196 protein-coding genes and 1 tRNA gene are annotated in these 217,858 nt (G+C 64.8%); 74 read left to right on the plus strand and 123 right to left on the minus strand.

Annotated features, from left to right (window positions below; all coding sequences use genetic code 11):
- Positions 1 to 432 precede the first annotated feature (432 nt).
- Both CDI09_RS01405 and hpxZ read left to right on the plus strand, forming a co-directional pair.
- A complete protein-coding gene (locus CDI09_RS01405) occupies positions 433 to 885 on the plus strand; it encodes a hypothetical protein (RefSeq protein ID WP_078526878.1) in 453 nt (150 codons plus the stop codon).
- 29 nt (positions 886 to 914) lie between these two features.
- Positions 915 to 1,304 (plus strand): oxalurate catabolism protein HpxZ, encoded by a 390-nt coding sequence (gene hpxZ, locus CDI09_RS01410; protein ID WP_078526877.1) that lies wholly within the window; start codon positions 915 to 917, stop codon positions 1,302 to 1,304.
- Between the two features lies 1 nt (position 1,305).
- On the opposite strand, the gene CDI09_RS01415 is transcribed toward hpxZ, so the two are convergent.
- On the minus strand, positions 1,306 to 2,130 hold the full coding sequence (locus CDI09_RS01415) for a hydroxyethylthiazole kinase (protein ID WP_078526876.1): 825 nt from the start codon (positions 2,128 to 2,130) through the stop codon (positions 1,306 to 1,308).
- A 168-nt stretch (positions 2,131 to 2,298) separates the two neighbouring features.
- Between CDI09_RS01415 and CDI09_RS01420 the strand changes: the two genes are divergently transcribed.
- A complete protein-coding gene (locus CDI09_RS01420) occupies positions 2,299 to 2,796 on the plus strand; it encodes a hypothetical protein (RefSeq protein WP_205836606.1) in 498 nt (165 codons plus the stop codon).
- A 43-nt stretch (positions 2,797 to 2,839) separates the two neighbouring features.
- Here CDI09_RS01420 and CDI09_RS01425 read toward each other — a convergent pair whose 3' ends face one another.
- Positions 2,840 to 4,540 carry a thiamine pyrophosphate-binding protein gene (locus CDI09_RS01425; protein WP_078526875.1) on the minus strand — a complete coding sequence of 567 codons (1,701 nt, stop codon included), beginning with the start codon at positions 4,538 to 4,540 and terminating at the stop codon, positions 2,840 to 2,842.
- A 346-nt stretch (positions 4,541 to 4,886) separates the two neighbouring features.
- Between CDI09_RS01425 and CDI09_RS01430 the strand changes: the two genes are divergently transcribed.
- Complete coding sequence (locus tag CDI09_RS01430; RefSeq protein WP_078526874.1) at positions 4,887 to 5,342, plus strand: hypothetical protein; 456 nt, start codon at positions 4,887 to 4,889, stop codon at positions 5,340 to 5,342.
- 117 nt (positions 5,343 to 5,459) lie between these two features.
- On the opposite strand, the gene glk is transcribed toward CDI09_RS01430, so the two are convergent.
- Positions 5,460 to 6,434, minus strand: coding sequence for a glucokinase (gene glk / locus CDI09_RS01435; RefSeq protein ID WP_078526873.1), 975 nt, complete (start codon positions 6,432 to 6,434; stop codon positions 5,460 to 5,462).
- Positions 6,435 to 6,687: 253 nt separating this feature from the next.
- Positions 6,688 to 7,485, minus strand: a complete 798-nt coding sequence (locus CDI09_RS01440) for an SDR family NAD(P)-dependent oxidoreductase (protein ID WP_078526872.1) — start codon at positions 7,483 to 7,485, stop codon at positions 6,688 to 6,690.
- A gap of 156 nt (positions 7,486 to 7,641) precedes the next feature.
- Between CDI09_RS01440 and CDI09_RS01445 the strand changes: the two genes are divergently transcribed.
- Complete coding sequence (locus CDI09_RS01445) at positions 7,642 to 8,802, plus strand: hypothetical protein (protein ID WP_078526871.1); 1,161 nt, start codon at positions 7,642 to 7,644, stop codon at positions 8,800 to 8,802.
- A gap of 61 nt (positions 8,803 to 8,863) precedes the next feature.
- On the opposite strand, the gene thiL is transcribed toward CDI09_RS01445, so the two are convergent.
- From thiL to CDI09_RS01505, 12 genes are all read right to left on the minus strand, one after another.
- Positions 8,864 to 9,862, minus strand: a complete 999-nt coding sequence (thiL, locus tag CDI09_RS01450; RefSeq protein WP_078526870.1) for a thiamine-phosphate kinase — start codon at positions 9,860 to 9,862, stop codon at positions 8,864 to 8,866.
- Between the two features lie 23 nt (positions 9,863 to 9,885).
- The gene (gene nusB / locus CDI09_RS01455; protein WP_078526868.1) at positions 9,886 to 10,431 is read right to left on the minus strand and encodes a transcription antitermination factor NusB; all 546 of its coding nucleotides are present in this window, start codon (positions 10,429 to 10,431) and stop codon (positions 9,886 to 9,888) included.
- Positions 10,432 to 10,503: 72 nt separating this feature from the next.
- A complete protein-coding gene (gene nrdR, locus CDI09_RS01460; protein WP_078526866.1) occupies positions 10,504 to 11,010 on the minus strand; it encodes a transcriptional regulator NrdR in 507 nt (168 codons plus the stop codon).
- A 47-nt stretch (positions 11,011 to 11,057) separates the two neighbouring features.
- A complete protein-coding gene (gene recQ, locus CDI09_RS01465) occupies positions 11,058 to 12,896 on the minus strand; it encodes a DNA helicase RecQ (RefSeq protein WP_078526865.1) in 1,839 nt (612 codons plus the stop codon).
- 23 nt (positions 12,897 to 12,919) lie between these two features.
- Positions 12,920 to 13,294 (minus strand): OmpA family protein, encoded by a 375-nt coding sequence (locus CDI09_RS01470; RefSeq protein ID WP_078526863.1) that lies wholly within the window; start codon positions 13,292 to 13,294, stop codon positions 12,920 to 12,922.
- Between the two features lie 134 nt (positions 13,295 to 13,428).
- Positions 13,429 to 15,093 (minus strand): thiol reductant ABC exporter subunit CydC, encoded by a 1,665-nt coding sequence (cydC, locus tag CDI09_RS01475; protein ID WP_205836721.1) that lies wholly within the window; start codon positions 15,091 to 15,093, stop codon positions 13,429 to 13,431.
- Positions 15,094 to 15,122: 29 nt separating this feature from the next.
- Positions 15,123 to 16,835: a thiol reductant ABC exporter subunit CydD gene (gene cydD, locus CDI09_RS01480; RefSeq protein ID WP_078526859.1), complete on the minus strand. Its 1,713-nt coding sequence runs from the start codon at positions 16,833 to 16,835 to the stop codon at positions 15,123 to 15,125.
- Between the two features lie 98 nt (positions 16,836 to 16,933).
- Positions 16,934 to 18,739, minus strand: a complete 1,806-nt coding sequence (locus CDI09_RS01485) for a sensor histidine kinase (RefSeq protein ID WP_078526857.1) — start codon at positions 18,737 to 18,739, stop codon at positions 16,934 to 16,936.
- Positions 18,740 to 18,922, minus strand: coding sequence for a hypothetical protein (locus tag CDI09_RS18505; protein ID WP_078528100.1), 183 nt, complete (start codon positions 18,920 to 18,922; stop codon positions 18,740 to 18,742).
- A 146-nt stretch (positions 18,923 to 19,068) separates the two neighbouring features.
- Positions 19,069 to 19,449: a hypothetical protein gene (locus tag CDI09_RS01495; protein ID WP_078526855.1), complete on the minus strand. Its 381-nt coding sequence runs from the start codon at positions 19,447 to 19,449 to the stop codon at positions 19,069 to 19,071.
- A gap of 128 nt (positions 19,450 to 19,577) precedes the next feature.
- Positions 19,578 to 20,150 (minus strand): sigma-70 family RNA polymerase sigma factor, encoded by a 573-nt coding sequence (locus CDI09_RS01500; protein ID WP_078528098.1) that lies wholly within the window; start codon positions 20,148 to 20,150, stop codon positions 19,578 to 19,580.
- 104 nt (positions 20,151 to 20,254) lie between these two features.
- Positions 20,255 to 20,746 (minus strand): sigma-70 family RNA polymerase sigma factor, encoded by a 492-nt coding sequence (locus tag CDI09_RS01505; RefSeq protein WP_078526853.1) that lies wholly within the window; start codon positions 20,744 to 20,746, stop codon positions 20,255 to 20,257.
- A gap of 127 nt (positions 20,747 to 20,873) precedes the next feature.
- Between CDI09_RS01505 and CDI09_RS01510 the strand changes: the two genes are divergently transcribed.
- The 3 genes from CDI09_RS01510 (at position 20,874) to CDI09_RS01520 (ending at position 24,999) form a co-directional block, all read left to right on the plus strand.
- Complete coding sequence (locus tag CDI09_RS01510; RefSeq protein ID WP_078526851.1) at positions 20,874 to 21,614, plus strand: response regulator; 741 nt, start codon at positions 20,874 to 20,876, stop codon at positions 21,612 to 21,614.
- A gap of 125 nt (positions 21,615 to 21,739) precedes the next feature.
- Positions 21,740 to 23,119 carry an alpha,alpha-trehalose-phosphate synthase (UDP-forming) gene (locus tag CDI09_RS01515; RefSeq protein WP_078526850.1) on the plus strand — a complete coding sequence of 460 codons (1,380 nt, stop codon included), beginning with the start codon at positions 21,740 to 21,742 and terminating at the stop codon, positions 23,117 to 23,119.
- 53 nt (positions 23,120 to 23,172) lie between these two features.
- Entirely contained in the window at positions 23,173 to 24,999 is a 1,827-nt protein-coding gene (locus tag CDI09_RS01520; RefSeq protein WP_078526848.1) for an ABC-F family ATP-binding cassette domain-containing protein, read from the plus strand.
- On the opposite strand, the gene CDI09_RS01525 is transcribed toward CDI09_RS01520, so the two are convergent.
- Complete coding sequence (locus CDI09_RS01525) at positions 24,987 to 25,988, minus strand: Gfo/Idh/MocA family protein (RefSeq protein ID WP_110571158.1); 1,002 nt, start codon at positions 25,986 to 25,988, stop codon at positions 24,987 to 24,989. The two genes, CDI09_RS01520 and CDI09_RS01525, sit on opposite strands and share 13 nt — an antisense overlap.
- A gap of 306 nt (positions 25,989 to 26,294) precedes the next feature.
- Between CDI09_RS01525 and secD the strand changes: the two genes are divergently transcribed.
- Positions 26,295 to 27,845, plus strand: a complete 1,551-nt coding sequence (gene secD, locus CDI09_RS01535) for a protein translocase subunit SecD (protein WP_078526845.1) — start codon at positions 26,295 to 26,297, stop codon at positions 27,843 to 27,845.
- A gap of 13 nt (positions 27,846 to 27,858) precedes the next feature.
- On the plus strand, positions 27,859 to 28,809 hold the full coding sequence (gene secF / locus CDI09_RS01540; RefSeq protein WP_110571169.1) for a protein translocase subunit SecF: 951 nt from the start codon (positions 27,859 to 27,861) through the stop codon (positions 28,807 to 28,809).
- Positions 28,810 to 28,876: 67 nt separating this feature from the next.
- On the opposite strand, the gene CDI09_RS01545 is transcribed toward secF, so the two are convergent.
- Entirely contained in the window at positions 28,877 to 29,329 is a 453-nt protein-coding gene (locus CDI09_RS01545; RefSeq protein WP_078526843.1) for a hypothetical protein, read from the minus strand.
- 235 nt (positions 29,330 to 29,564) lie between these two features.
- Positions 29,565 to 30,074 carry a large conductance mechanosensitive channel protein MscL gene (gene mscL, locus CDI09_RS01550; RefSeq protein ID WP_078526841.1) on the minus strand — a complete coding sequence of 170 codons (510 nt, stop codon included), beginning with the start codon at positions 30,072 to 30,074 and terminating at the stop codon, positions 29,565 to 29,567.
- Between the two features lie 249 nt (positions 30,075 to 30,323).
- Between mscL and rpmE the strand changes: the two genes are divergently transcribed.
- The 3 genes from rpmE (at position 30,324) to CDI09_RS01565 (ending at position 32,139) form a co-directional block, all read left to right on the plus strand.
- Complete coding sequence (gene rpmE / locus CDI09_RS01555; RefSeq protein WP_061272648.1) at positions 30,324 to 30,554, plus strand: 50S ribosomal protein L31; 231 nt, start codon at positions 30,324 to 30,326, stop codon at positions 30,552 to 30,554.
- A gap of 186 nt (positions 30,555 to 30,740) precedes the next feature.
- Positions 30,741 to 31,253, plus strand: a complete 513-nt coding sequence (locus CDI09_RS01560) for an Hsp20 family protein (protein ID WP_078526839.1) — start codon at positions 30,741 to 30,743, stop codon at positions 31,251 to 31,253.
- 298 nt (positions 31,254 to 31,551) lie between these two features.
- Positions 31,552 to 32,139, plus strand: a complete 588-nt coding sequence (locus CDI09_RS01565; RefSeq protein WP_078526837.1) for a DUF1013 domain-containing protein — start codon at positions 31,552 to 31,554, stop codon at positions 32,137 to 32,139.
- 49 nt (positions 32,140 to 32,188) lie between these two features.
- Here CDI09_RS01565 and CDI09_RS01570 read toward each other — a convergent pair whose 3' ends face one another.
- Positions 32,189 to 32,359, minus strand: coding sequence for a YdcH family protein (locus CDI09_RS01570; protein WP_078526835.1), 171 nt, complete (start codon positions 32,357 to 32,359; stop codon positions 32,189 to 32,191).
- Positions 32,360 to 32,518: 159 nt separating this feature from the next.
- Here CDI09_RS01570 and CDI09_RS01575 point away from each other — a divergent pair, with 159 nt between their 5' ends.
- From CDI09_RS01575 to CDI09_RS01585, 3 genes are read left to right on the plus strand one after another with little or no spacing between them, the layout of a single operon-like run.
- Positions 32,519 to 32,719 (plus strand): YdcH family protein, encoded by a 201-nt coding sequence (locus CDI09_RS01575; protein WP_061272640.1) that lies wholly within the window; start codon positions 32,519 to 32,521, stop codon positions 32,717 to 32,719.
- Positions 32,720 to 32,744: 25 nt separating this feature from the next.
- Positions 32,745 to 33,254 carry a 5-(carboxyamino)imidazole ribonucleotide mutase gene (gene purE / locus CDI09_RS01580; RefSeq protein ID WP_257788365.1) on the plus strand — a complete coding sequence of 170 codons (510 nt, stop codon included), beginning with the start codon at positions 32,745 to 32,747 and terminating at the stop codon, positions 33,252 to 33,254.
- Positions 33,251 to 34,450 carry a 5-(carboxyamino)imidazole ribonucleotide synthase gene (locus CDI09_RS01585; RefSeq protein ID WP_078526833.1) on the plus strand — a complete coding sequence of 400 codons (1,200 nt, stop codon included), beginning with the start codon at positions 33,251 to 33,253 and terminating at the stop codon, positions 34,448 to 34,450. Before purE ends, CDI09_RS01585 begins: the two co-directional genes overlap by 4 nt.
- A gap of 72 nt (positions 34,451 to 34,522) precedes the next feature.
- Here the strand turns inward: CDI09_RS01585 and CDI09_RS01590 are convergent, their stop codons facing one another.
- Positions 34,523 to 35,194 (minus strand): JAB domain-containing protein, encoded by a 672-nt coding sequence (locus CDI09_RS01590; RefSeq protein ID WP_110571159.1) that lies wholly within the window; start codon positions 35,192 to 35,194, stop codon positions 34,523 to 34,525.
- Between the two features lie 83 nt (positions 35,195 to 35,277).
- Here CDI09_RS01590 and CDI09_RS01595 point away from each other — a divergent pair, with 83 nt between their 5' ends.
- Entirely contained in the window at positions 35,278 to 35,970 is a 693-nt protein-coding gene (locus CDI09_RS01595) for an HAD hydrolase-like protein (protein WP_078526829.1), read from the plus strand.
- Positions 35,971 to 36,009: 39 nt separating this feature from the next.
- Here the strand turns inward: CDI09_RS01595 and CDI09_RS01600 are convergent, their stop codons facing one another.
- A complete protein-coding gene (locus CDI09_RS01600) occupies positions 36,010 to 36,705 on the minus strand; it encodes a JAB domain-containing protein (RefSeq protein WP_236944495.1) in 696 nt (231 codons plus the stop codon).
- Positions 36,706 to 36,768: 63 nt separating this feature from the next.
- Here CDI09_RS01600 and CDI09_RS01605 point away from each other — a divergent pair, with 63 nt between their 5' ends.
- The 5 genes from CDI09_RS01605 (at position 36,769) to CDI09_RS01625 (ending at position 43,398) form a co-directional block, all read left to right on the plus strand.
- Positions 36,769 to 38,982: an ATP-dependent helicase gene (locus CDI09_RS01605; protein ID WP_078526827.1), complete on the plus strand. Its 2,214-nt coding sequence runs from the start codon at positions 36,769 to 36,771 to the stop codon at positions 38,980 to 38,982.
- Positions 38,983 to 39,885, plus strand: coding sequence for a 50S ribosomal protein L11 methyltransferase (locus CDI09_RS01610; RefSeq protein WP_078526825.1), 903 nt, complete (start codon positions 38,983 to 38,985; stop codon positions 39,883 to 39,885).
- Positions 39,878 to 40,396, plus strand: a complete 519-nt coding sequence (locus CDI09_RS01615; RefSeq protein ID WP_078526824.1) for a GNAT family N-acetyltransferase — start codon at positions 39,878 to 39,880, stop codon at positions 40,394 to 40,396. The genes CDI09_RS01610 and CDI09_RS01615 overlap by 8 nt, the downstream gene beginning before the upstream one ends.
- Before the next feature lie 27 nt (positions 40,397 to 40,423).
- Positions 40,424 to 42,196, plus strand: a complete 1,773-nt coding sequence (locus CDI09_RS01620; protein ID WP_078526822.1) for an aminopeptidase P family protein — start codon at positions 40,424 to 40,426, stop codon at positions 42,194 to 42,196.
- A gap of 173 nt (positions 42,197 to 42,369) precedes the next feature.
- A complete protein-coding gene (locus CDI09_RS01625) occupies positions 42,370 to 43,398 on the plus strand; it encodes an isocitrate/isopropylmalate dehydrogenase family protein (RefSeq protein ID WP_078526820.1) in 1,029 nt (342 codons plus the stop codon).
- Positions 43,399 to 43,637: 239 nt separating this feature from the next.
- Here the strand turns inward: CDI09_RS01625 and uraH are convergent, their stop codons facing one another.
- The 17 genes from uraH to CDI09_RS01710 all read right to left on the minus strand — a co-directional run bounded on the left by uraH (position 43,638) and on the right by CDI09_RS01710 (position 65,097).
- Positions 43,638 to 43,994, minus strand: coding sequence for a hydroxyisourate hydrolase (gene uraH / locus CDI09_RS01630; RefSeq protein WP_078526818.1), 357 nt, complete (start codon positions 43,992 to 43,994; stop codon positions 43,638 to 43,640).
- On the minus strand, positions 43,991 to 44,518 hold the full coding sequence (gene uraD / locus CDI09_RS01635; protein WP_236944494.1) for a 2-oxo-4-hydroxy-4-carboxy-5-ureidoimidazoline decarboxylase: 528 nt from the start codon (positions 44,516 to 44,518) through the stop codon (positions 43,991 to 43,993). The genes uraH and uraD overlap by 4 nt, the downstream gene beginning before the upstream one ends.
- Positions 44,515 to 45,426 carry an allantoinase PuuE gene (gene puuE, locus CDI09_RS01640; RefSeq protein ID WP_078526814.1) on the minus strand — a complete coding sequence of 304 codons (912 nt, stop codon included), beginning with the start codon at positions 45,424 to 45,426 and terminating at the stop codon, positions 44,515 to 44,517. The genes uraD and puuE overlap by 4 nt, the downstream gene beginning before the upstream one ends.
- Before the next feature lie 20 nt (positions 45,427 to 45,446).
- Complete coding sequence (locus tag CDI09_RS01645; RefSeq protein WP_078526812.1) at positions 45,447 to 46,676, minus strand: pyridoxal-phosphate-dependent aminotransferase family protein; 1,230 nt, start codon at positions 46,674 to 46,676, stop codon at positions 45,447 to 45,449.
- Positions 46,673 to 47,923: an allantoate amidohydrolase gene (locus CDI09_RS01650; protein WP_205836605.1), complete on the minus strand. Its 1,251-nt coding sequence runs from the start codon at positions 47,921 to 47,923 to the stop codon at positions 46,673 to 46,675. Before CDI09_RS01650 ends, CDI09_RS01645 begins: the two co-directional genes overlap by 4 nt.
- Positions 47,924 to 47,937: 14 nt before the next feature.
- Positions 47,938 to 49,530 (minus strand): gamma-glutamyltransferase family protein, encoded by a 1,593-nt coding sequence (locus CDI09_RS01655; protein ID WP_078526808.1) that lies wholly within the window; start codon positions 49,528 to 49,530, stop codon positions 47,938 to 47,940.
- Positions 49,524 to 50,897 carry an AtzE family amidohydrolase gene (locus tag CDI09_RS01660; RefSeq protein ID WP_078526806.1) on the minus strand — a complete coding sequence of 458 codons (1,374 nt, stop codon included), beginning with the start codon at positions 50,895 to 50,897 and terminating at the stop codon, positions 49,524 to 49,526. The genes CDI09_RS01655 and CDI09_RS01660 overlap by 7 nt, the downstream gene beginning before the upstream one ends.
- Positions 50,894 to 51,130: a DUF4089 domain-containing protein gene (locus CDI09_RS01665; RefSeq protein ID WP_078526804.1), complete on the minus strand. Its 237-nt coding sequence runs from the start codon at positions 51,128 to 51,130 to the stop codon at positions 50,894 to 50,896. Before CDI09_RS01665 ends, CDI09_RS01660 begins: the two co-directional genes overlap by 4 nt.
- Positions 51,131 to 51,172: 42 nt before the next feature.
- The gene (locus tag CDI09_RS01670) at positions 51,173 to 52,621 is read right to left on the minus strand and encodes an NAD(P)-binding domain-containing protein (RefSeq protein WP_078526802.1); all 1,449 of its coding nucleotides are present in this window, start codon (positions 52,619 to 52,621) and stop codon (positions 51,173 to 51,175) included.
- A gap of 175 nt (positions 52,622 to 52,796) precedes the next feature.
- Positions 52,797 to 53,753, minus strand: a complete 957-nt coding sequence (locus tag CDI09_RS01675; protein ID WP_078526800.1) for a LysR family transcriptional regulator — start codon at positions 53,751 to 53,753, stop codon at positions 52,797 to 52,799.
- The gene (gene xdhC, locus CDI09_RS01680; protein ID WP_078526798.1) at positions 53,750 to 54,604 is read right to left on the minus strand and encodes a xanthine dehydrogenase accessory protein XdhC; all 855 of its coding nucleotides are present in this window, start codon (positions 54,602 to 54,604) and stop codon (positions 53,750 to 53,752) included. Before xdhC ends, CDI09_RS01675 begins: the two co-directional genes overlap by 4 nt.
- 6 nt (positions 54,605 to 54,610) lie before the next feature.
- Positions 54,611 to 56,971, minus strand: coding sequence for a xanthine dehydrogenase molybdopterin binding subunit (xdhB, locus tag CDI09_RS01685; protein ID WP_078526796.1), 2,361 nt, complete (start codon positions 56,969 to 56,971; stop codon positions 54,611 to 54,613).
- Positions 56,964 to 58,454 carry a xanthine dehydrogenase small subunit gene (xdhA, locus tag CDI09_RS01690; protein WP_167370259.1) on the minus strand — a complete coding sequence of 497 codons (1,491 nt, stop codon included), beginning with the start codon at positions 58,452 to 58,454 and terminating at the stop codon, positions 56,964 to 56,966. Before xdhA ends, xdhB begins: the two co-directional genes overlap by 8 nt.
- Positions 58,455 to 58,700: 246 nt before the next feature.
- Positions 58,701 to 60,050 (minus strand): amidohydrolase family protein, encoded by a 1,350-nt coding sequence (locus tag CDI09_RS01695; protein ID WP_078528089.1) that lies wholly within the window; start codon positions 60,048 to 60,050, stop codon positions 58,701 to 58,703.
- Positions 60,051 to 60,267: 217 nt separating this feature from the next.
- Positions 60,268 to 61,764 (minus strand): Ppx/GppA family phosphatase, encoded by a 1,497-nt coding sequence (locus CDI09_RS01700; RefSeq protein ID WP_078526792.1) that lies wholly within the window; start codon positions 61,762 to 61,764, stop codon positions 60,268 to 60,270.
- A 45-nt stretch (positions 61,765 to 61,809) separates the two neighbouring features.
- Positions 61,810 to 64,107, minus strand: coding sequence for an RNA degradosome polyphosphate kinase (locus CDI09_RS01705; RefSeq protein ID WP_110571160.1), 2,298 nt, complete (start codon positions 64,105 to 64,107; stop codon positions 61,810 to 61,812).
- A 228-nt stretch (positions 64,108 to 64,335) separates the two neighbouring features.
- Positions 64,336 to 65,097, minus strand: coding sequence for a P-loop NTPase family protein (locus tag CDI09_RS01710; RefSeq protein WP_078526788.1), 762 nt, complete (start codon positions 65,095 to 65,097; stop codon positions 64,336 to 64,338).
- Positions 65,098 to 65,231: 134 nt separating this feature from the next.
- On the opposite strand from CDI09_RS01710, the gene purM reads away from it, so the two are divergent.
- The gene (gene purM / locus CDI09_RS01715; protein WP_078526786.1) at positions 65,232 to 66,332 is read left to right on the plus strand and encodes a phosphoribosylformylglycinamidine cyclo-ligase; all 1,101 of its coding nucleotides are present in this window, start codon (positions 65,232 to 65,234) and stop codon (positions 66,330 to 66,332) included.
- Between the two features lie 10 nt (positions 66,333 to 66,342).
- Positions 66,343 to 66,963 (plus strand): phosphoribosylglycinamide formyltransferase, encoded by a 621-nt coding sequence (purN, locus tag CDI09_RS01720; RefSeq protein WP_078526784.1) that lies wholly within the window; start codon positions 66,343 to 66,345, stop codon positions 66,961 to 66,963.
- Between the two features lie 239 nt (positions 66,964 to 67,202).
- On the opposite strand, the gene ndk is transcribed toward purN, so the two are convergent.
- Positions 67,203 to 67,625, minus strand: a complete 423-nt coding sequence (gene ndk, locus CDI09_RS01725; RefSeq protein WP_010514331.1) for a nucleoside-diphosphate kinase — start codon at positions 67,623 to 67,625, stop codon at positions 67,203 to 67,205.
- 160 nt (positions 67,626 to 67,785) lie between these two features.
- On the opposite strand from ndk, the gene CDI09_RS01730 reads away from it, so the two are divergent.
- On the plus strand, positions 67,786 to 69,672 hold the full coding sequence (locus CDI09_RS01730) for an ABC-F family ATP-binding cassette domain-containing protein (RefSeq protein ID WP_078526782.1): 1,887 nt from the start codon (positions 67,786 to 67,788) through the stop codon (positions 69,670 to 69,672).
- A gap of 135 nt (positions 69,673 to 69,807) precedes the next feature.
- On the opposite strand, the gene CDI09_RS01735 is transcribed toward CDI09_RS01730, so the two are convergent.
- Complete coding sequence (locus tag CDI09_RS01735; protein ID WP_205836720.1) at positions 69,808 to 70,992, minus strand: MFS transporter; 1,185 nt, start codon at positions 70,990 to 70,992, stop codon at positions 69,808 to 69,810.
- Between the two features lie 237 nt (positions 70,993 to 71,229).
- On the opposite strand from CDI09_RS01735, the gene CDI09_RS01740 reads away from it, so the two are divergent.
- On the plus strand, positions 71,230 to 72,354 hold the full coding sequence (locus CDI09_RS01740) for an AI-2E family transporter (protein WP_078526780.1): 1,125 nt from the start codon (positions 71,230 to 71,232) through the stop codon (positions 72,352 to 72,354).
- Positions 72,355 to 72,552: 198 nt separating this feature from the next.
- On the opposite strand, the gene CDI09_RS01745 is transcribed toward CDI09_RS01740, so the two are convergent.
- The 4 genes from CDI09_RS01745 to CDI09_RS01760 are packed head-to-tail and all read right to left on the minus strand — an operon-like array spanning position 72,553 to position 76,720.
- Positions 72,553 to 73,137, minus strand: coding sequence for an HAD family hydrolase (locus CDI09_RS01745; RefSeq protein ID WP_078526778.1), 585 nt, complete (start codon positions 73,135 to 73,137; stop codon positions 72,553 to 72,555).
- Positions 73,134 to 73,619 carry a hypothetical protein gene (locus CDI09_RS01750; protein ID WP_078526776.1) on the minus strand — a complete coding sequence of 162 codons (486 nt, stop codon included), beginning with the start codon at positions 73,617 to 73,619 and terminating at the stop codon, positions 73,134 to 73,136. Before CDI09_RS01750 ends, CDI09_RS01745 begins: the two co-directional genes overlap by 4 nt.
- A 15-nt stretch (positions 73,620 to 73,634) precedes the next feature.
- Positions 73,635 to 74,771: a DegT/DnrJ/EryC1/StrS family aminotransferase gene (locus CDI09_RS01755; RefSeq protein ID WP_078526774.1), complete on the minus strand. Its 1,137-nt coding sequence runs from the start codon at positions 74,769 to 74,771 to the stop codon at positions 73,635 to 73,637.
- Positions 74,768 to 76,720 carry a polysaccharide biosynthesis protein gene (locus CDI09_RS01760; protein ID WP_205836604.1) on the minus strand — a complete coding sequence of 651 codons (1,953 nt, stop codon included), beginning with the start codon at positions 76,718 to 76,720 and terminating at the stop codon, positions 74,768 to 74,770. Before CDI09_RS01760 ends, CDI09_RS01755 begins: the two co-directional genes overlap by 4 nt.
- A 67-nt stretch (positions 76,721 to 76,787) precedes the next feature.
- Between CDI09_RS01760 and CDI09_RS01765 the strand changes: the two genes are divergently transcribed.
- Positions 76,788 to 77,828 (plus strand): glycosyltransferase family 4 protein, encoded by a 1,041-nt coding sequence (locus CDI09_RS01765; protein ID WP_078526772.1) that lies wholly within the window; start codon positions 76,788 to 76,790, stop codon positions 77,826 to 77,828.
- A gap of 64 nt (positions 77,829 to 77,892) precedes the next feature.
- On the opposite strand, the gene CDI09_RS01770 is transcribed toward CDI09_RS01765, so the two are convergent.
- The 3 genes from CDI09_RS01770 to CDI09_RS01780 all read right to left on the minus strand — a co-directional run bounded on the left by CDI09_RS01770 (position 77,893) and on the right by CDI09_RS01780 (position 80,430).
- Entirely contained in the window at positions 77,893 to 78,351 is a 459-nt protein-coding gene (locus tag CDI09_RS01770; RefSeq protein ID WP_078526770.1) for a hypothetical protein, read from the minus strand.
- 49 nt (positions 78,352 to 78,400) lie between these two features.
- A complete protein-coding gene (locus CDI09_RS01775) occupies positions 78,401 to 78,832 on the minus strand; it encodes a MarR family transcriptional regulator (RefSeq protein ID WP_078526768.1) in 432 nt (143 codons plus the stop codon).
- Positions 78,833 to 78,981: 149 nt separating this feature from the next.
- Complete coding sequence (locus CDI09_RS01780; protein ID WP_408884480.1) at positions 78,982 to 80,430, minus strand: leucyl aminopeptidase family protein; 1,449 nt, start codon at positions 80,428 to 80,430, stop codon at positions 78,982 to 78,984.
- A gap of 135 nt (positions 80,431 to 80,565) precedes the next feature.
- On the opposite strand from CDI09_RS01780, the gene CDI09_RS01785 reads away from it, so the two are divergent.
- The 3 genes from CDI09_RS01785 to fdxA all read left to right on the plus strand — a co-directional run bounded on the left by CDI09_RS01785 (position 80,566) and on the right by fdxA (position 83,995).
- Positions 80,566 to 83,172 (plus strand): helicase-related protein, encoded by a 2,607-nt coding sequence (locus tag CDI09_RS01785; protein WP_078526764.1) that lies wholly within the window; start codon positions 80,566 to 80,568, stop codon positions 83,170 to 83,172.
- A 4-nt stretch (positions 83,173 to 83,176) separates the two neighbouring features.
- Positions 83,177 to 83,473: an RNA-binding S4 domain-containing protein gene (locus tag CDI09_RS01790; protein ID WP_078526762.1), complete on the plus strand. Its 297-nt coding sequence runs from the start codon at positions 83,177 to 83,179 to the stop codon at positions 83,471 to 83,473.
- Between the two features lie 189 nt (positions 83,474 to 83,662).
- Entirely contained in the window at positions 83,663 to 83,995 is a 333-nt protein-coding gene (fdxA, locus tag CDI09_RS01795) for a ferredoxin FdxA (protein WP_078526760.1), read from the plus strand.
- Between the two features lie 123 nt (positions 83,996 to 84,118).
- Here the strand turns inward: fdxA and cyoD are convergent, their stop codons facing one another.
- The 5 genes from cyoD to CDI09_RS01820 form a co-directional block, all read right to left on the minus strand.
- A complete protein-coding gene (gene cyoD / locus CDI09_RS01800) occupies positions 84,119 to 84,448 on the minus strand; it encodes a cytochrome o ubiquinol oxidase subunit IV (RefSeq protein ID WP_078526758.1) in 330 nt (109 codons plus the stop codon).
- A complete protein-coding gene (cyoC, locus tag CDI09_RS01805; protein WP_061272539.1) occupies positions 84,448 to 85,053 on the minus strand; it encodes a cytochrome o ubiquinol oxidase subunit III in 606 nt (201 codons plus the stop codon). The genes cyoD and cyoC overlap by 1 nt, the downstream gene beginning before the upstream one ends.
- Entirely contained in the window at positions 85,053 to 87,047 is a 1,995-nt protein-coding gene (cyoB, locus tag CDI09_RS01810; RefSeq protein WP_078526756.1) for a cytochrome o ubiquinol oxidase subunit I, read from the minus strand. The genes cyoC and cyoB overlap by 1 nt, the downstream gene beginning before the upstream one ends.
- 5 nt (positions 87,048 to 87,052) lie before the next feature.
- Positions 87,053 to 87,979 (minus strand): ubiquinol oxidase subunit II, encoded by a 927-nt coding sequence (gene cyoA, locus CDI09_RS01815; RefSeq protein ID WP_165165683.1) that lies wholly within the window; start codon positions 87,977 to 87,979, stop codon positions 87,053 to 87,055.
- 651 nt (positions 87,980 to 88,630) lie between these two features.
- Positions 88,631 to 89,401, minus strand: a complete 771-nt coding sequence (locus CDI09_RS01820) for a Bax inhibitor-1/YccA family protein (RefSeq protein WP_167370219.1) — start codon at positions 89,399 to 89,401, stop codon at positions 88,631 to 88,633.
- 196 nt (positions 89,402 to 89,597) lie between these two features.
- On the opposite strand from CDI09_RS01820, the gene thpR reads away from it, so the two are divergent.
- From thpR to CDI09_RS01845, 5 genes are all read left to right on the plus strand, one after another.
- A complete protein-coding gene (gene thpR / locus CDI09_RS01825; RefSeq protein ID WP_078526754.1) occupies positions 89,598 to 90,146 on the plus strand; it encodes an RNA 2',3'-cyclic phosphodiesterase in 549 nt (182 codons plus the stop codon).
- 462 nt (positions 90,147 to 90,608) lie between these two features.
- Positions 90,609 to 92,831: a PQQ-dependent dehydrogenase, methanol/ethanol family gene (locus CDI09_RS01830; RefSeq protein WP_078526752.1), complete on the plus strand. Its 2,223-nt coding sequence runs from the start codon at positions 90,609 to 90,611 to the stop codon at positions 92,829 to 92,831.
- Positions 92,832 to 92,884: 53 nt separating this feature from the next.
- Positions 92,885 to 94,291: a c-type cytochrome gene (locus tag CDI09_RS01835; RefSeq protein ID WP_275881190.1), complete on the plus strand. Its 1,407-nt coding sequence runs from the start codon at positions 92,885 to 92,887 to the stop codon at positions 94,289 to 94,291.
- 145 nt (positions 94,292 to 94,436) lie between these two features.
- Positions 94,437 to 95,141, plus strand: coding sequence for an NAD-dependent deacylase (locus tag CDI09_RS01840; protein WP_078526748.1), 705 nt, complete (start codon positions 94,437 to 94,439; stop codon positions 95,139 to 95,141).
- A 10-nt stretch (positions 95,142 to 95,151) separates the two neighbouring features.
- Positions 95,152 to 95,763 carry a uracil-DNA glycosylase family protein gene (locus CDI09_RS01845; RefSeq protein ID WP_078526746.1) on the plus strand — a complete coding sequence of 204 codons (612 nt, stop codon included), beginning with the start codon at positions 95,152 to 95,154 and terminating at the stop codon, positions 95,761 to 95,763.
- 85 nt (positions 95,764 to 95,848) lie between these two features.
- Here CDI09_RS01845 and CDI09_RS01850 read toward each other — a convergent pair whose 3' ends face one another.
- From CDI09_RS01850 to CDI09_RS01860, 3 genes are read right to left on the minus strand one after another with little or no spacing between them, the layout of a single operon-like run.
- Positions 95,849 to 96,577: a MarC family protein gene (locus tag CDI09_RS01850; protein ID WP_078526744.1), complete on the minus strand. Its 729-nt coding sequence runs from the start codon at positions 96,575 to 96,577 to the stop codon at positions 95,849 to 95,851.
- Between the two features lie 34 nt (positions 96,578 to 96,611).
- A complete protein-coding gene (locus CDI09_RS01855; protein ID WP_078526742.1) occupies positions 96,612 to 98,714 on the minus strand; it encodes a lysylphosphatidylglycerol synthase domain-containing protein in 2,103 nt (700 codons plus the stop codon).
- Between the two features lie 10 nt (positions 98,715 to 98,724).
- Positions 98,725 to 100,332: a lysine--tRNA ligase gene (locus CDI09_RS01860; protein WP_078526740.1), complete on the minus strand. Its 1,608-nt coding sequence runs from the start codon at positions 100,330 to 100,332 to the stop codon at positions 98,725 to 98,727.
- Between the two features lie 132 nt (positions 100,333 to 100,464).
- On the opposite strand from CDI09_RS01860, the gene CDI09_RS01865 reads away from it, so the two are divergent.
- On the plus strand, positions 100,465 to 103,398 hold the full coding sequence (locus CDI09_RS01865) for an ATP-dependent DNA helicase (protein ID WP_078528081.1): 2,934 nt from the start codon (positions 100,465 to 100,467) through the stop codon (positions 103,396 to 103,398).
- Positions 103,399 to 103,441: 43 nt separating this feature from the next.
- Here CDI09_RS01865 and CDI09_RS01870 read toward each other — a convergent pair whose 3' ends face one another.
- From CDI09_RS01870 to CDI09_RS01880, 3 genes are all read right to left on the minus strand, one after another.
- On the minus strand, positions 103,442 to 103,645 hold the full coding sequence (locus CDI09_RS01870; RefSeq protein ID WP_010507660.1) for a cold-shock protein: 204 nt from the start codon (positions 103,643 to 103,645) through the stop codon (positions 103,442 to 103,444).
- Positions 103,646 to 103,938: 293 nt separating this feature from the next.
- Positions 103,939 to 105,585 (minus strand): chaperonin GroEL, encoded by a 1,647-nt coding sequence (groL, locus tag CDI09_RS01875; protein WP_078526738.1) that lies wholly within the window; start codon positions 105,583 to 105,585, stop codon positions 103,939 to 103,941.
- A gap of 63 nt (positions 105,586 to 105,648) precedes the next feature.
- Positions 105,649 to 105,939, minus strand: coding sequence for a co-chaperone GroES (locus CDI09_RS01880; protein WP_078526736.1), 291 nt, complete (start codon positions 105,937 to 105,939; stop codon positions 105,649 to 105,651).
- Between the two features lie 443 nt (positions 105,940 to 106,382).
- Between CDI09_RS01880 and CDI09_RS01885 the strand changes: the two genes are divergently transcribed.
- A complete protein-coding gene (locus CDI09_RS01885; protein WP_078528079.1) occupies positions 106,383 to 107,045 on the plus strand; it encodes a dienelactone hydrolase family protein in 663 nt (220 codons plus the stop codon).
- Between the two features lie 84 nt (positions 107,046 to 107,129).
- Here CDI09_RS01885 and CDI09_RS01890 read toward each other — a convergent pair whose 3' ends face one another.
- Positions 107,130 to 108,035: an S-methyl-5'-thioadenosine phosphorylase gene (locus CDI09_RS01890; RefSeq protein ID WP_078526734.1), complete on the minus strand. Its 906-nt coding sequence runs from the start codon at positions 108,033 to 108,035 to the stop codon at positions 107,130 to 107,132.
- Positions 108,025 to 108,837, minus strand: a complete 813-nt coding sequence (locus CDI09_RS01895) for a cytochrome c1 (RefSeq protein WP_078526732.1) — start codon at positions 108,835 to 108,837, stop codon at positions 108,025 to 108,027. The genes CDI09_RS01890 and CDI09_RS01895 overlap by 11 nt, the downstream gene beginning before the upstream one ends.
- Before the next feature lie 172 nt (positions 108,838 to 109,009).
- On the opposite strand from CDI09_RS01895, the gene hemF reads away from it, so the two are divergent.
- Both hemF and CDI09_RS01905 read left to right on the plus strand, forming a co-directional pair.
- Positions 109,010 to 109,918, plus strand: coding sequence for an oxygen-dependent coproporphyrinogen oxidase (gene hemF / locus CDI09_RS01900; RefSeq protein ID WP_078526730.1), 909 nt, complete (start codon positions 109,010 to 109,012; stop codon positions 109,916 to 109,918).
- 117 nt (positions 109,919 to 110,035) lie between these two features.
- A complete protein-coding gene (locus CDI09_RS01905; protein ID WP_078526728.1) occupies positions 110,036 to 111,115 on the plus strand; it encodes a hypothetical protein in 1,080 nt (359 codons plus the stop codon).
- A 6-nt stretch (positions 111,116 to 111,121) separates the two neighbouring features.
- On the opposite strand, the gene CDI09_RS01910 is transcribed toward CDI09_RS01905, so the two are convergent.
- The 5 genes from CDI09_RS01910 to CDI09_RS01930 all read right to left on the minus strand — a co-directional run bounded on the left by CDI09_RS01910 (position 111,122) and on the right by CDI09_RS01930 (position 116,289).
- Complete coding sequence (locus tag CDI09_RS01910) at positions 111,122 to 111,733, minus strand: Smr/MutS family protein (RefSeq protein ID WP_078528077.1); 612 nt, start codon at positions 111,731 to 111,733, stop codon at positions 111,122 to 111,124.
- 178 nt (positions 111,734 to 111,911) lie between these two features.
- The gene (locus CDI09_RS01915; protein WP_275881575.1) at positions 111,912 to 113,318 is read right to left on the minus strand and encodes a cytochrome-c peroxidase; all 1,407 of its coding nucleotides are present in this window, start codon (positions 113,316 to 113,318) and stop codon (positions 111,912 to 111,914) included.
- A gap of 87 nt (positions 113,319 to 113,405) precedes the next feature.
- Positions 113,406 to 114,296, minus strand: a complete 891-nt coding sequence (locus CDI09_RS01920) for a DNA-methyltransferase (RefSeq protein WP_078526726.1) — start codon at positions 114,294 to 114,296, stop codon at positions 113,406 to 113,408.
- A 36-nt stretch (positions 114,297 to 114,332) separates the two neighbouring features.
- Positions 114,333 to 115,556, minus strand: coding sequence for a murein transglycosylase A (gene mltA / locus CDI09_RS01925; RefSeq protein WP_078526724.1), 1,224 nt, complete (start codon positions 115,554 to 115,556; stop codon positions 114,333 to 114,335).
- A 52-nt stretch (positions 115,557 to 115,608) separates the two neighbouring features.
- A complete protein-coding gene (locus CDI09_RS01930) occupies positions 115,609 to 116,289 on the minus strand; it encodes a Tim44/TimA family putative adaptor protein (RefSeq protein WP_078526722.1) in 681 nt (226 codons plus the stop codon).
- Positions 116,290 to 116,490: 201 nt separating this feature from the next.
- Between CDI09_RS01930 and secB the strand changes: the two genes are divergently transcribed.
- Positions 116,491 to 117,012, plus strand: a complete 522-nt coding sequence (gene secB, locus CDI09_RS01935) for a protein-export chaperone SecB (protein WP_078526720.1) — start codon at positions 116,491 to 116,493, stop codon at positions 117,010 to 117,012.
- 100 nt (positions 117,013 to 117,112) lie between these two features.
- On the opposite strand, the gene CDI09_RS01940 is transcribed toward secB, so the two are convergent.
- Together CDI09_RS01940 and hemC are read right to left on the minus strand one after the other, a co-directional pair.
- Positions 117,113 to 117,826: a uroporphyrinogen-III synthase gene (locus CDI09_RS01940; RefSeq protein ID WP_078526719.1), complete on the minus strand. Its 714-nt coding sequence runs from the start codon at positions 117,824 to 117,826 to the stop codon at positions 117,113 to 117,115.
- Between the two features lie 19 nt (positions 117,827 to 117,845).
- The gene (hemC, locus tag CDI09_RS01945; RefSeq protein ID WP_078526717.1) at positions 117,846 to 118,928 is read right to left on the minus strand and encodes a hydroxymethylbilane synthase; all 1,083 of its coding nucleotides are present in this window, start codon (positions 118,926 to 118,928) and stop codon (positions 117,846 to 117,848) included.
- Between the two features lie 71 nt (positions 118,929 to 118,999).
- On the opposite strand from hemC, the gene tsaD reads away from it, so the two are divergent.
- From tsaD to CDI09_RS01975, 6 genes are all read left to right on the plus strand, one after another.
- On the plus strand, positions 119,000 to 120,115 hold the full coding sequence (tsaD, locus tag CDI09_RS01950; protein ID WP_078526715.1) for a tRNA (adenosine(37)-N6)-threonylcarbamoyltransferase complex transferase subunit TsaD: 1,116 nt from the start codon (positions 119,000 to 119,002) through the stop codon (positions 120,113 to 120,115).
- Positions 120,116 to 120,310: 195 nt separating this feature from the next.
- Positions 120,311 to 121,282 (plus strand): NAD(P)H-dependent glycerol-3-phosphate dehydrogenase, encoded by a 972-nt coding sequence (locus CDI09_RS01955; protein ID WP_078526713.1) that lies wholly within the window; start codon positions 120,311 to 120,313, stop codon positions 121,280 to 121,282.
- Between the two features lie 104 nt (positions 121,283 to 121,386).
- On the plus strand, positions 121,387 to 121,872 hold the full coding sequence (locus CDI09_RS01960; protein WP_078526711.1) for a glutathione peroxidase: 486 nt from the start codon (positions 121,387 to 121,389) through the stop codon (positions 121,870 to 121,872).
- Between the two features lie 25 nt (positions 121,873 to 121,897).
- A complete protein-coding gene (gene murJ / locus CDI09_RS01965) occupies positions 121,898 to 123,460 on the plus strand; it encodes a murein biosynthesis integral membrane protein MurJ (protein WP_078526709.1) in 1,563 nt (520 codons plus the stop codon).
- 153 nt (positions 123,461 to 123,613) lie between these two features.
- Positions 123,614 to 126,223, plus strand: a complete 2,610-nt coding sequence (gene mutS, locus CDI09_RS01970; RefSeq protein WP_078526708.1) for a DNA mismatch repair protein MutS — start codon at positions 123,614 to 123,616, stop codon at positions 126,221 to 126,223.
- 85 nt (positions 126,224 to 126,308) lie between these two features.
- On the plus strand, positions 126,309 to 129,203 hold the full coding sequence (locus CDI09_RS01975) for a [protein-PII] uridylyltransferase (protein ID WP_078526706.1): 2,895 nt from the start codon (positions 126,309 to 126,311) through the stop codon (positions 129,201 to 129,203).
- Here the strand turns inward: CDI09_RS01975 and CDI09_RS01980 are convergent.
- Positions 129,174 to 131,171 (minus strand): tetratricopeptide repeat protein, encoded by a 1,998-nt coding sequence (locus tag CDI09_RS01980; RefSeq protein ID WP_078526704.1) that lies wholly within the window; start codon positions 131,169 to 131,171, stop codon positions 129,174 to 129,176. The genes CDI09_RS01975 and CDI09_RS01980 overlap by 30 nt on opposite strands.
- A 203-nt stretch (positions 131,172 to 131,374) precedes the next feature.
- Here CDI09_RS01980 and CDI09_RS01985 point away from each other — a divergent pair, with 203 nt between their 5' ends.
- The 6 genes from CDI09_RS01985 to CDI09_RS02010 all read left to right on the plus strand — a co-directional run bounded on the left by CDI09_RS01985 (position 131,375) and on the right by CDI09_RS02010 (position 139,528).
- On the plus strand, positions 131,375 to 132,895 hold the full coding sequence (locus CDI09_RS01985; protein ID WP_078526702.1) for a carboxypeptidase M32: 1,521 nt from the start codon (positions 131,375 to 131,377) through the stop codon (positions 132,893 to 132,895).
- A 199-nt stretch (positions 132,896 to 133,094) separates the two neighbouring features.
- Entirely contained in the window at positions 133,095 to 134,246 is a 1,152-nt protein-coding gene (locus tag CDI09_RS01990; RefSeq protein WP_078526700.1) for an L-dopachrome tautomerase-related protein, read from the plus strand.
- Between the two features lie 76 nt (positions 134,247 to 134,322).
- On the plus strand, positions 134,323 to 135,723 hold the full coding sequence (thrC, locus tag CDI09_RS01995) for a threonine synthase (RefSeq protein ID WP_078526699.1): 1,401 nt from the start codon (positions 134,323 to 134,325) through the stop codon (positions 135,721 to 135,723).
- A gap of 73 nt (positions 135,724 to 135,796) precedes the next feature.
- On the plus strand, positions 135,797 to 137,062 hold the full coding sequence (locus CDI09_RS02000; RefSeq protein ID WP_078526697.1) for a M16 family metallopeptidase: 1,266 nt from the start codon (positions 135,797 to 135,799) through the stop codon (positions 137,060 to 137,062).
- A complete protein-coding gene (locus CDI09_RS02005; protein WP_078526695.1) occupies positions 137,059 to 138,399 on the plus strand; it encodes a TldD/PmbA family protein in 1,341 nt (446 codons plus the stop codon). The genes CDI09_RS02000 and CDI09_RS02005 overlap by 4 nt, the downstream gene beginning before the upstream one ends.
- A 154-nt stretch (positions 138,400 to 138,553) precedes the next feature.
- Positions 138,554 to 139,528, plus strand: a complete 975-nt coding sequence (locus CDI09_RS02010) for a Tim44 domain-containing protein (protein WP_078526693.1) — start codon at positions 138,554 to 138,556, stop codon at positions 139,526 to 139,528.
- A 164-nt stretch (positions 139,529 to 139,692) separates the two neighbouring features.
- Here the strand turns inward: CDI09_RS02010 and CDI09_RS18030 are convergent, their stop codons facing one another.
- From CDI09_RS18030 to CDI09_RS02070, 13 genes are all read right to left on the minus strand, one after another.
- Complete coding sequence (locus CDI09_RS18030; RefSeq protein ID WP_167370218.1) at positions 139,693 to 139,839, minus strand: hypothetical protein; 147 nt, start codon at positions 139,837 to 139,839, stop codon at positions 139,693 to 139,695.
- 36 nt (positions 139,840 to 139,875) lie between these two features.
- The gene (gene cyoE, locus CDI09_RS02015; RefSeq protein WP_078526691.1) at positions 139,876 to 140,829 is read right to left on the minus strand and encodes a heme o synthase; all 954 of its coding nucleotides are present in this window, start codon (positions 140,827 to 140,829) and stop codon (positions 139,876 to 139,878) included.
- A gap of 2 nt (positions 140,830 to 140,831) precedes the next feature.
- Positions 140,832 to 142,193 (minus strand): cbb3-type cytochrome c oxidase subunit I, encoded by a 1,362-nt coding sequence (locus CDI09_RS02020; RefSeq protein ID WP_205836603.1) that lies wholly within the window; start codon positions 142,191 to 142,193, stop codon positions 140,832 to 140,834.
- A gap of 166 nt (positions 142,194 to 142,359) precedes the next feature.
- The gene (locus tag CDI09_RS02025; protein WP_078526689.1) at positions 142,360 to 143,073 is read right to left on the minus strand and encodes a class I SAM-dependent methyltransferase; all 714 of its coding nucleotides are present in this window, start codon (positions 143,071 to 143,073) and stop codon (positions 142,360 to 142,362) included.
- Positions 143,074 to 143,296: 223 nt separating this feature from the next.
- Entirely contained in the window at positions 143,297 to 144,304 is a 1,008-nt protein-coding gene (gene gshB, locus CDI09_RS02030; protein ID WP_078526687.1) for a glutathione synthase, read from the minus strand.
- A 112-nt stretch (positions 144,305 to 144,416) separates the two neighbouring features.
- Positions 144,417 to 144,947 carry a transcription elongation factor GreB gene (gene greB / locus CDI09_RS02035; RefSeq protein ID WP_078526685.1) on the minus strand — a complete coding sequence of 177 codons (531 nt, stop codon included), beginning with the start codon at positions 144,945 to 144,947 and terminating at the stop codon, positions 144,417 to 144,419.
- Positions 144,941 to 145,834 carry an aldose 1-epimerase gene (locus CDI09_RS02040; protein ID WP_078528072.1) on the minus strand — a complete coding sequence of 298 codons (894 nt, stop codon included), beginning with the start codon at positions 145,832 to 145,834 and terminating at the stop codon, positions 144,941 to 144,943. Before CDI09_RS02040 ends, greB begins: the two co-directional genes overlap by 7 nt.
- Before the next feature lie 37 nt (positions 145,835 to 145,871).
- A complete protein-coding gene (gene uvrB, locus CDI09_RS02045; protein ID WP_078528070.1) occupies positions 145,872 to 148,115 on the minus strand; it encodes an excinuclease ABC subunit UvrB in 2,244 nt (747 codons plus the stop codon).
- Positions 148,116 to 148,184: 69 nt separating this feature from the next.
- Complete coding sequence (locus CDI09_RS02050; RefSeq protein ID WP_078526683.1) at positions 148,185 to 149,576, minus strand: ABC1 kinase family protein; 1,392 nt, start codon at positions 149,574 to 149,576, stop codon at positions 148,185 to 148,187.
- Complete coding sequence (locus tag CDI09_RS02055; RefSeq protein WP_078526681.1) at positions 149,557 to 151,392, minus strand: M3 family oligoendopeptidase; 1,836 nt, start codon at positions 151,390 to 151,392, stop codon at positions 149,557 to 149,559. Before CDI09_RS02055 ends, CDI09_RS02050 begins: the two co-directional genes overlap by 20 nt.
- 191 nt (positions 151,393 to 151,583) lie before the next feature.
- Positions 151,584 to 156,116, minus strand: coding sequence for a glutamate synthase large subunit (gltB, locus tag CDI09_RS02060; RefSeq protein WP_078526679.1), 4,533 nt, complete (start codon positions 156,114 to 156,116; stop codon positions 151,584 to 151,586).
- A gap of 2 nt (positions 156,117 to 156,118) precedes the next feature.
- Positions 156,119 to 157,573 (minus strand): NAD(P)-dependent oxidoreductase, encoded by a 1,455-nt coding sequence (locus tag CDI09_RS02065; protein WP_078526677.1) that lies wholly within the window; start codon positions 157,571 to 157,573, stop codon positions 156,119 to 156,121.
- A gap of 169 nt (positions 157,574 to 157,742) precedes the next feature.
- Positions 157,743 to 158,636 (minus strand): complex I NDUFA9 subunit family protein, encoded by an 894-nt coding sequence (locus tag CDI09_RS02070; RefSeq protein WP_078528068.1) that lies wholly within the window; start codon positions 158,634 to 158,636, stop codon positions 157,743 to 157,745.
- Positions 158,637 to 158,870: 234 nt separating this feature from the next.
- On the opposite strand from CDI09_RS02070, the gene CDI09_RS02075 reads away from it, so the two are divergent.
- From CDI09_RS02075 to hpf, 7 genes are all read left to right on the plus strand, one after another.
- A tRNA-Leu gene (locus CDI09_RS02075) sits at positions 158,871 to 158,957 on the plus strand.
- Positions 158,958 to 159,198: 241 nt separating this feature from the next.
- Complete coding sequence (locus CDI09_RS02080; protein ID WP_078526675.1) at positions 159,199 to 159,846, plus strand: ribonuclease D; 648 nt, start codon at positions 159,199 to 159,201, stop codon at positions 159,844 to 159,846.
- A gap of 52 nt (positions 159,847 to 159,898) precedes the next feature.
- Positions 159,899 to 160,945 (plus strand): KpsF/GutQ family sugar-phosphate isomerase, encoded by a 1,047-nt coding sequence (locus tag CDI09_RS02085; protein ID WP_078526673.1) that lies wholly within the window; start codon positions 159,899 to 159,901, stop codon positions 160,943 to 160,945.
- Positions 160,942 to 161,676, plus strand: coding sequence for an LPS export ABC transporter periplasmic protein LptC (lptC, locus tag CDI09_RS02090; protein WP_078526671.1), 735 nt, complete (start codon positions 160,942 to 160,944; stop codon positions 161,674 to 161,676). The genes CDI09_RS02085 and lptC overlap by 4 nt, the downstream gene beginning before the upstream one ends.
- Positions 161,676 to 163,022: a hypothetical protein gene (locus tag CDI09_RS02095; protein ID WP_078526669.1), complete on the plus strand. Its 1,347-nt coding sequence runs from the start codon at positions 161,676 to 161,678 to the stop codon at positions 163,020 to 163,022. Before lptC ends, CDI09_RS02095 begins: the two co-directional genes overlap by 1 nt.
- On the plus strand, positions 163,019 to 163,801 hold the full coding sequence (gene lptB, locus CDI09_RS02100) for an LPS export ABC transporter ATP-binding protein (RefSeq protein WP_078526667.1): 783 nt from the start codon (positions 163,019 to 163,021) through the stop codon (positions 163,799 to 163,801). The genes CDI09_RS02095 and lptB overlap by 4 nt, the downstream gene beginning before the upstream one ends.
- 378 nt (positions 163,802 to 164,179) lie before the next feature.
- Entirely contained in the window at positions 164,180 to 164,800 is a 621-nt protein-coding gene (hpf, locus tag CDI09_RS02105; protein WP_078526665.1) for a ribosome hibernation-promoting factor, HPF/YfiA family, read from the plus strand.
- Between the two features lie 99 nt (positions 164,801 to 164,899).
- Here the strand turns inward: hpf and CDI09_RS02110 are convergent, their stop codons facing one another.
- On the minus strand, positions 164,900 to 165,163 hold the full coding sequence (locus CDI09_RS02110) for a DUF1150 family protein (RefSeq protein ID WP_078526663.1): 264 nt from the start codon (positions 165,161 to 165,163) through the stop codon (positions 164,900 to 164,902).
- A gap of 78 nt (positions 165,164 to 165,241) precedes the next feature.
- Positions 165,242 to 165,724, minus strand: coding sequence for an Hsp20 family protein (locus CDI09_RS02115; protein ID WP_078526661.1), 483 nt, complete (start codon positions 165,722 to 165,724; stop codon positions 165,242 to 165,244).
- A gap of 215 nt (positions 165,725 to 165,939) precedes the next feature.
- Here CDI09_RS02115 and def point away from each other — a divergent pair, with 215 nt between their 5' ends.
- The 3 genes from def (at position 165,940) to truA (ending at position 168,337) form a co-directional block, all read left to right on the plus strand.
- Positions 165,940 to 166,482, plus strand: a complete 543-nt coding sequence (gene def, locus CDI09_RS02120) for a peptide deformylase (RefSeq protein WP_078526659.1) — start codon at positions 165,940 to 165,942, stop codon at positions 166,480 to 166,482.
- A gap of 81 nt (positions 166,483 to 166,563) precedes the next feature.
- The gene (gene fmt, locus CDI09_RS02125) at positions 166,564 to 167,487 is read left to right on the plus strand and encodes a methionyl-tRNA formyltransferase (RefSeq protein ID WP_078526657.1); all 924 of its coding nucleotides are present in this window, start codon (positions 166,564 to 166,566) and stop codon (positions 167,485 to 167,487) included.
- Between the two features lie 7 nt (positions 167,488 to 167,494).
- Entirely contained in the window at positions 167,495 to 168,337 is an 843-nt protein-coding gene (gene truA / locus CDI09_RS02130) for a tRNA pseudouridine(38-40) synthase TruA (RefSeq protein ID WP_078526655.1), read from the plus strand.
- 68 nt (positions 168,338 to 168,405) lie between these two features.
- On the opposite strand, the gene CDI09_RS02135 is transcribed toward truA, so the two are convergent.
- From CDI09_RS02135 to rpmH, 10 genes are all read right to left on the minus strand, one after another.
- Positions 168,406 to 169,746 carry a glycosyltransferase family 39 protein gene (locus CDI09_RS02135; RefSeq protein WP_167370216.1) on the minus strand — a complete coding sequence of 447 codons (1,341 nt, stop codon included), beginning with the start codon at positions 169,744 to 169,746 and terminating at the stop codon, positions 168,406 to 168,408.
- 313 nt (positions 169,747 to 170,059) lie between these two features.
- The gene (locus CDI09_RS02140) at positions 170,060 to 170,707 is read right to left on the minus strand and encodes a hypothetical protein (RefSeq protein ID WP_205836602.1); all 648 of its coding nucleotides are present in this window, start codon (positions 170,705 to 170,707) and stop codon (positions 170,060 to 170,062) included.
- Positions 170,707 to 171,861: a succinyl-diaminopimelate desuccinylase gene (gene dapE, locus CDI09_RS02145; protein ID WP_078528066.1), complete on the minus strand. Its 1,155-nt coding sequence runs from the start codon at positions 171,859 to 171,861 to the stop codon at positions 170,707 to 170,709. Before dapE ends, CDI09_RS02140 begins: the two co-directional genes overlap by 1 nt.
- Before the next feature lie 37 nt (positions 171,862 to 171,898).
- Positions 171,899 to 172,747, minus strand: a complete 849-nt coding sequence (gene dapD, locus CDI09_RS02150) for a 2,3,4,5-tetrahydropyridine-2,6-dicarboxylate N-succinyltransferase (protein ID WP_078526649.1) — start codon at positions 172,745 to 172,747, stop codon at positions 171,899 to 171,901.
- Positions 172,748 to 172,887: 140 nt separating this feature from the next.
- Positions 172,888 to 173,793, minus strand: a complete 906-nt coding sequence (argB, locus tag CDI09_RS02155; protein WP_078526647.1) for an acetylglutamate kinase — start codon at positions 173,791 to 173,793, stop codon at positions 172,888 to 172,890.
- A gap of 79 nt (positions 173,794 to 173,872) precedes the next feature.
- Positions 173,873 to 174,538, minus strand: coding sequence for a ribosome biogenesis GTP-binding protein YihA/YsxC (gene yihA, locus CDI09_RS02160; RefSeq protein ID WP_078526645.1), 666 nt, complete (start codon positions 174,536 to 174,538; stop codon positions 173,873 to 173,875).
- Positions 174,539 to 174,552: 14 nt separating this feature from the next.
- Positions 174,553 to 176,307 (minus strand): membrane protein insertase YidC, encoded by a 1,755-nt coding sequence (yidC, locus tag CDI09_RS02165; RefSeq protein WP_078526643.1) that lies wholly within the window; start codon positions 176,305 to 176,307, stop codon positions 174,553 to 174,555.
- On the minus strand, positions 176,307 to 176,591 hold the full coding sequence (gene yidD / locus CDI09_RS02170; protein ID WP_110566655.1) for a membrane protein insertion efficiency factor YidD: 285 nt from the start codon (positions 176,589 to 176,591) through the stop codon (positions 176,307 to 176,309). Before yidD ends, yidC begins: the two co-directional genes overlap by 1 nt.
- Positions 176,588 to 176,938, minus strand: coding sequence for a ribonuclease P protein component (gene rnpA / locus CDI09_RS02175; protein ID WP_061271552.1), 351 nt, complete (start codon positions 176,936 to 176,938; stop codon positions 176,588 to 176,590). The genes yidD and rnpA overlap by 4 nt, the downstream gene beginning before the upstream one ends.
- A 76-nt stretch (positions 176,939 to 177,014) precedes the next feature.
- A complete protein-coding gene (rpmH, locus tag CDI09_RS02180; RefSeq protein WP_078526639.1) occupies positions 177,015 to 177,149 on the minus strand; it encodes a 50S ribosomal protein L34 in 135 nt (44 codons plus the stop codon).
- A 152-nt stretch (positions 177,150 to 177,301) separates the two neighbouring features.
- On the opposite strand from rpmH, the gene CDI09_RS02185 reads away from it, so the two are divergent.
- Positions 177,302 to 177,529, plus strand: a complete 228-nt coding sequence (locus CDI09_RS02185; protein ID WP_078526637.1) for a hypothetical protein — start codon at positions 177,302 to 177,304, stop codon at positions 177,527 to 177,529.
- 6 nt (positions 177,530 to 177,535) lie between these two features.
- Here CDI09_RS02185 and gloA read toward each other — a convergent pair whose 3' ends face one another.
- The 20 genes from gloA to folK all read right to left on the minus strand — a co-directional run bounded on the left by gloA (position 177,536) and on the right by folK (position 196,810).
- A complete protein-coding gene (gene gloA, locus CDI09_RS02190; RefSeq protein WP_078526635.1) occupies positions 177,536 to 177,931 on the minus strand; it encodes a lactoylglutathione lyase in 396 nt (131 codons plus the stop codon).
- Positions 177,932 to 177,945: 14 nt separating this feature from the next.
- A complete protein-coding gene (locus CDI09_RS02195; protein WP_078526633.1) occupies positions 177,946 to 178,815 on the minus strand; it encodes an LpxI family protein in 870 nt (289 codons plus the stop codon).
- A complete protein-coding gene (gene lpxA / locus CDI09_RS02200; RefSeq protein ID WP_110571170.1) occupies positions 178,805 to 179,656 on the minus strand; it encodes an acyl-ACP--UDP-N-acetylglucosamine O-acyltransferase in 852 nt (283 codons plus the stop codon). The genes CDI09_RS02195 and lpxA overlap by 11 nt, the downstream gene beginning before the upstream one ends.
- 110 nt (positions 179,657 to 179,766) lie before the next feature.
- Positions 179,767 to 180,252, minus strand: a complete 486-nt coding sequence (gene fabZ / locus CDI09_RS02205; protein ID WP_078528062.1) for a 3-hydroxyacyl-ACP dehydratase FabZ — start codon at positions 180,250 to 180,252, stop codon at positions 179,767 to 179,769.
- Positions 180,253 to 180,345: 93 nt separating this feature from the next.
- Positions 180,346 to 181,428 (minus strand): UDP-3-O-(3-hydroxymyristoyl)glucosamine N-acyltransferase, encoded by a 1,083-nt coding sequence (lpxD, locus tag CDI09_RS02210; RefSeq protein WP_236944491.1) that lies wholly within the window; start codon positions 181,426 to 181,428, stop codon positions 180,346 to 180,348.
- Positions 181,429 to 181,438: 10 nt separating this feature from the next.
- Entirely contained in the window at positions 181,439 to 182,287 is an 849-nt protein-coding gene (locus CDI09_RS02215) for an OmpH family outer membrane protein (protein WP_078526629.1), read from the minus strand.
- Positions 182,288 to 182,294: 7 nt separating this feature from the next.
- Entirely contained in the window at positions 182,295 to 184,712 is a 2,418-nt protein-coding gene (gene bamA / locus CDI09_RS02220) for an outer membrane protein assembly factor BamA (protein WP_078526627.1), read from the minus strand.
- Positions 184,713 to 184,904: 192 nt separating this feature from the next.
- Positions 184,905 to 186,014 carry an RIP metalloprotease RseP gene (rseP, locus tag CDI09_RS02225; RefSeq protein ID WP_078526625.1) on the minus strand — a complete coding sequence of 370 codons (1,110 nt, stop codon included), beginning with the start codon at positions 186,012 to 186,014 and terminating at the stop codon, positions 184,905 to 184,907.
- A gap of 48 nt (positions 186,015 to 186,062) precedes the next feature.
- Positions 186,063 to 187,220: a 1-deoxy-D-xylulose-5-phosphate reductoisomerase gene (gene dxr / locus CDI09_RS02230; protein WP_078526623.1), complete on the minus strand. Its 1,158-nt coding sequence runs from the start codon at positions 187,218 to 187,220 to the stop codon at positions 186,063 to 186,065.
- 44 nt (positions 187,221 to 187,264) lie between these two features.
- Complete coding sequence (locus tag CDI09_RS02235; protein WP_078526621.1) at positions 187,265 to 188,110, minus strand: phosphatidate cytidylyltransferase; 846 nt, start codon at positions 188,108 to 188,110, stop codon at positions 187,265 to 187,267.
- Positions 188,094 to 188,768, minus strand: coding sequence for a polyprenyl diphosphate synthase (gene uppS / locus CDI09_RS02240; protein WP_236944687.1), 675 nt, complete (start codon positions 188,766 to 188,768; stop codon positions 188,094 to 188,096). Before uppS ends, CDI09_RS02235 begins: the two co-directional genes overlap by 17 nt.
- Positions 188,769 to 188,900: 132 nt before the next feature.
- Positions 188,901 to 189,467, minus strand: a complete 567-nt coding sequence (gene frr / locus CDI09_RS02245) for a ribosome recycling factor (protein ID WP_078526617.1) — start codon at positions 189,465 to 189,467, stop codon at positions 188,901 to 188,903.
- Positions 189,468 to 189,531: 64 nt separating this feature from the next.
- Positions 189,532 to 190,272: a UMP kinase gene (gene pyrH, locus CDI09_RS02250; protein ID WP_078526615.1), complete on the minus strand. Its 741-nt coding sequence runs from the start codon at positions 190,270 to 190,272 to the stop codon at positions 189,532 to 189,534.
- 117 nt (positions 190,273 to 190,389) lie between these two features.
- Entirely contained in the window at positions 190,390 to 191,304 is a 915-nt protein-coding gene (gene era, locus CDI09_RS02255; protein WP_078526613.1) for a GTPase Era, read from the minus strand.
- Positions 191,301 to 192,077, minus strand: coding sequence for a ribonuclease III (rnc, locus tag CDI09_RS02260; RefSeq protein WP_078526611.1), 777 nt, complete (start codon positions 192,075 to 192,077; stop codon positions 191,301 to 191,303). The genes era and rnc overlap by 4 nt, the downstream gene beginning before the upstream one ends.
- A 2-nt stretch (positions 192,078 to 192,079) precedes the next feature.
- Complete coding sequence (lepB, locus tag CDI09_RS02265) at positions 192,080 to 192,880, minus strand: signal peptidase I (RefSeq protein WP_078526609.1); 801 nt, start codon at positions 192,878 to 192,880, stop codon at positions 192,080 to 192,082.
- Between the two features lie 126 nt (positions 192,881 to 193,006).
- Complete coding sequence (acpS, locus tag CDI09_RS02270) at positions 193,007 to 193,420, minus strand: holo-ACP synthase (RefSeq protein ID WP_078526607.1); 414 nt, start codon at positions 193,418 to 193,420, stop codon at positions 193,007 to 193,009.
- A gap of 7 nt (positions 193,421 to 193,427) precedes the next feature.
- On the minus strand, positions 193,428 to 195,698 hold the full coding sequence (locus CDI09_RS02275; protein ID WP_078528061.1) for a RelA/SpoT family protein: 2,271 nt from the start codon (positions 195,696 to 195,698) through the stop codon (positions 193,428 to 193,430).
- 84 nt (positions 195,699 to 195,782) lie between these two features.
- On the minus strand, positions 195,783 to 196,178 hold the full coding sequence (rpoZ, locus tag CDI09_RS02280; protein ID WP_078526605.1) for a DNA-directed RNA polymerase subunit omega: 396 nt from the start codon (positions 196,176 to 196,178) through the stop codon (positions 195,783 to 195,785).
- A gap of 80 nt (positions 196,179 to 196,258) precedes the next feature.
- Positions 196,259 to 196,810 carry a 2-amino-4-hydroxy-6-hydroxymethyldihydropteridine diphosphokinase gene (gene folK / locus CDI09_RS02285; protein WP_408884481.1) on the minus strand — a complete coding sequence of 184 codons (552 nt, stop codon included), beginning with the start codon at positions 196,808 to 196,810 and terminating at the stop codon, positions 196,259 to 196,261.
- Between the two features lie 193 nt (positions 196,811 to 197,003).
- On the opposite strand from folK, the gene CDI09_RS02290 reads away from it, so the two are divergent.
- Positions 197,004 to 197,615 carry a LabA-like NYN domain-containing protein gene (locus tag CDI09_RS02290; protein ID WP_061271569.1) on the plus strand — a complete coding sequence of 204 codons (612 nt, stop codon included), beginning with the start codon at positions 197,004 to 197,006 and terminating at the stop codon, positions 197,613 to 197,615.
- A gap of 73 nt (positions 197,616 to 197,688) precedes the next feature.
- Here the strand turns inward: CDI09_RS02290 and CDI09_RS02295 are convergent, their stop codons facing one another.
- Together CDI09_RS02295 and CDI09_RS02305 are read right to left on the minus strand one after the other, a co-directional pair.
- Positions 197,689 to 199,182: a malate:quinone oxidoreductase gene (locus CDI09_RS02295; RefSeq protein ID WP_078526603.1), complete on the minus strand. Its 1,494-nt coding sequence runs from the start codon at positions 199,180 to 199,182 to the stop codon at positions 197,689 to 197,691.
- Between the two features lie 322 nt (positions 199,183 to 199,504).
- On the minus strand, positions 199,505 to 200,458 hold the full coding sequence (locus CDI09_RS02305; RefSeq protein ID WP_078526599.1) for a bifunctional enoyl-CoA hydratase/phosphate acetyltransferase: 954 nt from the start codon (positions 200,456 to 200,458) through the stop codon (positions 199,505 to 199,507).
- A gap of 326 nt (positions 200,459 to 200,784) precedes the next feature.
- Between CDI09_RS02305 and CDI09_RS02310 the strand changes: the two genes are divergently transcribed.
- On the plus strand, positions 200,785 to 201,660 hold the full coding sequence (locus CDI09_RS02310) for an NAD(P)-dependent oxidoreductase (RefSeq protein WP_078526597.1): 876 nt from the start codon (positions 200,785 to 200,787) through the stop codon (positions 201,658 to 201,660).
- A 7-nt stretch (positions 201,661 to 201,667) separates the two neighbouring features.
- Here the strand turns inward: CDI09_RS02310 and CDI09_RS02315 are convergent, their stop codons facing one another.
- Positions 201,668 to 202,522: a squalene/phytoene synthase family protein gene (locus tag CDI09_RS02315; RefSeq protein ID WP_078528058.1), complete on the minus strand. Its 855-nt coding sequence runs from the start codon at positions 202,520 to 202,522 to the stop codon at positions 201,668 to 201,670.
- Positions 202,523 to 202,651: 129 nt separating this feature from the next.
- Here CDI09_RS02315 and CDI09_RS02320 point away from each other — a divergent pair, with 129 nt between their 5' ends.
- Positions 202,652 to 203,260, plus strand: coding sequence for a superoxide dismutase (locus tag CDI09_RS02320; RefSeq protein WP_078528056.1), 609 nt, complete (start codon positions 202,652 to 202,654; stop codon positions 203,258 to 203,260).
- 54 nt (positions 203,261 to 203,314) lie between these two features.
- On the opposite strand, the gene CDI09_RS02325 is transcribed toward CDI09_RS02320, so the two are convergent.
- Positions 203,315 to 204,763, minus strand: a complete 1,449-nt coding sequence (locus tag CDI09_RS02325) for a sugar porter family MFS transporter (protein ID WP_078526595.1) — start codon at positions 204,761 to 204,763, stop codon at positions 203,315 to 203,317.
- 90 nt (positions 204,764 to 204,853) lie between these two features.
- A complete protein-coding gene (gene yajC / locus CDI09_RS02330; protein ID WP_078526593.1) occupies positions 204,854 to 205,243 on the minus strand; it encodes a preprotein translocase subunit YajC in 390 nt (129 codons plus the stop codon).
- A 171-nt stretch (positions 205,244 to 205,414) separates the two neighbouring features.
- Between yajC and CDI09_RS02335 the strand changes: the two genes are divergently transcribed.
- The 4 genes from CDI09_RS02335 to CDI09_RS02350 all read left to right on the plus strand — a co-directional run bounded on the left by CDI09_RS02335 (position 205,415) and on the right by CDI09_RS02350 (position 209,186).
- Positions 205,415 to 206,287, plus strand: coding sequence for an ATP-binding protein (locus tag CDI09_RS02335; protein WP_078526591.1), 873 nt, complete (start codon positions 205,415 to 205,417; stop codon positions 206,285 to 206,287).
- 281 nt (positions 206,288 to 206,568) lie between these two features.
- Positions 206,569 to 207,690 (plus strand): Rieske 2Fe-2S domain-containing protein, encoded by a 1,122-nt coding sequence (locus CDI09_RS02340; protein ID WP_408884482.1) that lies wholly within the window; start codon positions 206,569 to 206,571, stop codon positions 207,688 to 207,690.
- Complete coding sequence (gene mutT / locus CDI09_RS02345) at positions 207,687 to 208,691, plus strand: 8-oxo-dGTP diphosphatase MutT (RefSeq protein ID WP_078526587.1); 1,005 nt, start codon at positions 207,687 to 207,689, stop codon at positions 208,689 to 208,691. Before CDI09_RS02340 ends, mutT begins: the two co-directional genes overlap by 4 nt.
- A 30-nt stretch (positions 208,692 to 208,721) precedes the next feature.
- Positions 208,722 to 209,186 carry an SMI1/KNR4 family protein gene (locus tag CDI09_RS02350; protein WP_078526585.1) on the plus strand — a complete coding sequence of 155 codons (465 nt, stop codon included), beginning with the start codon at positions 208,722 to 208,724 and terminating at the stop codon, positions 209,184 to 209,186.
- Positions 209,187 to 209,199: 13 nt separating this feature from the next.
- On the opposite strand, the gene CDI09_RS02355 is transcribed toward CDI09_RS02350, so the two are convergent.
- Positions 209,200 to 210,090, minus strand: coding sequence for an SMP-30/gluconolactonase/LRE family protein (locus CDI09_RS02355; protein WP_236944490.1), 891 nt, complete (start codon positions 210,088 to 210,090; stop codon positions 209,200 to 209,202).
- An 82-nt stretch (positions 210,091 to 210,172) separates the two neighbouring features.
- On the opposite strand from CDI09_RS02355, the gene CDI09_RS02360 reads away from it, so the two are divergent.
- Positions 210,173 to 210,931: a competence/damage-inducible protein A gene (locus CDI09_RS02360; RefSeq protein ID WP_078528053.1), complete on the plus strand. Its 759-nt coding sequence runs from the start codon at positions 210,173 to 210,175 to the stop codon at positions 210,929 to 210,931.
- A gap of 117 nt (positions 210,932 to 211,048) precedes the next feature.
- Here the strand turns inward: CDI09_RS02360 and CDI09_RS02365 are convergent, their stop codons facing one another.
- The 3 genes from CDI09_RS02365 to CDI09_RS02375 all read right to left on the minus strand — a co-directional run bounded on the left by CDI09_RS02365 (position 211,049) and on the right by CDI09_RS02375 (position 213,323).
- Positions 211,049 to 212,005, minus strand: a complete 957-nt coding sequence (locus tag CDI09_RS02365) for an acetyl-CoA carboxylase carboxyltransferase subunit alpha (protein WP_078528051.1) — start codon at positions 212,003 to 212,005, stop codon at positions 211,049 to 211,051.
- Between the two features lie 177 nt (positions 212,006 to 212,182).
- A complete protein-coding gene (locus CDI09_RS02370) occupies positions 212,183 to 213,103 on the minus strand; it encodes a tyrosine recombinase (RefSeq protein ID WP_078526583.1) in 921 nt (306 codons plus the stop codon).
- Between the two features lie 16 nt (positions 213,104 to 213,119).
- Positions 213,120 to 213,323 carry a hypothetical protein gene (locus tag CDI09_RS02375; protein ID WP_078526581.1) on the minus strand — a complete coding sequence of 68 codons (204 nt, stop codon included), beginning with the start codon at positions 213,321 to 213,323 and terminating at the stop codon, positions 213,120 to 213,122.
- Positions 213,324 to 213,459: 136 nt separating this feature from the next.
- On the opposite strand from CDI09_RS02375, the gene aroB reads away from it, so the two are divergent.
- The 3 genes from aroB to CDI09_RS02390 form a co-directional block, all read left to right on the plus strand.
- Positions 213,460 to 215,193, plus strand: a complete 1,734-nt coding sequence (gene aroB / locus CDI09_RS02380; protein ID WP_078526579.1) for a 3-dehydroquinate synthase — start codon at positions 213,460 to 213,462, stop codon at positions 215,191 to 215,193.
- Between the two features lie 288 nt (positions 215,194 to 215,481).
- Positions 215,482 to 216,720, plus strand: a complete 1,239-nt coding sequence (locus CDI09_RS02385; protein ID WP_078526577.1) for an OmpA family protein — start codon at positions 215,482 to 215,484, stop codon at positions 216,718 to 216,720.
- Positions 216,721 to 217,125: 405 nt separating this feature from the next.
- The coding region (locus CDI09_RS02390; protein ID WP_110571168.1) for an outer membrane protein at positions 217,126 to 217,858 on the plus strand (733 nt) is incomplete at its 3' end.

Consider the following 217,858-nt stretch of genomic DNA (forward strand, 5'->3'; position numbering starts at 1 on the left):
CTCACCCAGTCCAGACCGCCAATCATCGCCCCATAAAGAGCAACAACCGCGCCGCCAGCATATCCCTTCCAGATACTCTCTCTATTCTCTTGTCAAAGAACACCGACCCAACAGGGCCGAGTAACCTAGCAAATCCACCAAAGAAGCTCAAGAAGTTTCCTCAGCGCCGCCGGTGATTGGGGATATAGGACCCACACCATCTACCGTCAATCAGAAAAATGCACAGAAAGTGAAAAAAGTTATCCCAACAGAGGGACATATATCCAAAAAATGGCTTCAGACTGCGGATCATGGGCCATAAAAAAACAACCTGCAAAAAGGCGCTTCCCCCATCCATGGCATAAATCCTATCCATTTAAGGCAGGCGCAAAGCGACATATTTTGAGACATACCGCCTGAATCAGTGTCATTCATTGCAAAAAGTAGAGTCTCATGACGAATCAATCTCCCAAATCTTCCCTCATCAGCGAGGTCAATGAGCGCGTTGCCGTGCGCATGACCATCATATTCGGTAGCATCTGGTGCGTTTACGGCTTTCTGGTTTTCTCGCTCATTCCGCTGGCGGCCCCTGCATGGCAGAACACGCTGCTCTATATAAGCAACTGCATTCAACTCGTTGCCCTGCCCGCGCTGATGGTGGGCAACGCGGTTCTGAGCCGGGGGGCGGACCAGCGTGCGGCGGAAGACCATGCGGCGCTGATGGAAATTCTCAATGACGTGCGCAATGAGGTGACCGAGTTGAAAACGGTCATCAATGACCTGACCCGCAAAACGGATGAGGTAGCCCATCGCCCGCCATCGGAAGTGGTATCGATTTCCGATGAGGCTGTTATCAATGTAACGGATGAAGCGCCGCATGTCACTCCGCCTGCCCCGACATCCTGACCAGTCACATACATATAAGGGAAAACCGCATGCCACCGGAACTGAACCGCAGTGAAATCGTGGCGGAACTGACCGCCATGTCCGACCGCTACGAGCGTGCATTGGGTGAGAACGATATCCCTGAACTCGATGCCCTGTTCTATCACGGGCCTGAAACGGTGCGTTATGGCGTGGGCGAAACGTTATATGGATATGACGAGATTGCCGCCTTCCGCCGCAACCGCACGGGCGGCTCGCCGCCGCGCGACGTGCTGCGCCGGCACATCACCGCCATTGGCACGGATCTGGGCACGGTTGACCTGGAATTCCGCCGCCATGGCAGCGACCGCATCGGGCGGCAGAGCCAGACATGGGTACGCATGCCCGATGGCTGGAAAATCATCGCAGCGCACGTCTCCCTCATGGCTGATATTTCCTGATCTAATCGTGCGCCAGGCCCTGCAACTGCGCCAGGGCATCGACAAACCCTGTGGCAAAAGAGCCTGGGCCCCGTGCAGGCCCGGCCGCTTTCTCGGCCGCGCGGGCATACAGGGCATGCACTGCGGCAACGGCTGTCAGCCGCTCGCCCGGCGTGGGCGTTACGGCAAGGCCTGCGGCAATCAGGCCGCCGAGGGCGCAGCCTGCTCCGGTTACAGTTGTCAGCCAGGCATGCCCCCCCGATATGATGACCTGCGCGCCATCAGGAGACAGGACATGATCCTCCGGCCCGCTGATGGCCACGATCGCGCCCAGCCTGTGTGCCAGCACCTGCCCCAGCGGCACGGCCTGCGCGATCGAGGCCGTTGTCTCCACCCCGCGCGCGGTGGCGGCTCCGCCTGCCAGCGCCATGATCTCGCTAGCATTGCCACGAATGACAGCAGGCCTGCGCGCCGCCATGCGCCGAATGATATCATCATATTCCGCAACACCCGCCCCCATGGCGACGGGGTCGAGCACCCAGGGCACTTCTGATGCATTGGCGGCGTCGATTGCGGCCAGCATATCGTGCGCCGTCGCGTTGATCAGCCCCGCCGCATTCACCCATAGCCCACCGGCATGCGCCCCGAAGGCGGCTGGCCAGCCGGGCGCAGCCCCGATGGCAGGCGCCGCCCCTGCTGCAAGCAGCACATTGGCGCTCAAGGTGGCTGCGACATAATTCGTCAGGCCATAAACAAAAGGCGCCTGTGAGCGGATGCGCCGTAGAATGGGGCCGCAATCTGGACTGTCATGCTGCATGCGACGCGTGACACATGTTACAGAATGCATGGATGCGTTACCTTCCCTTCCCGTCACACTGCCAGAGGGCATGACACAGACAGGGGTTGCCTTTTGATGATAATCAACTGAAAAACAAAGAACGAAGCCGGTCAACCATACCGGACCCCAGTGACGGCCTTCATGCTCCCAGCCAGCCTATCGTAACAGGAACATATCGTGCGCCCAGCTCTTCTTTCCGCCCCCGTCCTTTTTGCAGCGGGCCTCCTGGCAGCCCCCTCCGCCTGGGCTGCTGATGCGCTGGGCCAGCCAACGGCTTCGCTGTGTTTTCGCCTGCATGACGCCGCCCTTGCCGGTGGATACTCCTGGGGCAAGGGACGGCTTTATTTTGGCGGCCACTCCTACCTGGTCAAGATCACGGGCGGTGGCGCCGTGGGAATCGGCTACAGCACGCTGCGGGGCGAAGGAAAGGTCTATAACCTCGCCCGCCTGTCCGACATCAATGGCACGTACTGGTCGGTTCGGGCCGAAGGCACGATTGGCCGGGGCCGCAACGTGACGGTGCTCGATAACAACCATGGGGTCGATATCAAGGCGACCATGCACACGAGCGGGGCACATCTGGCTGCCGCCGTCATGCGCCTGACCCTCAAGGTCAATCCCGGTAGCGAACGGGTCGAGGCCTTGCCCGCAGCCTGCACCTTTCCCATCCGCTGACGGTCATGGGGATCGCTTTTTTTTCAAAAGCGTCCCCAATCAGCTAGATCGTACTGATCACAATTTCGACGAGGTTGGGCCGCCCCGACGCCATCGCGGCCTCAATGGCCGGGGCAATGTCGGCTGCCCGCGTGATCTGGCGGGCCTCCAGCCCGTATGAAGTCGCCATCGCCTGATAATCAATGGGCGGATCGCACAGATCCATCGCCAGGAAATTCCCCTGCCGGGCCGAGACATAATGCGTCTGCCCGCGCATGAAGCCCTTGAGCACGTTATATTCGCGGTTGTTCATCACCACAAATGTCACGGGCAACTGTTCATGCGCCGCAGTCCAGATCGCCTGCGGGGAATAAAGTGCCGCACCATCGCCCACAAGGCAGACCACCGGCTCGCGCCCCAGCCCGAGCGAAGCCCCCACCGCCGCCGGCATGCCCCAGCCCAGCGCACCGCCACGCAGGAAGGAATACTGCGCCGCCCAGTCGCTGTTGAGGAACATGCGCGTGTAGGATGACGTGGCGATGGCCTCATCCACAATGGCAACCTGAGGGCCAATGGCGCGCACGGCCTCGTGGGCGGCGACACAGGGGGCGATGACCGCATCATCCTGATGGGCGGCCACCAGTGCTTCGGCCTCGAGGTGCCTGCGGGCACGGGCCGCCACGACTTTTTCGCGTGCAGCGACATAGGCAGCGCGGCGGGGTTCGGTCTCGCGCTGCAGCAGCGGTAGCAGCACGTCGAGCGAGGCGCGGATATTGCCCACGAGAGAGAGCGGCGTCTGGAACGTGCGGCCAAGGTCACGCGCATCGGCCGAGACCTGATAGACCGCACAGCCCGGCGGCACGGGCGAGCCCTCGGAATAGAGGATGGTGATGAGCGACTTGCCGCCCAGCGCGAAAATCGCATCATAATCCGCAAGGCGGCCAGCGATATCAGTGGCGCGCGTGGGCATGTTGCCTGCCCAGAGCGGGCACGACGTGGCAAACGGAATGCGCGAGGGCCACGACGCGCCATAAACCGGAGCCCCCAGCATGTCAGCTACGGCGGCAACCTGCGCTGCGGCATCGGCCCCATGCACCTCGTCGCCCGCAATGATGGCCAGCCGCCCTGGCACAATGCCAGCCAGAGCGCGGGCCAGTTCCGGCAGGCCGCCGGCTATGGCCTCGCGGTTGATGACCGAAGGCCTGCCAATGTCGATATCGCTGGCCTCCTCCATCACATCCATGGGCAGCGACAGGAAAACCGGCCCCGAGGGTGCTGCCATCGAATCGTTGAAGGCCCGGCGCACCAGCACGGGCAACTGATCGGCATGCAGCACTTCCTGCGCCCATTTCACGGCCGGGGTGGCGATGCTGACCAGATCGCCAAACAGCAGCGGGTCGGAAATGGTATGCCGCGAATCCTGCTGGCCCGCCGTCACCACCAGCGGCGTCTGCGATACGCTGGCATTGAGCAGGTTGCCCATGCCATGCCCCAGCCCCCCCGCCGTGTGCAGGTTGAGAAAGCCGGGACGGCCCGCCGCCTGGGCATAGCCATCGGCCATGGCCACCACGCTCGCCTCCTGCAGGGCCAGGATGTATTTCAGGTCGGGGCGGCGCTGCAGGGCATCGATCAGGGGGAGTTCCGTTGTGCCGGGATTGCCGAAGATATAGCGAACCCCTTCATTTTCCAGAATTTCCAGAAGGATGTCGGCGCCGCGCCGTCCGCCTGTTCCCCGTGCTGCGACCTCAAGCGGTGTAATGGCCATGCTGTTCCCTGCCTGCTTTGAAGGTGTGGGTTATGGCAACACGTTTTGGGGTGCGGGTCCAGCAGCGGCAGGGAAAAGCAGGCGTCAATTTTTATCTTGATAATAATAATGATTATCATTATCAAGAATGCAACCCGTGGGTTCACCGACAGATTTCCAACCGTCGATTTCCCAACCCTTCCCACGGAAACTTACGGCATCACCTGCATCCGGGTGATGCCGTTTTTTTATCGCGCGCCAGAACAGGTCCGTGCCTGCAGGGCGGCACAACCGTGCATCTTGTGATTGACCACCCGCCACAACCCGAAGATGATACACGCTTACGCGACCATGAAAGTACGCTCCCTTGCCTGCCGACAGTACCGCGCCACCACCCCAGACAACTGCTCCTGGCGCGCAGGCGGATCATGACCCGGCACTTCCCGTCATTATCGAGACCCTGCGCCATGATGGCATCATTACCGCACGCCAGCTCGAGGCGGCACGGTTCTGGGCCACGGATTACCGGATTGGCGTGATGGGGCTTGAAGACCCGCTGTTTGACCGGACATCGCTCGGCCTGTCACGCCGCCCGCTTAACGGGCGGAGCGGGTCGATCAACCGGTATCGCCATATTCACGATATCATCGGGGCGCGTTACGAGCGTGTGCTCATCGCCGCCATGATCGATCACCGCCCCCTGCATGAACTCGCCCGCCATGCCCGCCACGACCCGCAGCATATGGGGCAGGTGCTCGCGCTGCTGCTTGATTTCCTGACGCGACATTACGATGCGATGCCGGGCCACCTGTGGCGCGGCTGAAGCCGATGACCCTTGTAACAAACTGAAATCATAAAAGTTTTTTTGAAGCTTATTTAAAAAAATACCGCCTTTCCTTACGGAAAAGGCGGTATCAGGCAGCCATTTTTAAATGGACTGTCAGTCCTGGCGGTAAGCCTCGGCGAAGGCGGCGGCCGCACCGAGCAGGCCGGGCTGCGGATAGGTGATGAGCTTCACCGGCATTTCCGACATCATGCCCTCGAACCGGCCCTTGGCCACGAAGCGTTCGGCAAAGCCGGAATTGGGCAGGTGCTTGGCCAGGCGCAGCCCCAGCCCGCCTGCAATCACCACGGCACTGCCGCCCTGCGCCAGCGCAAGGTCGCCCGCCACGGTGCCAAGGCTGAGGCAGAACCGCTCGAGGGCTGCGGCCGCCACGGGGTCGGAGCCTTCCAGCGCCATGGTCCACAGGGCCTTGTCATCACGCGCCTTGACCGAGAGTTCCCCCATCTCGGCAATCGCCTCATACAGGTTCAGAAGGCCCGGCCCCGACACCACACGCTCAACCGACACGCGGCGGTAACGGCGGCGCAACACGGTCAGTATCCGGTCTTCAAGCGGGTCGAGCGGCGAGAAATCGATATGTCCGCCCTCGGTCTCGCACACGAAGTAACCGTTCTTGCGCCGCACGATGTAAGCCGACCCCAGCCCCGTGCCCGGCCCCACCACGGTGGTCACGCCCTGCTCGGGCAGCGGAACGTCAGGCCCGCAGATGTGCTGGAGGCTATCCACGCCCACCTGCGCCACGGCATGGGCCACCGCGCCGAAGTCATTGACCAGGATCAGCTCGTCCACCCCCAGCTTGACCGGCAGCCACGCGGGCTGGATCACCCACGGGTTGTTGGTCAGCTTGAGGATATCACCCTTGATCGGGCACGCCACGGCAATACCGGCCGCCTTGGGCAGCGGGCGGTCGACCACGCGGGCGAAGGCTTCCCATGCCAGCTGCAGGCTGGCGTGATCGGCACATTTCAGGGTCGTGGCCTCCCCCAGCGTGACGACACGGCCCTGGTCCACCTGGGCAATGGCGAACCGCGCATGGGTTCCACCAATATCAACTGCTACGATCTCTTTCATGTCCGGTCACGCTCCGTGGCCATACGGCAGCTTGCTGCCCGCATTATTGTAATAAAAATGGCCTGCGAGTGTGCCTGCCCCCGGCATTGCATGCAACAGGCAGATTAATCCGGGCTTCGCAGGCCTGTGGGTTATCATCTCATGGCTGAAAAAAGACCAGCCGGGTCGGCCTTTCATTGATCGAGGTCACAAAATGGCCATAATCGTTGCGGTCAGGACTAAAATACATTTTATAACCCCGCGCCCGGCCCGATCAATCCGTCTGGTCCGCCTTGATGGCGGCAAGAATGCGCCGCTTGAGCGGCCACGGCACCAATGTGTCGACCAGCCGCAGCACCGAGAACACGAACGGAAAGACCAGATGCGGCTGGTTGCGCGCCACCGCGCGCGCAATGCGGCGGGCGGCAGAGGGCGCGCTCTGCAAGAAGGGCTTGGCTCCCACCACGCGGCGGCTCATGGGCGTATCGACAAACCCCGGCGAGACCAGCGTCACCCCGATGCCCAGCGGGGCCAGGGCCATCTGCTGGGCCTCGGCAAAGCGCTTGAGCCCGGCCTTGGAGCCGGAATAGGCAGCGGCAAACGGCAGCGCATGAAAGGCCGCGACCGAGCTGAGCATGACGATATGCCCCCGCCCGCGCGGCACCATGCATTCGGCCGCCGCCGCCGCCATGGCGGAAGGAGTGGCGTAATTGACCAGCCCCAGCCGCAGCACGTCTTCCGCCTTTTCCACCACGTCATCGCTGCGCCGCATGTCGCCCAGCCCGGCAGCAAGAATGGCAATGCCGATGGGATGGGCTGCATCATCGGCGCGCAGGGCCGCGATGGCGGCGGCCCCATCCGTCAGGTCGAGAACGCGGGTCTGCACCGCAACGCCATGGCCACGCGCGCGCGCCGCCACCGCATCGAGCCGCCCCGCGTCGCGCCCCCACAGCACAAGCGGCCGCCCCTGGGCCGCATAAAGCCATGCCAGTTCCGCTCCTATCCCGCTCGAGGCCCCCGTAATCAGCACATATCGGCCTTCATCCGTGCGTGATGCGGCGCTTACTGTCATTGTCCATCTTCCTTTTCAGGGTCCATCTGTGCCATGAGCACAGCAACAGGACGGACCACCGAATCATTTCTTTCAACCCATGCCTGCATAGCCTGCCCCGTTTTGCCACGGAATGAAGGTCGATGCCGGTAATGTTCAGGATGCAACGAACCGGTCATGAACGAAACCGATCGTCTTACTATCATACCCGTTTCCGGTTTTCGTCAGATGACCACCTTCATCCAGTTGCCCCGCCACCTCTATGCGGGGCTGCCGGGCTATGTGCCGCCGCTTGACCTGACCCAGCGCGACCTGCTCACCCCGCGCAAGAACTCCTTTTTCCGCAACGGGCGGGCGCAGTATTTCCTCGCCATGCGCGGCAGGCGGGCGGTGGGCCGCATCTCGGCGCAGATCGATCCGGTCTCGATGGAACATTACGGCGAGCCGATCGGCTTTTTTGGCGCGCTCGATGCGATTGACGACCTTGAGGTGGTCTCCGCCCTGCTCGATGCCGCGGGCACCTGGCTGCGCCAGCGCGGCATGAAAACCATGCGCGGCCCCCAGACGCTCGACAGCAATGGCGAGTTCGGGATGATGCTCGAAGGTCACCACGCGCTGCCCATGGTTGCCATGCCATGGCACCCAAAGTGGCTGCCCGCCATGATGGATGCCTGTGGCTGCACCAAGGTGCGCGACCTTGTGGCCTACCAGATGCACACCGGGCCCGATGCGGAGGAAGCCCATCTCGTGCCCGCCAGCCTGCGGCTGGGCGAAGGCAGGCTGGGCAATGTCACCACACGCGGCCTGCGCATGGACCGCATCAAGGAAGATGGCGAGATCCTGCGCCAGCTTTACAACGATGCCTGGCGCAATAACTGGGGTTCGATTCCGCTGGCGCGTGAAGACATCGAATCCATGATCGTGGAGATGAAGCCACTACTCAAGCCCGAGCATTTCGTGCTGATCGAGCAGGCGGGCAAGCCGGTATGCGTAGCACTGGTGGTGCCCAACGTGTTCGACATCTCGGCTGACCTGAACGGCGACCCCTCGCCGCTGGGCTGGCTCAAGCTGGGCAAGCGGCTGCTGCGCCACGAGTTTCATTCCGCCCGCGTGATCCTGCTTGGCGTAAGCTCCGTGCTTGATGGCACGGCACTGGGCGCGATCATGCCCGCCCTTGCCATTACCGAACTCATGAAGCGTGGCCGCAGCCTGCCCTACCGCACCATCGAGCTGGGCTGGGTGCTGGAAACCAACACATCTATGCGCCGCCTGATCGAGCGCATCACGCCCGAGCCGTGCAAGCGCTACCGGGTGTATGATCGTCCGCTGGAAGATTAAGGAAAAACAAAAGTTTCCGGGTGCCGCCTTTTTCCAAAAAGGCGGCATTCCCTGAAATCTTTTATGCTTTGGGGCCTGCCTGCGGGTCAGCCACGTGGCTCCAGCCCCGACGGGCCAGCGGAATGTCTTTTCCCGCTTCATCGCGCACCTGAACGCCGTTCCCTGGCACGATCTGGCCAATGCGGGTCATGGCCACGCCCTCGCGGGCGGCATGGGCCAGCAGGCGTGCTTCATGGCCGGGCGGCACGGCCAGCAGCAGTTCATAATCATCGCCACCTGTCAGGCAACGGGACAGCCATGTGGGGCCAAGCGCGCGCACCGCAGGTGAAAGCGGCACCATTGCGGCCTCGATCACCGCGCCCACCCCGCTCTCGCGCGCCATGTGCCCCAGATCCTGCACCAGCCCGTCCGACACATCCATGCCCGCCGAGGCAATGCCCCCGAGTGCCAGCCCCAGCCGCGGGCGTGGCATCTGGTAGCGGCTGGCCAAAAAGCCATCAGGGTCAGGCACCTGCCCCTGCCGGGCCAGAAGGCCCATGGCGCCATCGCCAATCGTGCCGGTAACCCATATCCCGTCACCCACCCGCGCGGTATTGCGCCGCAGCGCCATGCCGGGCGCCACATGCCCCAGTATCGTGAGCGAGAGCACCAGCGGGCCGGTTGTAGCCGTGGTGTCGCCGCCCAGCAGGGTAATGGCGAACTGCTGCTGATCCTGCGCAAGACCTGCCGCAAAACCGGCAAACCAGGCCTCATCACGCGCAGGCGGCATGGAAACGGTCAGCAGATAGCCCAGCGGCGTCGCATCCATGGCCGCAAGGTCGGACAGGTTGCAACGCAGCAGTTTACGGCCAATGGTGTGCGACGGATCATCGGGCAGGAAATGCACACCCTCGACCATGGCATCCGCCGCAACAACAAGCTGTCGCCCCGCAGGGGGCGTGAACACGGCAGCATCATCGCGCAGGTCCAGCGCCCCGTCACCCGCCAGCGGGCGGAACACACGGGCAATAAAGCCGAATTCAGGCGGCAGGCCATTCTCCTCGGCGCGATCCGGTGCCATGACCGCCCTCCTTCATCCCCGCTTCAGGAAACCGGGCTGTCGGGTGCTTCATCAACAACGTCCTGCGGCGCCCCGGCGGGGGCTGCGGGAGCCGGTTCGTTCACGCGGCGTGACAGGGCATCGAGCACGCCGTTGAGCATGCGCGGCTCATCACCGGCCAGAAAGCCGTGGCCGATATCCATGTATTCATTGATGATGACGCGCGCGGGTGCCGGGTCGGCGGCCAGCATCTCGCCGCCTGCCGCATGCATGATGGCGCGCAGCACCGGGTCAAGCCGACCCAGCGGCCACGAGGCGGGCAGGATCTCGTGCAGCAGCGCGTCAATGCGCTCCTGCCGGGCCATGGCCCCGCGCACCACAATGCCGAACAGCCGGGCATCGGCCTCGGGCACCTGGCCTTCGGCATACTCGGAACTGGCTCCGCCCAGCCGGTGGCGGTTGAACTGGTTGATGACCTGCTCCGCCCCTTCATGGCCCTGCTCGATCTGGAACAGGGCCTGCACCGCTGCCACGCGTGAAGCGGTGCGGGAACGGACCTTGGGCTGCCGGTCGCCGTCTGTCTGTGTCATGGCGCGTTACTCCTGCTGTGGCGTTGCTGCAAAATCACGGCTTCATCGCCTCTTTGGGCGGCGGGGTCCAGTTCAATCTTTGTCTTTCGGGCCGGAAGGCGGAAAGTCCTCGCCGCGCTCGGCCGGCCCGGCGGTTGAAATCGTGGCCAGAATATCAGCAAAATCCTTGGTTTCGCGGAAATCCCAGTGCACGCTGGCAAAGCGGATATAGGCGACCGAATCAATTTCGCGCAGCGTTTCCATGACCAGCCGCCCGATATCGCGCGAGGGGATGTCCGTCTCCCCCATCGCCTCGAGCCGGCGCACCAGCCCGTTGACGATCCGCTCGATCCGCTCGGCATCCACCGGGCGCTTGCGCAGCGCGACCTTGACCGAGCGGGCAAGCTTGTCGCGCTCGAAGGGCACGCGCCGCGCATCGGCCTTGATGACCACAAGATCACGCAGCTGCACGCGCTCGATGGTGGTGAAACGCTGCCCGCATGAGCCACAGATGCGCCTGCGGCGGATGGCCGCCCCATCTTCATGCGGGCGGCTATCCTTTACCTGTGTGTCGTCATGTCCGCAAAAAGGGCAACGCATGGGCAGACTGTTCCTGATCTGGGGGACAAGGCACGCATGGCGTGGCCTCAGGCCCCGGTTTGCGCCAGCACATCGAGCACCGCCTCGCCATAGCGGGCCAGCTTCGAGCCGCCTACGCCACGGATCATGCCAAGCTCATCAAGCGAGGTCGGGCGCTCGAGGGCAATATCATGCAGCACGGCATCATGAAAAATGACATAGGGCGGAATTTCCTGCTCACGGGCCTCGCCCAGCCGCCATGTGCGCAGCGCCTCGTAACGGGCGGCGGCCTCAGGCGTCAGGTCGGCCATGGCCGGGCGCGTGCCGCCACCACCGCCACGCGTCGTCGCGGCCCTGAGATCCTCGGTCGCGTCCTCGCGCAGCATGATTGGCGCCTCGCCCCGCAATATGGGGCGCGCGCGGCCTTCCTCAAGGGCAAGGGCGTTATATTCGCCCGTTACCCTGATGGCGCCACGCGCAATGAGCTGGCGGATCACGCCGCGCCAGAACGGCTCGGGCCGGTCGCGGCCTATGCCAAACACGCTCAGCTTTTCATGCCCGTGCCGCGCCGTCATGTCCGATGTCTTGCCCCGCAGCACGCCCGCCACATGCACCGCGCCAAAGCGCTGCCCGGTGCGGTAGATGGCCGAGAGCACCTTCTGCGCGGCCACCGTGCCATCAAACGTGGCCACCGGGTTGCGGCAGTTATCGCAATGGCCGCAGGCTTCATCGAGTTCCTCGCCAAAGCACGAAAGCAGCGCCTGGGTGCGGCAACCCGTGGTTTCGGTCAGGGCGATCATGGCCTCGAGCCGTGCGCTCATGATGCGTTTCTGCGCATCCGGCGCGTTGGACTGCTCCAGCCAGTACCGCGCACGGGCCATGTCGTCGCCACCATAAAGCAGCACGGTTTCCGCCTGCTCGCCATCGCGCCCGGCGCGGCCAATCTGCTGGTAATACCCTTCGGGCGAGGAGGGCATGTCCAGATGCACCACGGCGCGCACATCGGGCCGGTCGATACCCATGCCAAAGGCGATGGTGGCCACGATCACCACCGGCTCGCCCGAGCGGAAGCGCATCAGCGCGGCGCGCTTTTCCACCGGCGAGAGACCGGCATGAAACGGCAGCGCCGCATACCCCTTGCCCGCAAGCGAACGCGCCACGCGCTCGGTCTTGCTGCGGCTGCCGCAATACACGATGGAGGCAGCCCCCCGGTGCCGGTCGAGAATGGCGGTAAGCTGGCGGATTTCCGATGTCTTGGGCTTGACCGCGATATCAAGATTGGGGCGGTGGAAGCTGGCCTTGAACACCGTGGCATCGGGCATGGCCAGGGCTTCAAGGATATCACTGCGCGTGCGCCCGTCCGCCGTGGCGGTGAGCGCGATGCGCGGCACATTGGGGAAATGCTGCGGCAATGCCGCAAGCTCGCGGTATTCGGGGCGGAATTCATGCCCCCAGGCCGAGATGCAGTGCGCCTCGTCAATGGCGATGACCGAGAGCGTGAGCCTCCCGAGCCGGTCGAGCATGCCCGGCGAGAGCAGGCGCTCGGGCGAGACGTAAAGAATGTCGAGCCGCCCCGCCATAAGGTCCGAGCGCACGCGGGCGGCGTCCTCGGGTTCCTGCTCGGAATGCAGCGCGCCCGCGTTGACGCCAAGCTGCCGCAGGGCGGCAACCTGATCGTCCATCAGCGCGATCAGGGGGGAGATGACCAGCCCCGTACCGGGCCGGGCAAGGGCGGGCACCTGATAGCACACGCTCTTGCCGCCGCCGGTGGGCATGAGCACGAGGCAGTCGCGCCCGGCCATGACTTCATCCACCGCCTGCTGCTGCAGACCACGGAAATCGGGAAAGCCGAAAACCTCGGCCAGCACCGCACGCGGGTCGCGCGTGCCGCCTTCGGGCGCTGTCATATCATGAAAAGCGGGGCCTTCGCTCAGCGTCCACCAACCTCGATCTCGACCCGGCGCGAGGCCAGGGCACCGTCCTCGTTATTCATCGGGCCACGCGGCTGCTGGCTGATATGGCCTGCATCCACGCCGTCAACCGCAAGCTGGCGGGCCACGATCTTGGCGCGGTCAATGGCCAGCAGTTCATCAGCCGACAGGTCATGGCTGGCGGCGGCATAGCCTTCAACGCGCACCTTGGCGTTATGCGCCACCGCGCGCTGGGCCGCCTGCGAGATCACGGTCTGGGCCGGGGCGTCAAGCTGGGCCGAATTGGGAGTGAAGAACACGACATACTTGCCCGGATGGCCACCAGCGCATCCTGTCAGCAGACCAAGACCAAGAAGAAGGGACAGGCGACGCATGATGGAGTTACTCCCGTTTCAGATATGCATGACGGACCGCGCCCAGCCTTGAGGTGTGTCCGATCCGGTTTTCCGCTACTTCGTGCCCGCTGGGGCGGGGCACGTCAATCCTTTCGGCAGGCGGAACGGTCCCTTCATGCCGTAGCCGCCACGGTTTTACCACCCACGATACGCCATGCCTGATCCAGCTTTTCCACACCCGTCAGCCGGTGCACGATCAGAATGACCGTGCGCCCCTGCGTCACTTCATTGAGGGTAAGGAGGAATTCACGCTCGGTCCGGGCATCCAGCCCGGTCGCCGGTTCATCAAGGATCAGGATCGGCGCGCGCGACAGCAGCACGCGGGCCAGCGCCAGCCGCCGCCCCTGCCCGCCCGACACACTCGCCCCGCCTTCACCCAGCCAGCTATCCAGCCCATCTGGCAGGGCGCGGACCACATCGGCCACGCGGGCCTGCTCCAGTGCCGCCCACAGGTCAGCCTCGGTGGCGTCGGGGCGGCCAAGCAGGAGGTTGGCGCGAATCGTGTCCGTAAACAGATGCGTCGCCTGTGACAGCCATGCAATCCGCTCACGCATCGCTTCATCGCGAATGGTGGCGATATCCTCGCCCCCCAGCGTAATGCGCCCCGCCTGCGGCCCCACCACCTTGAGCAGAAGGGCTGCCAGCGTGGACTTGCCCGCCCCCGAAGGCCCCATGACCGCAATGCGCTGGCCTGCGGGAATATTCAGGTCAAGGTGATCAAGCACGGGCGCGCGGGACTCATCCCAACGGAAGGAGACCTGCTCGAAACGGATATCGGTGCCCTGAGGCGCAGGCTGCGTGCCTTCGGGCGGCGCATGCTCGGGCAGATCGCCCACCGCCACCACGCGGGCGGCGGCGCGGGTGATGTTGCCAGCCAGCGCACCCGCGCGCGTCAGCCCGCCAATGCTCTCGAAGGCCGCAACCGTCAGGAATAGCACGGCGGCGGCAGGCAGCGGAGCAATGTGCGGCAGGCCCAGCCCCATGGCCGCTGCCAGCACCGCCACAACTGCTGCCTGCCCGCACAGATAGGAGGCGGCCCCAGCCAGGGCCAGCATGCGGGCCTGCTTCATCTGCGCGCGGCAGAGTGCTGCATCACGGTCGCGCACATGGTCGAGCATGCGCCCCTCCGCCCCGAAGGTCGTGATTTCGCGCAGGCCACCCACCATGTCGAGCACGCCCACGCGCAGTTGCGCCGCCTCATGGTTGACCAGCCCGCCTTCGCGCCGCCCCAGCATGGCGGCACAGAGCGGCAGCCCGAACGCCCCGCAGGCGAACAGCGCGCACACCACCACGGCCAGCACCGTACTGACCATGTTGATGGCGATGAACAGGAACGGCAGCACCAGGCACGCGCCCGCCAGCGGCAGGATGATGCGCAGGTAAAGCCCGTCCAGCGTCTCGACATCCGACACAAGGCGCGAGAGCAGGTCGCCCGCGCGGCGGAAGCCAAGCCCCGCCGCAGCCCCGCGCGCAAGGTGGCGGAAGAACCATACCCGCACATCCGCCAGCGCGCGGAACATGGCATCATGCGCGACCAGCCGCTCCGCGTAGCGCAGGATCACCCGCGCACTGCCAAAAATGCGCAGCGCCCCGGTGGTGACCACGATCATGCCCATGGTCATGGCCGCGACGCGGATGCCTGCCTCGCGCATCAGCACAAGGCCGATGATGAGCGCCAGCAGCGACAGCAGCGCACCCGCCGTCAGCAGCGGCGCGCGACGCTGCCAGATCTGCAGGATGCGGCCTACGGGGGCGAGCACGCCCTCGCGCCGGGCCATGCGGTTGAGTTCCCCTGTCTGTGAGGATTTCACGATACTTTCTCCCCACTGGTCACGACATGACCCTGCGCCAGATCAATCCGCTGCCCCTCAAACCCCGTCACCGCACCGGAATGGGTGGCCAGGATGACGGTGCGCCGGGCGGCAAGGCGGCGCAGGCTTTCAAACACATCGGCCTCGGTATCGGGATCGAGATGCGCGGTTGGCTCATCAAGCACCACCAGCGGCGCATCTTTCAGGAAGGCGCGGGCAATCGCCACGCGCTGCGCCTGACCGCCAGAGAGGCCAAACCCCCCCTCGCCAATAAAGGTATCAAGCCCTTGGGGCAGACTGGCCACGAAATCTCCGGCCGCCGCAGCAGCCACGGCGGCGCCAAGCTGCTCCTGCGTTGCATCGGGGCGGGCGAACAGGATGTTCTCGCGCAGCGTGCCCGCGAACAGCACCGGCTTCTGCCCGATCCACGATGTCATGGCCACCAGCGCCTCGGGGGCGAGGGTGGTCATGTCCACGCCGTTGAACATAATGCGCCCGCTGGCGGGCTGGATGAAGCCGAGCAGCAGTTCGATGATGGTGGACTTGCCCGAACCCGATGCGCCACACAGCAGCAGCGTCTGGCCCGCGGGCACGCTGAAGGAAACATCATCAACCGCCATGCCGCGTGCGATATCCCATGCGAAGCTGACATGCTCGAAGGCAACCGCAACGCCCCCCGTCATGTCGCATACCGCCTGCCCGCCGACCCGCACGGGCGTGGCATCGGGCAGGATGCGCATGGCACTCGCGGCGCCAGAGGCGTGCGCCCGGTCCTGATAGGCCAGGGCGAGACTGCGGAAGGGCGCAAAGAATTCCGGCACCACCAGCACCACGAACAGCCCGCGTGCGACCTGCCCCGCCATGATGGCGGCGGGCACGCCCTGCTCATGGAGGTCCATCAGGTGGGCGCCGTTGCGCAGTGCGACGAGCACAAGGGCCACGACCATGGCGCAGTCGATGGAGGCGGAAGACAGGAAAGCGACGCGCAGCACCTTCATGGTGCGCAGGCGAAGCTCCTCGGCGCTTGCCGCAAGCCTGCGGGTTTCATCCTCCGTGCGGCCGGACAGGACAATGGTGGCGATGCCGCGCACCCGGTCAAGGAAGCGGGCCTGCAGGCGGGTCATGGCCAGGAACTGGTTGCGCGAGGCCACCGCCGCCCCGATGCCGAACAGCGCCTGGCCAAACGGCACGGCAATGCCGCACACGGCCATAATCAGCGCCGAGCCTGGCTGCACGAACGCCGCCAGCACGCCAATGACAAGTGGCGCCGCCACCCACAGCACGGAAGCGGGCAGCCACCGGGCGAAAAACCCGTCCAGCGCCTCGATCCGGTCAACGGCCAGCGCGGTCAGCTCGCCCGTGTGGTGCTGGCGCAGGAGGCCCGGTCCGCCGCGCATGATGGCCTCGATCACGCCACCACGCAGCCGGGCGCGCCCCTTCATGCCCGCGCGCGCGGCCAGCGTGTCAGACGCCGCCTGCAGGCCCGCGCGTGCCACCGCCAGCCCGACCAGCCCGGCCAGCGGCCACGCAACCACCGGCATGCCACCGGGCACCAGCACGCAGGCCAGCGCGGTGGCGATGCACCACACCTGCCCCACGGCGATGGCGGATATGGCCAGACCCAGCAACACGACAGGCATGGCCTGCCTGCGCCCCAGGCGCGACTGTGCCCGGGTCCACGCCTTCATCACTGTCTTGTCATCGTTCATGACCGCTCCCTATACCGAATGACACGGCACAGGGACAGCCATCATACGCCGCCATAAACTGCCCGTGAGATAACTCTGCCATGCATTTTTGCATGCATTCAGTCGGCCAGTTCGTCCTGATCGGGCTGCTTTAACGGAAAAACAAGCACATAGCGGGTGCCATTTTCCTCGAACATCTGCAACGTGCCGCCCAGCTGGCGCGCAAAGCCGCGGATCAGCTGCATGCCGATCCCGCTGCGCTCGTCTTCCGCTCCCCTGAGATTGCGGCCCGCCGCCATGCCCACGCCATTATCGGCAATCCACAGGCACGCCCGCCCGCCATCAAGCGCGCGCAGGCCCACTTCCAGCGTGCCGTGCAACTGGTCGGGAAAGGCGTATTTGATGGTGTTGCTGACTGCCTCGGTCACGATCAGGGCCAGCGGCACGGCCTGGTCGGGCACCATCAGCAGGTCATCGACGCGGATATCAAGCGTGATGCGGTCTTCATCGGATTCACCAATGGCATGCATGATCTGGCCACACAGTTCGCGCACGAAGCTCTGCATGTTCAGGCTGTACAGCTCGCCATCGGCATACAGGTAGCGATGCAGGGTGGCCAGCGCGCGCACGCGGTCACGCGCCTGGGCGAATTCCTCGCGCGCGCCGGGCTGGCGGATGCGACCCGCCTGCAGGTTGAGCAGGGAGGCCACGATCTGCAGGTTGTTCTTGACGCGGTGATGCATTTCCTTGAGGAGCAGCTCCTGGCGCACCTGCGCGCGTTCAAGGCGCTTTTCATGCCGCGCCAGCCTGCGCGTGGCCTTGCTGAAGGCATGGGCCAGCTGCCTGACCTCAAGCGGCATGGCCCAGTTCGATCGCACGTCATACACCCCGCCAAGCTGCCACTGGTTGACCGAGGCCGTAAGCTGTCGCAGCGGCGTTATGACCAGCACATCCGCACTTTTCGAAGCCCCCAGAAGCCCCACGAGCAGCAGCACCCCGCTGGTGACGAGCGAGATGGCGAACATGACCACCGCATGCCGCTCGCTGGCGTTGCGCCGCGTCATGGTCAGCACATGCACCCCGCCCTGCACCCGCCCGATGGAATACGAGCCTTCGGGCAGGGTGATGTGGTCGTGTTCCACGCCATGCATGACCTCGAAACGCGCCCACTGCATGATCCGCGCCGGTGGGTGATCCTGCCAGTTACAATCCGCGCAAAGGGGGACCGTGGCGCGGGCGTGGGTGTCCATGACCCAGATCTGGATCGGGCCGTTCTGCTGCATCAGGTCAAGCCGGGGGTCGCTGCTCTGCAGCATCGCGCTGCGCCATGACAGCGGCATGATGGCCGTAAGATAGCCCGAGCGGGCCGGGCGACCGGCGTCATCGCCAATCATGGCCCCAACCGTGATGCGGAAATGATCGGGCACGCCCGTCAGCGCATCGGGTATGGCCACGAGCTTCACATCGCCCTGAAAGCGGGGCATCTCGTCAATGCTCAAGGGTGTCGCGTCATGGTCGGGGCCAACGGCGGCGGCGATGTTGCCCCGGTCATCGGCTAGCGCGATCTGGCTGTAATGCCGCCCGGTCAGGGACTCGACAAGCTGCAGCATGCGTGCAAGCCCGCCACTATCGAGCCGCATGCGCGCGACCGCCTGCAGCAGCGAGGCGAGATGCTCGGATTCATGGTGCAGTTCAAGATCGATGCGCGCCACAGCCATATCCGTGCGGTAGCCGGGCGCCTCGAGAGTATTGTGATAACTGTGCCATGCCTGCACGGCCCCGATCAGGGCAATGGGCATGGCCGCAAGCAGGATAATTGCCATCATCCGGCCACGCACGGCGTCGAACACGCGCCCGACACGCGTAAACAGGCTGCGATGACGCCCCCGCCTGCCGCGCCGACCGGAGGAAGGTGGAACGGGCATCTATTTTGTCCGCTTCCGGTCTTCCTCAATAAGACGCAACAGTTCCTCGGGAACAGGCTCTTTGGTCACATCATCGAACAACTGATGCAGCCCTCGCTTCAGCCATAGCTCGAACGCATCATCCGATTTGCTTGTGGACTTCTTTCCTGGTTGCCTGGGAGGACACCTGTCCTTCAGAGCCATCGCATTATCCCGAAGTAAATTCCCGTTCGTAGCTGTATTCTCGGGCAGTTTCATTGGAAATGTATCTTGCTTTTCCTTCAGGCATAACCGCAGGGCATGCCAACGGCTCCAGGCATGGAGCCGTTTATCCCGATCAGTTCATGCCCTCAATCCGCCCCGAGGCTGGCCGCCCTGTCTTCCTGCCGCCAGTAACGGGAAACCGCCAGCAAGACACACGGTATGACAAGCACGAACGGACCAATGGCACCCATGAGGAGAAACATCATGAAATAGGCAAGGCCATGCTCGTACACAAAAGATATGCCAGAAAGAATAAGCTCGCCGAGCGTCTTCTCACTGTTGCCTTTTTTCTTCTTTTCCTCGCCCTCGCCGGAGGCCGTGATATTGGCGATGGCCCGGTTCAGCAGGTGCGAGGAAAAAAGCCATACCAGCAGCATGCTGACAAGCAGGGCCGCCGTGTAGGAAGGACGCTCATACCACCAGCGCGTGTTGAAGAGTCCGAATATATACTGCTCATGATCGTGCATATGTCACCTACCCCCATACAACCGCTGATTGCGCCAGCACGCTCTTCCCTTCTGAAGCCAGGGATATCAACGGTGGTGCCACTGTCAGTGCCATATTCACGCCATAATTCAAAGCAGGAATTCCCGGCTCAGGCCGATGCCGCTGCCGTAGCGACACGGGCCTGCGTGCGCGAACGCAGGCGCTGGACTGCTCCGCGCAGTTCAACGGTGGAGATATCGCGTTCTTCCCCATACAACCACGTGGCGAGCTGGCGGCGGGCGCGGAACACGCGGCTCTTGGCGGTGCCCACGGCGCAGTTCGTGGCGGCGGCGAGTTCATCGTAGCTCATGCCCTGCATCACCACGAGCACCAGGGCCTCGCGCTGGTCAGCGGGCAGGCGGTTCATGGCCTCGGCCAGTTCCTTGACCATCAGGCGCTCTTCATGCGCGCCGCTGCCGGCCATGGCGGAGGCGGGCACATCCTCGATATTGCCGGTCTCGCGCTTCTTGCGCAGGTCGGAAATGAATCGGTTGCGCAGGATGCGGTGCATCCATGCCGAGAAATTGGTGCCCGGCGTAAAGCTGTGCTGGGCGGCCAGCGCATTGCACACGGCATCCTGCACCAGGTCATCGGCTGCCGCACGGTTGCGCGTGAGCGACAGGGCCTGCACACGCAGTCGGGGCAGGATTGCGATCATCTGGTCATGAAAGCTGCTGGTCATTTTCATCTCCCCTGTTTCGTCGTTCATGCCGGTGCAATGAACGGGAAGGAGGAAAGGTTACATTTCCCATGTAACGAAAACGCGAGCACTGCGCAGGGGTTCCCTCAGCCTCCGCCCCTGCTGTCCGTCTGCATGTAGTCCATGATCTGGGCGCGCGCGCGTGAAACACGGGCCTTGAGCGTGCCCACCGTCACGCCGCACACATGGGCGGCCTCGACATAGGTCATTTCCTGCACGCCCACCAGCACCAGCGCCTCGCGCAGGCGGGGGGTGAGCTGCCAGATCGCGCCATTGAGGTCGCGCAGCGCATCGACCTCCCCCGCACCATTGTCACTTTCGGCCTGATCGGGGCGCTGCGCGTAATCCGACATGACATCACGCTCGCGCCGGCCTTTGCGCGCCTGCTCGTAAAACAGGTTGCGCGCGATGGTATAAAGCCACGCCTTCATGCTGGTGCCCGGCGTGAACTGCCCGAGCGCGCCGAGCGCGCGCAGCACGGTTTCCTGCACCAGATCATCCGCCGCCGCGGACTGACCGGTCAGGAAACGGGCAAAACCACGCAATTGTGGCAGGAGAGACAGGATCTCCCCACGCAAGTGCGTGACCCGTGACGGATCGGATGGTATTCTGGATTCCAGTTTGTTTACTCTTCAACTCTTGCAGCACAGTCTAACGCTGTCATGATCCGGAGTGTAACAGTTTATCTGGGGAGATGAATGCCTCATGCCGCTATCACGGCGTCAAGACCTGCTTCGCGCCCTGCCCTATGCCCGGCGTTACGCCCGTGCATTATGTGGCAGCCAGTCGAGCGGCGACCTTCTGGTGGCCGAAAGCCTGCGCGAACTCATGGCGGTGGATGACCCCACCCTGCCCCCGAGGCTACGCCTTTACCAGTGGATCTCGCGCCACCATGCCCAGCACGGCACACAGGAGGCGAAGGCGGGCGGCATGCCGCCGCTGGCGCGCAAGCTGCTCCTGCTCACCTCGCTCGAGGAACTCAGCGTGGCTGACGCCGCCCGCGTTCTGGCCATTGCCCAGCCGCAGGCCGCCGCCATGCTGGAGGATGCCCACGCCCGCCTGCGCTCATGTGCCCAGACCAGCGTGCTGATCATCGAGGATGAACCGATCATCGCGATGGATATCGAGGAGCTGGTGCGCCAGTGCGGCCACACCATTGCAGGCGTTGCCAGCAGCGAGGCCGAGGCCGTGCGCCTTGCGCGCGAGACCCGGCCCGGCCTGATCCTGGCCGACATCAACCTCGGTGATGGCGGCGACGGGATGAATGCCGTCTCGGCCATATTGCAGCACCAGGATATTCCGATCATCTTCGTCACCGCCTACCCCGAGCGGCTGCTCACGGGCGATACGATCGAGCCGGCCTTTGTCATCACCAAGCCGTTCGAACCGCTCACGCTGGCGGTCTCCACCTATCAGGCCGTATCGGGCGGCGTACCACTGAACTGACACAGCCGCATGCCAGTCCCGGCGCAACCGGCATCCCCCTGCCCGGCCAGATGTGTATGCTGCCCCAGTCGTGCTGCCGGACGAAGCTGGGCCGCCATGCGACAGCTGAGTGAAGAGAGGGCAGAATGAAACGGCTGGTCATTGTCTCCAATCGCGTTCCCGTTCCCAAGGAGGGGCTGCGGCCCGGTGGCCTCGCGGTGGTGCTCAAGGACCTGCTGGCCCGCCAGGGCGGCATGTGGTTCGGCTGGAACGGCACCTGCCACCCCGACGCCGCCCACCTCCCGCCCGAACACCAGCAGGCCGAAGGGGTGGAATACGCCACCATCGGCCTCACCCCTGCCGAGCACCGCAATTACTACACCGGTTTTTCCAACTCCACGCTGTGGCCGCTCATGCACTCGCTGCCCGAGCACATCCACTTCGAGCGCCGCGAGCTTGAAACCTACTGGTCGGTCAACCAGCGTTTCTGCGAGAACCTGCTGCCCCTGCTCCGGCCTGATGACATCATCTGGATTCACGACTACCACCTGCTGCCGCTGCCCGCCCTGCTGCGCCGCAACGGGGTGCGCCAGCCCATCGGCTTTTTCCTGCACACCCCCTTCCCCGCGCCTGACATGCTGGCCACCGCGCCTGATGGCGGCACGTTCCTGCGCGACCTGCTCAAGGCGGACCTGCTGGGATTCCAGACCGCTGATGACACCGCCAATTTCATCTTCGCCGCCACCCGCACCGCAGGCGCGGTTCCTGATGGCGAGGACACGCTGGTGTTCGAGGGGCGTACGGTGCGCGTGGGCACCTTTCCCGTCGAGATCGACCCGCAGGCCTTTGCCCGCACCGCAGCCGCCGCAGCCGATTCGCAGGACCTGAAGCGCCTTTCGGGCTCGCTTGCCGGCCGCAAGCTGATCTTTGGCGTGGACCGCATGGACCCCACCAAGGGGCTGGACCACCGGCTGGCGGGCTACGAGCGCATGCTCGAGACCTATCCCGAGCGCGAGCGGCAGGTCACCTTCCTGCAGATCGCGGCCGAAAGCCGCACCGAGGTCGCATCCTACAAGGCGCTGCGCAGGAAACTCGAGCACCAGATCGGCAAGCTCAACGCCCATCGCGGCCAGGCGGACTGGACGCCGCTGCGCTTTCTCACCCGCGGCAGCCCGCGCCCCACGGTGGCGGGTTACATGCGCCTGGCCGATATCGGCTACATCACCCCGCTGCGCGATGGCATGAACCTCGTGGCCAAGGAGTTCATCGCAGCCCAGGACCCCGAGAACCCCGGCGTGCTCATCCTGTCGCGGCTGGCCGGGGCGGCGAAGCAGCTTGACGCGGCCCTGCTGGTCAACCCGCTCGACCATGACGGCATGGCCGATGCGCTCGAGCAGGCGCTGGCCATGTCGGCACCCGAAAAGCGTGAACGCTGGCAGGCCTGCTGGAACGCCATCGCCAACCGCACGGCCCTGGGCTGGGGGCTGTCCTTCCTCAAGCTGCTGGAAAGCACGGCACGCAAATAGGGGTTGCCCACACGGACCTTGCGCCCGCCCCGCCTGACACGACATAAGCGGGTATGGCTCCTCCTCCCCTTCTCCTCCTCCAGGACATTACCCTTACCCTTGGCGGCGCGCCGCTGCTTGATGGCGCGGGGTTTGGCATCGGCCCCGGCGAGCGTGTCTGCCTTGTCGGGCGCAATGGCTGCGGCAAGTCCACCCTGCTGCGCATTGCGGCGGGCGAGATCCAGGCCGATGACGGCACGGTATTCCTCCAGCCCGGCACCACGGTGCGCTACCTGCCGCAGGAACCTGACCTGTCGGGCTTTGCCACCACGCTGGATTACGTGCGCGCGGGCATGGGGCCGAACGACCCGGAATACCGCGCCGAACTGCTGCTGGGCGAACTCGGCCTGAATGGCACGGAAGACCCGGCCACGCTCTCGGGCGGGGAAGCCCGGCGCTGCGCGCTGGCCCGCGCGCTGGCCCCCGAGCCGGACCTGCTTTTGCTCGATGAGCCGACCAACCACCTCGACATGCCCACCATTGAATGGCTGGAGCGCGAACTGCTCTCGCTGTCATCGGCCATGGTCATCATCAGCCATGACCGCCGCCTGCTCGAGACGCTGTCGCGCTCGGTGGTGTGGCTCGACCGTGGCGTGACCCGCAGGCTCGACCAGGGCTTTGCCCGCTTCGAGACCTGGCGCGAGGAGGTGCTTGAGCAGGAGGAGCGCGACAGCCACAAGCTCGACCGCCAGATTGCGCGCGAGGAAGACTGGATGCGCTACGGCGTGACCGCGCGCCGCAAGCGCAACGTGCGCCGCGTGGCTGAACTGGCCGAACTGCGCAACCAGCGCCGCACCGCCATCCGCCCGCAGGGCGGGCTGAAGATGGAAGCCCGCGAGAGCGACCTGTCGGGCAAGCTCGTCGCGGTGGCCGAGGATGTCTGCCGGGCCTATGACCCCGCCCACCCCGTGGTCAGCCACCTTGACCTGCGCGTGCTGCGCCGCGACCGGCTGGGCATCGTGGGGGCGAACGGCGCGGGCAAGAGTACGCTGCTGCGCCTGCTCACCGGGCAGGACAAGCCGGATTCGGGCACGATCAATATCGGCAGCGCGCTGTCGGTCGTTACCCTCGACCAGCAGCGCCGCACGCTCGACCCCAGGGCCACCCTGGCCGATACGCTGACCGGCGGCGGTGGCGACATGGTGCAGGTGGGCGACGAGAAGCGCCATGTCATTGGCTACATGAAGGACTTCCTGTTCCGCCCCGAGCAGGCGCGCACCCCGGTGGGCGTGCTGTCAGGCGGCGAGCGCGGGCGGCTGATGCTGGCCTGCGCGCTGGCGCGGCCCTCGAACCTGCTGGTGCTTGATGAGCCGACCAATGACCTTGATCTTGAAACGCTCGACCTGTTGCAGGAAATGCTGGCCGCCTATTCCGGCACGGTGCTGCTCGTCAGCCACGACCGTGATTTCCTCGACCGGGTCGCCTCCTCCATCCTGATGGCTGAAGGAGGGGGCAGATGGGTGGAATATGCCGGTGGCTACAGCGACATGCTGGCCCAGCGGCAGGATGCAACACTCGCCGCCCGCCCCCGCACCGAGCGCAATGAGGCCGCACCCGCCACAACCGATGTGACCCCCACCACCTCGCCCCGCCAGCCCGCGCGCAAGATGACCTACAAGGACAAGCATGCGCTCGAGCAGTTGCCCAAACAGATGGCCGCACTCGAGGCGGAAATCGAGCGCCTGCGCGCCATCCTGAGCGATGCGGGGCTTTATGCCCGCGACCCTGCCGCCTTCACCGCCGCCACCGCTGCACTGGAAAAGGCGCAGGCCGACCTGACGGCGGCCGAGGAACGCTGGCTGGAGCTTGAAATGCTCCGCGAGACGCTTCAGTCCTCCTGAACGGGGGGGATAATCAGCCCCGAGGCCTCCATCCGCGCCCGCGTGGCGGCAATGCCCTGCGTTACCGCAAGGGCTGCCGCCAGCGCCCGGCGGCCTGCCGCGCCATCAACCAGCACTTTCGCGCCATCAAGGCAGGCGGCGGCAAAGGCCGCATGTTCGGCGGCCAGCGTGTCATGGTCGCGCCATGTGACCGATTCGCGGCGGAAACCGCCGGTGCCCGGCAGCGGCAGGCCCCGCTCGCGCCCGATCATGGTCAGCTCGCGCTTCATGAAATCGGCGGAGAGATAACCCTCCTGCGAGAACACGCGCATGCGCCGCTCGGTCTTGAGCGAGATACGGCTGGCAGCAATCGTGGCAACGCAGCCATTTTCAAAACGCACGCGGGCATTGGCGATATCCTCAAACGGGGAACTCACCGCCGCCCCCAGCGCATCCACGCTCTCGATCGGGCTATCAACAATGGCAAGCACCAGGTCGAGGTCATGGATCATGAGGTCAAGAATGACCGATACATCCGTGCCGCGCGGCTTGTAGGGCGCGATGCGGGTCGCCTCGATATAGAGCGGACGGGTGATGCGCTCGGTAATGGCCCGGTGCTCGGCGGAATAACGCAGCAGATGGCCGACCTGAAGCACCACGCCGTGCTTTTGCGCCAGGGCCATCAGCTCATCGGCCTGCTCCAGCGTCGCGGCCATGGGTTTTTCCACCAGCACATGCCTGTTCGCCGCGAGTGCCTCACGGGCAAGGTCGAAATGATATTCCGCCGGCGCCGCCACGATGATCGCATCGGAACGGGCCAGCAGGTCGGGGTAGGACAGCACCGGCACGCCACCGGCCTCATCGGCCACCTTGCGCGCCCGCGCGGCATCGGGGTCATGGATGCCCACAAGCGCCTCCCGCGCGCCAGACAGCACCTTGAGCGCGTGAAAGCGGCCGAAATGCCCCGCCCCCACAATGCCGATGCGTAACCGCCGTGCTGCGTGCACCATATCCTGCCTTCCCTTCGTGCCGTTCTTCGCGGCCATTTCAAAAGCGGGCCCGTGCCACAACACCTTTGAACCAGCCCCGTGCCGGAGTAGCAGCCAGCACGCCGGTCGCACAGCCCCCGGCATGCCTGCCTGCCACGCGCCAATGCGGCAAAACGGCAACGCCGGGCAGGCGCTCCGCGTATCAGCGGTTGCATCATCGGGCGTGGAGCGGCATGTTCCCGCACTGATTTTACGTGCACACGACACATTGACCATGCCGGGCAAGGGAACCGGCTCAGCCGGGCGCAGGGAGCTTTCCATCAAGTCATGATGTATTACAGTCGGCTCAGAATGGCTTCGGTCATTGGCGTATGTCTGATCGGGCTGGCGCTGTGCCTGCCCAATTTCATCCGCCAGCCCAGCCCCTCCCTGCCATGGCGCCAGATCCATCTGGGCCTTGACCTGCGTGGCGGCTCGTACCTGCTGCTGCAGGTGGACATGGCCAGCGTTACCGCCGACAGGCTGCGCGGCCTGCAGGATGAAACACGCCAGACCCTGCTCAAGGCCGGGCTGGGTTACCGCAACCTTGCCACCGGCGCCCATGAGGTGACATTTACGCCCCGCACGCCGGATGAAACGCAGCCCGACCTCAAGGCGCTGCGCGCCATGCCGATGAACGCGCCGGGCGAGTTTGAGGTAAAACAGGGCGAAAATGGCCAGATCGCCATCACGCTCTCGGCCGATGCCGCCCGCCAGCGCGCCTATGATGCAGTGACCCAGTCCATCGAGATCGTGCGCCGCCGCATTGACGCCACCGGCGCCATCGACCCCGAGATCACCCGCCAGGGCGAGGACCGTATCATTGTGGAGCTGCCGGGCATCAGCGACCCCGAGCGGGTGAAGAACCTGCTCGGCACCACGGCGAAGATGACCTTCCACCTTGTGGCCGATTCCGCCATTGGCTCCGCCGTGCCGCCAGCAGGGGTGGAAATGCTGCCCATGAGCAGCGGACAGGGCACGCTGCCGGTGTTCTCGCACGTGGACGTGGATGGCGCCGACCTGACCAATGCCAGCGCCTCGATCGACCAGCAGAGCGGCGAGTGGGCGGTGAACTTCACCTTCGATTCGACCGGCGCGCAGGAATTTGGCGACGTGACCCGCACAAATGTGGGCAAGCGCTTCGCCATCGTGCTCGATAACAAGGTGATCGAGGCCCCGGTCATCCGCACCGCCATTACCGGCGGCAACGGGCAGATCACCGGGGGCTTTTCCGCCCAGCAGGCCACGGACATCGCCCTGCTGCTGCGCGCGGGCGCACTGCCCGCACCGCTCAACGTCATCGAGCAGCGCTCCATCGGCCCGTCGCTCGGTGCGGATTCGATCCGCGCCGGCGGCTACAGCCTGGCTGCGGGTTTCGTGCTCGTGATCGCGTTCATGGCGCTGTTCTATGGCCGCTTCGGCTGGTACGCCAACATTGCGCTGCTGGCCAACCTGGTGCTGATGACCGCCATCCTCTCGCTGTTCGAGGCCACGCTGACCCTGCCGGGCATGGCGGGCATGCTGCTGACTTTGGGCATGGCGGTGGATGCCAACATCCTGATCAACGAGCGCATCCGTGAGGAAGTAGCCCGTGGCCGCAGCGCGCTGCAGGCCATGCAGGCAGGCTTCGAGCGCGCGACCGCCACCATCGTGGACAGTAACGCAACCGCCCTGCTGGCGCATGTGATGCTGTTTGTTTTTGGAACCGGGCCGGTGCGCGGCTTCGCGCTCACCATCACGATCGGTATCGTGACGACCCTGTTTACCACCCTTCTCCTCTCAAGGATGCTGATGGTGCGCTGGTATGCCCGCACGCGCCCCAGCACCCTGCCGGTCTGAGGCGCGCCGAATGATGTTTGATCGTCCCCTCCTTCGGTTCGTGCCGCGTGGCACGAAAATCAACTTCATGCGCGGGCGCTTCATCGGGCTGGCCACGTCCGCCGTGCTGTCCATCGCCTCGCTGATCCTGTTCTTTCACCCCGGCCTGACGCTGGGGCTGGATTTCCGCGGTGGCATCGTGGTCGAGGCCCGCACGCAGGGGCCGGCTGATTTCAACGTCATCCGCGCGGCCCTTGCGAGCGAGCATGTCTCGGCTGCGGGCGTGCAGTCCTTTGGCGGGCCGGATGACGTGCTGATCCGCCTCGACACCCCGCCCGACAGCGAGCCCGACCACGAGGCCCGCACGCAGGCCATGGTCGACTCCGTGCGCCATGCCATCGCCACCCTGCCCGGCGCGCAGGTGCTGCGGGCGGATGCGGTGGGGGCTTCGGTTTCGAAGGAACTGTTCCGCAACGGCATGCTGGCGCTGGGCATCAGCCTGCTGATGATCCTGGCCTATATCTGGTTCCGTTTTGAGTGGGAGTTTGCGGTCAGCGCGGTGGTGACGCTGGTGCTGGACCTGACCAAGGCCATCGGCTTTCTGGTCATTACGCATTTCGAATTCGATCTGGTGATGGTGGCCGCCATCCTGACCATTCTGGGCTATTCCACCAACGACAAGGTGGTGGTGTATGACCGCGTGCGCGAGAACCTGCGCAAATACCGCACCATGCCGCTGGCCGAACTGATCGACCTGTCGATCAACGAGACGCTGAGCCGCACGCTGGGCACATCGTGCACCGTGTTCCTCGCCGCCTTGCCGCTGGCGCTGTTTGGCGGGGCCAGCCTGTCCGGCTTTGCGTGGGTGATGCTGTTCGGAATCGTGGTGGGCACGTCGTCATCCATCTTCATCGCGGCACCGCTGCTGCTGCTGATGGGCGAGAAGCGCCTGCGGCGTGATGCACGGCCGCCCACGCGCCCCTGAGCGCATGCTGAAAAGTTTTGGGTGACGCCTTTTTGTAAAAAGACTTCACCACAAACTTTTCTCAAAATTATCTGGGGGCAGGTCCGGCCGGGGGTGGCGCGACCTGCCCTTTTGCATTGACGGGCATGGGGGGCGCGCCGGGAATGCACCGCGGGGGCGCCATGCCATGCAGCGTGGACGGGTCGGTCTGGTTGGTGCAGGCCACCATCAGCGCCACGGCCTGCCGACCATCGCGGCGCGCGCGACCCGAAGGCTTCTGCAGCATGGTCATGATCGTGTGCTTGCCGTATTTGAGCGAGGTCGCCATGTCATACACCTGCTGGCCCGACAGCCCGCCATCCTGCAGGCGGCTGACAAGCCCGCCCTCGGCCATGAAATAGGTCGAGACCAGCAGGTAATCCTGTGCCGGGCCAGGCAGGCGCGCCATGTCCAGGCGCTGCGGGCCATGGCAGCCCGCAAGCAGGCTGGCTGCGGCCACAAGCAGCATGCCGGAACGGACATGTCGTCGGATATCAATCATGTAGCGCCAACCCTGTAACGGCTGTGAAAACTCTCATGCGGAACGCATGTCCCGCGCCGTGGCCAGGCCAGGCGGGCGGGTTGCGGCCATCGGGTTACACAAACACCGCATCCGATCAACCCGCGCCTGCGATAGTGGGCACGCGGGCCATCGGGCACAAGGGCGCAGGCGGACACAAAAAAAACGGGCACCCACGCCGGGGTGCCCGTTCTTACGCCGCGTCCGGAGTGTGCGTTCAGGCCTTGGGGGCCTCGCCCTTCTGGGCGGCTTCGGTCTTGAGCACGTCGAGAATGTCCTGCAGCAGCAGTTCGCTGCGCGGGGGCGCGGGCGGGGTTGCCGGCTTCTCGGCTTCTTTCTTCGCGGTCAGGCGGTTGATGACCTTGACCACCCAGAAAATCACGAAGCCGATGATAACGAACTGGATCACGGCGTTGAGGAACAGACCCACGTTCAGCGTAACGGCGCCTGCCTTCTGGGCATCGGCCAGCGTGGCCAGATGCGGGCCGCGCAGGGTGATGAACAGGTTGGTGAAGTCGATGCCGCCAATGAGCAGGCCAAGGATGGGGGTGAAGATATCCTTCACCAGGCTGTTCACGATGGCCGTGAAAGCCGCGCCGACGATAACACCGACAGCGAGGTCAACCACGTTGCCACGCATGAGGAAGTTACGGAATTCGCCCAGCCAGCCGGGTACATGAATATCCTTGACGTGCAGTTCAGGCACGTGATCCGGCAGTTTTGCCATTAACGCCTATCCTTTATTTCTTTGAAGATATTCACTCCTAGCAACATCGGGCGCGCGTGACGACTGCATCAATGCCGCTTTTTTGCCATTCCGCTCCCCTGATGCAACGCGGTAACACTCCATCTGCCTGCGGCGGGCGCGGGTTTTCTTGCCATCGGGTGTTGATCTCGGGCATCCATCTCGTCTATAGGCCTGCCGAACATACGCCCCCGGTCGGCATCGGTGGGCCCAGCGCGAAAGTTGTTTGAAATGAAATCCGGCATCCACCCCGACTACCACGAAATCAATGTCATCATGACCGATGGCACCGAGTACAAGACCCGCTCCTGCTACGGCAAGCCGGGCGACACGCTCCGCCTCGACATCGACACCAAGTCCCACCCGGCGTGGACCGGCGTGCAGCGCATGATGGACACCGGGGGCCAGGTCGCCAAGTTCAACAAGAAGTTCGGCGCGCTCGGCCAGCGCAAGAAGGGCTGATTACCCTCACCTCCACCGAACACACACTGCGGTTACCGGCAATGCCCGGTCCCTTGAACGGGGGGCCGGGCATTCCCATGTCTGGACTATGCGAACGCCCGAGCGGGTTCGCATAATCCCTACAGCGCGGCTCGCTCGAGCGAGGAGCCGCCCACCCGCAGACCTTGCTTCATGGAGGTTTTGAAAATGGCTTATGATTTCGCACCGCTGTTTCGCAGCGCGATCGGGTTTGACCGGCTGGCCCAGCTTGTCGATACGGCGGCCCAGAATCCGGTCAGCCCGTCCTACCCACCCTATAACATCGAAAAACTGTCCGATGCCCGCTACGTCCTGACCATGGCGGTGGCAGGGTTCGGCCCCGATGACATCGAGCTGACCGTGCAGGACAACACGCTGATCGTGGCTGGCCGCGTGGCGGAAAACACGCAGGACCGCGAGATGCTCCATCGTGGCATCGCCACCCGCGCGTTCGAACGCCGCTTTGTGCTCGCTGACCATGTAGTCGTGGAAAAAGCGGACATGACCAACGGCCTGCTGCGCATTGCCGTGCGCCAGATCGTGCCCGAGGCGCTCAAGCCGCGCCGTATTCCCATCTCGTCAGGCCAGGTGATGGGCATGGAGGACGCACAGCCCGCGCCGGACTCCGTTGCAGCGCCCGCCATGGCGGCGCAGCCCGCCGCCTGTGGCTGCGCCGCCTGAACAGGGTCATGGATTATGGGGGCGGGCCATCTGGCTCGCCCTTTTTTGCATGGTTGCGGATGCCCGCCCGATTGGCGGCCGTATTTTCAAACTCCGGGCTGATGGATGCGAAACATCCAGCGCGGGCGGATTGAAGCCTTGACCTTTGGCGCCCTCAACCTTCATATCACTTCCACGAGTGTTTTCCGTTTCTGGCGCGCCAGCAGGTACGCACGGTTCCCGCTTCGGGATGGAACCGTTTCAAACACCCTTTCAGGTGCCTGCGTGTGGCGCCACACGCTGTAGGACCTGAGTGACAATGACTGCCCTGCCCCTGATGCCCAAGGCAACCGCCGTGTGGCTTATTGAAAAGACGGCACTGACCTTTACCCAGATTGCCGAATTCTGTGGAATGCACCCCCTTGAGGTGCAGGCCATCGCCGATGGCGAAGTGGCGCAGGGAATCGTGGGCTATGACCCGATTGCCAACCACCAGCTGACCCAGGCGGAAATCGACCGCTGCGAAAAGGACCCTGAGTCGCGCCTCAAGATCCTGCCACCCGCCAACCCGATCAACCGCCGCTCGAAGGGCGCGCGTTACACCCCGGTGGCCAAGCGTAACGACCGCCCGGATGCGATTGCGTTCATTCTGCGCAACTTCCCGCAGCTGTCCGAGCAGCAGACCAGCAAGCTGCTGGGCACCACCAAGGACACGATCGAGAAAGTGCGCAGCAAGCAGCACTGGAACAGCCCCAACATCAAGCCGCGTGATCCCGTCACGCTGGGCCTGTGCAGCCAGACCGACCTCAATGCCATGGTTGCCGCCGCCAATGAGCGCCTTGCCCGTGAAGGCCAGGCCGTTCCCCCGCCGCTGGAACTGGACGACGACAGCGAGCACTCACTGTAAGCCTGACCGCCCGGCAGCATGACCCGCCGGGCGGAAAGCAGGGCTTTTTTCAGCCCAGCCTGGCCAGTCGCTCGATTTCTTCCTTTACGCGCAGTTTTTCCAGCTTGAGCCGCCTGATCGCGCCCTCGTCGGGCAGCGGCCTGCGGTCTTCATCAAAAATGCGGGCATCAAGCCGCGCATGGCGAGTTTTGAGGCTGTTGATACGTGCTTCATACGACATGGAATCCTCCAGCGTCCTTGCTACGACCCGATCAGGCTAGACCAGACGCGCAGGCGAATTCCATGCTAAAATTGCAGACCGTGGGCGAAGGCGCGCATTTCGCCTTTTGGCGCGGATATGCTTAGACTAGCGCCCTGCCCACCGAACAGATGAGCCGCCATGCTGACAGATCGCGAGACCCTCCTTCGCAAGCTGCATGAACTGCGCAGCGAACATCGTGACCTTGATACGGTCATAAGCCGCATGGCCCTGCAGATATCGGACCAGTTGCAACTGCAACGGCTGAAAAAGCGCAAACTGCTGCTCAAGGACGAGATCACCTGGCTGGAAAGCCGCCTGATCCCCGACAGTATTGCCTGACGACCTGACGAGAGTATTTCAAACCGTGAGCCACCCTTCTCCCGCCTCTTCCGCCGCCCCCCGCGTGGGGATCATCATGGGCAGCCAGTCCGACTGGGAAACCATGCGCCACGCCACCGCCGTGCTGGAAAAGCTTGAGGTTGCGCATGAGGTGCGCATCGTCTCCGCCCACCGCACGCCTGACCGGCTGGCGGAATATGCAAAATCCGCCCAGGGGCGTGGTCTTTCGGTCATTATAGCGGGCGCTGGCGGGGCGGCGCACCTGCCGGGCATGTGCGCGGCGTGGACGGCGCTGCCGGTGCTGGGGGTTCCGGTCGAATCGCATGCGCTCAAGGGCATGGACAGCCTGCTTTCCATCGTGCAGATGCCCGGCGGCATTCCCGTGGGCACGCTGGCCATTGGCAAGGCTGGGGCCACCAATGCCGCCCTGATGGCATCTGCCATCCTTGCCCTGTCCGACCCCGCGCTGGGCGCGCGGCTGGCAGCATGGCGCGCGGCCCAGACGGCGGCCGTGGCGGATGAGCCGACCCGATGAGCATGCTGCTCCCCGGTTCCGTTCTGGGCATTGTTGGCGGTGGCCAGCTTGGCCGCATGTCCGCCATCGCCGCCGCCCGCCTTGGCTACCGCGCCCATATCCTGACCACCGAGGCCGATGGCCCGGCGGCCCAGGTGGCGCATGCCGTAACCCTTGGCAAATATGATGACCACGACGCCCTGCGCCGCTTTGCCGGTGCGGTGGATGTCATTACCTTCGAGTTCGAGAACATCAGCGCCGACGGGCTTGACCTGCTCTCGAGCCTGCGCCCGGTTCACCCGGCGGGCGCGATCCTGCGCATCAGTCAGGACCGCATTGCCGAGAAAAGCTTCATGGGCGAGCACGGCATTCCCGTAGCCCCCTGGCATGCGGTGGAAAGCCGGGCCGACCTTGACCGCGCGGCCGAAGTGCTGGGCTACCCCTTTATCCTCAAGACCACGCGGCTGGGCTATGACGGCAAGGGGCAGGCCCGCATCCATAGTGCTGCCGATCTGAACGCCGCATTTGATACGTTGCGCCCCCACCCGCTGGTGGCCGAGGGCATGATCCGCTTCGCCTGCGAGGTCAGCGTGATGGTGGCCCGCAACGAACGCGGCGAGATCAGCACCTTTGACGTGACCGAGAACCGCCACCGCAATGGCATTCTCGACATCAGCCTGGCTCCGGCCCGCATCAGCCCTGATCTGGCGGCGCAGGCCCATGACCTGGCCCGGCGCATTGCCACGGCCCTCGGCCTTGTGGGCCTGCTGGGCGTGGAGATGTTCGTGGACCATGACGGTAGCCTGCGCGTGAACGAGATTGCCCCCCGCCCCCATAATTCCGGCCACTGGACCATGAATGCCTGCCCGGTTGACCAGTTCGAGATGCATGTGCGTGCCGTAACCGGCCTGCCGCTCCCGCCCGCTACCCGTCATAGCGATGCGGTGATGAAAAACCTGATTGGCCCCGATGACATGGCGCTGTGGCCCGAAATCATGGCCACTCCGCACCTGCTGGCCCACCATTACGGCAAGGCCGAGGCCCGACCGGGGCGCAAGATGGGGCATGTGAACGTGATCTTTCCGCCCGGCAGCCTGCCCGGTGAGTTTGGCGTTGAAGCCGCACTCGGCCCGCTGGCCACACCTGCCGCCCCCCAGGGACGACACCTTCAGCGCCTAAACGTTTTGATGAAGCTTTTTTCAAAAAGCTTCAGATAGTGCTGCCTTTTTGAAGTAAAGGCAGCGCCCGGAAACGTTGTCCTGACGGCAAACCGTTGCCCATGCGTCTGCTCAGGCAATCAGCCCCATGGCGCGGAAACTGTGGGTCCGCCCGTTGCCCACAATAATGTGGTCATGCACCACAACGCCCATCAGCTTGCCGATCTGGGCAATGCGCATGGTCATCTCGATATCGGCGCCCGAGGGTTCGGAGCGACCGGCAGGGTGGTTATGGGCCAGCACCAGCCTTTCGGCACCAAGCTGCAGGGCGCGCCGCATGATCTCGCGCGGATAGACGGGGGAATGATTGACCGTGCCGGTGCCCATCAGGTCATCGGCCAGCAGGTGGCATTGCCCATCGAGAAACAGCACCCGGAACTGCTCGATCACCTCATGACCCATGCAGGCCTGCAGGTAGGCCTCCAGCCCCTTGCGCCCCGAGAGCACATCCGTGCGCCGCACCCGACCCCGATACAGCCGTAACGCCGCCTCGCGCGCCACCGCCAGCAGCGGCGGCACCAGGGCGCTACGCCCGGCTACTTCATCAAGGCCGCCCACATGCGCCGACAGCGCCATACCCGCCGAGCCGAAACGCGCCAGCAGGTTCGCGGCCAGGCGATCGGGGGCGGGATGCGCCGTATCGAGCGTGCGGATGAGGCGATGGAGGAGCGCATGGTCCTGCGCGCGGCTGATGCTGCCGCCCAGAGGCACCGATGCGGAAGCAGGTGGCCTAGAATCGGACAAAACGGCCCTTCCTCAACAATTGCAGGACAGAACACGCTGCCATGGTGCATGATGGCGACAAAATAAGGAGGTTATGAACCTGCATGCGTCTCCATCAGTCCCATACCGTACTTTTTGACCTCGATGGCACCATCATCCGCTCGCGCGATGGCATTGTCGAATCCATCCATGCCGTGCTGCGCGACCTCGGGCATGAACCCGACATGTCGATGGACCTGACCTGGGTGGTCGGCCCGCCGCTCGAGGAACTGATCGGCCATATCCTCGCCCATTATGGCGATGACCGGGTGCACGAGGCAATGGCGCTGTACCGCAGGCATTACGAGTCGGGCGGCATGCACAAAAGCCCGGTTTTCGAGCATATGCGCGAGGTGATCGAGACCCTCTCGGCCGAAGGCGTGCGGCTGTTCGTGGCCACGTCCAAGCCGCGCTATCTGGCGCGCAAGATCCTGCACATGCGCGGCCTCGTACAGTATTTTGATGGCCTGTCCGGCGCGCGCGAAGATGAAAGCGGGGCCGAAAAGCCCGAACTGATCGCCGCCGTGCTGCGTGAATATGCGGTCAATCGTGAAGATGCACTGATGATCGGCGACCGCCGCTTCGACATCAGCGGGGCGCATGCCAACCACGTGCGCGCGCTCGGCGTGCTGTGGGGCTACGGCACGCGCGAGGAACTGGTGCAGGCGGGCGCGGACGCGCTGGTCAGCCAGCCTGCCGAACTGCTGGCTGCCATCCGCCAGCAATTCGCGGCGGCCGAGGCGCATCCCCACGGCTGAACACGCCGCCTGCACTCAAAAATGACTGTCCTGCCGCTTTCAGCGTTCCATCATCGCCCGCATGCTCACCGTCTGTCCTGCGCCGCGCACCAGGCAGTCCTGAAACATCAGGCCGAGCAGGCGGGCATGCGTGTGCAGCATGCGCAAAAAGCGGAGTTCGGGCAGGTTTTCCGGCGGTGGCGGCGCGTGCTGGCCCATATCGCGCACTGCAATAAGCGAGACCGCATGCAGCTCAAGCGCGCGGGCCAGCACCGTGCGGCACTGTTCGGACGCCGGACCTGCGGGCACGACCTCATCGGCCAGCATGTGGCATGCTGAATCAAGGTAGAACAGCCGCATGCCATCAGGCGCGGTGGCAGGCAGGCGGTCGCAGTAATCGAGCAGCACCGCCATATCGGTAAAAACAACCTGCCCGCGCAGATCGGCATGGGCCAGGCGCTGCGCCACCTCCGCGGGCACGCCCATGACCGCGACCCCGCGCGGCCCCAGCCCCGCCGCGCGCAGGGCGGCAGGCGTGGCCTCGAGCACCGCCTCGAGGCTGCCAAACGTTGCCAGCAGCGCCTTGGCCTGCGGCTTGGTGTCACGCCGGGGCGTTGCCGCAAACAGCAGCACCTCCAGCAGTTCATAATCAGCCAGCGAGTGCGCGCCCGCCACGCGAATGCGCTGGCGCATGCGCCCCCTGTGGCCGCCGGGGCCCACCCGTGCCGGTGTTTTTGTGGGTTCCGTTTCTTTCATTCCCCCTCCCTGCGCCTGATAGCATTGGTGCGCACTGCCCGGATTGGTATAGAAGAAAGCGTGATGGACAGCCTTATCCCTACCGGCAACGCGCCGGAATATCTCAGCCGCCTCAACCCCGAGCAGCGCGACGCGATCGAGACCACCGATGGCCCGCTGCTGGTCCTTGCCGGCGCGGGCACGGGCAAGACGCGGGTGCTGACCACGCGGTTCGCGCATATCCTGCTCTCTGGCCGGGCACGCCCCAGCCAGATTCTGGCCGTGACCTTTACCAACAAGGCCGCGCGCGAGATGCGCGAGCGCGTAAGCGCGCTGCTGGGCGAACCGGCGGAGGGGCTGTGGCTGGGCACCTTCCACGCGCTGTGCGCGCGCATGCTGCGCCGCCATGCGGAATATGTGGGGCTTACCAGCAGCTTCACCATCCTTGATACCGATGACCAGTTGCGCCTGCTCAAGCAGGTGCTCGAGCCCTACCGTATCGACACCAAGCGCTGGCCGCCACAGGGGATCATGGGTGTGATCCAGCGCTGGAAGGATCGCGGTCTCGTGCCCGACGCCATCACGGCGGCCGAGGATACGGATTTCGCCAATGGCCGCTGCGCCGAGATCTATGCCGACTACCAGACGCGGCTGAAACAGATCAACGCCTGCGACTTTGGCGACCTGATGCTGCACATGACCGAAATCATGCGCAAACACCCCGCTGTGCTGGAGCAGTATCACCGCTACTTCCGCTACATTCTGGTTGATGAATATCAGGATACCAACACCATCCAGTACCTGTGGCTGCGGCTTCTGGCCCACAGGGCAGGCCAGCCATCAAACATCTGCTGCGTGGGCGATGATGACCAGTCCATCTACTCATGGCGCGGGGCGGAGGTGGAGAACATCCTGCGTTTCGAGCGCGACTTCCCCGGTGCGCGCGTGGTGCGGCTCGAGCGCAATTACCGCTCCACCCGCCAGATCCTTGGCGCGGCATCGGGTCTGATCGCCCATAACGAGGAGCGGCTTGGCAAGACGCTGCACCCCGGCCGCGAGGATGCGGAGGGCGAGAAGGTGCGCGTTATTTCCGTGCAGGACTCCGATGACGAGGCCCGCATGGTCGGCGCCGAGATCGAGCGCCTGCGCGGCGATGGCCACGCCATGAGCGAGATCGCCATCCTCGTGCGCGCGGGCTTCCAGACCCGCGCGTTCGAGGAGCGGCTGATTACCCTGGGCCTGCCCTACCGCGTGGTGGGGGGCCTGCGCTTTTACGAGCGCGCCGAGATCCGCGATGCCATTGCCTATATGCGCGTGGTCAGCCAGCCCTCCGATGATCTGGCGTTCGAGCGCATCATCAACGTGCCGCGCCGGGGCGTGGGGGCAACGGGGCTGCAGAAGCTGCACATGCACGCCCGCGAACGCCAGATGCCGCTCACCGCCGCCGTGCTGGAAATGCTCGCCACCGGCGAGATCAAGGGCCGTGCCAAGGAACAGCTCACCGCGCTGATGCAGGCGTTGGCCACCGCGCGCGAGCAGGCCGGGCGCGAGGGGCATGTCGTGGCCATAGACAACCTGCTGGAGGCAAGCGGGTATGTCGAGATGTGGAAGGCCGACAAGTCACCCGACGCGCCGGGCCGGATCGAGAACCTGAAGGAACTCGTCCGCTCGCTGGCCGATTACGAGAACCTCGGCGGGTTCCTCGAACATGTCGCCCTTGTCATGGATACCGAGGCGAAGGCTGGCGATGACAGCATGAGCATCATGACGCTGCATGGCGCCAAGGGGCTGGAATTCGATACCGTGTTCCTGCCCGGATGGGAGGAAGGGGTCTTTCCCTCGCAGCGCACCCTTGATGAAGGCGGCCTGAAAGGGCTGGAGGAAGAACGCCGCCTGGCCTATGTGGGCATTACGCGCGCGCGCAGGCTGGCCATCATCAGCCACGCCGCCAACCGGCTCATCTATGGCAGCTGGCAGTCCGCCATTCCCAGCCGGTTTGTGGAAGAGCTGCCCGCCGAACATATTGAAAGCCGGGGCGACAGCACCAGCAGCCGCCGCAACTTCCTGGGCCGCCCGGCGGTGTTCGGTTCCTCGCCCTTCCCGCTCGTGGCGGCGCGGCGGGTGCATGATGTCACCCCCGCAGCCGCCACGACGCCCGGCATGAAGGTGGGGGTGCGTGTCTTCCACCAGAAATTCGGCTACGGCACGATTACCTCGGTCGAGGGAAACCGGCTGGAAGTCGCGTTTGAAAAAGCAGGCCCCAAGCGGGTGATCGATAAATTTGTTAAGCAGGTATAGATGAGCCTTTCCCCCCGGCGTCACGCCACCGAACTTGAAACCATATCGGTCACCGTTCCGCCCGATGCGGTCGAGGCCTACGAATCGGCACTCGCCACCGTATGCGCCACCATTGGCATCTTTGAACTCGATGACAGCCAGACCCTGTGGCGCGTGGAAGGGGTAAAGGACACCGGCTGCGGCGAGGACGAACTGCGCGCGGCCCTGATCCTCGCCGCCCTGACCAGCGGCGTGGATGCCGAACTCGAGCGCAGCCACACCGAGGCCGAAGGCTGGCTGGCCCGCACCTACGAATCATTCCCCGAGCAGCTTGCAGGCAGGCGCTTCGCCATTCGCGGCACGCACCTTGAAGATGCGCCCAACCCGCAGCGCATCACCATAACACTTGATGCGGGTGTTGCCTTCGGCTCGGGCGAGCACGGCTCCACGCGCGGCTGCCTGCGCGCGCTCGAGATGGTGGCATATCGCAAACCCCGCCGCATTCTCGACCTTGGCTGCGGCTCGGGCATTCTGGCCATGGCGGCGGCGGCACTGCTGCACAGGCCGGTGCTGGCAACCGATATCGACCCGTGGTCGGTGCGGGTGACAAAACGCAACGCCGCCATGAACGGGCTGGCCAATCTGGTTGACTGCCACCTGGGCAATGGCTGGGCCACACCCGCCATCCGCCGCCATGCGCCCTATGATCTTGTGTTCGCCAATATCCTCGCCCGCCCGCTGTGCAGCATGGCGGCTGACCTGGCGCTCAACCTGCTGCCCGGCGGCACCGCCATCCTGGCAGGCCTGCTCAACACGCAGGTGTGCATGGTGCTCGCCGCCCATCGCCGCCACGGGCTTGTTCTCGAGCGCCACCTGCGCGAAGGAGACTGGGGCACGCTGATCCTGCGCAAACCCCATGGCTGACACGCCCGCCCTCCTGATCCGCGATGCAACGGATGACGACATCCCCGCCATTGTCGAGATCGTCAACCACGCCATCCGCAACAGCACCTCGATGTGGGAAACGCAGGAAACCACGCTCGAGGCCCGGCTGGAGTGGCTGCACACCAGCCAGGCCAGCGGCTTTCCCGTGCTGGTGGCGCAGATGCCCGATGGCAATGTGGCGGGCTACAGTAGCTGGAAGATGTTCCGCCCGTTTTCAGGCTACCGCCATACGGTGGAGCATTCGCTCTATATCGCACCCGCCTACAAGCGCCAGGGCATTGGCAGCGCCCTGTTGCAGGCCCTGTGCGAGCGGGCGAAGGCGGCGGACGTGCACGTGATGATTGCAGGCATTACATCGACCAACATCGCCTCACGCAAGCTGCATGAGCGCTTTGGCTTCCAGCACGGGGGCCTGCTGCCTGAATGCGGCACCAAATACGGTCGCTGGATGGACCTGCTGTTCCTGTACCGCATCATGTCGCCGGTGTGAGTTCCAACCCCATCTGAGGATACGCCCATGTCGCCTGCCCCGAACCGCCCCGATGCCCTGCGCGCTGCCCTGAGCCAGATGGGCGTGGACGGCTTCATCCTGCCGCGTGGCGATGAACATCTGGGTGAATACGTCGCCCCCTGCGCGGAGCGGCTGGCCTGGCTCACCGGGTTTACCGGCAGCGCGGGGCTGGCTGCCATCCTGCCCGACCGTGCCGCCGTGTTCTCCGATGGGCGCTACATTACCCAGATGGACCAGCAGGTTGATGGCGCGGCATGGGAGCGGCTGCACATCACCCGGACCCCGCCAGCCGGCTGGCTGGCGCAGCACGGCGCGCAACAGCGCATCGGCTACGACCCGCGCCTGATTGCCGAGAGCGCGCTGCGCCCCTTCAATGATGCCGGGCTGACACTCGTGCCGCTGGCCGAAAACCCGGTGGACCAGATCTGGACTGACCGCCCTGCCCCCCCCTGCACGCCCTGCGTGCCACAGCCCGAGGCCTGGGCCGGACAGGCCAGCGCTACCAAGCGCGAAGCCATTGCCACCAGCCTGCGCGCGGCGGGCGAGCATGCGCTGGTGCTCAGCGACCCCGCCTCGATCGCGTGGCTGCTCAACATCCGCGGCACCGATGTGCCCTACACCCCGCTCAGCCTGAGCTTTGCCATCGTGCATGATGACGGGCGGGTGACGCTGTTCATCGACCCGGCCAAGGTAACGCCGCAGACGCGCGACTGGCTGGGGGCGGACGTGACCCTGCTGCCGCCCGCAGCACTGGAGGCGGGACTGCGCGCCCTGGCCCCGGCCCGCGTGCAGGTGGACCCCGCCCGCAATGCCATCTGGTTCATGCAGGTGCTCGAACAGGCCGGGGCCACGGTCATCCGCAAGGATGACCCATGCCAGTTGCCCAAGGCCATCAAGAACCCGACCGAGCAGGAAGGCAGCAGGCGTGCCCACCTGCTTGATGGTGTTGCGATCTGCCGCTTCCTGCACTGGCTGGATGAAAACGCGACCCGCACCACGGAACTGGCGGCTGCGGAACAGCTCAATGGCTTTCGCAACGACTGCCCCGATTACCGTGAGGAGAGCTTTCCCGCCATTTCCGGCGCGGGGCCGAATGGCGCGATCATCCACTACCGCGTCACCCCCGAAAGCAACCGCGCGCTGCACGCCAACGAGGTCTACCTGATCGATAGCGGCGGGCAGTATCCCTTTGGCACCACCGACATCACCCGCACCATCTGGACCGGGCCGGGTGCGCCCGATGCGGATGTGCGCGATGCCTTTACCCGCGTCCTGCGCGGGCATATCGCACTGGCCCGCGCGCGCTTCCCCAAAGGGGTGACCGGGCATGCGCTTGATGCGCTGGCCCGCCATGCCCTGTGGGAGGGCGGCCTGAATTACGATCATGGCACCGGCCACGGCATTGGCAGCTACCTGTCGGTGCATGAAGGACCGGCCACGATCTCGCCCGTGTTCCGACCCGTGGCGCTGCATGCGGGCATGATCCTGTCCAACGAGCCAGGCTATTACCGGCCGGGCGCGTTTGGCATCCGGCTTGAAAACCTGCACCTGATCCAGCCCAGCAGGGTGGGCGAGGCCAACCGTTCGTTCCTGGAGTTCGAGGTGCTGACGCTTGCCCCCTTCGACAGGCGGCTGATCGATGCCCCCAGCCTGTCAGCAGCCGAAACTGTATGGCTCGATGGCTATCATGCACGGGTTTTTGAAAGCATTGCCCCGCATCTGCAGACTCCGGCGCGCACGTGGCTTGCGGCAGCCTGCGCGCCGCTGCACGCCGGATAATGTGACTGTAAAACCGCAGGCCCCACCCCGTGGCCCGATTGTCACGCCGGACTGGGGGGCCTAGGACTTTTAACCAGTTCCGACGGGGCACCCGGCAACGAACCGGGTCCGCCAAGCCGGTGCGTATGCTGAAACGCTTTTCAGTAGCAAGCACTAAAGGGAGACGTTCGAGAATGTCCGCAGAAAAAACAATTCCCGCTACCCTGATTCCCGGTGATGGAATCGGGCCTGAAATTGTCGACTCCGTTGTCGAAATCCTTGATACCGTTGGCGCGCCCTTCAAATGGGAAAAGGCGCTTGGTGGTGTTTCCGCCCTTGAAGCCACCGGCAGCCCGCTGCCCAAGGAGACGATCGAGAGCATCCGCCGCACCGGCCTTGCGCTGAAAGGCCCGCTGACCACTCCCGTCGGTGGTGGCTTCAAGTCCATCAACGTGACACTGCGCCAGGAGTTCGGCCTGTTCGCGAATGTGCGCCCCACAAAAACGATCGTGCCGGGCGGCCGCTTCGAGAACATCAACCTCGTCATCTTCCGCGAGAACCTCGAGGGCTATTACGCCGCACTCGAAAATTACATTCCCGTTGGTGATGACCCGCATGCCATCGCAACGAGCGCAGGCTACACCTCGCGCGCGGAATGCAACCGCATCGTGCGTTATGCCTTTGAATACGCGGTCAAGAACAACCGCAAGCGCGTCACGCTGGTGCACAAGGCCAACATCCTGAAGCTGCTGACCGGCCTGTTCCTTGAGGAAGGCCGCAAGGTAGCCAAGGAATATGAAGGCCGCGTGGAAGTGAACGAGCGCATCGTTGACGCCTGCGCCATGCAGCTCGTGACCGACCCGTGGCAGTATGACTGCATTGTCACCACCAACCTGTTTGGTGACATCCTGTCCGACCTGACCGCTGGTCTGGTTGGCGGGCTTGGCCTCGCACCGGGTGCGAACATTGGTGAAAAAGCCGCCGTGTTCGAGGCCGTGCATGGTTCGGCTCCCGACATTGCGGGCCAGAACAAGGCCAACCCGACCTCGCTGCTGCTGGCGGCGAACATGATGCTGGCACATGTGGGCCGCCAGGACCTGGCCACCCGCATCGACAAGGCCATCGAGAAGGTCATCTCCTCGGGTGCCGTGCGCACCGGCGATCTCGGCGGCAAGGCCAGCACGACCGATCTGACGGCGGCGCTGAAGCAGGCCGTTTCCTGATCCTGCCATAGCCTGCGGCGGGGCAACCTGCCGCAGGTACATGCAAAAAGGGCCGTGGCATGACTGCCACGGCCCTTTTTGCTTCCTGATGACGTGCTTGAGCGCACTGACCCTGAGCTATCCGGTAAGGCCGGTCGGCGATGTGCCCGCCGCGCGCCTCCTGCGCCGAGGGCCGCGTCCTTTGCAGCTTTTTGAAAAAAGCGTTACCAGAAACTTCCGGTTTTTAAGGAAATCAGGTCTCAACTGCCACGATAGGTCGAAAACCCGAACGGTGAGACCAGAAGTGGCACATGGTAATGCCCACCCTTGCCATCCGCCCCTGCTGCCGCCATGCCAAACGCAATCGGCACCATATCAAGGAAGGGCGGCTCGGACAGGGCCGCCCCCTGTGCGCGGAAATACTCCGCCACGGCGAATTCCAGCCGGTAGGCGCCGGGGCGCATCTCGCCCATCTGCTGGCCCAGTTCGGGGCAACGGCCATCCGCGTTGGTCACGCCCCTGAACAGGCAGTCCTGCCCCGCCCACAGGCTGATCGCCATGCCAGCGGCGGGCTTGCCCGATACGAGATCAAGCACATGGGTGGAAAGCGTGCTCATACTTCATGCTCCAGGCGTTCGAGCACATCAACCAGGCGGAGTGCTGCAATCTTGTTGATCTCGGCCAACGCGGTCTGCTGCTCGGCCTCGGGCGTGTTTTCCAGCCGCGTCCGCAGCCCGTTCAGGATCGCCTGCTTGTCCGAGCGCCGCACGCAGATGATGAACGGCATGCCGAATTTGGCGGCATAAGCCTCATTGAGCGCACGGAAGTTGGAAAACTCATCGGGCGTCAGCCGGTCCAGCCCGGCGGAGGCCTGCTCGGCAGCCGAGGCCGAGGTAAGCGTGGGGTCCACCCCCATGCGCTGCGCAAGTTCGGGATGGGCGCGGATCAGGGCCATTTTCTCGGCCTCCTCCGCCTGCTCCAGCACCAGCGCCATGGCGGCCAGCATCGCCTCATGCCCGCTGAAGGGCGCACGGCCATGGGCACGCTGGGCAATCCAGGGGGAATGCTCGTATATCGGGCCAAACAGTTCCACAAACCGCACGGCGGAGAGCGCATTGACCCGGTCCATCACCCGGCTCATGCCGGGTGCGTCTCGAGCCAGTGCCGCGCGATGTCCAGCCGGGTGGCAACCCACACCTTCTCGCGCTGGGCAATATAGTCAAGGAAGCGCGCAACAGCCCGCGCGCGGCCTGGCCGACCGGCCACGCGGCAGTGCAGGCCCACCGACATCATGCGCGGCTTATCCGCCCCTTCCTCATACAGTTCATCAAACGTGTCGCGCAGGTAGTTGAAGAACTGCTCGCCCTCGGTAAAGCCGTTCAGCGCCACAAAGCGCATGTCGTTCACATCCAGCGTATAGGGCACGATCAGTTGCGCCCGGCCCGTGCTGCGGTCGTAATAGGGCAGGTCATCGGCATAGGAATCGGCGTCATATACAAAGCCGCCTTCCTCCGCCACGATGCGGGCGGTGTTGGGGCTGGTGCGGCCCTGGTACCAGCCCAGCGGGCGCGAGCCGGTCAGCTTTTCATGCAGCGCGATGCATTCAAGAATGTGAGCACGCTCCACCGCCTCGGGCACATGCTGGTAGTCGATCCAGCGCAGGCCGTGGGAGGCGATTTCCCACCCGGCATCCTTCATCGCGGCAACCGCTGCGGGGTTGCGCGCCATGGCGGCGGCCACCGCAAAGACCGTAAGCGGCTGCCTGCGCTGGGTAAAGATGCGGTGCAGCCGCCAGAACCCGGCGCGTGAGCCGTATTCATACAGGCTTTCCATCGCAATGGCGCGGGCACCGGGAATGGACTGCGCGCCCACCATCTCGGACAGGAATGCCTCCGAGCCGCGATCACCATGGAGGACCGAGTTCTCCGCCCCCTCCTCGTAATTGATGACGAACTGGACCGCGATCCGCGCCCCGCCAGGCCATTTTGCATCGGGCAAGTTACCCGCGTAACCAACCATGTCGCGCGGATAGGCACCTGTCTCAGACATTACGCCGTGGTCTCCCATTATCAGTCGTTATAGGCGGCAAGGGCTGCATCGACGCCCGCGCCCGCGGCCAAGCCGTGGCCTTCGTGGCGCAGCACGGTTTCGAGCGCGCCCATGGTCAGCAGCACCTTGTGCTTCTCGGCGTTGTAGCCCATGGCCCCGATGCGCCAGATCTTGCCCTGTAGCGGGCCGAAGGCGGAACCGATCTCGATCTCGAAATCCTCGCGCATGCGGCCACGCACCTTTTCCCCATCAATACCCTTGGGAATGTACACGCCGGTCACGTTGGTCATGCGGTATTCGTCGCCACCAAACAGCTCCAGCCCCATGGCGCGCAGACCTGCGCACACCGCACGCGAGGCGGCGGCATGGCGGGCGAAGCGGGCCTGAAGTCCTTCCTCAAGCACCACGCGGGCGGCTTCACGCGCGCCGTACAGCATGGTGGTGGCCTCGGTGTGGTGGTTCAGGCGCTTTTCCGACCAGTAATCCATGATCATGGCCAGATCGAAATAGTTGGACGGAATACGCACGCGCGTGCCGTCCGTCGTGTCGCTGCCACGAATACCGGCCTCGACATGGCGGCGGGCGAAGATGTGCTCGGCCGCACGGTCGGAGATGGTGATGGGAGCCGAGCCCGGCGGGCCGCCCATGCACTTCTGCAGGCCACCGCTGACCACATCCACGCCCCAGCGGTCGGTCGCCACCTCCATGCCGCCCAGCGTCGCCGTGGTGTCGACATAGGACAGCACATCATACTTGCGGCACAGCGCGCCCAGGCCATCGAGCGGCTGGGCCATGGTGGTGGACGTATCGCCATGAATGCACGCCAGCACATGCGGGCGGTGCGTTACGATGGCATCCTCGATCTGTTCAAGGCTCGCCACCTCGCCCCAGGGCAGGTCCAGTGTCACGATATCAGCGCCGATGCGCTGCGCAATCTCGGAAAGCAGCAGGCCGAAACGCCCCGCGCGCACGATCAGCAGCTTCATGCCCGGCTCGACCAGCGAGACGAGCGCCGCCTCGATGCCCGCCCGCGCCGTGCCATCGACCAGCAGGGTCCAGCGGTTGTTGGTCATGAACACCTGACGGTAGAGTTCCATCGTCTGGTTCATGTAGTCGGTCATTTCGGGGTCGAACTGGCCCAGCATGTCGGCCGCCATGGCGCGCAGCACGCGCGGGTGCGCGTTGACCGGTCCCGGCCCCATGAGCAGTCGGGCGGGAGGGTTGATCTGGCCAAAAAATGTCTGGGTCATCCGAAATGTCTCTCAAAAAGTCCAATAAAGTCGATCATCGCCCGCAGTGCCGCATCCGTATCCGCATCGGTTACGGACTCAGCGGGGTTATGGCTGATGCCGCCCGCGCAGCGGATAAACAGCATGGAAACCGGGGCCAGATGCGCCATGATCATGGCATCATGCCCCGCACCGCTGACCAGCAGGCGCGGGTCAGCTCCGGTCACGTCGCGCACGGCCTGTTCCATGAAGGATGTCAGGCGCGCATCACACGGGGTGGCGTCGAGATCCTGCTGCATGCTGATGGCGAGTTCCAGGTTACGTGCCTGCGCCACCGCATGGGCCACAGCCAGGATTTCCTTTGCCGCCCGGTCGCGCACCGCATTGGTGCCGGCACGCACATCAAGGGTGAACACCACCTCGCCCGGCACCACGTTGGCGGCACCCGGCACCACATCAAGCGACCCCACGGTCGCCACCAGCCCCTCCGTGCCCGCGCGGCCGATGCGCTCGGCCGCGAGGACGATCTCGGCAGCTCCCGCCAGCGCATCACGCCGCAGATCCATCGATACGGTGCCCGCATGCCCTGCCATGCCGCGCAGGGTCATGCGGTAGCGGTGCTGGGCGGCAATGGCGCTGACCACGCCAAGGGCGCGGCCCTCGGCCTCCAGCACTGGCCCCTGCTCGATATGCGCCTCGACATAGGCAAGGATGTTTGCGCCCCTGCGCGATGCCTTGTGCATCTGGCCCACATCCAGCCCGAAGCCTTCCAGCGCGCTGGCCAGCGTTGCGGTCTCAGCCCAGTCGCTCATGGCGGGATCGGGGGGGGCGAGCACGCCCGCCACGGCGTGCGAGGTCAGCATGCCTGAGGGAAAGCGCGAGCCCTCCTCATCGCCAAAGCCGATCACCTCCAGCGCAAAGGGAAAGCGTTTGCCTGTTGCCGCGAAATGGGCCACGGCCTCGATGCCAAGGATGACGCCCAGCATGCCATCAAAAAAACCGCCATCGCGCACGCTGTCGATATGCGAGCCGAGCAGCAGCACCGGGGCATCAGGCGTCAGCCCCTCGTAGCGCCCGAGCAGGTTGCCTGCCGCATCCATGCGCGTGGTCATGCCCGCCGCGTGCATCCAGGTGGCCAGACGGTCACAGGTAGCGCGGTAGGATGGCCCGAGATAGGGGCGGAACAGCCCGCCCTCCATCTCGGAATACGGCGCGCGCCCGAGTTCCGTGCACCGCGCCACCGCACGCTGGCCCGAAGGCTGATCCATGCTGTCCTGTGCGTTTACCATGCTGCGACACACCCATCGCTGCGCGGGTCGGTCGCCCCTTCGAGCAGCCCGGATTCATGGCGCACCAGTGCGCCAGCGTGCCCCATGATGGAGGAAAACGGCGCAACGCGTTCCATCTGGTGGCCCGCGGCACTCATGCGCGCAATCACCTCGGGGTCGAAGCGGTCCTCATATTTCAGGCTGACGCTGGATTCCCCCCATGTGCGGCCCAGCAGCCAGCGCGGCGCCGTGATCGCGCGCTGGAGCGGCATGCCGTAACGCGCATAACGGGTGAACAGGGCCGCCTGTGTCTGGGGCTGCCCCTCGCCGCCCATGGTGCCGTACACCATGGTCCGGCCATCCTCAAAACGCGCGCCCGCCGGATTGAGCGTATGGAACGGCTTGCGGCCCGGCTGCAGTCCGTTCCACCCCTGCGGGTCAAGGCCGAAGCTGGTGCCCCGGTTCTGCCACACAACACCCGTGCGCGGCAGCACCACGCCCGAGCCATATTCAAAATACAGGCTCTGGATCATGCTTACGGCCAGCCCGTCGGAATCGATTACGCCCAGCCAGACCGTATCGCCCTGCTGCGACTGCCACGGCCAGGGGGCCGCCCTGTTGGGATTGATCGCGGCCGCCATGCGGTCGAGCGCCTTGCGGTCATCAAGGATATCCTGCGCCTGCACGGTCATGTAGGCGGGATCGCCCACATGCGTGTCGCGGTAGCGGAAGGCCTGCTTGGTGGCTTCAACCAGACCGTGCAGGTAATCGAAATCATTCGCTTCCGCCGCCTTGAGCCGGTCGAACAGCGCCAGGATCAGCAGCGAGGCCACGCCCTGCGTGGGCGGCGCCATATTGTACAGGTCCGCGCCGTGAATGCGGGCATGGAGGGCTGGCTGGTGCGTTGCCCTGTGCGCCTGCAGGTCGGCCAGGGCCAGCGGGCTGCCAAGGGCCTCAAGGTCGGCTGCAAGCTCGCGCGCCACCGTGCCGCGATAGAAGCTGGAAAGCCCTTCATCGACCAGCTGGCGCAGGGTCGTTGCCAGGCGCGGATTGTGCAGGATGTCGCCTGCCTGCGGCAGCTTGCCGCCGGGCATGAACTGCGCGGCAAAGCCGGGCACGTTTTTGAGTTCATCCACTTTCTGACGGGTGATCTCGGCTGCGCCCGCGGTTACGGGCACGCCCTGCTCGGCATAGTACAGCGCATCGCGCAGCACGCGGCCAAGCGGCAGGCCCGGCGCCATGGCGTGACTCCATGACAGGGCCATCTCCCACCCCGACACCGTGCCCGCAACCGTATTGGCCGCAAGCGGGCCACGCCACGGAATCGTGTCATGGCCTGCCGCGTGATAGAACGCGGCATCCGCCTTCTGGGCCGCGGCTCCGCAGGCATCAATGGTTTCGACCCGTCCATCGGGCCACATGGTCAGCCAGAAGGCATCACCGCCAATGCCGGTCATGTGCGGATAGACCACGGCCAATGCCGCAGCGGTGGCCACGGCGGCCTCGATGGCGGTGCCGCCTGCCTTGAGCACGTCAAGCCCGGCCTGGCTGGCAAGGTGGTGGGGGGATGTGACCATCCCCCGGCATGAACGCGGCGTGTTCAGCATGCCTGCTCCTTCCGCGCGTAACCCGCATCAAGCGGGCGGCAGGCGGCAAGGCCCGCGCGCTGCAGTTCGGCGGCCACGGCAAACAGTTTTGCCTCAGCCCCCGGCGCGCCGATCAGCTGGATGCCCAGCGGCAGGCCCGGCGCGGCCAGCGGGGTGGCCAGCACCGGCAGCCCGGCCAGGCTGATGGGCTGGGTATAGATGCCCAGATTGGCCCGCGCGGAAACGCTTTTGCCATCCACCATGATGGAAGGCTGGTCAATGCGCGGCGCAACGCCCACCGTGGTGGGCGCCACCAGCACATCGGCCTGCGTGAAGGCCGCATGCACCTGCGCGCGGAACCACCGGCGGAAGCGCTGCGCCTGCACGAAGGTTGCGGCAGGCAGCATGGCGCCTGCCATGAGGCGGCTGCGGGTAGCGGGGTCATACTGCATGGAGCGCCTGCGCAGGCGGGGCAGGTGCAGGTTGCCCCCTTCCGCCGCGCTGATGAGGAAGGCCGAAGCCCGCGCCCGCGCCACCTCAGGCAGTTCGATGACGCGGTCATGGCCCAGATGCGCCATCACGCCATCAATCGCGGCGGCAAGCTCGGTGCTGACATTGCGGGCAAACCAGCCCCCCAGCCGCGCCACTTTCACGGATGCCACATCGGGCAGGACTGACACGTCCCGGCCGGACATGATGCCATAGACCGCCATCAGGTCTTCGAGCGTGTCGGCCATTGGGCCTGCGGTATCAAGGCTGGCCACGAACGGATAGACACCGTGCAGCGGCACCTGCCCGTAGGTGGGCTTGAGCCCCCACACCCCGCACAGCGCCGACGGGATGCGGATCGAGCCATTGGTGTCCGACCCCAGCGTAAAGGGCAGCAGCCCCGCCGCCACGGCGGCCGCCGACCCGCCGGAGGAACCACCGGCAAGGCGGGCGCGATCATGCGGGTTGCGGGTGGTGCCGTTATGCGCGTTCTCGGTCGAGAAGCCGTAGGCGAACTCATCCATGTTCAGGGTTGCCACCGGCACGGCGCCGGCGGCGCGCAGGCGGGCAATGACGGTGGCGTCCTCGCTGGCGGGCAGGTTGTCGCGCAACACGATGGAGCCTGCGGTGGTGACCTCGCCACGCACGTCAAACAGGTCTTTCACGCCAAAGGGCACGCCCGCGAGCGGACCGGGGTCGCGGCCTGCGGCAATGGCTTTGTCCACGTCCTCGGCCTGCGCCACGGCGGCGGGGCCAAGGATGCGGGTCACGCTGTTGAAGCGGGTGTCACGCGCTTCAATATCGGAAATGACCGCCGTGACCACGCCCACCGCATTGCGGCGGCCTGCGCGTATGTCAGCGGCGATGCCAAGCGCTGCGCCCATGGCATGTGCGGTCATGGCGCGTACTCGTAGGCTGGCTCGCAGTCATCAGGCAGCACGAAGCCTGTCACGAGGTCGGCATAGCCCTGCAGCAACGCCGTATTGGCCACGACATCGGGCAGGCACGCCACCGGAATGTTCAGGCCGATCATCCGGGCCATGTCCGCCACGGGGGGAACCTTGTGGTCATTGCTTGCCCCCGCACCGGCAACACCCGGCGCGGAAGGTGAAAGGCTTACAGCGCTGCTCATCTACTCACTCTCTCCCGAATGGATAAATCTACCCGGGGCGCATCATGCAACAGGAGGATCGAGACTGACTAGTTCCGCCACGTCATAGGACAGCAGACTTTCAAGGTGCTGCTGGCCATCGGCCACGTAAAGGTCACGCCCCAGCCCGTGGGCCAGGCGCTCGACGCCAAAGCGCATGCCGCTGATCGAGGCCCCCGACAGCCCCATGCTCGGCGTGGCCGAGAACGTGAAGTTGTGGATGTTGGCCAGCATGGGCGCCAGCGGATCATCCTTGTGGCGCGGCAGAAACTGATAGCAGTCGCCCAGGTAAGGATAGCTCTCGAGCACCGTGCTCTCGGCGCCTGCGGGCGCCCTGTAGCGCTCGCCCCACAGGGCGACGGAGGGAGCGAAGGAGGCGGTCTCGGGCCTGCGGGAGAGGTCGGTGGCGAAGCCGGTGCCAATAATCACGAAGTCAAAGCGCATTTCGCCGGTGGGCGAATCGACAACGATTTCATCGCCTTCCATGCGCGCGCCCGTCCAGGGGCAGCCGGTGCGGTAGGCAAAGTTTTCATGCCTGCGGCACCGCCAGAACGTATCCTGCGGGGGCGGCTGGTTGAGGTCGAAGATACGGCGCATGAAGCCCCAGCGCAGCTCATCGGACAGGGCGGGGTAGTAGGCGAGGAAGCCGGTATTCTCCATCCACCGGTACGGGTTGATGGAAGGAATTTCCTTGCGGCGCAGGCAAAGCGTCACGCTGCCCACACCTTCCTCGAGTGCGGTGGCGGCGTTATCGAACGCCGAGGCCCCGGCACCCAGCACGCCGACGCGCTTGCCCCTGAGTGCCGCGAAATCGATCGCCTCGGATGTATGAGCATAGCGTTCGCGCGGCAGGCCCCTGCTGATAAAGTCGGGCACATGCCACGTGCCACAGCCCTCGATGCCGGTGGCCAGCACCAGCTTGCGGGCATAATGCACGTGGCTCGTGCCATCGGGGCGGCGGAAGGTCAGGCGCAGCAGGCCATCTTCCCACGTAACGCCCGTGAATTCATGGTCATTGGCCACCGGCAGGTCGAGGATGTCGCGGTACCAGTCGAGATAGGCCTGCCAGTCGCCACGGGGGATCTTGTCCAGCTTCTCCCACGCGGCCACGCCGTACTGCGCCTCATACCATGAGCGCGGGGTAAGCGAGGGCACGCCAAGATCGGGGCCGGTCACGTATTTGGGGGTACGCAGTGTAATCATGCGCGCGAATGTCACCCACGGGCCTTCGCCGCCCTTCGATGCCCGATCGAATATGCGCACATTGGTGATGTTGTTGCGCTTGAGCGCAAACGCCGTGGCAAGACCACCCTGCCCCGCGCCGATGATCGCCACATCAAGCACGCGCTGGCCATTACGTTCGATGGGGGGAACCCATTCCTTGCGCGGGTAGCGGATGATTTCCAGATCACGGCGCACGGCTGCATCGAGTGCCGCCAGCCCCCCGTCTTTCGGCTGCATGTTGGTATCCATCTGCGGGTCCCCATCTGTTTTTTTCGTCTTGTGCTGATGCAGCCCCGTATGACGTCCCCCGACGCCATACGGATTATCCCCCAACCGCACCATGATGGATTGATCTAATCAGCCCGCAGGGTGTTTCGTCCAGTAGAATGATTTCATCGTTACGTTGCTTAAATAGCAACGGATATCAGACCACGCGCTCGTCGCTCACGCCCTGCACGCGGCGCAGTTCCAGGCGTAACTCCTCGATCACGGTTTCCAGCAGGGGCGGCAGCCAGCGGGATTCGCGCACATAGGCCCCGAGGTCGGTCACGGCGCGGGTGTCACGCAATGGCACATGGCGCAGGCTGTCCTGGCCGGGCTGCACGCCCACGGCCAGCGGCGACTGGAAGGCCAGCCCCGCGCCTGCAAGCACCATGCGGTTGGTCAGTTCGATCGAGCCGGTCTGGAGCACAACGTTCAGCCGGTCCTGCCACGGGCGCAGCATGGGTTCCATCACGCGGTAGAGCGAGAGCGTGCGCGTGGGCAGGATCAGGCGGTAGGCCACGCATTCCTCTACCGTCACGGTCCGCAGATGCGCCAGCGGATGGTCGGCCCGCACCACGGCGCCGACGGGAAAGTGCCCCACCGCCACACGCCGCAGTTCGGGGTAAAGCGCCAGCGAGAACGCGATGCCAAGGTCAACCCGCCCATCCTGCAACGCCGAGACGATGGTCTTGGGCGCGCCCACCTCCACATGCAGTTCAACGGTGGGAAAGGCGGAGATGATGCGCTCGAGCAGCGCGGGCAGGAGCTGGCCTGCAATGCCTTCCACCGCCATGATGCGCAGCCTGCCGTCATGCCGGCCGGACAGGGCGTTGATCTGCTCCTCCGTGCGGGCGGCATCCTGCATCACGGTCACGATATGGCGGGCCATGATGGTGCCCACCTCGGTCAGGACCATGCCTTCGGGCAGGCGGTCGAACAGGGGCGCGCCGATCTCGGCCTCCATCTGCGCAAGCTGGCGCGTCAGCGCCGAGGGCGTGACATTGAGCCTGCGCGCCGCCTCGCGGATGGAGCGGCATTCCCGCACCGCATTGAAGTAGGAAATGCCCCGCGCGTGCAGGCGCATCATGCGGGGCGTGCGCGAAAGCGGATCATTCATAAGCGTCTCTCATCCCCATCTGCATCACCATCTTCCTGCGGCGCGTGCAGGAAGCGCGTGACGATTTCCGCCGCCACCAGCGCCGCGATGACCGGGGGCCGCTTGTCGCGCACGCCCTGCCCCCCGATGGGGCAGACCATGGCATTGATGCGGTCTTCGGGCAGGCCGAGCGCGCGGAAGGCCAGCTCGAAACGGCGGCGCTTGGTGTGCGAGCCGATCAGGCCCACATAGCGAAAGTCGCCCCGTTCGAGGATGGATGCAACAATCACGCTGTCAAGCGCATGGCTTTGGGTGAGCACCAGCGCGCCGGAACCGGCGGGCGCATCTGTTACCAGGCGCTGCCAGTCACCATCATCATGCACGTCCACCCCTGCGGGAATGACGGGACCGAATTCATGCGGGCGCGAATCGCACCATGCCAGCCGCAGCGGCAGTGGGGCCAGCACATGGGCCAGCGCGCGCCCCACATGCCCTGCGCCAAACAGCAGGAGCAGCGGGGCCTCGCGGCGCTGGCGCTCGAGTTCCGCCATGATGCCATCGAGCCCCCTGCCATCGGGCACATCAATGAACAGCATCACCTCGCCCCCGCAGCACTGCCCGGAGCGCCCCCCGAGGTCGATGCGCATCTCGCGCGCCTGCCCCCCGCTGGCCAGCAGGGCGCGGGCGTGATGGATGGCGCTCCATTCCAGGTCACCGCCGCCCACCGTGCCGGACTGCCCGCTGGCCGTAACCAGCATGAACGTACCTGCCTCACGCGGGGTGGAGCCCCGCGCGGCTGACACGCTGATCCGGGCCACCGGCTGACCCATGAGCCGCCACCGGGCCAGATCGGCGCGCATTTCCATGCTCACGGGGGGTCAGCCAGCGGGAGGCGGGCCGCAGCGCAGGCGCTCTGCCGTGCGCAGGATCATCTCCGGCGTGGCGGGCGCATCGAGCCGGGGGCAGGTGCGGTAGCCATCAAGGCTGGCCAGCGCGTCCGATATCGCCTGCAGCACCGACACCCCATGCACGAAGGGCGGCTCGCCCACGGCCTTGGAGCGGAAGATGGTGTGCTCGCGGTTGGGCGCGTTTTCCAGCAGGTCCACGTTGAACACGCGCGGGCGGTCGGAACAGGCAGGGATCTTATAGGTGCTTGGCGCGTGGGTGCGCAGGCGGCCTGCCTCATCCCATACCAGTTCCTCGCAGGTCAGCCAGCCTGCGCCCTGCACGAAACCGCCCTCGATCTGGCCGATATCGAGTGCGGGGTTCAGCGACTGGCCTGCATCATGCAAAATATCGACGCGGTCGATTTTCGTCTCGCCGGTCAGCAGGTCGATCACCACCTCCGAACATGCAGCCCCGTAGGCGAAGTAATAGAAGGGCCGCCCCTGCCCCGTATCGCCATTCCACGAGATCTTGGGCGTTTTATAAAACCCGTTGGCCGACATGGACACGCGCGCGAAATAGGCCTGCCGCGTCAGGTGCGAAAACGCAATCACCTTGTGGCCCACATGCACGCCATCGGGAGCGAAGCGCACTTCATCCTCGCCCACGTTCCAGTGGCTGGCGGCAAATTCCACCAGCCGGCGCTTGATGCGACGCACGGCATCAAGCACCGCCATGCCATTGAGGTCAGCCCCGCTCGAGGCCGCTGTGGCCGAGGTATTGGGCACCTTGCCGGTGGTGGTGGCGGTAATGCGCACCTGGTCGGTCCCGAGGCCAAATTCACGCATGGCCACCTGAACCATCTTGGTGTGCAGCCCCTGCCCCATCTCGGTGCCGCCATGGTTCACCTGCACCGAGCCATCGGTATAGACATGCACCAGCGCCCCGGCCTGGTTGTAATGGGTGGCGGTGAACGAGATGCCGAATTTGACCGGGGTGATGGCGATGCCACGCCGCAGGTACGGGCTGGCGGCATTGAATTCGCGGCACGCCGCCCGGCGCTGTTCGTAATCGCAGCGCCGGGCCAGCGCGGGCAGCAGGTCGTGGGTAATCGAGTCTTCCACCACCATGTTATAGGGCGTGACGTTGCGGTCATGCGTGCCATAGGCGTTGCGCAGGCGGACCTCGAGCGGGTCGAGGCCAGTGGCGAACGCAATCTCCTCGATCACGCGCTCGGCGGCGACGATACCCTGCGGGCCACCAAAGCCACGATAGGCGGTGTTGGACTGCGTGTTGGTGCGCAACGGCTCCGAGCGCAGGCGCACATCGGGGTAGAAATAGGCGTTATCGGCATGGAACAGCGCACGGTCGATGACCGGGCCGGACAGGTCGGCCGACCAGCCGCAGCGCGCGGCGAGCACCATGTCCACCGCCACGATCCGCCCTTCAGCGGTAAAGCCAACATCATAATCGATCACGAAGTCATGACGCTTGCCGGTCATGGTCATGTCGTCATCGCGGTCGAGGCGCATCTTGGCGGCCCGGCCCGTTTTATCAGCCACGAGGGCGGCGAGGCAGGCACAGGCATTGGCCTGCGTTTCCTTGCCGCCAAAGCCGCCGCCCATGCGCCGCACCTCGACGGTAATGAGGTTTGAGGGGCGGTCGAGCACATGGGCGACCATGTGCTGCGTCTCGGTCGGGTGCTGGGTGGATGAGGTGACATGCATCTCCCCTTCCTCGCCCGGCCGGGCAAGGGCCACCTGCCCTTCGAGATAGAAATGCTCCTGCCCGCCCACGGTAATGCGGCCCGCAAGCCTGCGGGGCGCGTGTTCCAGCCCGGCCAGCGCATCGCCGCGCTTCATTTCCATCTGTCGCCAGACCATCGGGCTGCCGTTTTCACGCGCCTGCGCAATGTTCAGGATGGCGGGCAGGTCTTCATACTCCACCTGCGCCAGACGCGCCGCACGCCGGGCGGCGCCCCGCGTGGTGGCGGCGACCACGAACAAGGGCTGGCCGTAAAACGAGACAAGATCCTTTGCCAGCAGCGGCTCATCGCCCTTGCCCACCGGGCTGATCTGGTTCTCGCCCGGTATGTCGGCGGCCGTATAGACCGCCACCACGCCCGCGGCCTGCCGCACGGCGTCAAGGTTCATGGACACGATGCGGGCATGGGCGCGCGTGCTCAGCCCGGGCACGAGGTGCAGCGTGCCACGGGGTTCGGGCAGGTCGTCAATGTAGCTGGCCGTGCCCTGCACATGCATGGCCGCGCTCTCGTGCCGCAGGCTTTCCGATGCGCCGCCGGGCACGACACCAGCAGCGGGATCTGCGGTGGCCGTAATGTTGGCATCAGCCATGAGCGTGATCTCCCGTGGCGGCGCAGGCCGCGTGCACGCTGGTGGGCACACGGTCGGCCTGCGGCCCGCACTCAGCGTAAAGCCGGGTGAGCAGGTTGGCGGCCACGGTGCTGCGGTACCACGCACTCGCCCGCATGTCGGTCAGGGGTGTGAAATCCTTCATGATCGCCTCACGCGCGGCCTGTAACGTGGCCTCATTCCACCTGCGGCCCGCAAGCGCTGCCTCCGTAAGCCGCGCGCGGCGCGGGGTGGCCGCCATGCCGCCAAAGGCGATGCGCGGGTTGCTGATGGTGCCATCAGGCGCAAGCGTGAGCGAAAACGCAGCCAGAATGGCCGAAATATCCTGATCGAACCGCTTGGACACTTTCCATGCGCGGATGACCGTATCGGGCGCGGGGGTGGGAATGGTGATCCCCTCCACGAACTCGCCCGGCGCGCGGTCCTGTTTGCCATATTCGATGAAGAAATCTTCCAGCGCGATGGTCCGGCGCACGTCACCCCGGCGCAGGTGCAAAATGGCCCCGGCCGCGATCAGCACCGGCGGGCCATCGCCAATGGGCGAGCCGTTGGCGATATTGCCGCACACCGTGCCCGCATTGCGCACCTGCACCGAACCGATGCGGCGAAACACGTCCTCATCCGGCTGGGGCAGGATTTCCGCCAGCGCGGCGCGGGCTTCCTGCCATGTCACGGCAGCGCCGATGTACAGCCCTTCCGCCGTGGGCCCGATACGTCGCAGGTCGGCAATCTGGCCAATGGAGACCACATGCGGCAGGTCGCGCAGGCCCTTGGTCACCCACAGTCCCACATCGGTCGCGCCCGCCACGATACGGGCCGCGGGGTTTTCAAGCAGCGTCTGGGCCAGCGCATCCGCCGTTACGGGAATGCTCAGGCGGCCCGCGGGAGCGGTGATGTCAACCGTGGCCCCATCGCGCAGGGCGCGCAGGCGGTCGGCCATATCATCCGCCATGGCATCAAAATGGTCCGGTCCGGCCTGCATGGCATGACGCATCGCGCGCACGATGGGCGCATAGCCGGTGCAGCGGCACAGATTGCCTGCCAGCATGTCGTCAATGCCGCGCTCATCCTGCGCAAGCCCCGCCGCCTTGCGGCCCGCCACCATGGACATGACAAAGCCCGGCGTGCAGAACCCGCATTGCGAGCCATGATGCTCCACCATGGCCTGCTGCACCGGATGCAGCGTGCCATCAGGCGCGCGCATGTCCTCGATGGTGAGCACCTGCGCGCCATCGAGCATGCTCACGAACTGGATGCACGCATTGACCGCGCGCCAGACAAGGCGTTCGCCTTCAAGCCGCACCACAAGCACCGTGCAGGCGCCGCAATCGCCTTCGTTACAGCCTTCCTTGGTGCCGGTGAGGCCACGTTCCTCGCGCAGCCAGTCCAGCAGCGTGCGTGTTGGCGCGATGTTGGCCAACACATGATATTCGTTTCCGACATAGAAACGGATATCGTGTCTGATCCCCGTCAAACCTGTTCCCTTGTCCTGTGGCCACGGACCGCCTCACCCCCCTCAAGGCAGACAGCCGGAACAGCCATTGATGTCTTATGATCCCCTTATATGGGAACGTGATCCTACCCTGTCACCCTGCCCGAAAGCAAAGGGGCAATGCCCTGAGGCCTCTTTTCAGGGTGCGGCCCGGAATGCTGTCCTTTGGGAAAAAGGCAGCACCCGAAAACTTTTATCATTTTTGTCAGGGCGTTACTTTTAAACGGATAACCGCGCCGCCTGCCGCATACGTGCCGACAAGCCGGACCGGAAGGCCGGGCAGGGCACGTAGCCTCCCCGGCCCGCTCCCTCATGTAGCGCTCCGTTGCGCAATGCCACCACCCCGCCCCGGATCACGCACACCGCCTGCCCGCCCAGCGCGATGCCACCGTACAGCCCGCCCGCGCTGGCAGGGCGGGTCTCCTGCGCATCGGGGTTCCACAGCACGAGGTCGGCATCCGCGCCCGGCATGATGGCCCCCTTGCGGGGGTAGATGTTGAACGCCCTTGCCGCCGCCTCCGACGTGGCGCGGACGAATTCCTCCGCCTCCATCACGCCCGCCTGCACGCCATGCCGCCACACCACGCGCATCCGCTCGGCCAGCCCCCCTGCCACGCCATGGCCCGCCTGCCCCACCGGGCTGAAGCCGCTGGCCACCATGCTCACCGCACCACAGGCCAGCGCGCCCCACAGCGCGCGGCGGTGCGTGCCATCCCGAAAAGGGGGACGGATCAGATAGGGGGAAGCATCATCGGCATCATATACCGCCTCATCAAGCACAAGATGCGGTGCAAGCACATGCGCCTGCACGCGCTGGGCCTGGGCGCGGGCGGCAATGATGGCGGCACACGCACCCGCGGTTGAAACCGGCCCCACATGCACCGGTGCGCCCACCAGCCCTGCCAGCATGATGGCCCGGCCCACGGCTTCCGCCTCGATGGCGGGCGGGCAGGCCAGCAGGCAGGCCTCGCCTCCGCTCACGCCCGCATGGTCAAGAGCCGCGCGGAGGTAACCCATGGCGTGCGCGTTCTGCGCTTCGATGATGCATAAGGCGCCAAGGCCCGCCGCATGAGCCGCCAGATCAAGGATTTCACGGTCCGCCATGCCGGATGCCATGGACAGGTGAAAGCTGTTGACCCCATGGGCCACCAGCGTGTCCATGCCGCCCGTGACAGCGCCACCGGCATCCGGCAGCCCCATGCACAGCCCGACATCGACCGGCGCACGGACCGCCGCATGCCGCCAGTCGCGCCAGGCCTGCGCCATGTCCCGCCCGTGGGGCTGCATCACATCAATTACGGTGGTGGTGCCGCCTGCCAGCGCCGCAGCCGTTGCAGCAAAACCGGCCTCATCCGCGCCAATGCCGGTGTGGGGGTCAACCCCGCCCGGCAGCACCAGCAGGCCGTCGGCATCAATGACCATGCAGCCGGTGGGGGCTTCAAGCTCCGGCCCCACGGCCAGAATTTCCCCCACGCCGCCGCACAGCACATCCACCCGCAGGCTGGCCTGCCCCGTTACGACCGTGCCGCCGCGTATCAGCAGCAGGTCGCGTTGCTCTCCGTGCTTCATGCCGCCTCCGTCACAGATATACCTGAGCGTTTCTGGATGCCGCCTGTTTTCGGCAAAGGCGACGTATTCCGAAACTTTTGAAAAAAGCTTCACCAAAAACTTTTATCATTTCAGGATATTATTAGACCTGCCTTTTCAAACAGCCTGCAAGGAAACGCCGCCTTTTATGAAAAAAGGCGGCATCCATAAACTGCTGACCTTTCAATCAGCGCGCCAGTCAGTGATCGCGGATGCGCACCGGCATGTCCATTGCACTGCCCAGGCGCTCGAGCCTGCGGCGCACGCTCTCGCCCTGCACCACATCGCGCCCCGGCGCAAAATGCAGCGACAGCGTGCCATCGGCCATTTCCAGCCGCGTGCCATCAAGCAGGGCTTCCGTGCCGCCACTCACCGTATAGGCCAGCCGCAAGGCCTGCCCCAGCACTACGGCATGGGCAAACTGCGCGGGGTCGAGCAACTGGCGCGAGGGTTGCAGATACGCCACCGACAGGTCAGCCCCGTAACGCACCGCAAGCGTAAGCGACAGGAAGGCCCGCGCCTGATGCGTAAAGCCCACCCCCTGCAGGCGCAGGATGCGCAGATAGGTCTGCTCGGCCCGGTATTCCGGGTGGTCATGCGCGCCAACATCCGACAGCCAGCACGCCACCGCGCGCAGGCGGCGGGCCACGGGGTCTTCATCGGGGAAGAGTGGCGCCGTCCAGTCCGCCAGGCGCTCGGGCAACTGCATGCTGCGGCCGAGCATGCAGCACATCTCGCGCGCCACGGCATCCTGCGGGTCATTATCGGCCACGCTGGCGGCGACATTGCGCATGTACCACCCCTCGCGCAGGCCATCGACGCAGAAGACCAGCCCGTTGGGCTGCGCATGCCGCATGAGCCGGCGCAGCACGGTGGCGGCATAGGGCGCATCATCGAGCCGCTTGCGCGGCACGCCGGGCAGGCGCTCGATCGAGCGTTTGTTGGCCCCCAGGATCCAGTCTGTCATCTCGCGCGCGGTATCAGGCGCAAGCTGGTACAGATGCACGATATTGAGCGGATAGGCCGTGCGCGCGATCTGCATGCGCGCCAGCGCCCGAAAGGCGCCCCCCACCAGGTACAGATCCTGCCCGCGCACATCTTCCAGCCAGCCCACGCGGGCCAGGTCCTCATCGACCAGCGCGCGCGCGCGGGCCAGATCGCCATCGGCGCGGTCATTAAGCCGGATCACGCCCAGCGGCAGGGTGCAGGCATCGCGCTTGCGCCCGTTCTCGATACGGATCAGCTCAAGCGAGCCACCGCCAATATCGGCCACCAGCCCGTTGGCGTCGGGGATGCCGCACAGCACGCCGGTGGCGGAATAATCGGCCTCCTCCTCCCCGCTCAGGATGCGGATCGGCACGCCGGGCAGGCGTGATTTCAGGCCCGCCACGAATTCCGGCCCGTTGGTGGCGTCACGCACCGCCGCCGTGGCCAGTACCTCGAAGGGGCTGGCCTCCATGCCGCGTGCAATGGCGTTGAAGCGGGCCATGACCTCCATGGCCAGCGGCACCGCCTCCTCGTTCAGCCGGCCCGTGGCGTTGAGCCCCCGGCCCAGCCTGAGCACGACCTTCTCGTTGAAAATGGGCGCGGGATTGCGCGAAATGCCGTCAAACACCACAAGGCGCACGGAATTCGAACCCAGATCAATGACCGCCGAACGGCGAAACCCGCCAGCACCCGTCACATCGCGCCCCATATGCTGCCAGCGCATCCTGCCTTGAGCGTGCCCATGCCGTAATCCTCAGTCCTCAATAATCTGCTCCGCATGCCACGGCTGCGACGCGCTGACCCGGATCGGGGCTTCTGGCGCGCCACGTACCGGATAGCCCGGATGCTCCATGAAATACTCATGCGATGAAAAGGGCCTGCGCCCCGGCTCCAGCCGCCGCCAGACCCCGTTACGCTGTAGAATCCACGACTGCAGGTTGTCTTTGAGATCGATCATCATGATCTGGTCAAGCACGCGGGCATGAATTTGTGGGTCGAGCATGGGCACCATGCTTTCCACCCGCCAGTCCATGTTGCGCTGCATCCAGTCCGCCGAGGAAATATACAGCTTCGCCTGCTTCGATGGCAGGCGGTGCCCGTCGCCAAAGGCATAGATGCGCGCATGCTCGAGGAAGCGCCCCACGATGGACTTGACCTTGATGTTCTCCGAAAGGCCCGGCACGCCGGGGCGCAGGCAGCAGATGCCGCGCACTACGGCCACAATACGCACCCCCGCGCAGGATGCGGCATACAGCCGGTCGATCAGGTCGGGATCGACCAGCGAGTTCATCTTGAGCCAGATCTGCCCCGGCCTGCCCGCCTGCACATGCGCGATCTCCCCTGCGATCAGCTCTTCAAGCGTGCGGCGGATGGTGACGGGCGAGAACGCGATCGCCTCCATCTTCGCGGGCATGGCGTAGCCGGTCATGTAGTTGAACAGCCGCGCCGAATCGCGCGCAAGCTCCGGGTTGCACGTAAAGAACGACAGGTCGGTATAGATCCGCGCCGTGATGGGGTGATAGTTGCCCGTGCCGAAATGCGCATACGAGCGCAGGCCGCTGCCCTCGCGCCGCACCACGAGGCTGAGCTTGGCGTGGGTCTTGAGGTCGGAGAAGCCGAACACCACCTGCACGCCAGCGGCCTCGAGCGCGCGGGCGAGGCGGATGTTCGCCTCCTCGTCAAACCGGGCGCGCAGTTCCACCATGGCGGTGACGGCCTTGCCTGCCTCGGCCGCCTCGATCAGCGCTTTCACGATCGGGCTGTCGCGCGAGGTGCGGTACAGCGTCTGCTTGATGGCCACCACGGCGGGGTCGAGCGCGGCCTGCCGCAGGAACTGCACCACCACGTCAAAGCTTTCAAACGGATGATGCACGATCATGTCGCGCGCGCGGATGGCGGCGAAGCAGTCGCCCCCGCAATCGACAATCCGCTCGGGGAAGCGCGGCGTGTAGGGCGGGAACAGAAGGTCGGGCCGGTCATCGACGATCAGCTGCTTGAGGTCCACCACCCCGATCAGCCCGGACTGCACGAACACTTCATCCGGCGGCGGGGCAAGCCCGTCGGCCATGGAGCGGGCCAGATCCTCAGGCATGCGCGATTCGATATCGAGATGGATCACCACGCCACGCCTGCGGCGCTTGAGCGCACTCTCATACGAGCGGACCAGATCCTCAGCCTCGTCCTCGAACTCCACGTCCGTGTCGCGCACCACGCGCATCACCCCCCAGTCGCCCGCCACGAGGCCGGGGAAGAGGCGGTCGATGCACATCACGATCAGGCGCTCGAGCAGAATGAAGCGCGTGACACCAGGCGGCGAAAGGCTTGCTGGCAGCCGGATGAAACGCTCGATGCGCGCAGGCAGCAGGATCAGCGCCTCCATCACGAATTGCCCGGTCTCGGCATTCATCAGGCGCAGCGCCTGCGCAATGCCCATGTTGGGAATAAAGGGCAGCGGATGGGCGGGGTCGATGGCCAGCGGCGTCAGCACGGGGAAGACGCGCTCCATGAAGCAGCTATCGAGCCATTCCTGTTCCTCGGCGGTGAACGAGACCTCATCGCACACCACGATGCCCGCGCCCTCAAGCTCACGCTGCAGGTCGCGCCAGATGCGCTGCTGCTCCTGCAACAGCCGCCCCGTACGCTCGCGCACGGCCGAAAGCTGCTGCTGGGGCGTCAGCCCGTCGGGCGAGGTCTTGACCAGCCCCTCGCGCACCTGCCCCACAAGCCCCGCCACGCGCACGGAATAGAATTCATCAAGGTTGGAGGCGCTGATCGACAGGAAGCGCACGCGCTCGAGCAGCGGGTTGCGGGGGTTGTCGGCCTCATCGACCACGCGCTGGTTGAAGTCGAGCCACGACAGCTCGCGGTTGATGAAGCGCGCGGGTGATGTGGCGTCGATTGTGGTTTCAGGGGCTGCGCGCAGCGCAACCTGTCGCCCTGCCGCTTTGGCGGAGGCAGCGCGGCTGCGCGCGCGGGGCGCCGGTTTTGCGCCCGTGGCAGGCTTGCGTGGCGTTCTGGCCAATGGATTCGCGCTCCCGTTCGGCGGTGGCATTGCTTGTTGCAAGTGATTCTAGACGACAGAGCGCCCTTTTGGCCAGCACCAAGCCCGTGCGGGCGCGCCATTCCCCTCAGGGGAGGCTTTTTTCAAAACGCTTCAGGGAATGCTGCCTTTTTGGGAAAAAGATGGCCCCCAAAAACCTTTATTCCAAAAGGGATATCTGCCAGCGCGCCTCAGCCTGCCGCCTATGAATTTTTTATGACAGGCTCCGCCCCGGCGCTTCTAGTCCAGCGACACGAGCGGCAGTTCGGCTGGCAGAAGGTCGGCCAGCACGTGTGCGGCCAGGGCGCGGGTGACCGGGCGGCCCGAGGCAAGGGCTGCATGATCCAGCCGGTTTGCGGCCTCCTGCACGGCCAGCGCCGTGCGCGGCAGGCGGCGCAGCAGCCACTCCACCACCGGCTGCGCCACAACCATCTGGCGCTCGGCCAGCAGGCGCAGCAAAAGCACGCGCAAAAGCCCGTCGCCCGGCTGGCCGATGGCCACCGCCATGGTTGCGCGCAACCGGCTGGCCAGATCCGGCAGGGCCACGGCCCAGCGCGCGGGCGGCGTGCGCGCCCCCAGCAGCAACACCATGCCATGCTCGCGCGCGGCGTTGATCAGGTGCAAAAGCGCGCGCTCATCGGCGCATTCATCAGCACTATCGAGCGCAATGGCCATGAGCGGCACGCGCGCGCCACAGGCCGGGAACAGGGCCGCCACATGCGCATGCGACAGACTGGCCCCATGCAGCAGCCGCGCGCCATGGCGGCGGGCCCAGATTTCAAGCAGATGGGTCTTGCCGGTGCCCGCCGCCCCCCAAAGCGCCAGCCTGCGCTCGGGCCATGGCGTGGGGCCAAGCAGCCAGCTGCGGGCAGCGGCGTTGGAGGCGGCAAAAACGAAATCGGCAGCACGGAAACGCGGCGTGTGGGCAAACGGCAACACCATCTGGCCGATCATTGCGGCAGGCGTGTTTTCATCCGTTTTCAGCTTCGTATGCTCAACCACCGCTTTGTGCGCAGCCCCACCATGACGTAAAGAAAGCCGGAAGTCCGTTTGAACCCGGCTCCCAGGGCGGTTTTCATAGCCTGCGCGAGGGAGTCCGGGAAAGTGATAGTTTGCTTGTGAAAAAGGCCTGCTGCATGACGTCCGCCCCCCGCCCGCCCAACGCCAACCCCGCCAACGCGCCGAGCGCCACCTACCGCGATGCCGGGGTGGATATCGCCGCAGGCGACGCCCTGGTCGAGGTCATCAAACCTGCGGCAAAGGCCACGGACCGCCCCGGCACCATGGGGGGGCTTGGCGGATTCGGCGCGCTGTTCGACCTCAAGGCCGCCGGTTTTTCCGATCCCATTCTCGTGTCGTGCACCGATGGCGTGGGCACCAAGCTCATGATCGCCATCGAGAGCGGCCTGCATGAAACCGTGGGCATCGACCTCGTGGCCATGTGCGTGAACGATCTTGTGGTGCAGGGCGCAACGCCACTGTTCTTCCTCGACTATTTCGCCACCGGCAGGCTTGCGGTCGAGGATGCAGCCAAGGTGGTGCGCGGCATAGCAAAGGGCTGCGCCGAGTCGGGCTGTGCGCTGGTGGGCGGCGAAACCGCCGAGATGCCGGGCATGTACGGCCCCGGCCATTACGATCTGGCTGGCTTTTCGGTCGGTGCCGCAGAGCGCACGGCGCTGCTGCCCGGCGATATCCGCCCCGGTGACACGCTGATCGCGCTGCCTTCGGCGGGCGTGCACTCCAATGGCTTTTCGCTGGTGCGCAACATCGTCAAACGCAGCGGGCTGGGCTGGGATGCCCCCTGCCCCTTCGCCGAGGGCCAGACGCTGGGCGAGGCGCTGATGACGCCCACCACACTCTATGTCCGCCCTGTGCTCGACCTGCATCATGCGGGCCTGCTTGTGGGGGCCGCCCACATTACCGGCGGCGGCCTGCCGGGCAACCTGCCGCGCGTGCTGCCCAAAGGCGTGCGCGCCGTGCTCGATGGCACGGCCTGGCCGGTGCCGCCGGTCTTCCCGTGGCTGGCCAGCATTGGCAATGTCACCACCGAGGAAATGCTGCGCGTTTTCAACTGTGGCGTGGGCATGGTGCTGGTGGTGCGTGATGCCGATGCCGCCATGGCGAAACTGGCCGAGCGCGGGCAGCAGGCCTTCATCATCGGCGCCATCACGCAGGGCGAGAGCCCGGACAGCCCGGCCACGCTGACCTTTGATGAACTACCCGAACTGCGTGACTGACCCGGCCCCGATGCACAAGACACCCATCGCCATCCTCATCAGCGGGCGCGGCAGCAACATGCGCGCGCTGATTGCAGCCTGCGCACGGCCTGACTACCCCGCCCGCATTGCCCTGGTGCTGAGCAACAACCCCGATGCACCGGGGCTGGACGTGGCGCGCAAAGCCGGGCTTGCGGCGCAGGCCATCGACCACCGCGCCTACCCCCGCGACCGCGAAGGCCATGAGCGCGCGCTCGACGCCGCGCTGCGGGCCGCGGGCGTGGAATATATCTGCCTTGCGGGCTACATGCGCCTGCTCACGCCGTTCCTGACCACGGCGTGGAAGGAGCGGATGCTCAACATCCACCCCAGCCTGCTCCCCGCCTTTCCCGGCCTGCACACGCATGAGCGCGCGCTGGAAAACGGTACCCGCATCCACGGCTGCACCGTGCATTGGGTGACCGAGGGCATGGACGAAGGCCCGGTCATCGGCCAGGCCGCCGTGCCGGTGCTGGATGGCGATACGCCAGACACACTGGCCGCCCGCGTGCTGGAGCAGGAACACAGGCTCTACCCCGCCGCCCTGCGCCGCGTGCTGGCCCCGGCCACGACACCCGCGCCTGATGCGGCTGCCAGCCTGCTGGCGGTGTAAACACGCTTCCGGACGCTGTCTTTTTTTAAAGGCAGCGTCCTGTCGAAGCTTTTTCTCTTCTGCTTTTACCGTAGCCGGGCCTCTGCACGGCCAGATCTGTCATTTCCGCTTTTAACAACATTACGTGCGATAAAATATTTATACGCAAACCAGCCCGCAGGCATAAAAAAAGCCGACCCGAAGGTCGGCTTTTCCGTAACCGGGGCATGATACCCCGGCCCTTTTCTGATCCGGAAGGATCAGGGCAGGATCTCGGTGCCAGCGAAGAAGAAGGAGATCTCGTTCTTCGCGTTCTCGAGGCTGTCGGAGCCGTGCACGGAGTTGGCTTCGATGCTCTCGGCAAACTGGGCGCGGATGGTGTGGGCTTCGGCCTTCTTGGGGTCGGTCGCACCCATCACTTCGCGGTTCTTCAGCACGGCGTTCTCGCCTTCAAGCACCTGCACCACGACCGGGCCGGAGATCATGAAGGACACGAGGTCGTTGTAGAACGGGCGCTCCTTGTGCACTTCATAGAACGCGCCAGCGGTCGCCTTGGTCAGCTGGATGCGCTTCTGGGCAACGATGCGCAGGCCATTGCCTTCGAACACGGCATTGATCTTGCCGGTCAGATTGCGGCGGGTCGCATCGGGTTTGATGATGGAGAGGGTACGTTCGACTGCCATGGGACAGCTCCTTTCAACAGGTTGCAAAATATACGAGGCGGCATTGGACATAAGCCGACATCACCTTACAACCGCCATCTAGAGCATATCGCCGCAGACTGGTAGGTACAAACCCGCACGAAACCAGCCATGCCCCCTTTATTGCCGGAGTTTTCCGCCCGTGAGCCTGCTCGTCATATCTGACCTGACCCTGCGCATTGCAGGGCGCACCCTGCTTGATGGCGCGAGCCTGAGCATCGACCCCGGCCGCAAGATCGGCCTCGTGGGCCGCAACGGGGCGGGCAAGTCCACGCTGCTGGCAGCCATTGCGGGTGATATCGCGCCCGATGGCGGCACCATTCACCTCTCGGCGCGCGCCCGCATGGCCCGCATCAAGCAGGAGGCGCCCACCGGCTATGGCTCCCTGCTCGACACCGTGCTGGCGGGCGATACCGAGCGCACGAGCCTGCTGGCCGAATCCGAAACCTGCACCGACCCCGCCCGCATTGCCGATATTCACGAACGCCTGCTCGCCATCGATGCCCATAGCGCGCCCGCCCGCGCCGCCGCCATCCTGTCCGGCCTTGGCTTTGACGCCAGCGCCCAGGCGCGCCCGGTATCCGACTTTTCAGGCGGGTGGCGCATGCGCGTGGCGCTGGCGACCGCGCTGTTCCTCAACCCCGACCTGCTGCTGCTCGATGAGCCGACCAATCACCTGGACCTTGAAGCCACGATCTGGCTCGAGAACTGGCTGGCCCGCTTTGGGGGGGCTGCGCTCATTGTCAGCCACGACCGCGGGCTGCTTGACCGCGCGGTGGATGCCATCGCCCATCTAGACCGGGGCAAGCTCACGCTCACGCCCGGCGGATATGAGGAGTTCGTGCGCATCCGCACCGAGCAGGCGCTGCAACAGGCCCGCATGGCCGAGCGCATCAACGCCAAGCGCGCGCATATGCAGTCCTTTGTCGACCGTTTCCGCGCCAAGGCCACCAAGGCCAAGCAGGCGCAGGCCCGCATCAAGGCGCTGGAAAAACTGCCGCAGATCGACAGCGTGGTGGAGGATGTGCCCAGCCACTTCTCCTTCCCCGAACCCTCCGCCCTGCCACCGCCGATGCTGACCATGGAGCGCGTGAGTGCGGGGTATGGCGAGCACACCATCCTCTCCAACCTGTCGCTGCGCATCGACATGGAGGACCGCATCGCCCTGCTGGGTGCCAACGGCAACGGCAAATCCACCTTTGCCAAGCTGGTGGCAGGCAGGCTGGAACCTCAGTCCGGCACGATCCAGCACAGCCCCAAGCTGAAGGTGGGCTATTTTGCCCAGCATCAGGCCGAGGAACTGCGCCCGGACGAGACGCCGGTGGACCACATGGCCCGCGCCCTGCCCGATGCCACGCCACCCGCCGTGCGCGCGCAGCTCGCCCGCTTCGGGCTTGATGCGGAGCGGGCCGAAACACCCACGCGCGACCTGTCAGGTGGCGAAAAGGCTCGCCTTCTGCTGGCGCTGGCCACACGCGATGCCCCCCACCTGCTGATCTTGGATGAACCCACCAACCACCTTGACCTTGATGCACGTGATGCGCTGATCCGCGCCCTGGCCGAATTCGAGGGCGCCGTGCTGCTGATAAGCCATGACCCGCATCTGGTTGAGCTCGTGGCCGACCGGCTGTGGCTGGTGGGTGATGGCACGGTGCGCCCGTTTGAGGGTGACATGGCGGAATACCGCGTGTGGTTGACCGAACGCGCCCGCGCGGTCGCAGCCAGCAACCCCGACCGCCCCGCCGCTGCCCCGAAGCGCGATGACCGCCGCGAACGCGCCGAGGCCCGCAAGGCCACAGCCCCCCTGCGCAGGCGCATCCGCGATGCCGAGCAGCTTATGGCGAAACTGGTGGCGGAACGCACAAAGCTCGAAGCCCGCCTGGCCGACCCCAAACTGTATGAAACCGGCAAGCCCGATGAGGTTACTGCGCTCAACACCCGCCTTGCCGCCATTGCACGCGAACATGACCGCGCGGAGGAAGACTGGCTGGAAGCCGAAACCGAGCTTGAAGCCGCGAATGCAGAATAAAAACTCCCAGATTGACAGGAGATTATTTGAAAACAGATCATTGATAAAAAAATAAGAAAAGTTTTCAGGTGCCGCCTTTTTTCAAAAAGGCGGCGTCTTCTGAAGCTTTTTGAAAAAAAGCTTCACCAAAAACTTCTATCGTTTACACGCAGCCTTGCGGGAAGCGGGCAGCCCGATCAGGAAAATCCCCAGCCCCACCGCCGAAAGGCAGGCCCCGGCCCACCCCACGGACTGCGCCCCATAACCCGCCGCAATCACCGCCCCGCCCAGCCATGCCCCGAAGGCGTTGGCGATGTTGACGGCGGAATGGTTGAGTGCTGCCGCCAGCCCCTGCGCTTCGGCCGCCACGTCCATGAGCCGGGTCTGCAGGGCAGGCAGCAGGGCGATGATGCAGCCGGTCAGCCCGATGACCGGCAGGATCAGCCATACATTGCCCGCACAGAGTGCAAACAGGCAGGACATGAGCGTGCTCGCCACCAGGGTTACGATGATGGCCAGCACCGGGCTCACATCCACCAGCCGCGCGCCCGCCATGTTGCCCGCCACCATGCCCACCCCCCACAGCATCTGCGCCACTGGCAGCACGCCAGCCGAGACCCCCGTCACCCCGAGCAGCACGGTGGAAAGATAGGTGCCGACACAGAACATGCCACCAAACCCGACCGCCCCCGTGGCCAGCGTCAGCCAGACCTGCGGGCGGCGGAGCGCGCCAAGCTCGCGCCGCAGGGAGGGCGCATGGGCGGGATCGACCGGCACCCGCGGCAGGTTGCGCGCCATCAGTCCGAACGCCACGCCCCCCATAAGCGTGACCAGCCCGTAAACCGCGCGCCAACCGAGTGCTTCGCCCACCCATGTCACCAGCGGCACGCCCACCACATGCGCAATCGTAAGGCCGGAAAATACGCCCGCCACCGCCCGCCCCCGGCGCGCGGGCGGCACCATTTCTGCCGCCACCAGCGCCGCCACGGCATAAAAGGCGCCATGCGGCAGCCCGGTCAGAAAACGCAGGGCCACCAGCGTGGCATAACCGGGCGCCAGGGCGCACCCGGCATTGCCCGCCACGAACACGGCCTGCATCACCAGCAGCAGCCTGCGCCGGGGCATGCGGGCGGCAAACAGGGTAACGAGCGGCGCGCCCACCACAACGCCCAGCGCATAGGCGCTGATGACATGGCCTGCCACCGGCACGCCAACCCCCAGTGACCCCGCCACGCCGGGCAGCAGCGCCATGAGCGCGAACTCACCCGTGCCGATGGCGAAGGTAGCCACCGCCAGCGCCCCCCAGGCGGCCCATACGCGCCCCGCCGCAAGGGGGGCCATGTTCGCATCACTCACACATCACCCTTTCCCGATGGGGAAGATTGGCTTGCCGCCTGCACATCAATGCAGCATTAACCCAATCGGGGCCATATCACGTTACCAGACCATCCGTGGCGGAATTTTACGCTCCGGCAATCTGTCCGCCCCGCCATACGTTATCCGGGTTCACGCCTCGCGCACGCCAACCCCGTTCCACACGTTTCATGTCCATTCCATGCCCAGTATACGGACCCATAGATGACAGCCTCCCCGCCTACGGCTCCCTCTTCCAACGAACCCGATACAAGACCTGCCCATCATAAGGATGACATAACCGACCCCCGCGCCACCCAGCTGGCGCGCATCTATGCCCTGCTGCGGCTGACGCTGATCGTGACCATCGTGGTCATGCTGATCTGGGTGGTGGGCGATGTGCTGATGGTCATCTTCGCCGCGACCCTGGTGGCGGTGATCCTGCACAACCTCGCCAGCCAGGTCGAGCGGCACACGCGCATGCCTTACTGGCTGGCGCTTTCCACCGTGGTGGTGGTGCTGATCGGCGCGCTGACCGGCCTGATCTGGAGCAGCGGACCCGAAATATCGGAGCAGGCGGTCAAGCTGCGCACCGCCCTGAGCGAGCAGGCCCACAACCTGCGTGACAGCATGGGCCATTCCTCCACCGGGCGGATGATCCTTGATAACCTGCCCACCACGCTTGGCGGCAACGAACAGACTTCAGGCAATGGCGGATTCGGTTCCATCGCGGGGTCGATGACGGGCTTTGTCTCCTCGGCCTTCGGCGCTGCGGGCACGCTGGCCGTGATCCTGATTGCGGGGCTGTATTTCGCCATCTCGCCCGAAATCTATGTCAATGGCATGCTGCGGCTGATCCCCCACCCCTACCGCAAGACCTCGCGCACGCTGCTGCTGACCGCAGGCCGCACCCTGTGGGCGTGGACGGCAGGGCAGGCGCTGGACATGACAGTAGTGGGGCTGCTGTCCTTCATCGGTCTGTGGTGCATTGGCGTGCCGCTGGCCCTCGCCCTTGGCGTGGTGGCGGGAATGGCCAATTTCATCCCCTATATCGGGGCCTTCGTGGGGGCTGTGCCTGCCGTGCTCATCGGGCTGTCACAGGGCACGCGCGAGGGGGTGATGGTGCTGGGGCTTTACGCCGCCATCCAGTTCTTTGAGGGCAATGTCATGGCGCCGCTCATCCAGCGCCATGCAGTCAAGATGCCGCCGGGGCTGACCATCCTGTCACAGACGATCTTTGGCACCATCCTGGGCATTCCGGGCTTGATCCTCGCTTCCCCGCTCACCGCCGCCCTGCTCGCCACCATGGACAAGGCCACGCCGAAACTCGACGAGGACGAGCGGGTTTAGGCACCCGCAGGCATTCAAAAACCTGATCTTCTTAATGGCTGCCTGAAAAAGGCAGCCCCATAATACCTTGAAATAATAAAAGTTTTTGGTGAAGCTTTTTCAAACAGCTTCGAAAGACGTCCCCCTTTCTGAAAAAAGGCGACAGCCAGAAACTTCCCTTAATTTTTTATCAAAGACCTGTTTTCAAACACTCTCCTGTCAGGCCTGCAGGGTGTTCACATCCACATGCGCCATGCCCGCACGGGTCGCGGCCTGCATGCCCTCGCGGCTATCCTCGAACACGAGGCAGGTGGCGGGCACACACGCCAGATGGCGGGCCGCGAGCAGGAACATGTCCGGCGCGGGCTTGGGGTGGTTTACGTCATCAATGGTGATGATGACATCGAACAGCTTCTCAAGCCCGAGATGGCTCAGGCAGGCAGAGACAACCTGCCGCGACCCGTTCGAGGCCACCGCCATGGGCAGGCGGCCATGATACGCGCGGGCGATATCGGTCACGACCGTGATCTCGCGCAGCACATGCAACTGCTGGAGCATGCTGGTCCGCGCGTTCGAGATGATGCCATCACGGTCGACCACGCGGCCAAGACGCTGCTCGACAATATCGAGCACCATATGCTCGGACATGCCGCCATGGCCATGAAACCACTCCGGCGGCACGCCCTGGCCGATTGCCGCCTCAAGGGCTGTGAGCCAGCCTTCACGATACAACGGCAGGCTGTCGACCAGCGTGCCGTCGCAATCAAAGATCAGGCCCTGCGTGCCTGCGCGAACAAGGCTCATGGAAAAGCCGACCGGGCGTAGTCATACTGGTTGACCAGATCACGCAGCGCGTCGAAATCCTTGTCCTTGTAGTGATGGAAGCGGATCACGGCGCCGGGGCGTTCCTCCACGAACACGGTGTTGTTCCAGTCAGCCGCGCTGATGCCGGTCCACAGCGTGATGCGGTACGGCACGGCGGGGCCGCTGGCCTGTTTGCCATCGGGCGCGACCTGCATTTCCATCACGGCATCACCGCTTGAGGGCGGGGTCTGGCCCAGCGGTCCCCAGCCCTTGGTGTGGGCCTGCAGCCAGTCATTGAGCGTCTTGACCTGGGCTGCCGTAAGCGTGCGCTCGCGCCGCATGGGGCCAACCGCAATGGTGCCCGACTGCATGGTGGGGAAGCTCAGCGGCCGGAAATTGGGCATGGCCATGTACCACAACCCTGCTGCCGTGCCGATGGTGATGAACAGGAACCCGATCAGCAGGGCGGTTTCGCGTCTCATTGGCGTATGGTCTCCTTATGCACACACAGCCGCGATAACCCGGGCCACGTCATTATCCGACAGTTCCGGATGTAGCGGAAGCGCCATGATCCGGCGCGAAATATCTTCAGCCACCGGCAGCGATGCGCCGTCATGGCAGCCCTCATAGGCCGGCTGGCGGTGCAGCGGCCGGGGGTAATAGATGGCCGAGGCCACGCCACGGGCCTTGAGCTTCTCCTGCATGGCGGCGCGATCGGCCTCGCCCCGGGTCAGCACGGAATAGATCGCCCATGAGGACTCGCTATCCGCCACGCGGGCGGGTGGCGTCAGATGGCCCGTGATGCCTCTGTCATACGCGCTGGCAATGGCGCGCCTGCGGGCAAGCTCGGCATCGAAACGGTCCAGCTTGGCCAGGATGATGGCGGCCTGCAGCGTATCGAGGCGGGCATTCATGCCCGTGCGCAGCACCTCGTAGCGGGTCTTGCCCTCGCCATGGGTGCGCAGCGAGCGGTAGAGTTCGGCGCGTTCGGGGTCATCGGTCAGGATCGCGCCCGCATCGCCATACGCCCCGAGCGGCTTGGAAGGGAAGAAGGACAGCGTGGTCGCCACCCCCTCGCGCCCCAGCCTGCGGCCAGACAGGCTCGCGCCATAGGCCTGCGCGCAGTCAGCCATGAGGAACAGGTCCTCTTCCGCCGCAATGGCGCGCAGCTCGGGCCACGGCGCGGGCTGGCCGAACAGGTCCACCCCGATCAACGCGCGCGGACGCAGGCGGCCGGCCCTGCGCACGTCAGCAATGCGCTGGCGCAGATTTTCCGGATCGATCTGGAAGGTGTGCGGGTCCACATCCACAAAAACCGGGGTAGCGCCGAGCACCAGCGGCACCTCCGCCGTGGCGGTGTAGGTAAAGGCGGGCAGGAACACGGCATCACCTTCCCCGATTCCCTCCGCCATCAGCACGACCTGGATGGCGTCGGTGCCCGATGACACCCCCACGCACTCACTGGCCCCGACATAGCTGGCCAGCCGGGATTCGAGTTCGGCCACTTCGGGGCCCATGACAAAGCGGCAGTGCCGCATCACCGCATCGACACGCTGGCGCAGTGCATCGGCAATGGCGGCCTGCTGTCTGGGCAGATCAAGAAAACCTATGGGTGCCTGCGCCGGAGCGTTCATGATGCATTCCTTTCCACATCGCCCTGCCCCGCCGGAACCTGGGTGACCACGCCATGCGGGTTATGAACAAATTCAGGTACGAGCCTGCGCGCAAGATCCAGCGCCCGCGCGCTGTCACCATTACGACATGCCACTGTCAGTGCATCCATGATATTGACGACCTGCGCAAGGTCCACCGTACGCGGCGTTGCCATCCGCAAACTGGGACAGCCGGTGGGTTGCAGGATTTCCTGGCTGTAAAACAGGTCTTCGGCCAGCTTTTCACCCGGTCGCAGCCCGGTGAAGCGGATCTGCACATCACGCCCCGGCCGCAGCCCCGCCAGCACGATCATCTGCCGCGCCAGTTCAAGGATGCGCACCGGCGTGCCCATATCAAGCACGAACACCCCGCCCCGGCGCAGCAGGGCGGCGGCGAGCTGGTCCTCCTGCGCGCCGGTGCCACAGGCGCTGGCCTGTAGCACCAGCCCCACGGCTTCCGACACGGTCATGAAATAGCGCTGCATGCGCGGGTCGGTCACCGTAAGGGGGCCACCGCGCTCAAGCTGGTGCTGGAACAGCGGAATGACCGAGCCGGTCGAGCCCATCACGTTGCCAAAGCGCACGGTCACGCAGCGCATGGCCTCCGGGCCGCCCGCGCATCGGGACCGGGCATCAAGGGCCTGACAGTACATTTCCGCCACGCGCTTTGATACACCCATGACACTGGCGGGATTGACTGCCTTGTCGGTCGAGATGAGCACCATGGCCCGCACCCCGTGGCGACTGGCCGCATCGGCCACGATGCGGGTGCCGGTCACGTTGGTCAGCAGCCCCTCGCACGGGTTGGCCTCCACCATGGGCACCTGCTTCAGCGCCGCCGCATGAAACACCAGCTCGGGGCGATAGCGGGCAAAAACCCGCTCCATCCGCGCGTGGTCACGTATATCGGCCAGCACCAGATGGCGCTTCAGCGCGGGCACCGTCGCTTCCAGGTCGATATCCACCTGCCATAGCGGGAACTCGCCCATATCGAGCAGGATCAGTTCCGCAGGCGCATGCCGGGCGATCTGGCGCGCCAGCTCCGCCCCGATCGAACCGCCCGCCCCCGTTACCAGCACCCGCCGCCCGCGCAGCATGCTGGCCAGTCCCTGCTCATCCGGCGCCACGGGCTGGCGTGGCAGCAGGTCGGCCAGCCTTACAGGATGCAGCGGAGCCCGCACGCGGCCTGTCAGGCCGGACAGGTCGGGCATGCAGCGCACCGGGGTGCCGCTTTCATGCGCCATGCGCAGAACAGTGGAAAGCCGCTCGCCCCGGCAGTTCGGGTCAGCCACCACCACCATCCAGTCCTCATCCGCCCCCAGTGCCGCCAGAATGGCCCGCAGGTCGCCTACCTGCCCCAGCACCGGCAGGCCGCGCAGCCTGCGCCCGGGGCGGCGCGGGCGGCCTTCAAGCACCAGACCTGCCACCCGGCGGCCCATATGCGGCACCAGCGCCAGAAAACGGCTGGCATCTTCCCCATCACCCAGCACGATCACGCGCTGACGGCCCCCAAGCCCCCGCAGGCCCTGCCGCCAGTACTGGTATCCCCCCCGCACGACCGCCAGCAGCACGAACGCCGCCATGCCGTAAACCATGCCAAATGCCGGGACAGCCGCGCCGAGCAGGGCCAGAACCCCCAGCACCAGCCCGCCTGCCAGCGCGCATGCCCCGCCCAGCCGCCAGAAATCGGACCGCCCGGCAAAGCGCCAGTGCTGCTGAAAAATGCGGAACGGCCACCCTGCCACCCCAAGCCCCGCCATGCCCAGCATGGGCGCGCCACCCGGCAGGGGAGCATGATAACCGCACGCCCAGGCCGCAAGGCTTGCCGCCAGCCCCCCCAGAACCGTATCAAGCACGCAGTTCAGCGCGATGGTCCGTGTCATGCGCAGGCACTCGGCCAGGGAGTGAGCGCTGGAGGATTGCGTTGCCATTACCCCCTCCCTATAGCCGAGCCAGCGGGGGGCAAGAAGGAGAGATCATGCCCCGGACCCCGCTTTCATGACCCTTGTGCATGCCGATCATGGCGCGGGCGTGCTTTTCGTGCTGCTGCTTGGCGCAGGTGCGGCCCTGGCTGCCGTGCTGTCGCGCCGGGTCATCGGGCTGCGCGTGCTCGATTACCCCACCGGGCGCAGCGCCCATGCCCGGCCCGTGCCCAAAGGCGGCGGGCTGGCCATTCTGGCCGTGTTCGTAACGGGTGTGCCGCTGGCGCAGATGATCTGGCATCATGCCCCCACCCTGTCCGACAAGACCCTGCTGGCCGCCACCGCATGGCTGGGCCTGTTTTCGTGGCGCGATGACATGCACCCCATGCCCGCCATGTGGAAGCTTGGCGCGCAGGTGCTGGCGGCACTGCTGGTGGCCTGGGGCAGTCTGGGTGTGCTGCCGCATGATGGCGCGACATGGGGCCTGCTGCTGGGGCGCGGCCTGTGGCTGGTCGTGTTGTGCAACGCCATCAACTTCATGGATGGGCTGGACGGGCTGGCCGCGGGCTGCACCCTGCTCGCCTGCGTGGTCACCGCCATTCTATGCCTGCATGTTCATGCCGGGGTGGAGACATGGGGCACGGCGCTGGTCATGGCTGTTGCCATTGCCGGTTTCCTGCCCTTCAATTTCCCCAAAGCGCGGCTGTTCATGGGGGATGTGGGCAGCCAGTGCTGTGGCCTCGTGCTGGGTGCGCTGGGGCTGCACATGGCCGACCTGCCGCCACTGGCGCATGGCTGGGCGCTCATGCCGCTCATGCTATCGGGCCTGCTGGCCGATGTGGGGGTGACGCTGCTGCGCCGCATGCTGCTGCGCCGCCCGCTCCTGCAGGCGCACCGGGAGCATGTCTACCAGATGGCCCATCGCAGCGGCATGAAACCCTTATCCATCACCGTGCTGGCCTGGGCGGCCACGCTATGCGGCACGGGGGCTGCGTGCGCGCTGGCAGGCGGCGTGATCGGCCTGCCTGCCGCAGCAAGCGGGCCGCTGGCGCTGCAACTCGCCTGGGGCGTGATGGTAATCTGGCGCGTGCGCCATACGCCGGGATTGCGGTGGTAGAAACGGAACAGGGGGAACGGCCCTGCGACCATTCCCCCTGACCGATCGTGACAGATAACGGACCTTACTTGTGCGTAAAGGTAATCTTCATGCCCTGGGCCGCAGCGGCAAGGCGGCCGCCGGAGCTTGAGGTATCGAGCCGGATACGCACGCCCGCGGGGTTGTTGAGCAGAACCGCGCCGATGCCGGTGCCTGCTGTCACATCCCCGTTGACGGCGGCGTAGCTTCCCTCAAAATCCTTGACCGAATGCAGGTTATAGACCGTGCCGCTGCCCTTGATGTTGGCATAGCCCACGGCCGCGAGCGACCCGCCCTCGACCTTGAAGCGGTAGGTATGGTGCCCATAGACCAGCTTGCCCGTGCCCCATGTATGCCCCACGCCGATATCAAGCGACTTGAACTTCATGGTGACGGTGCCCGATGGCGTGCCAAGCGAGGACTCCTCGGCCATTGCCACGCACGGCAGGCTGGCGAGAGGGGCTGACGCAATGGCGAGAGCAAGCAGACGTCGAGAGATATGCATTAAGGTAAACCTTCCGTCGCGGAATGCACGAAGAGAACCTGCTGCTAACTCAGCTCGCGCGGCGAAGTTCCTCGGTGCGGCGCGCGCGGGGTGCCTTGCGCACGGGAGCGGCAGCCTTTTCCTGCACTGCGGCGGATGTTTCGTTCACGATCGTGCGCAGGTCGCGCAGGAAGCCGTTGCCCTGCGGGGTGTGCGTGATCAGCACCGAGCGGCGGTCCATCGGGTCGGCCGTGCGGCGGGCGAGGCGCAGGTCCTCGAGGCGGTCGAGCGCGCGGGTGATCGCGGGCTTGGACACGTTCAGCTCAGCGGCGAGGCCACGCACGGTGTGGGCGCTGTCGCTGAGGTAGCAGGTCAGGAACACTGCAAGCTGGCGGGCGGAAAGATCAGGCCCGTCACGACGAACCATGGCGACAACGGTGTCGCGCAGGGAGAGCGTCATCTGGTCCGCATTAGCCTGATTAGCCTGTGATGACTTGGCCATCGGTTGGAATCCTCTGTCATGATGTCGTGCCAGCCGACGGGCCTGTGGGCCGTGGAATCGGGCTGGCACGAAAATGGTGTTTTCTGGTGGTGCCTATATAATTGGCATTTACGGCATATATAAGTCGCATCTGGCAAATTAGTTCGATTTCATAATTGTTTCTTTAACGGCGCGTTCGTTTCGTCAAGATTAAATATTTTTAACATTCCTACATAAGCCGCTCTTAAACCTAGACTTTCTCCGCCTTCCGGGCGGCCGGGGCGGTCAGAATCGTTCCATCCATAGGTATCGATATGAACCCAACGCACATCAGTTTTGACAAAATTCTCTAAGAAAAGAGCCGCCGTAATCGCTCCTGCCATCGGTTTGGATGAAATATTGTTCAGGTCTGCCACCGGACTGCGCAGCCATTTGCGGTAGCCCGGCCATAGCGGCAGGCGCCATAGCGGGTCGCCGCAGGCATGCCCCGCCGCCTCCAGCGCAAGGGCTGTTTCATCGCTGTTGCTGAACAGCGCGGGCATGTCGGGGCCCAGCGCCACGCGGGCGGCCCCGGTCAGGGTTGCGGCATCGACCAGCAGGGCAGGGTCATGCTCGCATGCGGCGTGCAGCAGGTCGCACAGCACCAGCCTGCCCTCGGCATCGGTATTGCCGACCTCGACCGTCAGCCCCGCGCGCGTGCGCACCACGTCAGACGGGCGCATGGCGCGGCCCGACACGCTGTTCTCCACGCAGCCCAGCCGCAGCTCCAGCCGCACCGGCAGGTCGCGCAGTACCACCAGTCGCGCCAGCGCAAGCATGATGGCAGCGCCCCCCATGTCCTTTTTCATCCGCAGCATGGATGAGGGCGGCTTGAGGTCATAACCGCCGGTATCAAAACACACGCCCTTGCCCACCAGCGACAGCAGCGGAGCATCCTCGCGCGCGGTGCTGCCGCTCCAGCGCGCCACCACCACGCAGGGTGCGCGCTCCGAGCCCATGCCCACATGGAACACGGTAGGGAAATCCTGCTCCAGCCGCGCGCCGCGAATGACCGACACCTCGGCGCCCAGCGGTTCCAGCGCCATCTGCGCCGCCCGCGCCAGCTCATCGGGGCCCATCAGATTGGGCGGCGTGTTGATGAGCGAGCGCGCAAGGTTGATGCACTGCGCCACCGGGCCTGCCGCCGCACCCGCCGCATCAACCACCAGCCGCGCCCGCGGGGGTTTGGGGGCTACGTCGCGCCCGAAGGCAGGCATGCGATACGCGCCAAGGCAGAAGCCAAGGGCCATGTCGGCAGCCGCGACATCCTCTGGCGCGCTGATGCGCCACAGGCCGCTTGGCAGCGAGTCGGGCAGGACGCCGAACACGAAGGGCTCGGCCCCGTCCGCCGCTTCCGGCACGCCAAGCACGGCGGTGGTGATGTTGCCATCCGCATCTGGCAGGCCCAGCACCTGCCCGTAACGGGCGACAAAACCGGCCTGCAGCGCAAAACGCGCCGCCTTCTCGCCCACCAGCGCCTCAAGCCCCCCCAGCGCCGAGGGACGGATGGCGTGCACCACGCCTACGGGTTCATGCCCCACGTCATGCAGGGCGACCAGGCAGTCAGGTTGTTGCGGCATGTTCATGGCGTTCCTCGGTTGCGTCATCTGTTATTGGCGCCAAGGGTGCGTCCGCCATCGCGCCAACGCAACACCCTCAGGTGCACCCATGTGGTTTTGCTTGCATTTCCGTCCACTTGGCCGGAGCATACCGACATGACGGGTGTACCCTCGGGCCTTCGTGGCCCCCATCGCGCAGCGGCCGGGCATCGCTCCGGCCCCCATTCCGACCAGGTGGTCCGGGCTGTGCTCGGCCCGACCAATACCGGAAAGACGCATCTCGCCATCGAGCGGCTGCTCTCGCATTCCAGCGGGGTGATCGGCTTCCCGCTCCGCCTGCTGGCCCGTGAGAACTACGACCGCATGGTGGCCCGCAAGGGCGCGCACGCCGTGGCGCTGATAACGGGTGAGGAAAAGATCATTCCCCCCAAGGCGCGCTGGTTTTCCTGCACGGTCGAGGCCATGCCGCTCGACCGGCGGGTGGAATTCGTGGCGGTGGATGAAATCCAGCTCTGCGCCGATCCTGACCGGGGCCACATCTTTACTGACCGCCTGCTGCATGCGCGTGGCACGGCGGAGACGATGTTCCTCGGCGCCGACACCATCCGCAACCTGATCCGCCGCCTTGTGCCCGGCATCGAGATCGAACACCGGCCCCGCCTGTCGCAACTGACCCATGCGGGGGCGTGCAAGCTGACGCGCCTGCCGCCACGCTCGGCCATTGTCGCGTTCTCGGCGGGTGAGGTTTACGCCATTGCCGAACTGCTGCGCCGTAGGCGGGGTGGCTGCGCCATCGTGATGGGCCAGCTTTCTCCGCGCACGCGCAACGCACAGGTGGCGCTGTATCAGGAAAAGGAGGTTGATTACCTCGTCGCGACCGATGCCATCGGCATGGGGCTGAACATGGATGTGAACCATGTGGCCTTTGCCAGCCTGTCGAAATTCGATGGCTCGCGCATCCGCCCGCTCACGGCAGGCGAGATCGCGCAGGTGGCGGGGCGTGCCGGGCGCGGCCTGCGCGATGGCACGTTTGGCACCACCGGCACCTGCCCCCCATTGCATGAGGAACTGGCCGAAGCCGTGGAGCAGCACCGCTTCGACCCGCTCACCCGCCTGTCATGGCGCAACAGCGCGCTTGATTTTTCCTCACCCGCCAGCCTGCTGGGCAGCCTCAACCAGGCCTCGCCACGCCCCGAACTCATCGCGGGGCATGAAGCAAGCGACGTGCTGGCCCTGTCCGCGCTCTCGGCCAGCCCCGACATCCGCCCGCTGGTCCATGCCCGCGCCGCAACCCGGCTGTTATGGGAGAGCTGCCAGATCCCCGATTTCCGCAAGCTGGGCGATGACAGCCACATCCGCCTGTGCGGGCGCATCTTCACCCATCTGATCGGCGATGGCCGCATCCCCGCTACATGGATGGAAAACCAGATTACCCATTTCTTCCAGACCGATGGCACCATCGACACGCTGATGCAGCGCCTGGCGGGGATTCGCGTGTGTAGTTACATCGCCGCCCGCCCCGGCTGGATCGCCAATGCCGAACACTGGCAGGCCCGCACGCGTGAGGCGGAGGACCGGCTGTCCGACGTGCTGCACGAGCAGTTGACCGCCCGCTTTGTCGACCGCCGTGCCACCACGCTGATCCGCAGGCTTGATGAAGGCGGCCATGACAACCTGCTCTCTGCCGTGACCGCACAGGGCAATGTGGTGGTGGAAGGCCATGAGGTCGGCCGGATTGCGGGCCTTGACCTGATTGCGGGCGAACATACCGATGCCGAGGATGGCCGCCTGCTCATGCGTGCCGCCCGCCGCGCCGTACGCAGCGAGATTCCCCGCCGCGTGGCCCTGCTGGTGCAGGATGACGACCAGCAATTTACCTTCTCGACCGATGGCACGCATATCATGTGGCAGGGCATGAACCTCGCGCGCCTGCTGCCGGGTGCCGATGTGCTCTCGCCCCGCCCGCTGGTGCTGGACAACCCGCTGCTCGACAACGCGCAGCGCGAGCGAATCCGCAACCGGCTCCAGACCTGGCTCGGGCAGGTCGTGCGCGAGCACCTTGCCCCGCTTTTTGCCGTGCAGGCCGCCGTCGCCGCCACGCCGGAGCTGCGCGGCATCGTTCACCGCCTGCTCGAAGGTGCGGGCATCGCCCCGCTGCACCGGGGCGAGCGCCTGCCCCCCGAGATGCTGGGCCGCCTGCGCAGGCTGGGGGTGCGCGTGGGCCATTACACCCTGTTCATGCCCGCCATCCTCAAGGAGCGCCCGCTGCAACTGCGGGGCTGGCTTGTGGCAATCAGCCTGAACATGCCCTGCCCCACCCTGCCCGCCATGAGCCGCATCACCCTGCCGCCCGATGCCCTGCCCCCGGCCTTCATGGACCGCATGGGCTGGCTCGCGGCGGGGCCCGTGCGCATACGGCTTGATATTGCGGAAAAATTCATTCGGGAACTGGCCCGCCTGACCCGCCGCGCGCCCGTGCCGCTGCCACCGCAACTGGCCTCACGGCTGGGCGTGCGCCGTGAAATGCTGCCCGCCGTGCTGAAGGGGCTGAACATGCGCGTGCACCACCCCCGCCCCATGCCCGCCGACCGCTACGGGCCGCCTGCTCCGATCATGATCCGCTTCCATGCGGAGGGCGACAGTGCCCGGCACGAAAAACCCCGCCCGGCGCAGGACCGCCAGCCCAGCAGGCGTGCCACTACCCGGCACATACGGTCCGACAGCCCCTTCGCCGCCCTTGCCCCCCTTCTGGACCGCTCCTGAGCGCATGAAACAGCCTCCCACCCCCCAGCCCCTGGCCCAGCGCGTGGATGTGTGGCTGTTCCATGCCCGCTTCGGGCGCAGCCGCAGCGCCTGCGCGCAGATCGCCACCAGCGGGCATGTACGAATCAACCGCCAGCGCGTGACCAAGGCGCATGCACTGGTGCGCGCGGGCGACGTGCTGACCCTGCCCGCCCCGGACCGCAGGGCCGTGATCGTCATTCGCGTATTAGCCCAGGCCGAGCGGCGCCAGGCAGCGCCACTTGCACAACTTCTGTATGAAATTGTTCCAGAAACTGCCTGAATATTGTGGCGATAGGGACAATACAGGCACGGATTATGCATTAGCCGCCGTCTTGGGCTTGCCACGACCGGAAAACACTCTCATATCTTCCGCCATTCCCGATGAGGTCATGCCCCCTGTGGCGCCTCGTCCCTTTTCATGGCTGGGCCTACTGCCACAGGCCACACAAATAACGATCGGAGATAGGCGATGACCTATGTGGTCACCGAAAACTGCATTCGCTGCAAATTCACAGATTGTGTCGAAGTCTGTCCGGTTGACTGCTTCTACGCGGGTGAGAACTTTCTCGTAATCAATCCGGATGAATGCATCGACTGCGGCGTATGCGAACCGGAATGCCCGGCTGAGGCCATCTTCCCCGATAGCGATGACCGCGCGACCCCCTGGGCCGAGCTTAACGCCAAATACGCCGCCATCTGGCCCAACATCACCCGCAAGATCGACGCCCCGGCCGATGCCGAGGAATGGAAAGACAAGCCCGGCAAGAAAGATATGCTTTCCCCTGAGCCGCAGAAGGGCTGATCCAGCCTTTCCCGCCAGGGCCCAATAAAAAAGACCGGCACGGTTTCCCGTGCCGGTCTTTTTTTATGCCGTCTGGCCCCGGAGGTGGTTGCCCACCCCCAAGGCCCAGCATGAGGCCGCGTATCAGCGCGACATCATGTTGATGGACGTGTCATGCATGATGAACATGGTGCCGGCCACAAGGACCAGAACCGACAGCACCGTGAATGTAAACGCCATGACGTTCCAGCGCTGCTCGGACGAACCGTTCATGTGCAGGAAGTAGATCAGGTGAACCACGATCTGGACCACCGCCAGCAGGGCAATCGCCCCACCGGTGGCGGACGGTGACATCGCATGCGACATCACCAGACCGAAGGCTGCTACCGTCAGGATAACGGCAAGTACGAACCCGGTAAGGTAAGATCCTACGCTACCATGGCCCTCTCCCGAGGATGAAATATGATCAGCCATCAGAGCACACCCATCAGATAGACAAAGGTGAAGACACAGATCCAGACAATGTCCAGGAAGTGCCAGAACAGGCTGAGGCAGGTCAGCTTGCCGATCATGCGCTCGTTCAGCTCAGTCTTGCCAGCCGTCTGGAACAGCAGAACCGCCATCCACAGCAGGCCGCAGGTGACATGCAGACCATGCGTGCCAACCAGCGTGAAGAAGGCGGACAGGAACGCACTGCGATCCGGGCCGTTGCCTTCGGCAATCATGTGCGAGAACTCGCGGATTTCCATGAACAGGAAGCCCAGCCCCAGCAGGAAGGTCACCCCGAGCCAGGTCCGCATGGTGCTGACCTTGTTCTCGTGGGCGGCGATCATGCCAAAACCGTAGGTGATGGAGCTGAACAGCAGGATAGCCGTTTCAATGCCAACACCCGAAAGTTCGAACACTTCGTGGCCGGTCGGACCGCCGGCAAACTGGTCACGCAACACCGCGAACACTGCGAACAGCGTACCGAAGATGATGCAGTCCGTCATCAGATACAGCCAGAACCCGAACACCACGGGAGATTCGTGGTGTTCATCATGGGCATGGGCTGCATCAGCAGTCATGTTTTGCGCCATTATTCCGCTGCCTGTGCTGCCATAAGGTTATGGGTGTGCTCCTGCTCGATACGAGCCACCTCGGACACCGGCACGTAGTAGTCGACGTCATTGTCAGCCGAACGTGCGATCACCGTAGCGATGACACCGATCAGACCAACAGCCGCCAGCCACCAGATGTACCAGATGGCACCGAAGCCAAGCACGAAGCTGAAGGCACCGATCAGGAAACCGCATGCCGTGTTCTTGGGCATGTGGATGGGCTGATAGTCACCACCCGCGCGACGCGTGTCGATACCCGCTTCCTTGTCGTGGGCAAAAGCGTCGAGCTCGTGCACTTCCGGCAGGATGGCGAAGTTATAGAACGGCGGCGGCGAAGAGGTGGACCATTCCAGCGTACGAGCGTTCCACGGATCGCCCGTCAGGTCACGGTTCTCGGCCAGGTTACGGTCGCGGATCGAGACATAAAGCTGGGTCAGCTGGCACACGATACCGCATGCAATCAGCACGGCACCGACTTCAGCAATCAGCAGCCAGGGGTGCCATTCCGGATTGTCGTAGTGGTTCATACGACGGGTCATGCCCTCGAAACCAACGACATACAGCGGCATGAACGCCACATAGAAGCCAATGAACCAGCACCAGAACGCCCGCTTGCCCCATGCTTCGTTCAGCTTGAAGCCGAAAGACTTGGGGAACCAGAAGTTCATGGCCGCCACGTAGCCGAAATACACACCACCGATAATCACGTTATGGAAGTGGGCGATAACGAACAGCGAGTTATGCAGCACGAAGTCGGAAGCCGGGATGGCGAGCATCACGCCGGTCATGCCACCGATGGAGAAGGTGATCATGAAGCCGATCACCCAGTACATGGTCGCATGGAACTCGATGCGGCCCTTATACATGGTGAACAGCCAGTTGAAGATTTTCACGCCAGTCGGAACGGCGATGATCATCGTCATGATGCCGAAGAACGCATTCACGTTCGGGCCAGCACCCATGGTGAAGAAGTGGTGAACCCACACCACCAGCGACAGGACCATGATGGAAGCGGTCGCGTAGACCATGGTCTTGTAGCCGAAGAGCGGCTTGCGGGAGAAGGTCTGCGTGATTTCGGAGAAGGCGCCGAAGGCAGGCAGGACCAGGATGTACACTTCCGGATGGCCCCAGCCCCAGATCACGCTCAGATAGAGCATCTGGTTGCCGCCGCCGTCGTTGGTGAAGAAGTGCATGCCCAGGTAACGGTCCAGACCAAGCAGGCCCATGGCCACGGTCAGGATCGGGAAGGCAACCATGATCAGCACGGTGGTGCAGAAGATGGTCCAGGTGAACACCGGCATACGCATGTAGGTCATGCCAGGCGCACGCATCTTCACGATGGTCGCGAAGAAGTTCACACCCGTCAGCAGCGTGCCCACACCGGACAGCTGAACCGCCCAGATATAGTAGTCAACACCGACGCCGGGGCTGAACTGCTGCTCGGACAGGGGCGGGTAAGCCAGCCAGCCGCACTGCGAGAACTCACCGATGAACAGCGAGACGTTGACCAGCAGGAAGCTGATGGTCGTCATCCAGAAGCTCAGCGTGTTCACGAACGGGAAGGCCACGTCGCGCGCACCGATCTGCAGCGGCACCACGATGTTCATCAGACCCTGCATGAACGCCATGGCCATGAAGAAGATCATGATCGTGCCGTGAGCGGAGAAGATCTGGTCATAGTGGTGCGGCGGCAGGTAGCCGGGGTTACCGGCATAAGCCAGCGCAAGCTGGGAGCGCATCATGATCGCGTCCGCAAAACCACGGAACAGCGCCACGAGGGCCACAACGATATACATGACACCAATGCGCTTGTGGTCGACCGAGGTCAGCCATTCACGCCACAGGTAGCCCCATTTACCGTAATAGGTGATGAGACCGACAACGGCGAGACCCGCGATAGCGGCACCGATGAACGTCCCAACAAGGATCGGCACATCATAAGGGATGGCCGACAAAGTTAGTTTGCCAAACATCTGTCCTATTCCTTCATGTTCATGTCGGACATCGCGGACTGCTGCACGTGCAGCATCTTGCCGGTGCTCTTGTCCATGACCATGCCGTCATTGTACTTGGCAACAATGGCATCGAAGAGACCCGCATCGACATGCGAGAAGTACTCAACCGGGTTGGCCTCGCTCGGCGCGGCCAGCTTCGGATAGCTTGCGCTGTCCAGCTGCTCGGAAGAAGCCTTCACCTTCTCGACCCACGCGCTGTACTGGTCCGCCGGCATTGCCAGCGCACGGAAGCGCATGTCGGAGAAGCCCTTGCCGCTGAAGTTGGACGACTCACCCTGGAAGTCACCCGCTTCGTTGGCGATCAGGTGCAGCTGTGTCTGCATCCCGGCCATGGCATAGATCATCGTGCCCAGCTGCGGGATGAAGAACGAGTTCATCACGGAGTCAGAGGTGATCCGGAAATCGACCGGCGTATTCACCGGCATGGCCATCTGGTTGACGGTTGCGATCCCTTCATCCGGATAGATAAAGAGCCACTTCCAGTCCAGTGCCACAACATCGACATGAATTGGCTTGACGTTGGCTTCAGCCTCGAGGGGCTTGTACGGGTCAAGCGAATGACATGTCTGATAGGTCAGCACCGCCAGGAACAGAATGATCAGGCTGGGGATCGCCCAGATGATCACTTCAATCTTGTTGGAATGCGACCATTTCGGCAGGTATTCCGCCGAAGTGTTGGACTGACGGTACTGCCATGCGAACAGCAGCGTCAGGATACATACCGGTATGACAACCAGCAGCATCGCGTAGGTCGAGGTCAGGATCAGGCTTTTTTCCTGAGCACCGACAACGCCCTTGGGATCAAGTGTATCCCAGGTACAGCCTGCTAACAGCGCTGCTGAAGATAGGCTCATCAGCTTTGTTAATCTCGGCAAGATTTTTTTCTTCATCTCACGCCTCGTTGGTTTCGACATCACCCTGTTTTGCTCACATCCTCGCTTCATCCACGGGCTTAGACAACAGCGGCCACGTTATACGCATGGCGGGAAAAAAGCATTCTGCTTTCCCGGCATCCAGCGACATCGCGCCTGAGTCGACTTCCGAAAATGACAATCGCCTCTTTCGGTTTGCATCCGTCATGAGTTAGTTGCCGACCGGCTGGCCATGACCTTGATCAATACGGCCTGCCAGACCTTACGTAAATATTACTCTCAGGGCAGATCGGACCATGAATCGCGATGCCGTCCTGTGTGCTGAAGCGCATGTCCTGTGCCGCATACCCTTTCATATAGTTTTTCTATTCAAGGGTTATCCGACCTGAACGGCCTCATAGGCAAGCCTTCACATAATATTTCAATAAATTTCATTGCTTAAAATTTATCTTGCAAAACTGTTGTTTTACAACACCTTAGCGGGGTGTCATTAACCTCACACTCTCGTCATCATATAATTTCCATATATGAATAAGTCTTATCTTTTTTAACAGAAAGACCTTTCCAGGTCCTCATTCACGCAAAAAAGGGCCGCCATAATCATGGCAGCCCTTCTCATGCAGGCAAACAGGACTGAAACAGTCCTTTTGGAAACAGGAATCCTGTCGATCAGTCGTTGCTGTTGTTACGCACGCCCATGAACTGCAGCAGAAACTGAAACAGGTTGATGAAGTTCAGATAAAGGTTCAGCGCATCATAGACCGAGCGCTTCGCGGCCTGGTCCGGCCCTTCATAGGCCGCGAGCTGCTGGTAGTTGGCCTTGATGTTCTGGGTATCGAACATGGTCAGACCCACGAACAGGAGCACACCGGCAGCGCTGTAGACAAAATACAGGGCAGGGCTGTGCAGGAACATGTTCACCACGCCCGCGATAATCAGGCCGAACAGCCCCATCATGAAGAACGAGCCAAAGCGGCTGAGGTCGGTACGAGTCGTGTAGCCCCAGATGGACATGGTGCAGAAGGTCGCGGCGGTAACGAAGAAGACGCGCGTGACCGAAACACCCGTGAACACCATGAAGATGTTGGACAGGCTCGCCCCCATCACCCCGCAGAACAGCCAGAACAGGGTCTGCACCGCCTGGGTGGACAGCCTGTTGACTCCAAACGACATGACCAGAACGAAACCGAGCGGCGCAATCATGGCCAGCATGCCAAGCCCGGTCGGCTTGATCGTGCCAATGGCGGGCACGTACTGAAAGAACAGCGACTGCAGTTGGGTGTTGGCGATCAGGTAGGCCACCAGTCCGGTCAGGACCAGCCCGGATGCCATCCAGTTATAGACTCGCAGCATATAGGCGCGCAGGCCCATATCGACGGAGCCCATGGCACTATCAGCGGTGGGGCGGATGAAACTCCGCGAATCAGGGCCAAAAGCCATTTGTTGTTTCCTTCCTCCACGTCCGTAGACTGACGTGCGTCTGCCTGCATGTGGGTTCATGCTAGACGAGGTTCAAGAACATCAGCGTGACGAACACATTACAATGCGGCAACACGCTCCGCATTTTACGACACTATATATACTGTACATGCCCAGCGGCATGTGCCGTTTTTCCTTTCCGTCAAAAAGGTGCCGGATGCGTCTGTTCATTGGCCTGGAACTCCCCCTTCCGCTCATGCACGCTCTCGCTGGCCTGCGGGGCAACCTGCCGGATGTGACGTGGTCTCCACCGGAGTCCTACCACCTCACGCTGCATTACCTCGGCGAGGTAACGCACGGCCATCTGCTCGAAGACATCCACCATGCCCTGAGCGCCATAACGGCCGCGCCACCCACGCTTGGCCTGAGCGCGCCGGGCCTGTTCGAGCCCGAAACCCATCACGGGCCGGATACGCTATGGGTCGGCTGCGCGCCCGATGCCGCCCTGACGCACCTGCAAAAGCGTGTCCGCGCCACCATGAACCGGCTCCTGCCCGGCGCGGCCCGGTCCGCGCGCCGCTTCGTGCCGCATGTAACGGTGGGCCACATGCGGCACCCCGACCCACTGAGGCGACAGGTCTGGCTGGCTTCCATGCCACCCATGCCTGAGGGCGAGCCGATGGGTCATTTCACGCTGTTCCAGTCCCTGCGCCATGCGGACGGGCCGGTTTATGAAGCGCTGGAACATTATCCGCTACAGGGCTGATTCTCTGCCCTGATCCGTTACGCGTACGGCGTGAAGCAGGTGACCGTTTCACCAAAAATTTATGCCATTCATGAATAATAAAAATATATTTCTCATCATTTATTGTGAAACACCTGTCGCGCGGCATCAGGCGGGTCTTCTCATTCTTGCTGCAATATCAACATATTTTAAAAAACACGCTGCTGGCGGCAGCTATCTGATTCATTGCTTATCAGACAACATATTCACGTTTTAGTGAGCCTGAACACTAAAATGTCAGGAGACGGGCGTGCTAGCCTCGGTATGTTCGGATGAAACGGACTACCTGCTTTATCTCCCTGCCCGAAGCCGGTTTCCTGTCTGGTCGGAAAACAAGCGCCGCCCGCGCTTTTTGCCGGTTACATTCAGAAAGCCTGCCCGGACGGAAAGTTGCAGCGGCGGCGTCCTGAATTCGAAACCGTTAGTTTTCTGAGGACATCACATATGATTTCTGCCGTTTTCGGAAAAAGACGTTCTCTGAGCAGAACGCTTACAGCCGGAACGATATGTGCGGCTCTCATCTCGGGCTATGCCACCATGGCATCCGCGGATGACGGGCAGGGCGCCACGGGGGAAGCGATCATCCATGCGGATGACCATCCCGGCGACTGGATGACCTATGGCCGCACCTATTCTGAACAGCGCTACAGCCCGCTGGATCAGATCAACCGTTCCAATGTTGGTAACCTCAAGCTGGCCTGGTATCTCGACCTCGATACCAACCGTGGCCAGGAAGGCACGCCGCTGGTTGTCAATGGCATCATGTATGCCACCACCAACTGGAGCATGATGAAGGCCGTTGATGGCGCCACCGGCAAGCTGCTGTGGTCGTATGACCCGCGCGTGCCCGGCAACATCGCCGACAAGGGCTGCTGCGACACGGTCAACCGTGGCGCCGCCTACTGGAATGGCAAGGTCTATTTCGGCACGTTCGATGGCCGCCTGATCGCGCTTGACGCCAAGACCGGCAAGCTGGTCTGGAGCGTGAACACCATCCCGCCCGAGGCGGAGCTGGGCAAGCAGCGTTCCTACACGGTTGATGGCGCACCGCGCATCGCCAAGGGCCGCGTAATCATCGGTAACGGTGGTTCCGAGTTCGGCGCGCGTGGCTTCGTCTCCGCGTTCGATGCCGAGACCGGCAAGCTGGACTGGCGCTTCTTCACGGTTCCGAACCCCAAGAACGAGCCGGACCACGCCGCCTCCGACAGCGTGCTGATGAACAAGGCCTACCAGACCTGGAGCCCGACCGGCGCCTGGACCCGCCAGGGTGGCGGCGGCACGGTGTGGGATTCCATCGTGTATGACCCCGTGTCCGATCTGGTCTACCTGGGCGTGGGCAACGGTTCGCCGTGGAACTACAAGTACCGCTCGGAAGGCAAGGGCGATAACCTGTTCCTGGGCAGCATCGTCGCACTGAAGCCGGAAACCGGCGAATACGTCTGGCATTTCCAGGAAACGCCGATGGACCAGTGGGACTTCACCTCGGTCCAGCAGATCATGACGGTTGACCTGCCGATCAACGGTGAGACCCGCCACGTGATCGTTCATGCGCCGAAGAACGGCTTCTTCTACATCATTGATGCGAAGACCGGCGAGTTCATCTCGGGCAAGAACTATGTCTATGTAAACTGGGCCAGTGGCCTCGACCCCAAGACCGGTCGCCCCATCTACAACCCCGATGCGCTCTATACGCTTACGGGCAAGGACTGGTACGGCATTCCGGGTGACCTTGGCGGCCATAACTTCGCGGCCATGGCGTACAGCCCCAAGACCGGGCTGGTCTACATCCCCGCGCAGCAGGTTCCGTTCCTTTACACCAACCAGGTCGGTGGCTTCACGCCGCATCCCGACAGCTGGAACCTTGGTCTGGACATGAACAAGGTCGGCATCCCCGACTCCCCCGAAGCCAAGCAGGCCTTCGTGAAGGACCTGAAGGGCTGGATCGTGGCCTGGGATCCGAAGACGCAGGCTGAAGCCTGGCGCGTGGACCACAAGGGCCCGTGGAACGGCGGCATTCTGGCAACGGGCGGCGATCTGCTGTTCCAGGGCCTGGCGAATGGCGAATTCCATGCCTATGACGCGACGAACGGTTCCGACCTGTTCCACTTCGCGGCGGATAGCGGCATCATCGCTCCCCCCGTGTCCTACCTTGGCAGCGACAAGAAGCAGTATGTCGCGGTTGAAGTGGGCTGGGGCGGCATCTATCCGTTCTTCCTCGGTGGCCTTGCCCGCACCAGCGGCTGGACCGTCAACCACTCGCGCATCATTGCCTTCTCGCTTGATGGCAAGTCGGGCCCGCTGCCCAAGCAGAATGACCAGGGCTTCCTGCCCGTCAAGCCGCCGGCACAGTTCGACAGCAAGCGCACCGATAACGGCTACTTCCAGTTCCAGACCTATTGCGCCGCCTGCCATGGCGACAATGCTGAAGGTGCTGGTGTGCTGCCTGACCTGCGCTGGTCCGGGTCCATCCGCCACGAGGATGCGTTCTACAATGTTGTCGGCCGCGGCGCCCTTACCGCCTACGGTATGGATCGCTTCGACAGCAGCATGAACCCCACCGAGATCGAGGATATCCGCCAGTTCCTGATCAAGCGTGCGAACGAGACCTATCAGAGGGAAGTTGATGCCCGGAAGAACGCTGCCGGTATTCCCGAGCAGCAGCCATAATCTCCCGGTTTTGACAATTTTTCGCATCAACGCGACGCATGATGGTGAACATAATGATCAACAGGCTTAAGGTGACATTCAGCGCGGCAGCGTTTAGTCTGCTGGCAGGGACGGCATTGGCACAGACGCCAGATGCCGACCCCGCGCTGGTCCAGAAAGGGGCGTATGTCGCACGACTGGGTGACTGCGTAGCATGTCACACCGCCCTCCATGGGCAGTCGTATGCAGGCGGGCTTGAAATCAAGAGCCCGATCGGCACGATCTATTCCACAAACATTACACCGGACCCCACCTACGGTATCGGTCGCTACACCTTCGCCGAATTCGACGAAGCGGTGCGCCACGGTATCCGCAAGGATGGTTCCACGCTGTATCCGGCCATGCCGTATCCTTCCTTCTCGCGTATGACGAAGGAAGACATGCAGGCGCTGTATGCATACTTCATGCATGGGGTTAAGCCGGTCGCACAGCCTGACAAGCAGCCGGACATTTCCTGGCCGATGTCGATGCGCTGGCCGCTGGGCATCTGGCGCATGATGTTCTCGCCCTCGCCCAAGGACTTCACCCCCGCCCCCGGCACCGATGCCGATGTGGCCCGTGGTGACTACCTGGTAACGGGTCCGGGGCATTGCGGCGCGTGCCATACGCCGCGCGGCTTCGCCATGCAGGAAAAGGCGCTCGATGCTTCGGGTGGGCCTGACTTCCTGTCCGGTGGCGCACCGATCGACAACTGGGTTGCGCCGAGCCTGCGTAACGACCCGGTCGTGGGTCTGGGCCGCTGGTCGGAAGATGACATCTACACCTTCCTCAAGTCCGGCCGTATCGACCACTCCGCCGTGTTCGGTGGCATGGGCGATGTGGTGGCATGGAGCACCCAGTACTTCACCGATGACGATCTGCACGCCATCGCGAAGTACCTGAAGAGCCTGCCGCCGGTGCCGCCTTCACAGGGCAACTACACATACGATCCGTCCACCGCGACGGCCCTGAACTCTGGCAACACCGCCAGCATGCCGGGTGCTGATACGTATGTGAAGGAATGCGCCATCTGTCACCGCAACGACGGTGGTGGCGTGGCCCGCATGTTCCCGCCGCTGGCTGGCAACCCGGTTGTCGTGACCGAGAACCCGACCTCGCTGGTGAACGTGATCGCTCATGGTGGCGTGCTGCCGCCGAGCAACTGGGCACCTTCCGCGGTGGCCATGCCGGGCTACAGCAACTCGCTGTCCGCCCAGCAGATCGCCGATGTGGTCAACTTCATCCGCACCAGCTGGGGCAACAAGGCGCCGGGCACCGTTACGGCAGCCGACGTGACCAAGCTGCGTGACACCGGCGCTCCGGTTTCCAGCTCCGGCTGGAACAGCATGAGCAGCGGCTGGTCGGTGTTCCTGCCGCAGCCTTACGGCTCGGGCTGGACGTTTGCACCGCAGACGCACACCGGTCAGGACGCCGCGCAGTAACATTGCGGCAGGGGTGGCCTTTTCTGTCAGGCCGCCTCACCCTGATACGCACTACGGAAAACCGCCATGGGCTTATGTCCATGGCGGTTTTCTTATGTACGGCAATCCCGCACACTGCTTTCTTTCAGCTGGAGGGAGATTTCGCATGCAGCGCATCGTTGTCCTGACCGGGGCGGGCATCAGCCAGGAATCGGGTCTCCAGACCTTTCGCGGGCCAGATGGGTTATGGAACCATGAACGGATCGAGGATATCTGCACGCCGCAGGGCTTCGCGCGCGACCCGCTGCGGGTGGACCGGTTCTATAACGGCCTGCGCGCCCAGCTCCCCACCGTGCACCCCAATGCCGCGCACAAGGCGCTTGCCACACTCGAACAGGCCGGACGTAACGGCAAATGGCCAGGTCACCTCACCATCATCACGCAGAATATCGATGACCTGCATGAACGCGCGGGAAGCCGGAACGTGATTCACATGCATGGCGAACTGCTGCGCCTGCGCTGCACCCACTGCCACGCCACCCCTGTATGGAAAACCGACTGCTACCCCCATACACCCTGCCCTGATTGCGGCGCGGCGGGGCTTCGGCCCGATATCGTCTGGTTTGGGGAAATGCCTTACCATATGGAGGCCATAGCCCGGCAGCTTGAGGCCTGTGACCTGTTCGTGGCCATTGGCACCTCCGGCGTGGTCTATCCGGCAGCAGGATTTGTGGACAGCGTAGCGGACCATGCCGATACGATGCTGTTCAACCTCGAGGCCCCAGCGGGCCGCAGCGCCTTTGACCAGACCATTCTCGGGCCTGCCACAAGCACGGTTCCGGCATGGACACGCGACCTGCTGGAAGCGTAAAGGCAGCCCCATGGCCGAAACCCTTGAAGACCTGCTGTGCGCCATCCGCGCCTGCCAGACCTGCGCGGCACACCTGCCGCTTGGCCCCCGCCCGGTGCTTCATGTTTCGCGCACGGCGCGGCTGCTTATTGCCAGCCAGGCGCCGGGCACGCGCGTGCATGAAACCGGGCAGTCCTTCAATGATGCCTCGGGCGACCGGCTGCGGGGCTGGATGGGGGTGGACCGCGCCACGTTCTATGATTCCAGCCGCATTGCGCTGGTGCCCATGGGCCTGTGCTATCCCGGCCGCCTGCCCAAGGGCGGTGACTGCCCGCCCCGGCCGGAATGCGCGCCGCAGTGGCGGGAACGCATCATGGCGCAGATGCCCGCCCTTGAACTGACGCTGGTGGTGGGCAGCTACGCCCAGCTTCATATTCTGGGCAAGGGAAAGGTGAGCGAGCGCTGCCTCGACTTCCGCCACTATCTGCCGCGCTACTTCCCCCTGCCCCACCCTTCATGGCGCACGGGGGCGTGGGAGCGGCGGACACCGCAATTCGGCACGGATGTACTGCCTGCGTTACGCGCCTGCGTGCGGGCCGTGCTTGATGGACGACCCGTGCCTGAAATCGCCCCGCTGGCGTGATGGGAAAATGAACGGTCCCGGATGCTGCCTTTTTTCAAGCTGGCAGCATTCTTCGATGCTGTTTGAAAAACGCTTCAAAGAACGTTTAACCCGCCATCGTCATGACGGCATGCGCGGTCTGCAGCACCACGCCCTGCACGCCCGTAACCAGGATCTGCACGCCAATCGAGAGCAGGATCAGCGCGGCGAGCCGCGAGACAATGCGCGTGCCGGTCGTGCCGAGCAGGTACAGCAACTGCTCGGCATAGGCATAGGCCGCCCAGACAATCCCCGCCACCAACACCGCCGCAATCGACAGCACGCCGTAGAATACGATGTGGTTGCCCGCAGGCGGCCCCTCCGAGCCGAGTGCAATGGCCACCGCAATCGTGCCGGGGCCAACGGTAAAGGGCATGGTCAGCGGAAAGAACGCCTGCCCCATCAGGTTGGCCGCCTGCGTGCTGCCACTGGCCTGGGCCTGCTTGCGGGCTTCCTCCGTCTCGGGGGCCTGTAGCAGCGACCACGCCCGCACCGCCACCACCAGTCCGCCTGCAATGCGCAGGGCATCGATGGTGATGCCAAAGAACGACAGCACCAGCCCCCCGATCCAGATCGAGGCCAGCATCAGCATGGCGGAATAGAACGCCACCTGCCCTGCCAGCGCCACGCAGGTGCGGCGGTCATGCCCCGCCGTAACCTGGGCAAAGATCAGCGCCGCCCCCAGCGGATTGACAATGGAGAACAGCGCCGGAAACGCCATGAGGAACGCACCCGACAGGCTGGGCAGGCCCACCACGGTGGAAAAATGCGTGAGCAGCCCCGCATGGGCGGTCATGAGCGGCTTCCTTTACGCCACACGGCAGACGCCCTTAGCACCCGGCCTGCCCCAGCGGCGCGAAGGCCTTGTCCATCAGCGTGCGGATCATGTTCAGGTCATCCGCGCCAGCACACAGAAAACACGGGTGCAGCGGCGCGCCTTCTTCTGTCAGGGGCCACGGTGTCAGGCCCAGTTCGTTATAGACCGCAAGCATGCTGGTGCCGACATGCCAGAAAGCGGGCTGGCAGCCCTCCTGCACCGCAAGGTCGCGCAGCCACCATATGGCCGATGTGCAGTCATCCGCATGGCCCGCCGGGTCACCCAGCCCGACCAGATACGGCCCCAGCCGCACGAAGGGCAGCAGCGCCTGCCGCCGTGCCCCCGGTATCAGCCCCGAAGGCGCAGGCGTGACCTGGCCCACCCCATCAAGCGCATGGTCAAGCGCGCGGTAACGGGCCTGGCCCTGCTTGTTCCATGGCAGCACATGAATGCGCCCCGGCCGCACCAGGCGCACGATCATGACCAGCCCCAGCATGACCGCGAGCCCCAGTGTCCACTGTGCAATGCCCGGACGGGTGGCGAAAAGCATGATCTCCCACCAGCTTCCTCCCGCCGAATCATGCGGGCCCGCCAGCACCAGCACCACGACCGAACTGATAAGCAGCACCAGGGAGAGAATGGTCTGCGAGGAAAGCGGCTCGCTCATGATCCGCGCATGGCGGTAATAGGAACCACGGAAGGGTGCGATCAGCAGGCACACCAGCATGAGCAGGCCCGGCACCGCCATGGGGGAGTCGCGCAGCAGCGTCAGGGCGCAGGCCCCTGCCAGCAGCACGATCGTCGCCTTCCACGCCAGCGTCACGCGCTGCGAAAGCCCGATGCCCAGCCCGATCAGCGCCACGCCAATCAGCGAGAGCAGATAGTCCCCCACCATGGCGAAGAATGGTTGCAGGCGACCCGCGTTCAGCCAGTTTTCGGGGTCGAGCAGGGTCAGCGCCAGCAGCAGCCCGCCGCATAGCGAGACCGCGCCGGTGGCCACCGCCACGGAAAAATCAGCCTCGCTTTCACGGATAACCTGACTGGGCCTGCCGGGCCGCGGGCCACGCAGCGGGCTGCCCGTGCTCGCCTTGCGCGCAAGAGCCGCATCACCACGCAGGAACAGTTCATGCGCCGCGAACATGATGCCAGCCACGAAGAGCGGCACGATGTAATAGAACAGGCGGAAGATCAGGATGGCCGTGACAATGCGCGTGGCGGGCACGTAGGCGCCGAGTGCAAGCATCATCGTGCCGTCAAACACGCCCAGCCCCCCGGGCACGCTGGCCACCAGCCCCGCAGTGTAGGAGGCGATGTAGATGGCCAGGAACGTGCCGTAATCCAGTCCGGGTGCAACAGGCAGGAAGGTGTAGGCGATGGCCGCCGTCGCCGCGACCTCGAGCGCCGCAACGAGGGTCTGCATCACCGCCATGCCGGCGGAAGGAAAAGTGACCTGCCAGCGCCAGATCCTGATCTCGTTCACGTAGCGACCGGCCACGACATAGCCAGCCACGCCCGCCCACAACACACAGCCCACCAGCCGCATCATGGGCGAGGGCAGCGCATGGCCGATAAAGGGCACCGTGCCCGGCTCAAGCACCAGCACGCTGCCGATCAGCACCGCCGCCCCGAGCAGGTAGGTGGCCGAACAGAACGCAATGATCTGCGCGACCTCAAAGGGCTTCAGCCCCCAGTTGCCATACAGCCTGAAGCGTACCGCAGCACCCGAAATGGCGGAAAACCCGAGGTTATGCGACAGCACATAGGAACAGAACGCCGCAAACGCCGTGCGCCGGAAGGCCAGCTTGCAGCCCACCTGCCGCACGGCCAGCCAGTCATAGAAAGACAGCACCAGATAGGACAGCAGCGTAAACCCCGCCCCCGCCCACAGCGTGGTGGACGGGATGGTGAGCAGCGCGTGACTGATGTCCTGCCAGTGCAGGGTGCGCACCTCGCGCTGCACCACGATCACGGCACCCACCAGCAACAGCAGCCCCAGCACATGCGGCAGGTGGCGCAGCAGCGCGTTGCGGCGGCGCGCGGGCGTCAGGCCTACCCCGGTGGGCCCATCATCATCAGGATGGGCAGGCGTTGCGTCTTGGGTCGGACGTTCAGCCATGGGCAGGCCCTTAGGCCGCTGTTCCCTCGGCGCGGGTCAGGGCGGCCTCGATCAGGGCCACGGTTTCCGCCACGCCGTACAATGCGACAAAGATGCCAAAGCGCGGGCCTTCCTTCTGGCCCAGCAGCACCTCATACAGACAGCCAAACCACGCGCGCAGCGGCTCGAAGCCATGGGTCTTGCCAATCTCGAACACAAGGTTCTGGCAGGCATCGGGGCTGACATCGCCGCCTTCCATGCCGCGCAGGGCCTGGGCCAGGTCGGCCAGCGCCTTGCGCTCATGTGCCTCGGGCGCGCGGTACTGCTTGGTGGGGCGCACGAAATCGGCGTAGTAGACGATCGCGTATTCCACCAGCCGCGCCAGCATCGGGCAATTTTCCGGCGTGGCATCGGCGTCGTAGCGCTGGATGAACTTCCACAACACATCCGGCGTCTCGGCATTGGCGACCGAGGCAAGATTGAGCAGCATGCCGAACGTGACCGGGCTGCCCGCATCGTTCGGGATCGCACCCTTGTGGATGAACCAGGCCGGGTTGGTCAGCAGGGCCGGATCGGCCGGTTCCATGGCGCGGGCCTTGCCCACATGGGCCAGGTATTCATCCGTCGCCTTGGGAATGACATCAAAGAACAGTCGCTTGGCGCGCTGCGGCGCGTTGAACATGTACTGACCGAGGCTTTCGGGCGGGGCATAGCGCAGCCATTCCTCGACCGAGATGCCATTACCCTTGGATTTGGAAATCTTCTGCCCGTTCTGGTCCAAAAACAGCTCATAGGTCAGGCCCGCAGGCGGCTGGCCGCCCAGAATACGACAGATCCTGCCCGAAAGGCGCACACTGTCGATCAGATCCTTGCCCGACATTTCATAATCCACGCCCAGCGCATACCAGCGCATGGCCCAGTCGGCCTTCCACTGCATCTTGGCGTGGCCGCCGGTGACCGGCGTCTCGAAGGTTTCGCCCTCTTCATCGGTCCAGCGCACGGTGCCCGCAACAGGGTCGATGGCGTCCATCTTCACCTGCATCACCTGGCCCGTGCGCGGGTGGATGGGCAGCACGGGGGAATAGGTGGCGCGGCGTTCCTCGCCCAGCGTAGGGGCGATGACCGCCACGATCTTGTCATGCACCTCGAGCACGCGCTTCAGGGCGGCGTCAAAACGCCCGCCTTCATAATACTGCGTGGAAGAGGCGAATTCGTAATCAAACCCGAAGCCATCGAGGAAGGAACGCAGGCGGGCATTATTGTGGGCGGCAAAGGATTCATGCGTGCCGAACGGATCAGGCACGCGCGAGAGCGGCTTGCCGATATACTGGCGCAGCATCTCCTGGTTGGGCACGTTCTCGGGCACCTTGCGCAGGGCGTCCATGTCATCGGAGAAGGCCAGCAGCCGCGTGGGCAGGCCGGTCAGCTTCGTAAACGCCTGCCTGACCCATGACGTGCGCGCCACCTCGCCAAACGTGCCGATATGCGGCAGGCCGGACGGGCCATAGCCGGTTTCCAGCAGCACGGGTCTGTCGGCCGTAACGGCACGCGCGCCAACATGCGCGGACAGTTTGGCGGCCTCCTCGAACGGCCAGGACTTGGGAAGGGGCGAGATAAGGGCAGGATGCTGTTCTGACATGGACCGGCAAGCTATGGACAGGAAGGGCACGGGTCAATCCATCCTATTCCACACCCCTGGGTACAGCAATAAGAATGGCATGACACAGGGCGGGCGACATCTGCCCGCTTGTACCCTATATCATTGACGACCATGCCAGACACCCCGCCCCTGCCGGACAGCGCCCCGGCGATCCTTCCCCGGCACGGCGCCTGGTCGGTGCTGACGCCGGATGGGGAAATCCTGTCCATGCAGGCCCCCGACATCCGCCGTGAACTGCCGCAGTGGCCCGCGCCCATGGTCATCCATGCGCCCGCCATCGCGCGCAGGCTCGACCTGCCGCCCCCGCCGCGCCCCTGCCCGTGGCTGGACCTGCTGGAACTGTTCGCCTTCACCCTGCCCGCCCACGCAGCGCCCCCCACCGCGCGCGGACTGGGCATGGCGCTCGGGCTTGAGGCGGACAGGCTCGAAGCCCCCGAGGCCGACCTGCTGCCCGACCTGGCCTTCGAGATGCTCGGCCGCCTCGCCCGCCTGCGCAACACGCCCGAGGGCGGCATCCGCGCAGCCCTTGCGTGGCGCATGCGCAAGGCGGGGTGGGCATGGGGGCCATCGGTCTGCGCCGCACTCGGCCTGAAGGATGGCGGCCCGCTGCCCGCGGGCATGATCCAGCCCGACGAGGCGCTCAAGGTCTGGACCCGCCTGTCCAAATGGGAGGAAACCGCCCCGCGACCCGCTCCCGCCGCGCACCCGGTGAGCGGGGAAGAAGCGCAGGCGCATCTGCGCGAGATTATTGGCGAAGGGGCCGAGCACCGCCCGGCACAGGAGGCGTTCAGCCACGTCGCCGCCCGCGCCTTCGCCCCCCGCGCCACACAGGGCGACCCGCACATGGTGCTGGCGGAAGCAGGCACCGGCACCGGCAAGACGCTGGGCTATGTCGCACCCGCCAATATCTGGGCGCGCCGCAACGGGGGGGCGGTGTGGATCAGCACCTATACCCGCCACCTGCAACGCCAGATCGAATCCGAACTGGCCCGCCTCTACCCCGACCCGGCGGTGCGCCGCAGCCATGTGGTGGTACGCAAGGGGCGCGAGAACTACCTGTGCCTGCTCAACATGGAGGAGAGCGTGAACATCGCGCTCTCACGCGGGCAGGCGGGCGATGGCACCCTTATCGGGCTGGCGCTGGTGGCCCTGTGGGCGGCGCATACGCTCGATGGCGACCTGTTTGGCGGCGACCTGCCCGGCTGGTTTGCCGATCTGTTCGGGCGCGGACTGCTGAGCGGCATTGCCGACCGGCGGGGCGAGTGCATCCATGGCGCCTGCCCGCATTACCAGCAATGCATGGTGGAGCACTCGATCCGCCGCGCCCGCACGGCGGACCTCGTGATCGCCAACCACGCGCTCGTCATGTCGCAGGCGGCGTGGCACGCGCTTGATGGCACTGGCGCCAGCAACGAGGACAACACCCCCACCCGCTACATCATGGATGAGGGGCACCATATTGCCGATGCGGCGGACAGCGCCTTCGCCCTTGAACTCTCAGGGCTGGAAGCCGCCGAACTGCGGCGCTGGCTGCTCGGCGCCGAAGGGGCCCGCTCACGCGCGCGCGGCCTGCGGCGCAGGCTTGAAGACCTGCTGGCCAACATCCCCCGCATCGAAACCCCGCTTGATACCGCGCTGATGGCTGCACGCGCCCTGCCCGCACCGGGCTGGTCGGCCCGCCTCGCCGCCCTTGACCCGGTGCACCGGGCCGCGCGCGTGCCCACCGAGGGCGGGGAGCCGGTGCTGTCCAACCCCTCCGAGGCGCTACTGCATGAACTGCGCCAGCAGGTGCTCGCCCGCACGCAGGGCAGCCCCGAAGGTGGCGCGCGCCGGAGTGACAGCGAATGCGACCTGTACCCCATGCCCGAATCGCTGCATGCGGCGGCGCAGGCGCTGGAACGGGCATTGCGGCGGCTGGCCGAGCCGCTGCGCACGCTGGTCGCCCGCCTTGATGAGGCGCTGGAAACCGAGGCCGACTGGCTCGACACCCCCATGCGCGAGCGCATTGCCGCCGCCATCCGCTCCATCCGCCGCCGCGCGCTCTCACGTGTGGATGGCTGGTGCGCCATGCTGGGCAGCATGCAGGCAAACGAACCGCCCACAGGCGGCGAAAAAACCCCGCAATATATTGATTACATCCGCATGGACCGGCGCGAGGGCCAGAACCCCGGCGAGCGCGACGTGGGGCTGTACCGCCACTGGCTGGACCCCACCATTCCGTTCGCGGGCGTGCTGGCCGCCCCCGCGCATGGCGTGCTGGTCACATCCGCGACACTGCGCGACGAAAGCGGCGAGGACAACACCAATGACAGCGCCGAACGCGCATGGGATGCTGCCGAGGCCCGCTCAGGCGCGATCCACCTGCCTTCGCCCGCCATACGCGCCTCCTTCCCCAGCCCGTTCGATTACGCACGGCAGAGCCGGGCCTTCATCATTACCGATGTGGCGCATGATGACCCGGCAGCCCTGGCCGGGGCCTACCGCACGCTGTTCATGGCATCGGGCGGGGGGGCGCTGGGGCTGTTTACCGCCATATCGCGCCTGCGCGAGGTGTACCGCCGCATCGTAACCCCGCTGGAGGAAGCGGGCCTGCCGCTGTTTGCCCAGCACGTGGACCCGATGGATAACGCAACGCTGGTCGATATCATGCGCAGCGAGCGCAATGCCTGCCTGCTGGGCACGGATGCGATGCGTGATGGGGTGGATGTGCCGGGCGAGGCCCTGCGTCTTGTCGCCTTCGAGCGCGTGCCATGGCCGCGACCCGATATTTTGCACCGCGAGCGGCGCATTCACCTGTCTGGCGGCGCACCGGGGCGCTTTGATGACAGGATCGCCCGCCTGCGCCTGCGCCAGGCCTTTGGCCGCCTGATCCGCAGCAGGCAGGACAGGGGTGTGTTCGTCCTTCTGGACCGGCGCACCCCGTCACGCCTGCTTTCCGCCTTCCCCGAAGGGGTGGCGGTGCGCCGCCTCGGCCTGAGTGCGGCGGCGCGGGAGATCACGGCCTTCCTGCAGGCGCAGGATATATCCGCGGACCAGCTTTCCTGATCGTGTCTCCCTGCCCTTCCCCGCGTGGTGCGGGGCAGACGCCTCAGAGCGCCTTGAGGTTGGTCGCGGCAGCCTTGCCACGCTCCATGGCGATATCGTAGCTGACCGCCTGGTCCTCGTTCAGGCCACGCAGGCCAGCAGCCTGCACCGCCGTGATGTGCACAAACACGTCCTTGCCGCCATCATCAGGCATGATGAAGCCAAAACCCTTGGTTGCGTTGAACCATTTTACTTTTCCGGTAGCCATAGCCAGTCTCTTCTCCAGCGCCATCCTTGCCGGTCCTAATACCGGCAATCCGGGCGCGTGTGCCTTTACCGCCATGAAAAAACGGGGCATCCGGAAAACACCCTGCCACTTCCACGTCGTTCGTGCACCCATAGGGGCAGCATGAAATGGGCACCCATGTCAAATGATCCCGACATGATGGCACGCACCGACCATGAAAAAAGGGGAAAGGCCAATGGCCCTTCCCCCCTTTTTTATTCTGGCATCCGGCCCCGTGCTGCAGCTTGGGGCCGGGGTGCGCAGGGTTGGCCGGATCAGAAATCCATGCCGCCCATGCCACCCATGCCGCCCATGCCACCTTCCGGTGCAGCGGGCTTCTTCTCGGGGCGCTCGGCCACCATCGCCTCGGTGGTGATCAGCAGGCCCGCGACCGATGCCGCATCCTGCAGCGCCGTGCGCACGACCTTCATCGGGTCGATGATGCCGGCTTCCACCAGGTCCTTGTAGTCGCCGATCTGGGCATCGAAACCAAAGGTGTAGGTGTCGTTTTCCAGAACCTTGCCAGCAATGACCGCACCGTCTTCACCCGCGTTGTGGGCGATCTGGCGCAGCGGAGCCTGCAGGGCCTTGCGGATGATGTCCGCACCGACGCGCTGGTCGTCGTTATGGAAGTGCAGGCCACCCAGCTTGGTGGATGCACGTGCCAGCGCCGTGCCACCACCAGGAACGATGCCTTCTTCAACAGCCGCACGGGTTGCGTGCAGGGCGTCGTCCACGCGGTCCTTGCGCTCCTTCACCTCGATCTCGGTGGAACCACCCACGCGGATCACGGCAACGCCGCCTGCCAGCTTGGCCAGGCGTTCCTGCAGCTTCTCGCGGTCGTAGTCAGAGGTGGTTTCCTCGATCTGCGCGCGGATCTGGCTGCAACGGCCCTTGATGGCCTCGCCCGCACCGGCACCTTCGACAATGGTGGTGTTTTCCTTGTCGATGTGCACCTTCTTCGCGGTGCCCAGCATGTCCAGCGTCACGCTCTCGAGCTTGATGCCGAGGTCTTCGCTGATGACCTGACCACCGGTCAGGATCGCGATGTCTTCCAGCATGGCCTTGCGACGGTCGCCAAAGCCCGGCGCCTTGACGGCGGCGATCTTCAGGCCACCACGCAGCTTGTTGACCACCAGGGTCGCCAGCGCTTCGCCATCGACATCTTCAGCGATGATCAGCAGCGGACGGCCGGACTGCACAACAGCTTCAAGCAGCGGCAGGATGGGCTGGAGCGAGGAGAGCTTCTTCTCGTGGATCAGGATGTAGGGGCTGTCCAGATCGACGGTCATCTTCTCCGCATTCGTCACGAAATACGGGGAGATGTAACCACGGTCGAACTGCATGCCCTCGACCACGTCGAGCTCGGTGTGCAGGCCCTTGGCCTCTTCCACCGTGATCACGCCCTCGGAGCCGACCTTCTGCATCGCCTTGGAGATCATCTCGCCGATTTCATGCTCGCCATTGGCGGAAATCGTGCCGACCTGTGCGGTCTCGGCCGGGGTGGTGATCTTCTTGGCGTTCTTCTTCAGCTCTTCAACGACAACGCCAACCGCCTTGTCGATGCCGCGCTTGAGGTCCATCGGGTTCATGCCGGCGGCAACGGCCTTGGCGCCTTCGCGCACGATGGCCTGCGCCAGCACGGTTGCCGTGGTGGTGCCGTCACCCGCGATGTCGTTGGTCTTGGAGGCGACCTCACGGACCATCTGCGCGCCCATGTTCTCGAACTTGTCGGCCAGTTCGATTTCCTTGGCGACGGAGACACCGTCCTTCGTGATGCGCGGTGCGCCGAAGCTCTTGTCGAGCACGACGTTACGGCCCTTGGGGCCCAGCGTCACTTTTACTGCATCGGCCAGAATGTCCACGCCACGCAGCATGCGCTGGCGGGCTTCACCGCCGAACTTTACGTCCTTGGCTGCCATTGTTCTCTTCTCCGTATGGAAAGGTTTTTTAAAAGGTTACCCGGTGCGAAAAGCGGGGGTGGATCAGGCGACCACGCCCATGATGTCGCTTTCCTTCATGATCAGCAGTTCTTCACCGTTGATCGTCACTTCCGTGCCCGACCACTTGCCGAACAGGACGCGGTCGCCCGCCTTCACGTCGAGGGCAACAATCTGGCCCTGCTCGTTACGGGCACCTGCGCCCACCGAGATCACCTCGCCTTCCATCGGCTTTTCCTTGGCGGTCTCAGGGATGATGATACCACCTGCTGTCTTTTCCTCGCTCTTAAGGCGACGGACGACCACACGGTCATGCAGGGGACGAAATTTCGTCATGGATCGCTCCAAATCTTCTAAAGGTAACGCCCTTGAATCAAGCAACGCCACCGGTTGGCGCGCGCGCCAGGCCGCATCGCGTTAGCACTCCCCTCGTGAGAGTGCTAAACACCAGATAGGTAGCCCCCCGACAGGTGTCAAGAATGCTGCGGAGCGAGACGGCGCAGAATTCGCGCGCAAAAGGGATCTTGGGGAAAGAGCTATATTTTTACATTTAATATCAATGGATTGACGAAGCATTCCGTCTCCCATCAAAAGCGGCGGAACAGCCCTCCCTACAATGCATGACACCCCGCCCCGCCGATTCCGCCGCATGCCGGTGCCGTGGGCCTTCATGAGAAAGAATTCTCATAAAGTCGTCCTTCACGCGGGTTTCATATTGACGTCGGGGCGGGCCGCATCATTCTTTGCCAGACAATGAAGGAAATAATGGAGTGAAAACCATGGGCGCAGTCGTAACCGTTACAGCGGCGGACGGGCATGAATTTTCCGCCTATCGGGCCGGTCGGCCCGATGCGGCGCGCGCCGTGGTGGTGGTGCAGGAAATATTTGGCATCACCCCCTATATCCGCGCGGTATGCGACGCCTTTGCCGCCCAGGGCTATCAGGCCATCGCCCCTGCCCTGTTCGACCGCGCGCGGCGCGATGCCATCCTGCCCTATGACAGCGCGGGCCTGCAGGAAGGGCTGAAGCTGCGCGCCGAAGTGGGGCAGGAGCACGCGCTGCGCGACCTCGTGGCCGCAGCCGACATGCTGACAACCGAGAAAAAGGGCATCGTGGGGTTCTGCTGGGGCGGCAAGCTGGCGTGGGAGGCTGCATGCCATACCAAGGCTTTTGCCGCAGCAGTGGCATGGTATGGCGGCGGCATTGCCGAAACCCGCAGCCAGGTGCCCAACTGCCCCGTACAACTGCATTTTGGCGGGGAAGACGCCCATATCCCGGCCGAAGACGTGGACGCCATCCGGGCAGCGCATGAGGAGATCGAGATCTTTACCTATGAGGGCGCCGATCACGGCTTTGGCTGCACGGATCGCCCGTCATATAACGAGCCTGCCGCCACCCTGGCCATGCAGCGCACGCTGAGCTTTTTCGAGCACTGGCTGTAACGCGCTGCCGGGCAGGATTCAAAAAAAATGCCGCCTTTTGCGAAAAAGGCGGCACCCAAAAACATCTGTTTTTAAAGCGGTTTTCTAGCCCCGGTTCAGCACGCGGCCAGCAACGGCCTCAAGCCTGGCCAGCAACGCCGGGTCGCGCTTTTCAGGTGCCGTGATGATGGCATGCTCGAGCGCACGGTCGCAGCCTGCGTAGCACGGCCCACGCTTCGCACCGAGTTTGGGGATGACCGAGCGCACGAGCGCACGCGCACGGCTGGCGTTCTGCTGCATGACCTTGACCACCGCATCAACCGTGACGCTGTCATGGTCATCGTGCCAGCAGTCATAATCGGTGACCATGGCGACGGTGGCGTAGCAGATCTCGGCCTCACGGGCGAGCTTGGCCTCGGGCATGTTGGTCATGCCCACCACCGAGCAGCCCCACGAGCGGTAGAGGTTGCTCTCCGCGCGGGTGGAGAACTGCGGGCCTTCCATAACCAGATAGGTGCCCCCACGGGTCACATCCAGCCCGAGTTCGCGGCACTGGCCCTCAAGCACATCGCCAATGCGCGGGCACAGCGGATCGGCCATGCCGACATGGGCCACGCAGCCGGTATCGAAAAAGCTCTTCTCACGCGCGAAGGAGCGGTCGATAAACTGGTCGATCACCACGAAGTGGCCCGGCGGCAGTTCTTCCTTGAGCGAGCCGACTGCCGAGAGCGAGACGATATCGGTCACACCCGAGCGCTTGAGCGCATCGATATTGGCGCGGTAGTTCAGGCGCGAGGGCGGCAGCGGGTGGCCCCGGCCATGACGCGGCAGGAACACGCAGCGCACGCCATCGAGCCGGCCGAACAGAAGCTGGTCGGACGGCTTGCCCCACGGGGTCTCGACCGTACGCCATTCCTTGTCCTCAAGGCCTTCGATATCATACAGGCCGGACCCGCCGATCAGGCCAATAACCGGCTCAATCTGCTCGCCAGTGGCAGCGTTAGTGGACATTGGACCACGTTCTCCGTTTCAGACAGATGGAAAATACAAGCAGGATCAGCAGGAACACGATCGCCCCCACCCCTGCGCGATGGCGCGCCGTCAGGTGCGGGCTTGCCACCCAGGCCAGGTAGGTCGTGACATCACGCGCCTGCTGCTCAACCGTGGCGGGCGTGCCATCGGGGTATGTAATGCCCCCCTCATACAGGGGTGGCGGCATGGCGATCTGCCCGTTGGCGGCATACGGGTTGTAGAACGTGCCCGGCGGCACCACCGTGCCCGCGGGCGGGGTCTGCCCGTAGCCGGTCAGGAAGGCATAGATGCGGTCCACCCCACCAGGATGCACCACGGCCAGCCGCGACTGGTCGGGCGGCACCACGCCATGGTTGGCCGCCGCCGCCACATGCGCATCGGGATAGGGCGAGAGCAGATGGTCATCCATATTGGCAGGCCGGGTAACCGGGTGGCCACCCGCATCAACGCCTGCGGGAATGCGGTGGCTGGCCGCCAGCGCGTTGACATCCGCCTCCTTCAGCCCCAGCCCGGCCAGGTCGCCATAGGTCACGGCCTTCATGCCGTGGCAGGCGGAACAGACCTGGGCATACACCGTGTAGCCACGCTGCACGGCCGCCATGTCAAAATGCCCCAGCGGGCCCTGAAAGCTCCAGTGCTGGCGGGGAGGCTCGCGGTAGTCATGCGCCCTGGCCCCGTTGCCCACGGGCAGCACTGCGAGCAACCCGCCGAGCAGCAGGCCATGCCGTAACACGATGCGCCGGGATTGCGCCCCGCGCTGCCGATGACCCGGTTCATGCATGTCTGCTACGTTCCCGCCACAATTTCCGTATCCCCCGCGTTACGCGCAGGGCTGGCCTCCTTCCTAGCGGCAGCGCGACCGGTCTTGCAATCACCCGTCTTGCAATAAGTGGAACAAACGGGCACCCGTAATATCCATCGCGAACGACCAGAACGGGCAGAATGAGAAGAGCATGACAATTTCCCGCACCCCCGTCGCCCACGACGCACTGAAGGACACGGCCCGAACCTGGTTTGAAACCCTGCGCGACCGGATCTGCACCGCCTTTGAGCAGATCGAGGATGAGGCCGTGGCCGCTGGCACGCCCACCCTGCCCGGCAAGGAAGAGGCTGGCCGCTTCGAGCGCAAGCCGTGGTCGCGCACCAATGAGGATGGCACACCCGGCGGTGGCGGCGTAATCAGCCTCATGCGCGGGCGCGTGTTTGAAAAAGTGGGCGTCAATGTTTCCACCGTGAGCGGGGTATTCAGCCCTGGCTTTCGCGACTCGATTCCCGGCGCGTCGGAAGACCCGCGCTTCTTCGCCACCGGCATCAGCCTCGTCGCCCATATGTGCAGCCCGCTGGTCCCCGCCGCCCACTTCAACACCCGCATGATCATCACCACGCAGGGCTGGTTTGGCGGCGGCGGCGACATTACTCCCATGTTTCCCGAAAGTGCCGAGGCCATCAGCGATGGCGAGCGCTTTCATGACGGGTTCCGCAAGGCATGCGAGAAGCATGACCCGCAATATTATCCCCGCTTCAGGGAATGGTGCGACAGGTACTTCTACCTCCCCCACCGCGATGAAGCGCGTGGGCTGGGCGGCATTTTCTATGACCGGCTCAATACCGGCAACCTCGATGCCGATTTCGCGTTTACCCGCGATGTGGGGCTTAGCTTTCTGGAAACCTATCCCGACATCGTGCGCAGCCGCATGATGGAACCGTGGACGCAAGAGCAGCGCAAGGCGCAGCTTGTCCGGCGCGGGCGGTATGTCGAGTTCAACCTGCTGCATGACCGCGGCACGATTTTTGGCCTCAAAACCGGCGGAAATACAGAAGCCATCCTCATGAGCCTTCCCCCGGAAGTCCACTGGCCATAAGAATAGCGCCATGCCCGTTCCACGCTCCCTGCTCCGCCCTGACCAGCCCCTCCGCCCCCATGCGGCGTGGCCCGACAGCACGCAGGCGGCGCACTGGCCCCACCGGCGGCGCCAGCCATGATCAACCGCCGGGCTTTCATGGGCCTTGTGGCCGCAGGTTCCGCCCTGCCGTGGCGTGCGCGGGCCTCGGAACTCCCGCGTGAGCGCCTGCCCCAGCTTCCCACCGGCACGCCGGGGCTGCTCATGGCGGGCAGCCACAGCGCCATGGCGGAACGGTGGAGCCCCATCCTGCCCACGGCCCTCGGCCAGGGGCTGGGCCTGCCCAACCCGCTAAGCGTGCGCGACACCGTGGGGCAGGACGGGGTGACGGGGGCCAACCTGTTCGATTCCCAGTTCGCATCTGATGGCATGATGGCGCTGGCCGCACCCGGCCAGGCGCTGGTCTCCTCGCTATGCGGCGACCCGCGCATCCATTTCGACTACAGCCGCTGGCTGCCGCTGCTGCTCAGCCTGACGGTGCCCATCGTGATCGGGCGCACGCAACTGCACCGCAGCCTTGGCAGCTTCATGCGCGACCGGCCCGTGCGCATTGCCGTCTCGACCCTGACCGGCATCGAACTGCCTACCGTGCTGGCCATGACGCTGTTCGGGCTGCGGCCCATACCGGTTACGGGCCTTGCCACGCCGCAGGCCGCCGCCGCCGCCCTGCGCGACAACCAGGTCGATGTCATCCAGATTACCGATCCGCTGGGCACGCCCGAGACGGCGGCGCTGACCAGCACGCTGGCGCAGGCGGGCTGCCCCGCCCTGTTTGCCCTGACCGACCGGCCCGGCACCGTCAGCCTGCCCGGCCAGACGATCATGAACATGGAGGACCGGCTGCGCCAGGATGCGCGCTCGGCGCTGAACAGCCTGCTGCATGCGGCGCTCAGGCCACTGGCAGGGGCGGCAGGGGTGGATCTGGCGCTGGTGCTGCCCATGCTCACCTCATCAGCCACGCTGGCGCGGTGGCGGGCGGCCACCACGCAGGCGCTCCATGACGGCACGCTACAGGCTACGATGCATGATGCGGGCCGCACGCTGCTCACCGGAACGGATGCAACCGAGGCGCTGCGGCAGATCTCGGGCGATACCTCAAGCATCATGACCCTGCGCCGCTGGCTGGCCGCCAACCTGCCCACCTGGCGGCTGGGCTGAGCGGCGCTAGCGGTAGACGCCGCGCCCCGGCCTGCGCAGCAGCACGCGCACCGCGCCCTGATTGGCCGCATGCGGGTGCACCACGGCCAGGATCAGGCGGCCAAGATCGCCACGCCCCAGCCAGAACGGCAGTTCACGCCGCAGGATGCCGCCATTATGGCCGCTCCCCAGTCCGGTAATGATTTCAACACAGCGCACGTTGTCGGCATGGGCCTGAACAAGAAAACCATGCAGGCGGTGAAAGGCCGTCTGCGCCACCTGCCCATGCAGGTCGAGCCTGCGCTCTGGGCGCAGCTTGCCGCTCACCAGCCCGCGCCAGCTCGTGTCATCAAGCCCCGGCCGGCGCACACCGATCTCGAACGCACCGCCCTTGCCCTTCTGCACTGTCAGGCTGTGGCTGGCGGTCTGGTGCACCGCGTGCACGCCACCTGCCGCAAGGCGCTGCATGATGGCGGCACGGCTCATGCCCGGCCGGTCAGCCTCGGGCGGCACGGAGGGCGGCGGAACAGGTGACGGCGTCTGGCCCGTGTGGCGTGGCGCGGTCCGTAGCGGCGCGATACCCTGCGCGAAGGCCGCCCACAGGGCCTGTTCCTCCTCGTTCAGTCTGCGCTGCCTCACGGTATGATTCCTTTCTGCGGGCCGGTGGCCTGCGCGCATAGAATCATACCGTGCCCGCAAGGTCCATGTTTTCAGGCACGACCTTCGCGCAAAGCGCCTGAAAAGCCCGTGGGCAGGGCCCCTGAAAGAAAGAACGCCGCCTTTTTTAAAAAGGCGGCGTCCACATCCTCCTGTTCTCTCAGGGCGCCGTGTTGCGCAGGGTCTCGCCCTGGTAGCGCCCGGTCAGCGTGTTGAGGAAGGCCACGATATCCGCCACATCCTGGCTGGACATGTCATGGTCCGGCGTCTGGTAACGCGCCATCTTGCGCACGGCGTCATCAAGCGTCTTGACGCTGCCATCATGGAAGTAGGGCGCGGTCAGCGCAATGTTGCGCAGGTTGGGCACCTTGAAGCGCTCCATGTCGGCCGGGTCGTGGGTGACTTCAAAGCGCCCCTTGTCGGCATCGGTCAGCGTGCCGCCACGGGCCGCGAAGTAATCGCCTTCCAGCCCCATCGGCTCAAGCGCCTGCCCCCCCATGGACGGGCCGGTATGACACCCCGCGCAACCCACCTGCTTGAACAGCGCGTAGCCATGCTTTTCCTGCGTGTTCAGGGCTGCGTCATCGCCCTTCAGATACTGGTCAAAGCGGCTGTCGGGGGTAATCAGCGTCTTTTCATATTCGGCAATGGCGTTGGTGATGGTGGTCTCATCAATCGTATCGCTGCCAAAGGCGGCCTCGAACGCAGGCGCATAGGTGGGATCAGCGCGCAGGCGGTCCGTCACGGCGCTCCAGTCATGCGATCCCATCTCGACGGGGTTCATGACCGGGCCTGCCGCCTGCTGCGCCAGCGTATCGGCGCGCGCATTCCAGAACTGCCATCTGCTGAAGCCTGCATTGAACACCGTCGGCACATTGATCGGCCCCTTCTGGCCGCCAATGCCGGTGGCCGTAACCAGACCATCCACGCCGCCATGCTGCAGGCTGTGGCAGCTCGCGCAGTTCGACTGGCCATCACCCGACAGCCTGCGGTCAAAGAACAGGCGCTGGCCCAGCATGACCTTGTTGGCATCCACCGTTACGGATTCGGGAATGGGCTGCACGGGGTCGGCGGCAAAGCGGTCGGCAACGCCCGGGGTGGCGTAATGCTGGCGGCGCACCTGCGCGATCCAGTTCAGCATGCTCTCGCGCTGGCTGGCGGAAAGATGGGCATGCCAGTGCATGAGCAGGTACAGCGTGGGGGGCATGCGGTTCTGGTTGATGACTTCCTCGATGCGGGCCAGCTTTTCCTCATCGGGCACGCCGCCATTTTGCAGCGCGTCGATCACCGGCTCCACGCGGAAGTGGCGCAGCCCCTCGGCACGGTCACGGCTCATGAGCGGCTGCGCCACGGGAAGGTGGAAGTAGAACGGCAGCTCAACCTTGGCCGCGTGGCAGTAATCACACCGCGCCTCACGCACCACATCCAGCGCGGCGCCTGATACCGCATCCACCCCCGCACCCGCAGGGGCGGGCGCGGTTGCGTGGTCAAAATGGGTGAGATAGGCGACCGTGCCGCCATACACCACACCACCTGCCACCACTGCCGCCGCAACCATCTTCCTCATCGACATGCAAAACCCTTTCGCTTGGCCTGCGGACGTTCTGGTCGATTTGAGGATTATTTGTCAAAACAATCGTTTCGATAAAAACGATCAATAATTTCGATCGTCTACCCCATCCGCGCCAGCATCAGCCGCCGCCATAGCCTGCCTTACGCGCTGCCGGGCAACATTGACATAGATGGTATCCAGATCAATTCCGATGCCCCGCCCCCCTTCGCGCACGGCGGCAACGAGCGTGGTGCCCGTGCCCATGAAGGGGTCGAGCACCACCGGCGCATTCTTGCCATGCAGGCGGATGCACATCTGCGGCAGCAGCACGGGGAACGTGCCGGGATGATGGAATTTCTGCGCCTTGCCCTGCACCGTCTCATACGGGACGAACCACGTATCGCCCCGGCAGCGCCGGTCCTGCCGGTGGCCGCGGCGCACGATGTTGGACTTGTCCTTGTAGGGCACGCCAATATCGAGCCGGTTCAGCCCGACATCCCCCCCGCGCGTGAGGTGGAACAGGTGCTCATGGTTGCGGTTGAGGTAACGGTGGCTGTTGACCGGCTTGAAGTGGCCATGCGTGTCGGTGCCGACCGAGATCGACTTGACCCACGCGATGTGGTTTTGCAGCACGAACACCTCGCGCAGCCGCACCATCAGCTCGAACGGCAGCCAGGGCTGGGCCGATGACCCCGCCACGTTGAGGAAGAACGAGCCATCAGGCCGCATCACGCGCCGCACCTCGCGCGCGATCTCGAGCATCCAGTCCAGATAGCCGTCCTCTTCCAGCCGGTCGCGGTAGGTGCGGTATTTCAGGCCGATATTGTAGGGCGGGGAGGTGACGACCACATCCACGCTATCGGCCTCCATGCGGCGCAGCGCGCGCAGGCAGTCGCCCCGCACCAGCAGGTGCGGCCCCTCGGTGTAACGGACAGTCCGCGGCAGGCGCGGTGTGGATGCGGAAACCTGCCCCGCGCGGGGTCGCCCTGTCATGATGCTGCTACGCTCTTAACTCCGCCCGGAGCGGATCTAGTGTTTGTGTTTATGCTTGCGCCCGTGCTTCTCTTCGCGCCCCGGTTCGCTGCGGGGCACCAGCAGGATCATCTGGCCGGGTGAATGCAGGTTTCCCGCTGCCTGCGCCGCCTCCGGCCCCCAGCCCATATACAGATCGGCCCGGTCCGGTCCCTTTATGTCGGTGCCCAGATCCTGCGCAAAATCGAGCCGGTTCCATGCGGCAAGATGGCCTGCAACCGGAACCTGCGCCTGCACCCATACCGGGCTTCCCAGCGGAATGTAAGTGCGGTCCACCGCCATGGAGCGCCCCGGCGTAAGCGGCACGCCCAGCGCGCCCGGCGCACCGGCCAGCGGGCTGTCGGATGGCAGTTCGCGGAAGAAGACGTAATTGGGGTTCTGCTCCATCACCGCCCGCGCTTTGTCCGGATTCGCTTCCAGCCAGCCCCGGATGGAAGCCATGTTGACATCATCGCTGCCAATCAGGCCCTGCGCCACCATGGCCCGGCCCAGCGGCACGTAAGGCTGGCCATTGAGGCCATCGAAGCCCAGGCGGACCACCTCGTCATTGGGCAGGCGGACACGACCTGAACCCTGAATCTGCAAAAAGAACAGATCCACCGGGTCGGCCAGCCACAGCAGTTCAAGCTTTTCATGCGCCAGCGCACCCGCGTCGATCTGCGCGCGGGTCCAGTAGGGCACGATCTGCCCGTCATGCAGGCGCCCGGTCACGACATTGCCCTGCGCATCACGCTGGCGCACCAGATCGGGGGGATGGCGATAGACGGGGGTCTGGTAAATGCCACCACGACGCAGGGCGCCACGAATCTCGGGCTCGTAATAGCCGGTGAACAGCATGCCGCCCGTGCGCGTGCCTGCGGGCATGCGGGTCGGCACGAACCATTGCTCGAAAAACGCACGCGCCGCCGCCCGGTCACCGGTCGGCACCGCGCGGGCTGCCGTGCAGGCAGGCTGCCAGTCGCCAACCTGATGACCCGCATGCGCCGAAGAATCACCCCCCAGCCCGCTTTCGGGCGGCAGGCTTTCGATCTTATGGCATTCAGCGAGGAAGACGGGCAGCGCCTCTTCGTGTGCATCATCCTGCCAGCCGGGCAGCTTGCTGAACGAGACTGCGCGGGCATGGTGGGATGGCGCCTGCGCCCCCAGCGTGGGGGACTCCATATGGCACCCGCACAGGGCGGCAACGGCGCACAGCGGCGCAATACGCTTGAACACTTTCATAAAGATGTATTTATCATGACTTTATTGATGAAAGTAAGGCAGTTCATTTTGCCTAAGCGCTGCGGCTTGCCCCCAGCCGCCAGCCATCACCACTTACACCAAGAATACGCTCGAACACCCACAGGTCGGAGAACTCGGTCACGGCATCCACGCCCGCCACGGGCTGGCCGTTGCCATCCATCGTAACGCTGATCTGGTCGGACACGATGCGCACTTCGATATGGGCGACAGGACTGGGTCCCGCCGTCTCATCAATATCCGCGCCGATGATGGCGATATCGGTAATATCGCGGATTTCGCTGCGCAGGGTTTCGCCCGCCTGCTGGCGCGACTGGATCGCGGCCTCGAACGCAGTGAAGGTGGCTGCGGTCAGCAGCGTGCGCAGCGTGTTCAGGTCGCCTGCCGCATAGGCGGTCACGATCTGGCGAAAGGCCGCTTCCGTGCCCTTGGCAAAGCCATCGGGCGTAAAATCAGGCTCCAGCGTGGCAATGCGGGCCAGCACGCCGCCCACGCGCGTATCAGGCGTGGGGATGTCATAGGTCACGGTGGGGGGTGGCGGCTCGGGCGCCGTTTCCACCACCGTGGGGGCCATGGGCGGCGGAGCCATGGGGCGGGCCGCCGGTTCGGCGCCGACACGGCGGCCAAGGATGCTACGCAGCCGCAGCACGAGAAAGACAGCCACCAGCCCCAGAACAATCAGATCCAGCGGAAAATGACCAAAAGAAAAATTCATGCCGCGCGTCCATCACCGCAGGCGGGCCAGCCTGCCAAAGATTACCCTGCGCCACAACATAGGCAACGCCCGGAGCCAGCACAATGCGCGACGGGCGTTAAAATTCCGGCAGCTGGTATGGCATCACCTGCATACCCATGCTACGGCCAGAGAATACGGTACCTTTCTTTTCGCGTATATCTGTGGGGAATACAGACAAGCATGTCCGATACGACTCAGCCGCCCACCCCTGAAAACGACCAGAACGCCCCCCCGGCACAGCCGCTGGCGATCAACCTGCAATACATCAAGGACCTTTCGTTCGAAGTGCCCGCCGGGGCGGAAATCTTCGCGACACTGCGCACCAACCCGCAGATTTCGGTCAACATTGACGTGCAGGCCAACCGTCTGGAACCCGACCAGATGGTGTTTGAGGTGATCCTGGCCGTGAAGACCGAGGCCAGCGAACCGCCGCAGCAGGAAGGTGGCCCGCAGGGGCGTCCGGTGTTCATTGCCGAGCTGGCCTATGCCTGCATCGTGACCCTGACCAACCCGCCCGCCGAGCTGGTCGAGCCGATCCTGCTCGTTGAAGTGCCGCGCCTGATCTTCCCCTATGTGCGCAACATCCTCAGCGAAGTCACGCGTGATGGCGGCTTCCCGCCCGTGGTGCTGCAGCCGATCGACTTCGTGGCGCTGTGGCAGGCCAAGCGTAACTCGTTTGACCAGACGCCGGGCCACGCCTGATCCCTTATTTGCGGTTACGGGCAATAAAGGCCGGGAGCTTGTGCTTCCGGCCTTTATTTTGTCCTGTGCAATCCCCTTGCGGAGCTGCTCCCTGAAGCTTTTAGGGTTTTCTGGCGTCGCCAAGGCAAGCCAGCATGGCAGGCTGATCCGGCCGGGGCGCCACGCGCATGGCCCGCCATGCAGGCCCGGTGGCCAGGGCGGCCGCCACGCCATCTGACATGGCCACCGCCACCACCTGCCCCAGCATCGCGGCCTGCGGAGCGCTCAGGCTAGCCAGAAAGGCCCGCGCCGTGCGGGTGGAATAGAACAGAATCGCCGCCACCTGCCCTGCCACAAGCGCCTGCGCCGCCTGCGGGGGCAGATGTCGCGCGGAGCTGACCGCATAGACACAGCGCCTGATTACACGAAACCCCTCCGCCCGCAGCGCCTGCGCCATGTCGCGCCCGTAGCCCCGCCCCACGGCCAGCAGCAGCAGCCCCCGCGCGGGCAGGGCCGCACGCAGCAACGCGCCCAGATCATCCGCCGTGCCAGCCGCCGTAAAGACATGCGTAAAACCGGCCGCCCGCGTGCGCGCACCCGTGGCGTGCCCCACCACGTAACAGGGTACATCGTGCCATTCGGGGCGATTGATGCTGGCAATGGCCTGCCCGCTGGTCATTACGATAGCGTCTGGCCGGGGTGCATCGGGGGCGAGGGAAAGCGGCTCGACATGCAGCATGGGGGCTGCGATGGGCTGCCACCCCAGCCCGGCCACCGCCGCCATGGTGGGGGCGAGGCCTGGCGGGGGGCGGGTAATGATGACCCCGTTACACATAACGGGGCGGTGTGGCTTGTTATGCGTTTTCGGCAAAAATATCGGCCGGGCTGTCGGCACGCAGGCTGCGGCCAAGGTCACGGCCCAGACGGGCTGCATCGGACGGCGCACCACTGATCGAGCGCTTGAGCAGGAAGGAGCCATCCTCCCGCGCAACAAGCCCGGTCAGGTGCAGTTCCGGCGCGCCACCGGCCACGACCGGGATCAGGCGGGCATAACCGCCGATGGGGGTGCGGCACGAGCCATCAAGCTCGGCGAGCAGCGCGCGCTCGGCGGTGGCCACGGCTCGGGCCTCGTAATCCTCAATGGCGGAAAGCAGTTCGCGCAGTTCCACATCGCTTTCGCGCACGGTAACACCCACAATGCCCTGCCCCGCCGCCGGCACCATGATGGTGGGGTCAAGGATCACGTCGGCGCGGTCTTCCATGCCAAGGCGACGCAGGCCCGCATAGGCCAGCAGCGTGGCATCGCACTGGCGCGCGGCCAGCTTGTCGAGCCGGGTCTGCACATTGCCGCGCAGCAGCCCGAATTTCAGGTCGGGGCGCACATGCAGCATCTGCGCCTGCCGCCGCACCGAGGCACAGCCCACCAGCGCACCCTGCGGCAGCACGGCATAGGGGTCCGCCGGGTCGGGCTCGCCACAGCCGGGGCCGAGGATCAGCACATCACGCGCATCCTCGCGCTTGAGCGTGCAGGCCAGCACCAGCCCGGGCGGCAGCGTGGTTTCAAGATCCTTGAGGCTGTGAACGGCAAAATCGATCCGCCCGTCGAGCAGCGCTTCATGGATTTCCTTGGCGAACAGGCCCTTGCCACCAATTTCCGCCAGCTTGCGGTTGAGCACCTGGTCGCCCGTGGTGCTGATCTGGTGCTCCTGAAACGCGCCCATGTCGCGCAGCACGGGGCAGAAGCGAGTCAGCACCGTGAGGAAGGCGCGCGTCTGCACCAGTGCCAGCGGGGAGGCCCGCGTTCCGACCTTCAGCGGTAGCTGCCGCCGGTGGGGTTCGGTATGGGTAGCTTCCTTTCGCTGGCGTGCAGCAGCCTCGGCCGCGACTTTCTGTAGCGCGGACGATGGAAACGGGGCGGATGGCTTTGCGGACTCCATATCGCGTGTCTATTACCGCATCGCGATAAAGGAAAGATGACAATCGACACATCCGGATTGTAAATTACGCCATGCACGCAAGCGACCAGACACCACCCGATCTGCCAACTCCCGTTATGGCCATTGAATCTTCGTGCGATGACACCGCCTGCGCCATCGTGGCGACAGACGGCCGGATCGTGGCAGAAACGACATTAACGCAATCCGGCCATGTGCCATTTGGCGGGGTCGTGCCCGAAATTGCCGCCCGCGCCCACCTTGCCGCCCTGCCCGCGCTGGTGCGCGACACGCTGACCAAAGCGAACATGCAGCCCCACGAACTCGGCGCCATAGCCGCAAGCTGCGGGCCGGGGCTGATTGGCGGCCTGATCGTGGGCGCCGACATGGGCAAGGGCATGGCCATTGCGCTTGATAAGCCCTTCATCGCCGTCAACCACATCGAGGCCCACGCGCTGACCGCCCGCCTGCCCGGTGTTGCCGAAAATGGCGCGCCGTTCCCCTATCTGCTCCTTCTGGTGTCGGGCGGGCACTGCCAGTGCATCGCGGTGGAAGGCGTGGGTCACTACCGCAGGCTCGGCGGCACGATTGATGACGCGGCGGGCGAGGCGTTTGACAAGGTGGCCAAGATGCTTGGCCTTGGCTGGCCGGGCGGCCCTGCGGTAGAGGCACTGGCGCGTGAGGGCGACCCGCGCGCGGTGTCCCTGCCCCGCCCGCTGATGGGTCGGCCGGGCTGCGATTTTTCCTTCTCGGGCCTGAAAACCGCCGTGGCGCAGAAGCTGCCTGCGGAAGTGCGCACCGCCCTGCCCCGGCAGGAAGCCGCCGATATTGCCGCAAGCTTCCAGCAGGCGGTGAGTGATATCGTGATCGACCGCCTTGGTCATGCGCTGGACATGATGGAGCGCCCCACAACCCTGGTGGTGGCGGGCGGAGTTGCGGCCAATGGCGTGCTGCGGGCCAGCCTGCGCGACTTTGCGGCCCGCCATGACCTGCCCTTCGCCGCCCCGCCGCTGCGGCTGTGCACCGATAACGCGGTAATGGTGGCGTGGGCCGCGATCGAGACCATGCGTGCGCGCCGTGAGGCGGGGCTGCCCATCCCCAACGACATCGCCCTGCGCCCCCGCCCGCGCTGGCCGCTTGCGGAGATGGCGCAGCGCATGACGGCACCACCACTTGAAACAACGCCCTGAAAGATAAAAGTTTTTGGTGAAGCTTTTTCTCAAAAAGCTTCGAAAGACGCCGCCTTTTTGAAAAAAGGCGGCACCCAAAAACTTTTATCACATGCGCTCCTCTTCCCCTTGCCCAGCAACCCCACACAGCACATTGCGGTTAGGTCAATGACAGAATGCCGGCTCACGGCACACACCTGCGGAGAACGCACATAAATGACCCACACCAAACGCATCGCCGTAATCGGCGCGGGCGCCTGGGGCACGGCGCTGGCCCTGCAGGCGGCCCGCGCGGGCGCGCATGTCACGCTATGGGCGCGTAATCCTGCCGCCCTCTCGGCAGGCCGGGTCATGCCGCGCCTGCCCGGTTTTGCCCTGCCCGAAACCATTACCGTAACCGATACCCTCCCCCGTCAGGCCGAGCTGATGCTGCTGGCCTGCCCCATGCAGCACCTGCGCGCGGTCGCCAGCACGCTGCCCCCCTGCGCGCCCATGATCGCGTGCTGCAAGGGCATCGAGCAGGCCAGTGGCCTCATGCCGTTGCAGGTGCTGGGCGAAGTATTTCCCCATAGCGTGCTGGGCGTGCTGTCCGGCCCCAATTTCGCGCATGAGGTGGCGGCTGGCCTGCCCGCCGCCGCCGTGCTGGCCAGCAGTGAACGCGCGCAGGCCCGCAGGCTGGCCGACCTGCTGACCACGCCCGCCTTCCGCCTCTATGCCAGCGATGACCCGACCGGCGTGCAGCTTGGCGGTGCCGCCAAGAACGTGGTGGCCATTGCGGCAGGGGCCACCATGGGCGCGAAACTGGGCGAGAACGCGCGCGCGGGCCTGATTACCCGCGCCATTGCCGAACTCGCCCGCCTGTCGCACGCGCTGGGCGGAAAGGTGGAAACGCTGTCCGGCCTTGCGGGGATTGGCGACCTGCTGCTCACCTGCACGGGGGCAGCCTCACGCAATTACCGGCTGGGGCTGGCCCTGGGCCAGGGCACGCCCGCGCAGGCGGCGGCGGCGGCACTTGAGGGCGTGGCCGAAGGCATGGCCACCGCACCCGCCCTGCACCGTCTGGCGCAGGCGCACGGGGTCAGCACGCCCGTCATCGCCACGGTAGCCAGCCTGCTGGCGGGCGAGATTGACATGGCGCAGGCCGCAGGCGCGCTTCTGGCCCGGCCCGTGGGGCATGAATTCGCCTGACCGGCGTGCTGGCTACATTGCACATTTGCAAACAGGTAACTTGACCCCCGCCGTGCTAGCCTGCAATCGGATCATTCCGGCGCGCATACGAGACCGAGCATTCCATGACCACGATCTACGATTTTAAACTCCCTACCCTGGACGGTTCCGAGATCGACCTTGGCACCCTGCGGGGCAAGCCGATCCTGATTGCCAATACCGCCTCGAAATGCGGGTTCACCCCGCAATATGAAGGGCTGCAGAGCCTGTGGACCACATGGCGCAGCCATGACCTGATGGTCATTGGCGTGCCCTCGGGGGATTTTGGCAACCAGGAACTCGCCACCCCCACCGAGATCGGCACTTTCTGCCAGCGCAACTACAATGTGACCTTTCCGCTCACGGTCAAAAGCCACGTGAAGGGGCAGCAGGCGATTCCGCTGTTCCGCTGGCTGGCGCGCGAGGGAGGATTCCTGTCGCTGCCGCGCTGGAATTTCTACAAATACCTGATCGGGCGCGACGGCAGCCTGGCCAACTGGTTCACCTGCGTCACCTCACCCGAATCGCGCCGCGTGCGCATGGCGGTCGAACGCGCCGTGATGGATCACTGATGGATACCATGCCGCGCCCCAAAGCATGCTGAAGGGCTTCCTGACCGTAAGCGGCTGGACCATGATCAGCCGCGTGCTCGGGCTGGTGCGCGACCAGTTGCTGGCCGCCCTCCTGGGCACGGGGGCGGCGCAGGATGCGTATCAGATCGCGTTCCGCCTGCCCAACATGTTCCGCCGCCTGTTTGGCGAGGGCGCGCTGAACGCCGCCTTCGTGCCGCTGTTTGCCTCGCTGCTCGAGCGCGAGGGCAAGGAGACCGCCCGCCAGTTCGCCAGCGAGACCATGAGCGTGCTGCTGTCATGGCTTTTGCTGCTGACCGTGCTGGGCGAGATCTTCATGCCCGGCGTGCTGCGCGTCATCGCGCCCGGCTTCGCGCATGGGGATGTGCGCGATTCGCTGGCCATCTCGCTCAGCCGCATCACATTCCCTTACCTGCTCATGATCTGCGGGGCGGCACTCGTTTCGGGCGTGCTCAACGGCATGCACAGATTTGGCGTGGCGGCGGCCGCCTATGTCAGCTTCAACGTGGTGGGCATTGCCGCCATAGTGCTGCTGCCCCCCTTTACTGGCGACGTAGCCCATGCCGCAGCCTGGGGAGTGAGCGCCTCGGGCGTGGTTCAGTTCGGCATCCTGCTCTATGCGGCCGCCCGGGCGGGCATGCGCCTGCGGCTGGTCATGCCGTGCCTTACGCCGCGCATCCGCACGCTGCTCGCCCGCATGGGCGTGGGGCTGGTGGGCAGCGGCATTACCCAGATCAACTTTCTGGTTGATACCATCATCGCCACCCTGCTGCCCGCGGGCAGCGTGTCGCTCATGTATTTTGCCGACCGGGTGAACCAGCTGCCCCTGGGCGTGCTGGGGGCTGCGGCAGGCACCACGCTGCTGCCCGTGCTCACCCGCCACCTCGCCGCCGATGACGTGGCGGGGGCCCATGGCGTGCAGAACCGCGCCATCTCCTATGCCCTGATCCTGACCCTGCCCGCCGCCGCCGGCCTGCTGGTGCTGGCGGCCCCGGTTATGATGGCGCTGTTCGGCCACGGGCATTTCACCGCGCATGACGCGGTACTGGCCGCGCAGTCGCTGCGCGCCTATGCGCTGGGGCTGCCCGCCTTCGTGCTGGTCAAGGTGCTCTCGCCCGGCTTCTTCGCGCGCGGGGATACACGCACCCCGGTGCTGGTGGGCATGGGCACGCTGGCGCTCAACTTCATTCTCAACATCAGCTTCATGCACTGGCTGGCCCATGTCGGCCCGCCACTGGCCAGCAGCCTGGCCGCCATGGTCAATGCGGGGGTGCTGGCCGTGCTCCTGCTGCGGCGCGGCGCACTGGTGCCTGACCCCGGCCTGCTGCGCCAGCTTGCGGGCATGGTGGGCTGCGCCGCGCTGATGGCGGGCAGTGTCGCCCTGCTGGGCTACACGCCGCTGGGCAACGCCATGACGGCAGGCCCGGTCATGCGGATTGTGGATGTGGGCGTGCTGATCGGGCTTGGCGTAAGCCTTTACCTCGCAGCCCTGCACGTGCTGGGGGTGACCGACCTGCGGTTGGCGCTTGGCGCGGTAAAAAGACGGCTTGGACGCAGGCGGCAGGGCTAGAAGCATTTTCAAAACAGTGACTAAAAGTTTTTGGGCGCCGCCTTTTTGAAAAACGCTTCATCAAAAAACTTCCTTCTGATTGCCTGACGTTCCGGCGGCTCTCTTTTCAAATCCATGCTGGCGAATCCCCTACCCCGCCGCTAGACAGCAGACATGACATTTCCATCTCCCGAAGGCGCCACACCCGCCATGGCGCAGTGGTTTGCGCTCAAAGCCGAACACCCTGACGCCCTGCTGTTCTTCCGGATGGGAGATTTCTACGAACTCTTCTTCAACGATGCCGAAGCAGCAGCCTCCGCCCTTGATATTTCGCTCACCGCGCGCGGCACGCATGGGGGCCAGCCCATTGCCATGTGCGGGGTGCCGGTGCATGCGGCGCAGGCCTATCTGGCGCGGCTGATCCGCCGGGGCTTCCGCGTTTCGGTCGCCGAGCAGACCGAGCAGCCCCGCAAGGGGCGACCGGCCTCAAAGGGGCCACTGCGGCGCGAGGTCGTACGCCTGATCACGCCGGGCACGCTGACGGAAGATGAACTGCTTGAAGCCGGGCGGCAGAACCTGCTGGCCTGCATCATCTGCCCCACCGGGCGCGAAGCGGGCAACCCCGGCCTTGCATGGATCGATATTTCCACCGGCCTGTTCGAGACCGCAAGCGTGCCCGCGCGCGACCTGCACGACCTGCTCGGCCGCCTCGACCCCGCCGAGATCCTGTGCGCGGACAACGTGGAGTTAGGCGACTTCGCCCCCCGTCGCACCCCCATCGTGCCCCCGCCGGGAGCCGAGGCGGCCCGCACCCGCATGGCCGAGGCCTTTGGCGTGGCCAGCCCCGATGCGTTCGGCACCTTCAGCGATACGGAGGCGCAGGCCGCCGCCGCAGCGCTGGACTATATCCGCCGCAGCCAGGCAGGCCAGCTGCCGCGCCTGTCGCACCCCCGCCCCAGCGACAGCCAGGACGTGCTTGGTCTTGACCCCGCCACCCGCGCCAGCCTCGACCTGCTGCGCACGCGTGATGGCACGACCGAGCACACCCTGTTTGCCGCCGTATCAAACACCGTTACCGCAGCTGGCAGCCGCATGCTGGCCGACTGGATCGCAGCCCCCCTGACCGACCCCGCGCGCATTGCCCGCAGGCAGGCCGGGTGGGTCTGGCTGCTCGACAGGCCGGGCGTGCGCGATGACCTGCGCACCCACCTGCGCACCGCCCCCGACATGGCCCGCGCGCTCGGCCGCCTGTCGCTCGGGCGCGGGCAGCCGCGTGATGCCGGGGCCATCCGGCTGGCGCTGCGCGTTGCGCGCGAGATCAGGCAGATCCTGAACCAGCAGGCGGAACTGCCGCCATTGCTGGCGCTGGCTGGCGGCCACCTTGATCGTGCGCACGAGCTTCAGGCCCTGCTTGAGCGCGCGCTGAGCGAAAACCCGCCCGCACGCATGGATGAAGGCGGCACCATTGCCACAGGTTATGATGAGGAACTCGACGCCCAGCGCGAACTGCGCGATGGCAGCAGGCGCATCATCGCAGCACTCCAGAAGGAATATGCCGAGGAATTTGGCATCTCCAACCTCAAGATCCGCCACCACGCCCAGCTTGGCTACGTGATCGAGGTACCAGCCGCACAAGCCCCCCGCCTGCGCGGGCGTGAAGACCTGATCATGCGGCAGGGCACGGCAAGTTCCAGCCGGTTCGCCACCGAGCGGCTCGCCAGCCTCGACCAGCAGATCGCGCAGGCCGCCGAGAACGCCGCCCTGCGCGAGCGCCACCTGTTTACGCAGGTCGTGGGCCATATCCTTGATGAAACCGCCCTGCCGGACATGGCCGCAGCCCTCGCGGTGATCGATATCGTGCAGTCCTGCGCGGTGCTGGCGGGCGGGGGCGCATGGTGCTGCCCGGTGGTGGGCGATGATACATCCTTCATCATCCGCGCGGGCCGCCACCCGGTGGTCGAGGCCGCCCTGCCGCGCAACACCCGCTTCACCCCCAATGACTGCGACCTCGAGCCCGACCACCGCATCATGCTGCTGACAGGCCCGAACATGGCGGGCAAGTCCACCTTCCTGCGGCAGGCGGCCCTTGCGGTCATCCTGGCGCAGGCAGGACTGCCGGTGGCGGCGGCCAGCATGCGCCTTGGCGTGGTTGACCGGCTGTTCTCACGCGTGGGTGCGGCCGATGACCTCGCGCGCGGGCGCTCGACCTTCATGGTGGAGATGACCGAGACGGCGGCCATCCTCAACCAGGCCGGCCCGCGCTCCCTGGTGGTGGTAGACGAGATCGGGCGCGGCACCTCCACGCTCGACGGGCTGGCCATTGCCTGGGCGGTACTGGAAACGCTGCATTCCACGCTGCGCTGCCGCGCGATATTCGCAACCCATTTCCATGAACTGGCGGAACTCGCCAACACCATGCCCCGCCTCACCCCCCACACCATGAGCGTGCGGGAATGGAAGGGGCAGGTCATCTTCCAGCATGAAGTCGTGCCCGGCTCGGCGCGGCGCAGCTGGGGCGTGCATGTGGCGCGCCTTGCGGGCGTGCCCGAGCCCGTGGTGCGCCGCGCGGGCCGCCTTCTGGGCATGCTGGAAAAGGAACGCGGCCGACAGGCTCCGCCGCTGCCCCTGTTCGAGCAGCAGGCCGGAGTGGTGGAAATCGAGCCCGTGCCGCCCGCCGTGCCACCCGCAGCCCTTGATATGCTCGAAGCACTTGACCCCGATGCGCTTAGCCCGCGCACGGCGCTGGAAATGTTATATAAACTCAAAAAACTGCTGAAACCCTGATACGGCTCTGGACCTGACCCCACCAAGGGCGGCACACTCCCGGACTGGATCACTTTCGCCACTTACAGGACGCCATCCGCCCACGATGTCGAACGCTGCCCCCCTTCCCGCCTCCTCCGTCGAGGCGATGACCGATGCCCTCCATGCCGCCCTGTTCCCCACAGGGGAGCAGGACGGCACGCGCGCCCTGCCACCGCGTGAGGAGGCGATCAGGCTGTTCCGCCGCCACCTGTCGCGCTACCAGGCGCATGTGCGCGAGGAATTCGAGCATCACCGCCTTGGCGGCGCCGAAGCGGGCAAGCTGCTCGCGGCCTATACCGATGGCATGATCCGCGTGCTCGGCGCCTATGCCATGGCGCAGACCGGCATCGATTCGCAGCATGAGGCCCCGTTCGCCATCGCGGCCACCGGCGGCTACGGGCGCGGGCTGCTCGCCCCGTTCAGCGATATCGACCTGCTGTTCCTCACCCCCGATGCGCAGGGCGAGGACATGCGCGCCTGCGTGGAATACATCCTGTACTTCCTGTGGGATCTCGGGCTGAAGGTGGGCCACGCCACGCGCACCATCAACGAGTGCATTGCCGAGGCGGAAGCCGACACCACGGTGCGCACCACCCTGCTTGATGCGCGGATCCTGACCGGCAGCGAATCGCTGTTCTCCATGTTCCAGGCCCGTTACATCGTGGCCTGCGTCAAATCCGGCGCCGACCGCTTCATTACCGACAAGCGCCGCGAGCGCGCCGCCCGCCACCAGCGCTTTGGCGACAGCCCCTACCTTGTCGAACCCAACGTGAAGGAAGGCCGCGGCGGCCTGCGCGACCTGCAGACGCTGTACTGGATGTGCCGCTACACCTTCGGCACACGCCATGTGTCAGACCTGCTGGCGCCCGGCTTCAGCGAGCTTGGCCTGCTGACCGAGCCCGAAGCCAAGCGCGCCCGCCGCGCGTGGGACTTTCTGTGGCGGGTACGCTTTCACCTGCATTACGTGTCCGGCCGGGCGGAAGAGCGCCTGACATTTGACGTGCAGCCCGTGGTGGGCGGGCGCATGGGCTACACCCGCCACGGGCGGCAGGTGGGGGTGGAGCGCTTCATGCGCCACTACTTCCTGACCGTGCGCGAGGTCATGCGCCTCACACTGGTGCTCGAGCCCGCCGTGCTGCGCCAGGCGCTCGGCCCCGTGGCCAACGCGCCCGAGGCCGACAGCCAGATGCGTGATGCGGGCTTTACCGTAATCGATGGCCGCATCCTGCCCCAGCGCGGCACGTCGTTCGAGAATGAACCCATCCAGATGATGCGCCTGCTGGACTGGGCCAACAAGCGCAAGCTGCCGATTCACCCCATGGCCATGCACCAGCTCATCCGCTGGGAGCGCAAGGCCGCCAGCCTGCGTGGCGACCCCGAGACCGCGCGCATCTTCCTCGACCTGATGTGTGGCGCGCCACCCGAGCGCCCGCAGCGCGCCCCGCGTGCGGAAGAAGAAAAGCCCGATGCCATACCAAGCTTCCACCTGATGGATGAGGGGCGGCGCAAGGGCAACGCCTACTGGCTGCACATCCTCAACGAGACCGGGCTGATGGGCCGCCTGCTGCCCGACTGGTCGCGCGTGGTGGGGCAGATGCAGTTCGACACCTACCATGTGTTCACGGTGGACGAGCACATCATCGACGCGCTGCGCATCCTTGGCCGGGTCGAGCATGGCCACATGGCCGACGAGATTCCCATAGCCTACGACCTTGCGCGCAACCTGCATTCACGCCGGGCGCTGTACGTGGCGGTGATGCTGCATGACATCGCCAAGGGGCGCGGAGGTGACCATTCGGAAATCGGCTCGCAGATCGCGCTGTATGTCTGCCCCGAACTGGGCATGGACAGCGAGGAGACGGAAACCGTGTCGTGGCTGGTGCTGCACCACCTGCTGCTCAGCCACACCGCCTTCCAGCGCGATATCGACGACCCCAAGACCATCCTTGACCTGGCCGACATCATCCAGTCCCCCGAGCGGCTGCGGCTGCTGCTGCTGCTGACCATCGTGGACATGCGCGCGGTCGGCCCGCGTGTGTGGAACGCCTGGAAGGCGACGCTGCTCAACGAACTGTATATGCGCGTGGCCGAAGTGCTCGAGGGCAGCCTCGCCACCACCGAGCGCGACGTGCGCGTAGAACGCGCCAAGGCCGCCACCGCCGCGTGGCTGGTGGAAGACGGCATGAACGAGGCCGACGTGCAGCACTTCATGGGGCTGGGCTATGGCAGTTACTGGCTGTCCTTCGACCACGACACCCACGCCCGCCATGCCCTGCTGATTGGCGAATCCGAGCGACTCCACTCCCCTCTTACGGTCGAGACCCAGCCCCTGCCCGCGCGCGGCGTGACCGAGGTGACCATCTACGCTGCCGACCATCCCGGCCTGTTCTCGCGCATTGCGGGGGCGGTGGCCATTGCCGGGGCCTCGATCGTGGATGCGCGCATTCACACCATGACCAACGGCATGGCGCTCGACACGCTGTGGATTCAGGATGCAGGCGGTGCGGCCTTTGAGGAACCGCAGCAGCTCGCCCGCCTGTCGCTGCTGATCGAGCAGGCGCTGACCGGGCAGATCAACATCAACCGCGAGATTGCGCAGTGTGGCCGCAGGGTGGCGGGGCGGCGCATGCGGGCGATCCACGTGCCGCCGCGCGTGGTGATCGACAATCGCGCGTCGAACACCTGCACGGTCGTCGAGATCAACGGACGCGACCGCCCCGGCCTGCTGCATGACGTGACTGCGGCGCTGAGCGAGCAGAAACTCCAGATCGCCTCCGCCCACATCACCACCTATGGCGTGCGGGCGGTGGACGTGTTTTACGTCAAGGACCTGTTCGGGCTGAAAATTACCGACAAGGGGCGCCTCGACCGCCTGCGCGCGGCCCTGCTGTCGGGCCTGCAGGAAGCGGAAGCCGCGGCCCAGCGCCGTTCATCCGAACTCGAATCCATCACTATCTGAGCCCCCGCCCTGCGCGACCCACGCGCGCAGGGCGGGCACAAGACCAGCAATAACAGGCTGCCATGCGGGGCCGGGCGATTGCAGGACTGGCTGGCGCAGCACGCGCACGCAGTCATACCACTGGCTGAGCGGAGCCCCCGCGGCTGCACCAGAAACGGACACGGGCGGGCAGATGCCCTCCGCCTGGCCGGCTTCAGCCGCGTCAAATGCCGCTGACCACCGCCAGTCCCCCCCAAAACGGCTGAGCAGCCAGACCGGGCAGCCCATGGCCCCTGCCAGATGGGCTGCCAGCGTATCCACGCTGATGACCAGATCCAGCGTGGCGACAAGGCGGGATGTTTCAAGCAGGTCCGCATCAGCCGCCAGTTCATGCCGCATGAACGCCGGGTCCGTACCGGGATTGCGACCGGGACGCAGCGAAATGAATGTCACTCCCTCCACCTGCGCCAGCGGGGCCAGCGCTTCAGCCGCAACCGAGCGCCGCGCATCAAAACGATAGGCGGCATTGCCCGCATGGCACAGCCCAACGCGCAACGGACCCGCACGCTTTCGCCGGGGCTGCCACGCCGCCTGTCCCAGATAGGGCCGGAACGGGGCCACTGCACGCACGCCAAGCAGGCCAGGCAGGCTGAACAGGTCGCACTGGCAGGCTACACCCCGATATTCATTTTTATCGGGGGTGATAATTTCAATGCGGCAGAGTTCACTTTCATCCGCCGCCTGCCCCAGCGTTGCCGCCAGGCGGCGCAGGGCGGGCAGCACCTCCAGCACCACCGGCACGCGCATGGCCGCAAGCAGCACATAGCGCAGGAAATGCACCGCATCGCCCAGCCCCTGCCCCATCGTGACCAGCAGCCTGCGCCCATAAGGCAGCACCTGACCCTGCCAGCGCGGCAGGCGGTGCGCGGCAGGGTGCTGTGGCATGAAACCGAGGCGGGATTCCCACAACGCCCAGCCCTGCGCCAGATGCCCCTGCGCCAGCGTTGCCACGCCCATATTGAACCGCGCCCGCGCCAGCGTGGCCGGATCGGGCGCGGGACTGCGGGCAAGCAAAGCCTCATAGGCCGCGCGGGCCTGCGCATGCTGGCCGGACTCGAACAGGGTGGTGGCATGGTTGAGGGCAATGCGGGCATCACCCGGCTGTGCGCGGCAGGCATCGGCCAGCACGGCCTGCGCCTGCGCCATTTCTCCAAGCGCCATCAGGGTCAGGCCGAGATTGTTTGCGGTTCCGGGTGCGGGGTCATGGCGCAGGGCCGCGCGGAGCATGGTGGCAGCCGGGCGCAGGCGGCCCGTGGCGAACAGGAGCGCGCCAAGCGTGGAACGCGCCTGCCCGTCGCGCCCGTCACGGGCCAGTCGTTGGCGCAGAATGGTTTCAGCCTCGGCCCTGTGGTCGCGGGCCAGCAGCATGCCCACCAGTTCATGCGCAGCGATGCCATCATGAGGGGCGCTGGCCGCCACATGGCGCATCTGTGCCAGCGCTACCTCACCCCGCCCGCGCCGCCACCAGAAGCGCGCCTGCGCCACCCGCGCGGGCACCCCGCCCAACGCCACGCCGCGCGCATGGGCGGCCTCGGCCGCCGCGATATCTCCTGTGCGCTCCATGATCTCGGCCAGCGCCAGCACGATCGCGCCATCATCGGGGCTGTGCAGGCAGGCGGCCCGGATCGCAGCACGCGCGGCATCACCGTGCCCACAGGCCAGCAGCGCACGCGCCAGCACCTCATGATACTGCCCCAGATGCGGATGCCCCGGCGCGGCCAGACACCGCGCGCGCCCGGCAAGGCTTATGGCGCGATCCGCCTGGCCAAGGGCCAGCGCAATACAGGCCAGGCCATGCAGGGCGTCAGGATCATCGGGCCAGAACCCCCGCATGGTGGCAAAACAGGTGCGCGCGCCCGCCATGTCGCCCGCCCGCAGCGCCGCCTGCCCCCGTGCGAGCAGGCCTGCCCGACCCGTAATCGCGTTCATGGCACGCACCTCTCCTTATGCATGGCACAACTGGGCTGCATACAGCGTGGGTGGTTAAGGAATGGTTTGCAGGCAATGCCCAGTGTCCGGGCAGCGTCTTTTTTGAATAAAATGGCGTTCTTCGATGCGTTTTGAAAAAAGCTTCACCAAAAACTTTCTTATGATTTACAGACAATGTGCATGATTTTTACGCAGGAGCGCGCATGAACATCCCGTCCCGCCCGACCGGCCAGCAGGCCTATGACATCCTGCGCCAGCGTTTTGCCCGCATGGGACAGATCCGCAACGCGCTCGGCATTCTGGGGTGGGACAAGGACACCATGATGCCCGCAGGCGCTGCCGACAGCCGCGCCGAGAGCATCGCCGCCCTTGCCGTGCTCTCGCACGAACTCATGACCGCGCCCGACATGCCCGACCTGCTCGCCCGCGCCCATGCCCCCGATGAGGCCATGGCCACCGCCAACCTGACCGAGATGCGCCGCCAGCACGCCCATGCCGCCGCCGTGCCCGGTGAACTGGTGGAAGCCACATCCCGCGCGGCCTCGCGCTGCGAGATGGCATGGCGCACCGCACGGCAGGATAGCGATTTCGCCGGACTGCTGCCGCACCTGCAAACGGTGCTCGACTGCACGCGCGCGGTGGCGGTCGCCAAGGCCGAAGCCCTCAACCTTTCCCCCTATGACGCACTGCTTGACCAGTATGACCCCGGCACGCGGCAGGCGGATATCGACCCCGTGTTTGCCGAACTGGCCAGTGAACTGCCCGACCTGATCGCAACCGCGCTGGACCACCAGAAAAACCTGCCTGCCCCCATCGCCCTCACCGGCCCCTTTGCCGTGCCCGCGCAGGAAAAACTGGGCCGCGAAACCATGGCCGCCCTGGGCTTTGACATGCAGCGCGGGCGGCTTGATGTCAGCGTGCATCCGTTTTGCGGCGGGGCGGAGGATGACGTGCGCATCACCACCCGTTACGAGCACGATGACTGCATCAACGCGCTGATGGGCATCGTGCATGAAACCGGCCATGCGCTGTATGAGCAGGGCCTGCCGAAAGCATGGCGCGCCCAGCCCGTGGGCGAGGCCCGGGGCATGAGCCTGCATGAAAGCCAGTCCCTGCTGATGGAAATGCAGGTGGCGCGCGGCCGCCCCTTCATGGAGTGGATGGCCCCGCGCCTGCGCGCAGCCTTTGCTGGCAGCCCGGGTGATGCGGCATGGAGCACGGATAACCTGCACCGCCTGGTCACCCGCGTGCGGCCAGGCTTCATCCGCGTAGATGCCGATGAGGTCACCTATCCCGCCCACATCCTCGTGCGTTACGAGATGGAAACCGCGCTGATCGCGGGCAAAATGAAACTGGCCGACCTGCCCGAAGCCTTCAATGCCCGCATCCATGACCTGCTGGGCCTGAAAGTGCCCGAGGACCGTCTGGGCTGCCTGCAGGATATTCACTGGCCATCGGGCTCGTGGGGGTATTTCCCGACCTATACGCTGGGCGCGATCATTGCTGCGCAGTTGCGCGAGGCCGCCGAGCGCGACACCCCCGCCATCATGCCTGCCATTGCAAATGGCGATTTCACGCCCCTGCTCGACTGGCTGCGCCCGCGCATCCATGCCCGTGCCAGCGGGGCGAGCACAAAGGAGATCGTGCGCGACGCAACCGGGGCCGTGCCCAATACCGGGCCTTACCTGCGCCACCTGCGGCAGCGTTACTGCGCGCAGGTCTGAAACCTGCGCATTCATGAAAATTTTCGGGGGCCGCCTTTTCTCAAAAAGGCGGTGTCTTCCGAAGCTTTTTGAAAAAAGCTTCACCAAAAAACTTTTGTGGTTTTTATCGGCCAGCCTCAAGGGCACGGTTATCGGTCGGGGCGGGCATGCCGCATCATACCCTTGCCATTCGCCCCCGTTCGTGACGAGATAAGGCGCGATGCACGCCATGATCCCTACAGCCTTCCGCCGCCTGCGCCATGCGGGCTTTCTCCTTGCCTGCGGCACCAGCCTGCTGGCCATGCCGCCCGCTGCCCATGCCGCCAAGCCCGCGCCGCCGCTCAACCCGCCCGCAGTGCTTGAGGATGTCGCCTCATCCTCCACCAGCGCATGGGACCGCGTGGTAGTGCTGCCCGATGGCAGGCTGCTCGTCGAACTGCCGCGCTGGGCGGGCAATAGCGGGCCGGGGCTTGCCGTGCTCGATGCCAGCGGCAACCCGCAACCCTATCCTGACGCCACATGGAACGACCCCGCTGCCCCGGCCTCGTCGCGCCTCGTGGCGCCAGCCGACATGCAGCTCCAGCCCGATGGCACGCTATGGGTGCTCGATAGCGGCCAGCCCGACCCTGCGGGCAAACCGCTCGAGGGCGGGCCCAAGATCGTGAAACTCGACACAAAAAGCCAGCGCGTGCTCCAGACCTGGCCGCTCAACCCCGACATGCTGCGCACGGGCAGCTACGCCGCCACCATGCGCGTGGCGCGTGGCCATGCCTTTGTGGGCGATGCCGGCATTCCGGCCATGATCGTGGTCAGGCTCGACACCAACATCCAGCGCCGCCTGATGGAGCACACGCCAGCACTCACCGCCCACCAGCCCATAACGGTGGAGGGCAAGGTGGCGACCAACCCCGCAGGCCACACCGCCATTGTCAATATCAGCCAGATGGATGTCAGCGCCGATGGGCAGTGGCTGTATTTCGAGCCGCTCTGTGGTCCGGTCTACAAGCTCGACACCGACCTGCTCGTGGACCCCGACGTCACCCCTATCGAACTCGAGGAAGGGCCGACGCTGTGGTACAAAACGCCCCCGCTCGGCGGCATTACCGTGGGGCCGGATGGCACGCTGTATTTCAATGACGTATCCACCGGCAGCATCTTCCGCCTGATGCCTGATCGCGTGTACCAGAAAATCGTGACCGACCCGCGCCTGCACTGGCCCGCGGGCTCGTTTGCCACAAAGGACGGCCAGCTTTACGTGCCCGCCGCCCAGCTTGACCGCACGGCTCCGCTCAATGGGGGCGCCAACGCCATACAGTGGCCGGTCCATATCTACCGCATCAATATCGGCACCCTGCCCCCGCCGAAATTCTGACACACCCCACCCGGAATCGCCCGCGCGGGGTCCGCGCCCCCTTCGCGCGGGGGGCGGTTGGGATTATGATGGCGCAATGCGCTATATTTCTACCCGGGGGCAAGCCCCCGTCCGCGATTTTTCGTCCGTTCTGCTGGCGGGGCTGGCAGAGGACGGTGGCCTGTACCTGCCGGAAAGCTGGCCCGAGCTTTCGGTGGATGACTGGCGCGCCCTGCGTGGCCTGCCCTATCCGGAGCTTGCGGCCCGGATCATAGCCCCCTTCGCCGAAGGCTCGATTACGCACGATGTGCTGCTCAGGCTGTGCCGCGAGGCCTACAGCCGATTCGATCACCCCGCCATCGTGCCGCTGACTCAGGTGGAAGACGGGCTGTTCGTGCAGGAACTGTTCCACGGGCCTACGCTGGCCTTCAAGGACATGGCCATGCAGCTGCTTGGCCGCCTGTTCGACCACGTGCTGACCGAGCGCGACCAGAAGGTAACCATTGTGGGCGCAACATCGGGTGATACCGGCTCGGCGGCCATCGAGGCATGCCGGGGCCGCGAGCGCCTGCGCGTGGTGATCCTGCACCCCGAGGGCCGCACATCGGAAGTGCAGCGCCGGCAGATGACCACCGTGCTGGAACCCAACGTGACCAACCTTGCGGTCAAAGGCACGTTTGATGACTGTCAGGACCTGGTCAAGGCGATGTTCGCCGACCTGCCCTTCCGCACGGACATGAACCTCTCCGCCGTCAACTCCATCAACTGGGCGCGCATTGCAGCCCAGGTGCCCTATTACGTCTATTCCGCCCTGGCCCTTGGCGCACCCGACCGCGAGGTGTCATTCGCCGTGCCCACCGGCAATTTCGGCAACGTGCTCGCCGCCTGGGTGGCCCGCCGCATGGGGCTGCCCATCCGCGCGCTGTGCGTTGGCTCCAACCGCAACGACATCCTGAGCCGCTTCCTCAACGAGAACGACATGAGCATCCACGGCGTGGTGCCCAGCCTGTCGCCCTCGATGGATATCCAGGTCTCGTCCAACTTCGAGCGCCTGCTGTTCGAACTGCTTGACCGCGATGCGGAAGCCTGCGCGCGCATCATGACCGATTTCCGCAAGACCGGCGTAATGAAGGTTTCCAACTCCGTGTGGGACCGCGCCAATGCCCTGTTCCACGGCATGGCGCTTGATGATGACGCGACGGCCGCCGAAATCCGCACGCTCAACACCCGCAGCCACTACCTGGCCGATCCGCACACCGCCATCGGCATTGCAGCGGGCCGCGCCTTCCGCGAGCCCGGCATTCCCATGGTGGCCATGTCCACGGCGCACCCGGCCAAGTTCCCCGATGCGATGGCGCGGGCGACCGGCATCCGCCCGGCCCTGCCGGACACGCTTGCCGACCTGTATGACCGGCCCGAGCGCTACACCGTGGTGCCTGCTGATCTGGGCGTGATCGAGGACAAGGTGCGCGCCGCCGTGCTGACCAACGCGCCCTGAGCCTTTCCCCCATCCATCTTACGTAAACAAGGGGTTGCTGGCGCTCAGGCGCCATGCCGCCCGCAGGACCAGCATGACCGACCTGATCAATGTGACCCGACTGGACTCCGGCCTGACCATCGTGACCGAACGGATGGACAGGGTGGAAACCATTTCGCTCGGGGCGTATGTCGCCGCGGGCACCTGTAACGAGAGTGCGGCAGAAAACGGGGTTTCCCATTTTCTCGAGCACATGGCCTTCAAGGGCACGGGCACCCGGACCGCCGTGGGCATTGCGGAGGAAATCGAGAACGTGGGCGGCCACATCAACGCCTACACCGCGCGCGAGCATACGGCCTATTACGTCAAGCTGCTCAAGGAAAACCTTGATCTGGGTGCCGACATCATCGGCGATATCCTGACCCATAGCAGCCTCGCACCCGATGAACTCGAGCGTGAGCGCGGCGTGATCCTGCAGGAGATCGGCCAGGCCAACGACACGCCGGATGACATCGTGTTCGACCATTTTCAGGAAACCGCCTTCCCCGACCAGCCGATGGGCCGCCCCACGCTGGGCAAGGAAGCGGGCATCCAGTCCATGGCGCGCGAAACGCTGGTCAACTACATGGGCACCCACTACCGGGCGGGCAACACCATCGTGGCGGCGGCGGGCAACCTCGAGCATGGCCGCGTGGTGGATCTGGTGCAAAAGCACTTTGCCGACCTGCCCACCGGCACCGTGCCGCCGCAGCCGGGCGTGAATTATGTGGGCGGCGCGTTCGTGCAGGAGCGTGAACTCGACCAGGCGCATATCGTGCTTGGCTTTCCCTCCATGCCGTATGGCGACCCTGATTATTACCCCGCCCTGCTGCTCTCCACGCTGCTCGGCGGTGGCATGTCCTCGCGCCTGTTCCAGGAAATCCGTGAAAAGCGCGGTCTGGTCTATTCGGTCTATTCCTTCAACGCGCCGTTCCGCCAGGGCGGCCTGTTCGGCATCTATGCCGGCACGGGCGAGGCGCAGGTGGCCGATCTGGTTCCGGTCACGCTGGAGGAACTGCGCAAGGTGCGCCACACGGTCAACGCTGGCGAGCTTGCGCGGGCACGCGCGCAGCTCAAATCCTCGCTGCTCATGTCGCTCGAAAGCACGGGCAGCCGCTGCGAGCAGCTGGCCCGCCAGTTGCAGGTGTTCGGCCGCCTGATCCCGACGAGCGAGACCGTGGGCAAGATCGACGCGGTCACCATTGAAGACGTGCAACGTGTCGCCACCCGCATCTTCAGCGGCAGGCCCACCCTGGCCTCGCTCGGGCCGGTCAGTCACCTGCCTTCGCTCGACAGCATTACGGGAGCGCTCGCGGCATGAGTGCCAATCCCCTTGACCTGATCGCAGCCCTCATCGCCCGCGCCCGCGCGGCAGGGGCCGATGCGGCGGATGCCATATACGTCAACCGCGTGGCCCACGGCGTGCAGGTGCGCAATGGCTGCACGGAAGACCTTGAACGCTCGGAGACCTGTGACCTCGGGCTGCGGGTGTTCGTGGGCCAGCGCGCGGCCATCGTCTCGGCCACAGCACTCGATCCCGAACGCTTCGACACGCTGGCCGCCCGCGCGGTGGCCATGGCCCGCGTGGTGCCCGAGGACCGTTTTGCCGGGCTGTGCGAACAGGCGCAGCACGGTTTTGTCGATGCGGCGGGCCTTGACCTGTTCGACCCCGCCACCCCCACCACCACCGACCTCATGGCCCGTGCCCGCACGGCGGAGGAAGCAGCCCTTGCGGTGGGCGGCGTATCGAACAGCAACGGGGCCTCGGCCAGTTTTGGCCTGTCTGACATCATCCTCATGACATCGGCCGGTTTCTCGGGCCGCTACGCCCGCACCAGCCATTCGGTCTCGGCCAGCGTGGTGGCGGGTTCAGGCACGCAGATGCAGCGTGATTACGACTACCACGCCACCGTGTACCTGTCCGACCTTGAGGATGCTGGCCTGATCGGCCGCCGCGCGGGCGAGCGCACGGTCGCCCGCCTCAATCCGGTGCGCCCGCGCACGGGGCGGCTGCCCATCGTGCTCGACCCGCGGGTTTCCACCTCGCTGCTCGGGCACCTGTCAGGCGCGATCAATGGCATTTCGATCGCGCGCGGCACCTCCTTCCTCAAGGAGAAGATGGGCCAGCAGATCATGCCTGCGGGCATCACCATCATTGATGACCCGAGGCGGGTGCGTGGCCCCGGCGCGCGCCCGTTTGATGGCGAGGGCATGCTGACCGCCACCCGCACGCTGGTGGAAAATGGCGTGCTGAAAACCTGGGCGCTTGATTCACGCTCCGCCCGCCAGCTTGGCCTTACCCCCAATGGCTGCGCCAGCCGGGGCACATCCGGCCCGCCCGCGCCCTCGCTGGGCAACATGTACATGCAGCCCGGCACGCTCACGCCCACCGAACTGATGGCCGATATTACGGAGGGCATCTACATCACCGAGATGATGGGCTCGGCCATCAACGGCATTACCGGCGACTACAGCCGCGGTGCGGCAGGCTTCATGATCCGCGACGGCGTGCTGGCCGAGCCGGTGGCCGAGCTGACCGTGGCGGGCAACCTCAATGACATGTTCGCCCGCCTTGTGCCCGCAAACGACCTGATCTTCCGCCAGTCCACCAACGCGCCGACCATCCGCATTGATGACATGGTGATCGCCGGGGCGTAATCGTTGCCTTTCCGTGATTTCATGTTTCTGTAAGCCCGTTGCCCCTGTTATGGGGGCGCGGGCTTACTTATATCTGGGTAAAGGCGGCCCGATCTCATGCAGGCTGCATGGATAATGATGGTTCCCATACAGGATTGCAGATACCCTGACCCAGATGAAACAGAATTTCTCGCGCCTGATGCCGCGTAAAAGCATCATCCTCGCCGCTGGCGCAGCCCTGAGCATGCTCTCCCTCGTGGCGCATCCCGACGTGGCCGATGCCCGCGCGGGTGGCGGCATGTCGATGGGGAGTCGTGGCTCGCGCACCTACAGCGCCCCTGCCCCCTCACAGACCGCCCCGTTTGGCGCAACGCCTTTCCAGCGCACCATGACACCACGCCAGCAGGCGCCCGCCTATGGCGCGCGGGCACCGTTTGGCGCTGGTGCGGGCATGGCCATGGCGCGGCCCCGCCACCCGTTCATGAGCGGGTTCATGGGGGGGCTGATCGGTGCCGGGCTGTTTGGCATGATGTTTGGCCATGGCATGTTCAACTCGGGCATGGGCGGCGGCGGCTTCCTTGGCCTGCTGATCCAGCTGGCGCTGGTCTTCTTTCTGGTGCGGTGGGCAATCCGCCGTTTTAGCAACAGGGGTGGTGGCACTGCTGGCGGGCCCGTCGCAAGCCCCTTTGGCGCAGCCGGGTCCGCCGGTCCGCAACAGGGTGGCCCGCAGAATACCGGCGTAGCCATCACGTCTGCGGACTACCAGGCCTTCCAGCAGGCGCTGATCAACATCCAGACCGCCTGGAGCCAGCAGAACGTGGACGCCATGCGCCACATGGCCACGCCGGAGATGGTGTCCTACTTCAACAACCAGCTCACCGAGCTTGCCAGCCGGGGGGCACGCAACGTGGTGTCCGACCTGCGCTTCGAGCGGGGCGACCTGGTGGAAAGCTGGCGTGAAAACGGGGCCGACTACGCCACCGTGGCCATGCAGTATTCCATGATCGACATCACCACCGACATGACCGGCCGCGTGATCGAGGGCGATCCTTCAAACCGCACGACCGTGACTGAGCTGTGGACCTTCGTGCGCGCGGCCGGACTTGGCACATGGCTGCTCTCGGCCATTCAGCAGACACCGCGCCGCTGACGCCAGCCCAACTGGAAAAGGCCTGCATCCTATGATGCAGGCCTTTTTTTATGTTCCGTGCTGCGCCATCGGTTGCGCAGGCAATCGGGCTTTAAGGCAAGAGCCTCTGGCATCCTCTTTTCTCAAGCAGGCAGCATTCCCCTGAAGCTTTTGCACTGTTTTCTTTATAAGGGGGCGAGGCTGAGCGCGTAGAGAATGGCCGCCAGCGCCGAAAGCGTAACGGCCACGGCCTTGATACGCCCCTTGTGCCGACGCAGCGCCTCCTGCGCTTCCTGCTGCGGGGTCGCCTGTGCGGTTACTGCTGGCTCCATGAGCCTGATCCTCCCGTATGGATGAAAACGGCCCGCTTAGTGGGCAATGAAGGCGTGGTCAGCCAGCAGGCCAAGGAACAGGAAAAACAGATAGGCCAGCGAATAGCGGAAAGAGCGGCGTGCCGGGCCATCGCCCGTCAGGCTGACCCCGTTGGCATCCTGTTTGTCGCGCAGCACGCCTATGGCGCACAGGATGAACCCCGCGCCGAGCACGCTGGCCACGACCGTGTACAGCCAGCCTGCAAGATGCATGAAAGATGGCACCAGCGAGATGGCGGTCAGAATGATGGTGTACCACAGGATCTGCCAGCGCGTGTGTCGAGCGCCCCTGACCACGGGCAGCATGGGAATGCCTGCCCGCCCGTAATCCTTGCACGCATAAAGCGACAGCGACCAGAAATGCGGCGGCGTCCACAAAAAGATGATGCCGAACATGACGACCGGCATGATGGCTATCGACCCCGTGGCCGCCGCCCAGCCGATCATGGGCGGAAAGGCGCCCGCAGCCCCCCCGATCACGATGTTCTGCGGTGTCGAGCGCTTGAGCCACATCGTGTAGATCACGGCATAGAAGAAGATGGAAAACGCAAGGATGCCCGCCGCCAGCGCATTGGTGGCCAGCCACAGCAGGATGACCGAGGCCACCGAAAGGCCAATGCCGTAGCCCAGTGCCGCATCCGGCGCGATCCGCCCATCGGGGATGGGGCGGGTGACGGTGCGCTTCATCACCGCGTCGATGTCGCGGTCATACCACATGTTGATGGCGCCCGCCGCACCCGAGGCCATGCAGACGCACAGGATGCTGACAGCGGCAACCAGCGGATTGATCGGCCCTGGCGCCATGGCCAGGCCGGCCGCACCGGTAAACACCACCAGCGAGATGACGCGCGGCTTGAGCAGCAGCAGCCAGTCACGCGCCAGCGTGCCGACCCGGCTGGAATCATAGGCAAGGGCGGCCTCGCTGGCCGGGTTGGTTACGGTGCCGCTCATGGTCATGCCTTTTCGCGCGCGGGGGAGGATACCTGCCATTCAGCCGTGCGGGCGCCTGGCCCCCAGTAATTATCCGGCAGGGGACGGCCCGGACGCAGGCCTGCCTGCACCACGATGCCTGCGAACACCAGCACCGACAGGCCCATCAGCACCGCACCCAATACGCCCGGCGCTCCATGGAACGCCAGCAGCGACAGCACGGTTCCGCCGACCGTCAGCCCGAAATGCAGGCGGCTTGCGCCCACCGGGGCCACATGGCCCACCATCTTGCCAATCCAGTAATAGAAACCTGCGAACAGCGCGAAAACGGCAGCATACAGCGTTGCGGCATGCACATCGGCCATGCCGCCGGGCCGCAGTGACATGACGGAGCCAGCCAGCAGCAGGGCAACAAAGCCCACCGCCCATTCCATCGGCACGGAGGCGCGCATGTGCCCCAGCCGCACCGTCTGCGCCCATGCCACCAGCACGACCAGCACCGGCACCACGATCAGCCCGAGCTGCACCGCAGGCGAAGGAGCAGCCAGATGCGCAAGCCCGCCATGCAGCAGGTCATGCACCCATACGGAACCGCCACCCACCGACATGACCACCAGCGCCCCCAGCACAAGGCGCGGCATCTGCAGCGGGCGGTCACAGAAGGTCTCGACAACCTGCGATACGATGCCGATGGAAGGCAGCAGCAGCAGCGCGATCTCGGGGCCGGAAAAGGCATGCAGCAGCACATCGATATGGGTGGAGATATCGCCGCCCCCCAGCCAGATGCGCGTCAGCCCCCCCGCCATGACCGGCATGACCATGACCGCCATCATGCCCGCAAGCCCCTGCGCCCATACAAACAGGGGCAGGTCGCGCAGGCGCTGGCCCATCGGGCCCATGTTGAGCACGGTGGCCACCATGCAGATGCCCTGCATCAGCATGCCCAGGCACCAGCCCAGCAGCGCCAGCAGGGAAACCTGTGCGGGGAGTGCGGGCGAAAGCCCGGCCAGCACGGCCACGAAACTGGCCGCGACCAGCCCCCACCCCGCCAGCGCCAGACGCGGCAGCGCAAGCGCGCGGGCGCGCAGCAGCAGCGGCACGAACCAGTTGCCAAATCCGCCCGTAAGGGCTGGCAGCGCACAGAAAAAGACCATCATCATGCCATGGCGCCGCGCAATGCGCTCCATGGCGCCCGGGGTGTCGCCGCCGGCCCAGGCCTCGATCAGGGCATGGGGCAGCAGACCTGCCTGCAGCCCCACCGCCAGCAATCCGCCCACAAGACCCGCCACAATGGCCATGACGAGGTACAGCATGCCGATGGTCCTGTAGCGACAGGCCACCGTGCCCTGCACCGCATCTGCCCCGAACTGTGTGCCTGTGGGCATACGATGTACTCCCTGCTGCCATGCGCCGGTTATGGCATGGCCAATCGTTACCATGATTTCATCATATACCGCGACTTATACACAAAAACGACCCTGTGGGCCGCCTGTGTGGTCGCGCAATTGTCATTTCAGCCCTGCCGCTGGGGCAGGGCTGTGCCTGCGTGGTTCAGGCCACCATCGGGCTGGCGCAGTCATCCGCCTCACGCTCGAGCGTGACGAGGGTGAACAGGCCCGCGGGGGGAACCGACTGCAGGGTGGCGCGGCGCAGGTCAGCAGGGGGCAGCAGGGATTCAATGGCGAAATCAGGATGCCAGCCCAGCGAGTGCGAAGCCCGCGCCATGCCGCGCTCGACCGCAAGCCTGACCCCGCCTTCAGCAAGGAAATGGTTGACGAACAGGATATGCCCGCCCGGCTTGACCACGCGCTTGAGCTCGGCTAGCAGCGCGCGCGGGTGCGGCACCACCGAGGCCACGAACATGGCCACCGCAATATCGAACGCGCCATCCTCGAAGCCGGTGGCCTCGGCATCCATTTCAAGCAGGGCGTCGACATTGGACAGCTTCATGCGGGCCACGCGCTGGCGGGCGCGCTCGAGCATGTCACCCGACAGGTCGATGCCGGTAATATGCTTGTCGGCCCGGTAATACGGCAGGGCAAGGCCGGTGCCCACGCCCACTTCCAGCACCCTGCCGCCAGGCAGACGGTTCACCGCCTCGACCGCGCGCTTGCGGCCAAAGGCGGAAATGCTGCCAAACAGCGCATCATACACACTGGCCCAGCGGCGATAGGCCGCCTTGACCGCGTTTGCATCCATCGCGGAACGGGGGGACGGGATATCCACAACCCTCTCGGCGGCTTCATTGGGCAGGACATCGCTCATCGGGCTGCTCCCATGTCGTGGCCATGGAAAAGGGCATGGCCAGCCCCCTTCCGTGCTGCATCTGCCATGATCAAATCCGTCCCATCGTGCTGCATTACAATTCCACCTGACCTGCCCACGCGCCACACGGCCCGCGCAACTGCCTGTAATCCCTATCCGGTGTCACGCCACAGGGCGCTACAGCCACGACCACCGTGCCTGTCATGAACACCGGTTCAATTCTCTACGCGTTCACGCCGCCCGCGACCAGACGGGATGTGATGGCATCCCATATCAGGCCAGCGGTATTGATGCCGTCAAAACGGTCAATTTCCTGCAGGCCGGTAGGCGATGTGACATTGATCTCGGTCAACCATTCCCCGATCACGTCAATTCCAACAAAGATCAGCCCCTGCTCGCGCAGCATCGGGCCGATCGTGTCGCAGATCTCACGGTCGCGCGCGGTCAGTTCCGCCCGCACGGGTTTGCCACCCACATGCATGTTCGAGCGTGTCTCGCCCTCGGCGGGGATGCGGTCGATCGCGCCTACGGGCTGGCCATCAACGAGGATGATGCGCTTGTCACCCTTGCGCACGGCGGGTTCGTAGCGCTGGATCATCAGTGGCTCGCGCGAGCGGGCGAAGTGCATTTCCAGCAGGGCGTTGAGGTTGGGGTCATCCTCGCGGATGCGGAACACACCGGCACCCCCGTTGCCAAACAGCGGCTTGACGATGATGTCGCGCCATTTCGCGCGGAATTCCAGAATCGCCTTCACATCCCATGTCACCAGCGTGGGGGGCATGAGGTCGGGATAATGCGTGACCAGGATCTTCTCGGGCGCGTTGCGCACGGCAGCGGGGTTGTTCACCACCAGCGCGCGGTCCGGGCCAATGCCGTGGATATGCTCGAGAATATGGGTGGCGGTGATGTAGGCCATGTCGAATGGCGGGTCCTGGCGCATCAGGATCACGTCCATGCCTGCAAGGTCGATCACCTGCTCGGGGCCGAAGGTGGCATGGTCGCCCGCCCTGCGCTGCACCGTAACCGGGCGCGCGCGGGCGCTTACGCGGTCCGTGCGGTGGCCCTGCGGGCTGGCGCGCCCCTCGCTCAGGCTCAGCGCCTCGACCTGATAGACAAACAGCTCATGGCCTCTGGCCTGCGCCTCGAGCATCATGGCGAATGTCGAATCACCGTTGATGTCGATGGCACCAAGCGGGTCCATCTGGACGGCAACCTTCAGGGGGCGTGACATAGGATCAGTTTCTCCGCGCGGAACAGGTCCGGTTCGAGCCGACGGTAACAAAGGGCAACCATCAGCAGCCAAATGTCATAATATGCCTTCCGCCCCACGGCCAGCCCCCCTTTCAGCGTAAAGGCGGATAAGCGATGGCGAGCACCTCGATCATTTCCTCCCCGCGCGGAGTGACCAGCTTCACCTCATCGCCCACGCCCGCGCGCATGAGGGCCCGCGCCACGGGCGAGACGAGGCTGACCTGGCCTGCCGCCATGTCCGCCTCGTCCACGCCAAGAATGGTAACGGTCCGTTCCTCATCGCGTTCGCTCACGTAAGTGACGGTCGCGCCAAAAAAGACCCGGTCGCGCTGCGGCTGGGCTGCGGGGTCGACAATGATGGCGTTGTCGATGCGCTTGGTGAGGAAGCGGATGCGACGGTCGATCTCGCGCAGGCGGCGCTTGCCGTACTGGTAGTCGCCATTTTCCGAGCGGTCGCCATTGCCTGCCGCCCACGATACGATTTCAACAATCTTCGGCCGCTCATCGCGCAGCAGGGCATTGAGTTCACGCCGCATGGCCTCGATGCCGGTGGGCGTGATGTAGCATGACAGACCACCGGTTGCGGGCTTGCCATCTCTGGTTGCGGCACGGGTTTTCAGCATCGCGCCACCGTCATGCGGATATGCCCTTCCATCTTCTGGCCAGGTGCCAGCACGCGCACGCCGCTATCGGCAATGGCCATGCGGTTGAAGCCATCATTCATGTTGCTGACCGGCTCCAGCCCGATATAGGGCTGGCCGGGCGGCGTAAACAGCACCAGATGGCGCAGTTCGGGGCTGCCCTCGAGCGTCAGGGCATAGCCCTCGCGCGGCCAGCGCAGGAAGGCGCTGCCCGACCAGCCAGCGTAGCAGTTGTCGATGGCTGCCTCCCCCACGTCACGCATATGGGCGAATGACCACTGCCCCTCCGCCGGGATGCGCAGAAGCGGCAGGTGATCGGGCGCGCTGGTCCATACACTGCTGGCCGCGAACCCGACCCTGAGCCCGGCATGACGGGGAAAATACGGATGAAACCCCATGCCCACCGGCTGGCTGCGGGTATCGGTGTTCTCGATCAGGATGCCAATCGAAAGCCCGGCCTCACGCAGGTCATAGCGCAGCTGGGCGCGGTAGCTGAACGGCCATTCTCCCCCGCGCGGGCCAAGGGGAGCGTAGTCGAGCGAGAGTGTTGCGCTACTGTCGGACAGCATGGCGATTCGCCACCGGTGCTGCCAGCCATTGCCATGAATGGCGCAGTTCTCGCCCGCAAAATTGGGGGTGAGGTGATAATCCACCCCCTCGAAACGGAACTGGTCGCCCGCTACCCGGTTGGAAAACGGCACGAGCGGATACCCCGCCACGGCGCGCCCGTGCTGCGCCACAAGGTGAGGATCGGCCACCGGGCGCAGGAAATCCATCGTGCCGCTGCGCCAGAAGGCGATGCTGCCGCCCATGTCGGGCAGCAGGCCGAGGCGGGCGGCTCCGGCGGTAAGTTCCAGCGTTGCGGACATCTCGCGTTCATGCTGCCCCGCGCATGGCGGCATGGCCCTATCGCCCACGGCGCTTTCCCCTTCCCCTGGCCTGCTCGGGGTCATAACCACCCCCGCCCGGGCCGAGTGGCACGGGGCCACGGTTGCGCCGGGCAATGGCCTTGGGGCTGGTGCCTGGCATGCCTGCGCTCGATTGCGGCAACGGCGGCGGCTCCATGCCGAGTTCAAGCGCCTCAAGCCTGCGGATTTCATCACGCAGGCGGGCTGCGGTCTCGAATTCCAGCTCCGCCGAGGCATCGCGCATCTTCTTTTCCAGGTCAGCGATGGCGGCCTTGTAGTCCTTGCCCACCATCTCCTGCACGCTGCCATCGGCCGTGGGTGCGACCGTGACATAATCCTGCTCGAACACCGAGGAGATGGCCTCGCCAATATGCTTGCGCACCGATTGCGGGGTAATGCCGTGCTCCTCGTTCCACAGGCTCTGCTTTTCGCGCCTGCGGGCGGTCTCCTCGATGGCGTAGGCCAGGCTGTCGGTCATCTTGTCAGCGTACAGCAACACCCGGCCATCGACGTTACGCGCGGCGCGGCCAATGGTCTGGATGAGCGATGTGCGCGAACGCAGGAAGCCTTCCTTGTCGGCATCAAGAATGGCGACAAGCGAGCATTCGGGAATATCCAGCCCCTCACGCAGCAGATTGATGCCGATCAGCACATCGAAAGCGCCAAGGCGCAGATCGCGGATGATCTCGATACGCTCGAGCGTATCCACATCCGAATGCAGGTAGCGCACGCGGATGCCCGCCTCGTTCATGTATTCGGTCAGATCCTCGGCCATGCGCTTGGTCAGGGTAGTGACCAGCACGCGCCCGCCATCGGCAATGGTCTGGCGGCATTCAGCCAGCAGGTCGTCTACCTGATGCTCGACCGGGCGGACGATGGTGATCGGGTCGATCAGCCCGGTGGGGCGGATGACCTGCTCGGCAAACACGCCCTCGGTGCGGCGGATCTCCCACGGGCCGGGGGTGGCGCTGACAAACAGGCTCTGCGGACGGAATTTGTCCCATTCCGCAAAGGTGAGCGGGCGGTTGTCGAGGCATGAGGGCAGGCGGAAGCCGAATTCGGCCAGCACGGATTTGCGCGCATGGTCGCCTCGCTCCATGCCGCCAATCTGCGGCACGGTCACGTGGCTTTCATCCACGATCAGCAGCGCATCCTCGGGCAGGTATTCGAACAGGGTAGGCGGTGGCTCGCCCGGCGCGCGGCCCGACAGGTAGCGTGAATAGTTCTCGATGCCCTTGCACACGCCGGTGGTCTCGATCATCTCGAGGTCGAACGTAGTGCGCTGCTGCAGGCGCTCGGCCTCGAGCAGCTTGCCCTCGGCCGTGAAGGTGGCCAGCGTGTCGCGCAGCTCCTGCTTTATGCCGGTCATGGCCTGCGTAAGCGTGGGGCGCGGGGTGACGTAATGGCTGTTGGCGTAGATGCTGATGGATTCGAGGTCGCTGGTCTTTTCGCCGGTCAGCGGGTCGAATTCGCTGATCTCGTCAATCTCGTCGCCAAACAGACTGATGCGCCAGGCGCGGTCCTCGTTCTGCACGGGAAAGACGTCGATCGTCTCGCCCCGCACGCGGAAGGTGCCGCGCTGGAAGGCGGCATCGTTGCGGCGGTACTGTAGCTCGACCAGCGCCTTGATCAGTTTGTCACGCGCGATCTCGCCGCCCACCTCGAGCTTGACCACCATGCGCGAATACGTCTCGACCGAGCCGATACCGTAGATGCACGATACCGAGGCCACGATGATGACATCGTTGCGCTCGAGCAGCGCCTGCGTTGCGGCATGCCGCATGCGGTCGATCTGCTCGTTTATCTGGCTGTCTTTTTCAATATACGTGTCCGACCGGGGCACATAGGCCTCGGGCTGGTAGTAATCATAGTAGCTGACAAAATACTCGACCGCGTTATCCGGGAAGAACTGCTTCATCTCGGCATAAAGCTGGGCGGCGAGTGTCTTGTTGGGCGCGAGCACGAGGGTCGGCTTCTGCGTGGCCTCGATGATCTTGGCCATGGTGAAGGTCTTGCCCGACCCCGTAACGCCCAGCAGCACCTGATCGCGCTCGCCCGCTTCCACGCCGGCCACCAGCTCGGCAATGGCCGTGGGCTGGTCGCCTGCGGGCTCATAAGGCGAATGAACCCTGAATTTGTTGACCTTGGGCTTGGCCGCCTGCCGCTCGGGCTGGAAGGTCACCGGCATGTCGGCGGGATCGATATCGGTGGTTTTCTTCTTTTTGCGTGATGCTGTTGCCATGGCTACACCAAGTGGGGCGCCACCGGCCATGGCGCAAGGGCCATGGCCGGTGGCTTTCCGCCCTCCCCTTTAATGCTGCGCGCCAAGCGGCGGCGGCACGCGGGCCGCGCGCAGGGCTTCGGCCTGACGCGTGGCAAGGGCCGCCTCGCTGAAGTCGCCTGCAAGTTCCTGGAACAGCGCATGCCAGTTCACCTTGGCCTTGAGCCGCAGGAACACGCTGCCCAGCCCCACGGCGGAGCGGTCAACCAGCACGAATTCACGCGGAGGCTGCACGCCGCCGGTGCGCTTGAGGCCGTTATAGACCCGCTCGGCCACGGCGCGGCCGTATTGCGGGTCGTTATCTTCCTGAATGAAGCGCTCGCGGTCATCGAGCAGCGGGCCGTAGATGAAGCGCGCCCACTCATTGAGCACCCGCACCGTATCACGCGACAGGTTGACAAAGCCCCATGCCTCGTAAGCCTGCATGGCCAGATCCTCGTCATCCGTCTCGATTGCCTTGTGCAGATCGATGATGCCCTGCACGAAACGCGGGCGGAAAATGCGGATGGCGCCAAAGTCGAGCAGGTTGATGCCGTAATCATCGCGTATGGTGAAATTGCCCATATGCGGGTCGCCATGGATCACGCCATAGCGGTACAGCGGCGCATACCACGCGCGGAACAGGGCGCGCGCCATGCTGTTGCGCTGCTCCTGCGTGGGGTTGGCGTCGAGCACCTTCTGCAGGCCCTGACCGTTGACCCATTCCATGGTCAGCAGGCGGGTCGTGCACAGGCTGTCGATGGGTTCGGGAATGGTCACATCGGGCCAGTCCGCCATCATGATGCGATACAGCCGCATGTTGGCGGCCTCGCGCTGGTAGTCGAGTTCCTCGTACAGGCGGTCCTGCAGTTCCTCGAGCACGTCATCCTGGCAGATGGTGCTGTCGAGGCGATAGAACAGACCCACGGCCATGCGGAACTGGCGCAGATCGGACTCGACGGTTGATTTCATGTCCGGGTATTGCAGCTTGCACGCCACCTGCCGCCCGTCGGGCAGCACCGCGCGATGCACCTGCCCAAGGCTTGCCGCAGCCGAGGCCGTGCGGTCGAACGAGCGGAAGTTACGCTCCCAGTTCGGGCCGAGTTCGGCGGCCATGCGGCGGCGCACGAAGGTCCAGCCCATGGGTGGCGCGTTGGCCTGAAGCTGGGCCAGTTCCTTGGCATATTCCTCGGGCAGGGCGCCGGGAATGGTGGAAAGAAGCTGCGCGCCCTTCATCAGCGGGCCTTTAAGCCCGCCGAGCACGCTTTTCAGGTCCTCGGCATGCACATTCTGATTGGAGCGGAAGCCCATCTTGTGCCCGGCAATGCGCGCGGCAATGCCGCCCACCGTGCCCGAGGTGCGCACCATGCGGCGGAATTCACCAAACAGGCCGGTATTATCGAGATTCCGTTCATCCGCCACGTCAGACACGCTCCAGTTCATCTATAAATCCGGCGATCACATCCAGCCCCTTCTGCCAGAAACCCGGATCGGCCGCATCCAGCCCGAAGGGGGCCAGCAGTTCGCGGTGCCGCAGGGTTCCACCAGCCTTGAGCATGTCGAGATACTTGTCCTGAAAACCAGGGTGCCCGGACCGGAACACCCCGTATAGCGCGTTTACCAGGCAATCGCCAAAGGCATAGGCATACACATAAAATGGTGAATGGATGAAATGCGGAACATATGTCCAGTACACATCATAATCTGGCGTGAAGTTGAAGGCGGGGCCAAGGCTCTCGGCCTGGGTCTGGCGCCAGATCTCGCCAATGCGCGCGGGGAGCAGTTCACCCTTGCGGCGCTCCTCATGCACCAGCATCTCGAAGCGGTAGAACGCGATCTGACGCACCACGGTGTTGAGCATGTCCTCCACCTTGGCGGCCAGCATCAGCCTGCGCCGGGCCGGGTCGGTCTGGGCATCGAGCAGGGCGCGGAAGGTCAGCATCTCGCCAAACACGCTGGCGGTCTCGGCCAGGGTGAGCGGCGTGCTGGACATGAGGTAGCCCTGCCTGCCCGCCAGCACCTGATGCACGCCGTGACCGAGTTCATGCGCCAGCGTCATCACATCGCGCGTGCGGCCACGGTAGTTGAGCAGCAGATAGGGGTGGACGGACGGCACGGTGGGGTGGGCAAACGCGCCTGACGCCTTGCCCGGCACGGGCGGCGCGTCGATCCACGCATGATCGAAGAACTGACTGGCCACTTCGCCCATGCGCGGGTCAAAGCCTTCATAGGCGCCGAGTACCTGTTTCGTCGCCTCCGCCCAGGGAATCAGCGGTTCATCCTGCGTGGTCAGGGGCGCGTTGCGGTCCCAGTATTCCAGCTTTTCAAGGCCGAGCCATTTGGCCTTGAGCGCATAATAGCGGTGCGACAGGCGGGGATAGGCTTCGGTCACGGCCTGCACCAGCGCGTCCACCACCTCGTCTTCCACCATGTTGGCGCAGTTGCGCGCCGATGTGGGGCGCGGGTAATGGCGCAGCCCGTCCATGATGGCCTTGTCCTTGGCCAGCGTGTTGGTAACGAGCGAGAACAGCTTCACGTTCTGGCCCAGCGTCTCGCCAATGGCGCCCGCCGCCGTGGCGCGCTGCTTGCGGTCTGGACTGGACATGGTGTCGAGCGCATTGCCCAGCGTGACCTGCTCGCCGCCAAGGCGCACGCGCAGACCGGCCATCGTCTCGTCAAACAGGCGGTTCCACGCCGCGGCCCCGGTGACCGATTTCTCGTGCAGGACCGCCTCGACCTCATCGGAAAGCTGATAGGGGCGGAACACCCGCAGGTCGCGCAGGAAAGGCGCCCAGTGCGCCAGCGCCGGGTCGCTCATCTGGGCTGCCAGCACTCCATCGTCAATGCGGTTGATCTCGAGCGTGAAGAACAGCAGGTGGGTGGAAATTGTGGTCAGCCGCTCATTGACCGACTGCGCGAACCGCGCCACGCCTGAATCAGACGTATTGGCCGCGAACAGAAGCTGGGCATATGACCCCGCCCGGCCCAGCACCTCGTCAATGCGCTGATATTCGGCAATGGCCTGTGCAAGTTCCGCCCCCGGCAGACCGGCCAGCCTGCCCTGCCATGCATTGCTGAAGGCCTGCGCATCGGCCTCGGCCTGATCGAGGTCGGTAGCCAGTTCGGGGGCATCCGGCCCGGCATACAGGTCCGACAGATCCCACCGCGGCAGGCCGGCAAGGCCAGTCGTGGTTGCGGGGGCCTGGGCATCAGCGCTGCGCGGGGCAGACGGGGAGGCGGGAAAATTCGCTTTGAACATAGATCGGGCACCAACCATCAGATCGGGCGAAGCCTGTGCACCGGCACCAGCCCCGCGATTCCATGATGTGAATCTAGTGCGTCACGCCCCGCTATGCGACCCCACTGCCCGATATTATGCCCCGAACGCAGGCGGGGCCGGACATTGCTGCCCGGCCCCGCCGTTGTGTAACCCGATAAAAACCGCCCGGCTTACGCGCCTATGGCAAGGGCCGGAGCCTCGAAGCCGATGACCCTGGCATATTCCTTGGGCACGACATGCCAGAAGCGCGGCAGCGTCTTGTCCCAGTTATGCAGCAGCAGTTCGGCATAGCGGCTGCCGGTCTCGCGGGCATGGGTCTCGACGTGTTCACGCAGCACGGCCTCCCACTTGGGGTCATGCACGCGGCACCACATGACCGTATCGGGGTTTACCCGCTCGGCAAACGTGCCGCTGGCGTCATACACAAAGGCCATGCCGCCGGTGAAGCCCGCGCCGAAATTGTCGCCAATCTCGCCAAGGATCACCACCGTGCCGCCGGTCATGTATTCACACCCGTTCGACCCGCAGCCCTCGACCACGCCAATGGCGCCCGAATTGCGCACGGCAAAGCGCTCGCCCGCCTGCCCTGCGGCATACAGCGCACCTGCGGTTGCGCCATACAGCACCGTGTTGCCCACGATTGCGTTCTCGTTCGATACGAGGCTTGAGGAAGGCGAAGGCCGCACCACGATGGTCGCCCCCGAGAGTCCCTTGCCCACGTAGTCGTTCGCATCGCCCAGCACCTCGAGCTTGAGGCCCTGTACCGCGAACGCGCCAAGCGACTGCCCCGCCGAGCCGCGCAGCCGCGCCGTCAGGTGACCCGGCGCGAGCTTGGCCATGCCGAACTGCCGCACGATGAGCGAGGAAATGCGCGTGCCAATGGCGCGGTGCGTGTTCTGCACGTTGTACTGCAGCTGCATCTTCTCGCCATGGTCGAACAGCGGGCGCGCATCGGCGATCATCTGCGCATCCAGCGTCTCGGGCACCTCGTTACGGCCCTCACGCGTGCAGTAGCGGCCATAGGGGCCGGGATCGGCCTGGGCCAGCAGCGAGTTGAGGTCGAGGTCATCGAGATAGTCCGCCCCGCGCAGCACCTGATGCAGCAGGTCGGTGCGGCCAATGATCTCGTTCAGCGTGGTGAAGCCCAGGGAGGCAAGAATGTTGCGCACGTCCTCGGCAATGAAGGAGAACAGGTTGATGACCTTCTCCGGCGTGCCCTCGAACTTCTTGCGCAGTTCCTCATCCTGCACGCACACGCCCACGGGGCAGGTGTTGGAGTGGCACTGCCGCACCATGATGCAGCCCATGGCCACGAGACTGGCCGTACCGATACCGAACTCTTCCGCGCCCAGCATGGCGGCGATCACCACGTCACGCCCGGTTTTCAGGCCGCCATCGGTGCGCAGCTTTACGCGGTGGCGCAGGCGGTTGAGCATCAGCACCTGATGCGCCTCCGCCAGCCCCAGCTCCCACGGCATGCCCGCGTATTTGACCGAGGACTGCGGGCTGGCACCCGTGCCGCCCGAATGGCCCGAGATCAGGATCGCATCCGCCTTGGCCTTGGCAACGCCTGCCGCGATCGTGCCGATGCCCGAGCGCGCGACGAGCTTCACGGTCACGGTGGCCTCGGGGTTGATCTGCTTGAGGTCGTAGATCAGCTGGGCCAGATCCTCGATCGAGTAGATGTCGTGGTGCGGCGGCGGCGAGATCAGGGTCACGCCCTCCGTCGCATGGCGCAGCTTCGCGATCAGGCCGGTCACCTTGAAGCCGGGCAACTGCCCGCCCTCACCGGGCTTCGCACCTTGCGCCATCTTGATCTCGATCTCGCGGCAGTCGTTCAGATACTGCGCGGTCACGCCAAAGCGGCCCGAGGCGATCTGCTTGATGGCGGAAGATGCATTATCGCCATTGGGGCGCGGCTTCGCGCGGGCGGGATCTTCACCACCCTCGCCCGAATCGGACTTGGCGCCGATGCGGTTCATGGCGATCGACAGCGTCTCGTGCGCCTCGGGGCTGAGGGCGCCGAGCGAGATGCCCGGAGCAATCAGGCGCTTGCGCAGTTCGGTGATGCTCTCGACCGATTCCACGGGTATGGGCGTGCGCCCGCCACGGAAGTCGAGCAGGTCGCGCAGGGCCACCGGCGGCTGGCGGCGCACCGCATCGGCATAACGCTGGTAGATGGAAAAGCTGCCGGTGCCCACGGCGGTCTGGAGCATGTGGATCAGGTTGCCATCAAAGGCATGCACTTCCCCGCTGCGGCGCAGCTTGTAGCGCCCGCCGACGGACAGCGTCTCCACCTGTCTGTTCCACGCCTTGTGGTGGAAGCTGAGCACATTGCGCGCGATGCCGGTCAGGCCGATGCCCGAGATGCGCGAGGGCATGCCGGGGAAGAACTCCGCCGTCAGCGCACGGGAAAGCCCGATGGCCTCGAAATTGTAGCCGCCACGATACGACGCCACGATGGAGATACCCATCTTGGACATGATCTTGAGCAGACCCTTGTTGACCGCCTTGCGGTAGCGCTCCACCGCCTCGCTCAGCGTAAGCTGGCCGAACAGGCCGCGACGGTGGCGGTCGGCAATGCTTTCCTGCGCCAGGTACGGGTTGACCGTGGTCGCACCCACGCCAATGGTCACCGCAATGGCATGCACGTCGAGCGCACCGGCCGAGCGCACGTTGAGCGAGGTGAACGTGCGCAGCGACTGGCGCACAAGATGCGTGTGCACCGCCGCCGTGGCGAGGATCATGGGGATATAGGCCCGCTCGCTGGACTGGTGCTCATCGGTCAGGAACACATGGGTGCAGCCCTGGCGCACGCGGTCCTCGGCCTCGGCGCGGATGCGCGCGATGGCGGCGCGCAGCCCGGCCTCGCCCTCGGCGGCGGGGAAAGTGCAGTCAATGATGCAGGCATTCTTGCCACAGAATTCGACCAGCGCCTGGAACTCGCCCGTGGTCAGCACCGGAGAGGGAAGCTGGAGCAGGTCGCACTGGCTCTCGCTTTCCTCAAGGATGTTGCCAAGGTTGCCAAGGCGGGTCACGAGGCTCATCACCCGCGTTTCACGAAGGCTGTCGATGGGCGGATTGGTGACCTGGCTGAAGGCCTGACGGAAGTAATGCGCCAGCCCCCGGTAACGGGAGGAGAGCACGGCAAGCGGCGTGTCATCACCCATCGAGCCAATGGCCTCGGCGGCGTTTTCCACCATGGGCTGCAGGATTGTCTCGAGATCCTCGAGCGTCAGGCCCACGGCAAGCTGGCGGCGACGCAGCATCTCGGCCTCATACAGCACCGGCTCGCTGCCATCGGGGCGGACAATGCTCGAGATTTCCTGCGTGCGCTTGACCCAGCTCGAAAAGTCCTGCCGCTGCGAAAGCTCATTGAGCAGCTCTTCATTGCTGTAGAGCTTCGCGGTTTTCAGGTCGAGTGCAAGCGACTGCCCCGGCCCGAGGCGGCCACGGCTGACGATCTCGGCCTCGGGCACCTTCACCATGCCTGTCTCGGAACCCACGATCAGCAGGCCGCCCTGGGTCAGGGTGTAGCGCAGCGGACGCAGGCCGCTGCGGTCGAGGCCAGCCACCATCCAGCGGCCATCGGTGGCGCACAGGGCGGCGGGGCCATCCCATGGTTCCATCACCGCATTGCAGTAGGAATACATATCCTTGTGGCGCTGCGGCATGGCGGAGTTGCCACCAACACTTGCCGGAATCATCAGGCAGCGCGCCATGGGCGCGTCACGGCCTGCGAAGGTCAGCAGTTCGAACACGTTGTCGAAGCATGCGGTGTCCGACCCCTGCGCCTGCACCACGGGCTTGAGGTCATCCATGTAGGGGTCAAGGATGGGGTCGGCGAGGCGCGTCTCGTGGCTCTTCATCCAGTTCACGTTGCCCGAGATGGTGTTGATCTCACCATTATGGGCAAGGCGGCGGAACGGCTGGGCCAGCTTCCATGTGGGGAAGGTGTTGGTCGAGTAGCGCTGGTGATAGATGGCAAAGCGGCTGACAAAGCGCGGGTCGAGCAGGTCGGGGTAGAACTCGGTCAGGTGCTCGGCCAGAAACATGCCCTTGTAAATGAGCGAGCGGCATGACAGCGAGCACACATACAGGTCAACCTGATTGGCGATCGCACTCTTCTCGATCTTGCGGCGGATCACGTACAGGTCGCGCTCGAACTCCTCCTCCCCGCTGCCGGGCAGGTTGCGGATCAGGATCTGCTCGATCTCGGGGCGGGTGGCATTGGCCTTCTCGCCGATGCAGTCGGTGTTGATGGGCACCTGACGCCAGCCATAGATGCTATAGCCAAACGCCAGAATCTCGCTCTCGATGATCTGGCGGCAGCGCTCCTGGGCCGCGATATCGGTCTTGGGCAGGAAGATCATGCCCACCGCGATCTGGCTGTCCACGCCGCTTTCCGCGCCACCGGCATGAATCGCGTCGGCAAAGAAATCCTGCGGAATCTCGACATGGATGCCCGCGCCATCGCCGGTCTTGCCATCGGCATCGACAGCGCCACGGTGCCACACGGCCTTCAGGGCTGCGATGCCAGCTTCCACCACGTCGCGACGCGGCTTGCCATCAAGAGCGGCCACCATGCCCACGCCGCAGGCATCATGCTCATCGGCAGGAGTGTACAGGCCCGAGATGGCCTGCGCGTTATCGCGCCATTCCTGAACGAAATCGGCGGACTGGTTTTTGAACTGATCCATCATGCTTACTCCGCCACCTCGGCCTGTGCCGCCGTCATTTCCTCTAGCCATGCGTGCATCTGCGCTGCCGCATCGCGCCCATCGCGGATGGCCCACACCACAAGGCTGGCCCCGCGCACGATATCGCCTGCGGCAAACACGCCGGGCAGGCTGGTCATGAAGCTTTTGCGATCAACCATGAGCGTGCCCCAGCGCGAGACCTCAAGCTCCGGCTGACCCCACAGCGTGGGCAGCGGCTCGGGGTCGAAGCCGAGCGCCTTGACCACGAGGTCGGCCTCGAGCGTGAATGCGCTGTCCTCTACCGGCTCGACCGACTGGCGGCCCGAGGCATCGGGCAGGCCGAGCTTCATGCGGATGGCGCGCACGCCGCTCACGCTGCCCTCGCCCTCAAATGCCTGCGGGGCCGCGAGCCAGACGAACTCAACACCTTCTTCCTCGGCGTTCTTCACCTCACGCACCGAGCCGGGCATGTTGGCACGGTCGCGGCGGTAGAGGCACCTGACCGACTTCGCCCCCTGCCGGATGGCGGTGCGCACGCAGTCCATGGCCGTATCGCCACCGCCAATGACCACGACCGACTTGCCAGCCGCGTTCAGCGCGCCATTGTCATATTCGGCAACCTGATCGCCCAGCGAGACGCGGTTGGAGGCGGTCAGGTAATCGAGCGCGCGCACGATGCCGCCAAGGCCCGCGCCGGGGCCGCCAATGTCACGCGATTTGTACACGCCGGTGGCGATCAGCACGCCATCATGACGCGCGCGCAGGGTGGAAAACGCAATGTTGTCCGCGCCATCCGTATCGCCAATGCCCTTGCCAAGATGGAAATGGATGCCCGATTCCACCAGCAGCTTATGGCGGCGCAGCACGATGTCCTTCTCCAGCTTGAAGCCGGGGATGCCATACATCAGCAGACCGCCGATGCGGTCGTAGCGGTCATAGACATGCACCTGATAGCCCTGCTCGCGCAGCTGCACCGCGGCAGCCAGCCCGCCGGGGCCCGCGCCGATGATGGCCACGCTCTCGTCGCGCTCGGCCACGGGCTTTACCGGCCTGACCCAGCCGTTATCGAAGGCGTTATCGGTAATGTAGCGCTCGACCGCGCCGATGGTGACGCTCTCGAATCCTTCCTCGATCACGCAGTTGCCTTCGCACAGGCGGTCCTGCGGGCAGATGCGGCCACAGATTTCGGGGAAGGTGTTGGTGGCGGAAGACAGTTCATATGCCTCCTCCATCCGGCCTGCCGCCGTCATCATCAGCCAGTCGGGGATGTTGTTGCCCAGCGGGCAGTGCACCGAGCAGAACGGCACGCCACACTGCGAGCAGCGCGAGGCCTGCGTCTCGGCCTTCGCGGGCACGAACTCGTCGTAAATTTCGTTAAAGTCCTGGCGGCGCGCCTCGGCAGGCCGTTTGTCGGGCTGCTCCTGCGCCACGGAGACGAATTTCAGCATGCGCTCGGCCATCGGTCTGCCCCTGGTCTGCATAATGGAAGGAAGGCGTCAGGCACGGCATACGCGCCCTGTGCTTGACCACTGACCTACGCAACCCCCTGCCCAAAGAAAAGACAGCAGTACTGACCTTAATGCAGGAAAAGACCAGAAATACGCGAAATTCTCCCCCTCCGCGCAGAAATCATTCCATAACCAGATCCATGGGCGAAGGCGTGATGCCCAGCATCTCGAGCGTGCGGGCGCCGGGGGCCACGACGTTATCAATGTAAAGCAGCTTCACCTGGTCACGGGTCAGCACCCTGCCCGGCAGGCGCTCGAGCACGCTGGCCTGAACATTGGCAAGCCAGCGCGGCACCTCGATGAGCGGGCGCGGATGCCCGCCCCACCGCGCGGCCCAGGCCACGAGCTGGCGCATGGTCATGACCACGGGGCCGCCGAACTCGAATATGGCGCCCTCCATGCCCTCGCTGGCGGCAATGCGCAGCATGCCCTCGGCCACATCCCCCACCCACACCGGCTGGAAGCGCGTGGCCGGGCCAAAGACCGGCACCACCGGCATGAAGCGCGCCATGCGGGCGAACATGGCGGGAATGGCCCCCTCCACACCAAAAATGAGCGAGGGCCGGATGATGATCGCCTGCGGCATGTGTCGGCTGACCACGGCCTCCCCCTCGCCCTTGCTGCGGGCATAGGCCGAAGGGCTGGCTGCATCCGCCCCGATGGCCGAGACATGGATCAGCCGCGTAACGCCCGCGGCGGCACTGATCCGCGCCACGCGCGCGGCGCCAGCCACATGGATCGCCTCGAAGGTTGCCGCCCCGTGGGGAGCGAGGATGCCCACAAGGTTGATGACCAGCGTGCTGCCCTCGATGGCGGCGACGCAGGCGGCCTCATCGGTTACGGAGGCAACGACGGGCACCACCTGCCCCACATCGCCCAGCATGCGCAGGGTTGCGGCATGCGCCGCCGTGCGGCCGGCCACGCGCACCACGTAGCCTGCCCGCGCCAGCCGCCCCACCACGGAACGGCCCACGAATCCGCTCCCGCCAAATACCGTTGCCACCTTGCGTGCCATGGCCTGCTCCTGCCCGTGATTCATGAATGTTTTCCTGCCCCTGTTCTCGCATCTTTGCCCGGCGGCTTCCCAGCCATTTTGTTCGCGCGGTCATGCCGGACGGCCGGCTTCTGGCCGGGTGGAGAAAAAACGCGCCTGATTTCAAAAAAATGCATTTCCCCTGTTGACCGCTCCCGCCTGCCGGACTAAACAGCGCTCACACCACCCCGGCGGCCTCCGCTGGGGAGCCTCTGAGCCCAGATGGCGGAATTGGTAGACGCGCAGGTTTCAGGTACCTGTGGCCGCAAGGTCGTGGAAGTTCGAGTCTTCTTCTGGGCACCATCTCTTAAAACTAAATATCATTCCCCTCCGGGGGCGATCAGGACAGCCCGTCACGGGACTGTCCCGTTATCTTTTTGCCTGTTCCACGGGCGGAATTGGTGTAAACCGCCCCGAACACATCATTCACGGCCTCCGCCGCCCAAGGCACAGGCAGGCGCTACGACACAACGGATTGCGCTGCTTGCGGTTGCGTTGCAGACCTGCCACCGTGAATTCAATTGCGTGACGGAGCATTTTACATATGGCTACAAGCCCATCACCCGACGCCATTCACTTCTATCGTGGCGACCTGCCCGCGCATGTCACCTTCAGCGGCAGTGTTGCGGTGGATACGGAAACGATGGGCCTCAACCCGCACCGCGACCGGCTGTGCCTCGTGCAGCTTTCCGGCGGCGATGGCCACGCCCACCTTGTGCAGATGCCAAAAGGTGCCAGCGCCGCTGACTGCCCCAACCTCGTGCGCGTGCTGGCCGACCCCGCCCTGCCCAAGCTCATGCATTTCGCCCGCTTTGACGTGGCCATCCTGCAATACACGCTGGGCATTACGGTGGCCCCCGCCATCTGCACCAAGATCGCCTCAAAGCTGGTGCGCACCTATACCGACCGCCACGGCCTCGCCCATCTGTGCCGCGAACTGCTCGGCGTGGAACTGAGCAAGCAGCAGCAGTCATCGGACTGGGGGGCGGACGTGCTCAGACCCGAACAGCTGGCCTATGCCGCCTCTGACGTGCTGTACCTGCATGCGCTATGGGCAAGGCTCGAAGCCCTGCTGCACCGCGAAGGGCGGCGTGAACTGGCACAGGCCTGCTACGATTTTCTGCCCACGCGCGCGCGGCTTGATATACTGGGCTACGAGGATCCGGACATTTTCGCGCATCGGGCCGCCTGATGGTCCGTGCCCGGTTTGACCGGGAACCCATTCAGACCGATACAGATCGTGCATGAATAGCAGCCCCCTTTCCCCTCCCTCCGCCACGGGCGATGACACTGGCCAGCCCGCGCGCATGCTGCGTGAGGCGCGTGCCGTGCTGCGCGCCGAATCCGCCGGGCTGCAGGCCATGATTGCCGCGATGGAAGATGGCAATGCGGACGGTGGCGGGCTGGGGGCGGCCTTCATCGCGGCGGTTGAGGGCATCTGGTCGGGCAACCGGCGCGTGGTGGTGACCGGCATGGGCAAGTCGGGCCATATCGGGCGCAAGATCCAGGCCACCCTTGCCTCGACCGGCACGCCCGCCATTTTCGTGCACCCGGCCGAGGCCTCGCACGGGGATCTGGGCATGCTGCAGAAGGGTGACGCGGTGCTGGCCATATCCAACTCCGGCGAGACGGCGGAGATGGCCGATATCATCTCGCACGCCCGCCGTTTCGGGCTGCTGCTCATCGCCATGACCGCGCGCGCGGGCTCCACGCTGGCGCAGGCGGCCGATATCGTGCTGCTGCTGCCCCATGCCCCCGAGGCCTGCCCCATTGGCCTCGCTCCCACCACCAGTTCCACCATGCAGCTTGCGCTCGGCGATGCGCTGGCCATCGTGCTGTTGCAGCGCCGGGGCTTCAGCGCCAGTGACTTTGGCATCTTCCACCCCGGCGGCCGGCTGGGCACGCGACTGCGCCGGGTGCGCGAACTGATGCATACCGGCACGAGCATGCCCCTTGGGCCGCCCGACATGAAGCTGCGGCGTGTGATCGTGGAAATGACCCGCAAGGCATTCGGCTGCATGGGCGTGGTGGACGCGCAGGGCCGGCTGCTCGGCCTGATTACGGACCACGACCTGCGCCTTGCCCTCGGGCGCGACCTTGACCACACCCTTGCCGCCGACATCATGAACTCCACGCCCCAGACCATCAGCCCCGACCTGCTGGCCGCCGAGGCGCTGCGGGTCATGAATGACCGCCCGCGCCCGATCTCGAGCATTTTCGCCCTTGATGAAGGAGGGCATGTGGTGGGCATCCTTCACCTTCACGACCTGCTGCGCGCGGGCATTGCATGACCGACCGCCCCGAAGACAGGGACGACACCGATCCCAACCAGATCCAGCGCGAGGATTATGCCCGCAGCGCCGCCGATATCGAGCGCCAGCGCAGCATATTCGACCAGGGCGCGCGCACCCGCCTGCTGCCCAATGCCGCCGACCAGGCGCGCAGGCAGGCCATCATGCGCTCGGCCAAGTGGATGCTGCCGCTGCTCGCCCTCGTGCTGCTCGGCTCGATTGCCGCATGGCCCGCCGTCGAGCGCGCCGTAATCATGCATACCGGCACCATGGCGCAGATGAGTCGCGTGCGCGTGAAAAGCGGCAGCATGCTCAACCCCACCTATCGCGGGCTCGACGATCATGGCCGCCCCTACATGATCACCGCCGACGAGGCCCGCCAGGTCGACCCCGAGCGCATTGACCTGACCAACCCCGCCGCCGATACCCTGACCGATAACGGCAACTGGCTGTATGTTACCGCGCGCGATGGCGTGTATATGCAGCACACCCAACTGCTGGACCTCACGCGTGACGTCACCCTCTACCGCAATGACGGAACCCTCATGCTCAGCCCCACCGCCGATGTCGACATGCGCCACAACATCATCGTAACCGATAGCTGGGTTCATGCCGAAGGCCCGGTTGGCGTGCTCGACGCGCGTGGCGGCATGGTGGATACACGCGGCGGCATCATGCTGTTTCGCGGTCCGGGCCGCATGATCCTCAATGCAGCGGAAAGATCGAACTGATGGCGCGCCTCTTCCCTCATCTGCCGCTTGGCGGCGTCCTGCTCGGGCTGGTGGCGGCAGGCCCCGCCATGGCGCAGGGGCTCGACATGTCGCATGGCCAGCAGATCAATGTCACCGCAGCCGGTGGCTTCGACTGGGACCAGAACGCGCAGACCGTCACCGCCTATGACCGTGCGCAGGCCATCCGTGGCGACGTGACCGTGCGCGGTGACAAGCTGGTGGCCTTCTACCGCAAGAAAGCCGCGACCACGCCCGCGCCGGGGCAGGCCGCGCCCGGCGCGAATGCGCCCGCCACCCCGGGCGCCTCGGCCGCCAACAGGCCACCCGGCCCCGACGCGCCACTGGCCGCCCATCTCGGTGTTGCCCCCCCGCCCGAGACACGCAGGCCCCATATCGTTGATGACACGCCCGCTGGCGCCCCCGGCACGCCCGCACCGGCCAGCACGCCGGCCACCACGGCCCCCGCCACCGACCCGGACGTGGATACGAACCTCGCCACCCCATCCGACGTGCTGCCGCAGGACCTGCCCATTCCCGACCGGCCCGACCCCATCGGCGCGCCCGGCAACGGTCCCGCCACCGGGGCTGCGGGCACAGCCCAGGGGGCGGCGCAGGGCGGTGATGCGGCAGGTGGCGGCGCTGCGGGCGATGGTGGCGGGTCGAGCGAGGTCTACCGCCTTGAGGCCATCGGGCATGTGCACGCCTTCAACCTCACTGACCAGGCCTGGGGCGACCATGCCGTGTATGACGTCGATCAGGCCATTCTGGTCATGACCGGCGAACACCTGAAGATGACCGCGCCGCAGGATATCCTGACCGCACGCGACGTGCTGGAATATCACTCGCGCGAGCACATGTCGGTCGCGCGCGGCAATGCCACCATGACCACCAATGACGGCCGCCAGATCCGCGCCGACGTGCTGGTCGGCTATGACAAGCCCAAGACGCAGCGCACCAACAAACGCAAGGAATGGCGGGAGACCCACCCCAACGGCAGGACTCCCCTGCCCGACGACGCCACCACGCCGGAGGAAGCGGCGGCGGATGACAAACCCTCCCCCGGCGCGGGCACGATGGACCATGTCGATGCCTTCGGCCACATCATCATCCGCACCCGCACCGAGACCATAACCGGAGATCGTGGCGTGTACGTGCCCGATACGGGCATTGCCCGCCTCGTGGGCAACGTGCATATCACCCGTGGGGAAAATCAGGTCAGCGGCACGTCGGCCATCGTGAACCTGCATACCGATATCTCGACCCTGACCGACAACCCCGGCTCGCGCGTGAGTGGCCTGGTCATTCCCAACCAGGCTGGCAAAGGTGGCAAGGCACAAGGCAAATGAACATGACCCCCCCGACCGACAGCCCCGACCCCACGGAACAGCCCATTCCCGCGCCCTCGGCCGGGCTGATCGCCAGCGGAATCGGCAAGAGCTACAAGAAGCGGCAGGTGGTGCGTGACGTGTCGCTACAGGTGCAGCGTGGCGAGGCGGTGGCCCTGCTTGGCCCCAACGGCGCGGGCAAGACCACCAGCTTCTACATGATCGTGGGGCTGGTGCGGCCCGACATGGGCACCATCACGCTTGATGGCGCGGACATCACGCAACTGCCCATGTACCGCCGCGCGCGCATGGGCATTGGCTACCTGCCGCAGGAGTCGAGCATCTTTCGCGGGCTCAATGTCGAGCAGAACATCATGGCCGCCCTCGAGATCGTGGAACCCGACCCCGACCGCCGCCAGACCATGCTTGACGGGCTGCTTGGCGAGTTCGGCATCACGCGACTGCGGCATTCCTCCTCGCTGGCCCTTTCGGGCGGTGAGCGGCGGCGGCTGGAAATTGCCCGCGCGCTGGCCAGCCAGCCGCATTACATCCTGCTTGATGAGCCGCTGGCAGGCATTGACCCCATTGCAGTGGGCGAAATCCGCGACCTCGTGGCCCACCTGAAGGACCGGGGCATTGGCGTGCTGATTACCGACCATAACGTGCGCGAGACGCTGGAAGTGATCGACCGCGCCTACATCATGCATAGCGGGCAGGTGCTGACCGAGGGGCGGCCAGAGGAAATCGTGGCAAACGAGGATGTGCGCCGCGTCTATCTGGGTGAAAAATTCACCCTTTAAAACAAAATGACAGAAGTTTCTGAGTGCCGCTTTTTTTAAAGGCGGCATTCTTCTGAATGCTTTTTTGAAAAAAGCTTCACCAGAAACTTCTTCCCTCTACCAGCAACGCCAGCCCTGTATCCGTTACGCTTTACGCAAGGGCTGGAGGCAGAAAAAAGCACCGCTCTCACATGCAAGGAAAGCATGGACAGCAAGGGGGCAACCATGCCCAAATACATCCGTTCGCTGTCATGTGCCCCCAAGGGCACGACGCAACAACCACTGTCACGCAGACCTTGCGGGAAGGATCGTCCCCTTAATTCATAGCCATTCGCTCAAAGCACGTCTTCCTTCTGCCCGTAAGCCACCGCGTTACGACCATGTAAGGAGTTGCCCCTTATGCACATCAGTGTCGCCGGAAAGCAGATCGCCCTGTCCGATGCCCTGAAACACAGGGTAAGCGCCCATCTGGACCGCATATCGGAAAAATATTTCGGACAGGCCATGGAAGCCCGCGTTACCTTCAGCCGCGCGCGGTCATTCTTTACATGCGACATCAACCTCCACGCCACGCGCGGGCTGACCCTGCGCGGCGAAGGCGAGGCCGCCGATGCCCATTCGGCCTTTGATGATGCCGCCGAGCACATTGCAAGCCGCCTGCGCCGCTACCACCGCAAGGCCACCAAGCATGGCCACCAGAAAGCCCGCCAGCAGGTGCCCGAAATCGGTCGCGGCTATGTCCTGCGGCCCGGCATGCCCGCCTTTTCCGCTACGGAAGACGATGCCACGGTTGAGGATGAGGACAGCGCGCTGCCCGCCACCGGCCCCTACGCCACCATCATTGCCGAGCACCCGACCGAGATCCCGACCCTGAGCGTGAGCGAAGCGGTCATGCGGCTTGACCTTGCCGACTGCCAGATCCAGCTCTTCCGCAACAGCAAGACCGAGACGATCAACGTGCTCTATCGCCGCCCTGACGGCAATATCGGCTGGCTCGACCCCTCGCTGCGCCCCAACTGACCCCTGAGCGGCAGCGCCCCACAAGGGCCTGCTCCCAACAAAAAAGGCCCTGCCCCCGGATATGGGGACAGGGTCCTGTGTTATTTTGAGCACATGATGCTAGTGCAGCGGCACCAGCATCATGTCGTGCTGGACGATTGCATTGACCGCATCATCGCGGTCCTCGGCTACAGCAAGCGGCGTGCCATCAGCGGCATGGATGGCGAAGGCGTCCTCGCCCTCGACCTGCACCGCGCGGATATAGGCAACCGCTTCCATGCCCAGCCCGCGCAGTTCGCCCGTGCTGATCATGTGGGGGCCTGTTGTGGGCTCTGCCGGTTCGCTGTGCAGCAGCACCCGGCCATTGCGTGTCGTGACTCTCATGGCGTCATCTCCTGCATCATGAAGGGTCCGTTTCCCTTCGTCTCCGCATGGCGAACAGGGGGCCTGGCCATGCGGGGATCAGTCCTCGTCAATCACCCTGACAACACGTTGCTTGCGCCCGGCAGGCACATCAACCACCGGCGCAACACGATCATGCGAGGATGGGGACGTGACCGAGGGGGCGCGGGCAATCTCGATCTTGCGCACGCGCACTTCTGGCTGCGGGCGGGCGAGTTCGATATGCAGCAGCCCGTTATCCATCCACGCGCCGCCAACCTCGATTCCCTCGGCCAGGACGAACGCCTTCTGGAACTGCCGCGCCGCAATACCACGATGCAGGAAAATACGCCCCTGTCCATCGTCGCTCTGGCGGCCGCGGATGACAAGCTGGTTGTCTTCCTGCGTTATGTGCAGGTCTTCCATCACGAACCCCGCCACCGCGAGCGTAATGCGCAGCGTGGTGGGGCTGACCTGCTCTATGTTGTAGGGCGGATACCCGTCCGAGGCATTCTTTGATGCCCGTTCAAGCATCTGCTCCAGATGGTCGAACCCAAGAAACATGGGCGACCCGAAAACTCTTCCCGACAAATCGGCCTCCTCTGCTGTGAGCGAGACAGGAAACGAAAAAAAGCGGACCCGAAACAGCATCCGCCCTCCGTTCCCCTACGATATGGGAGAATAATAGAAATGCACAAGGGAGCAGCCTGCACCGTGCATGCGCATTTTGCCTGCATCACCACTGGTATCACGCGGGCGGAAACGCTAAATGGCGATCTATGATTGATCATGATGTCATCGCTCAGGCGACCCCCATGCCGATCCTGGTCGCGCCCCAGGCGGTCCTGCGCCAGAAAACCCGCCTTGTCCGCCCCGAGGACATGGACGACCTGCGCACCACCATCCCCCGCATGTTCGCCGCCATGTACGCAGCCCCCGGCATCGGGCTGGCCGCGCCCCAGGTGGGGCTTGGTATGCGCTTCGCCATTGTGGACGTGTCCGACAAGGACGAGGCCCGTAACCCGCTCGTGCTGATCAACCCCGAGGTGATCGCCGAGACCGAGGACATGGCCGTGCGCGAGGAAGGCTGCCTGTCGCTGCCCAACCAGTATGCCGAGGTCATCCGGCCCGAGGCCGTGCGCGTGCGCTATCAGGACATGGAAGGCAAAAAGCACGAGCTGGAGGCCAATGGTCTGCTGGCCACCTGCCTGCAGCATGAGATCGACCACCTTGAGGGCATCCTGTTCGTCGATCATCTTTCCACCCTCAAGCGCAACATGATCATGCGCCGCCTGGCCAAGGAACAGCGCCTCAAGCACTGAGTGCGCAGCGCGGATCACCGCCGCCGGAACCCGACCTGTCCCGCCAAGGGTTCCAGCCCAGACAGAACGGACCCACCCGATATGCGACTGGCCTTCATGGGCACGCCCGATTTTGCAGTGCCCGCCCTGCGCGCCCTGCATCAGGCCGGGCATGACATTGTTACCGTCTACAGCCAGCCCCCCCGGCCCGCAGGCCGTGGCAGGAAGCTGCGCCCCTCGCCGGTGCACCTTGCGGCTGATGCACTCGGCATTCCCGTGCGCACGCCCCTGTCGCTGCGGCGCAATGCAGAAGAACACGCGGTTTTCCGTGACCTCAAGCTCGATGCGGCAGTGGTGGCCGCCTACGGGCTGATCCTGCCCGTGGAGATGCTCGACGCCCCTGCCCGCGGCTGCCTGAACATCCATGCCAGCCTGCTGCCGCGCTGGCGCGGGGCCGCTCCCATCCAGGCCGCCATTTTAGCCGGTGACAGTGAAAGCGGCGTGACCATCATGCAGATGGATGCCGGGCTGGACACCGGGGCCATGCTGCTACGCGACCATGTGGCGCTGACCGACCACACCACGGCCACCACCCTGCATGATGACCTTGCCGCGATGGGCGGCCGCCTGATCGTGGACGTGCTGGCGCAGCCGCCCCACCCCGGCACGCCCCAGCCCGAGAGCGGCGTGACCTATGTGCAGCGCCTGAGCCGTGAGGACGGTCGCATCGACTGGACCCGTCCCGCCGCTGAAATCGACCGGCAGGTCCGCGCACTGACCCCCTGGCCCGGCACATTCACCACGCTGGACGGGCAGGTCATCAAGATCGGGGCCGTGAGCCTGACGCAGGGCAACGCGCAGGCCACGCCCGGCACGGTGGTGGATGACGGGCTGCGCGTGGCCTGCGGCGGGGGCACGACCCTGCTTGTTACGCGCCTGCAGCGCCCCGGCCGGGGCATGATGGAGGCGGCCGACTTCCTGCGCGGGCAGACCGTGGAAGCTGGCACGCGACTGGGCGTGGCGTAACCCTCCAATGACCGAAACCACGCCCCCGCTCCCCGCCATCCCCACGATCCGCCCTGATGACATCGCCCCGCCTTCCGTCTGCCGCTGGGCCGTGCTGCTCGAATATGACGGGCAGGGCCTTGTCGGCTGGCAGCGCCAGTCATCGGAGGAACTCGTATCCGTACAGGGTCTGCTGGAAGGGGCCGCGCGGAACCTGACCGGTGGCCGCACGGTGCGCAGCATTACCGCAGGCCGCACCGATGCGGGCGTGCATGCGGCCGGACAGGTCGCGCATCTGGATTTTCCCGCCGATGTCACACTGTCGAGTGCGACGGTGCGCGACGGGCTTAATTTCTACATGAAACCCCACCCGGTGGTGGTGCTCATGGCGCGCCCGGTGCTGCCAAACTGGAATGCCCGTTTTTCCGCCTGCGCACGTGCCTATCGCTACCGTATCCTCAACCGTTCGGCGCGCCCGGCCCTTGATGAGGGGCGGGTGTGGCACATCAAGGCCCCGCTCGATGTGGACATCATGCAGCGCGCGGGGCGCTGCCTGCTCGGGCGGCATGACTTCACGTCCTTCCGCGCTTCCGCCTGCCAGGCGCGCAGCCCCGTGCGCTCGCTCGAACGGCTTGATGTACGCCGCGAGGGCGAATACGTGGTGGTGGAAACCGCGGCCCGTTCCTTCCTGCACCATCAGGTGCGCAACATGGTCGGCACGCTGAAAATGGTGGGCGAAGGCCGCTGGGAGCCAGAGCGGGTTGCCGAGGCCCTTGCCGCCCGCGACCGCCGCGCCGCAGGCCCCACCGCCCCGCCAGACGGGCTGTGCCTGACGGCGGTGGGGTATGAGGATAATCCCTTCAGCCGATAGGTGGCTGCTGCAAGACAATCCGCGTTTCCGGGTGCTGTCTTTTTTTAATAAATGACGTCTTTATGCTTTCAGGGCTGCTCGCGCCCGGCCGGGGCGTCAAGCCTGTACAGGACCAGAAAGCCTTTGCCCTGCCGCTCACGATACGCCTCGGTATAGGCCTGCCTGATCCGGTCATATAGAATGGCCCGGACCGCCTCGTTCTCATCAGCTGCCGGGGGCGCATAGGCCATGATGTAGGTGGGGTTCTGGCGCAGCACTTTCCTGATTTCCGTAGCCGGGTCCATGCCGGTTGCCCTGTTTTCAACAACAGAATGGAAATGACCGGGAAAAGGATGATCCGTCAGCCTGCATGGCGGCAGGAAATCGTAAAATATTGCTGATCCGTTATAAATGAACAGACAGCCTTTTTCTTTTGAAATGACATCCATAATATTATGAAACGTCCGGGCATTGCCATAGCGCTTCTGGTTTTCAAGAACCATGACCTGCCCTGCCACCGTGCCTGCCGCCAGAAGCACCATGAGCCAGACCCGGCCGACAGAACTGGTGAACAGGGTAGCAGAAGCAATGGAAAGCGGCAGAAAGGCAGGGATGGCATAATGGTTGAACCATTCCCCGATCAGAAACACCCCGATCACCGCGCAGACCGACCAGGCATTGAAAAAGAAGGCACATTTACGCTGCACGGCAGTCCGGTTCCGGCACAGGAACATCTGTAGCACAATATTCAGCAATAGCGGGCCGATCAGAAGCGCAATATTCCTGAAATTATGCGCCAGAATGGCTGGCGGTTCCTTGGTGCGGTAAAATATGGATATGATATTGGCAAACCACCACTGGCTGCCATAACCGCACAGCCAGTATGTGCCCCCCACCACCACGGTGGGCAGCAGGGCAATGGTGGCGAAAAGTGTCAGGTCTCGACCCGTGTCAGGCCACGAAATCCGGTGCCGCTTCAGGATATATCCCAAAAAAAGGCCCGCGAAGCAGCCTTCAAAAACCGTTGTGTACTTGATCTGCAGGGACAGGCCAAACAGCAGCATGGCCATGCTGCCTCTTTTGATGATCTCGGCCTGCGTGAGCGTTTCCGCGCGGATGAGCCTGACGATGTTCAGCATCGCGCACCCCACCAGCAGGTTATAGAATACAGGTGACTGCCCCCCCTGCCCGCCTGCAAGGTCCAGCCAGGCCACATAGAGCAGGGCCGCAAACAGCGCCCCCGTTGCCGATGCAACGCACCGCGCCATCTTCATGACCACGATGGCGGTCAGGCATACGCTGAGCAGCGCGCCAAGCTGATAGGCCCAGAGCTGGTAGGGGGCGAACAGATGAAAAAAGGCGTAGATGATGAACAGGCCCAGGGGCTTCCTGTCCCATACATCCACAAAGGGGATGGCCCCATGCAGCATGTCGCCGCCAACAAATAAGTAAAACCCTTCATCCACATTAATCAGCGGATTACCGAAGGACGAAAATCGGCAGAAAACGCAAAAAACAGCAATTATGATGAAATAATTTAATGATCCATAACCGTCAGAAGCTTTTTTCGTGCCCATTTTGGCAATCCTGAACCTGGCTTGAAACACATGGACGCAAGGGGGCGAGCATACGCTACGGATCGATTGAAATCTGCGCTTTATTGACCGACAAACTGTTTGAAAACAAATTATTGATGAAAACGATAATGGCCTCCGGGCACTGCCTCTTTAAAACAGGCAGCCCTTAATGCGGCTGCGGCTGTGTCTGCTGGACCATAAGCGGGTAGAGAAATTCATGCCATGCCCGCTGATGGGGAGACAGCAGCCCCGTCGCAGCCACCAGCAGCCCGAGGCTGCCCAGAATGGCGATGACCAGCACCATGGCCTGCCCACGCCGCAGCAGCAGCCCCACACGGGCGACGTACCACGTCAGCCACAGGCTGTAGCCAAACTCCACACCGTTGAGAATGCCCGCCCCCGTGGCCGACTGCAGCAGCCTAGGCGAGGCGATCGCCATGAGCAGCGCCACCATAAGGCCGACGAACAGGGTGAGCCAGTCCGTCCACCATGTTGCGGTGATATAGCGCATCCACAGGCCTTCACGCTTCCAGTGGCGGGCCAGTGCATTGGTCACAACCGCAGGCAGCAGGATCAGGCACAGCGCGAACAGCACCTTGACGCCGCTGATGGCCTGCGGCGCCGCGCCCAGCGTCAGGCCGCCGAGCACCAGCCACATCGCCAACCGGGGTGCGAGGGCAGCCAGTACGGAATCGCGCGTATTACCAAAATAGGCGATCCCTTCCGCGCGCCCCCGTCCCAGCAGCATCATGCCTTTGAGAATACCGCCAAACCCTGATGCGTTCGGGGTTGGAGAGGGGCCGCGATCGGACATTAGCCCATTACCTTTTCAAGAAAACCAGAATAGATCGCCGCCAACTGCTTCAGGTCGGCGAGCGCCACATGCTCATCCACCTTGTGCATGCTGGCCCCGACAAGACCGAACTCGGCCACCGGGCAGTAGCGGCTGATGAAGCGGGCGTCAGACGTGCCGCCCCCCGTATCAAGTCTGGGCACATGGCCCGTCACCGCGCGCACGGCCCGGCGCAGGGCCTCGACCTGAGCATCGGGACTGGTGAGGAAGGATTCCCCGCTGATGGCAATGGCCACGTCGGCCCCGGGCGCATGCCGCGCCGCCACCGTGCGGATCCAGCCTGCCAGGTCGGCGCCGGTATGCAGGTCGTTGAAACGGATGTTGAGCCGCGCCTGCGCCCGTGCCGGTATGACATTGGTGGCCGTATTGCCCACGTCAAGGCTGGTGACCTGCAGGCTTGAGGGCTCGAACCATTCGCTGCCCGCATCAAGCGGGGCCGCCGTCAGTTCACCAAGCAGCGGAAGCAGCCGGTGGATGGGGTTATCCGCCCGGTGCGGGTAGGCCACATGCCCCTGCGTGCCGTGAACGGTAATGCAGGCGTTGAGGCTGCCGCGCCGCCCGATCTTGATGACCTCGCCCATCTCGCCCGGATTGGTGGGCTCGCCCACAAGGCAGAAATCGGGGATCTGCCCGTTGGCCTGCATCCACTCCAGCACGCGCACGGTGCCGTTGGTGGCCGGACCTTCCTCATCGCCCGTAATCAGCAGGCTGATCGTGCCCTGTGGCTCGGGCGTCTTTTGCAGGTACAGGCGCACGGCGGCGACAAAGGCGGCAATGCCACCCTTCATGTCACACGCGCCGCGACCGAACAGGATGCCGTCGTGTATTTCCCCGCCGAAGGGGTCATGCGCCCAGGTGGCATCCCCCACCGGCACCACATCCGTATGGCCCGCGAAGCACAGATGCGGCTGCCCCGCGCCAAGGCGGGCGAACAGGTTGGGGGTGCGGGCCGCCCCCTCGCCAAAGGGCAGCAGGGTCACGCTGAAACCGATGCCCTCGAGCACGGCGGCGAGCGCATTGATGCCACACCCGTCATCAGGCGTGATGGAAGGGCAGCGGATCAGTTCGCGCGCCAGGGCGACAACGCCACCGGGGTCGTGTTCCAAACCAGCCATTCCATCATCCGCCATCAGGTTGTGTCTCCGTTGCCGATCAGCCGCGCAGCAGTTCGTTGATCGAGGTCTTGGAGCGGGTACGCTCGTCCACGCGCTTGACGATCACGGCGCAGTCCAGCGACGGCAGCGGCTTGCCATCGGTCGAGGTGGCCTGGCGCGGCGGCAGGGTGCCGGGCACCACCACCGAGTAAGCCGGAACCCGGCCCATGAAGACCTCGCCCGTAGCGCGGTCCACGATCTTGGTCGACGCGCCAAGGAACACGCCCATGGACAGCACGCTGCCGCGCTCGACCACAACGCCCTCGGCCACTTCCGACCGCGCGCCAATGAAGCAGCCATCCTCGATGATGACGGGAGCAGCCTGCAGCGGCTCGAGCACGCCGCCAATGCCCACGCCACCGCTGATGTGGCAGTTCTTGCCAATCTGCGCGCAGCTGCCGATCGTGACCCACGTATCGACCATCGTGCCGCTATCGACATACGCACCGGCATTGACGAAGCTCGGCATCAGCACAACACCCGGCGCGATATAAGCCGAACGGCGCACGACGGAGCCGGGCACCGCGCGGAAACCGGCGGCGGCAAAGGCGGCCTGATCCCAGCCGGCGAACTTCAGCGGCACCTTGTCATAGCTTGGCGCGCCCGCGCCACCGCCTTCAACCAGGCGGTTGTCATTGAGGCGGAAGGACAGCAGAACCGCCTTCTTGAGCCATTCATTCACCACCCAGCCGCCAGCGCCCGGCGTGGCCACGCGCAGCTTGCCCGAATCCAGCGCCAGGAGGGCGGCTTCAACGGCATCACGGTCGGCGCCTGTCGTGGTGGTGGACAGCGTCTCGCGACGCTCCCACAGGGCCTCGATCTGGCTCTGGAGGGATGTATCGGTCATATCTGCAAAATCCTGTCTGGGCTGGTTTTTCCGGCCTGTGATGGCCGCAAACCTGTATTAATTTGCCAGCGGACCATGCGGAGGATCAGGGGGAATGTCAACGCACCCCCCCAGCCCTCCAGCCCGCGTGGCATCGCACATCATGTGCTGCGAATAAGGGTTCCGGGCCCGGCCTCGGTAAAGAGCTCGAGCAGGCAGGCATGCTGCACCCGGCCATCGAGAATGACCGCGGCCTTGGCGCCGGCCCGCACGGCCTCGAGGCAGGTTTCCACCTTGGGGATCATGCCGCCCGAGATCATGCCGCTGGCAATGCCCCTGCGGGCGTCCTCGGCGGTGAGTTCGGGGATCAGTTTGCCATCGCCATCGAGCACGCCCGGCACGTCGGTCAGCATCAGCAGGCGGCTGGCATTGACCGCGCCCGCGATGGCGCCGGCAGCCGTATCGGCATTGATGTTGTAGGTCTCGCCATTCGCACTGCTGCCAATGGGGGCAATGACCGGAATCAGCCCCGAGCCCGACAGCGCATAGATCACGCGCGGGTCGATGCGCTCGGGCTCGCCCACAAAGCCAAGGTCGAGCAGGCGGTCGGTTTCCACACCATTTTCACGCGCGCGGCGCTGAAGCCTGCGCGCGGTAATCAGCCCGCCATCCAGCCCCGAAATGCCCACGGCCAGCGCACCGGCGCGGTTGATGAGGCCCGCCACCTGCTTGTTCACCTTGCCACCAAGCACCATCTCGATCACGTCGATCATGGCGGCATCGGTCACGCGCAGGCCATCGATGAAGGTGGATTCGATCTGCAGGCGCCTGAGCATGGCGCTGATCTGCGGGCCACCGCCATGCACCACGACCGGATTGACCCCCACCTGCTTGAGCAGGGCGATGTCATGGCCGAACGCAGTGGAGAGCGTGGTGTCGACCATGGCACTGCCGCCATATTTCACCACGACCGTATCACCCGCATAGCGCCGCAGATAAGGCAGCGCCCTGGCCAGAACCCCGGCGCGTGCCTGTGCGTCCCGATCAGCCGATCCTGTTCCTGTCATCCGAACGGTTCCTTCGCTCCTGACTGCTTCATATCCATTACCCCCGCCCTGTCAGCGCGGAAGCAGGCCCGCATGCGGCCTAGACCGGGTTGGCCAGGCGGGCGAGTTCGGCCCGCAGTTCCTCAATCCCGGCCCCGGTCGTGCTGCTCGTGGCCAGCACATCGGGGAAGGCGGCTGCATGCGCGCGCACGATCTCGCCCACAGCGCGCAGCTTGGCTTCCAGCGCGGGCGGCTTGGGCACGTCGCACTTGGTCAGCACGACCTGAAAGGTCACGGCCGCACGGTCCAGCATCTTCATGATTTCTTCGTCGCTGGCCTTGAGTTCCACCCGGCTGTCAAGCAGCAGCACCACGCGGCGCAGCGTGGGCCTGCCGCGCAGGTAGGAGAACATCATGCCCTGCCAGTCTTCCTTCACCGCCTTCGCCGCCTTGGCGAAGCCGTAGCCCGGCATGTCAACGAGCGTGAGGCGGTCGGCAAGTTCAAAGAAGTTGAGCTGCTTGGTCCGCCCCGGCTCGGACGAGGCGCGCGCCAGCGCCCGCCGCCCGGTCAGCGCGTTGATGAGGCTGGACTTGCCCACGTTGGAGCGGCCGGCAAACGCGATCTCGGGCAGGATCGGGTCGGGCAGTTGCCCGAGCTTCTGCGCGCCGAACACGAAGTTGAATTCACCGGCAAACAGCACGCGACCGATCTCACGGTCGCGTTCCATTTCCTCTGGCGTGGGGGCTGGGGTCGAAAAATCCACCATGTTGGTCCCTGCGCTCACTTCTTCCCGGCGGGAAGCTTGGGCTGGCTGGTCGCGGCGGCCTTCGTGTTCATGCGGCGCTGGATCACGGTCTGCTGCAGCATGGTCAGCAGGTTGTTCCAGCAATAGTAGATCACGAGGCCCGCGGGCTGGCGCGCCATGAAGAAGGTGAAGATGATCGGCATGAACTGGAACATCTTCTGCTGCGCCGGATCAACGGAAGGCGCGGGGTTCAGCTTCTGCTGGATGAACATGGTCAGGCCGAACGCCATCGGCCACAGGCCAAGCTGGAGCATGGGCGAGATGACCGCAGGATCCCACGGGATCAGCCCGAACAGGGTGAAGATGTTTGTCGGGTCAAACGCCGACAGGTCATGGATCCAGCCAAAGAACGGGGCATGACGCATCTCGATGGTCACGTACAGATCCTTGTACAGGCACCAGAACACGGGGATCTGCAACAGCATGGGCAGGCAGCCGCTGGCGGGGTTCACGCCTTCCTGCTTGTACAGCCCGATCATCTGCTGGTTGAGCGCCATCTGGTCGTCCTTATAGCGCTCGCGCAGGGCTTTGATCTTGGGCTGGAGCTGGCGCATCTTGCCCATGGAATGGAACTGCTTGGTGGCCAGCGGGAAGAACAGCGCCTTGACCAGCAGGGTGAACGCCATCAGGGCCAGGCCAAAATTGCCCAGCATGGTGTTCAGCCAGTCCAGCACCGTGAAGATGGGGCGCGTCAGGAACGCAAACCAGCCAAAATCAACCGCTTTCCAGAAATCGGGGATATGCAGGCTGGCCTCGTATTTCTCCAGCAGCGGCACTTCCTTCGCACCGGCAAAGACATGGCTCTCGGTGCTGGCCTCGCCGCCTGCCGCCACAACAAGCGGCGCACGCGCGGTAAAGCCGACATCATAGATGCCCTTGTCCCCGCCCTGCGAGAGGAAGGCGTAGTTGGCCGCCACATCGCTATCCTGCTGCGGAATGACGGCAGCCAGCCAGTATTTGTCGGTAATGCCAGCCCAGCCACCCTGGCCGGACTTGGACCACGCGATGTTGCCCGGCGGCACCGCCCCCTTGCGCAGCGACTTGTAGGAGCTTTCATCAAGCCTGTGGTCAATGACGGAAATCGGCCCCTCATGCACCAGGTAGCCACCGGTCTCGACCGGCGTGTAGCCGCGCTCCACGCGTGAGAACGGATAGAGGGAAACCCCCTCTCCACCATGGTTGACCACCTTCTGCGTCACCGAGAACATGTAGTTCTGGTCAATGGCGATGGCGATCTGGAACACCTGCCCCTGGCCGTTATCCCAGCTCAGGGTTACGGGCTGCGCCTCGGTCAGCTTTTCATGGTCGGCAGTCCATATCGTATTGGCGTCGGGCACGCGCACCTGGCCACCGCTGACATTGGTCCAGCCAACCTCGACAAGGTTGGGCTGCTCTTCGCCACGCGGCTCGAGCACGCGCACCAGCGGGCTGCCGTCCTTGACGGTTTCATGGTAATTCTTGAGCACGAGGTCATCGAGCCGCGCGCCACGCAGGTCAAGCGAACCGCCCACCCGGCCGGCATCAATCGTAACCCGCGGGTCAGGCGCGTCAGGCTTCGCCGCCGGTTCGGCAGCCGGGCTGGCCGCGCCATCGGCGGCAGCCGTTACCGGCGCGGGCGCGGGAGCCTGCTGCTCGACCGTCTTATGGTTCTGCTGTGGCAGGAAATATTCGAAACCGACCAGCACCACGGCAGACAGTGCCGTTGCCACCATAAAACGCTTGATATCCATCAGCGACCCGCCAGACTTTTACTGTTTTGCATGCCACAGCCGCAGGCCGTGCCGGGAACAGGGTCGTGACCGCCCGCATTCCACGGGTTGCAGCGCAGGATGCGCCACCCGGCCAGCACGCTGCCACGCCCTGCCCCATGAAGGGCAATCGCGTCACGCGCATAATGACTGCATGAAGGAGAGAAACGGCAATGCGCGCCCCAGATGGGGCGGATCACCAGTTGATATGCGCGAATCATCGCGCGCAGCACATGGGCAGGCAGGCTGATGGAAGACGTGCTCACGATCCTTCCTTCACCCCGGCCTTGCTCAGGGCCTTGCGGTAATCGGCCAGAAGCGACTCGAACCGCCGCCCCCGCGTGCCGGAACGGCCTATGACCACGATATCGACGCCCTCAAGCGCCTGCTCGCGGCCCAGAATCCGCACCACCTCGCGCAGGCGCCGCCGCACGCGGTTGCGCACAACGGAATTACCTACTTTTTTGGTAACGGTAAAACCAAAACGGGCGGCATCCGCATCACCGCGTTCAAGCGCCTGCAGCACCAGCCCCGGCATGGGGGCCTTGCGGCCTTTGGCCGCGACCCGCAGGAACTCGGCGCGTTTTTTAAGACGCGTGGACTGATCGGCCACTTCAAGCCGCCCCTTTGTAGAGACATTCATCGTTGCGGACTCCTGGAAGCCCGTAACGTTAAAGACGTCACCTGCCTCAGGCAGAAAGACGCTTGCGGCCCTTGCTGCGACGGTTTGCAACAATCTTGCGGCCACCAACGGTTTCCATACGCGAACGGAAGCCGTGGCGACGCTTGCGGACCAGCTTCGAGGGTTGATACGTGCGCTTCACAACGGCACTCCCAGATTGACAATGACAGACAGGTTACGGAATAAATTCCACCAGGCCCCGCACCATGCACAAGACCCGAGCGGCGCCTTATACTGCCGCTTTCGGGCAACGTCAATGCTGCCCGCCCTTTGAGCCCGAACCGGATGATTTCCATGCCCAGCCCAACCCCCGACTCCGCCGCCGCCATGACCGAAGCGCTCAGGCGGCACATCCACGACATTCGTGGTCACCTCTCTCCCGCCATGCTGCGGGCGGATTCGCTGGCCCTGAGCAAGGATGAGCGCATCCGGGCCGCCGCGCATGACATCATCGCGGCGCTCGAGGCCACCACAAAGGAACTCAGCGCCATGCGCCGCCTGCTGCCCGCGCGCCAGCCCTGAGGGAAATCAGGCGGCGTGCTTTTCGATCAGTTCGATCTTGTAGCCGTCCGGGTCTTCCACAAAGGCGATGAAGGTGGTGCCGAATTTGACCGGCCCCGGCTCGCGCGTGACCTTGCCGCCGCCCGCGCGCACTTTCTCCACCAGCGCCTTCACATCCGGCACGCCCAGCGCAAAATGGCCGAAACCGGTGCCCACGTCATAGCCGTCATCCTGACCCCAGTTATAGGTCAGCTCGATTTCAGCCTGGCCCGAGGCATTGTCGCCATAGCCAATGAACACGAGGGTGTATTTGCCTTCCGGCACGACCTTGCGCCGCAGTTCCTGCATGCCCAGCAACTGATAGAAGGCAAGGCTTGCCTCGAGGTCGCGCACGCGCACCATGGTATGGAGGTAGGTTCCCACTGGCGTTTGTCCCTTCAGGTTGTTTTTACGTCCCCGCCCGCAAAGCCGGTCAGGAACAGTCCGGCCTCGTCCGCCATGGCGATGCAGGCGGCGGGATCGGTCATGAGCGTGGCCCCGGCCTCGATGGCAATGCCACGCAGCCCTGCCGCGACCGCGCCAGACACCGTGCGCGGCCCGATGGTGGGCAGGTCGGCGCGGCGCTCCTGGCCGGGCTTGGCCATTTTGACCAGAACGCCACCGGGTCGGTCGGGTTGCCGCAACGCGCCCACGCGCCCGAGCATGCGGTCGGTGCCTTCGAGCGCCTCGACCGCCAGCACCAGCCCCCCCTGCACCACGCAGCCCTGCCCGATATCGAGCACGCCCAACTGGCGCACCACCCGGCGGCCGAGTTCCATGTCAGCCAGGGCGACCTTGTCGGGCATATGCCGCCCCATCGCGCCCTGACGGGCTATGGAACCGGCAAGATATTCATGCGCGCCGCGAATGGTGAAGCCTTCCTCGCCCAGCACCCGCACGATCGCGCCGAGCAGGCCGTCATCCCCCGCGAACAGGGCCTTGCCGATGCGCGCGAGAATGCGGGCACCCGTGGCGTCAGGCCGTAGATTGACAAGGGAGGGCCGCCGCACCGGGCCGATCAGCACCAGGTCGCGGCAGCCGTGTTCATGCAGGGCGGACAGGATTTCACCCGCCGCGGCAAGGCGGATCATGCGGTGGGGCCAGGAGCCGATCACATCCGGCTCGGCAAACCCCTGAAAACCCACGATAAATACCTGTCCCCCGGCCTGCGTTACCGCACGGGCCACCTGGCCGGGCAACGGGCCGCCACCGGCAAGGATGCCGACACACTGCCCCGCAAGCCGACCGGCTTCTTGCTCAGGCGCCATCGCTCTCGATCATGTCGCCGCCCTGCACGCGTACAAGCCCGCGATGGCTGGGGGCTGCGATAAAATCGAGAATTTCAACCACGCGCGCATCATCGGCATAAGCCTGGCGCACATGCTCGAGCCGCGTCTGGAACACGGTGCCGGTGGCATGAGCCGCCTTGGGGTACAGACCGCGGAAGGCCTGGCGCATGCGCCGGATCTCATCAGGCTGCACGCCGTTGCGCCGCAGCCAGATCCAGTGCAGCCCCACCAGCCGCGCCCGGTTGCCCAGCACGCTGCCATACGGGATCACGTCGGCTTCCACGCCACACACGCCGCCCACAAGGGCCGCATGGCCGATGCGCACGAACTGGTGCAGCGCTGCCGCCCCCATGATGCGGGCATCATCGCCAATCGTAACATGACCACCCATGACCACGTTGTTGACGATGATGACGCCGCGCCCGAGCGTGCAGTCATGCGCCACATGGGAGTTGGCCATGATAAGACAGTCCGCCCCGATACGGGTGACGCCCGTGCCGGTGGCCGTGCCGCGATGAATGGTTACGTTTTCACGGATGATGGTGCGCGGCCCCACCACGCATGCGGTCGGCTCGCCCCTGTATTTCAGGTCCTGGGGCGCCATGCCCACGGTGGTGAACGGGTAGCACACCACTCCTTCACCCAGCGTGGTATGGCCGTCAATCACCACATGCGAGATCAGTTGGGCATTATCGCCAATCTCGACATCAGGCCCGACCGTGCACCACGGCCCGATCCGGACCCCGCTGCCAATGCGCGCCCGGCTGGAAACAATGGATGACGGATGGATTTCAGGCGCTTTGTCACGCCGTTCATCCAGTTGGGTACCGTTAGATGAACTTCCTGCCAGAATAGCCTCCATCCCCGCAAGTAACTATGGCCTTGGAAACCGGAGCCGCGCAGGCGCGCAGCGGCCCGTTCCCTGCGGGATTACCCCATGATCATGGCGCTGAACGTTGCCTCGGCAACGGACACGCCATCAACGCGCGCAACGCCCTTGAACTTCCAGACATTGGCGCGGCTGCGTTCCTTCTCCACATGAATGTGCAGCTGGTCGCCCGGGCCTACGGGGCGGCGGAACTTTGCACCATCAATGGTCATGAAATAGACCAGCTTGCCCTCAAAGGCCTGCCCGAGCGTCAGCACCACAAGGGTTGCTGCGGTCTGGGCCATCGCCTCGATGATGAGCACACCCGGCATGACGGGGCGGGCAGGAAAATGCCCCTGGAAATGCGGCTCGTTGACCGTGACATTCTTGATGCCAACCGCCGACTGCCCCAGCACGATATCGACCATGCGGTCAATCAGCAGGAACGGATAGCGATGGGGAATCGCTTCCATGATCCGCATGATGTCAATCGATTCCAGGGTCGCGGGCTTTGCGTCCGCTGGCAGTGCCTCTACTTCTTTATCCACGTCGTCCAACCACTTGTTCGGTAAGGAGGGAAAACCTGCCACCAGACGGGCCAGGCGCCTCCTACCGGTTGAATATCTGATGACGTCTGGCGATCAGGCCTTGTCAGCCTTTTCCCCGCCGCCATCCTGCGTCGTTTTCCTGGCCATTCGACGCAGAAAGGCCACGTTCCGGAAGAATTCCCGGAAAGGCATCGCCGGACTGCCGATCACATCGGCCCCGGCATCCACATCGGACATGACACCACACTGCGCCCCGATCCGGGCCTTGGTACCGATCTTGATATGTCCGATCAGCCCGGCCTGCGCCGCGACGGTCACGAAATCACCCAGTTCGGTGGAACCGGAAATTCCCGCCTGGGACACTACGATACAACAGCGCCCCAGCCGCGCATTATGGCCAATCTGCACCAGATTGTCGAGGCGCGAGCCCGCGCCGATCACGGTATCACGGATCGACCCGCGATCCACCGTGGAATTGGCGCCGATCTCCACGCCATCTTCCAGGATGACACGACCAAGCTGCGGCACGTTCTCGAAACCCTCGGGCGTTACGGCAAAGCCGAACCCGTCCTGCCCGATGCGCGCGCCAGGCAGCAGGGTCACCCGCTCACCCAGCAGCGCATGCGAGATGGCGACATGCGCGCCGATGCGGCAGCGCGCACCGATCTCGACACCCGCGCCAATACTGGCATGGGTGCCGATATCCACCCCCGCCCCCACGCGCACCCGCTCACCGAGCACGGCAAACGCGCCAATCGCGGCGGTGGGATCGATCTCGCAGCCCGCGCCGATCACGGCGGTAGGGTGGATGCCCGGCACAACCGGCGGCGCGGGATAGAACAGGGTAGCAATGCGCGCCCAGGCCTGATACGGCGCACGCGACACCAGCACCGCCGCATGCGCGGGCACCTTGTCCGCAAAGGCGGGAGCCACGATCACGGCACCTGCGCCCGTGCCTTCCAGCAGGGGCAGGTAACGCCGGTTATCAAGAAAGCTGACCTGCGTGCGCGTGGCGGATTGCAGCGGGGCTATGCCGGTAAACCGGCGCACCTCGCCACCATCCTTCGCCGCACGCAGTTCGACCCCGCCGCACCGGGCCAGATCAGCCAGCTCGAACGGCCCCTGCGTGACAAAGAAACGTGGATCGCCCGGTATGTTGTCCGGCGTCACTGTCATGAAACGAACCTTAATGCTTGGCGGGCGCGGCGGCGGCCGGGGCGGGCCTGTCGGCATCGGCCGTGGTGGGCATGGTGCCTGATTTGGCCAGCACTTCAGGGTCGGCATCCGCTGCGGGAATGAAGACGGTGGGCAGCACCGCGTTAAGCTGGGTTGCCACCTGCTGCGTAACGTCAAGAGGCTCCTGGCTCAGGGCCACCTGCTCACGGTGCAGCACAAGGTTCATGCTGCGGCTGGCCGCCACCTGGCGAATGATCTGGACCAGTTCGCGCTCGATCTGGCCAAGCGCCACCTGGGCCGCCTCCTGGATCACGCGGTTGCGGTTGCGGAAATCCTTCTGCGCCGCCATGACCCGCTCCTGCAGCTTGCGCTCCTGGGCCTGGATCTGGTCGGACGCCATGGTCTTCGCCTGGCCCTGGAGCTTCTGCTGCTCATCGCGCCAGCCAGCCTGTTCCTTCTGCGCCTCGCGGGCGAGATCATCACGCCGGGCGCCCAGCACGCGCTCGGCCTGCTGGGCCGCACTCGACAGGCGCATCACTTCCGGCACGCTAATTACGCCGATAACCGGTGCCGGCGGGGGCGCGCTCTTGGGCACATCAGGCGCCTTGGGCACGGGCGGCAACGGCAGGATCGGTGGATTCTGGGACTGCGCCTCCTCGGTATCAGCCGGGGCAGCGGCGAGCGGCATGGGGGGGGGCGCCTCATGCTGGGGGGCGCGGGCCGCTGGCTGCGAGGCCTTGGGCACGAACCACCCGGCATTGCCGCCAGTTCCCTGCGCATGGGCGCTCGATACGGCCTGATATCCCCACCCGAGCAGAGCGGTTGCGGCAAGCAGACGGATGCCGGATTTACGCAACATTATCACCTCAGAATTGTTGGCCGAAGCCGAAGCGGAGCAGCTGGGTCCTGTCATTGGTTCCCTTGTGCAGGGGAACACCCAGATCGATATTCACGAGACCGAACGGACTCTTCCACGCAATGCCCACGCCTGTCGAGACAACAGGCGTCAGCGTATCGTCATAGACCGGCGTATATTTCGGCCAGTCCTTCATGGAGGTGTAGCGACGGCGCACGCGCAGGCCATCGAGGCCACCCATATCCACGAAGTAACGCCCCTTGATGCCCATGGCCGAAGCGAATGGAATGGGGAAGTCCACCTGCGCCGAGGCCGTGTACATGAACCGGCCACCAAGGAAGTCCTGCTGCGAATGCATCGGGTTGCCGTCACGCGCGGGAATCGCGTAGCTTCGCGGCCCGACGCCACCATCCATGAAGCCGCGCAGGGAGTTACCACCAAGATAGAAGTTATCGATGATGTCGCTGCGACCACCACCCCAGTTCACGATTTCGCCTGCGCCGCCACGGAAGCTGACGGTCCATTCATGGTTGCCCATCAGGCTGTCGAGCGGAATATAGTAGGCGGCATCGATCTTGCCACGCACATAGCGCTCGTTGCCGCCAATACCCGCGAAGTCACCGCCCACACGTACCACGAAACCTTTATGCGGCTGCTGTCGCCGGTCGCGTGTATCGTATGTCAGGGTGGTACTCAGCTGCGACAGCAGCGACCAGCCGGACTGATCCTGCACGTAATACGACGAATCCGACCATGTATCGTCCACCTGCCGGTCGGTCAGCGTATAGTTCCACGACTGCGAAAGGTGGTTGTTGTAGGAATAACCCATGCGCAACGTGATGCCATACCGGCCTTCAGAATAGCTCTGATAGGTCATGTAATGGTTCTGCATGCCGAAGATGTCGATACCGGCCACGAGGTTGCGGTTGAGGAAATACGGGTCGGTCAGCGAGATGTCGGCCTGGTCTTCATAATAGGCGGCGGTGCCGGTAAAGCCGGCGTCGATGCCGGTGCCGAGCAGGTTATGCTGTTTGAGGCCAAGGTTGCCGAGCACGCCAGCATCGGTTGAATAACCGCCGCCGAGCGAGAACTCGCCGGTGGGCTTTTCCACCACGTCTGCCGAGATGTTGACCTTGTCCGGCGCGGAACCCGGGGTCTGGTCGATCGACACGGTCTTGAAGAAGCCGAGGTCTTCAAGAATCATCTTGGAATACTTGCGGTCGAGCGGGGTGTACGGGTCGCCTTCGGCCATGGGCAACTGGCGGCGGATCACCTTGTCCTCGGTAATGGTGTTGCCGTTGATGTCGATGCGCTCGACATACATCCGCGGCCCTTCGCTGATGTCGAACAGCAGGTTGACGGTGCGCTTTTCAGGGTTGCGGGCAATTTCGGGATGCACCATGGCGAAGGGGTAACCCTTGCCCTGCAGCAGTTCCTGCATGTTGGTGGCGTTATGCTGGATCGCGCTGCCGTCGTACCACTGCCCGTGAAAGAGCGAGATGTATTTCTTCATCGAATCCGCCGAGACATGCCGCAGCGAAGACTGCACGCTCATCTTGTTCAGGCGGTAGCGCGGGCCTTCTTCCATCGTATAGGTGATGTAGAAGCTCTTGCGATCCGGCGAGAGTTCACCCGTGGCGTTCTTGACCTGGAAATCGACAAAGCCGTTCTTCAGGTAGAAACGATGCAGCAGCTCGGCATCATATTTGATGCGGTCGGGGTTGTACTGGTCGCTTGAGGCAAAGAAGCGGTACCACGCCGTCTCCTTTGACGAGACGATGCCCGCGAGCTGCGCGCTGCTGAACGACTTGTTGCCAACGAACGTGACCTTCTTGATCAGGGTCTTCTGCGCTTCGTTGATATGGAAGATCACATCCACCCGGTTATGCGCGAGCCGGATGATCTGGGGGGTGACGGTGGCGGCGTAACGCGCCTTCTCGGCATAGACGGCCAGGATTTTCTGGCGGTCGGCCGAGATGCCCTGCGGTGAGTACACCGCGCGCGGGCGCAGCGAGATGACCTTGGTCAGGTCCTCATCCTTGGCGGCGTGATTGCCCTCGAACACGATGCGATTGACGATCGGATTCTCGACCACATGCACTTCAAGCACGTTGCCCACGCGCTTGAGCGTTACATCATGGAACAGGCCGGTGGCGTAGAGAGTCTTGAGAGAACGGTCGAGCAGATCCTGATTGAACCGGTCACCGGGCTGCACGACCATGTAGGACAGGATGGTGCTGGTCTCGATCCGGCTGTTGCCCTTGATGTCAACCGCCTCGATCGGGTCCTCCAGCGGGGGAGGCTTGATCGCCTCGACCTGCGGGGCCTGCGCGTCTTCCCCGCCGCCTGGCGCTTCCTCTCCACCGAATGGCGTGTTCTGTGCCGCTTCATCCTGTGCGTAGGCGCCAGCGGTCCAGAACAGCGGCACAACGCAGACAGACGCAAGCAGCGCTGAACGTTTACTCGACAATATCGCTATTCCTCACCACTCGGCATGCGGATCAGCCATGCATTAAGACCGGATGGAGGGCCGGCTCCCTTCCTGTCATGTATCAGTCTTGGTGGCGCACCTATCCGATATACACCACAATGTGCAAGCACTTGTATCACTCAGTGCACCTTACCCGTGTCCAGCGCGCGAGGCGAGCCACTGAAACAGCCCAAAATGTGACAGATCGTTAAATGTTGAAAACAGGAACAGTCCGGCAATAAGGGCAAAGCCAACCTGAAAGCTGACCTCCTGCACCCGGCGCGAAACCGGTCGCCCCAGAATAGCCTCAAAAATATAAAATACCAGCCGCCCGCCATCAAGAATCGGCACCGGAAACAGGTTGATCAGCCCAAGGTTGATTGACAGCAGCGCCATGAAGGAAACGAGGCTCGCCACCCCGTACTGCGCTACCTGCCCCGACATCTGGGCAATGCGCAGCGGGCCGCCAAGATCCTTGGCGCTGTGCTTGCCGGTAATCATCTGCCACAGCCCGTCGAGCGTCTGGACCGAGACGTTCCACGTTTCCTTCACCGCCGAGATAAAGGCGCCCGGCAGGGATTGCGGCCTGCCCATATCAACCGCGAAGACGACGCCAAGCTGACCGTGCGGCGTACCGCCCTTTTCCGTCACGCTACCGATATGGATGGGCAGTGTGCTGTCACCGCCATTGCGGTGAATGCCCAGCGTGGTGTCCACGTCCGGCAGGCCGCTTACAAAGCTGCGCAGGTCGGTCGCGTCACGCACCGCATGGTCGCCCACGCGCGTAATCACGTCGCCCTTTTCCACTCCGGCTGCCGCAGCCGAACTTCCCGGCGCCACCATATCAACCTGATTGAGCACATGGGGCTGGCCAGACGTGGCGAACAGCCCGGTAAACAGCACGATGGCAAGCAGGAAATTAAAGACCGGCCCCGCCAGGATCACGATGGCCCGCGAGCCGACCGGCTTGTCATGAAAGGTGCGCCCGGGCTGCCATGCGGCCTTCTGTTCCTCGGTCGCGTCTTCCGGGCCTTCGAATCCATGCGGGCGCACGTAGCCGCCAAGCGGCACCGGACACAGCCGCCATTCCGTACCCACGCTGTCATGCCAGCGCAGCAGCGGGCGGCCGAAGCCGATCGAAAACACCTCGACATGCACGCCACGCCAGCGGGCGGCAAGATAGTGACCAAGTTCGTGGATGAAGACCAGCACTCCCAACACAAGGGAGAACGCCAGAAGGGTCCGGATCAGATCATGCATGAATGCTAAGCTATCCCCCGATGGCCGCCGTGACCATCCACAATCACATCATGCCGCGCGAGCAGCAGTACGCAGGCGGGCGACGCGACGGGCCTCGCCATCCCAGTGCAGGACTTCTTCCAGCGTATCCGCGCGCTGCGGCCCGATGGACTGCATCACGTCCTCGACGATGCGGGCAATATCGAGAAAGCCGATCTCACGCTTGAGGAAGGCCTCGACCGCAATTTCATTCGCCCCTGACAGGATGGCGGGCATGGCGCCGCCCGCGCGCAGGGATTCGCGCGCAAGGCGCAGCGCGGGGAAGCGGACCTCGTCAGGCGCTTCAAAATCAAGCCGCGCCAGGGCCGCAAGGTCGAGCCGGGGCGAGTTGGTGGGCATGCGCTTAGGCCAGGCCAGCGTATGGGCAATGGGGATGCGCATGTCGGCCGAGCCAAGCTGGGCCACGATGGAGCCATCGGTATACTGCACCATGCCATGCACCACCGATTGCGGATGCACGACCACGCCGAGCCTGTCCTCGGTCACGTTGAACAGGCGGGCAGCCTCGATCAGTTCCAGCCCCTTGTTGAACATGGTGGCGGAATCGATGGTGATCTTGGCCCCCATGGTCCAGGTCGGGTGCTTGAGCGCGGCTTCAAGCGGGGCTTTTTCCATTTCCTCCAGCGTGGCGCGGCGGAACGGGCCGCCCGACGCGGTGAGGATGATCTGCTCGACCTCATCGGCCTGCTTGTCGGCCATGGACTGGAATACGGCGTTATGCTCGGAATCGACCGGCAGCAGCGTCGCTCCCGCATCGGCCACGGCCTTGAGCATGACATCGCCCGCGCAGACCAGTGCTTCCTTGTTGGCAAGGGCCACGGCATTGCCGTTCTTCACCGCCGCCAGCGTGGGCTCAAGGCCGGTTGCCCCTGTAATGGCCGCCATGGTCCAGTCAACCGGCAGGCTTGCCGCCTCGATCACGGCGCTGCGGCCACCAGCCGTCTCGATATCCGTGCCTGCCAGCAGGGTTTCCAGTTCCGGCAGCAGGCTTTCATCGGCAATGACCGCGCGGCGCGCGCCCAGAGCACGGGCCTGCTCGGCCAGCTTGGCCACATTGCGGCCGCCCACAAGCGCGCCTGTGCTGAACTGCCCGGGCGCCTGCAGCAGCAGGTCTACCGTGGAGCAGCCAATGCTGCCCGTACTGCCCAGAACGGAAACTGTCTTCATTGCAACCTTATTCCCCAAAACGTCCCATGGCCGGGGCCATGACTTCAGTGCTGGCCCACATACCAGAAAGCCGCGCGCCCTGCCGCCCCCAAAGACAGCAGGGCCGCCATGGGAGCCGCGACCAGCAGCCCGTCAAAACGGTCGAGCAGGCCGCCATGGCCGGGCAGGATGGTGCCCGAATCCTTTACGCCGCGCGCCCGCTTGAGCGCGCTTTCCGCCAGGTCGCCCACCTGGGCCGAAAGGGCGATCACCCCGCCAAATACCGCCCCGCGCCACAGCACGCCCGGCTGGGCCGCGGGCATGAGGCCTGCGATCAGCATGCCGCCCAGCACCGCGCACACAAGGCCGCCGATGGAGCCGGACCAGGTCTTGGCGGGTGAAATGCGCGGCGCCAGCCTGGGCCCGCCAAACAGGCGGCCCGTCATATAGGCCCCGGTATCGCTCAGCGCCACGCAGGATACGACAAACAGGACCACGCCCGCCCCCGGGTCGCTCATGGTGCGCAGCCACAGAAGCGACAGCCCGGCACAGCCAATGGCCACCTGCCCCGCCCCGAGTGCGGGGCCAAGAACGAGACCCGCCGCCATGACCAGCAGCGCGCCCCACCACTGCCCGGCTACAGCGGCAATACCGATGCAGGCGGCCCATGCCACGCAGAGCTGGCCGCGCCGCGTCTCGCGCCCGAAGCCGAACATCCGCGCCCATTCGGCCGCCATGCCCGCCATGGCCAGCACGATCATCGCACCATAAAGCAGGCCGCCATACCACACGCACAGCCCGGCGCACGGTATCAGCACCGCAGCCGACAGCACGCGCGCGCGCAGGTCTTTCCAGTTACCGGATTTTACAGGCGTGGCGGAGGCCACAGCGCCTTCACGCCGGTCTTGCACCGAATCGCCTTTCACGCCGCGAATAGATCTCGAGCACGGTATCAAAATGCGCTTCGTCAAAATCCGGCCAGGGCGTGTCGAGAAAAACCAGTTCAGCATAGGCCGACTGCCACAGCAGGAAGTTCGAAAGCCGACTCTCGCCACTGGTGCGCACCACCAGGTCGGGGTCCGGCATGCCCGCGGTCAGCAGGGCGCTGGCAAAGACGGATTCATCAATCTCGTCAGCCGCGATATCGCCCCGCGCCACGGCCTGCGCCATGCGGGCCGCCGCCTGCACGATATCCGCCCGCCCGCCGTAAGAGAGTGCAAGAACCAGCACCAGCCGGTCATTGCCCATGGTCACCTGCTCGGCGCGCCGCGCTTCTTCCTGAATGTCAGGGGGGAAGCGCGTCAGGTCGCCGATGATGCGCAGCCGCACGCCTTCGCGCGACAGCTCGGCCACCTTGTGGCGCAGGTAGTAGCGCAGCAGCCCTGTCAGGTCAGCGACCTCCCCGGGCGTGCGCCGCCAGTTTTCGGATGAAAAGGCATAAAGCGTAAGCCACTTCACGCCCCGCTTGATGGCCACCGTAACAGTACGCTGCACCGCCTCCGCCCCGGCACGATGGCCCGCAAGCAGCGGCAGCCCCCGCGTGTTGGCCCAGCGCCCGTTGCCATCCATGATGATGGCAACATGCTCGGGCAGGCACGCAGCGCCTGCAACCGGATGATCTGACCCGGACAAGACCTGATCGTCCTCCTTAGTCATGCGCGATAGGGGGTGGGGAGAGCGGGGGCAGGATGCACGGACGGGTCAGACCTGCTTGATCTCGCGTTCTTTTTCAGCCAGCAGGTCGTCCACGCGCCTGACGTACTGGTCCGTCAGCTTCTGGATCGCGTCAGACCATGTCTTTACGTCATCCTCGCTGATGTCGCCTGCCTTCTCCAGCTTCTTGGTCTGGTCCATGCCATCGCGGCGCACGCCACGCACGGCAATCTTGCCGTTCTCGGCATATTTGCCAGCGGCGCGGGCCAGTTCGTTGCGGCGTTCTTCCGTCAGCTGCGGAATGGGCACGCGCACGGTCTGGCCATCGGCCGCCGGGTTCAGCCCCAGCCCCGCATCGCGGATCGCGCGCTCGACAGCGCCCACCAGCGTACGGTCCCAGACCTGCACGGTCAGCATGCGCGCCTCGGGCACGGCAATGGAGCCGACCTGGGTCAGCGGCACTTCGCCGCCATAGGCTTCAACCCGCACCGGCTCCAGCAGGGCCGGGCTGGCGCGGCCCGACCGCAGGCCCGCGAAATCACGGCGCAGGCTTTCGATGGCGCCGTCCATGCGGCGGGTCAGATCCGCCAGCAAACTTTTCTGATCGACAGACACTGTGGCCCTCCTCCTAATAATCAATCCATCGCCCGTCAGGCCTGCGCCCCGGGCACGGCGTGCTTCAGTCCGCCGCCACGATGGTGGTAAAACGCCCCTCGCCCCGCATCACGCGCGAGAAGGGTTCCTGCCCGTGAATGTTGAAGACCACGATGGGCAGGCGGTTCTCGCGCGCCAGGCTGATGGCGGCTGCATCCATGACATTGAGGTCATTGGCCAGCACATCGCGATAGGTCAGGGTGTCGTAACGCGTGGCATCGGGATGCTTGCGCGGGTCGGCGGAATATACGCCATCGACCTGCGTGCCCTTGAACAGGGCGTCGCATTCCATCTCGGCCGCCCGCAGCGCGGCCCCCGTATCGGTGGTGAAGAACGGGTTGCCCGTGCCTGCGGCGAAGATCACCACACGCCCCTTTTCCATGTGCCGCACGGCGCGGCGGCGGATATAGGGCTCGGCGATGGAGGACATGTGAATGGCCGTCATGACCCGCGTGGGCACGCCATGCCGCTCGAGCGAGTTCTGCATGAGCAGCGCGTTGATCACGGTGGCCAGCATGCCTGCGTAATCGCCCTGCGCGCGGTCCATGCCGCGTGCTGCTGCCGCCACCCCACGGAAGATGTTGCCACCTCCGATGACAAGGCACACCTCGACCCCGGTCCGCGCCACGGCCGCCACGTCCACCGCAATGGCGTCAACCGTTGCCGGATCAACGCCGTAAGATCCGCTCCCCATCAGGGCCTCGCCTGACACCTTGAGCAGAACACGCTTGTATGACGGAGCGGGGGTTTTGACGGGCTGGGTCATTGGGCCTCGGAACAGGTCAGGCAAACAGGACTAGGGACGGGCAGGCCGCCCGGCCATGCCCTGTCATATAGACGGATGCCCCCCCCCACAAGCCGATGATGCCGCTCTTTTAAGGATTCAGGAAATGTCATCCAGGCCGATGGCCCGCAGGCGGGCGCGCTCCTCGTCCCATCCCGCGCGTTCCTTCACATTGAGGAAAAGGTGGCACGTACGCCCCAGAAGGCGGCCAAGTTCGCGCCGCGCCTTCTCGCCAATGGCGCGAATCCGGCTGCCGTGCTCACCGATCAGGATCGCCTTGTGCGAGGCGCGCGTGACATAGATCGTCACCTCGATGCGCACCGAGCCATCAGGGCGCTCCTGGAAGCTTTCCGTCTCCGCCGTAGCGGCATAGGGCACTTCCTGGTGGGTCTGCAAAAAGACCTGCTCACGCACCATCTCGGCGGCCAGCAGGCGGTCGGGCAGGTCGGTCAGGTCATCTTCGGGGTAGAGATAGGGGCCTTTGGGCAGTTCGGCGGCCAGGCGGTCGAGCAGGTCGTCCACCCCCTCGCCCGAGCGCGCGCTGACCATGAACACATGCTCGACCGGCAGGATGGACGAAAGCTCCGCCGTGAGCGGCAAAAGCGCATCGCGCTTCACGAGGTCGGTCTTGTTGAGCACCAGCCACAGCCTGCGCTTCTGTTCGGCCAGGCGGGTGGCGATCGCACGCAGCGCATCGGTCATGCCCGCGCGGGCATCGACGATGAGCAGCGTGATGTCGGCATCTTCCGAGCCGGTCCAGGCGGCGGCGACCATGGCGCGGTCGAGCTTGCGCCTGGGCTGGAAGATGCCCGGCGTATCGACGAGCAGCATCTGGGTCGTGCCGCGCATGAGAATGCCCAGCACCCGAAAGCGCGTGGTCTGCGCCTTGGGGCTGACGATGGACAGCTTGGTGCCCGCCATGCGGTTGAGCAGCGTGGACTTGCCCGCATTGGGCGCGCCCACAATGGCCACGAAACCGCAGCGTGTCGTATGATCAGTATTCTGGCCGGTCATTGTCCCTGCCCTTTACGGTTCGTGGTGATGGCGGCCTGGCTGTCCACGCCCAGCTGGCGCAGCAGGTCCGATGCGGCATCGCTTTCAGCCGCGCGCTTGCTGCCTGCAATGCCCTGGCCGGTCTTGCCCTGCGCATCAACCGCAATGACAAAGCGCGGCGCGTGCGATGGGCCGTCCGATGAAACGACACGGTATTGCGGCAGTGGCAGCCCGCGTCCGAGCACCCATTCCTGCAGCGCCGTCTTGGGGTCCTTGGGCGGGCGGGCCTGGGCTACGATGGCGTCGCGCCACATGCGCCGCACGAAAGCGCGGGCCGGGTCGAGCCCGCCATCAAGATAGAGCGCGCCGAGCAGCGCCTCGACCGCGTCGGCCAGCACGGTGGCCATCTGCCGCACGCCCGCGCGCGCTTCATGCTCGGCCACGTCCAGCGCCGACTGCAGCTTCATTTCATGAGCCACCTGCGCCAGCACCGTGCGCGAGACCAGATGGGCATGCCGCGGGCCAAGCGCGCCTTCCTGTTCATCGGGAAAGCGCTCGAGCAGCCATTCGGCCATGACCAGCCCGAGCACCCGGTCGCCTATGAACTCAAGGCGCTCGTTCGATCCCGCCCCGCGCCTGGCCACGCTGAGGCGCGTGCGGCGGTTGCCGCTGCGCTCATGCGCCGCCGAGCGGTGCGTCAGCGCGCGCAGCAGCAGCTCGGGGCGGGTGAAGTGATAGTCCAGGCACGCCTCCAGCCGCCTGATCTCGGCCGCGGGAACGCGCTCGGCCTCCATGATCAGTGCACCCCCATGAACAGGCGGCCCCAGCGGATCTCGGTGGGCCAGTACCACACCTGCCAGAACGGATGCGCGTTATCGACGGACATGAAGATCCACTTCGCCTGCCCCACCAGGTTTTCCATCGGCACGAAACCGAGATCCTGCGGTTCATCGCCCATGAAGCGGCTGTCGGCGCTGTCATCGCGGTTGTCGCCCATGGCGAAGAAGTAGCCCGGCGGCACGACATATTCCGGCGTGTCGTTCTTGCCGCCCTCATCGGTCAGCTTCAGGATATCATGCGCCACGGGGCCACGGCCGCCGCTGCCGGGCAGGATCTCGCGGTAGCGGTCGCCTTCCATGCGGGTGCGGTGCTCGTCGATGGCGGCATAATCGCCTTCAGCCTCGCGGGGCACCTCGGTGCCATTGAGGTAGAGCCTGCCCTCGCGCATCTGCACCGTATCACCCGGCAGGCCAACGATGCGCTTGATGTAGTCGATCGAGGTATCCTTGGTGAAGCGGAACACCGCCACGTCACCCCGATGGGGCATGCTGCCAAAGATGCGCCCCTCGAACAGGTTGGGCGCGCCCGGCAGCGCGAAATGCGAGTAACCATAGCTGTATTTGGCCACCCACACGTAATCACCCACCTGCAGCGTCGGGATCATGGAGCCGGACGGAATGTTGAACGGCTCGAACAGCACCGTGCGCACGGTCAGCGCCAGCACGCCCGCTATGACCACGGTGCGCACGAGTTCCATCAGCCCGCCGGGGCGGCGTTCGGTCTCGGCCTGCGAGAGAATTGTCTTGTTATCGTCCATTGGCATGTCTGTATCTTCAATCCGGCTCTGGCATCGACCGGACAGGCTGCGCCGGACGAATAACGTGCGGATCAAGCCCACGCACGCCCTGCCTGTCAAGCATTGCCCAAGGGCAGCGTGCGGGCATCAGGCCGTGGCCGCCTTCTCCGCCACGATCATGACCTGGGCAAAGGCATAGGGGTGCTCATCGGTCATGGTCAGGAATATCCGCGCTTCGTGGCCTGCGGGCAGCAGGGCCTCAAGCCGTGCGCGCGCCCCGCCCGAAAGCCGCATGACCGGCTGACCACCGGGCAGGTTCTCCACGCCAAGATCGCTATGGAACACACCACGGGCAAAGCCGGTGCCCAGCGCCTTGGCGCAGGCCTCCTTCGCCGCCCAGCGCTTGGCGTAGGTGCCCAGGCGCGCATTGCCCTGCCTGCGCGCGGCCGCCTGCTGCTCGCGCTCCGTAAACACCCGGGTGATGAAGCGCGCACCGTGCCGGGCGAGAACCGTCTCGATCCGCCGCGCATCGCACAGATCCGAGCCGATGCCGATCAGCATTGCCTGACTAACCCCTTGCCCGTTCAACCTGCACCACGCCCTTGGCGGCACGCAGCGCCACCATGATGGCGGTCAGGTGCCGCAGGTCACGCACCTCGATATCGGCAAGGATCTCCATGAATTCAAGCTGACGGTTGACGATGCGCAGGTTCATCATCACACCTTCATGCTTGGCGGCGATATTGGTCAGCGTGGCCAGCATGGCGGGCTCGTTGGCCGTGACCACGCTCAGCCGCCCGGTATGGTGGCCGGTGGCGTTGCGCGCGATCAGGTCGTAATCCCAGTCGAGGTCCATGAACCGCTCGGGGGTGGCGGCGAAGGTTTCCAGCGTCTGGCAGCCCAGCGTATGCACCGTAATGCCCTTGCCGGTGGAGACGATGCCCACGATCCGGTCACCCGGCAGCGGGTGGCAGCACCCGGCAAAATGCACCGCCATGCCCGCACCCACGCCCGCAAGCGCCATGCCGCCAGCCGCCGGCCTGCGCCGCCCGGGAAGACCGCCACCCAGCGCGCCCCCCGCGGGGGCCCGCATGGACAGGCCGGGCACCATGCGCGGCGCGCGGGGCGCGCGGCGCAGTTCGGGGTAGGCAAGCTGCACCACCTCGCGCGCGGACTGGTTGCCATTACCCACGGCCACGTACAGATCGGCCACGCTTTGCAGTCGCAGGTCCTTGAGCAGGCTGTCGAGCACCTTTTCCGAGCCATCCACCCCTTCCTGCCGGAAGGCCTTGGCCAGCGCCACACGGCCGCTTTCCAGATGGGGCTCGCGCTGCTGGAGCGCGACATGGCGGCGGATGCGCGCGCGCGCCTTGCCGGTGGCGACAAACCGCTCCCACGAGGGCGAGGGCGTGCCGCCGCGCGCGGTCATGATCTCGACCTGATCGCCATTCTGCAACTCGTGGCGCAACGGCATCAGGCGGCCATTGATGCGCGCCCCCACGCAGGTATCGCCCACCTGGCTGTGCACGGCATAGGCGAAATCAACCGGCGTTGCCCCGCGCGGCAGCGAGATCAGCTGTCCCTTGGGCGTGAAGCAGAAGACCTGGTCCTGATAGAGTTCGAGCTTGGTGTTCTCGAGGAACTCGTCCGGGGCAGAAGAATCCTCAAGGATGTCGAGCAGGTCCTGCACCCAGCGCAGGCCCGAGACCACGCCCTTGGTCTTGCCCTGCGCCGCCGCATCGGGCAACTGCTTGTACAGCCAGTGCGAGGCCACGCCGTTCTCGGCCACGTCATGCATTTCCGCCGTGCGGATCTGCACCTCGATCTTCTGGTTGCGCGGGTGGCGAAGCGTCACCCCGGTGTGCAGGCTCTGGTAGCCGTTGGCCTTGGGGGTGGAAATATAGTCCTTGAACCGCCCGGCAATGACCGGATAGGCGGCATGCACCGCACCAAGCGCGATATAGCAGGCCTCACGCGAGGGCACGATGATGCGGAAGGCCATGATGTCGGAAAGCTGCTCGAAGGCGACATTGCGCCGCTGCATCTTTTCCCAGATGGAATAGGGCGTCTTTTCGCGCCCCGTCACCTCCACGCCCTCCAGCCCGGCATCAATGCACAAAGCCTGAAGTTCGCGGCGGATCTCCTCGATGACATCGGCCCCCTGCCCGCGCAGGTAGTTCAGCCGGGCGCGGATGGTGGCCATCGCCTCGGGCTCGAGGGCGGCGAATGACAGGTTCTGAAGCTCGACCTTGACCTTGTCCATGCCGATACGGCCGGCAAGGGGGGCATAGATCTCCATCGTCTCGCGCGCGATGCGCTGCCTGCGGTCAATGCGCTGCACGTAATGCAGCGTACGCATGTTGTGCAGCCGGTCGGCCAGCTTGACGAGCAGCACGCGGATGTCGCGCGACATGGCCAGCACGAGCTTGCGGAAATTCTCCGCCTGCTTGGTGCGATCGGACTGGAGTTCGAGCCGGGTGAGCTTGGTTACGCCATCAACAAGTTCGGCAACCGTATCGCCAAACTGCGCACGCAGCTGCTGCTGCGTCACCCCGGTATCTTCCACCGTATCATGCAGGAGAGCTGTCACGATCGAGGCGGTATCGAGGTGGAAGCCAGCCAGAATATTGGCCACGGCCAGCGGGTGGGTAATGTAGGGGTCGCCGTTATCGCGGGCCTGGCCCTCATGGGCGACCTGGGCCACGGCAAAGGCCCGGCGGATCAAATCCGCATCGGCAGTGGGATCATATGCCTGGATGCGCCGGATCAGCCCCTCGCACGAGAGGGCGCGCTCCCCGCCCTCATGCCGGGCGGGAAGGGTGGCCGCAGGCGCGGCCACGCCACCCGTGACAGGCACGGGGAGGGAGGAAGATGTGGTTTCCGATCCGGTCGGGTCAGTCACCTTCCACCCTTTCGTCAGAGATTAACGGCCCCGTCCGCTCAGGGCCGACTCAACCGATGCCTCGAGTTCTTCAGCCGACATGCCGCCCGTGGAATGGCGGGCCTCTTCCTCGGCCGAGACATCCTGCAGGCCGAAGATGTTCTGCTCGGTCGGGATCAGGTCGACCACTTCCTCATCGGCAGGCTCCGGCTCGGGCGCACGGGCAAGCGAGCGCACGAGATCGCTGCGGATCTGCTCGAGGTTAATGGTCTGGTCCGCGATCTCGCGCAGGGCGACAACGGGGTTCTTGTCGTTATCGCGGTCAATCGTCATTTCCTCACCGCGCGACAGGGCGCGGGCGCGCTGGGCTGCCAGCAGCACCAGTTCAAAACGATTGGGAACCCGCTCAACGCAGTCCTCGACAGTGACGCGTGCCATCAGGCCTGAACTCCGGTTGTTAAATAGGTGTGTTGATAAGAATTTACCTTATTACGCCCCTGCCTGTCGTGATGCAAGCCTTATGCGGGGCCTCCCACCCCTTCCGGCTCCGCCATGCGCGCGATGGCCTGCCCCGCGACACCGGGCAGGAAGGCGTCGATCCCCTGCCCTGTCACCGGGTCGCGCCAGTCAGGCATGACATCGCGCAGCGGCAGCAGCACGAAAGCGCGCTGCGTTGCGCGCGGGTGGGGCAGGATGGGATCGGGCGCCTTACGCACCAGCGCACCCATGGAGATGATGTCGAGATCAAGCGGGCGGGGAGCGTTGACCACCGTGCGCCTGCGCCCGGCAGCAGCCTCGATGGCGTGCAGCCGCTCCAGCAGCCAGGCCGGGTCCACATCGCCCGCCATGCGCACGACTCCGTTCACATAAGGGGGCTGGCCCGAAGGGGGCACCGGCGCGCTCTCGTACCATGCCGAGACACCGACCACCGAAAGGCCGGGGATACGGGCCAGTTCACCCACCGCCCACAGGCAGGTCATGGCCGCAGTTTCACCACTTTCCCGTGGCAGATTGGCGCCGACCGCAATAAAGGTGTCTGGGATGCAGGAGATGGATTGCGGCATTTTCATCTGGAAACTATGGTCCGGTAGCCTGCGCTCGGTTAGTAATCCGGTCGTCAGGGAACTTATGTAAGGATATCCACTTCTATATAACTGGACAGATTGTTGTAACACAACTTCCCCATCATAATAAAATACATGCCAGTCGAAATTTAACACGATCGCAACATATTCACTTTCTTGTTTCAGGGACTGAACACAAATGTTTTTTCAACCCGAGGAACGGCTCTGCCTTTTTATTGATGGCACCAGCCTGTATTCCGCATCACGTAACCTTGGTTTCGAGGTTGATTACCGCAAGCTGCTGCAATTCTTCCGCTCGAAGTCCAACGTATTGCGGGCCTATTATTATTCCGCCGTGCTTGATACCGAGGAATACTCTCCCCTCAAGCCATTGACAGACTGGCTCGTCTATAACGGCTATTCCCTCGTGACCAAGAACGCGCGCGAGTTCATCGACCATAACGGCCGCCGCCGCGTGCGGGGCAACATGGATGTGGAACTCGCAGTGGACATGATGGAAATGGCGCCGCGCATCGACCATGCCGTGCTCTTCAGCGGTGATTCCGATTTCCGCCGCCTGCTCGAATCCGTGCAGCGCCAGGGCGTGCGCACCACCGTGGTCGGCTCGATCAAGACCACGCCGCCGCTGATTGGCGATGAACTGCGCCGCCAGGCCGACCAGTTCGTCGAGCTGGCCGACATCGCCACCCACTTCATGCGCCGCCACCTTGAAAACCGCCCGCCCCGCCACAACGCGCCCCCGCCGGTGCGCCACCCGGCGGACCAGATGAGCGAGCAGGACGGCGACTGATACAAAAAACCCGCCCGGACCTTGGTCCGGGCGGGTTTTTACACAAATGGGTTTTGAAAGGCGCGATACGCTCTCAGCCCTCAAGCTGCAGGGCATTACGGGTGCGCTCGCGCACCTGCGCGCACAAGGCCGCATCCTGCCCGAGCTTCGTGCCGTAAGAGGGCACCATCTCACGCAGGCGCGCCTCCCACTGCGGCAGGCGGTCGGCAAAACAGCGCTGTAGCACCGTAAGCATGATGGGAGCCGCGGTGGAGGCACCGGGCGACGCGCCGAGCAGCCCCGCGATGGACCCGCCGCCGCCGGTCACGACCTCCGTGCCGAACTGCAATACGCCGCCTTTTTTCGCGTCTTTCTTGATCACCTGCACGCGCTGGCCTGCGGTAATCAGTTCCCAGTCCTCCTTGCGGGCGGTGGGCACGAAGTCGCGCAGCGCCTTGAGCCGGTCCTCGTTGGACTGCATGACCTGCTGGATCAGGTATTTGGTCAGCGGCATGTTGTCGCGCGCGACCGCCATCATCGCCCCGATATTGTCCATGCGGATGGAGCGCGGCAGGTCCAGCCAGGACCCCTGTTTGAGGAACTTGGTCGAGAACCCGGCATAGGGGCCAAACAGCAGCCCCTGCCTGCCATCGATCACGCGGGTGTCGAGATGCGGCACCGACATGGGCGGCGCGCCGACCGAGGCCTTGCCATACACCTTGGCGTGATGCTGGCGCACCACATCGGGGTTGGTGCAGCGCAGGAACTGCCCGCTGACGGGAAAGCCGCCAATGCCACGGGCTTCGGGGATGCCACTTTTCTGGAGCAGGTGCAGCGCGCCGCCGCCTGCGCCAACAAACACGAATTTGGCGCGCACCTTGCGCTCGCCCCCGCCATGCATGGCGCGGACCGCGATGTCCCACTGCCCGTCGGCCGTGGGCGTCAGGTCCTCGACCTCATGGGCGAGGTTGAGGTCAAAGCCGGGCTTGCTGGCCAGCAGGTCGATCAGGCGGTGGGTCAGCGCGCCGAAATTCACGTCCGTGCCCGCCGGGTGCCATGTCGCGGCCAGGGGCTGGCCGGGGGCACGGTCCTGCATGACCAGCGGCATCCACTGGCGCATCTGGCCTTCATCGGTGCTGAACGACATGCCCTCGAACAGCGGGTGCTGCTGCAGGGCGGCGTAACGGCGGCGCAGGAAATCGACATTCTCCGCCCCCCACACAAAGCTCATGTGCGGAATGGGGTTGAGGAAGTCACGCGGGGAGGCGATCTGCCCGGTCTCGACAAGGTAGGACCAGAACTGGCGTGAAACCTGAAAGGCTTCGTTCACGTTCACGGCCTTGGAGATATCCACCGTGCCATCGGGGCGCAGGGGGGTGTAATTCAGCTCGCACAGGGCGGAATGGCCGGTGCCCGCGTTGTTCCAGCCATTCGAGCTTTCCAGCGCCACATCATCAAGCCGCCCGAACAGGGCGATGGACAGGCCGGGCTCAAGCTGGCGCAGCAGGGCGCCGAGCGTTGCACTCATGATTCCACCACCAATCAGGACCACATCGTAAGTGGAGGCGGATGAGGGATTCGAGGTCATGGCATTCTCCGGATCGGCATCGGAAACCCGCTGCGTGACTGTTCATCGGCTGGACCGGGCAGCCCGCCCGGCGGCGCGGGACACCCGGCCTGATTACATTCATGTTGGCGCCGGTGGCACCCGGCGCGCCGGCCCCATGCACAATGGGCAACCGGACTGTCAGCCCTTTCCTTGCCACCATGTGCGCCGGGGCGCTGCATCATCTCTACGCGAGGACGCCATATTCCCGCCCCAATGGCCCCCGCCCGTTCGCCCCCGCGCGGGTGAAAAAACCGGCCCGCGCGCAGGCGCCAGCCTTCCCTACACGCATCGCGGCGCGCCGTCATCCGCACTGATCCATGCATGTGGCCGGAGTCCCGCCATAGCCGCGGCGGATCATCACCGCCGCCACCATGCATGACAGCACGCGCACCGCCACCGGGTCGGCCCGGCTGGTCAGGATGACCGGCACGCGCATGCCCATGACAATGCCCGCCGCGCGCGCCTGCCCGATGAAGGTCATCTGCTTGGCCAGGATGTTGCCCGCCTCAAGATCGGGCACCACCAGAATATCCGCCAGCCCCGCCACGGGCGAGACAACGCCCTTGCAGCGCGCGGCTTCGGGGCTGACGGCGTTATCGAGGGCGAGTGGCCCATCCACCACGGCCCCCGTGATCTGCCCACGTTCGGCCATCTTGCACAGCACCGCCGCATCAAGCGTGGAGGGGAGCGCGGGGTTGACCATCTCCACCGCCGAGAGCAGCGCCACCTTTGGCTGTGGCAGGCCCAGCATATGGGCGAGGTCGATGCTGTTCTGCACGATATCGCGCCGGGATTCGAGATCGGGCGCGATATTGACCGCGCCATCGCTCACCAGCAGCACGCGCGGAGCCTGCGGGGCATCGAGCACATAGACATGGCTCATGCGCCGGGCCGTGCGCAGCCCGCCCTCATGGTGGCCAAGTTCATGCAGGAAAATGCGCGAATGCAGCGAGCCCTTCATCAAGGCCGCCACCGCGCCATCACGCGCCATGCGCACGCCCTGCCGGGCGGCTTCCTCCGCCGTGGGCAGGTCGATGAAGGCGCAGCCCGCAAGCGACACGCCCGACGTGGTGGCCAGCTGACGGATCTGCGCCTCGGGGCCGATCAGCACCGGCTGGGCCAGCTTGTTACGCGCCACCTCGGCCACGGCCTCGAGGGCTGGCAGGCTGCATGGATAGACCACGCCCAGCCGCATGGGGGCATGGCCGGACAGGGTAAGGGCCAGATCATCAAAAAAACGCAGGCTACGCATCATGCCTTCTTTCGGGTTGCGGGCAGGGCCTGCTCCCCTGATGCCACAGCCCCCCGTATCCGCCTGCCATCATCTTTATGCGAGGGCGCAACCAGCCCCCGCGCCGCATGACACAGATGTGACCACTGGCCATCCCGGTTTGCGGGCACGCCGCCACGGCCACCGCCGTTCAGGCCAGTGAGCCGCCAGTGAGCCGCCCGATGGCCTGCTTCACCCGCGCAACAGCACGGCCAATGCCCCCCCGTGACAGGCCATGCACCCCTCATGCATGCTGGGCGCAATACGGACGCGGGCCTGAACGGCGTCCGCCATGACCAAGGAGAGTATCCATGTCCACCGCTTCCCTTATCGGTTTTGTAGGCTTTGGCGCCATGGCGTCGCGCATGGGGGCCAACCTGGCCAGGGCGGGCTACCGGCTCGTGGCCTATACCCCTTCGGGCAAAGGGGGCGATGGCAGCACGCGCTTCGTGCCCACACCGCGCGCGCTGGCGCAGGAGGCGGATATCGTGATCGTGTGCGTGCCCGATGACGAGGCGCTCGAAGCCTCGCTGCAGGGCGCGGATGGCGTGCTGGCAGGCATGAAGCCCGGCGGCCTGCTCATCAATACCAGCACTGTCGCCCCGGAGACCTCCGTGGCCCTTGCCGCGCAGGGCAAGGCGCTGGGGCTGACCGTGATCGACGCGCCCGTGGCCGGCAGCACGCCAGAGGCGGAATCCGGCAATCTGGTCGTGCTCGCGGGCGGCACGGCAGAAGAGATCAGCCGCGCCCAGCCGGTGTTTGACGCCATTGGCCGCCTGACCATCCACGCAGGCCCCGCAGGCAGCGGCTCGAAGCTGAAACTCGTCATCAACGGCATCATGGGGGCCACGCTGGCCGTGGTGGCCGAAGGCGTGACCTATGGGCTGGCGGCGGGGCTGGAGCGCGATATGCTGTATGACGCGCTCGATGCGGTGCCCGTCATCTCACCGCACCACAAGCGCAAGCTCAAGGCCGCGAAGGCGGGGGATTTCAGCCCGCAGTTCCCTACCCGCCTCATGCAGAAGGACATGCGCCTGCTGCTGACCGATGGCGCCCGGCAGATGGCCCCGCTGCCCGCCATGGCCGCCGCCACCCAGAGCCTGTCGCTCACCCGGCGGCGCCACCCCAACGAGGATTATTCCGCCCTGTTCGCCGTGATGGAAGCCATGGTGGCCAACACGCCCTGAACCCCGCCTAGATCCGCCCGCGCACCATCGCGGCCATGACCGCCAGCCTGTCACCCACGCCACGCGGCGGGGGGCTGGCGGCGGGTGTTGCGCGGGCCTTCATATCGCGCAGGCCGAGTGCTGCGGGCAGGCTTGCCGCAAGGGCCGGGCGCGGCAGGCGTGCGCCCGCACGCGCCTGCGCCAGCCAGTCCCGTCCCTGCTGGCGCAGTTCCATGCGCAGGGCCTCGATCTGGCCGGGACTGGCCTGCCCGGTACGCAGCCCGTCGCGCGTAAGACCCACGTCAGCCAGCATGTCATCAGGCAGCGGGCAGCGGCCTGTGGCCAGCACGGCAGGCAGGTAGCGCACCAGTGCGCCCACCCCGTACACCCCGCCATACAGGCGCACCCGCTCCAGCACCGGGCCAGCCTCAACCCCTGCCGCCATGGCCATGGCCACCTGCACGCCACCCGCGCCCGCCAGCATTTCCGCCCGCCAGCGTTCGCGGTCAGGCAGGCCATCGAGTTCATTTTCGCGGGCCGTGATGATGGCCTCGATCGTGTCGCGCCGCACCCGCCCTGCGGCCAGCAGGCCAAGCAGGGCGCGGGCGGTCTCGTGGCGCTGGGCGTTGCCGCTTTCCACCACGTCGCGCCACCATTGCAGGCGGATCAGCCCCGCCATCGGCCCCGCCACCGACCACGAGGCCGGGGTGGCCACGGCGCGCACGCATTCATGGTTGAAGGCGATCAGCACCATGGCATTGGCCCTTGCCGCGGCAGGCAGGAACAGCGCGCAGAAGAAGCGGTCCGGATCAGCCGCGCGGGCGGCGTGCAGCATGGACACGCCATCGTGCGCGGTGCGGGATGCATCCATCGGGCCGGTCATGGCGTTTGGTTCCGAAGGCATGGGAGGCGCGTGTTCATATGTCCGTCACTTGACGCACCGGGCGCGCCCCCATAGCAATCTTGGTATGGCGGTCGCGTGCCGCCCCTTGCAATTCCCAGGAGAATGTTCATGGCTTTCGAATTGCCGTCCCTTCCCTTCGCCTACAATGCCCTTGCCAACCGTGGCATGTGCCAGGAAACGCTGGAACTCCATCACGACAAGCACCATCAGGCCTATGTGACGGCGCTGAACGGGTTTGTCGAATCCAAGCCGGAACTGCAGGGCAAGTCGCTTGAGGAAATCATCCTCATGGTCAAGGGCAAGCCCGACCTCGCCCCCGTGTTCAACAATGCGGGACAGCACTGGAACCACATCCTGTTCTGGCAGAACCTGGCGCCCAAGGGCGGCGTGATCCCCGATTCCCTGAGCAAGAAGATTGTTGAGGATCTGGGTAGCGTCGAAAAATTCAAGGCCGACTTCAAGGCTGCCGCCGCCTCGCAGTTCGGCTCGGGCTGGGCATGGCTGGTTCTGGGTTCCGACGGCAAGCTGAAGGTGACCAAGACCGCCAACGGCTCCAACCCGCTGGCAGAAGGCCAGGGCAAGGTGCTGCTCGGCCTCGATGTGTGGGAGCACTCCTACTACCTCGACTTCCGCAACCGTCGCCCCGACTACATCGTCAACTACCTCGACCAGCTCGCCAACTACGAGTTTGCCGAGGCGCAGCTCCAGTCCGCCTGATCGCGCATCCTGCGGTTATGGCTACGGAAAACCCGGCTTCACGCCGGGTTTTTTTTACGTCTGTCGCTTTTCAGGCGAGGCGTTGCAGCCCAGGGCGCGCAGCTTCGTGCCGCGCATGAGTTCCGCCTCGATCTGCTCCAGCGTCATGCCCCGCGTCTCGGGCACGCGCAGCGCCACCATGAGCATGAACGTCGCGTTAAGCGCCGCATAGACCCACAGCACCCTTCCTGCGCCCAGCACTTCAAGCCCGGTCAGGAACGTGGCGCTGACCACCATGTTGGCGATCCAGTTGGCGCAGGTGGAGCATGCCATGCCGAACTCGCGCCCGCGCAGCGGCAGGATCTCGGCGCAGAGCAGCCACGCCAGCGGCCCGGCCGAAAATGCGAAAGCCGCGACAAACACCAGCATGCACACCCCCATGAGCAGCCGCAGCCCCGGCATGGGCGGCACACCCCCCGCCAGGATCATGGCCTGCCCCGCCATGGCCAGCGCCATGACCGCGAATCCGCCAATCAGCATGGGCCTGCGCCCGATCCGGTCCACCCAGAACGTGGCGACACAGGTGGAAAGCAGGTTGATGACCCCCACCCCCACCGGCCCCCATACCTGCATGTAATGGCTGTAGCCGACCAGCCCGATGATGTAGGGCGCGTAGTACAGCACCGCATTGATGCCCGAGAACTGCTGCGCCACCTGCAGGCCCACCGCCAGCCACATGGCGCGGCGGCAGTTGGGGTCGTTCATGAAATTGCCGATCCCGTCCTTGCGCGCCGCCAGCCGGGCCATGATGGCGTTGCGCTCGGCCATGACCAGCCGGGGCAGGCCACGCAGTTCGATCAGCACGCGCCGCGCGTCACGCTCGCGCCCCTGGGCAAGCAGCCAGCGCGGGCTGGGCGGCAGGAACATGACCCCCATCATGAACACAAGGCCCGGAAACCCCACGATGCCCAGCATCCACCGCCACACGCCAAAATAGGAGAACAGTCCGTCAGACACGAACGCCGCCAGCAACCCGCACGAGATCATGAGCTGATAGCCCAGGATCATCGCGCCCCGGCGGCCGGAATCGGCAATTTCGGCAATATAGAGCGGGGTGGTGAACGTGGTGGCGCCCGTGGCCACGCCCAGCAGCAGGCGGGCGAACAGCAGCATGCCGAACGATGAGGCCTCGGCGCACATCAGCGGGCCGATCACGAACAGCCCCGCCGTGAGCACCAGCGTGCGCTTGCGCCCCCATGTGTGTGAAAGCCATGCGGCGGCGAGCACGCCAAGGGCCGCGCCGAGCAGCATGATGGCCACGATCGATTCGCGCTGCAGGTCGGACAGGATGAATTCCTGCGCGATCAGGTCGAGCGCGCCGGACATGACCCCCGTATCCAGCCCGAACAGTATGCCCGAAAGTGCTGCCAGCCCCCCGATCAGCCCGGCACGGCCCCGTATGGCCGGAGGATGATGGGGAACTGCAGGTTGGCCTGTCTGCGCGATACCGGGCTGCCTTTGCATCCTGCCTGCTCCTGCTGTTGACAGCAGCAACGATGCAGCCGGGAGGAAGTTCGCCCCAATGCGGGGCGAACATGCACGCGTGGCGCGCGATCAGCCCTTTTTGGCTGCCTTTTCGGGCGTGCTGTCATTGGCGGGGGTCGCGGCACTGGTAATGACCGAGCTGATGGTATCGCGCAGCACGCTCACGCGCACGCCCTGCGCGATCTCGACCTCGACCTCGTTCGACTCCGCCGAGACCTTCTGCACCACGCCGATGATGCCGCCCGCCGTCAGCACGCGGTCACCCCGGCGCAGCGCGGAAAGCTGGCTGCGCAGCTGCTTCTGCTTGACCTGCTGGGGGCGGATGAGCAGGAAATAGAAAATGCCGAACATGGCTACATAGGGCAGAACCGCCATGATGCCATCTCCACTCAGCAGGCCGCCGCCAGCAGCCTGTGCATGGGCGGGCGTGGTCAGTAAGTCATTGAAAATAGAGGCCATTGCAATCTTTCCGGCAGAATGAAGGGTTGAACGGGTTGCAGGTTTGACATGCGGACCATAGTTTTCGCCTGTTTCCCGTCAAGGCGTTCGCCTGGCCCGTGTCAGCCAACGCGCTCCGGATCGCCCGGTGGCATGCGCCACCGCCCTGTCATGCCCGAATCAGGATCGACGATGGACCAGACCACCCTCCCCGTTCTCGAACGCATTGCCGCGGCCCTCGAGCGCCTCTCGCCCCCCGCCCCGTCGCTTGCCGGGCTGGAGCAGGCGGATGCCTTCATCTGGCACCCGGGCCTTGGCCGCCTCACCCCCGTGGCCCACGTGGCGCATGTGGAGATGGGGCTTTTGCAGGGCATCGACCGCCAGCGCCAGATGCTGCTCGACAACACGCTGCATTTCGCGCACGGCCTGCCCGCCAACAACGCCATGCTGTGGGGCGCGCGTGGCATGGGCAAGTCCTCGCTCGTCAAGGCCGCCCATGCCCAGGCCAACCTTGAAGGTGACAGGCCCGCCGCACCCGGCAAGGGGCGGCTGGTGCTTGTCGAGATCCAGCGCGAGGACCTTTCCACCCTGCCCGACCTGCTCGCCCTGCTGCGTGAAAGCCCGCGCCGGTTCATCGTGTTCTGCGATGACCTGTCATTCGAGCGCGAGGATGCGGACTACAAGGCCCTGAAATCCGTGCTCGATGGCGGCATTGCGGGGCGACCGCACAACGTGCTGTTCTATGCCACGTCGAACCGCCGCCACCTCATGCCGCGCGAGATGATCGAGAACGAAAGCTCCACCGCCATCAACACATCCGAGGCAACGGAGGAAAAGGTCTCGCTTTCCGACCGTTTCGGGCTATGGATCGGCTTTCACAACTGCGCGCAGGATACCTTCATGGACATGGTCCGTGCCTATGCCAAAGAGCGCAGCCTGCCGATTGGCGATGCGGACCTCGTGCGCCGCGCCAATGCGTGGTCGCTGTCGCGTGGCGGGCGCTCGGGGCGCGTGGCCTTCCAGTTCATCGAGGATCTGAGCGCGGAACTTTCTGCCCGGCCATGATCCATCACAAGGATTGATCCGTGCGGCTGCTGGCATGCTGGGCGTGTTCCATCCCACCCGATGGGCCACCACAGGCCAGCATGAAGCCCGATGCAAAAAGGATGCGCCGACTGCGTTACAAAATATGACGGCACTGAACCATTTGCCCTGTCCGTAAAAAACATCCTTAATATCGCCATGGCGGCAGGATAACGTTCGGAATGCGTCGCAATATATGTTGTACCCGACGTCCTGCCATGGCACATCCGGCTGCCATGCCCTGTTAACAGTCAAGAGAGACAATGGATCAGTCGTTACCGCCTGACAGCATGCAGTCCTCCGCCCCGGCCAGCGGGCGGGATCTGCGCCGAATCCGTGCCAATCCCGATTTCTGGTATCCCGTTGCATGGTCGCGGGAACTGAAACCCGGCAAAACCATTGGCACCCGCTATGCGGGCCAGCCCATTGCCCTCGTCCGCCCGCGTGAGGGCGGCAGCATCTTCGCGCTGGAAGACCGCTGCGCCCACCGGCAGGTGCCCCTGAGCAAGGGCACGGTCAAGGGCGACTCCGTGCAGTGCTGCTATCACGGCTGGGCCTATGGCCGCTCGGGCCGGTGCATCGACGTGCCCTATCTGGGCAAGGGCAAGCTGCCCAACGGCGTGCGCACCTACCCCGTGCGCGAGGTTGATGGGCTGATCTTCGTTTTTCCCGGTGATCCGGCCAAGGCGGAGATAACGCCCTTCCCGCGCCTGGCGGAGGTGGCGAACCCGGCCTACAAGACCCGCCGCTTTGGCCAGCTGGTGCATTGCCACTACAGCTTCATGCACGAGAACCTGATGGATATGAACCATCAGTTCATGCACATGAAGCAGATGGGCCAGATGAAGCCGCGCTTCCTCGGCCAGGAACGTGGCCCCGGCCTGGTGGAGGCGCGCTACAGCTTTGCGCGCACAAGCGGCAAGCAGCCGATTGGCGAGGCGCTGATCTTTGGCCAGAAGCGCGACAACAGCGAGAAATTCGCCCATCGCGATGTCATGACCATCCGCACCACGTACCCCTACCAGACCCTCCATATCCAGACAGGCGACAGCCCGCCGGTCATGGATCTGTGGATTGCCTACGTGCCGCAGGATGAAGCGGAGCTGACCAACCGCGTGTTTGGCCTGCTCTCCATCAAGCGGCCCGGCATTCCCGGCGTGCTGGACCTGGCCTGGCCGTTCCTGACCGCGTTCACCGAGCGGATCTTCCGCGAGGACCGCGAGATCGTGGAACTCGAGCAGAATGCCTGGTACGAGCAGGGGGGCGACCGCAACCAGGAAATCTTCCCGGTCATCAACAACCTGCGCTCGCTGCTCGTTGAATGCGGCCTGCCCGCGCAGGATGATACACCCGCACCGGTTGCACGGGGTGCGGCATCGGCATGATGGATCAGGGGGGACATGGTTCGGCCACCTTACTTGAGGCCGGCGAATATCGCCTGCGTGAAGTCCGCACATCTGATGCGGGCACGATGCACAGGCTGATTAATGACTGGAGCGTGGTGCGGATGCTCAGCCGCGTTCCCTTCCCCTATTCGCTGGCCATGACCGAGGACTGGATCGCCTCCACCATCGAACAGTCGCAGCATGGCGAGGCCTATCACTTCGCCATCACCTGCCCGCAGTCCGAACAGCCCGATGCGCTGATCGGCTGCATCGGGCTGCGCATCAACGCAGCCGACCGCTCATGCTCGCTGGGCTACTGGGTGGGCCGCGCGCACTGGAACCGCAAGGTGGCCAGCACCACGGCGGGCCGGCTCGCGCGCTGGGCGCTGGCCAACCTGCCGGTGGACCGGCTCACCGCATCGGCCGCACACGACAACCACGCCTCGATCGCGGTGCTGAAACGCATCGGCTTTCGGGAAAACGGCACGGGCACGCAGGAATTCGTCTCACGCGGGGGGGAATACCCGGTGCGCCTGTTCGAGGCGCGGCATGCCGACCTGTCGGGCGAGGAGATGATGGAAGAGACCGAAGCGGGCGATACGCGCCGGATCGTGCTGGTGGCCGCCGTGGCGCTGGTGGATTCGGATGCCCGCGTGCTGCTGGCCCGCAGGCCCGAGGGCAAGTCCATGGCCGGGCTATGGGAGTTCCCCGGTGGCAAGGTGGAAGCGGGCGAAACCCCCGAGGCCGCCCTGATCCGCGAGCTTGATGAGGAACTGGGGCTGGACGTGGCGCGCTCGTGTCTGGCGCCCTTTACCTTCATCTCACACGATTACGGGCATTTCCATCTGCTCATGCCCGTGTATGTCTGCCACCGGTGGAAAAACACGCCGACCCCGCGCGAGGGACAAAAGCTGGAATGGGTGCCCGCCGAGAAACTGCGCGACTACCCCATGCCCGATGCCGATCGCCCGCTGATCCCGCTGCTGCAGGATCTGCTGTAAGAACATGATCGATCTCGGCCGCCCTCCCGCATACCAACGCAGGAGGACATCGCAGCGGTGGAGAAACGGATCGGCACCTCCTTTGATCCTGCCTACAGGGAATTTATCGCCCGCCATAACGGTGCCCGGCCGGACTATAATGTCTGCACGGTCGCACCCGATAATTCCTGCGGCATAGACCAGTTTCTTGACATCGCCAACATAGCCGGACGGATGGATAGCCTTGACGATGATGTGGTATCGGCTCTTTTTTTCCCGTTTGCCGAGGGCGAGAGTTCAAACTGTTTCATGATGCGCAAGGACGGCACGCCGGGCGTATGGTTTTACGACCATGAGATGATGGGCATGGAAGCCCTGACGCCCGTAGCCCCGTCCCTGAACGCTTTCCTGCCCATGCTGCTGCCCCGCGACACCATCGCGGTAACGCTGAAACCCGGACAGGTGAAGTTCGTCTGGTCCGACCCGGACTTCGTGCCCGTTTTCGACGAAAAATAAAGCGCGCAGGGGATCAGGAAGCGGGGAAGGCGTGTGGTTCCTGCCCCGGCACATCCACGCGCAGGCTGAACAGGCTGCCTGCCTGCGGATAGCGGGCCAGCATGTCATCAGGCGTGTTCTTGCGCGCCGTGGTCACGTACAGCGTGCGCAGGTCCGCCCCGCCAAAAGCCACCTTGGTCACGTTGAGCGCGGGCATGGCTATGGGCTCAAGCCGCGTGCCGTCAGGGTGGAAGCGCTCGATGCGGCCGCCATTCCACACGCCTACCCACAGCGTGCCCATGCTGTCCACCACCACGCCATCGGGGTAGCCATCTTTCACGCGGGCAAAGATCCGCCGGTTCGACAGGCTGCCATCAGCAGCAAGGTCAAACACGTAAATCAGGCCCGCGGGCGAATGGTTGTGGTAGAGCCGTGTGCCATCAGGCGAAATGCCGGGGCCATTGGTCACGACGTATCCTTCGTCATGCCGCAGGATGTTGAACCCGTGCGCCTGCCGGGTTACGGAATACAGTGCACCGGAGGGCGTGCCTTCACCATCATCCATGGTGCCGAACCACAACCGGCCTTTTGAATCGACACAGCCGTCATTGATGCGGTTGCCCGGATGCTCGGGCTCGACTGCCAGCATGCGATCAAACGCGCCGGTGCGCGGATCAAGCCGGTACAGGCCATCCTTCAGCCCGCAGACGAGCGTGCCATCGCTGGCCGGCACGACAAAGCCGGGTCGTGCCGGTGCCTGCCACGAAGTCCTTGCCCCGCTGGCCGGATCAAGACGGTGGATGGTCTGACCCACGATATCGACAAAATAAAGCACCTGCTCGCGCGTGGACCACACTGGCCCCTCGCCAAGTTGCGCTTTGATATCCCATACGCAGCTGGGGTGCGGCATCGCTGGCGTGTTCATGCGTTCTCCTTTGGGGTAAGCTGGCGGTCGTTACAGGGTGGGGCCAGAATGCCCCTGCCCGCAACCTAGTGGAATGCCGATCATGAACCCCACCGCCTGCCTGCTGGTCATTGGCAACGAAATCCTGTCCGGCCGGACACAGGATGTAAACGTGCAGTATATTGCCCGCCGCCTGTCGGAAACGGGCATCACGCTCAGCGAGGTGCGGATCATTCCCGATATCCGCGCCGTCATTGTCCGTAACGTGACCGAGGCGCGGGCGGCATATGACAATGTGTTCACCACCGGCGGCATCGGGCCGACGCATGATGACATCACCTCCGCCTGCGTTGCGGAATCGTTTGGCGTGCCGTGGGTGCACCACTCCGAAACCTTCAGCCTGCTCGAAGCCCATTTCGCGCCCGGTGAGTTCAATGCCGCCCGCCAGCGCATGGCCACCATGCCACAGGGGGCAACGCCCATTCGCAATGCGGTTTCGGTGGCGCCCGGCTTCACCATGGGCAACGTGCACGTCATGGCGGGCGTGCCGCGCATCATGCGCGCGATGTTCGAGGAAGTGCTGCCCACCCTGCCCCACGGCACGCCCGTTACCTCACAGGCCTGGCATGCCAATGGCCTGTATGAAGGCACGCTCGCCGCCCCGCTCGAGGCGATACAGGAGCGCTACCCCGCCATTGATATTGGTTCCTACCCCTACCGGCTTGATGAGAGCCAGCGCGGCGTGTGCCTGCTGTGCAAGGGCACGGACACGCAGGCCGTAAGCGATGCCGCCAGCGCCGTGCGCGACCTGATTACCGGGCTTGGCTTCGCGCCACTACCGGGCGAGCCTGCCAAAAGCTGAACCTATTGAAAGAATAAAAAGTCTTTGGATGCCGCCTTTTTTTCAAAAAGGCGGCATTCTTCGAAGCTTTTTGAAAAAAGCTTCACCAAAAACCCTAATAACCTAAGGCCAAAGCCGTCATGCGACGGCTTCACGCCCCATGGCGAGGAATTTCTCGCGGCGCTGTGCCTTGAGCAGTACCGGATCCTTTGCCAGCAGGTCGGGCAGTTCAGCCGCAATGGCGTCACCCACCGCGCGGATGGCCGCCTTGGGATCACGCTGCGCGCCACCGAGCGGCTCGGGGATGATCCGGTCGATCAGCCGCAGCTGGAGCAGATCCTGCGCGGTGATCTTGAGCGCATCGGCTGCGGTGGAGGCCTGCTTGGGATCGCGCCACAGGATGGAGGCGCAGGCCTCGGGCGAGATGACGGAATAGATGGCGTGCTCGAGCATCATCACCCGGTCACCCGCGCCAAGGGCCACGGCGCCGCCAGAGCCACCCTCACCAATCACGGTGGCGATGACAGGCACCGGCACGTTCAGACAGGTCTCGATGGAGCGGGCAATGGCTTCCGCCTGGCCACGGGCTTCGGCATCGATGCCGGGCCACGCGCCCGATGTGTCGATAAAGGTCAGGACCGGCAGGCCGAATCGCCCCGCCAGCTTCATCAGGCGCTGGGCCTTGCGGTAGCCCTCGGGCCGGGCCATGCCGAAATTATGCTTGAGGCGGGTCTCGATCTCGGCGCCGCGCTCGGTGCCGATCACCACCACGGGCTGGTCATTGAACCGGCCCACGCCGCCAATGATGGCCTTGTCATCGCCAAACAGCCGGTCACCCGCAAGCGGCGAGAATTCGGTAATCAGCGCATCGATGTAATCGACCGTGTGCGGGCGCTGGGCATGGCGGGCCACCTGCACCTTCTGCCACGGAGTCAGCTTGGCGTAGGCCGTACGCAGCTGCCGGTCGGCTTTTTCGCTCAACCGGGTGATCTCTTCCGCGATGTTGATCCCGTCCGGACCGGACATCCTGCGAAGTTCGTCGATCTTGTTCTCAAGCTCGGCGACCGACTTTTCGAAATCTAGAAACTGGCGCATGCGCTGCCGATAGCACAGCCTGCGTGCCAGCCAAACATTTTCGCGCATGGAATTCGGCCTGCCATGCATTTTTGTCCATTCCGCCCCGCCTGCCGGGGGCGGGCGACACGCCTTGCAAACCGCATCGCGCCATAATGGCCTGGCCGGTTTTCAACTGCCCTGATGTCTGGCAGCGCCTTAACCCGCGCTGTCCTGTACCTGCGCCAGCGGGTGGTGCTGGGCCACGGCATCACGCAGGCGGTCGAGCATGACATGGGTATAGATCTGGGTGGTGGCGATATCCGCATGGCCCAGCAACACCTGCAACGCCCGCAGATCCGCCCCATGGGCCAGGAGATGGGTGGCGAAGGAATGCCGCAGCACATGCGGCGACAGGCGTTGCGGGTCCAGCCCCGCGCGCAGCGCGACATCATGCAGGATGCGGTCGAATCCCTGCCGGGTCATGGGCTGGCGCGCGCTCCGGCCGGGAAACAGGTACGGGCTCCCGCGCCCGGCATCAAGCGCCATCAGCGCGCGTGCCGCCTCACGCGCGCGGGCCGACATGGGCACCATCCGCTCGCGCCCGCCCTTGCCGCGCACCAGCATCATGCCTGGCGCCGCATCAAGCGCGCGGCGGGGCAGCGACAGCAGTTCCGATATACGCAGGCCCGAGGCATAGAGCATTTCAAGCGCCGCGCGCGCCACCATCAGCCTGCGCCTGCGCGCGGGTGTGGCATCCGGCTCAGGCACGCAGGCGGCCAGCAGTTCCGTAACCTCGGGCTCTGACAGGAAACGCGGCAGCGGCGTATCAAGCCGGGGCGCTTCAAGCAGGGCGGCGGGGTTGTCGGGCCGCATGCCCTCGCGGGCCAGAAACAGGAAATACTGCTTGAGGCATGACAGCCTGCGCGCCTGCGTGCGTGCCGCCAGTCCCTGCCGCGCAAGCCCCGAAAGATAGTCGCGCAGATCACTCTCGCCCGCCGTGAGCGGCGTCATGCCCCGGGCGCGCAAGGCAGCATTCATATCCGCAAGGTCGCGGGTATAGGCGCGGATGGTGTTCAGCGCCGCCCCACGCTCGGCCGCCTGCATCTCGATAAAGGCATCAACGCCGCCTGCGCTCACCCTGCCCCCCGCCTGCTCAGCGCGGAGCCAGCGGCGCTACCGGCAGCGGGGCGGGCGCGCCCAGTGGCGGCAGGGCGGCTGGCGGCGGCGGGGCGGCGAATGGCACGTCCTTGTGCACATCCTCCTGCACCAGCGCGGGCGGAAAAGCCCCGAGCGCGAAAAAGCCCCCTATCACGCACAGGGTCAGAACACTGGCCAGGGCAATAACAATACGGATCATTCAACCGCTTTCCTATGCTGCAAACCCCCGGTGCCCCCGGACCAGGCGCGCGCAAGCGTGCTGCCTCACCCACGCGGGGCTGGCCCTGACCACGGACTCTACCGGTCCTGTCCTGCTGTATGTTAGGTTGCGCGGCATGTCACGCCAGATTCCCCCCACCCGGCCCCAGCCGGAGCCCGCATCCCTTGCCATCCCCCTTGACCTGAACGCCGTTGGCCCCGCCAGCCCCCGGCAGCCGGGCAGCGGGCGCACCGTCGTGCTGGTCGGGCTTATGGGCGCGGGCAAGACCACGATCGGCCGCCTGCTGGCCGCGCGGCTGGGCGTGCCCTTTGTCGATTCGGATGAGGAAATCGAACGTGCCGCCGGCTGCACCATAGCCGACCTGTTCCAGCGCTATGGCGAGGCCGAGTTCCGCCGGGGCGAGCGCCTGGTCATCCGCCGCCTGCTGTCCGGTCCGCCGGTGGTGCTGGCTACGGGCGGCGGGGCCTTCATGGATGGGCGCACGCGCGCGAGCGTGCGCGAGCATGCCGTCTCGATCTGGCTGCGCTGCCCGCTTGACGTGCTGGTGCAGCGCGTGGCCGACCGCACGCACCGCCCGCTGCTCAACAACGCAACACCACATGCGGTGCTGGCCGACCTTATGCGCCTGCGCCATCCGGTCTATGCGGAAGCGGACATTATCGTTGATTGTGGAGATGACAACGTGGAACACAGCGCCGACCATGTGCTGCACGCCCTGCAGCACAACCAGCAGCCCCTGCGCGTGCCCGTACGGCTCGACCGCGCCAGCTACGAGGTGCTGATCGGCCCCGACGTGATCCGCCGCGCGGGCGCGCTGCTGGCCCCGGTGCTGCCCCAGAAGCGCGTGATGGTGATTACCGACAAAACCGTATCGCCCCTGCACCTGCCCCGCCTGCTTGAAGCCCTGGCGGAGACCGGCATCCGCGCCGAGACCATCACCATCCCGCCCGGCGAGGGCTCAAAGAACATCAGCCAGTACGAGCACGTGACCAACGCCCTGCTCGAGGCCCATGTCGAGCGCGGCACCACGGTCGTGGCGCTGGGCGGGGGCGTGGTGGGCGACCTTTCGGGGTTCTGCGCGGCCACCACGCTGCGCGGCCTGCCGTTTGTGCAGATTCCGACCACGCTGCTTTCGCAGGTGGATTCGTCAGTCGGTGGCAAGACCGGCATCAACACGCCCTTCGGCAAGAACCTGCTCGGCGCGTTCCACCAGCCCATCGCGGTGCTGGCCGATACCTCCACGCTGGCCACCCTGCCCGTGCGGGAACTGAAGGCCGGTTACGCCGAGATCGTAAAATCCGGCCTGCTGGGTGATGCGGGGCTGTTTGACTGGTGCGAGCGCCACGGTGCGGCCGTGCTGGCGGGTGATCCGGCCATGCAGGCCGAGGCCATCCGCCTGGCATGCGCCTTCAAGGCTCGCGTGGTGGTGGCCGATGAGCGCGAGGAGCGCAGGACCGATGGCCGCGCCCTGCTCAACCTTGGCCATACCTTCGGCCACGCGCTGGAAGCCGAGATGGGCTATGACGGCAGCCTGCTGCATGGCGAGGCGGTCTCGATCGGGCTGCGGCTCGCCTTCATGCTGTCGGTCCGGCTGGGCTACTGCCCGGCCGAGGATCTGGATCGTGTTACGGCCCACCTCGAGCGCCTGTCCATGCCCGCGCGCATAGGCGATACGGGGCGCAATTTCTCCGCAGCCCAGTTGGTGCACAACATGCAGCGCGACAAGAAAATGCGCGATGGCCGCCTGTCCTTCGTGCTGGTGCGCGGCATTGGCCGGGCCTTTACCTGCCGCGACGTGCCCGATGAGAGCGTGCTCGAGGTGCTGCGCGCGGATGGCTGCACGCCCTGACGCACCCCGCCTGATGCGCGGCCCAGGCCTGTGATATTCCGGTCACAGGCCCGCTCGCACGACACGGCGCGCCGACACATTTACCTTATTTCAACCCTTGCCCCGCAAAACGATCCTGCCATGGATTGATGCGGATGAACGTGACTGCGCACCCTCCCCTGACATCCCGCTGGCACTGGAATGGCGGCACACACGCCGCCCGGATCAACCCGTATCAGGCCAGTGTGGAACATGCCCCCATCTCCACCAAATAAAGAAGGCGTCTGATCAAGCATCAAGGACGGGAACATGCGTCTTCGCACGGCATTGCTGGCGACTGCATTGACAACCACCCCTGTCATGGCCGCCATGGCCACGACAATCACCGGGCCTTACGTCGATATCGGCGGTGGCTATGACCTGACCCAGACCCAGCACATGCACGCCTATGACGGGCAGGGCGTGCAGGAAAACAATTCGGCCCTGAACAGGCTTGCAGGAGCCGGGCTGCCCGCCAGTGCCAATGCGTTCGTGGACAAGCAGCTCGACGCGGGCAGCAATGCACGCGAGCGCATGCATCATGGCAATGGCTGGACCGGGTTCGCCTCCTTCGGCTGGGGCATCGGCAACGGCCTGCGTGTGGAAGTGGAAGGCGCCTATAACTGGTCGGAAACGACCCGCTACACCACCACATCCTACAATGGCGGCCACGGCAAGACCGATGGCGCCGACCGCTCCTATGGCGGCTTTGTCAACGTACTGTATGACATTGATCTCCAGCGCCTCTTCGGCATCGACGTACCTGTAACGCCCTTCATCGGTGTGGGCGCGGGCTATCTGTGGCAGACCGTCAATGATGCAACGCCCATCAACAACAGCATGATAAACGTGCGCCACAGCGGCACCAATGGCAGCTTTGCCTATCAGGGCATTGTTGGTGCCGCCTATGACATTCCCGGTGTGCCGGGGCTGCAGATGACCACCGAATACCGTATGATCGGTCAGGTGGAATCCTTCAACACGGGCAATCTGGACCAGACCGTGTACAATCCCGCCAACACACCGGCGAGTGACCACAATTCCATCCGTTACGACCAGCGCTTCAACCACCAGTTCATCGTGGGCGTGCGCTATGCGTTCAACAACGCGCCACCACCCCCGCCGCCCGCACCCGCAATCGTGCCACCCGCGCCGGTCGCCGCCCGCACCTACCTGGTGTTCTTCGACTGGGATGGCGCGGCCCTGACCCCGCGTGCGCGCGCAATCGTGGCGCAGGCGGCGACGGCCTCCACCCATGTGCAGACCACCCGGCTTGAAGTAAACGGTTATACCGATAACTCCGCCGCCCATCCCGGCCCGCGTGGCGAGAAATACAATCTTGGCCTGTCCCTGCACCGGGCGGACAGCGTGAAGGCGGAACTGATCCGTGATGGCGTGCCCGCCAACGCCATCGACATCCATGGCTACGGGGAGGCCCACCCCCTCGTGCAGACCGGCCCGGATACGCGCGAACCGCAGAACCGCCGGGTGGAAATCATCCTGCACTAGACCTGCCTGCAATATATTGAAAAAAATGGAGAATCCGACACGGGGCGCATCCGCACACGCCGCGTGCCGGAGAATCCGTTTCCGGTCTCGAAACGGGTTGAAAAAGACCTTCCGTTTACACCATTGTCCTATGCAAAATACGGGGGACTAAGAAAGCTGTTCAAAAAAATCCTTATAAAATCAGGGTTTTTTATAGACTGTCGCAAAGAGGACTGAAAGATATGTGTTTTTTTTGCCACACCTATTCCGCATGGCGCATTTTGCCCATTCTCAAGCCGGGCCAGACAGGCTAATCCCCGCTTCATAGCTTGCGGGTAATCTCAGGCTGCCCTGTCTCGGGGCAAATCCCATTGCCCGATCACAAGACGGGGCTCTGCCCTGCAACAACAGATTAAGGACTGAAACATGCGTCTTCGCGCAGCGTTACTGGCAACCAGCCTGCTGGCAGCGACACCGTTCGCAGCCAAGGCCACGACCATCACCGGCCCGTATGTCGATATCGGCGGCGGCTACAACCTGACCCAGACCCAGCACATGCGCCCCGGCGGCACGGATGATGGCCATGGTGAAGGTCGCGTTGGCCACCGTCATGGCTGGACCGGCTTCGGCTCGGTTGGCTGGGGCTTTGGCAACGGCCTGCGCGCTGAAGTTGAAGGCGCGTATAACTGGTCGGAAATCTATCGCAAGAGCGGTAGCGACAAGGGCAGCGACCGCTCCTATGGCGGCTTCATCAACGTCCTGTATGACATCGACCTGAAGCGTCTGTTCAACATCGATGTGCCTGTCACGCCGTTCGTCGGTGTCGGTGCCGGTTACCTGTGGCAGAACGTGAACAGCAGCACCATGGTCGCCATGAATGGCGCGAGCAGCCCGAACGCCCGCCTGCACGGCACCAATGGCAGCTTCGCCTATCAGGGTATCGTCGGTGCGGCCTATGACATTCCGGGCGTGCCCGGCCTGCAGATGACCACCGAATACCGCATGGTTGGCCAGGTCGAGTCCTTCGGCATGGGCACCATCAAGGCTGATAACGGCGAGAGCGTACGCTTCGATCACCGCTTCAACCACCAGTTCATCGTAGGCGTCCGCTACGCGTTCAACAACGCGCCGCCGCCGCCGCCGCCGGCTCCCGCCGTCG

Source organism: Komagataeibacter nataicola, assembly GCF_003207795.1.
In the GTDB taxonomy this organism is placed as follows: domain Bacteria; phylum Pseudomonadota; class Alphaproteobacteria; order Acetobacterales; family Acetobacteraceae; genus Komagataeibacter; species Komagataeibacter nataicola.

Coding starts and splice junctions, on each gene's coding strand:
- CDI09_RS01405 (WP_078526878.1), top strand. CDS start 433: ATGACGAATCAATCTCCCAAATCTTCCCTCATCAGCGAGGTCAATGAG.
- hpxZ (WP_078526877.1), top strand. CDS start 915: ATGCCACCGGAACTGAACCGCAGTGAAATCGTGGCGGAACTGACCGCC.
- CDI09_RS01415 (WP_078526876.1), bottom strand. CDS start 2,130: ATGCATTCTGTAACATGTGTCACGCGTCGCATGCAGCATGACAGTCCA.
- CDI09_RS01425 (WP_078526875.1), bottom strand. CDS start 4,540: ATGGCCATTACACCGCTTGAGGTCGCAGCACGGGGAACAGGCGGACGG.
- glk (WP_078526873.1), bottom strand. CDS start 6,434: ATGAAAGAGATCGTAGCAGTTGATATTGGTGGAACCCATGCGCGGTTC.
- CDI09_RS01440 (WP_078526872.1), bottom strand. CDS start 7,485: ATGACAGTAAGCGCCGCATCACGCACGGATGAAGGCCGATATGTGCTG.
- CDI09_RS01445 (WP_078526871.1), top strand. CDS start 7,642: ATGAACGAAACCGATCGTCTTACTATCATACCCGTTTCCGGTTTTCGT.
- thiL (WP_078526870.1), bottom strand. CDS start 9,862: ATGGCACCGGATCGCGCCGAGGAGAATGGCCTGCCGCCTGAATTCGGC.
- nusB (WP_078526868.1), bottom strand. CDS start 10,431: ATGACACAGACAGACGGCGACCGGCAGCCCAAGGTCCGTTCCCGCACC.
- nrdR (WP_078526866.1), bottom strand. CDS start 11,010: ATGCGTTGCCCTTTTTGCGGACATGACGACACACAGGTAAAGGATAGC.
- recQ (WP_078526865.1), bottom strand. CDS start 12,896: ATGACAGCGCCCGAAGGCGGCACGCGCGACCCGCGTGCGGTGCTGGCC.
- CDI09_RS01470 (WP_078526863.1), bottom strand. CDS start 13,294: ATGCGTCGCCTGTCCCTTCTTCTTGGTCTTGGTCTGCTGACAGGATGC.
- cydC (WP_205836721.1), bottom strand. CDS start 15,093: ATGGCCCGGCGCGAGGGCGTGCTCGCCCCCGTAGGCCGCATCCTGCAG.
- cydD (WP_078526859.1), bottom strand. CDS start 16,835: ATGAACGATGACAAGACAGTGATGAAGGCGTGGACCCGGGCACAGTCG.
- CDI09_RS01485 (WP_078526857.1), bottom strand. CDS start 18,739: ATGCCCGTTCCACCTTCCTCCGGTCGGCGCGGCAGGCGGGGGCGTCAT.
- CDI09_RS18505 (WP_078528100.1), bottom strand. CDS start 18,922: ATGGCTCTGAAGGACAGGTGTCCTCCCAGGCAACCAGGAAAGAAGTCC.
- CDI09_RS01495 (WP_078526855.1), bottom strand. CDS start 19,449: ATGCACGATCATGAGCAGTATATATTCGGACTCTTCAACACGCGCTGG.
- CDI09_RS01500 (WP_078528098.1), bottom strand. CDS start 20,150: ATGACCAGCAGCTTTCATGACCAGATGATCGCAATCCTGCCCCGACTG.
- CDI09_RS01510 (WP_078526851.1), top strand. CDS start 20,874: ATGCCGCTATCACGGCGTCAAGACCTGCTTCGCGCCCTGCCCTATGCC.
- CDI09_RS01515 (WP_078526850.1), top strand. CDS start 21,740: ATGAAACGGCTGGTCATTGTCTCCAATCGCGTTCCCGTTCCCAAGGAG.
- CDI09_RS01520 (WP_078526848.1), top strand. CDS start 23,173: ATGGCTCCTCCTCCCCTTCTCCTCCTCCAGGACATTACCCTTACCCTT.
- CDI09_RS01525 (WP_110571158.1), bottom strand. CDS start 25,988: ATGGTGCACGCAGCACGGCGGTTACGCATCGGCATTGTGGGGGCGGGG.
- secD (WP_078526845.1), top strand. CDS start 26,295: ATGATGTATTACAGTCGGCTCAGAATGGCTTCGGTCATTGGCGTATGT.
- secF (WP_110571169.1), top strand. CDS start 27,859: ATGTTTGATCGTCCCCTCCTTCGGTTCGTGCCGCGTGGCACGAAAATC.
- CDI09_RS01545 (WP_078526843.1), bottom strand. CDS start 29,329: ATGATTGATATCCGACGACATGTCCGTTCCGGCATGCTGCTTGTGGCC.
- mscL (WP_078526841.1), bottom strand. CDS start 30,074: ATGGCAAAACTGCCGGATCACGTGCCTGAACTGCACGTCAAGGATATT.
- rpmE (WP_061272648.1), top strand. CDS start 30,324: ATGAAATCCGGCATCCACCCCGACTACCACGAAATCAATGTCATCATG.
- CDI09_RS01560 (WP_078526839.1), top strand. CDS start 30,741: ATGGCTTATGATTTCGCACCGCTGTTTCGCAGCGCGATCGGGTTTGAC.
- CDI09_RS01565 (WP_078526837.1), top strand. CDS start 31,552: ATGACTGCCCTGCCCCTGATGCCCAAGGCAACCGCCGTGTGGCTTATT.
- CDI09_RS01570 (WP_078526835.1), bottom strand. CDS start 32,359: ATGTCGTATGAAGCACGTATCAACAGCCTCAAAACTCGCCATGCGCGG.
- CDI09_RS01575 (WP_061272640.1), top strand. CDS start 32,519: ATGCTGACAGATCGCGAGACCCTCCTTCGCAAGCTGCATGAACTGCGC.
- CDI09_RS01585 (WP_078526833.1), top strand. CDS start 33,251: ATGAGCATGCTGCTCCCCGGTTCCGTTCTGGGCATTGTTGGCGGTGGC.
- CDI09_RS01595 (WP_078526829.1), top strand. CDS start 35,278: ATGCGTCTCCATCAGTCCCATACCGTACTTTTTGACCTCGATGGCACC.
- CDI09_RS01600 (WP_236944495.1), bottom strand. CDS start 36,705: ATGAAAGAAACGGAACCCACAAAAACACCGGCACGGGTGGGCCCCGGC.
- CDI09_RS01605 (WP_078526827.1), top strand. CDS start 36,769: ATGGACAGCCTTATCCCTACCGGCAACGCGCCGGAATATCTCAGCCGC.
- CDI09_RS01610 (WP_078526825.1), top strand. CDS start 38,983: ATGAGCCTTTCCCCCCGGCGTCACGCCACCGAACTTGAAACCATATCG.
- CDI09_RS01615 (WP_078526824.1), top strand. CDS start 39,878: ATGGCTGACACGCCCGCCCTCCTGATCCGCGATGCAACGGATGACGAC.
- CDI09_RS01620 (WP_078526822.1), top strand. CDS start 40,424: ATGTCGCCTGCCCCGAACCGCCCCGATGCCCTGCGCGCTGCCCTGAGC.
- CDI09_RS01625 (WP_078526820.1), top strand. CDS start 42,370: ATGTCCGCAGAAAAAACAATTCCCGCTACCCTGATTCCCGGTGATGGA.
- uraH (WP_078526818.1), bottom strand. CDS start 43,994: ATGAGCACGCTTTCCACCCATGTGCTTGATCTCGTATCGGGCAAGCCC.
- uraD (WP_236944494.1), bottom strand. CDS start 44,518: ATGAGCCGGGTGATGGACCGGGTCAATGCGCTCTCCGCCGTGCGGTTT.
- puuE (WP_078526814.1), bottom strand. CDS start 45,426: ATGTCTGAGACAGGTGCCTATCCGCGCGACATGGTTGGTTACGCGGGT.
- CDI09_RS01645 (WP_078526812.1), bottom strand. CDS start 46,676: ATGACCCAGACATTTTTTGGCCAGATCAACCCTCCCGCCCGACTGCTC.
- CDI09_RS01650 (WP_205836605.1), bottom strand. CDS start 47,923: ATGGATCAGCCTTCGGGCCAGCGTGCGGTGGCGCGGTGCACGGAACTC.
- CDI09_RS01655 (WP_078526808.1), bottom strand. CDS start 49,530: ATGCTGAACACGCCGCGTTCATGCCGGGGGATGGTCACATCCCCCCAC.
- CDI09_RS01660 (WP_078526806.1), bottom strand. CDS start 50,897: ATGACCGCACATGCCATGGGCGCAGCGCTTGGCATCGCCGCTGACATA.
- CDI09_RS01665 (WP_078526804.1), bottom strand. CDS start 51,130: ATGAGCAGCGCTGTAAGCCTTTCACCTTCCGCGCCGGGTGTTGCCGGT.
- CDI09_RS01670 (WP_078526802.1), bottom strand. CDS start 52,621: ATGGATACCAACATGCAGCCGAAAGACGGGGGGCTGGCGGCACTCGAT.
- CDI09_RS01675 (WP_078526800.1), bottom strand. CDS start 53,753: ATGAATGATCCGCTTTCGCGCACGCCCCGCATGATGCGCCTGCACGCG.
- xdhB (WP_078526796.1), bottom strand. CDS start 56,971: ATGGCTGATGCCAACATTACGGCCACCGCAGATCCCGCTGCTGGTGTC.
- CDI09_RS01695 (WP_078528089.1), bottom strand. CDS start 60,050: ATGAAGCACGGAGAGCAACGCGACCTGCTGCTGATACGCGGCGGCACG.
- CDI09_RS01700 (WP_078526792.1), bottom strand. CDS start 61,764: ATGGGGCGCGATGTGACGGGTGCTGGCGGGTTTCGCCGTTCGGCGGTC.
- CDI09_RS01705 (WP_110571160.1), bottom strand. CDS start 64,107: ATGCCACCGCCGAACGGGAGCGCGAATCCATTGGCCAGAACGCCACGC.
- purM (WP_078526786.1), top strand. CDS start 65,232: ATGACGTCCGCCCCCCGCCCGCCCAACGCCAACCCCGCCAACGCGCCG.
- purN (WP_078526784.1), top strand. CDS start 66,343: ATGCACAAGACACCCATCGCCATCCTCATCAGCGGGCGCGGCAGCAAC.
- ndk (WP_010514331.1), bottom strand. CDS start 67,625: ATGGCAGTCGAACGTACCCTCTCCATCATCAAACCCGATGCGACCCGC.
- CDI09_RS01735 (WP_205836720.1), bottom strand. CDS start 70,992: ATGGCCCCCCTTGCGGCGGGGCGCGTATGGGCCGCCTGGGGGGCGCTG.
- CDI09_RS01740 (WP_078526780.1), top strand. CDS start 71,230: ATGACAGCCTCCCCGCCTACGGCTCCCTCTTCCAACGAACCCGATACA.
- CDI09_RS01745 (WP_078526778.1), bottom strand. CDS start 73,137: ATGAGCCTTGTTCGCGCAGGCACGCAGGGCCTGATCTTTGATTGCGAC.
- CDI09_RS01750 (WP_078526776.1), bottom strand. CDS start 73,619: ATGAGACGCGAAACCGCCCTGCTGATCGGGTTCCTGTTCATCACCATC.
- CDI09_RS01755 (WP_078526774.1), bottom strand. CDS start 74,771: ATGAACGCTCCGGCGCAGGCACCCATAGGTTTTCTTGATCTGCCCAGA.
- CDI09_RS01760 (WP_205836604.1), bottom strand. CDS start 76,720: ATGGCAACGCAATCCTCCAGCGCTCACTCCCTGGCCGAGTGCCTGCGC.
- CDI09_RS01765 (WP_078526772.1), top strand. CDS start 76,788: ATGACCCTTGTGCATGCCGATCATGGCGCGGGCGTGCTTTTCGTGCTG.
- CDI09_RS01770 (WP_078526770.1), bottom strand. CDS start 78,351: ATGCATATCTCTCGACGTCTGCTTGCTCTCGCCATTGCGTCAGCCCCT.
- CDI09_RS01775 (WP_078526768.1), bottom strand. CDS start 78,832: ATGGCCAAGTCATCACAGGCTAATCAGGCTAATGCGGACCAGATGACG.
- CDI09_RS01780 (WP_408884480.1), bottom strand. CDS start 80,430: ATGCCGCAACAACCTGACTGCCTGGTCGCCCTGCATGACGTGGGGCAT.
- CDI09_RS01785 (WP_078526764.1), top strand. CDS start 80,566: ATGACGGGTGTACCCTCGGGCCTTCGTGGCCCCCATCGCGCAGCGGCC.
- CDI09_RS01790 (WP_078526762.1), top strand. CDS start 83,177: ATGAAACAGCCTCCCACCCCCCAGCCCCTGGCCCAGCGCGTGGATGTG.
- fdxA (WP_078526760.1), top strand. CDS start 83,663: ATGACCTATGTGGTCACCGAAAACTGCATTCGCTGCAAATTCACAGAT.
- cyoD (WP_078526758.1), bottom strand. CDS start 84,448: ATGGCTGATCATATTTCATCCTCGGGAGAGGGCCATGGTAGCGTAGGA.
- cyoC (WP_061272539.1), bottom strand. CDS start 85,053: ATGGCGCAAAACATGACTGCTGATGCAGCCCATGCCCATGATGAACAC.
- cyoB (WP_078526756.1), bottom strand. CDS start 87,047: ATGTTTGGCAAACTAACTTTGTCGGCCATCCCTTATGATGTGCCGATC.
- cyoA (WP_165165683.1), bottom strand. CDS start 87,979: ATGAAGAAAAAAATCTTGCCGAGATTAACAAAGCTGATGAGCCTATCT.
- CDI09_RS01820 (WP_167370219.1), bottom strand. CDS start 89,401: ATGGCTTTTGGCCCTGATTCGCGGAGTTTCATCCGCCCCACCGCTGAT.
- thpR (WP_078526754.1), top strand. CDS start 89,598: ATGCGTCTGTTCATTGGCCTGGAACTCCCCCTTCCGCTCATGCACGCT.
- CDI09_RS01830 (WP_078526752.1), top strand. CDS start 90,609: ATGATTTCTGCCGTTTTCGGAAAAAGACGTTCTCTGAGCAGAACGCTT.
- CDI09_RS01835 (WP_275881190.1), top strand. CDS start 92,885: ATGATCAACAGGCTTAAGGTGACATTCAGCGCGGCAGCGTTTAGTCTG.
- CDI09_RS01840 (WP_078526748.1), top strand. CDS start 94,437: ATGCAGCGCATCGTTGTCCTGACCGGGGCGGGCATCAGCCAGGAATCG.
- CDI09_RS01845 (WP_078526746.1), top strand. CDS start 95,152: ATGGCCGAAACCCTTGAAGACCTGCTGTGCGCCATCCGCGCCTGCCAG.
- CDI09_RS01850 (WP_078526744.1), bottom strand. CDS start 96,577: ATGACCGCCCATGCGGGGCTGCTCACGCATTTTTCCACCGTGGTGGGC.
- CDI09_RS01855 (WP_078526742.1), bottom strand. CDS start 98,714: ATGGCTGAACGTCCGACCCAAGACGCAACGCCTGCCCATCCTGATGAT.
- CDI09_RS01860 (WP_078526740.1), bottom strand. CDS start 100,332: ATGTCAGAACAGCATCCTGCCCTTATCTCGCCCCTTCCCAAGTCCTGG.
- CDI09_RS01865 (WP_078528081.1), top strand. CDS start 100,465: ATGCCAGACACCCCGCCCCTGCCGGACAGCGCCCCGGCGATCCTTCCC.
- CDI09_RS01870 (WP_010507660.1), bottom strand. CDS start 103,645: ATGGCTACCGGAAAAGTAAAATGGTTCAACGCAACCAAGGGTTTTGGC.
- groL (WP_078526738.1), bottom strand. CDS start 105,585: ATGGCAGCCAAGGACGTAAAGTTCGGCGGTGAAGCCCGCCAGCGCATG.
- CDI09_RS01880 (WP_078526736.1), bottom strand. CDS start 105,939: ATGACGAAATTTCGTCCCCTGCATGACCGTGTGGTCGTCCGTCGCCTT.
- CDI09_RS01885 (WP_078528079.1), top strand. CDS start 106,383: ATGGGCGCAGTCGTAACCGTTACAGCGGCGGACGGGCATGAATTTTCC.
- CDI09_RS01890 (WP_078526734.1), bottom strand. CDS start 108,035: ATGTCCACTAACGCTGCCACTGGCGAGCAGATTGAGCCGGTTATTGGC.
- CDI09_RS01895 (WP_078526732.1), bottom strand. CDS start 108,837: ATGCATGAACCGGGTCATCGGCAGCGCGGGGCGCAATCCCGGCGCATC.
- hemF (WP_078526730.1), top strand. CDS start 109,010: ATGACAATTTCCCGCACCCCCGTCGCCCACGACGCACTGAAGGACACG.
- CDI09_RS01905 (WP_078526728.1), top strand. CDS start 110,036: ATGATCAACCGCCGGGCTTTCATGGGCCTTGTGGCCGCAGGTTCCGCC.
- CDI09_RS01915 (WP_275881575.1), bottom strand. CDS start 113,318: ATGAGGAAGATGGTTGCGGCGGCAGTGGTGGCAGGTGGTGTGGTGTAT.
- CDI09_RS01920 (WP_078526726.1), bottom strand. CDS start 114,296: ATGACAGGGCGACCCCGCGCGGGGCAGGTTTCCGCATCCACACCGCGC.
- mltA (WP_078526724.1), bottom strand. CDS start 115,556: ATGAAAGTGTTCAAGCGTATTGCGCCGCTGTGCGCCGTTGCCGCCCTG.
- CDI09_RS01930 (WP_078526722.1), bottom strand. CDS start 116,289: ATGAATTTTTCTTTTGGTCATTTTCCGCTGGATCTGATTGTTCTGGGG.
- secB (WP_078526720.1), top strand. CDS start 116,491: ATGTCCGATACGACTCAGCCGCCCACCCCTGAAAACGACCAGAACGCC.
- CDI09_RS01940 (WP_078526719.1), bottom strand. CDS start 117,826: ATGTGTAACGGGGTCATCATTACCCGCCCCCCGCCAGGCCTCGCCCCC.
- hemC (WP_078526717.1), bottom strand. CDS start 118,928: ATGGAGTCCGCAAAGCCATCCGCCCCGTTTCCATCGTCCGCGCTACAG.
- tsaD (WP_078526715.1), top strand. CDS start 119,000: ATGCACGCAAGCGACCAGACACCACCCGATCTGCCAACTCCCGTTATG.
- CDI09_RS01955 (WP_078526713.1), top strand. CDS start 120,311: ATGACCCACACCAAACGCATCGCCGTAATCGGCGCGGGCGCCTGGGGC.
- CDI09_RS01960 (WP_078526711.1), top strand. CDS start 121,387: ATGACCACGATCTACGATTTTAAACTCCCTACCCTGGACGGTTCCGAG.
- murJ (WP_078526709.1), top strand. CDS start 121,898: ATGCTGAAGGGCTTCCTGACCGTAAGCGGCTGGACCATGATCAGCCGC.
- mutS (WP_078526708.1), top strand. CDS start 123,614: ATGACATTTCCATCTCCCGAAGGCGCCACACCCGCCATGGCGCAGTGG.
- CDI09_RS01975 (WP_078526706.1), top strand. CDS start 126,309: ATGTCGAACGCTGCCCCCCTTCCCGCCTCCTCCGTCGAGGCGATGACC.
- CDI09_RS01980 (WP_078526704.1), bottom strand. CDS start 131,171: ATGAACGCGATTACGGGTCGGGCAGGCCTGCTCGCACGGGGGCAGGCG.
- CDI09_RS01985 (WP_078526702.1), top strand. CDS start 131,375: ATGAACATCCCGTCCCGCCCGACCGGCCAGCAGGCCTATGACATCCTG.
- CDI09_RS01990 (WP_078526700.1), top strand. CDS start 133,095: ATGCACGCCATGATCCCTACAGCCTTCCGCCGCCTGCGCCATGCGGGC.
- thrC (WP_078526699.1), top strand. CDS start 134,323: ATGCGCTATATTTCTACCCGGGGGCAAGCCCCCGTCCGCGATTTTTCG.
- CDI09_RS02000 (WP_078526697.1), top strand. CDS start 135,797: ATGACCGACCTGATCAATGTGACCCGACTGGACTCCGGCCTGACCATC.
- CDI09_RS02005 (WP_078526695.1), top strand. CDS start 137,059: ATGAGTGCCAATCCCCTTGACCTGATCGCAGCCCTCATCGCCCGCGCC.
- CDI09_RS02010 (WP_078526693.1), top strand. CDS start 138,554: ATGAAACAGAATTTCTCGCGCCTGATGCCGCGTAAAAGCATCATCCTC.
- CDI09_RS18030 (WP_167370218.1), bottom strand. CDS start 139,839: ATGGAGCCAGCAGTAACCGCACAGGCGACCCCGCAGCAGGAAGCGCAG.
- cyoE (WP_078526691.1), bottom strand. CDS start 140,829: ATGAGCGGCACCGTAACCAACCCGGCCAGCGAGGCCGCCCTTGCCTAT.
- CDI09_RS02020 (WP_205836603.1), bottom strand. CDS start 142,193: ATGCCCACAGGCACACAGTTCGGGGCAGATGCGGTGCAGGGCACGGTG.
- CDI09_RS02025 (WP_078526689.1), bottom strand. CDS start 143,073: ATGAGCGATGTCCTGCCCAATGAAGCCGCCGAGAGGGTTGTGGATATC.
- gshB (WP_078526687.1), bottom strand. CDS start 144,304: ATGTCACGCCCCCTGAAGGTTGCCGTCCAGATGGACCCGCTTGGTGCC.
- greB (WP_078526685.1), bottom strand. CDS start 144,947: ATGCTGAAAACCCGTGCCGCAACCAGAGATGGCAAGCCCGCAACCGGT.
- CDI09_RS02040 (WP_078528072.1), bottom strand. CDS start 145,834: ATGTCCGCAACGCTGGAACTTACCGCCGGAGCCGCCCGCCTCGGCCTG.
- uvrB (WP_078528070.1), bottom strand. CDS start 148,115: ATGGCAACAGCATCACGCAAAAAGAAGAAAACCACCGATATCGATCCC.
- CDI09_RS02050 (WP_078526683.1), bottom strand. CDS start 149,576: ATGAACTGGAGCGTGTCTGACGTGGCGGATGAACGGAATCTCGATAAT.
- CDI09_RS02055 (WP_078526681.1), bottom strand. CDS start 151,392: ATGTTCAAAGCGAATTTTCCCGCCTCCCCGTCTGCCCCGCGCAGCGCT.
- gltB (WP_078526679.1), bottom strand. CDS start 156,116: ATGATGGATCAGTTCAAAAACCAGTCCGCCGATTTCGTTCAGGAATGG.
- CDI09_RS02065 (WP_078526677.1), bottom strand. CDS start 157,573: ATGGCCGAGCGCATGCTGAAATTCGTCTCCGTGGCGCAGGAGCAGCCC.
- CDI09_RS02070 (WP_078528068.1), bottom strand. CDS start 158,636: ATGGCACGCAAGGTGGCAACGGTATTTGGCGGGAGCGGATTCGTGGGC.
- CDI09_RS02080 (WP_078526675.1), top strand. CDS start 159,199: ATGGCTACAAGCCCATCACCCGACGCCATTCACTTCTATCGTGGCGAC.
- CDI09_RS02085 (WP_078526673.1), top strand. CDS start 159,899: ATGAATAGCAGCCCCCTTTCCCCTCCCTCCGCCACGGGCGATGACACT.
- lptC (WP_078526671.1), top strand. CDS start 160,942: ATGACCGACCGCCCCGAAGACAGGGACGACACCGATCCCAACCAGATC.
- CDI09_RS02095 (WP_078526669.1), top strand. CDS start 161,676: ATGGCGCGCCTCTTCCCTCATCTGCCGCTTGGCGGCGTCCTGCTCGGG.
- lptB (WP_078526667.1), top strand. CDS start 163,019: ATGAACATGACCCCCCCGACCGACAGCCCCGACCCCACGGAACAGCCC.
- hpf (WP_078526665.1), top strand. CDS start 164,180: ATGCACATCAGTGTCGCCGGAAAGCAGATCGCCCTGTCCGATGCCCTG.
- CDI09_RS02110 (WP_078526663.1), bottom strand. CDS start 165,163: ATGAGAGTCACGACACGCAATGGCCGGGTGCTGCTGCACAGCGAACCG.
- CDI09_RS02115 (WP_078526661.1), bottom strand. CDS start 165,724: ATGTTTCTTGGGTTCGACCATCTGGAGCAGATGCTTGAACGGGCATCA.
- def (WP_078526659.1), top strand. CDS start 165,940: ATGATTGATCATGATGTCATCGCTCAGGCGACCCCCATGCCGATCCTG.
- fmt (WP_078526657.1), top strand. CDS start 166,564: ATGCGACTGGCCTTCATGGGCACGCCCGATTTTGCAGTGCCCGCCCTG.
- truA (WP_078526655.1), top strand. CDS start 167,495: ATGACCGAAACCACGCCCCCGCTCCCCGCCATCCCCACGATCCGCCCT.
- CDI09_RS02135 (WP_167370216.1), bottom strand. CDS start 169,746: ATGCTGCATGGGGCCATCCCCTTTGTGGATGTATGGGACAGGAAGCCC.
- CDI09_RS02140 (WP_205836602.1), bottom strand. CDS start 170,707: ATGTCCGATCGCGGCCCCTCTCCAACCCCGAACGCATCAGGGTTTGGC.
- dapE (WP_078528066.1), bottom strand. CDS start 171,861: ATGGCTGGTTTGGAACACGACCCCGGTGGCGTTGTCGCCCTGGCGCGC.
- dapD (WP_078526649.1), bottom strand. CDS start 172,747: ATGACCGATACATCCCTCCAGAGCCAGATCGAGGCCCTGTGGGAGCGT.
- argB (WP_078526647.1), bottom strand. CDS start 173,793: ATGACAGGAACAGGATCGGCTGATCGGGACGCACAGGCACGCGCCGGG.
- yihA (WP_078526645.1), bottom strand. CDS start 174,538: ATGGTGGATTTTTCGACCCCAGCCCCCACGCCAGAGGAAATGGAACGC.
- yidC (WP_078526643.1), bottom strand. CDS start 176,307: ATGGATATCAAGCGTTTTATGGTGGCAACGGCACTGTCTGCCGTGGTG.
- CDI09_RS02185 (WP_078526637.1), top strand. CDS start 177,302: ATGCCCAGCCCAACCCCCGACTCCGCCGCCGCCATGACCGAAGCGCTC.
- CDI09_RS02195 (WP_078526633.1), bottom strand. CDS start 178,815: ATGGCGCCTGAGCAAGAAGCCGGTCGGCTTGCGGGGCAGTGTGTCGGC.
- lpxD (WP_236944491.1), bottom strand. CDS start 181,428: ATGACAGTGACGCCGGACAACATACCGGGCGATCCACGTTTCTTTGTC.
- CDI09_RS02215 (WP_078526629.1), bottom strand. CDS start 182,287: ATGTTGCGTAAATCCGGCATCCGTCTGCTTGCCGCAACCGCTCTGCTC.
- rseP (WP_078526625.1), bottom strand. CDS start 186,014: ATGCATGATCTGATCCGGACCCTTCTGGCGTTCTCCCTTGTGTTGGGA.
- dxr (WP_078526623.1), bottom strand. CDS start 187,220: ATGAAGACAGTTTCCGTTCTGGGCAGTACGGGCAGCATTGGCTGCTCC.
- uppS (WP_236944687.1), bottom strand. CDS start 188,768: ATGGATGGCAACGGGCGCTGGGCCAACACGCGGGGGCTGCCGCTGCTT.
- pyrH (WP_078526615.1), bottom strand. CDS start 190,272: ATGACCCAGCCCGTCAAAACCCCCGCTCCGTCATACAAGCGTGTTCTG.
- era (WP_078526613.1), bottom strand. CDS start 191,304: ATGACCGGCCAGAATACTGATCATACGACACGCTGCGGTTTCGTGGCC.
- rnc (WP_078526611.1), bottom strand. CDS start 192,077: ATGGAGGCCGAGCGCGTTCCCGCGGCCGAGATCAGGCGGCTGGAGGCG.
- lepB (WP_078526609.1), bottom strand. CDS start 192,880: ATGGACGATAACAAGACAATTCTCTCGCAGGCCGAGACCGAACGCCGC.
- acpS (WP_078526607.1), bottom strand. CDS start 193,420: ATGCTGATCGGCATCGGCTCGGATCTGTGCGATGCGCGGCGGATCGAG.
- rpoZ (WP_078526605.1), bottom strand. CDS start 196,178: ATGGCACGCGTCACTGTCGAGGACTGCGTTGAGCGGGTTCCCAATCGT.
- folK (WP_408884481.1), bottom strand. CDS start 196,810: ATGAAAATGCCGCAATCCATCTCCTGCATCCCAGACACCTTTATTGCG.
- CDI09_RS02290 (WP_061271569.1), top strand. CDS start 197,004: ATGTTTTTTCAACCCGAGGAACGGCTCTGCCTTTTTATTGATGGCACC.
- CDI09_RS02295 (WP_078526603.1), bottom strand. CDS start 199,182: ATGACCTCGAATCCCTCATCCGCCTCCACTTACGATGTGGTCCTGATT.
- CDI09_RS02305 (WP_078526599.1), bottom strand. CDS start 200,458: ATGATGCGTAGCCTGCGTTTTTTTGATGATCTGGCCCTTACCCTGTCC.
- CDI09_RS02310 (WP_078526597.1), top strand. CDS start 200,785: ATGTCCACCGCTTCCCTTATCGGTTTTGTAGGCTTTGGCGCCATGGCG.
- CDI09_RS02315 (WP_078528058.1), bottom strand. CDS start 202,522: ATGACCGGCCCGATGGATGCATCCCGCACCGCGCACGATGGCGTGTCC.
- CDI09_RS02320 (WP_078528056.1), top strand. CDS start 202,652: ATGGCTTTCGAATTGCCGTCCCTTCCCTTCGCCTACAATGCCCTTGCC.
- CDI09_RS02325 (WP_078526595.1), bottom strand. CDS start 204,763: ATGCAAAGGCAGCCCGGTATCGCGCAGACAGGCCAACCTGCAGTTCCC.
- yajC (WP_078526593.1), bottom strand. CDS start 205,243: ATGGCCTCTATTTTCAATGACTTACTGACCACGCCCGCCCATGCACAG.
- CDI09_RS02335 (WP_078526591.1), top strand. CDS start 205,415: ATGGACCAGACCACCCTCCCCGTTCTCGAACGCATTGCCGCGGCCCTC.
- CDI09_RS02340 (WP_408884482.1), top strand. CDS start 206,569: ATGGATCAGTCGTTACCGCCTGACAGCATGCAGTCCTCCGCCCCGGCC.
- mutT (WP_078526587.1), top strand. CDS start 207,687: ATGATGGATCAGGGGGGACATGGTTCGGCCACCTTACTTGAGGCCGGC.
- CDI09_RS02355 (WP_236944490.1), bottom strand. CDS start 210,090: ATGAACACGCCAGCGATGCCGCACCCCAGCTGCGTATGGGATATCAAA.
- CDI09_RS02360 (WP_078528053.1), top strand. CDS start 210,173: ATGAACCCCACCGCCTGCCTGCTGGTCATTGGCAACGAAATCCTGTCC.
- CDI09_RS02365 (WP_078528051.1), bottom strand. CDS start 212,005: ATGCGCCAGTTTCTAGATTTCGAAAAGTCGGTCGCCGAGCTTGAGAAC.
- CDI09_RS02375 (WP_078526581.1), bottom strand. CDS start 213,323: ATGATCCGTATTGTTATTGCCCTGGCCAGTGTTCTGACCCTGTGCGTG.
- aroB (WP_078526579.1), top strand. CDS start 213,460: ATGTCACGCCAGATTCCCCCCACCCGGCCCCAGCCGGAGCCCGCATCC.
- CDI09_RS02385 (WP_078526577.1), top strand. CDS start 215,482: ATGCGTCTTCGCACGGCATTGCTGGCGACTGCATTGACAACCACCCCT.